This window comes from Mycobacterium sp. NGS61, from assembly GCF_059812325.1.
In genome coordinates this window covers 56,185-283,575 of record NZ_JCALCL010000005.1, presented here as the reverse complement: position 1 = coordinate 283,575, position 227,391 = coordinate 56,185, and the positions used below count along the sequence as shown (strand labels likewise).

214 protein-coding genes, 1 tRNA gene, 3 pseudogenes and 1 riboswitch (2 of these 219 cut by a window edge) are annotated in these 227,391 nt (G+C 66.2%); of the genes and pseudogenes, 120 read left to right on the top strand and 98 right to left on the bottom strand.

Going from position 1 to position 227,391, the window contains the following annotated elements; all coding sequences use genetic code 11:
* The 5 genes from meaB to AC5Y3Z_RS13870 all read left to right on the top strand — a co-directional run.
* On the top strand, positions 1–326 hold the final stretch of the coding sequence (meaB, locus tag AC5Y3Z_RS13890) for a methylmalonyl Co-A mutase-associated GTPase MeaB (RefSeq protein WP_463828500.1). Its footprint begins 550 nt before the window's first position; 326 of the gene's 876 nt are visible here — the last part of the coding sequence; its start codon lies off the left edge, out of view; it ends in the stop codon at positions 324–326.
* A 229-nt stretch (positions 327–555) separates the two neighbouring features.
* Positions 556–1,668, top strand: a complete 1,113-nt coding sequence (locus AC5Y3Z_RS13885; protein ID WP_463828501.1) for a PPE family protein — start codon at positions 556–558, stop codon at positions 1,666–1,668.
* Positions 1,669–1,761: 93 nt separating this feature from the next.
* Positions 1,762–3,279: a glycosyltransferase gene (locus tag AC5Y3Z_RS13880; RefSeq protein ID WP_463828502.1), complete on the top strand. Its 1,518-nt coding sequence runs from the start codon at positions 1,762–1,764 to the stop codon at positions 3,277–3,279.
* Positions 3,280–3,376: 97 nt separating this feature from the next.
* Positions 3,377–4,618 (top strand): MFS transporter, encoded by a 1,242-nt coding sequence (locus tag AC5Y3Z_RS13875; protein WP_463828513.1) that lies wholly within the window; start codon positions 3,377–3,379, stop codon positions 4,616–4,618.
* A gap of 13 nt (positions 4,619–4,631) precedes the next feature.
* Positions 4,632–5,849: a sensor histidine kinase gene (locus tag AC5Y3Z_RS13870; RefSeq protein ID WP_500001809.1), complete on the top strand. Its 1,218-nt coding sequence runs from the start codon at positions 4,632–4,634 to the stop codon at positions 5,847–5,849.
* Between the two features lie 19 nt (positions 5,850–5,868).
* Here the strand turns inward: AC5Y3Z_RS13870 and AC5Y3Z_RS13865 are convergent, their stop codons facing one another.
* Positions 5,869–6,522, bottom strand: a complete 654-nt coding sequence (locus AC5Y3Z_RS13865; RefSeq protein ID WP_463829103.1) for a response regulator — start codon at positions 6,520–6,522, stop codon at positions 5,869–5,871.
* 102 nt (positions 6,523–6,624) lie between these two features.
* Between AC5Y3Z_RS13865 and AC5Y3Z_RS13860 the strand changes: the two genes are divergently transcribed.
* Positions 6,625–7,842 carry a sensor histidine kinase gene (locus AC5Y3Z_RS13860; protein ID WP_500001808.1) on the top strand — a complete coding sequence of 406 codons (1,218 nt, stop codon included), beginning with the start codon at positions 6,625–6,627 and terminating at the stop codon, positions 7,840–7,842.
* Here the strand turns inward: AC5Y3Z_RS13860 and AC5Y3Z_RS13855 are convergent.
* On the bottom strand, positions 7,832–9,451 hold the full coding sequence (locus AC5Y3Z_RS13855; RefSeq protein WP_463827196.1) for an FAD-dependent oxidoreductase: 1,620 nt from the start codon (positions 9,449–9,451) through the stop codon (positions 7,832–7,834). The genes AC5Y3Z_RS13860 and AC5Y3Z_RS13855 overlap by 11 nt on opposite strands.
* Positions 9,452–9,464: 13 nt before the next feature.
* Positions 9,465–10,130 carry an IclR family transcriptional regulator gene (locus AC5Y3Z_RS13850; protein ID WP_463827197.1) on the bottom strand — a complete coding sequence of 222 codons (666 nt, stop codon included), beginning with the start codon at positions 10,128–10,130 and terminating at the stop codon, positions 9,465–9,467.
* A 127-nt stretch (positions 10,131–10,257) separates the two neighbouring features.
* Here AC5Y3Z_RS13850 and AC5Y3Z_RS13845 point away from each other — a divergent pair, with 127 nt between their 5' ends.
* The 8 genes from AC5Y3Z_RS13845 to AC5Y3Z_RS13810 are packed head-to-tail and all read left to right on the top strand — an operon-like array spanning position 10,258 to position 19,352.
* On the top strand, positions 10,258–11,121 hold the full coding sequence (locus AC5Y3Z_RS13845; protein WP_463827198.1) for an alpha/beta fold hydrolase: 864 nt from the start codon (positions 10,258–10,260) through the stop codon (positions 11,119–11,121).
* Positions 11,121–12,830, top strand: coding sequence for a bifunctional 3-(3-hydroxy-phenyl)propionate/3-hydroxycinnamic acid hydroxylase (locus AC5Y3Z_RS13840; RefSeq protein ID WP_473139700.1), 1,710 nt, complete (start codon positions 11,121–11,123; stop codon positions 12,828–12,830). The genes AC5Y3Z_RS13845 and AC5Y3Z_RS13840 overlap by 1 nt, the downstream gene beginning before the upstream one ends.
* The gene (locus tag AC5Y3Z_RS13835; RefSeq protein WP_463827200.1) at positions 12,778–13,695 is read left to right on the top strand and encodes a 3-carboxyethylcatechol 2,3-dioxygenase; all 918 of its coding nucleotides are present in this window, start codon (positions 12,778–12,780) and stop codon (positions 13,693–13,695) included. The genes AC5Y3Z_RS13840 and AC5Y3Z_RS13835 overlap by 53 nt, the downstream gene beginning before the upstream one ends.
* Positions 13,692–15,419, top strand: coding sequence for an FAD-binding protein (locus tag AC5Y3Z_RS13830; protein ID WP_463827201.1), 1,728 nt, complete (start codon positions 13,692–13,694; stop codon positions 15,417–15,419). The genes AC5Y3Z_RS13835 and AC5Y3Z_RS13830 overlap by 4 nt, the downstream gene beginning before the upstream one ends.
* Positions 15,416–16,726 (top strand): LLM class flavin-dependent oxidoreductase, encoded by a 1,311-nt coding sequence (locus AC5Y3Z_RS13825; protein WP_463827202.1) that lies wholly within the window; start codon positions 15,416–15,418, stop codon positions 16,724–16,726. Before AC5Y3Z_RS13830 ends, AC5Y3Z_RS13825 begins: the two co-directional genes overlap by 4 nt.
* A gap of 3 nt (positions 16,727–16,729) precedes the next feature.
* A complete protein-coding gene (locus tag AC5Y3Z_RS13820) occupies positions 16,730–17,545 on the top strand; it encodes a coniferyl-alcohol dehydrogenase (protein WP_463827203.1) in 816 nt (271 codons plus the stop codon).
* Positions 17,545–18,534, top strand: a complete 990-nt coding sequence (locus tag AC5Y3Z_RS13815; RefSeq protein ID WP_463827204.1) for a cyclase family protein — start codon at positions 17,545–17,547, stop codon at positions 18,532–18,534. The genes AC5Y3Z_RS13820 and AC5Y3Z_RS13815 overlap by 1 nt, the downstream gene beginning before the upstream one ends.
* Positions 18,531–19,352, top strand: coding sequence for an alpha/beta fold hydrolase (locus AC5Y3Z_RS13810; RefSeq protein ID WP_463827205.1), 822 nt, complete (start codon positions 18,531–18,533; stop codon positions 19,350–19,352). Before AC5Y3Z_RS13815 ends, AC5Y3Z_RS13810 begins: the two co-directional genes overlap by 4 nt.
* Positions 19,353–19,363: 11 nt before the next feature.
* On the opposite strand, the gene AC5Y3Z_RS13805 is transcribed toward AC5Y3Z_RS13810, so the two are convergent.
* A complete protein-coding gene (locus AC5Y3Z_RS13805) occupies positions 19,364–20,953 on the bottom strand; it encodes a multicopper oxidase family protein (RefSeq protein ID WP_463827206.1) in 1,590 nt (529 codons plus the stop codon).
* Between the two features lie 331 nt (positions 20,954–21,284).
* Here AC5Y3Z_RS13805 and AC5Y3Z_RS13800 point away from each other — a divergent pair, with 331 nt between their 5' ends.
* The 4 genes and pseudogenes from AC5Y3Z_RS13800 to AC5Y3Z_RS13785 all read left to right on the top strand — a co-directional run bounded on the left by AC5Y3Z_RS13800 (position 21,285) and on the right by AC5Y3Z_RS13785 (position 24,257).
* Entirely contained in the window at positions 21,285–22,646 is a 1,362-nt protein-coding gene (locus AC5Y3Z_RS13800) for an HNH endonuclease signature motif containing protein (protein WP_463827207.1), read from the top strand.
* A gap of 39 nt (positions 22,647–22,685) precedes the next feature.
* Positions 22,686–22,910 (top strand): annotated as a pseudogene (locus tag AC5Y3Z_RS13795) (LuxR C-terminal-related transcriptional regulator); the annotation flags it as partial.
* Between the two features lie 112 nt (positions 22,911–23,022).
* The gene (locus AC5Y3Z_RS13790) at positions 23,023–23,832 is read left to right on the top strand and encodes an SDR family NAD(P)-dependent oxidoreductase (RefSeq protein ID WP_463827208.1); all 810 of its coding nucleotides are present in this window, start codon (positions 23,023–23,025) and stop codon (positions 23,830–23,832) included.
* 17 nt (positions 23,833–23,849) lie between these two features.
* On the top strand, positions 23,850–24,257 hold the full coding sequence (locus tag AC5Y3Z_RS13785; protein WP_463827209.1) for a DoxX family protein: 408 nt from the start codon (positions 23,850–23,852) through the stop codon (positions 24,255–24,257).
* Between the two features lie 7 nt (positions 24,258–24,264).
* Here the strand turns inward: AC5Y3Z_RS13785 and AC5Y3Z_RS13780 are convergent, their stop codons facing one another.
* Genes AC5Y3Z_RS13780 through AC5Y3Z_RS13760 form a run of 5 tightly spaced genes read right to left on the bottom strand, consistent with a single transcriptional unit; the run spans position 24,265 to position 30,465 of the window.
* Positions 24,265–26,382 carry a catalase gene (locus AC5Y3Z_RS13780; protein WP_463827210.1) on the bottom strand — a complete coding sequence of 706 codons (2,118 nt, stop codon included), beginning with the start codon at positions 26,380–26,382 and terminating at the stop codon, positions 24,265–24,267.
* 46 nt (positions 26,383–26,428) lie between these two features.
* Positions 26,429–27,295, bottom strand: coding sequence for a glycosyltransferase family 2 protein (locus AC5Y3Z_RS13775; RefSeq protein WP_463827211.1), 867 nt, complete (start codon positions 27,293–27,295; stop codon positions 26,429–26,431).
* Complete coding sequence (locus tag AC5Y3Z_RS13770) at positions 27,292–28,179, bottom strand: glycosyltransferase (RefSeq protein WP_463827212.1); 888 nt, start codon at positions 28,177–28,179, stop codon at positions 27,292–27,294. The genes AC5Y3Z_RS13775 and AC5Y3Z_RS13770 overlap by 4 nt, the downstream gene beginning before the upstream one ends.
* On the bottom strand, positions 28,163–29,401 hold the full coding sequence (locus AC5Y3Z_RS13765) for a glycosyltransferase (RefSeq protein ID WP_463827213.1): 1,239 nt from the start codon (positions 29,399–29,401) through the stop codon (positions 28,163–28,165). The genes AC5Y3Z_RS13770 and AC5Y3Z_RS13765 overlap by 17 nt, the downstream gene beginning before the upstream one ends.
* Positions 29,398–30,465, bottom strand: coding sequence for a glycosyltransferase family protein (locus AC5Y3Z_RS13760; RefSeq protein ID WP_463827492.1), 1,068 nt, complete (start codon positions 30,463–30,465; stop codon positions 29,398–29,400). Before AC5Y3Z_RS13760 ends, AC5Y3Z_RS13765 begins: the two co-directional genes overlap by 4 nt.
* A 205-nt stretch (positions 30,466–30,670) precedes the next feature.
* Between AC5Y3Z_RS13760 and AC5Y3Z_RS13755 the strand changes: the two genes are divergently transcribed.
* The 12 genes from AC5Y3Z_RS13755 to AC5Y3Z_RS13700 all read left to right on the top strand — a co-directional run bounded on the left by AC5Y3Z_RS13755 (position 30,671) and on the right by AC5Y3Z_RS13700 (position 44,324).
* Entirely contained in the window at positions 30,671–32,182 is a 1,512-nt protein-coding gene (locus AC5Y3Z_RS13755; protein WP_463827214.1) for an FAD-dependent oxidoreductase, read from the top strand.
* 82 nt (positions 32,183–32,264) lie between these two features.
* The gene (locus AC5Y3Z_RS13750) at positions 32,265–32,936 is read left to right on the top strand and encodes a TetR/AcrR family transcriptional regulator (protein WP_463827215.1); all 672 of its coding nucleotides are present in this window, start codon (positions 32,265–32,267) and stop codon (positions 32,934–32,936) included.
* Positions 32,933–33,127: a ferredoxin gene (locus AC5Y3Z_RS13745; protein ID WP_463827216.1), complete on the top strand. Its 195-nt coding sequence runs from the start codon at positions 32,933–32,935 to the stop codon at positions 33,125–33,127. Before AC5Y3Z_RS13750 ends, AC5Y3Z_RS13745 begins: the two co-directional genes overlap by 4 nt.
* A 2-nt stretch (positions 33,128–33,129) precedes the next feature.
* The gene (locus AC5Y3Z_RS13740; protein ID WP_463827217.1) at positions 33,130–34,368 is read left to right on the top strand and encodes a cytochrome P450; all 1,239 of its coding nucleotides are present in this window, start codon (positions 33,130–33,132) and stop codon (positions 34,366–34,368) included.
* A 29-nt stretch (positions 34,369–34,397) separates the two neighbouring features.
* Positions 34,398–35,555 carry an amidohydrolase family protein gene (locus AC5Y3Z_RS13735; protein WP_463827218.1) on the top strand — a complete coding sequence of 386 codons (1,158 nt, stop codon included), beginning with the start codon at positions 34,398–34,400 and terminating at the stop codon, positions 35,553–35,555.
* A complete protein-coding gene (locus AC5Y3Z_RS13730) occupies positions 35,552–36,784 on the top strand; it encodes a M24 family metallopeptidase (protein ID WP_463827219.1) in 1,233 nt (410 codons plus the stop codon). Before AC5Y3Z_RS13735 ends, AC5Y3Z_RS13730 begins: the two co-directional genes overlap by 4 nt.
* A complete protein-coding gene (locus AC5Y3Z_RS13725; protein ID WP_473139699.1) occupies positions 36,774–37,892 on the top strand; it encodes a M24 family metallopeptidase in 1,119 nt (372 codons plus the stop codon). The genes AC5Y3Z_RS13730 and AC5Y3Z_RS13725 overlap by 11 nt, the downstream gene beginning before the upstream one ends.
* A gap of 2 nt (positions 37,893–37,894) precedes the next feature.
* Positions 37,895–38,863: an enoyl-CoA hydratase/isomerase family protein gene (locus AC5Y3Z_RS13720; protein ID WP_463827221.1), complete on the top strand. Its 969-nt coding sequence runs from the start codon at positions 37,895–37,897 to the stop codon at positions 38,861–38,863.
* Complete coding sequence (locus AC5Y3Z_RS13715; protein WP_463827222.1) at positions 38,863–41,235, top strand: CaiB/BaiF CoA-transferase family protein; 2,373 nt, start codon at positions 38,863–38,865, stop codon at positions 41,233–41,235. The genes AC5Y3Z_RS13720 and AC5Y3Z_RS13715 overlap by 1 nt, the downstream gene beginning before the upstream one ends.
* Positions 41,236–41,251: 16 nt before the next feature.
* Entirely contained in the window at positions 41,252–42,058 is an 807-nt protein-coding gene (locus AC5Y3Z_RS13710; protein ID WP_463827223.1) for an SDR family NAD(P)-dependent oxidoreductase, read from the top strand.
* 134 nt (positions 42,059–42,192) lie between these two features.
* Entirely contained in the window at positions 42,193–43,221 is a 1,029-nt protein-coding gene (locus AC5Y3Z_RS13705) for an NAD-dependent epimerase/dehydratase family protein (RefSeq protein ID WP_463827224.1), read from the top strand.
* 20 nt (positions 43,222–43,241) lie between these two features.
* Positions 43,242–44,324: a hypothetical protein gene (locus AC5Y3Z_RS13700; RefSeq protein ID WP_463827493.1), complete on the top strand. Its 1,083-nt coding sequence runs from the start codon at positions 43,242–43,244 to the stop codon at positions 44,322–44,324.
* On the opposite strand, the gene AC5Y3Z_RS13695 is transcribed toward AC5Y3Z_RS13700, so the two are convergent.
* From AC5Y3Z_RS13695 to AC5Y3Z_RS13660, 8 genes are all read right to left on the bottom strand, one after another.
* Entirely contained in the window at positions 44,282–45,496 is a 1,215-nt protein-coding gene (locus tag AC5Y3Z_RS13695) for a peptidoglycan DD-metalloendopeptidase family protein (protein ID WP_463827225.1), read from the bottom strand. The two genes, AC5Y3Z_RS13700 and AC5Y3Z_RS13695, sit on opposite strands and share 43 nt — an antisense overlap.
* A 25-nt stretch (positions 45,497–45,521) precedes the next feature.
* A complete protein-coding gene (locus AC5Y3Z_RS13690) occupies positions 45,522–46,442 on the bottom strand; it encodes a class I SAM-dependent methyltransferase (protein WP_463827226.1) in 921 nt (306 codons plus the stop codon).
* Positions 46,443–46,526: 84 nt separating this feature from the next.
* Positions 46,527–47,429, bottom strand: coding sequence for a class I SAM-dependent methyltransferase (locus AC5Y3Z_RS13685; RefSeq protein ID WP_463827227.1), 903 nt, complete (start codon positions 47,427–47,429; stop codon positions 46,527–46,529).
* A 9-nt stretch (positions 47,430–47,438) separates the two neighbouring features.
* Positions 47,439–48,866 (bottom strand): serine hydrolase domain-containing protein, encoded by a 1,428-nt coding sequence (locus AC5Y3Z_RS13680; protein WP_463827228.1) that lies wholly within the window; start codon positions 48,864–48,866, stop codon positions 47,439–47,441.
* 22 nt (positions 48,867–48,888) lie between these two features.
* Positions 48,889–49,719: an SDR family NAD(P)-dependent oxidoreductase gene (locus AC5Y3Z_RS13675; protein ID WP_463827229.1), complete on the bottom strand. Its 831-nt coding sequence runs from the start codon at positions 49,717–49,719 to the stop codon at positions 48,889–48,891.
* 10 nt (positions 49,720–49,729) lie between these two features.
* Positions 49,730–50,569, bottom strand: a complete 840-nt coding sequence (locus AC5Y3Z_RS13670; RefSeq protein WP_463827230.1) for a mycofactocin-coupled SDR family oxidoreductase — start codon at positions 50,567–50,569, stop codon at positions 49,730–49,732.
* Positions 50,570–50,594: 25 nt separating this feature from the next.
* Complete coding sequence (locus AC5Y3Z_RS13665; RefSeq protein WP_463827231.1) at positions 50,595–51,797, bottom strand: cytochrome P450; 1,203 nt, start codon at positions 51,795–51,797, stop codon at positions 50,595–50,597.
* Positions 51,798–52,022: 225 nt separating this feature from the next.
* Positions 52,023–52,676 (bottom strand): TetR/AcrR family transcriptional regulator, encoded by a 654-nt coding sequence (locus tag AC5Y3Z_RS13660; RefSeq protein ID WP_463827232.1) that lies wholly within the window; start codon positions 52,674–52,676, stop codon positions 52,023–52,025.
* A gap of 211 nt (positions 52,677–52,887) precedes the next feature.
* Between AC5Y3Z_RS13660 and AC5Y3Z_RS13655 the strand changes: the two genes are divergently transcribed.
* Entirely contained in the window at positions 52,888–54,063 is a 1,176-nt protein-coding gene (locus AC5Y3Z_RS13655) for an acyl-CoA dehydrogenase family protein (RefSeq protein ID WP_463827233.1), read from the top strand.
* An 18-nt stretch (positions 54,064–54,081) separates the two neighbouring features.
* Here the strand turns inward: AC5Y3Z_RS13655 and AC5Y3Z_RS13650 are convergent, their stop codons facing one another.
* From AC5Y3Z_RS13650 to AC5Y3Z_RS13620, 7 genes are read right to left on the bottom strand one after another with little or no spacing between them, the layout of a single operon-like run.
* Positions 54,082–54,834: an acyl-CoA dehydrogenase family protein gene (locus AC5Y3Z_RS13650; protein WP_463827494.1), complete on the bottom strand. Its 753-nt coding sequence runs from the start codon at positions 54,832–54,834 to the stop codon at positions 54,082–54,084.
* A 53-nt stretch (positions 54,835–54,887) separates the two neighbouring features.
* On the bottom strand, positions 54,888–55,991 hold the full coding sequence (locus AC5Y3Z_RS13645) for an acyl-CoA dehydrogenase family protein (RefSeq protein WP_463827234.1): 1,104 nt from the start codon (positions 55,989–55,991) through the stop codon (positions 54,888–54,890).
* On the bottom strand, positions 55,988–56,407 hold the full coding sequence (locus AC5Y3Z_RS13640) for a nuclear transport factor 2 family protein (RefSeq protein ID WP_463827235.1): 420 nt from the start codon (positions 56,405–56,407) through the stop codon (positions 55,988–55,990). Before AC5Y3Z_RS13640 ends, AC5Y3Z_RS13645 begins: the two co-directional genes overlap by 4 nt.
* A complete protein-coding gene (locus AC5Y3Z_RS13635) occupies positions 56,391–57,647 on the bottom strand; it encodes a metal-dependent hydrolase family protein (protein WP_463827236.1) in 1,257 nt (418 codons plus the stop codon). Before AC5Y3Z_RS13635 ends, AC5Y3Z_RS13640 begins: the two co-directional genes overlap by 17 nt.
* Positions 57,648–57,650: 3 nt before the next feature.
* A complete protein-coding gene (locus AC5Y3Z_RS13630; RefSeq protein WP_463827237.1) occupies positions 57,651–57,974 on the bottom strand; it encodes a hypothetical protein in 324 nt (107 codons plus the stop codon).
* Positions 57,958–59,235: an aromatic ring-hydroxylating oxygenase subunit alpha gene (locus AC5Y3Z_RS13625; protein ID WP_463827238.1), complete on the bottom strand. Its 1,278-nt coding sequence runs from the start codon at positions 59,233–59,235 to the stop codon at positions 57,958–57,960. The genes AC5Y3Z_RS13630 and AC5Y3Z_RS13625 overlap by 17 nt, the downstream gene beginning before the upstream one ends.
* A gap of 10 nt (positions 59,236–59,245) precedes the next feature.
* Positions 59,246–59,788, bottom strand: a complete 543-nt coding sequence (locus tag AC5Y3Z_RS13620; RefSeq protein ID WP_463827239.1) for a carboxymuconolactone decarboxylase family protein — start codon at positions 59,786–59,788, stop codon at positions 59,246–59,248.
* Between the two features lie 366 nt (positions 59,789–60,154).
* Here AC5Y3Z_RS13620 and AC5Y3Z_RS13615 point away from each other — a divergent pair, with 366 nt between their 5' ends.
* The 8 genes from AC5Y3Z_RS13615 to AC5Y3Z_RS13580 all read left to right on the top strand — a co-directional run bounded on the left by AC5Y3Z_RS13615 (position 60,155) and on the right by AC5Y3Z_RS13580 (position 66,981).
* Positions 60,155–61,453, top strand: a complete 1,299-nt coding sequence (locus AC5Y3Z_RS13615; RefSeq protein WP_463827240.1) for an amidohydrolase family protein — start codon at positions 60,155–60,157, stop codon at positions 61,451–61,453.
* A gap of 100 nt (positions 61,454–61,553) precedes the next feature.
* Positions 61,554–62,720, top strand: coding sequence for an acyl-CoA dehydrogenase family protein (locus AC5Y3Z_RS13610; RefSeq protein ID WP_463827495.1), 1,167 nt, complete (start codon positions 61,554–61,556; stop codon positions 62,718–62,720).
* Positions 62,721–62,752: 32 nt separating this feature from the next.
* Positions 62,753–63,898 (top strand): thiolase family protein, encoded by a 1,146-nt coding sequence (locus AC5Y3Z_RS13605; protein ID WP_463827241.1) that lies wholly within the window; start codon positions 62,753–62,755, stop codon positions 63,896–63,898.
* A gap of 91 nt (positions 63,899–63,989) precedes the next feature.
* Positions 63,990–64,607 (top strand): TetR/AcrR family transcriptional regulator, encoded by a 618-nt coding sequence (locus AC5Y3Z_RS13600; protein WP_463827242.1) that lies wholly within the window; start codon positions 63,990–63,992, stop codon positions 64,605–64,607.
* A complete protein-coding gene (locus tag AC5Y3Z_RS13595) occupies positions 64,604–65,110 on the top strand; it encodes a hypothetical protein (protein WP_463827496.1) in 507 nt (168 codons plus the stop codon). Before AC5Y3Z_RS13600 ends, AC5Y3Z_RS13595 begins: the two co-directional genes overlap by 4 nt.
* Before the next feature lie 105 nt (positions 65,111–65,215).
* A complete protein-coding gene (locus AC5Y3Z_RS13590; protein ID WP_463827497.1) occupies positions 65,216–66,490 on the top strand; it encodes a cytochrome P450 in 1,275 nt (424 codons plus the stop codon).
* Positions 66,487–66,675 carry a ferredoxin gene (locus AC5Y3Z_RS13585; RefSeq protein WP_463827243.1) on the top strand — a complete coding sequence of 63 codons (189 nt, stop codon included), beginning with the start codon at positions 66,487–66,489 and terminating at the stop codon, positions 66,673–66,675. The genes AC5Y3Z_RS13590 and AC5Y3Z_RS13585 overlap by 4 nt, the downstream gene beginning before the upstream one ends.
* 12 nt (positions 66,676–66,687) lie before the next feature.
* The gene (locus AC5Y3Z_RS13580; RefSeq protein ID WP_463827244.1) at positions 66,688–66,981 is read left to right on the top strand and encodes a DUF1330 domain-containing protein; all 294 of its coding nucleotides are present in this window, start codon (positions 66,688–66,690) and stop codon (positions 66,979–66,981) included.
* 34 nt (positions 66,982–67,015) lie between these two features.
* Here the strand turns inward: AC5Y3Z_RS13580 and AC5Y3Z_RS13575 are convergent, their stop codons facing one another.
* The 5 genes from AC5Y3Z_RS13575 to AC5Y3Z_RS13555 all read right to left on the bottom strand — a co-directional run bounded on the left by AC5Y3Z_RS13575 (position 67,016) and on the right by AC5Y3Z_RS13555 (position 71,854).
* Complete coding sequence (locus AC5Y3Z_RS13575; RefSeq protein ID WP_463827245.1) at positions 67,016–67,207, bottom strand: ferredoxin; 192 nt, start codon at positions 67,205–67,207, stop codon at positions 67,016–67,018.
* Entirely contained in the window at positions 67,204–68,409 is a 1,206-nt protein-coding gene (locus AC5Y3Z_RS13570) for a cytochrome P450 (RefSeq protein WP_463827246.1), read from the bottom strand. The genes AC5Y3Z_RS13575 and AC5Y3Z_RS13570 overlap by 4 nt, the downstream gene beginning before the upstream one ends.
* A gap of 108 nt (positions 68,410–68,517) precedes the next feature.
* Positions 68,518–69,333 (bottom strand): NAD(P)-dependent oxidoreductase, encoded by an 816-nt coding sequence (locus tag AC5Y3Z_RS13565; protein ID WP_463827247.1) that lies wholly within the window; start codon positions 69,331–69,333, stop codon positions 68,518–68,520.
* The gene (locus AC5Y3Z_RS13560) at positions 69,333–70,202 is read right to left on the bottom strand and encodes an alpha/beta hydrolase (protein ID WP_463827248.1); all 870 of its coding nucleotides are present in this window, start codon (positions 70,200–70,202) and stop codon (positions 69,333–69,335) included. Before AC5Y3Z_RS13560 ends, AC5Y3Z_RS13565 begins: the two co-directional genes overlap by 1 nt.
* Positions 70,199–71,854, bottom strand: coding sequence for a thiolase C-terminal domain-containing protein (locus AC5Y3Z_RS13555; RefSeq protein WP_463827249.1), 1,656 nt, complete (start codon positions 71,852–71,854; stop codon positions 70,199–70,201). Before AC5Y3Z_RS13555 ends, AC5Y3Z_RS13560 begins: the two co-directional genes overlap by 4 nt.
* Positions 71,855–71,926: 72 nt before the next feature.
* Between AC5Y3Z_RS13555 and AC5Y3Z_RS13550 the strand changes: the two genes are divergently transcribed.
* Complete coding sequence (locus tag AC5Y3Z_RS13550) at positions 71,927–72,703, top strand: enoyl-CoA hydratase/isomerase family protein (RefSeq protein ID WP_463827250.1); 777 nt, start codon at positions 71,927–71,929, stop codon at positions 72,701–72,703.
* A gap of 96 nt (positions 72,704–72,799) precedes the next feature.
* On the top strand, positions 72,800–74,098 hold the full coding sequence (locus AC5Y3Z_RS13545; protein ID WP_463827251.1) for an acyl-CoA dehydrogenase family protein: 1,299 nt from the start codon (positions 72,800–72,802) through the stop codon (positions 74,096–74,098).
* Here AC5Y3Z_RS13545 and AC5Y3Z_RS13540 read toward each other — a convergent pair.
* From AC5Y3Z_RS13540 to AC5Y3Z_RS13525, 4 genes are read right to left on the bottom strand one after another with little or no spacing between them, the layout of a single operon-like run.
* Complete coding sequence (locus tag AC5Y3Z_RS13540) at positions 74,087–75,049, bottom strand: phosphotransferase family protein (protein WP_463827252.1); 963 nt, start codon at positions 75,047–75,049, stop codon at positions 74,087–74,089. The genes AC5Y3Z_RS13545 and AC5Y3Z_RS13540 overlap by 12 nt on opposite strands.
* Positions 75,037–75,819, bottom strand: a complete 783-nt coding sequence (locus AC5Y3Z_RS13535) for an SDR family NAD(P)-dependent oxidoreductase (protein ID WP_463827253.1) — start codon at positions 75,817–75,819, stop codon at positions 75,037–75,039. Before AC5Y3Z_RS13535 ends, AC5Y3Z_RS13540 begins: the two co-directional genes overlap by 13 nt.
* Positions 75,816–76,112, bottom strand: coding sequence for a ferredoxin (locus AC5Y3Z_RS13530; protein ID WP_463827254.1), 297 nt, complete (start codon positions 76,110–76,112; stop codon positions 75,816–75,818). Before AC5Y3Z_RS13530 ends, AC5Y3Z_RS13535 begins: the two co-directional genes overlap by 4 nt.
* A 3-nt stretch (positions 76,113–76,115) precedes the next feature.
* Positions 76,116–77,396: an NADH-ubiquinone oxidoreductase-F iron-sulfur binding region domain-containing protein gene (locus AC5Y3Z_RS13525; protein ID WP_463827255.1), complete on the bottom strand. Its 1,281-nt coding sequence runs from the start codon at positions 77,394–77,396 to the stop codon at positions 76,116–76,118.
* 37 nt (positions 77,397–77,433) lie between these two features.
* On the opposite strand from AC5Y3Z_RS13525, the gene AC5Y3Z_RS13520 reads away from it, so the two are divergent.
* The gene (locus AC5Y3Z_RS13520; protein ID WP_463827256.1) at positions 77,434–77,907 is read left to right on the top strand and encodes a hypothetical protein; all 474 of its coding nucleotides are present in this window, start codon (positions 77,434–77,436) and stop codon (positions 77,905–77,907) included.
* A 2-nt stretch (positions 77,908–77,909) separates the two neighbouring features.
* Here AC5Y3Z_RS13520 and AC5Y3Z_RS13515 read toward each other — a convergent pair whose 3' ends face one another.
* The 8 genes from AC5Y3Z_RS13515 to AC5Y3Z_RS13480 form a co-directional block, all read right to left on the bottom strand.
* The gene (locus AC5Y3Z_RS13515) at positions 77,910–78,779 is read right to left on the bottom strand and encodes an alpha/beta fold hydrolase (protein WP_463827498.1); all 870 of its coding nucleotides are present in this window, start codon (positions 78,777–78,779) and stop codon (positions 77,910–77,912) included.
* Positions 78,780–78,796: 17 nt separating this feature from the next.
* Positions 78,797–79,207: a Rieske (2Fe-2S) protein gene (locus AC5Y3Z_RS13510; RefSeq protein ID WP_463827257.1), complete on the bottom strand. Its 411-nt coding sequence runs from the start codon at positions 79,205–79,207 to the stop codon at positions 78,797–78,799.
* A 1-nt stretch (position 79,208) separates the two neighbouring features.
* A complete protein-coding gene (locus AC5Y3Z_RS13505) occupies positions 79,209–80,354 on the bottom strand; it encodes an amidohydrolase family protein (RefSeq protein WP_463827258.1) in 1,146 nt (381 codons plus the stop codon).
* 26 nt (positions 80,355–80,380) lie between these two features.
* On the bottom strand, positions 80,381–81,478 hold the full coding sequence (locus AC5Y3Z_RS13500; protein WP_463827499.1) for an amidohydrolase family protein: 1,098 nt from the start codon (positions 81,476–81,478) through the stop codon (positions 80,381–80,383).
* A gap of 219 nt (positions 81,479–81,697) precedes the next feature.
* A complete protein-coding gene (locus AC5Y3Z_RS13495; RefSeq protein ID WP_463827259.1) occupies positions 81,698–82,594 on the bottom strand; it encodes an NAD(P)-dependent oxidoreductase in 897 nt (298 codons plus the stop codon).
* The gene (locus AC5Y3Z_RS13490) at positions 82,591–82,971 is read right to left on the bottom strand and encodes a carboxymuconolactone decarboxylase family protein (protein ID WP_463827260.1); all 381 of its coding nucleotides are present in this window, start codon (positions 82,969–82,971) and stop codon (positions 82,591–82,593) included. Before AC5Y3Z_RS13490 ends, AC5Y3Z_RS13495 begins: the two co-directional genes overlap by 4 nt.
* Before the next feature lie 98 nt (positions 82,972–83,069).
* Positions 83,070–83,471 carry a DUF4189 domain-containing protein gene (locus AC5Y3Z_RS13485; protein WP_463827261.1) on the bottom strand — a complete coding sequence of 134 codons (402 nt, stop codon included), beginning with the start codon at positions 83,469–83,471 and terminating at the stop codon, positions 83,070–83,072.
* A gap of 151 nt (positions 83,472–83,622) precedes the next feature.
* Entirely contained in the window at positions 83,623–84,759 is a 1,137-nt protein-coding gene (locus AC5Y3Z_RS13480; protein ID WP_463827262.1) for a phosphotransferase, read from the bottom strand.
* 208 nt (positions 84,760–84,967) lie between these two features.
* Here AC5Y3Z_RS13480 and AC5Y3Z_RS13475 point away from each other — a divergent pair, with 208 nt between their 5' ends.
* The 4 genes from AC5Y3Z_RS13475 to AC5Y3Z_RS13460 are packed head-to-tail and all read left to right on the top strand — an operon-like array spanning position 84,968 to position 87,898.
* Positions 84,968–85,102 carry a hypothetical protein gene (locus AC5Y3Z_RS13475; protein ID WP_463827263.1) on the top strand — a complete coding sequence of 45 codons (135 nt, stop codon included), beginning with the start codon at positions 84,968–84,970 and terminating at the stop codon, positions 85,100–85,102.
* The gene (locus AC5Y3Z_RS13470; RefSeq protein WP_473139698.1) at positions 85,099–85,962 is read left to right on the top strand and encodes an SDR family oxidoreductase; all 864 of its coding nucleotides are present in this window, start codon (positions 85,099–85,101) and stop codon (positions 85,960–85,962) included. The genes AC5Y3Z_RS13475 and AC5Y3Z_RS13470 overlap by 4 nt, the downstream gene beginning before the upstream one ends.
* Before the next feature lie 29 nt (positions 85,963–85,991).
* Complete coding sequence (locus AC5Y3Z_RS13465; protein WP_463827500.1) at positions 85,992–86,603, top strand: nitroreductase family protein; 612 nt, start codon at positions 85,992–85,994, stop codon at positions 86,601–86,603.
* A gap of 26 nt (positions 86,604–86,629) precedes the next feature.
* Positions 86,630–87,898 (top strand): amidohydrolase family protein, encoded by a 1,269-nt coding sequence (locus tag AC5Y3Z_RS13460; RefSeq protein WP_463827264.1) that lies wholly within the window; start codon positions 86,630–86,632, stop codon positions 87,896–87,898.
* Here the strand turns inward: AC5Y3Z_RS13460 and AC5Y3Z_RS13455 are convergent.
* Genes AC5Y3Z_RS13455 through AC5Y3Z_RS13445 form a run of 3 tightly spaced genes read right to left on the bottom strand, consistent with a single transcriptional unit; the run spans position 87,892 to position 90,487 of the window.
* On the bottom strand, positions 87,892–88,899 hold the full coding sequence (locus tag AC5Y3Z_RS13455; protein WP_463827265.1) for an NAD-dependent epimerase/dehydratase family protein: 1,008 nt from the start codon (positions 88,897–88,899) through the stop codon (positions 87,892–87,894). The two genes, AC5Y3Z_RS13460 and AC5Y3Z_RS13455, sit on opposite strands and share 7 nt — an antisense overlap.
* Positions 88,896–89,996, bottom strand: coding sequence for an NAD-dependent epimerase/dehydratase family protein (locus AC5Y3Z_RS13450; protein WP_463827266.1), 1,101 nt, complete (start codon positions 89,994–89,996; stop codon positions 88,896–88,898). Before AC5Y3Z_RS13450 ends, AC5Y3Z_RS13455 begins: the two co-directional genes overlap by 4 nt.
* Positions 89,993–90,487: a nuclear transport factor 2 family protein gene (locus AC5Y3Z_RS13445; protein ID WP_463827267.1), complete on the bottom strand. Its 495-nt coding sequence runs from the start codon at positions 90,485–90,487 to the stop codon at positions 89,993–89,995. Before AC5Y3Z_RS13445 ends, AC5Y3Z_RS13450 begins: the two co-directional genes overlap by 4 nt.
* Positions 90,488–90,584: 97 nt before the next feature.
* Here AC5Y3Z_RS13445 and AC5Y3Z_RS13440 point away from each other — a divergent pair, with 97 nt between their 5' ends.
* A complete protein-coding gene (locus tag AC5Y3Z_RS13440) occupies positions 90,585–91,583 on the top strand; it encodes an acyl-CoA dehydrogenase family protein (RefSeq protein WP_463827268.1) in 999 nt (332 codons plus the stop codon).
* Positions 91,567–92,742, top strand: a complete 1,176-nt coding sequence (locus tag AC5Y3Z_RS13435) for an acyl-CoA dehydrogenase family protein (RefSeq protein ID WP_463827269.1) — start codon at positions 91,567–91,569, stop codon at positions 92,740–92,742. The genes AC5Y3Z_RS13440 and AC5Y3Z_RS13435 overlap by 17 nt, the downstream gene beginning before the upstream one ends.
* A gap of 65 nt (positions 92,743–92,807) precedes the next feature.
* On the opposite strand, the gene AC5Y3Z_RS13430 is transcribed toward AC5Y3Z_RS13435, so the two are convergent.
* From AC5Y3Z_RS13430 to AC5Y3Z_RS13420, 3 genes are read right to left on the bottom strand one after another with little or no spacing between them, the layout of a single operon-like run.
* A complete protein-coding gene (locus AC5Y3Z_RS13430) occupies positions 92,808–94,175 on the bottom strand; it encodes a cytochrome P450 (RefSeq protein ID WP_463827270.1) in 1,368 nt (455 codons plus the stop codon).
* Between the two features lie 16 nt (positions 94,176–94,191).
* A complete protein-coding gene (locus AC5Y3Z_RS13425) occupies positions 94,192–94,386 on the bottom strand; it encodes a ferredoxin (protein ID WP_463827271.1) in 195 nt (64 codons plus the stop codon).
* 34 nt (positions 94,387–94,420) lie between these two features.
* On the bottom strand, positions 94,421–95,122 hold the full coding sequence (locus AC5Y3Z_RS13420) for an SDR family NAD(P)-dependent oxidoreductase (protein WP_463827272.1): 702 nt from the start codon (positions 95,120–95,122) through the stop codon (positions 94,421–94,423).
* Positions 95,123–95,516: 394 nt separating this feature from the next.
* On the opposite strand from AC5Y3Z_RS13420, the gene AC5Y3Z_RS13415 reads away from it, so the two are divergent.
* The 9 genes from AC5Y3Z_RS13415 (at position 95,517) to AC5Y3Z_RS13375 (ending at position 106,380) form a co-directional block, all read left to right on the top strand.
* Positions 95,517–96,722, top strand: coding sequence for a CaiB/BaiF CoA transferase family protein (locus AC5Y3Z_RS13415; protein WP_463827273.1), 1,206 nt, complete (start codon positions 95,517–95,519; stop codon positions 96,720–96,722).
* Positions 96,723–97,004: 282 nt separating this feature from the next.
* On the top strand, positions 97,005–97,811 hold the full coding sequence (locus tag AC5Y3Z_RS13410; RefSeq protein WP_463827274.1) for an MlaE family ABC transporter permease: 807 nt from the start codon (positions 97,005–97,007) through the stop codon (positions 97,809–97,811).
* Between the two features lie 22 nt (positions 97,812–97,833).
* Positions 97,834–98,679, top strand: coding sequence for an ABC transporter permease (locus AC5Y3Z_RS13405; protein ID WP_463827275.1), 846 nt, complete (start codon positions 97,834–97,836; stop codon positions 98,677–98,679).
* An 8-nt stretch (positions 98,680–98,687) separates the two neighbouring features.
* Positions 98,688–99,881: an MCE family protein gene (locus AC5Y3Z_RS13400; RefSeq protein WP_463827276.1), complete on the top strand. Its 1,194-nt coding sequence runs from the start codon at positions 98,688–98,690 to the stop codon at positions 99,879–99,881.
* Positions 99,878–100,909, top strand: a complete 1,032-nt coding sequence (locus AC5Y3Z_RS13395; RefSeq protein WP_463827277.1) for an MCE family protein — start codon at positions 99,878–99,880, stop codon at positions 100,907–100,909. The genes AC5Y3Z_RS13400 and AC5Y3Z_RS13395 overlap by 4 nt, the downstream gene beginning before the upstream one ends.
* A complete protein-coding gene (locus AC5Y3Z_RS13390) occupies positions 100,902–101,984 on the top strand; it encodes an MCE family protein (protein WP_463827278.1) in 1,083 nt (360 codons plus the stop codon). Before AC5Y3Z_RS13395 ends, AC5Y3Z_RS13390 begins: the two co-directional genes overlap by 8 nt.
* Entirely contained in the window at positions 101,984–103,390 is a 1,407-nt protein-coding gene (locus AC5Y3Z_RS13385) for an MCE family protein (RefSeq protein ID WP_463827279.1), read from the top strand. The genes AC5Y3Z_RS13390 and AC5Y3Z_RS13385 overlap by 1 nt, the downstream gene beginning before the upstream one ends.
* On the top strand, positions 103,387–104,724 hold the full coding sequence (locus AC5Y3Z_RS13380) for an MCE family protein (protein ID WP_463827280.1): 1,338 nt from the start codon (positions 103,387–103,389) through the stop codon (positions 104,722–104,724). The genes AC5Y3Z_RS13385 and AC5Y3Z_RS13380 overlap by 4 nt, the downstream gene beginning before the upstream one ends.
* Entirely contained in the window at positions 104,725–106,380 is a 1,656-nt protein-coding gene (locus AC5Y3Z_RS13375) for an MCE family protein (protein WP_463827281.1), read from the top strand. It begins immediately after the preceding gene.
* Positions 106,381–106,392: 12 nt separating this feature from the next.
* Here the strand turns inward: AC5Y3Z_RS13375 and AC5Y3Z_RS13370 are convergent, their stop codons facing one another.
* The 3 genes from AC5Y3Z_RS13370 to AC5Y3Z_RS13360 all read right to left on the bottom strand — a co-directional run bounded on the left by AC5Y3Z_RS13370 (position 106,393) and on the right by AC5Y3Z_RS13360 (position 108,251).
* A complete protein-coding gene (locus AC5Y3Z_RS13370) occupies positions 106,393–106,917 on the bottom strand; it encodes an Rv2253/PknI dimerization domain-containing protein (protein WP_463827282.1) in 525 nt (174 codons plus the stop codon).
* A 69-nt stretch (positions 106,918–106,986) separates the two neighbouring features.
* Complete coding sequence (locus tag AC5Y3Z_RS13365; RefSeq protein WP_463827283.1) at positions 106,987–107,550, bottom strand: twin-arginine translocation pathway signal; 564 nt, start codon at positions 107,548–107,550, stop codon at positions 106,987–106,989.
* The gene (locus tag AC5Y3Z_RS13360) at positions 107,547–108,251 is read right to left on the bottom strand and encodes an Rv1363c family protein (RefSeq protein WP_463827284.1); all 705 of its coding nucleotides are present in this window, start codon (positions 108,249–108,251) and stop codon (positions 107,547–107,549) included. The genes AC5Y3Z_RS13365 and AC5Y3Z_RS13360 overlap by 4 nt, the downstream gene beginning before the upstream one ends.
* Positions 108,252–108,415: 164 nt before the next feature.
* On the opposite strand from AC5Y3Z_RS13360, the gene AC5Y3Z_RS13355 reads away from it, so the two are divergent.
* Entirely contained in the window at positions 108,416–108,829 is a 414-nt protein-coding gene (locus AC5Y3Z_RS13355) for a hypothetical protein (protein ID WP_463827285.1), read from the top strand.
* 13 nt (positions 108,830–108,842) lie between these two features.
* Here the strand turns inward: AC5Y3Z_RS13355 and AC5Y3Z_RS13350 are convergent, their stop codons facing one another.
* On the bottom strand, positions 108,843–109,127 hold the full coding sequence (locus AC5Y3Z_RS13350; protein WP_463827286.1) for an Mtp family mycobacterial-type pilin: 285 nt from the start codon (positions 109,125–109,127) through the stop codon (positions 108,843–108,845).
* A 45-nt stretch (positions 109,128–109,172) separates the two neighbouring features.
* Positions 109,173–109,751, bottom strand: a complete 579-nt coding sequence (locus AC5Y3Z_RS13345) for a TetR/AcrR family transcriptional regulator (protein ID WP_463827287.1) — start codon at positions 109,749–109,751, stop codon at positions 109,173–109,175.
* 80 nt (positions 109,752–109,831) lie between these two features.
* Here AC5Y3Z_RS13345 and AC5Y3Z_RS13340 point away from each other — a divergent pair, with 80 nt between their 5' ends.
* From AC5Y3Z_RS13340 to AC5Y3Z_RS13325, 4 genes are read left to right on the top strand one after another with little or no spacing between them, the layout of a single operon-like run.
* Positions 109,832–110,608 carry a hypothetical protein gene (locus AC5Y3Z_RS13340; protein WP_463827288.1) on the top strand — a complete coding sequence of 259 codons (777 nt, stop codon included), beginning with the start codon at positions 109,832–109,834 and terminating at the stop codon, positions 110,606–110,608.
* On the top strand, positions 110,605–111,429 hold the full coding sequence (locus AC5Y3Z_RS13335; protein WP_463827289.1) for a hypothetical protein: 825 nt from the start codon (positions 110,605–110,607) through the stop codon (positions 111,427–111,429). Before AC5Y3Z_RS13340 ends, AC5Y3Z_RS13335 begins: the two co-directional genes overlap by 4 nt.
* On the top strand, positions 111,426–112,013 hold the full coding sequence (locus tag AC5Y3Z_RS13330; protein ID WP_463827290.1) for a cytochrome c oxidase subunit 3 family protein: 588 nt from the start codon (positions 111,426–111,428) through the stop codon (positions 112,011–112,013). The genes AC5Y3Z_RS13335 and AC5Y3Z_RS13330 overlap by 4 nt, the downstream gene beginning before the upstream one ends.
* Before the next feature lie 4 nt (positions 112,014–112,017).
* Positions 112,018–112,290, top strand: coding sequence for a cytochrome C oxidase subunit IV family protein (locus AC5Y3Z_RS13325; protein ID WP_463827291.1), 273 nt, complete (start codon positions 112,018–112,020; stop codon positions 112,288–112,290).
* Here the strand turns inward: AC5Y3Z_RS13325 and AC5Y3Z_RS13320 are convergent.
* Positions 112,283–113,581, bottom strand: coding sequence for a cytochrome P450 (locus AC5Y3Z_RS13320; protein ID WP_463827292.1), 1,299 nt, complete (start codon positions 113,579–113,581; stop codon positions 112,283–112,285). The genes AC5Y3Z_RS13325 and AC5Y3Z_RS13320 overlap by 8 nt on opposite strands.
* 209 nt (positions 113,582–113,790) lie before the next feature.
* Here AC5Y3Z_RS13320 and AC5Y3Z_RS13315 point away from each other — a divergent pair, with 209 nt between their 5' ends.
* Positions 113,791–114,504 (top strand): TetR/AcrR family transcriptional regulator, encoded by a 714-nt coding sequence (locus AC5Y3Z_RS13315; RefSeq protein WP_463827293.1) that lies wholly within the window; start codon positions 113,791–113,793, stop codon positions 114,502–114,504.
* Here AC5Y3Z_RS13315 and AC5Y3Z_RS13310 read toward each other — a convergent pair.
* Both AC5Y3Z_RS13310 and AC5Y3Z_RS13305 read right to left on the bottom strand, forming a co-directional pair.
* Positions 114,420–114,866: an Rv2576c family protein gene (locus AC5Y3Z_RS13310; protein ID WP_463827294.1), complete on the bottom strand. Its 447-nt coding sequence runs from the start codon at positions 114,864–114,866 to the stop codon at positions 114,420–114,422. The two genes, AC5Y3Z_RS13315 and AC5Y3Z_RS13310, sit on opposite strands and share 85 nt — an antisense overlap.
* Complete coding sequence (locus tag AC5Y3Z_RS13305) at positions 114,863–115,627, bottom strand: enoyl-CoA hydratase/isomerase family protein (protein ID WP_463827295.1); 765 nt, start codon at positions 115,625–115,627, stop codon at positions 114,863–114,865. The genes AC5Y3Z_RS13310 and AC5Y3Z_RS13305 overlap by 4 nt, the downstream gene beginning before the upstream one ends.
* 125 nt (positions 115,628–115,752) lie before the next feature.
* Between AC5Y3Z_RS13305 and AC5Y3Z_RS13300 the strand changes: the two genes are divergently transcribed.
* The 7 genes from AC5Y3Z_RS13300 (at position 115,753) to AC5Y3Z_RS13270 (ending at position 121,775) form a co-directional block, all read left to right on the top strand.
* A complete protein-coding gene (locus tag AC5Y3Z_RS13300; RefSeq protein ID WP_463827296.1) occupies positions 115,753–116,175 on the top strand; it encodes a lipoprotein LpqH in 423 nt (140 codons plus the stop codon).
* A 92-nt stretch (positions 116,176–116,267) separates the two neighbouring features.
* Positions 116,268–117,458, top strand: a complete 1,191-nt coding sequence (locus tag AC5Y3Z_RS13295) for an amidohydrolase family protein (protein WP_463827297.1) — start codon at positions 116,268–116,270, stop codon at positions 117,456–117,458.
* Entirely contained in the window at positions 117,455–118,897 is a 1,443-nt protein-coding gene (locus AC5Y3Z_RS13290) for a FadD3 family acyl-CoA ligase (RefSeq protein WP_463827298.1), read from the top strand. Before AC5Y3Z_RS13295 ends, AC5Y3Z_RS13290 begins: the two co-directional genes overlap by 4 nt.
* Before the next feature lie 422 nt (positions 118,898–119,319).
* The gene (locus tag AC5Y3Z_RS13285; RefSeq protein ID WP_463827299.1) at positions 119,320–120,288 is read left to right on the top strand and encodes an Rv1363c family protein; all 969 of its coding nucleotides are present in this window, start codon (positions 119,320–119,322) and stop codon (positions 120,286–120,288) included.
* On the top strand, positions 120,285–120,941 hold the full coding sequence (locus tag AC5Y3Z_RS13280) for a twin-arginine translocation pathway signal (RefSeq protein ID WP_463827300.1): 657 nt from the start codon (positions 120,285–120,287) through the stop codon (positions 120,939–120,941). The genes AC5Y3Z_RS13285 and AC5Y3Z_RS13280 overlap by 4 nt, the downstream gene beginning before the upstream one ends.
* A 7-nt stretch (positions 120,942–120,948) precedes the next feature.
* A complete protein-coding gene (locus AC5Y3Z_RS13275; protein ID WP_463827301.1) occupies positions 120,949–121,578 on the top strand; it encodes a fatty-acid--CoA ligase in 630 nt (209 codons plus the stop codon).
* An 8-nt stretch (positions 121,579–121,586) separates the two neighbouring features.
* Positions 121,587–121,775: a (2Fe-2S)-binding protein gene (locus AC5Y3Z_RS13270; RefSeq protein ID WP_463827302.1), complete on the top strand. Its 189-nt coding sequence runs from the start codon at positions 121,587–121,589 to the stop codon at positions 121,773–121,775.
* A gap of 6 nt (positions 121,776–121,781) precedes the next feature.
* Here the strand turns inward: AC5Y3Z_RS13270 and AC5Y3Z_RS13265 are convergent, their stop codons facing one another.
* Entirely contained in the window at positions 121,782–123,446 is a 1,665-nt protein-coding gene (locus tag AC5Y3Z_RS13265; protein WP_463827303.1) for an alpha-keto acid decarboxylase family protein, read from the bottom strand.
* Between the two features lie 81 nt (positions 123,447–123,527).
* Between AC5Y3Z_RS13265 and AC5Y3Z_RS13260 the strand changes: the two genes are divergently transcribed.
* The 3 genes from AC5Y3Z_RS13260 to AC5Y3Z_RS13250 all read left to right on the top strand — a co-directional run bounded on the left by AC5Y3Z_RS13260 (position 123,528) and on the right by AC5Y3Z_RS13250 (position 124,990).
* The gene (locus AC5Y3Z_RS13260) at positions 123,528–123,968 is read left to right on the top strand and encodes an SRPBCC family protein (RefSeq protein WP_463827304.1); all 441 of its coding nucleotides are present in this window, start codon (positions 123,528–123,530) and stop codon (positions 123,966–123,968) included.
* Positions 123,969–124,058: 90 nt separating this feature from the next.
* A complete protein-coding gene (locus AC5Y3Z_RS13255) occupies positions 124,059–124,511 on the top strand; it encodes an SRPBCC family protein (protein ID WP_463827305.1) in 453 nt (150 codons plus the stop codon).
* 44 nt (positions 124,512–124,555) lie between these two features.
* Positions 124,556–124,990 (top strand): SRPBCC family protein, encoded by a 435-nt coding sequence (locus AC5Y3Z_RS13250; RefSeq protein ID WP_463827306.1) that lies wholly within the window; start codon positions 124,556–124,558, stop codon positions 124,988–124,990.
* Here AC5Y3Z_RS13250 and AC5Y3Z_RS13245 read toward each other — a convergent pair.
* Positions 124,987–126,165: a pyridoxal phosphate-dependent aminotransferase gene (locus AC5Y3Z_RS13245; RefSeq protein ID WP_463827307.1), complete on the bottom strand. Its 1,179-nt coding sequence runs from the start codon at positions 126,163–126,165 to the stop codon at positions 124,987–124,989. The two genes, AC5Y3Z_RS13250 and AC5Y3Z_RS13245, sit on opposite strands and share 4 nt — an antisense overlap.
* Positions 126,166–126,386: 221 nt before the next feature.
* Between AC5Y3Z_RS13245 and AC5Y3Z_RS13240 the strand changes: the two genes are divergently transcribed.
* Together AC5Y3Z_RS13240 and AC5Y3Z_RS13235 are read left to right on the top strand one after the other, a co-directional pair.
* Positions 126,387–127,598, top strand: a complete 1,212-nt coding sequence (locus AC5Y3Z_RS13240; protein ID WP_463827308.1) for an acetyl-CoA C-acetyltransferase — start codon at positions 126,387–126,389, stop codon at positions 127,596–127,598.
* A gap of 4 nt (positions 127,599–127,602) precedes the next feature.
* Positions 127,603–129,747 (top strand): 3-hydroxyacyl-CoA dehydrogenase NAD-binding domain-containing protein, encoded by a 2,145-nt coding sequence (locus AC5Y3Z_RS13235; protein WP_463827309.1) that lies wholly within the window; start codon positions 127,603–127,605, stop codon positions 129,745–129,747.
* A gap of 58 nt (positions 129,748–129,805) precedes the next feature.
* Here the strand turns inward: AC5Y3Z_RS13235 and AC5Y3Z_RS13230 are convergent, their stop codons facing one another.
* Together AC5Y3Z_RS13230 and AC5Y3Z_RS13225 are read right to left on the bottom strand one after the other, a co-directional pair.
* The gene (locus tag AC5Y3Z_RS13230; protein ID WP_463827310.1) at positions 129,806–130,444 is read right to left on the bottom strand and encodes a class I SAM-dependent methyltransferase; all 639 of its coding nucleotides are present in this window, start codon (positions 130,442–130,444) and stop codon (positions 129,806–129,808) included.
* Positions 130,408–131,274 (bottom strand): LLM class F420-dependent oxidoreductase, encoded by an 867-nt coding sequence (locus AC5Y3Z_RS13225; RefSeq protein ID WP_463827501.1) that lies wholly within the window; start codon positions 131,272–131,274, stop codon positions 130,408–130,410. Before AC5Y3Z_RS13225 ends, AC5Y3Z_RS13230 begins: the two co-directional genes overlap by 37 nt.
* Positions 131,275–131,407: 133 nt before the next feature.
* Between AC5Y3Z_RS13225 and AC5Y3Z_RS13220 the strand changes: the two genes are divergently transcribed.
* The 3 genes from AC5Y3Z_RS13220 (at position 131,408) to AC5Y3Z_RS13210 (ending at position 134,088) form a co-directional block, all read left to right on the top strand.
* Positions 131,408–132,391, top strand: coding sequence for an LLM class F420-dependent oxidoreductase (locus tag AC5Y3Z_RS13220; protein WP_463827311.1), 984 nt, complete (start codon positions 131,408–131,410; stop codon positions 132,389–132,391).
* Between the two features lie 127 nt (positions 132,392–132,518).
* Positions 132,519–132,950 carry a Zn-ribbon domain-containing OB-fold protein gene (locus tag AC5Y3Z_RS13215; RefSeq protein WP_463827312.1) on the top strand — a complete coding sequence of 144 codons (432 nt, stop codon included), beginning with the start codon at positions 132,519–132,521 and terminating at the stop codon, positions 132,948–132,950.
* Positions 132,943–134,088, top strand: coding sequence for a thiolase family protein (locus AC5Y3Z_RS13210; protein ID WP_463827313.1), 1,146 nt, complete (start codon positions 132,943–132,945; stop codon positions 134,086–134,088). The genes AC5Y3Z_RS13215 and AC5Y3Z_RS13210 overlap by 8 nt, the downstream gene beginning before the upstream one ends.
* A 69-nt stretch (positions 134,089–134,157) precedes the next feature.
* On the opposite strand, the gene AC5Y3Z_RS13205 is transcribed toward AC5Y3Z_RS13210, so the two are convergent.
* Both AC5Y3Z_RS13205 and AC5Y3Z_RS13200 read right to left on the bottom strand, forming a co-directional pair.
* Positions 134,158–135,807, bottom strand: a complete 1,650-nt coding sequence (locus tag AC5Y3Z_RS13205) for a DNA repair helicase XPB (RefSeq protein WP_463827314.1) — start codon at positions 135,805–135,807, stop codon at positions 134,158–134,160.
* Positions 135,808–135,884: 77 nt separating this feature from the next.
* On the bottom strand, positions 135,885–138,143 hold the full coding sequence (locus tag AC5Y3Z_RS13200; protein ID WP_463827315.1) for a helicase-associated domain-containing protein: 2,259 nt from the start codon (positions 138,141–138,143) through the stop codon (positions 135,885–135,887).
* 63 nt (positions 138,144–138,206) lie between these two features.
* Between AC5Y3Z_RS13200 and AC5Y3Z_RS13195 the strand changes: the two genes are divergently transcribed.
* The 4 genes from AC5Y3Z_RS13195 to AC5Y3Z_RS13180 are packed head-to-tail and all read left to right on the top strand — an operon-like array spanning position 138,207 to position 139,826.
* Positions 138,207–138,401 carry a hypothetical protein gene (locus AC5Y3Z_RS13195; RefSeq protein ID WP_463827316.1) on the top strand — a complete coding sequence of 65 codons (195 nt, stop codon included), beginning with the start codon at positions 138,207–138,209 and terminating at the stop codon, positions 138,399–138,401.
* An 8-nt stretch (positions 138,402–138,409) separates the two neighbouring features.
* Positions 138,410–138,928: a cyclic pyranopterin monophosphate synthase MoaC gene (moaC, locus tag AC5Y3Z_RS13190; protein ID WP_463827317.1), complete on the top strand. Its 519-nt coding sequence runs from the start codon at positions 138,410–138,412 to the stop codon at positions 138,926–138,928.
* Positions 138,925–139,404: a MogA/MoaB family molybdenum cofactor biosynthesis protein gene (locus AC5Y3Z_RS13185; RefSeq protein ID WP_463827318.1), complete on the top strand. Its 480-nt coding sequence runs from the start codon at positions 138,925–138,927 to the stop codon at positions 139,402–139,404. Before moaC ends, AC5Y3Z_RS13185 begins: the two co-directional genes overlap by 4 nt.
* Positions 139,401–139,826 (top strand): molybdenum cofactor biosynthesis protein MoaE, encoded by a 426-nt coding sequence (locus AC5Y3Z_RS13180; RefSeq protein WP_463827319.1) that lies wholly within the window; start codon positions 139,401–139,403, stop codon positions 139,824–139,826. The genes AC5Y3Z_RS13185 and AC5Y3Z_RS13180 overlap by 4 nt, the downstream gene beginning before the upstream one ends.
* Positions 139,827–139,832: 6 nt before the next feature.
* Here the strand turns inward: AC5Y3Z_RS13180 and AC5Y3Z_RS13175 are convergent, their stop codons facing one another.
* From AC5Y3Z_RS13175 to AC5Y3Z_RS13160, 4 genes are all read right to left on the bottom strand, one after another.
* Positions 139,833–140,705 (bottom strand): transglycosylase family protein, encoded by an 873-nt coding sequence (locus AC5Y3Z_RS13175; RefSeq protein WP_463827320.1) that lies wholly within the window; start codon positions 140,703–140,705, stop codon positions 139,833–139,835.
* Positions 140,706–140,714: 9 nt separating this feature from the next.
* A riboswitch (cyclic di-AMP (ydaO/yuaA leader) is annotated at positions 140,715–140,901 on the bottom strand.
* A gap of 238 nt (positions 140,902–141,139) precedes the next feature.
* Complete coding sequence (locus tag AC5Y3Z_RS13170; protein WP_463827321.1) at positions 141,140–141,418, bottom strand: MoaD/ThiS family protein; 279 nt, start codon at positions 141,416–141,418, stop codon at positions 141,140–141,142.
* Positions 141,411–142,481, bottom strand: coding sequence for a GTP 3',8-cyclase MoaA (moaA, locus tag AC5Y3Z_RS13165; RefSeq protein ID WP_463827322.1), 1,071 nt, complete (start codon positions 142,479–142,481; stop codon positions 141,411–141,413). The genes AC5Y3Z_RS13170 and moaA overlap by 8 nt, the downstream gene beginning before the upstream one ends.
* Complete coding sequence (locus AC5Y3Z_RS13160; protein WP_463827323.1) at positions 142,478–142,873, bottom strand: YccF domain-containing protein; 396 nt, start codon at positions 142,871–142,873, stop codon at positions 142,478–142,480. The genes moaA and AC5Y3Z_RS13160 overlap by 4 nt, the downstream gene beginning before the upstream one ends.
* Before the next feature lie 180 nt (positions 142,874–143,053).
* Between AC5Y3Z_RS13160 and AC5Y3Z_RS13155 the strand changes: the two genes are divergently transcribed.
* The 3 genes from AC5Y3Z_RS13155 (at position 143,054) to AC5Y3Z_RS13145 (ending at position 146,533) form a co-directional block, all read left to right on the top strand.
* Positions 143,054–143,476, top strand: coding sequence for a cold-shock protein (locus AC5Y3Z_RS13155; RefSeq protein WP_463827324.1), 423 nt, complete (start codon positions 143,054–143,056; stop codon positions 143,474–143,476).
* A gap of 78 nt (positions 143,477–143,554) precedes the next feature.
* Positions 143,555–145,501 (top strand): acyl-CoA dehydrogenase family protein, encoded by a 1,947-nt coding sequence (locus AC5Y3Z_RS13150; protein WP_463827325.1) that lies wholly within the window; start codon positions 143,555–143,557, stop codon positions 145,499–145,501.
* Positions 145,502–145,510: 9 nt separating this feature from the next.
* Positions 145,511–146,533 (top strand): glutathione S-transferase family protein, encoded by a 1,023-nt coding sequence (locus tag AC5Y3Z_RS13145; RefSeq protein WP_463827326.1) that lies wholly within the window; start codon positions 145,511–145,513, stop codon positions 146,531–146,533.
* Here the strand turns inward: AC5Y3Z_RS13145 and AC5Y3Z_RS13140 are convergent.
* The 3 genes from AC5Y3Z_RS13140 to AC5Y3Z_RS13130 are packed head-to-tail and all read right to left on the bottom strand — an operon-like array spanning position 146,515 to position 149,887.
* Entirely contained in the window at positions 146,515–147,711 is a 1,197-nt protein-coding gene (locus AC5Y3Z_RS13140; RefSeq protein ID WP_463827327.1) for a GGDEF domain-containing protein, read from the bottom strand. The two genes, AC5Y3Z_RS13145 and AC5Y3Z_RS13140, sit on opposite strands and share 19 nt — an antisense overlap.
* Before the next feature lie 38 nt (positions 147,712–147,749).
* The gene (locus AC5Y3Z_RS13135; protein ID WP_463827502.1) at positions 147,750–148,193 is read right to left on the bottom strand and encodes a DUF2771 domain-containing protein; all 444 of its coding nucleotides are present in this window, start codon (positions 148,191–148,193) and stop codon (positions 147,750–147,752) included.
* 35 nt (positions 148,194–148,228) lie between these two features.
* On the bottom strand, positions 148,229–149,887 hold the full coding sequence (locus AC5Y3Z_RS13130; RefSeq protein WP_463827503.1) for an MFS transporter: 1,659 nt from the start codon (positions 149,885–149,887) through the stop codon (positions 148,229–148,231).
* Between the two features lie 136 nt (positions 149,888–150,023).
* On the opposite strand from AC5Y3Z_RS13130, the pseudogene AC5Y3Z_RS13125 reads away from it, so the two are divergent.
* Positions 150,024–150,812, top strand: a pseudogene (locus AC5Y3Z_RS13125) (DUF3027 domain-containing protein); the annotation flags it as partial.
* Between the two features lie 176 nt (positions 150,813–150,988).
* On the opposite strand, the gene AC5Y3Z_RS13120 reads toward AC5Y3Z_RS13125, so the two are convergent.
* Both AC5Y3Z_RS13120 and AC5Y3Z_RS13115 read right to left on the bottom strand, forming a co-directional pair.
* Positions 150,989–151,444 carry an SRPBCC family protein gene (locus AC5Y3Z_RS13120; protein ID WP_463827328.1) on the bottom strand — a complete coding sequence of 152 codons (456 nt, stop codon included), beginning with the start codon at positions 151,442–151,444 and terminating at the stop codon, positions 150,989–150,991.
* 20 nt (positions 151,445–151,464) lie between these two features.
* The gene (locus tag AC5Y3Z_RS13115) at positions 151,465–151,734 is read right to left on the bottom strand and encodes a DUF2530 domain-containing protein (RefSeq protein ID WP_463827329.1); all 270 of its coding nucleotides are present in this window, start codon (positions 151,732–151,734) and stop codon (positions 151,465–151,467) included.
* A 116-nt stretch (positions 151,735–151,850) separates the two neighbouring features.
* Here AC5Y3Z_RS13115 and AC5Y3Z_RS13110 point away from each other — a divergent pair, with 116 nt between their 5' ends.
* Genes AC5Y3Z_RS13110 through AC5Y3Z_RS13100 form a run of 3 tightly spaced genes read left to right on the top strand, consistent with a single transcriptional unit; the run spans position 151,851 to position 153,406 of the window.
* Positions 151,851–152,282 carry an Rv0880 family HTH-type transcriptional regulator gene (locus AC5Y3Z_RS13110; RefSeq protein ID WP_463827330.1) on the top strand — a complete coding sequence of 144 codons (432 nt, stop codon included), beginning with the start codon at positions 151,851–151,853 and terminating at the stop codon, positions 152,280–152,282.
* A complete protein-coding gene (locus AC5Y3Z_RS13105; protein WP_463827331.1) occupies positions 152,279–153,115 on the top strand; it encodes a TrmH family RNA methyltransferase in 837 nt (278 codons plus the stop codon). Before AC5Y3Z_RS13110 ends, AC5Y3Z_RS13105 begins: the two co-directional genes overlap by 4 nt.
* A gap of 9 nt (positions 153,116–153,124) precedes the next feature.
* On the top strand, positions 153,125–153,406 hold the full coding sequence (locus tag AC5Y3Z_RS13100; protein WP_463827332.1) for a DUF2537 domain-containing protein: 282 nt from the start codon (positions 153,125–153,127) through the stop codon (positions 153,404–153,406).
* Here the strand turns inward: AC5Y3Z_RS13100 and sepH are convergent.
* Positions 153,403–154,188 (bottom strand): septation protein SepH, encoded by a 786-nt coding sequence (gene sepH / locus AC5Y3Z_RS13095; protein WP_463827333.1) that lies wholly within the window; start codon positions 154,186–154,188, stop codon positions 153,403–153,405. The genes AC5Y3Z_RS13100 and sepH overlap by 4 nt on opposite strands.
* Positions 154,189–154,288: 100 nt before the next feature.
* Entirely contained in the window at positions 154,289–155,413 is a 1,125-nt protein-coding gene (gene serC, locus AC5Y3Z_RS13090) for a phosphoserine transaminase (RefSeq protein ID WP_463827334.1), read from the bottom strand.
* Positions 155,414–155,617: 204 nt separating this feature from the next.
* Here serC and AC5Y3Z_RS13085 point away from each other — a divergent pair, with 204 nt between their 5' ends.
* Together AC5Y3Z_RS13085 and AC5Y3Z_RS13080 are read left to right on the top strand one after the other, a co-directional pair.
* Positions 155,618–156,652 carry an AurF N-oxygenase family protein gene (locus tag AC5Y3Z_RS13085; protein WP_463827335.1) on the top strand — a complete coding sequence of 345 codons (1,035 nt, stop codon included), beginning with the start codon at positions 155,618–155,620 and terminating at the stop codon, positions 156,650–156,652.
* 18 nt (positions 156,653–156,670) lie between these two features.
* Positions 156,671–158,368 (top strand): 4Fe-4S binding protein, encoded by a 1,698-nt coding sequence (locus AC5Y3Z_RS13080; RefSeq protein ID WP_463827336.1) that lies wholly within the window; start codon positions 156,671–156,673, stop codon positions 158,366–158,368.
* Here AC5Y3Z_RS13080 and AC5Y3Z_RS13075 read toward each other — a convergent pair.
* Together AC5Y3Z_RS13075 and AC5Y3Z_RS13070 are read right to left on the bottom strand one after the other, a co-directional pair.
* Positions 158,365–158,820, bottom strand: a complete 456-nt coding sequence (locus AC5Y3Z_RS13075) for a VOC family protein (RefSeq protein WP_463827337.1) — start codon at positions 158,818–158,820, stop codon at positions 158,365–158,367. The genes AC5Y3Z_RS13080 and AC5Y3Z_RS13075 overlap by 4 nt on opposite strands.
* Positions 158,821–158,960: 140 nt before the next feature.
* The gene (locus AC5Y3Z_RS13070) at positions 158,961–160,082 is read right to left on the bottom strand and encodes a citrate synthase 2 (protein WP_463827338.1); all 1,122 of its coding nucleotides are present in this window, start codon (positions 160,080–160,082) and stop codon (positions 158,961–158,963) included.
* A gap of 105 nt (positions 160,083–160,187) precedes the next feature.
* Here AC5Y3Z_RS13070 and pdxH point away from each other — a divergent pair, with 105 nt between their 5' ends.
* Positions 160,188–160,814, top strand: a complete 627-nt coding sequence (gene pdxH, locus AC5Y3Z_RS13065; protein ID WP_463827504.1) for a pyridoxamine 5'-phosphate oxidase — start codon at positions 160,188–160,190, stop codon at positions 160,812–160,814.
* A 27-nt stretch (positions 160,815–160,841) separates the two neighbouring features.
* Here the strand turns inward: pdxH and AC5Y3Z_RS13060 are convergent, their stop codons facing one another.
* Together AC5Y3Z_RS13060 and AC5Y3Z_RS13055 are read right to left on the bottom strand one after the other, a co-directional pair.
* Complete coding sequence (locus tag AC5Y3Z_RS13060; RefSeq protein ID WP_473139697.1) at positions 160,842–169,835, bottom strand: ATP-binding protein; 8,994 nt, start codon at positions 169,833–169,835, stop codon at positions 160,842–160,844.
* A gap of 61 nt (positions 169,836–169,896) precedes the next feature.
* Entirely contained in the window at positions 169,897–171,381 is a 1,485-nt protein-coding gene (locus AC5Y3Z_RS13055; protein ID WP_463827339.1) for a PE domain-containing protein, read from the bottom strand.
* A 117-nt stretch (positions 171,382–171,498) separates the two neighbouring features.
* Here AC5Y3Z_RS13055 and AC5Y3Z_RS13050 point away from each other — a divergent pair, with 117 nt between their 5' ends.
* On the top strand, positions 171,499–172,782 hold the full coding sequence (locus AC5Y3Z_RS13050; protein ID WP_463827340.1) for an MFS transporter: 1,284 nt from the start codon (positions 171,499–171,501) through the stop codon (positions 172,780–172,782).
* A 214-nt stretch (positions 172,783–172,996) separates the two neighbouring features.
* Positions 172,997–174,289 (top strand): citrate synthase, encoded by a 1,293-nt coding sequence (locus tag AC5Y3Z_RS13045; protein WP_463827341.1) that lies wholly within the window; start codon positions 172,997–172,999, stop codon positions 174,287–174,289.
* Here AC5Y3Z_RS13045 and AC5Y3Z_RS13040 read toward each other — a convergent pair.
* Positions 174,286–175,836: a phytoene desaturase family protein gene (locus AC5Y3Z_RS13040; protein WP_463827342.1), complete on the bottom strand. Its 1,551-nt coding sequence runs from the start codon at positions 175,834–175,836 to the stop codon at positions 174,286–174,288. The two genes, AC5Y3Z_RS13045 and AC5Y3Z_RS13040, sit on opposite strands and share 4 nt — an antisense overlap.
* Positions 175,837–175,992: 156 nt before the next feature.
* On the opposite strand from AC5Y3Z_RS13040, the gene arfA reads away from it, so the two are divergent.
* From arfA to arfC, 3 genes are read left to right on the top strand one after another with little or no spacing between them, the layout of a single operon-like run.
* A complete protein-coding gene (gene arfA / locus AC5Y3Z_RS13035) occupies positions 175,993–177,024 on the top strand; it encodes a channel-forming protein ArfA/OmpATb (protein WP_463827343.1) in 1,032 nt (343 codons plus the stop codon).
* A gap of 12 nt (positions 177,025–177,036) precedes the next feature.
* Positions 177,037–177,240, top strand: a complete 204-nt coding sequence (gene arfB / locus AC5Y3Z_RS13030) for a channel accessory protein ArfB (RefSeq protein WP_463827344.1) — start codon at positions 177,037–177,039, stop codon at positions 177,238–177,240.
* A 47-nt stretch (positions 177,241–177,287) separates the two neighbouring features.
* Positions 177,288–177,944, top strand: coding sequence for a channel accessory protein ArfC, sunset domain variant (gene arfC, locus AC5Y3Z_RS13025; RefSeq protein ID WP_463827506.1), 657 nt, complete (start codon positions 177,288–177,290; stop codon positions 177,942–177,944).
* On the opposite strand, the gene AC5Y3Z_RS13020 is transcribed toward arfC, so the two are convergent.
* Both AC5Y3Z_RS13020 and prrA read right to left on the bottom strand, forming a co-directional pair.
* Complete coding sequence (locus tag AC5Y3Z_RS13020) at positions 177,941–179,281, bottom strand: HAMP domain-containing sensor histidine kinase (protein WP_463827507.1); 1,341 nt, start codon at positions 179,279–179,281, stop codon at positions 177,941–177,943. The two genes, arfC and AC5Y3Z_RS13020, sit on opposite strands and share 4 nt — an antisense overlap.
* Before the next feature lie 16 nt (positions 179,282–179,297).
* Positions 179,298–179,999, bottom strand: coding sequence for a two-component system response regulator PrrA (gene prrA, locus AC5Y3Z_RS13015; protein ID WP_036364553.1), 702 nt, complete (start codon positions 179,997–179,999; stop codon positions 179,298–179,300).
* A 275-nt stretch (positions 180,000–180,274) separates the two neighbouring features.
* On the opposite strand from prrA, the gene AC5Y3Z_RS13010 reads away from it, so the two are divergent.
* Positions 180,275–180,916, top strand: coding sequence for a 6TM ABC transporter family protein (locus AC5Y3Z_RS13010; protein ID WP_463827345.1), 642 nt, complete (start codon positions 180,275–180,277; stop codon positions 180,914–180,916).
* Here the strand turns inward: AC5Y3Z_RS13010 and AC5Y3Z_RS13005 are convergent.
* Complete coding sequence (locus tag AC5Y3Z_RS13005; RefSeq protein ID WP_463827346.1) at positions 180,882–181,493, bottom strand: TetR/AcrR family transcriptional regulator; 612 nt, start codon at positions 181,491–181,493, stop codon at positions 180,882–180,884. The two genes, AC5Y3Z_RS13010 and AC5Y3Z_RS13005, sit on opposite strands and share 35 nt — an antisense overlap.
* Positions 181,494–181,598: 105 nt before the next feature.
* Positions 181,599–183,083, bottom strand: coding sequence for a carboxyl transferase domain-containing protein (locus AC5Y3Z_RS13000; protein ID WP_463827347.1), 1,485 nt, complete (start codon positions 183,081–183,083; stop codon positions 181,599–181,601).
* Between the two features lie 28 nt (positions 183,084–183,111).
* Here AC5Y3Z_RS13000 and AC5Y3Z_RS12995 point away from each other — a divergent pair, with 28 nt between their 5' ends.
* From AC5Y3Z_RS12995 to AC5Y3Z_RS12960, 8 genes are all read left to right on the top strand, one after another.
* The gene (locus AC5Y3Z_RS12995) at positions 183,112–183,843 is read left to right on the top strand and encodes an enoyl-CoA hydratase (protein WP_463827348.1); all 732 of its coding nucleotides are present in this window, start codon (positions 183,112–183,114) and stop codon (positions 183,841–183,843) included.
* Between the two features lie 5 nt (positions 183,844–183,848).
* Positions 183,849–184,967 (top strand): MBL fold metallo-hydrolase, encoded by a 1,119-nt coding sequence (locus AC5Y3Z_RS12990; protein WP_463827349.1) that lies wholly within the window; start codon positions 183,849–183,851, stop codon positions 184,965–184,967.
* Between the two features lie 58 nt (positions 184,968–185,025).
* Positions 185,026–186,609 (top strand): serine hydrolase, encoded by a 1,584-nt coding sequence (locus AC5Y3Z_RS12985; RefSeq protein ID WP_463827350.1) that lies wholly within the window; start codon positions 185,026–185,028, stop codon positions 186,607–186,609.
* Positions 186,606–188,993, top strand: a complete 2,388-nt coding sequence (locus AC5Y3Z_RS12980) for a cation-translocating P-type ATPase (protein ID WP_463827351.1) — start codon at positions 186,606–186,608, stop codon at positions 188,991–188,993. The genes AC5Y3Z_RS12985 and AC5Y3Z_RS12980 overlap by 4 nt, the downstream gene beginning before the upstream one ends.
* A 70-nt stretch (positions 188,994–189,063) precedes the next feature.
* On the top strand, positions 189,064–189,243 hold the full coding sequence (locus tag AC5Y3Z_RS12975) for an antitoxin (protein ID WP_463827352.1): 180 nt from the start codon (positions 189,064–189,066) through the stop codon (positions 189,241–189,243).
* Positions 189,244–189,249: 6 nt separating this feature from the next.
* Positions 189,250–189,726, top strand: coding sequence for a type II toxin-antitoxin system Rv0910 family toxin (locus AC5Y3Z_RS12970; RefSeq protein ID WP_463827353.1), 477 nt, complete (start codon positions 189,250–189,252; stop codon positions 189,724–189,726).
* A 69-nt stretch (positions 189,727–189,795) separates the two neighbouring features.
* Complete coding sequence (locus tag AC5Y3Z_RS12965; RefSeq protein WP_463827354.1) at positions 189,796–190,569, top strand: VOC family protein; 774 nt, start codon at positions 189,796–189,798, stop codon at positions 190,567–190,569.
* 39 nt (positions 190,570–190,608) lie between these two features.
* A complete protein-coding gene (locus AC5Y3Z_RS12960; protein WP_463827355.1) occupies positions 190,609–191,043 on the top strand; it encodes a hypothetical protein in 435 nt (144 codons plus the stop codon).
* Between the two features lie 43 nt (positions 191,044–191,086).
* On the opposite strand, the gene AC5Y3Z_RS12955 is transcribed toward AC5Y3Z_RS12960, so the two are convergent.
* From AC5Y3Z_RS12955 to AC5Y3Z_RS12945, 3 genes are all read right to left on the bottom strand, one after another.
* Positions 191,087–192,610: a carotenoid oxygenase family protein gene (locus AC5Y3Z_RS12955; RefSeq protein ID WP_463827356.1), complete on the bottom strand. Its 1,524-nt coding sequence runs from the start codon at positions 192,608–192,610 to the stop codon at positions 191,087–191,089.
* Positions 192,611–192,612: 2 nt separating this feature from the next.
* Complete coding sequence (locus AC5Y3Z_RS12950; protein ID WP_463827357.1) at positions 192,613–193,833, bottom strand: acetyl-CoA acetyltransferase; 1,221 nt, start codon at positions 193,831–193,833, stop codon at positions 192,613–192,615.
* Positions 193,834–194,119: 286 nt separating this feature from the next.
* On the bottom strand, positions 194,120–195,310 hold the full coding sequence (locus AC5Y3Z_RS12945) for a PucR family transcriptional regulator (RefSeq protein ID WP_463827358.1): 1,191 nt from the start codon (positions 195,308–195,310) through the stop codon (positions 194,120–194,122).
* 84 nt (positions 195,311–195,394) lie between these two features.
* Between AC5Y3Z_RS12945 and AC5Y3Z_RS12940 the strand changes: the two genes are divergently transcribed.
* The 4 genes from AC5Y3Z_RS12940 to AC5Y3Z_RS12925 all read left to right on the top strand — a co-directional run bounded on the left by AC5Y3Z_RS12940 (position 195,395) and on the right by AC5Y3Z_RS12925 (position 200,188).
* Positions 195,395–196,522, top strand: a complete 1,128-nt coding sequence (locus tag AC5Y3Z_RS12940) for a ferredoxin reductase (RefSeq protein ID WP_463827359.1) — start codon at positions 195,395–195,397, stop codon at positions 196,520–196,522.
* Between the two features lie 10 nt (positions 196,523–196,532).
* Positions 196,533–197,681 (top strand): fatty acid desaturase family protein, encoded by a 1,149-nt coding sequence (locus tag AC5Y3Z_RS12935; RefSeq protein ID WP_463827360.1) that lies wholly within the window; start codon positions 196,533–196,535, stop codon positions 197,679–197,681.
* 128 nt (positions 197,682–197,809) lie between these two features.
* Positions 197,810–198,568: a YoaK family protein gene (locus AC5Y3Z_RS12930; protein WP_463827361.1), complete on the top strand. Its 759-nt coding sequence runs from the start codon at positions 197,810–197,812 to the stop codon at positions 198,566–198,568.
* A gap of 264 nt (positions 198,569–198,832) precedes the next feature.
* Positions 198,833–200,188: a DEAD/DEAH box helicase gene (locus tag AC5Y3Z_RS12925; protein WP_463827362.1), complete on the top strand. Its 1,356-nt coding sequence runs from the start codon at positions 198,833–198,835 to the stop codon at positions 200,186–200,188.
* A 51-nt stretch (positions 200,189–200,239) separates the two neighbouring features.
* Here the strand turns inward: AC5Y3Z_RS12925 and AC5Y3Z_RS12920 are convergent.
* Both AC5Y3Z_RS12920 and AC5Y3Z_RS12915 read right to left on the bottom strand, forming a co-directional pair.
* A tRNA-Arg gene (locus AC5Y3Z_RS12920) sits at positions 200,240–200,315 on the bottom strand.
* A 175-nt stretch (positions 200,316–200,490) separates the two neighbouring features.
* Complete coding sequence (locus AC5Y3Z_RS12915) at positions 200,491–201,051, bottom strand: TetR/AcrR family transcriptional regulator (protein ID WP_463827363.1); 561 nt, start codon at positions 201,049–201,051, stop codon at positions 200,491–200,493.
* 107 nt (positions 201,052–201,158) lie between these two features.
* Between AC5Y3Z_RS12915 and AC5Y3Z_RS12910 the strand changes: the two genes are divergently transcribed.
* On the top strand, positions 201,159–202,676 hold the full coding sequence (locus tag AC5Y3Z_RS12910) for a carotenoid oxygenase family protein (protein WP_463827364.1): 1,518 nt from the start codon (positions 201,159–201,161) through the stop codon (positions 202,674–202,676).
* Between the two features lie 74 nt (positions 202,677–202,750).
* Here AC5Y3Z_RS12910 and AC5Y3Z_RS12905 read toward each other — a convergent pair whose 3' ends face one another.
* From AC5Y3Z_RS12905 to AC5Y3Z_RS12890, 4 genes and pseudogenes are all read right to left on the bottom strand, one after another.
* Positions 202,751–203,569, bottom strand: coding sequence for an LLM class F420-dependent oxidoreductase (locus tag AC5Y3Z_RS12905; protein ID WP_463827365.1), 819 nt, complete (start codon positions 203,567–203,569; stop codon positions 202,751–202,753).
* 31 nt (positions 203,570–203,600) lie between these two features.
* A pseudogene (locus AC5Y3Z_RS12900) lies at positions 203,601–204,014 on the bottom strand (gamma-glutamylcyclotransferase family protein); the annotation flags it as partial.
* A complete protein-coding gene (locus AC5Y3Z_RS12895; RefSeq protein WP_463827508.1) occupies positions 204,015–205,274 on the bottom strand; it encodes an Nramp family divalent metal transporter in 1,260 nt (419 codons plus the stop codon).
* Positions 205,275–205,339: 65 nt separating this feature from the next.
* Positions 205,340–206,131, bottom strand: a complete 792-nt coding sequence (locus AC5Y3Z_RS12890) for an SDR family oxidoreductase (RefSeq protein ID WP_463827366.1) — start codon at positions 206,129–206,131, stop codon at positions 205,340–205,342.
* A gap of 331 nt (positions 206,132–206,462) precedes the next feature.
* On the opposite strand from AC5Y3Z_RS12890, the gene pstS (AC5Y3Z_RS12885) reads away from it, so the two are divergent.
* From pstS (AC5Y3Z_RS12885) to pstA, 3 genes are read left to right on the top strand one after another with little or no spacing between them, the layout of a single operon-like run.
* A complete protein-coding gene (gene pstS, locus AC5Y3Z_RS12885) occupies positions 206,463–207,572 on the top strand; it encodes a phosphate ABC transporter substrate-binding protein PstS (protein WP_463827367.1) in 1,110 nt (369 codons plus the stop codon).
* An 11-nt stretch (positions 207,573–207,583) separates the two neighbouring features.
* Positions 207,584–208,558, top strand: coding sequence for a phosphate ABC transporter permease subunit PstC (gene pstC, locus AC5Y3Z_RS12880; protein WP_463827368.1), 975 nt, complete (start codon positions 207,584–207,586; stop codon positions 208,556–208,558).
* Positions 208,555–209,466: a phosphate ABC transporter permease PstA gene (gene pstA / locus AC5Y3Z_RS12875; RefSeq protein ID WP_463827369.1), complete on the top strand. Its 912-nt coding sequence runs from the start codon at positions 208,555–208,557 to the stop codon at positions 209,464–209,466. Before pstC ends, pstA begins: the two co-directional genes overlap by 4 nt.
* Before the next feature lie 4 nt (positions 209,467–209,470).
* On the opposite strand, the gene AC5Y3Z_RS12870 is transcribed toward pstA, so the two are convergent.
* From AC5Y3Z_RS12870 to AC5Y3Z_RS12855, 4 genes are all read right to left on the bottom strand, one after another.
* On the bottom strand, positions 209,471–211,705 hold the full coding sequence (locus AC5Y3Z_RS12870) for a serine/threonine-protein kinase PknD (RefSeq protein ID WP_463827370.1): 2,235 nt from the start codon (positions 211,703–211,705) through the stop codon (positions 209,471–209,473).
* A 299-nt stretch (positions 211,706–212,004) separates the two neighbouring features.
* Positions 212,005–213,126, bottom strand: coding sequence for a phosphate ABC transporter substrate-binding protein PstS (pstS, locus tag AC5Y3Z_RS12865; protein ID WP_463827371.1), 1,122 nt, complete (start codon positions 213,124–213,126; stop codon positions 212,005–212,007).
* 114 nt (positions 213,127–213,240) lie between these two features.
* On the bottom strand, positions 213,241–214,161 hold the full coding sequence (gene ku / locus AC5Y3Z_RS12860; RefSeq protein ID WP_463827372.1) for a non-homologous end joining protein Ku: 921 nt from the start codon (positions 214,159–214,161) through the stop codon (positions 213,241–213,243).
* Between the two features lie 53 nt (positions 214,162–214,214).
* On the bottom strand, positions 214,215–215,090 hold the full coding sequence (locus tag AC5Y3Z_RS12855; protein ID WP_463827373.1) for a carbohydrate kinase family protein: 876 nt from the start codon (positions 215,088–215,090) through the stop codon (positions 214,215–214,217).
* Positions 215,091–215,127: 37 nt separating this feature from the next.
* On the opposite strand from AC5Y3Z_RS12855, the gene AC5Y3Z_RS12850 reads away from it, so the two are divergent.
* The 3 genes from AC5Y3Z_RS12850 to AC5Y3Z_RS12840 are packed head-to-tail and all read left to right on the top strand — an operon-like array spanning position 215,128 to position 220,193.
* Complete coding sequence (locus AC5Y3Z_RS12850) at positions 215,128–217,395, top strand: ATP-dependent DNA ligase (RefSeq protein ID WP_500001807.1); 2,268 nt, start codon at positions 215,128–215,130, stop codon at positions 217,393–217,395.
* Positions 217,392–219,317, top strand: coding sequence for a fumarylacetoacetate hydrolase family protein (locus AC5Y3Z_RS12845; protein WP_463827375.1), 1,926 nt, complete (start codon positions 217,392–217,394; stop codon positions 219,315–219,317). Before AC5Y3Z_RS12850 ends, AC5Y3Z_RS12845 begins: the two co-directional genes overlap by 4 nt.
* 60 nt (positions 219,318–219,377) lie before the next feature.
* Complete coding sequence (locus tag AC5Y3Z_RS12840; RefSeq protein WP_463827376.1) at positions 219,378–220,193, top strand: enoyl-CoA hydratase/isomerase family protein; 816 nt, start codon at positions 219,378–219,380, stop codon at positions 220,191–220,193.
* Positions 220,194–220,196: 3 nt separating this feature from the next.
* Here AC5Y3Z_RS12840 and AC5Y3Z_RS12835 read toward each other — a convergent pair whose 3' ends face one another.
* The 4 genes from AC5Y3Z_RS12835 to AC5Y3Z_RS12820 form a co-directional block, all read right to left on the bottom strand.
* Positions 220,197–221,066: a TIGR03619 family F420-dependent LLM class oxidoreductase gene (locus tag AC5Y3Z_RS12835; RefSeq protein ID WP_463827377.1), complete on the bottom strand. Its 870-nt coding sequence runs from the start codon at positions 221,064–221,066 to the stop codon at positions 220,197–220,199.
* 1 nt (position 221,067) lies between these two features.
* On the bottom strand, positions 221,068–221,832 hold the full coding sequence (locus tag AC5Y3Z_RS12830) for an STAS domain-containing protein (protein ID WP_463827378.1): 765 nt from the start codon (positions 221,830–221,832) through the stop codon (positions 221,068–221,070).
* A 371-nt stretch (positions 221,833–222,203) separates the two neighbouring features.
* Positions 222,204–223,136, bottom strand: coding sequence for a DUF4873 domain-containing protein (locus tag AC5Y3Z_RS12825; protein WP_463827509.1), 933 nt, complete (start codon positions 223,134–223,136; stop codon positions 222,204–222,206).
* Between the two features lie 197 nt (positions 223,137–223,333).
* The gene (locus AC5Y3Z_RS12820) at positions 223,334–224,239 is read right to left on the bottom strand and encodes an AurF N-oxygenase family protein (protein WP_463827379.1); all 906 of its coding nucleotides are present in this window, start codon (positions 224,237–224,239) and stop codon (positions 223,334–223,336) included.
* A gap of 138 nt (positions 224,240–224,377) precedes the next feature.
* Here AC5Y3Z_RS12820 and cobF point away from each other — a divergent pair, with 138 nt between their 5' ends.
* The 3 genes from cobF to AC5Y3Z_RS12805 all read left to right on the top strand — a co-directional run.
* On the top strand, positions 224,378–225,130 hold the full coding sequence (gene cobF, locus AC5Y3Z_RS12815) for a precorrin-6A synthase (deacetylating) (protein ID WP_463827380.1): 753 nt from the start codon (positions 224,378–224,380) through the stop codon (positions 225,128–225,130).
* Between the two features lie 194 nt (positions 225,131–225,324).
* Positions 225,325–227,085: a PE family protein gene (locus AC5Y3Z_RS12810; RefSeq protein ID WP_463827381.1), complete on the top strand. Its 1,761-nt coding sequence runs from the start codon at positions 225,325–225,327 to the stop codon at positions 227,083–227,085.
* A gap of 117 nt (positions 227,086–227,202) precedes the next feature.
* A protein-coding gene (locus AC5Y3Z_RS12805) for a PE family protein (protein WP_463827382.1) crosses the window boundary here: on the top strand, positions 227,203–227,391 show its 5' portion. It continues 1,320 nt past the right edge of the window; 189 of the gene's 1,509 nt are visible here — the first part of the coding sequence; its start codon is at positions 227,203–227,205; its stop codon lies off the right edge, out of view.

Genomic DNA, 227,391 nt, shown 5'->3' with positions numbered 1-227,391 from the left:
ACATCGTGGTGGTGAACAAGGCCGACCGCGAGGGTGCCGAGCAGACCGTGCGGGACCTGCGCGCGGAGACCAAAGCTCCGATCGTGAGCCTGGTCGCTGCCCGGGGCGAGGGTCTGACCGAACTGGTGGACGCGATCGACGCTCACCATCGCGCCGACAACCGCGCCCGTCGGCTGGCCCGCGCCCGGGCGCAGATCCTCTCGCTGGCGCAGACCAGGTTGCGTGCCCGCACCGACCTCGATCGGCTCGCCGAGTCGGTGGTCGACGGCCACGACGATCCCTATGCCGCGGCCGAACGGTTGCTGTCGCCCCAGCAACAGGATTGAACCTGCGGGGCCTGCCCTCCCACGATCGGGGGACATCCCGATTCAACCGGCGGGTGGCCGCTCACCCGACAGACAGCAACACCGCCGGGCGGCACGCTGAACGCCATGTCGCCAATCGTGCCGCACCAGTCCTACCTGTTGATCTCGGCCGCGGGAAACCGAGGGTCGGTCGACACCACGATGACCGCCGGCAACGCCGCAGCGGATCGCTGAAAGAGCACGGCAGCAGATGGTTTACGGGGCATTGCCGCCGGAGGTCAACTCCGGGCGGATGTACGCAGGGCCGGGTGCCGGATCGATGCTGACGGCCGCCGCCGCCTGGGACGAGCTCGCGGTCGAATTGAGAGTCACGGCAACAGCTTTCGAATCGGTGATCACCGATCTGGTCAGCGGTCCCTTCCTGGGGGCCGCGGCCACCGCCATGGTTGCCGCTGCCACACCGTATGCGGCCTGGCTCGATGCGACCGCCGCGCAGGCCGAGGCGACCGCCGGCCAGGCCAAAGCCGCCGTCGCCGCCTACGAGACCGCCTACGCGATGACGGTGCATCCCGCCCAGGTGGCGGCCAATCGCGCGCAGCTGGCCACCCTGGTCGCCACCAATTACCTGGGTCAGAACATGCCGGCTATCGCGCTCGCCGAGACCCGGTACGGCGAGATGTGGGCACAGGACGCAGCCGCCATGTACGGCTACGCCGCCGCCTCGGCCGCCGCCGCCCGGTTGACCCCGTTCGCCGAGCCGCCGCAAGTCGTCAACCCGGCCGGGGTGGCGAGTCAGACAACCGGGGCGGTGGCCGCCGCCGGAAGCGTCGTGACGGTGTTGACCCAACTGGGTTCGATCGGCGACACCGTGCTGCCCGGGTGGATCACCGATCTGGACACCCTGATGAGCATCTTCGGCACGCCGTTCTTCGTGTGCACGTCTTCGGCCGGCCTGATGATGTCGATGATGTCGACGATCAACGGCCTGTTCCCCGCGGTCGCAGGCGTCGGCGGTCAGATCGCGGCATCGGTGGGATCCGCTGCGGCAAACGCACTGGGTGCTGTCTCGGCCTCGTCGGTAGGCGCAGCCGGATCGGTGTCCGCGGCGCTCGGTGAAGCCTCGTCGGTGGGGGCGCTGTCGGTCCCGCGAGCCTGGGCCGCATCGGCACCGACCCTGAGCCACGCCGCGGTGGGGGCGCTGCCGGGCACGGTCAGCGGAGTCGCACCGTTGATGGGTTCGGCTGCTCCGGAACTGCTGGGCGGGCTGCCGGTGGGGGCCGGCTCCGGACGCGCCCAGGCGGCCGGAGTCGCGATCCAGGACGGAATCGCACCGCTGCGAGTGCTCCCCTCGCTGGTCGGATAGCCGTGGTGTCCCCCGATCGTCCGACCGGCCTCCGCCCCCGCACGGCCCGATCGGTGGAGTTGCCGAAATGTGATCGTCAATACCGTTCCAGGCGTGACGACAATCGCCCCGCTCGCAGTCCCCGCTCACCCGCCCACAACGTTGGCTGATCTGCACTTGCGGCCGGCCCCACTGCAGGACCAGGTCTTCACCGAGTGTGCGACCGAAGTCGCGCACACCATCCTGCACGACTTCGCCGAGACCCATCCGCAGATGTCCGCTCGGCATGGAATCCTGTTGTGGCAGAAACGTTTTGCCCAGACTGTCGGGGCAGCGTGCGTCGTCGCTGCGGTGGTCGCGCCGTCGGCACTGCTGATCACCCTGCTGGCGGTCACCTCGCTGATTGTGGCGGTGTCGGTCGCCGTCGCGATCGCAGGTCGGCGACGCTGCGCGGATCGGGCCCGTCAACCCGGTCCGGTGCTGACCGACGAACAGCTACCCAGTTACACCGTGCTGGTTCCGGCCTACCGCGAGGAAGAGGTCATCGGCGATCTGGTCGGATGCCTGGCCAAGCTGAACTACCCGGCCGAGCGGCTCGAGGTCCTGTTCCTGGTCGAACGGACCGACGTCGAGACCCAGGCGGCGATCGCCGCCGCGCAGCCGCCGTCGCACATGCGCGTGCTGCAGGTGCCGCCCGGGCCGCCGCGCACCAAACCGCGCTCGTGCAACGCCGGCCTACTGGTGGCCAAGGGCGAGTTGCTGGTGATCTTCGACGCGGAGGACCGTCCCGAGCCCGACCAACTCCGCCGAACCGCGGCGGTCTTCGCCGACGACAATGCCGAACTCGCCTGTGTCCAAGCGGTTTTGCAGACCAGCAACGTCGAGACCAGCCTCCTGGCGCACTGCTTCGGGGTGGAGTATGCGCGCCGCTTCCGCATGACGGTGCCGGGTCTGGCCGCCCTGGGTGCGCCGTTTCCACTCGGTGGCACCAGCAACCACTTCCGCACGGAGGTGCTGCGCAGGGTGGGCGGCTGGGACGCCTGGAATGTCTCCGAAGACGCTGATCTGGGGATGCGCCTGCACGCGTTGGGCTACCGGTCGGATGTCGTCGACTCGGTCACCTACGGCGATGCCCCGGACCGGTTGCGTGACTGGATCTCCCAGCGCACCCGCTGGCACAAGGGGTTTCTGCTCACCGGGCTGGTCCACACTCGGTCGCCCCGCGACGCGATGCGACGGTTCGGTCCCCGCGGGCTGCTGACCCTGCTGATCTTCGTGTTCGGCATGCCGGTCCAATTCCTGGCGCAGACAATGATTTTCGGACTCGGCGTCGCCGACATGCTCGGCTACGGGGGGCTGGTGCAGGTCGAGGCCGATCCCTTGCTGATCGGTGGGGTGCAGGCGGTGAGCACGCTGGCCTGGCTTCTCACCACCTACCTGGCGTACGGCGAACGCCGCTGGAGCCACCTCCGCGCGATCCTTGCGCTGCCGCTGTACTGGATCGCGCACTGGGTGGCGGCGTGGCGGGCGCTCTATCAACTGGTCACCGCCCCGTTCCTGTGGGAGAAGACCGCGCACCGCGGCTCCGTCCCGGCCCCGCAGCCCGCGGTGCCGCAGGCCCTGGCGGCCTGATGTCCCCCGATCGGCGGACAGGCGGTCAACCCGTTGTCGGGCCGATCGGAGGTACTGCGGCCGCGTTGCACTTTCTACCGTCAGTTACGTGAGCACAGTGGCGGTCGAGGACCGGATCCCCAGCGTCGCGCAGCAGACCCACACCGAAGATCATTCGACGGTGATCTGGCTGCTGCTGGGCGGGAACCTGGTGGTTCGTTCGGCCGGATTCGCCTACCCGTTCATGGCCTACCACGTCGCGGGCCGCGGTTACGCCGCAGGCGCTGTCGGTGCTGTGCTGGCGGCCTACGGCGTCGGCTGGGCGGCAGGCCAACTGCTGTGCGGCCGCCTGATCGACCGCATCGGTACCCGAACCACGCTGGTGTCCACCATGTCGGTCGCGGCCGCGGTGCTCGTCGTGCTGGCCGGGGCCCACGACTTGGCGACGCTGCTGCTCGGGGCCGCGGTCGCCGGCCTGGTCTGCGATGCTCCGCGCCTGGTGCTGGGCGCCGCCATCACCGAGTTGGTGACAGATCCGCAGCGGCGGGCGCGGTTGGACAGCTGGCGTTACGGGTGGGTCCTCAACGTGGGTGCCGCCATCACCGGTGGCATCGGTGGTCTGACCGCCGACTGGTGTGGCACTCCCGTGCTGTACTGGGTCAACGCCCTGGCCTGCGCGGCCTTCGCACTGGTGTCGGCCCGATGCATCCCGGCCGGCACCCGTCGCCCGACCGACTCGCCACCCGGGCCGAGCAGCTACCGGCAGGCGTTCTCGGACCGCCGCCTGCTGCTGTTGTTCGCATCCAGCCTGGCCAGCCTGACCGCACTGATGGGCATCTTCGCCGCGGTGCCGATGCTGATGGCCGAGTCGGGTCTGGGGGCCGGCGCCTACGGGTGCGTGCAACTCGTCAACGCAGTGGCGGTCATCGCGTTCACCCCGTTGATCACGCCCTGGCTGAGCGCGCAGCTCGCCGCCGGCCCGCGACTGGACATCCTGGCCGGCGCGGGTGCCTGGGTGACGGTCTGCATGGGCGTCTCGGCGCTGGCCCACACCACGCTGGCGTTCAGCGTGACCGCGATCGCGTGCTCGCCCGGTGAGATCATCTGGTTCGTGGTGGCCGCCGGCGTCGTGCACCGCATCGCGCCGGCCGCGAACCGGGGTCTCTATCAAGGGATCTGGTCGATGACCACCGCGATCGCCTCGGTCGTCGCGCCGGTCCTGGTCGCGTGCAGTCTGCCCCTCGGGGGGCGCGCCACGCTCGCGGTCGCGACACTGGCCATCGGTTTGCTCGGCGCCGCGCTGTGCAAACCGCTGGCGGCCGTTGTGACCGGCGCCGGCTGCCCGCGGGTGCTGTCCTGAGTACGGTGTTCCGGTGGCGATCGCCAGTGACACAGAAATGGACCGGGTGCGCAACATCCACCGGTTGCGCTCCTATCGTGTTGTCGCCGTGCTCCGGGTCGGTGTCCTGGCCTTCGTGATCGGCGCCATGGTGGTGGCCACCCCCCGCTCCGAATGGAGAGGGCAAATCACCCTGGTGATGCTGTACGCCTTCGCCACCGTGTGCGCCCTGATCTTGGCTTTCACGCCGTTTCGGCGCCTGGGGATGAGCCGGTTCGCCGAGCTGAGCCGACTGGAGCCGTTCGTCTTCATCGCCATCGACGTGGTGGTGCTGACCGCGCTGCAGTTGCTGTCCAGCGACGGGATCTATCCGTTGCTGATCATGATCCTGCTGCCGGTGCTGGTGGGCGTGGACATGTCGACCCGCCGGGCGGCGGTGGTGCTGGCCTTCACCCTGGTCGGGTTCGTGTTCGCCGGAATTCAGGACCACGTGCAGAAGCGGGCGATCGGCTGGCCCGACACCGCGTTTCTGTTCGGGCTCTACGGATTTCTGTGTGCGGCGGCGCTGGTGATGGTGCGTATCGAAGAACTGCATGCTCGTTCGGTGGCGGGGTTGAGTGCGTTGCGCGAGGAGTTGTTGGCGCAGACGATGACGGCCTCGGAGGAAATGCAGCGCCGGATTTCGGAGGCGATTCACGACGGGCCGTTGCAGGATGTGCTGGCCGCCCGACAGGAGATCGTGGAGTTGGCGGCCGACGATCCCGATGACGATCGGGTGGATCGGGCGTTGGCGGGGTTGAACAGTGCCTCGGAGCGGTTGCGGCAGGCCACTTTCGAGTTGCATCCGGCGGTGTTGGAGCAGGTGGGGTTGGGCCCGGCGGTGGAGCAGTTGGCGGGTTTCACCGCTAAGCGGTCGGGGATCGAGGTGCGTACCGATATCGATTATCCGGTGCGCAGTGCGGTGGATCCGATCGTGTTCGGTGTGGCGCGGGAGTTGTTGTCCAATGTGGTGCATCATTCGCGGGCCGAGCATGCGTGGGTGACGTTGAAGTACGTCGACGGGTGTTGTGTGTTGGAGGTTCTCGACGACGGGGTGGGGGTCAGTGGCGAGACCATGGCACGGCGGTTGGGGGAGGGCCATATCGGTCTGGCTTCGCACCGGGCCCGGGTCGATGCCGCCGGGGGCAGGTTCGTGTTCTTGGATGCACCCACCGGCACCCACGTGCGCGTCGAACTACCCGTCAAACTCTGATTCGCGGCGAAAACCGCGATCAGTCAAGCAGTTTCTGGCGCATCGCCTCGGCGACCGCGGCCGCCCGGTCGCTGACACCGAGCTTCTCGTACAGGCGTTGCACATGAGTCTTGACCGTCGACGGTGCCACATACAATTCGGCGGCGATCGCGGGAATGCTCTGGCCGCGCGCAATGCGGTTGAGCACCTCGCGTTCGCGCGCGCTCAGCACCGGAGCAGTCGGTGCCGCGCGCTGCCGGATCTCCCCGGCCAGGCCGCCGACGAGGGAGGGCGCGACGACGTCGCGGCCCTTGGCGACGTCGAGAACCGCTTTGACGATCTCGGACCGGGTCGAATCCTTCAGCAGGAATCCGGCGGCACCCTGCTGCAGGGCCTGGTACACGATCGCCGATTCGTCGTGGGCTGAGAGCAGCAGCACCCGGGTGGGTATGTCGTTGTTGCGCACTGCCGCCGCCACCTGCGCACCATCCATCCCGGGCATGCGGTAGTCCAGCAGTGCGACGTCGGGCCGGTGGGCTTTGATCAACTCCAGAGCGCCCGTACCGTCGTCCGCCTCGCCGACAACATTCACCGAACCGCTCAACGAGAGCGCGCGTACCACGCCCTCGCGAAACAGCGGGTGGTCATCGCCGACGACCACACGCACTTTCTCAGGCGTCACAGCGCCGACCATTGCCAGAGTGTAGCGCTCGCCTGCACCGAACTGTTCGTAATCGCCAGACTCGCGATCGGTATTCCGCAGTTTGCTCGCCCCCACCCTGAGTACGGTGTTCGTGTGGCGACCAGCGACGTCGAACTGGAACGAGTGCGCCGCGTGCACCGTTTGCGGTCCTACCGGATCGCCTCGGTGTTACGGATCGGCGTGGTGGCGCTGATGGTTGCCGCGATGCTGATCGGGACCCGGCCGTCGCAGTGGACGCAACAAACCATCCTCATCGTCGGATACTCGGTGATCGCACTGTGTTCGCTGGTGATGGCGTTCGCTCCGTCGCGCCAGTGGGTGGGTATGGGCCCATTGGCGCGGGTGCGCCGATTCGAGCCGTTCGCCTTCACCGCCATCGATGTGTTGGCGCTGACCGGTTTTCAGATGCTGTCGACCGACGGGATCTATCCGTTGCTGATCATGACCCTGCTGCCGGTGCTGGTGGGTCTCGACGTGTCGACACGCCGGGCCGCGGTGGTGCTGGCCTTCACCCTGGTGGGATTTGCGCTGTCGGTCGCCCAGGATCCGGTGATGGTCCGCGCTATCGGCTGGCGCGAAGCCGTCTTTCGGTTCGCGCTGTATGCGTTTCTCTGCGGAACGGCATTGGTCGTGGTGCGTATCGAAGAACGCCACGCTCGTTCGGTGGCGGGGTTGAGTGCGTTGCGCGAGGAGTTGTTGGCGCAGACGATGACGGCCTCGGAGGAAATGCAGCGCCGGATTTCGGAGGCGATTCACGACGGGCCGTTGCAGGATGTGCTGGCCGCCCGACAGGAGATCGTGGAGTTGGCGGCCGACGATCCCGATGACGATCGGGTGGATCGGGCGTTGGCGGGGTTGAACAGTGCCTCGGAGCGGTTGCGGCAGGCCACTTTCGAGTTGCATCCGGCGGTGTTGGAGCAGGTGGGGTTGGGCCCGGCGGTGGAGCAGTTGGCGGGTTTCACCGCTAAGCGGTCGGGGATCGAGGTGCGTACCGATATCGATTATCCGGTGCGCAGTGCGGTGGATCCGATCGTGTTCGGTGTGGCGCGGGAGTTGTTGTCCAATGTGGTGCATCATTCGCGGGCCGAGCATGCGTGGGTGACGTTGAAGTACGTCGACGGGTGTTGTGTGTTGGAGGTTCTCGACGACGGGGTGGGGGTCAGTGGCGAGACCATGGCACGGCGGTTGGGGGAGGGCCATATCGGTCTGGCTTCGCACCGGGCCCGGGTCGATGCCGCCGGGGGCAGGTTCGTGTTCTTGGATGCACCCACCGGCACCCACGTGCGCGTCGAACTACCCGTCAAGCCTTGACGGATTCACCGGTTGCGGCAGCGTGACCGGCCCGGTATCCGAAAACCATTGCCGGACCGATGGTTCCGCCCGCCCCGCCGTAGGCACGGCCGGTCGCACCGGCCATCGCGTTGCCCGCGGCGAACAAGCCCGGGATCGGGTGACCGCTGACATGCAGCACCCGGCCGTCGTGGTCGGTGCGTGGCCCACCCTTGGTGCCCATCGATCCGACGTGAATCGGCACCGCATAGAAGGGAGCGGTATCGATGGGGCCCAATGTTTTTCCGGCCAGGGTGGTGGCGCGCTCGTCGCCCCAGTAACCGTCGTAGGCGCTGGAGCCGCGGCCGAAATCGGGGTCGGCACCGGCCGCCACGTTGCGGTTCCATCGCGCGACGGTGGCGGTCAGCCCGCCGGCGTCGATACCGGTTTTGGCGCCCAGTTCGGTGAGGTCGGCCGACTCGCAGAACCAGCCGGGAACCGGTTCGCCCGGTGCGATACCCAGAAAACCGTAGCTGTTCAGATGAACTGAGTCGAAAACCATCCAGGCGCGGTCGTTGACATAACCTTTACCCGGCTGCAGGTAATGGAAGGCGCCGGCCATCGAGTTGTACTCGCCCGCCTCGTTGACGAACCGGCGGCCCGCCTGGTTGACGATGATGCTGCGCGGGCGCGTTCGCTCCAACCGCACACTGCGGCTGCGCTGTCGGCCGTCGATGGTGTCGTCCGGTATCCGGACGATCGGTACCCACCACGCCTCGCTCATGTTCGCCAGGTCCGCACCCAGTGCCATCGCCATCCGCAGGCCGTCCCCGGTGTTGTTCGGCGGTGACACGGCACCGTGCATCGGTCCGCGCAGAAAAGCCTGTGACAGCACCGGATCCCATTCGAAGCCGCCGGTGCCCAGGACGACGCCACGGCGGGCGCGGACGGCGATGCTCCCGTCGGCCCCGTCGATCCGGACACCGGCGATTCCGTCGGCGTCGAGCAACAGTTCGGTGGCCCGTGCGCCGGTGCGCGGGGTCACCCCGATGTCGAGCAGCCCCTGCAGGAGACCGGCGATCAGTGCCGTCCCGGCCACGCAGACCTCCCCCTGCGCGTCCACGTCGGCGTGCAGACGTGCCCGGGTTTCGGCATCGAACCCGACGTTGGACCAGTCGGCCGGAAACGCGGTGATCCGATCGGCCCAGTCGCCGATCCGGCTGAGGTCGAATGGCGCCGCACCCAGGGAACGGCCCCCGGTGGGCTGCCCGCCCGGCAATTCCGGTTGGTAGTCGGGAAAACCGGCGGCCACCTCGAAGCGCAGGCCACTGTGGGACTCGACGAAGTCCAGCATCGCCGGCCCGGTCTGGACGAATGTCTCCACCAGTTCGTCGTCCATCGAACCGAACGACTGCGCGCGCAGGTACTGCAACGCCGCGTCCGGCGTCAAATCCCGGTCGGGACAACGGTTGTGGGACGGAATCCAGGCGATGCCACCGGAGACCGCCGTTGTGCCGCCGACGGTCTGCGCCTTCTCGAAGACTTGCACCGTGGCCCCGGCGACGGCTGCCGCCAACGCGGCGGTGAGCCCGGCGGCGCCGCTGCCGAGCACGACGACATCGAATTCCTGGTCCCAGTTGTGTCCTGACATGCGTGGTGTCCCTTCAGCTCAGCAGCGCCGACAACTTCTCGGCGGCCCGAATGACGGCATCCCGGCCGCGCATCACCACGTCTTCCCGGTGGGAGATCAGGTTGATGCACGTTGGCGGTGACGCCGCGGGCCGAGGCACCGCGACCGCCAAGCCGTAGGTGTTGGGTTCGATTTCGCCGTGGGTGGTCACCCACCCGCGCTGGCGCGCGGCGGTCACCAGATCGCGCTCGCCCGGGCGCGGGGGCATGCTCGCGAGCAGCGCGATCCCGGCTGCGCCGCGGTCCAGCGGATATCGGCTGCCTTCGTGGAAGGCGAGTTGATAGGGGACCTGCGTCGGCACGATCACCGCGAGCGCGACCTGCTCGTCGGCCTCGGCGACCAGTAGCGACACCGTGGTGCCCAGCTCGTCGGCCAGGCCGCGCAGCGTCGGGAGGCACAGTTGGCGCACGTTGTGATCGAAGGACGCGCCGAGGGTGGCCAGGCCGGCGGCCGGCCGGTACCGGCCGTCTTCACCCTTGGTGACCAGCCGGAACTGCGCCAATGTGGCCAGCAGTCGATACGCGATGGTCCGGTGCACACCGACCTGGTCGGCGACCTCCTGCATGGTCAGACCTGCGGGGGAAGCCGCGACCATCTGCAGCGCGCAGAGTCCGCGTGCCAACGTCTGGGAACCCGTCACGGTCTTGACAGACCTCGATGGGAGAGCCAAGCTCTATAAATAACGCACATTAGTGTGCGATATTAGCACACCGGGATCGCCGAAAACGAGAGTGTCGTTTCCCGCAGAGACCGGACAGAGAGGAACCGTGACCGAGTTCGAAAGCGTCTGGAGCGACCTGCAGGGCGTGGCGTTCGAGCAGGGCTACCTGACTGCGGGCGCAGTGCGCACCCGTTATCTGCGGGCCGGGGACCGCAGCCGGCCGGTATTGGTGTTGCTGCATGGCTCGGGTGGTCACGCCGAGGCCTATGTCCGCAACCTTGCCGCGCATGCCGAGCATTTCTGGACCTGGTCCATCGACATGCTGGGGCACGGGTACACCGACAAGCCCGGACATCCGCTCGAGATCCGCCACTACGTCGAGCACCTGATGGCCGTCGTGCGGGCGATCGGCGCGGACCGGATCAAGCTCAGCGGCGAGTCACTCGGCGGCTGGGTGGCCGCACGGGCCGCCATCGACCATCCCGATGTCATCGACCGGCTGGTACTGAATACAGCGGGTGGCTCACAAGCGGACCCGGAGGTGATGAAGCGGATCATCACGCTGTCCATGGCCGCCGCCGAGGACCCGACCTGGGAGACCGTGCAGGCGCGCATCAAGTGGTTGATGGCCGACAAGTCCAGGGATTACGACGACTTGGTGGCCAGCAGGCAACGCATCTACCGGCAACCTGGCTTCGTCGCTGCGATGCGCGACATCATGGCGTTGCAGGATCCGGAGATCCGGGCTCGAAACCTGTTGGGGCCGGCCGAATACGGCGCCATCACGGCGCCGACGCTGGTGCTCTGGACCAGCGACGACCCCACCGCCGACGTGCCTGAGGGCCGGCGCATCGCGTCGATGATTCCCGGCGCGCGATTCGAAGTGATGCCGGGCTGCGGTCACTGGCCGCAGTACGAGGATGCCAAGACGTTCAACCAGTTGCACATCGACTTCCTGCTGGACCGCTGATGGTGGGTGCCGATGGAGTCGAGACCGTCGACGTTCTGATAGTCGGTGCCGGCCCGGTCGGTCTGACCCTGGCTAACATCCTTGGCCTGCAGGGTGTTCGCACCCTCGTTGTCGAGGAACGGTCGACACTGATCGACTATCCGCGCGGGGTGGGACTGGACGACGAGGCACTGCGCACCTTTCAGTCGATCGGTCTGGTGGACCGCGTGCTACCGCATACCGTGCCGAACCAGATCTTGCGCTTCTATGACGGCAAGCGTCGGGTGCTGGCCGAGATGGCGCCCCCGGATGCCCGATTCGGGTGGCCCAAACGCAACGGCTTCGTCCAGCCGCTCGTCGATGCCGAATTGCTGGGCGGTCTGGAACGATTCGACCAGGTGCAGGTGCGCTGGAATCATCCGATGATCTCCTGTGTTCAGGGCGACGACGGGGTGCGTGTCGAACTCGAAGGCCCTGCGGGATCTGTCGGCGTGCGAGCACGATACGTCGTCGGTTGTGACGGAGGCCGCAGCAGGACCCGCGGCACGATGGGTGTGTCCTTCGACGGCACCACCTCCCCGACCCGGTGGCTGGTGATCGACATCGCCAACGATCCCCTGGGTCACCCCAACAGTGAGGTGGGGGCGGACCCGGAACGCCCGTATGCGTCGATCTCGATCGCGCACGGAATCAGGCGGTTCGAGTTCATGATTCACGCCCACGAAACCGATGAGCAGGCAGAGGATCCGGCGTTTCTGCACCGGATGCTCGCCCGGATGGTGCCGCACCCGGACCGGGTCGAGGTGATACGCCGGCGCGTCTATACCCATCACTCCCGCATCGCCGGCGCCTTCCGGAGTGGCCGGCTGCTGCTTGCCGGGGACGCGGCGCACCTGATGCCGGTGTGGCAGGGGCAGGGTTACAACAGCGGCATCCGCGACGCGGCCAACCTGGGCTGGAAACTCGCCGCGGTGGTCAAGGGCCAGGCCGATCCGGCATTGTTGGACAGCTATGACGTGGAACGACGCAAGCACGCCCGGGCCATGATCGACCTGTCGACCATGGTCGGCCGGGTCATCTCGCCGACCAACCGGAAGGTCGCCGCCGCGCGCGACCTCCTGATCCGATCGGCATCGATAGTGCCCACCCTCAAGCGATACGTGCTCGAGATGCGCTTCAAACCGATGCCGCGGTACGAACAGGGCGCCGTTGTACACTCGAAACCAACTGATTCCCAGCATGATTCACCGGCCGGCACGCTGTTCATTCAGCCCCGGGTCGATACCCGCACGCAGCAGAATGTACTGCTCGACGAGGTGCTGGGCACCTGGTTCGCGGTGTTGTGCTGGAACAACAATCCGCGCAAGATTCTCGGTGAACGAGCCTTCGCGGATTGGAAGGCGTTGGGCGCCCGGTTCGTTGCGCTGCGCCCGCTGACCCAACTGCACTGGCCCGGGCACGACGATCCAGACGTGGTGGTTGTGGGGGATCGGACAGGCGATCTGAAGGCTTGGTTCGATATGCACGCAGAGTCGGTGTTGTTTCTGCGTCCGGACCGATGCATCGCCGGAGCGTGCATAGCGCAACGCTCGCCGGAGTTAAGCGCAGCGATCGTAACCGCTCTCACCCTGACGCCAGGAGGGGGTGAAGTCGACAGTGCCACTGGCTCTTTGCTGTATGTCCCACAGCCCGCTGCTGAATCTACCGGGGCCGCCGCAGAATCTGCTTGACGAAGTCGAAGCCGCGATCGGGCAGGCGCGGGCTTTTGTGGCGGACTATGACCCCGAACTCGTCGTCATCTTTTCCCCCGACCACTACAACGGGTTCTTCTACAAAGTGATGCCGCCGTTCTGTATCGGTATGCAGGCCAACGGAATCGGTGACTACGGCACCCACGCCGGGCCGCTGGACGTCGCCCAGGACATAGCCGGGGAATGTGCCAAGGCCGTCCTCGGTGACGGAGTCGACATTGCGGTGTCCACCAGCATGGACGTGGATCACGGCACCGTTCAGCCGTTGGAGAAGTTGCTGGGGACCGCGACTGCCCGCCCGGTGATTCCGGTGTTCATCAACGCGATCGCGACGCCGCTGGGACCACTGCACCGCTGCCGCGCGCTGGGCACCGCTGTCGGCAAGTTCGTTGCCGCCCTCGACAAGCGGGTGCTGCTGATCGGGTCCGGGGGGCTCTCCCACAGCCCACCGGTACCGACGCTGGCGACCGCCGCGCCGGCGGTGCTGGAGCGGATCGTGCACGGCCGGCCCATGACCGCCGAACAACGGCAGGCCCGTCAGACCCAGGTCATCGAGGCCGCAAAGAATTTCGCCGGCGGAGACAGCAACCTGCAGCCTCTCAACCCGGCCTGGGATCACCGGTTCTTGGACATCATCGACAGCGGTCACCTCGCCGATCTCGACGGATGGTCGAACTCGTTCGTTACCCACGAGGGTGGCAGCTCCGCGCACGAAATCCGCACCTGGATAGCGGCATTCGCTGCGCTGGCTACCGTCGGGCCGTACCAGACCCCGCTCCGCTATTACAAGCAGGCCGCAGATCTGATTGCCGGTTTCGCGATCCGCACGGCGGTGCTCACATGACGGACGTGGCCTTCGACCAGGTGGTGGACGTGCTCGTAGTGGGCTCCGGCGGCGGCGGCATGACAGCCGCACTGACCGCGGACGCGTCCGGGCTCGACGTGCTGGTCGTCGAGAAGTCTCCGCAATTCGGCGGATCCACCGCGCTTTCCGGCGGTGGCATCTGGGTACCGGGGGCACCCGCCCAACGCCGGGCCGGCTACCTCCCGGATGCCGACGGCGTCGTCGACTACCTACGGCAGATCACCGACGGACTCGTCAGCGACGCACGGCTACGGCAATATGTCGAGTCGGGGCCGCTGATGCTGGAGTTCCTGGAGAAGCTCAGCCCGTGGCTCCAATTTGTCTGGAAGCCGGGCTATGCGGACTACTATCCGGAACTGCCGGGCGGATCCGAACTGGGCAGCACGATCAACGTCCCACCGATCGATCTGCGCGAACTCGGCGACGACGAGCAGCGCCTGCTGACCCCGCTCGCGTTGGCGCCCCGAGGAATCTGGCTGGGACCCAAGGAATTGCGATCCTTCTACCGGATCCGGCAGTCCTGGGCCGGCAAGGGCGTGCTGCTGAAACTGATCTCGCGAATGGCGCGGGCCCGGCTGCTCGGTGAGCGGATGGCCGCGATCGGACAGTCGCTGGCGGCGCGGCTGCGCTTGGCGATGAAGGACCGCGGCATCCCGCTCTGGTTGGACACGCCGATGACGGAATTGCTCACCGGCGCCGACGGTTCCGTCCTCGGAGCAGTGGTGCAGCGGGAAGGCCGCCAGTGGCGGATCGGCGCGCGGCGCGGGGTGGTCCTGGCCTCCGGCGGCTTCGACCACGACATGGCCTGGCGTAAAGAACACCAGCCGGTGATCGACCAGGACTGGAGCTTCGGCAACCCGGCTGCGATGGGCGACGGCATCCGAGCCGGCCAACAGGTGGGTGCGGCCGCCGACCTGCTGGACGAGGCATGGTGGTTCCCCGCCATCCAATGGCCGGACGGGCGAATGCAATTCATGCTCAACGAGCGGATGATGCCCGCACAGTTCATCGTCAACGGCGCGGGCAAACGGTTCATCAACGAGGCAGCCCCCTACATGGATTTCGGTCACGCCATGATCGAGGGCCAGAAGTCCGGTGTCACGCACATCCCGTGCTGGCTCGTCACCGATCACCGTTCGTTCAACCGCTATGTCGTCGGCGGGCACCTGCCGATTCCGAAAGTGCCCGGGGCTCCGGTACCCACCGGACGCAAGGTGCCGGCCGCCTGGCTGGAATCCGGTGTCGTCAAGGCCGCATCGACGTGGGAGGAACTCGCCGCCAAGATCAGCGTTCCGGCGCAGCAACTTCGAGCCACCGCCACCCGTTTCAACGAGTTGGCGCGGCGGGGACACGACGACGACTTCAACCGTGGCGACAGCGTCTACGACAATTACTACGGCGATCCAACGCTGCCCAACCCCAACCTGTATCCACTGGGCGATCCGCCGTACTACGCGTTCCGGATCGTGCTGGGGGACCTGGGCACGTCCGGAGGCCTGCGCACCGACGAGTTCGCCCGGGTGCTGCGGGAGGACGACACCGTGGTGCCCGGCCTCTACGCGGTGGGCAACACGTCCGCACCGGTGATGGGGCGCAGCTACGCCGGCGCAGGTGCGACCATCGGACCCGCCATGACATTCGGTTTCGTCGCGGCCAAACACATTGCCGCACACGCCCTTGATCCCATAGGAGGTAGCAAATGAAAATCTCATTGTTCTACGAGTTCGCCCTACCGCGGCCCTGGGTGCCTGACGACGAGCGCCAGATGCTGCAGGACTGCCTGGACGAAGTCGAGGCCGCCGACAAGGCCGGGTTCTCGACGGTCTGGCTGACCGAGCACCACTTCCTCGAGGAGTACTGCCATTCCACCGCGCCGGAGATGTTTCTGGCCGCGGCGAGTCAGCGCACCAAGGACATCCGCCTGGGATTCGGCATCATGCACCTGCCGCCGGCGGTGAACCACCCCGCCCGCGTCGCCGAACGCATCGCCACCCTGGACTTGATCTCCAACGGCCGAGTGGAATTCGGCACCGGCGAGTCCTCGTCGGTGGGTGAGCTCGGCGGATTCAACATCGATCCCGCCGACAAGCGGGGACAGTGGGAGGAAGCGCTCGAAGTCTCGATCCGCTGCATGGTGGAGGAACCCTTCTCGGGGTTCAAGGGCAACCACATCGAGATGCCGGCCCGCAATGTCATTCCCAAGCCACTGCAGAAGCCGCATCCGCCGGTCTGGGTGGCCTGCACTCGGCCGGCCAGCGTTCAAATGGCCGCCCAGAAGTGCATTGGCGCACTGAGTTTCGCCTACACCGGACCCGGACCACTCACCGAGCGGGTCAACGGCTACTACAAGGAGTTCGAGGAGAACGGGGTTCCAGTGACTCCGCAGATCAACCCCAACATCCTGGCCATCGGCGGTGATTTGTCGATGATGGTCGCCAAGACCGACGAGCAGGCCCTCGAACGCCTCGGTCAGGGTGGTGGATTCTTCTCGTTCGGCATCATGCACTACTACATGACCGGCGTGCACACCCCGGGTCGCACCGGGGTGTGGGAACGCTATCTCGAAGAGGTCGAGAAGGACCCGACGCTGGCGTACGGCCCCGGTCGTGGCGCGATCGGATCGCCCGCAACGGTGCGAGAGTTCCTGCGCGGCTACGAGGAGAGCGGTGTGGACGAGATCATCCTGCTGCTCAATCCGCGCAGCCACGAGGGGACCATGGAATCCATCGAACTGATGGGTAAAGAGGTACTGCCCGAATTCATCGAGCGGGATGCGAAGCAGGTGGCCGACAAAGCCGCCCGGCTGGCACCGGTCATCGAGAAGGTCGAGGCGCGCCGGCCGGAATCGACCATTCCCCCGTTCGACGAGCACTACTCTTTCGGTGGCCTGCCCACCGGGCGCGGCGGAAAGTTCACCGCCAGTGAGATTCCGGAGGCCATGGCCGAGATCAACGAAGGCCGCGTGCAGGCGGCGCAGCGGCTGAAGGAACAGGAAAAGGGCAAGAGCTGACCGTTGTCGCGAATCGACGAGCTGTGGCGCTACGACGGCCGCCGTGCGGTGGTGACGGGATGCGCGTCGGGCATCGGAGCACACCTGGTGCACCACCTCCACGAGCTGGGAGCCTCAGTGGTCGGACTCGACAAACGCCGACCGCCGGTGGAGCTCAGCGACTTTCATCACGTTGACCTGTCTGATCCGGCTTCGATCGACGGAGCTGTCGCTGCCATCGTCGGACCCGTCGACGTGCTGTTCAACGTCGCCGGTGTCTCGTCGGGTATCGGCGACCCGCAACTGGTCGTCACCATCAACTTCCTGGGACTGCGCCATCTCACCGAGGCGCTGATCCCCCGGATGACACCCGGTTCGTCGATCGTGAGCGTGTCGTCGTTGGCGGCATCGGGCTACCGGGAGCATCTGCGCGATGTCGCACCGCTGCTGCGCACCCCGACGATGCAGGAGGGCATCGAGTGGTGTCAGTCCCATCCGGACACGCTGGGAACCGGATACCAGCTGTCGAAGGAAGCCGTGATTCTCTATACGATGCGCACCGCGACCGACCTCGGTGCGCGCGGTATCCGGATCAACTGCACCGGACCGGGCGTCACTGAAACGCCGATTCTCGACCAGTTGCGCACCGCCTACGGCCCCGAATTCCTCGACGACATACCCAAGCCGCTGGGGCGGGTGGCTGATCCGATCGAACAAGCCGCAGTGCTGTTGTTCTTGAACAGCGGCGCCGCAAGCTATATTTCGGGCCAGGTCGTGTGGGTCGACGGCGGCAACGTCGGAGCTGCCATCGCCCGCGAACTCGAGGAAGGGCCGGCTTGATGGCTTCCATGACGGAATTTCGCCGGGTCGCAGCCGAACTCAGCAACTGGGGGCGGTGGGGCGACGATGACGAGTTGGGCACCTTGAACTTCATCACCGCAGCGAAGGTGCGCCAGTCCGCCGGGCTGGTCCGGCACGGCAAGGTGTTCCCGCTCGGTGTCGACTTCGGGTCTTCCGGACCGCAGGGTGCTTTCGGATTCCGGCACAACCCCGTTCACGTAATGACAGTGGACGGTGGGGACGCACATACCTTGGTGAAGTACGGGTCCGGGTGGCAGCAGAACCCGACCGCTGATCAATTGAGCAGCTACTTCTCCGACAATCCGTTTCGCTTCAACGACGACATGATCATCATGCCGTTGCAGGCGGCGACCCAGTGGGATGCGTTGTCACATGTGTACTACGACGACCGGTTGTACAACGGATTTCCGGCGGACTCGGTGACCAGTCTGGGTGCTTACCATTGCGGCATCGACAAAGTCGACGTCAAGGGGATCACGTCGCGTGGTGTGCTTCTGGACTTGGTACGGCATCGGGGCGCGGAGGTGTTTCTCGAGCACGGAAACCCGATCACCCCCGAAGAATTGGACGAGGTAGCCCGGGCGCAGGGCGTGACCATCGAGCGCGGGGACATAGTCCTGGTTCGAACCGGTTGGTGGGCAAGGTTTCTGATGACCGGTGATAAAGTCGAACGCTTTTCGGGACTGGACTGGCGGTGCGCCCAGTGGTTGCATGACAACGAGGTCGCCGCGGTGGCGGCTGACAATCTTCAGGTCGAGGATCCGGTGTCCGGCGTCGACGGCCTGTTCCTGCCCTTCCACCTGTTGTGCCTGCGCGACATGGGCCTGATGCTCGGCGAGTACTGGGACCTCACCGCGCTGGCCGCCGACTGCGCCACCGACGGTGTCTACGAGTTCCAACTCATCGCGCCTCCGCTGCGGGTCACCGGCGGCGTGGGCTCGCCGGTCAATCCGATCGCCATCAAATGACGGGCGTCCATCGCCGAACGCTCGAAATCGACGGGCTGGCCACGAGTTATCTCGAAGCCGGGCACGGTGATGCGGTGGTGCTGCTGCACGGTGGTGAGTTCGGTGCCAGTGCAGAACTCGGCTGGGAGCACACCATCGGCGAGTTGGCGAAGCACTTCCGGGTGCTGGCCCCCGATCAACTCGGATTCGGCGGATCGGCCAAGGTCATCGACTTCGTCAACAGCCGGGCGATGCGTATCCGGCATGTGGCCCGGTTCTGTCAGGTGCTCGGTGTCGAGGCGGCGCATTTCGCCGGAAACTCGATGGGCGCCATCAATCTACTCACCGACATGACTTCGGATGCCCCGCTGCTGCCGGTGCGTAGTGTTGCGATCATCTGCGGTGGTGGGGAGATCCAGCAGAATCGCTACTTCGACGCCCTGCAGCAGTACGACGCGACCTTGCCGGCTATGCGCAACATCGTCGAGGCTCTCTTCTTCGACCCGAGCTATCCGGCCGACGAGGATTACGTGTGGCGCCGCTATGAGTCGAGCACAGCGCCCGGCGCGTGGGAAGCGGTGGCTGCGGCCCGCTTTCGCCGCCCCAATGCCGCGTCACCGGCCACGCCGTCGAGCGCGCGGGCGTACCAACGTATCCACGTGCCGACACTGGTCGTCGAGGGCGGCGGCGACAAGCTGCTCCCGCCGGGGTGGGCGGCGCAGATCGCCGAGCAGATAGCCGGTGGCCGTTCGGTGGTGGTCGATGGTGCCGGCCATTGTCCGCAGATCGAGCAGTCGGCGGCGGTCAACGAATTGTTGTTGGACCTTTTCGGCCGCTAGCCTGGACGGCGTCAGATCAGGTAATCCAGCCGCGTCATCATTCCTGCGTGTTGATGATATGTGTTGTGACAGTGCATCACCCACGTCCCGGGGTTATTGGCGATCAGGACGGCACGCATCTTCTGCTTCGGCAGCACGATGACGGTGTCTTTGCGAGCGCCGAGGGAGCCGTCTGATTTGACCACCTGGAATGTGTGGCCGTGCAGATGAATCGGGTGGTACATCATGGTGGGGTTGTCGAACACCAGGGTCGGCCGCTGGCCTTCTCGGATGTGCAGCGGTTTCGTCCTGCTGTACGGCTCGCCGTTGATCGTCCAGTCATACTTGGCCATCGTGCCGCCGAGTACGACCGGCAGTTCGAGGCCGGGGTCCGGTCGCCCGAGGTTGACCGATGTTGTGGCGGTGAACTTCTCGATGGTGCCGACACGGCGGGTGAGTTCCGCGGGCCGGAACCGGGGGTCGGGTGGACTGCCCATCCCGGTGGACAACAATGCCCGGGTGACGGCGTTCTTCCCCTCGGCGGCTGCGACGAGCGGGAAGACGCCGTCGGCCGCGGTCACGTAGACGTCGTAGCGCTCGGCCATGCCGATCAGCAACGCGTCGACCTGGGTGGGGATCACCGGGTAGCCGTCCGTGTGGGTGACCGTCATGGGGTGGCCCGCCAATGCGACCCGGAACGTGGTGTCCGAGGCGGTGTTGATGAGCCGGATTCGGATTCGTTGGCGGGGTTTGGCATTGAATGTTGTTGCGGCGTCCGAAATTCGTCCGTTGACCAGGTAGTAGGGGTAGGCGATGTCGCCGGCATCGCCGCCGAGTAAGTCGCTGGTGCCGACCTCACCTGCCGTTCCTTCCGGCATCCCTGGCATACCGGGCATCCCGCTGGTCGGGCTGGGCGGAGCCGAAGAGGCCGTCGTGGTCGACGTGGTCGTGGGTAGCGGTGGCGGGCTGGGTTGTCTGTTCGGGTCGGTCAGGGCTTCGTAGAGCTGCTGCGGTGACTTACCGACACCGTCGGTCCAATCATCGAGCACCACAATCCATTCCGCATCGTAGTGGCCCATTTCGGTCGGATCGTCGACGATGAACGGCAGGTAGAGACCTTTGTCGGCATCGAGACCGGTATGGGGGTGAGCCCAGTACGTTCCCGAATCCGGGACGGAGAACCGGTAGGTGAAGTTCTGGCCGGCAGGGATGTTCGGTGTCGCGGGTTCGGCGCCGTCCATGTCGTTGCGTATCGCCACGCCGTGCCAATGGACCGACGTGGGATGGTCGAGTCTGTTGGACACTGAGACGACGATCTCGTCGCCGATGGTGGACCGGATCAGCGGGCCCGGGATGCTGGCGCCGTAGGCGAACGTGTCGACGATCTTGCCGCCGATGTCGACCTTGGTCGCTTGCGGCGTGAGACTTGCTGTCACCGTGCGACCGCTGTGCGGACGGGTTGCTTCGGCCGCGGCGATGGCCCCGGACATCGTCGGCTTGGTGGTTACCGACCGTTCGCACGCGACGAGCGCCGCACCGCCGGCGATACCTGCGGCGATGAAGCCGCGTCTGTTGAACCTGGCCGTTTCGAAGGGGTTGCCGCTGGTCGGTTGTCCCGGCATTGACAGCTCCTCATACGCGTTCATGGATGCCTGATGCTGGAATGCGCCTCCTACCCTGCTCAGCCGCGGCTGTTCCCGCAACCTCTGCACTGAACCTGCTGTGCGAGCCGGTGCGGGTCCAGCTTCACGTCGGTAACTCGAGGGGGCGCAGTGATGTCTTGGGAAATGTGCTGGCGCATCTGCTGTCACGTGCCGGTCGGGGTGGGGCGGCTGCTTATCTGTTAGACGCATTCCGGTGCCGTTCGGTTCCATCTATCTTGAGTGAATTATGTTCTGGCGCAACCGTTTATCGCTCATCTGGTTGTCGGTGGTGGTTCGTAGAATCATTGGCATGGCAACCAGTTCGCGCGATGAGATCGTGGCGGTCTTCGACGCGCTCGATGCTGGGTTGGATCGGTTGTGTGGGTTGTCGTTTGAGGTGTTGACCACCCCGGAGCGGTTGCGGGCCTTGCAGCGACTGGAACGGATGGCGCGCCGGTTGCGGGTCCCGCAGCACCCGTTGATCAATCAGCTCGCCGCCCAGGCCGACAAAACCGAGTTGGGGGGCACGTTGTGTGAGGCGCTGGCCACCCGGTTGTGCATCACCAAACCCTGCGCCGCCCGCCGCATCGCCGAGGCCGTCGATCTGGGTCCGCGCCGGGCGTTGACCGGCCAACCGTTGGAGCCGGTGCTGTGCGCGACCGCAGCCGGCCAGCGCGCCGGGCGCATCGGCGACGGGCAGATCACCGTGATCCGCGACTTCTTCAAACATCTACCCGCGGCGGTCGATGCGTTGACCCGCGAGGCCGCCGAAGCGGATCTGGCCGACAAAGCCGCCTGGCAGCGCCCCGATGAGCTGGCCGGCTACGCCCAGCACATGATGAACTGCCTGCACCCTGACGGGGACTTCTCCGATGAGGAACGCACCCGATCGCGCGGGATCACCCTGGGTGCCCAGCAGCGTGACGGCATGTCGACGATCAGCGGGCTGATCACCCCCGAACTACGCGCAGCGATCGAAGCGCTGTGGTCCAAACTGGCCGCCCCGGGCATGGCCAACCCCGCCGACGACGCCCCGGTCATCGACGGCGAACCCGACCCCGAGGTCGCCGGTGGGGATCGGCGCAGCACCGCCCAGCGTCAGCACGACGCGACGCTGGCCGCCCTGCGGGCGCTGTTCGCCTCCGGGGACCTGGGCACCCACCGCGGGCTGCCGGTCACCATCATCGTCACCACCACCCTGCAAGACCTCGAAGCCGGTACCGGCACCGGGCGCACCAGCGGCGGAACCCTGCTGCCGATCTCCGATGTCATCCGCATGGCCAGCCACGCCCACCACTATCTGGCGCTGTTCGATCACGCCAAACCGCTGGCGCTGTACCACACCCAACGCCTGGCCTCACCGGCCCAACGCATCATGCTGCACGCCAAAGACCGCGGCTGCACCAAACCCGGCTGCGACGCCCCCGCCTACCACAGCGAAGTCCACCACGTCACCGCCTGGACCAAAACCCGACGCACCGACATCACCGACCTCACCCTGGCCTGCGGCACCCACAACCGCCTGGCCGAACACGGCTGGACCACCCGCACCAACACCCACGGCCACACCGAATGGCTCCCCCCACCCCACCAAGACCACGGCCAACCCAGAACCAACACCTACCACCACCCCGAAAAACTCCTCAACCCCGAACACGACGACGAACCGTAGCGCCGCCGGTGAAAAGCGTGTGCCACCAGCAGATTAACTGCGCTGTCCGCTGAGGACGCCATCAGTTACGCACTGCGCGGAAGGGGCGAACGCAAGCGGCTTTCGAGCGGTTGGGCGGCGCTGACCCCGACCGAACTAGATGTGGCCCGTCTTGTCAGCGATGGACTGGCCAATAAGGACATCGCTGCGCGCATGTTCATCTCCCGCGTGCAATTGGCGCAAGAAGCCGTGCGTCAGAACGCTATTCCGGGAAAGCATCGTTGACCGGACTATCGGTCCGCGTTGCCGTCAGCCGTTCGGCCGGGTATTCGTCGCCGACAGCGGCTCTTAAATCAACTGCTTGACTTAATACCTGTATCGCCGATTAACTCGACGGGTGACCAACGAACTGACGGATAAGGTTGCCGTCATCACCGGCGGTGCTTCAGGCATCGGACGCGGGCTCGTGGAGCGGTTTGTCGCCGAGGGCGCGCGGGTGGTGATGGCCGACATCGACACTGCTAACGGCGAGGCCCTGGCCAAGGCGCTTGGACCGAACGCCCTGTTCCACCGCACCGACGTGTCGGACCCCGAACAGATCGGCGCGCTGGTGGCGGCGACGGTCGACAAATTCGGTGGGCTGCATGTCATGGTGAACAACGCCGGGATCTCCAGCCCGCTGGGCCGTCTGCTGGACGACGACTTCTCGAACTTCCACCGCGTGATGGCGGTCAACGTGCTGGGGGTGATGGTCGGCACCCGAGACGCTGCCCGGCACATGGCCGCCCATGGCGGTGGCTCCATCATCAACATCAGCTCGATCGGGGGGATCCTCGCCGGTGGTGGCGTCGCGACCTACCGGGCGTCCAAGGCGGCGGTAATTCAATTCACCAAATCCGCGGCAATCGAGTTGGCATACCACGAGATTCGCGTCAACGCGATTGCGCCCGGCAACATCCCGACCCCGATCCTGGCGTCGTCCGCCGCCGGTATGGACCCGGCGGAATTGGAGCGGTTCGAGGCGAACATCCGACAGACGATGCGCGACGACCGGCCGCTGAAGCGGGAGGGCACACCCGATGACGTCGCCGAGGCGGCGCTGTACTTCGCCACTGAGCGGTCGCGCTACGTCACAGGGACGGTGCTGCCCGTGGACGGTGGAACGGTGGCCGGCAAGGTGATGCGGTCACGGAAGCGCGAAACATAAGCGCGGGACGCAACGACATGCTGCGCACCGTGTTCCGCATCGCCCTCGGTGCCTTCCTGATCTTCGCCGGCGTCGGCCACCTCAGCTTCGCCCGGACCACGTTCTACGCACAGGTTCCGCCGTGGCTGCCGGTGAGCGCCGATTTCGTCGTCATCGCCTCGGGTGTCGTCGAGCTAGCGCTGGGAGCCGCCCTGCTGGGACCCACCCGGTGGCGGGTGCCGGTCGGGTGGCTGGTTGCGCTTTTCTTCGTGCTGGTCTTTCCGGGCAATATCTCCCAGTTCGTCACGCACACGGACGCATTCGGGCTCGATTCCGACCTGGCCCGTGGCGTCCGGCTGCTGTTGCAGCCGCTCCTGGTGATCTGGGCTCTATGGTGCACCGGCGCGTGGACGGCGTGGCGGAACCGCAGATCCCAGGGCGGCTAGCAACCCGTTACCTCTTCTTGGCCGGCGGGATCGCCGACGCCATCACCTTCGGCGCCCGGTCCCACACCCGGTGCATCCCGAGGGCTGCCAGCAGTGCCGCGGTAGCTTTCTTGTCGACGTCGTCGGAGACCAGCACCCCGGGGTCGTCGGCAGAGATGCCGGCCTGCTGCAGCACGGCAACCCCGTCGCCCCAGGCCGCCACCGGCTTGCAGTGCCGGAATGCCTCCTGCAGCAGAGTCACCAGCTTGATATCCCCGCTGGGCGTGGTTCCGGCGGCGACGATCACGGCGTCGAATTCGATGGACCGAGCGGTCAGTAAGGTGCGTTCCACGATCTCAATCCGTCTGCCCGACTTCAGTTTTCCGCCTACCGGTGCGGTGAGCAGCGGGACGGCGCCTGCGGCCAGCACAGCCTTCACCAATTTCGAGACGCCCGCGAGGTCCGACCCCGCGTCGGCGATGATGCCGACCTTGCGGCCGTCGACCGGTCCGGGCTCGGTGTACACCTGGGACAATGCCGCTGAGGTGGTGACGTCCTTCGGCGGATTACCTTTCGGCGCAGGCAATCCCAGCCCGGCAGCGACCTGCTCGCACAGGTCGGTGTCGACGTTGGCGAGCACCTGCAGTTCGCGTTCTTTGATCTCCTGCTCGTAGCACTTGCCGAGTTCGAAGGTGAACGCCTCGATGACGTGCAGTTGTTCGACGCGGCTGAGGCTGCGGTAGAAGATCGCGGCCTGGCTGAAGTGATCGTCGAACGAGGCGGGGTTCTCCCGGACGGTCGGGCCCTGGACCGCCCGCGGCGTCTGCACGTAGCCACCGTCGTCGACACCGGCCACCTCGGGTTCACCGTCGTCAATGCTGTTGGGACGGTACGGGGCCAGCCCTTCGTGGATTGCCGTCTGATGCATGCCGTCGCGCAGCATGTCGTTGACCGGGCAGTGCGGTCGGTTGATCGGCAACTGCGTGAAGTTAGGCCCGCCCAGCCGGGTCAGCTGGGTGTCGAGGTAGGAGAACAACCGAGCCTGCATCAGTGGATCGTTGGTCGGCTCGATACCGGGAACCAGGTTGCCGGTGTGAAATGCGACCTGTTCGGTTTCGGCGAAATAGTTGGTGGGATTGCGATTCAGCGTGAGCTTGCCGATCAGGGTGACCGGAACCAGTTCCTCCGGAACGAGTTTCGTCGGATCGAGCAGATCGATTCCTTCGTAAGTATCGGTGCCGTCGTCCGGCATCACCTGAATGCCGAGTTCGTATTCGAGGAAAGCGCCGGCGTCGATCGCATCGGCCATGTCGCGGCGGTGGAAGTCCGGATCGCATCCGGCGGCGATCTGCGCTTCCTCCCACACCAGCGAATGCACGCCGGCCGCCGGCTTCCAGTGGAACTTGACCAGACTGGTCTTGCCCTTCCGGTTCACCAACCGGAAGGTGTGCACGCCGAATCCCTCCATGGTGCGGTACGAGCGCGGGATACCGCGGTCACTCATGTTCCAGAACACGTGATGGGTGGCCTCGGTGTGCAGCGACACGAAATCCCAGAAGGTGTCATGGGCGGATTGCGCCTGCGGGATCTCCCGGTCCGGGTGGGGCTTTGCGGCGTGCACGACGTCGGGGAATTTGATGCCGTCCTGGATGAAGAACACGGGAATGTTGTTGCCTACCAAGTCGAAGTTGCCTTCGTCGGTGTAGAACTTCACCGCGAAACCGCGGGTGTCCCGCACCGTGTCGGCCGATCCGCGCGAGCCGAGAACCGTGGAGAAACGGCAGAAGACGTCAGTTTTCCGGCCTTTGCGGGCCAGGAAGCCGGCTCGGGTGTAGTCCGAGGCATTGCCGTAGGCCTCGAAGACGCCGTGCGCTGCGGCGCCCCGGGCGTGCACCACACGCTCTGGAATGCGCTCGTGGTCGAAATGGGTGATCTTTTCCCGGAGATGGAAGTCTTCGAGCAGGCTGGGCCCGCGGTTACCGGCTTTGAGCGAGTGATCGGTGTCGGGCAGGCGCACACCTTGTGCGGTGGTGAGGAACTTGCCCTGCTGGGAACGCGGGTCGGCCTCGAGGTCGTCGCCGTTGCTGGCGCCGGTCGGGCTGGTGCGGCGCGGGGTGGATTGGGAGGGCTTGCGGGCGGGGGGCATCTCGAACTCCTGGGCTGTTTGTTGTTATAGGCGCGGGTTGCCGGTTTTATTGCGCTGAAACGCTGTGATTGCCCGGCGGTGCGCGGACGGCTGCGGTTCGTACCGGGCATCCGTCGTCCTGGCGGACGATAAGGCCTTGTCCCTCAAACGCGGACAGCCAGCCCTCCATCGGCCACCATCCCCAGCGCTGGTGGAAAATCGCCGCATTGCGCAGGATGTCGTCGAGGTGATCCACGGGCGGATCGGCCACGGGGTGGTACTGGTGAAACGCGTGTGCCCCGCCCACCCAACGCATCGGCACTCCACGGGCTGCAGCGCATTGAGCAAAGTCGGTGTCCTCACCACCGTAGCCGCGGTACCTGGCGCAGAACCCCCCGATTTCCTGCCAGACACCGCAGTTCACCGCGAAGGACAACGACCAGAACAACGAGTAGTCCACAGTGTCGAGGACGGTGCCGTCCTCGGGCGCCGGTCGGGCCGGATGCGGATCTGGGTGCGCGCACAGTTGTGCGATGACGTAGCCACCTGGCCCCGGGGGCTGCAGGTATGTGACGGGTCCGCACAGGAGTGCGGAGGCGTGCTCCGGCCGGCGTGCGACGTCCAGGTAGCGCTCGATCAGCGTGGCGCCCGGGATGCAGTCGACGTCAAGAAAGATCAGCAGCTCGGCACCGTGTTCCTGCGCGGTCTGCGCGCCGAGATTGCGTGCCGATCCGATCGGCAGCGGCGGCGGTGCCGGACAGTCGACGACGATCGCCGGCGCGCCTGCCGCAGCTACGGTTTCGGCGACGGCGGGATCGCCGAGCGCGACGACGACGTGGGTGTCCGGCATCAGGGTGCTGCGAGCTAATCCCTCCAGTTGCCGCTGCAGGTGCGCGCCCCGGCCGTGCACGGTGGTGATGACAGCGGTCCTCATGCTGCGCTCGGGCTGCATCGTTGCGCGGTGGCTTCGATGGCGGTGGCGGCACGCGCGGCGGCACCCTCGACTTGCCAGCGGCGCCAGCGGTCCGGGTCGCTCGAAGAGGCGTGCGCCAGTAGCGCGGGCCAGGCTCGTGCATTGGGCGAGCTCTTGGCGACCACCGCGAGTCGATGCCGCTTGAGCACATTCGCGGTGGCTTTCTGCTCGTCGAAGGGCCGCGGCTCGGGGACGACGACTGCTGGTCGTCGTGCGGCGGCGACGTCGGCCACCGACCCTTGACCCGCGTGCGTCACGACCACATCCGCGGCACAGATCTGCGGCCACGGATCTGCGATCCAGGAACCGCTACCGCCGCCCAGCGCGGTCCAGGTGAAGCCGGGATAGGTTGCCGCGCAATCCTCTAACGCCGCACCGAACGTGCCGTCGGCTCCGCCGAGGACCAGCACCCGCATGCCCTCCGGTGATGTCGCCGTGCGTACCCGCCCGCCGGAAGTGCAGTCAGAGCGGTCCTCGAATCGACTGATGCCGCCGACGTAACTGGTCTTGTCCTCGTAAGGCCGCAACCAGGACGGCACGCACAGGTCTCGCGGCCACGCCGCCACGATGTGATCGGCGAGCCGGTGCACCAGCAGATGTGGGGCGTCAACACGCTTGCCGGGCAACGCCATCACGATCACCGGCACGCCGAGCAGCCGAACGAAGGTCGCCACTTCGACCGACACGTCGACGACGACGGCCGCCGGTTGCGCTCGCCCGACCCAGCTCGCGATCTCGTGCATCCGCGCAGTGAACCCGGGGTCGTGATAGGGCGCCCAGTGCAGGGCGCCGTGCGCAGTGGGCTCGCCAACCGCGACCGCCGCGTCGTCACGCGACAATCTCATGATCGCCGAAAAGGGGTGTGGCTGAGCGATATCCAGCGATGTCAGCGCCGTCACCGGATACTGCATTCGGGCGCAGATACTGGCCGCCCGCGCCAGATGTCCGAAACCTTGGTGGTGGATGTAGTAGCCGATCATCGGACCTACCCGTCGAGTCATCGATCATGTGGCGGTACACGTCGCAGTAGGCGCTGACCATCGCCTTCGACGAGCAGCGGCGAACAGCGTGATCGCGTACCTGTTTTCGGGGGAGCCGGACCGCCGCTGCGACGGCGTCCGCCATCGCCGGCACGTCATCGGCGGCGACCAACCGGCCGACGTTGTCGTCGACGAGTTCGGGAATGCCGCCGCGGGCGAACGCCACGACCGGGGTGCCGCACGCCATCGCTTCGGCGACGACCAGACCATACGGTTCGTCCCAGGCCGGGGTGACCAGCGCCGCGGCGGCCGCGCCCACCAGATCGGCCAACTGGTCGTGGTCGAGATGGCCGGCGTAGCGAACGCCGTCGTCCAATTCCGGAGCCACGCGTTCGGTGAAATACCGCGGGTCGCTGATGGGACCCGCCAGCGTCAGCCGCCGCCCGCTCCGGCGGGCGGCGGCAATCGCGAGATGTGGCGCTTTTTCCGGGGTTATCCGGCCGAACCACACCAGGTCCGGCCCACCGGCACCGAGCGGCCATTGTGCGGTGTCGATTCCGTTGGGCACCACGGTGACCCGGCCGATCGTGTGTCGCCACGACGCAGCGGTGTGGTGTGACACGGCGGCGAAGCGGCCGCAGTCACCGTTGGCGGCGTCGATCGCCGACTCCAGCCACGGCGTCGGCGGCGTATGGACGGTGGTCAGCATCGGCGCCGGCAGCATCGAGGCCATCGCGACCGGGAGGTAATGCAGGCTGTGGTTGTGGATCACGTCGAACTCGTCCTTGCCGGGCCCGGCCAGCCACATCATCAGCGACAGATAGGCGTGGTGGTCGGCCATGAACGCCGGAGCCGGCATCGAGACATCACCGCGGGCCGCCTCGGACAAACCCAGCGGACGCAGATCCAGAGAGCGGCATTGCAATGCGGTGTCCGAACCCGGCGCGGCGAACAGCGAGACCCGGCAGCCGCCGGCAGCCAGGCCGCGTGCCAGCTGGAAAACATGTGCCTCCAGCCCGCCGGCAAAGGGCTGGCGGATCGGGAACCGGTTGGATGCGATCAGCGCGACATGCAACGGTGCGGTCATGCCAGCACGCTCTGGTAGATGTCTTGGTGGGCTTCGGCGAGTTGACGACGTTCGGCACGGCGCTGCGCCCAAGTCGCGCGCGGAGCGGGTTCACCGGCTGCCCAGCGCAGGTAGGCATCGTTGATCGCCCGGTCGAGGGACGATTCGTCGAAGGTGTGCTCGTCGAACTCGAACACGCCACACGGTCGCTGCTGGTGATAGAACCCGCAACTGGGCGCCACGACGGCGGTGCCCAGATCAAAGCATGCCTCCAGCCACCCCGAATGGGTGCCGAACCGGTACGGCAGCACCGAGACCGCAAGGGAGGCAAGGTATTCCCAGAGTTCGTCGTCGGAGAAGTACGGGTGCACCCGCACGTCCAGTTGCGCATGGCCGCGATAGTCCAGCAGGGCAAACCCGATCTCCGGTGCGAACCAGTGGTTGGCCGGATCGAAGATCTCGTCGTGCACGTTGATCTGCAATACCGCGTCGGGGAAAGCCGGCACGATCTCGGCAAGGGCGGCTATCACCGGCAGTGGATCCATATTGGCGCGCACACTCTTGACGTGCACGCCGACCACGAACCTGTCGCGAGGTGTGCGGGGATGATCGATGCGTCGCCGATCCAGCACATGCGGATGCGGCAATACCCGCGCGTGCCGCTGCCACCGTTGCCGGATCAGTTCTGCCGCACCGGGAGTCAGTGTGATCAACTCGTCGGCGGCCGCGATCAGCACATCCTGCTGCTCGGCGTGGGCGCCCGGTTCGGGGTGGTGGGGGTTACGCAGATCGTGCACGGTGTACACCAGCGGCTTGTGCCGCATCTGCAGTTCCCGGACCACGTCGTTCAGCACCTCAGGCCCAATCGCGTCGAAGCCGAAATGGACATGGAACACGTCGAACAGTTCGTGGTGACCACTGACCCACCCGCGTTCGAGCATCAGCGGCGGCCACCAGCCGCCGGGCACCGTGCAACCGTCAGCTGGTACCGGATCATCGAGTCGCACAACGGCATCCGCGCAATGATCAGTCAGGTGCCGCACGTAGACGTGCGACGCGGGAACCGAAGCGACACGCAAGACAATTCCTTCCGCGACCGAGGTGAAGAAGAGAACGATCGCGCCGGAATCTCGGGCAGCCACCGCTGGCTGCGACCCGGCCGCGATCTCGTTCCTGCTGATTGAAGAACAAAGCCCCTGCGTAGTACCCGCGATCAAGGGGGCCAAACGCCGGCCGATGCAGTGACCTGGCGGTCCGTTTGCGGGGAGCGATTACGGGTACGAAAAGGCGGTGACTTCGCTATGGCTGGAGAATCGGACCGGAAAACCCTGGGCGGCGAGCAGGCTTGGTGACGGGCCACCGTCCGCCGACGTCATCGTGGTCGGTGCCGGCATCACCGGTTTGACCACCGCAGTGCTCTTGGCGCGCGCGGGCAAGGACGTGCTTGTGTTGGAAGCACGGACCGTCGGCGCCTGCGCGACCGGAAACACCACCGCCAAAATCAGCCTGTTGCAGGGCACTCACCTGTCCAAGATTCTGCCCAAGCACGGCCGGGACACCGCGCGCGCCTATCTGGACGGCAACCGCGAAGGAATGGAGTGGATCCTCCACCACTGTGACAAGCACGGGGTCGCGGTCCAGCGGGAGGATGCGTACACCTACGCCCAGTCCGGCGACGGCGTCAATTCGGCGCGCGCGGAGTTCAATGCGTGCCAGACGGTGGGGCTACCGGTCACCTGGGAGGACGACGCCGACGTCCCGTTCCCGTACCACGGTGGCGTGCGACTGCGCGAGCAGGCGCAGTTCGATCCGATGAAGTTCCTCGATGCGCTCGTCGTCGAATTGCTGGAGCACGGTGGGCGATTGGTCGAGCACGCCCGGGTACGCAGCGTGTCCACCCGCGGCAGCGGGGTGCGGGTCCGGGTCAACGACGAGGCGCAGCAGGATCTCGACGTGCACGCCGAGCACCTGGTGCTGGCCACCGGGATGCCGATTCTGGACCGCGGCGGTTACTTCGCCCGGGTCAAACCGCAGCGGTCCTACTGTCTGGCGTTCAAGGTCCCCGGCACCATCACCCGTCCGATGATGATCTCGACTGATTCGCCGACCCGCTCGGTGCGCTACGCACCCGTGCCGGACGGCGAGTTGCTGATCGTCGGCGGTGCAGGGCACACCGTGGGGCGCGAGAAGAGTCCGTCCAAGGCGCTGGACGAGCTGTCGTCGTGGACCAAGCGCCACTTTCCGGGCGCCGCGCAGACGCATTTCTGGTCGGCACAGGATTACAGCCCGATCGACGAATTGCCGTACGTGGGTCCCATCCTGCCCAATCTCGACAGCATCTACATCGCAACGGGATTCAACAAATGGGGAATGACGAACGGCCCCGCCGCCGCATTGGCGCTGTCGAGCCGGATCCTGGGCGGACGGATGGACTGGGCCAGCGCCTTCGCCAGCTGGAGCCGGCATGAGCTGACGGGACTGGGCACCGCGCTGCAGTCCAACCTTGAGGTCGGGTTCAACCTGGGCCGGGGCTGGATCACCCCAGCAACCCGCTGGACCAACCGCAGCCCCGGGCCGGACGAAACCGGCGTCGTCAGCGGGCCGCCCTGGCATCTGGAGGCCAGGTCCCGCGTGGACGGCGTCGAGCACACCGTCTCTCCGGTGTGCCCGCACCTCGGCGGAATCGTCAACTGGAACGACGCCGACCAGGCCTGGGAATGTCCGCTGCACGGATCGCGCTTCGCGCCGGACGGCACGCTGCTGGAGGGGCCGGCTACCACCGATTTGACCGCCTCGCGGTGAGTGGTCGCGACCGGTGGCCGACGGTACCCATGTTTAAATCAATCGCTTGACTTAATACCCGGTGACGGGTTGACTGGGCGGCATGACGACCGTCGGCCGAGCCGTGCGCAGCGACCGGGCCAGCTCCACGCAGGAGGCGATCCTGGTTGCCGCCGAGCGACTGTTCGCCGAGCACGGGGTGTTCGCCGTGTCCAACCGGCAGGTCAGCGAGGCCGCCGGGCAGGGCAACAACGCGGCGGTCGGATACCACTTCGGCACCAAAGCGGACCTGGTACGGGCGATCGAGCAGAAGCATCGCGGCCCGATCGAGCAGCTGCGCATGCAGATGGTCGCGGCGATGCCGGATGCCGTGGGGATGCGGGGGTGGGTGGCCTGTCTGGTCTGCCCGCTCACCGAGCACCTCGAGGCCCTGGGCAACCCCACCTGGTACGCCCGCTTCGCCGCCCAGGCCATGACAGACCCGGCCTACCACAACATCGTCGTCAAGGACGCGCTGAGCTCGTCGTCGTTGGTTCGGGTGATCGACGGCATCAACAGCTGCCTACCGGACCTGCCGATCGCCGTGCGGTCCGAACGAAACATCATGGCGCGCAACCTGTTGATGCACACCTGTGCCGATCTCGAGCGCGCGCTGGCCGAAGGCGCCTCGACGCCGCGGCCGTCCTGGCGTGCGGCGGCCACCGGACTGATCGACGCGATCGTGGGCCTGTGGTTGGCGCCCGTCACTCCGGTGGACGAGGAGCTGGGCCGATGAAAATCACCGTCGACCAGGACAGTTGCGCATCGTCGGGCAACTGCGTGATGAATGCGCCGGAAGTATTCGACCAGCGTGACGAGGACGGTGTCGTCGTCCTGCTCAACCCAACGCCACCCGCCGACCAGGCCGAGGGCGCCCGCAAAGCCGCTGCCTTCTGCCCGGCACTGGCCATCCAGATCGAGGAGTGAACGTGTCCGACACACTCACAGACACCACCACCGACACCGACATCCCCGAATATCCGATGGTCCGGGCAGCTGGGTGCCCGTTCGCGCCGCCCCCGGACGTGATGGCGCTGGCCGCTGCCAAACCGCTTTCCCGGGTACGGATCTGGGACGGCAGCACCCCCTGGTTGATCACCGGCTATGAGCAGTGCCGGGAGCTCTTCTCGGATTCGCGGGTCAGCGTCGACGACCGGATTCCTGGCTTCCCGCACTGGAACGAACGCATGCTGTCCACAGTGCACAAGCGGCCGCGATCAGTCTTCACCTCCGACGGCGAAGAGCACACCCGATTCCGGCGAATGTTGTCCAAGCCCTTCACCTTCCGGCGCGTAGAGGGTCTTCGCACGGCGATTCAACAGATCACCGACGACCACATCGACAAGATGCTCGCGGGCCCGCAGCCGGCCGACCTCGTCGCCGCCATCGCGCTTCCCATCCCGTCGCTGGTGATCAGCCAACTGCTGGGGGTGCCCTACGAGGACGCCGAGATGTTCCAGGAGCACGCCAATGTCGGCCTCGCTCGCTACGCGACCAGCGAGGACACCGTCAAGGGCGCGATGAGCCTGTACAAATACCTGTCCACATTGGTCGAGACCAAGATGGAAAACCCCGCTGAGGACGCGGTTTCCGACCTGGCCGAGCGAGTCAAGGCCGGTGAACTCAGCCTCAAGGAGGCCACCCAGTTGGCCAGCGGCCTGCTGATGGCCGGGCACGAGACCACCGCCAACATGATCGGGATCGGCGTCCTTGCGCTGCTGCAGAATCCCGACCAGCTGCCGGCCATCCGGGATGCCGACGACCCCAAGATCGTCGCCAATGCGGTGGAGGAACTGCTGCGCTACCTCAGCATCATCCAGAACGGTCAGCGCCGCGTCGCCGTGGAGGACATTGCCATCGCCGGTGAGGTCATTCGCGCGGGCGAGGGGATCATCATCGATCTGGCCCCGGCGAACTGGGATGGAAAAGCGTTCACCGACCCCGACCGCCTGTACCTACACCGCTCGAACGCGGACCGCAATGTGGCCTTCGGTTACGGCCGGCACCAGTGCGTCGGTCAACAGCTGGCACGCGCGGAGCTGCAGATCGTGTTCCGCACTCTGTTCCAGCGGATTCCCACCATGACGCTGGCCGTCCCGTTCGAGGAGATCCCGTTCAAGCACGACCGGCTCACCTACGGCGTCCACGAACTACCGATCAGCTGGTAAGCCCTTTCACAGCCCGAGAGAGGTCAATGATGACAAGCACGCTCTATCCCCCGAAAGGCTTTGGCGCACCGAAAGATCGCAAAGGCCACGCCCTCGGCAGCAATGTCGGTCTGCCCGCCGGTACGGAGGTGTTCTCCGCCGACAACCACATCTCGCTGGCCGCGGACATCTTCTACGAGCGCTTCCCGGAAGACCTCAAGGACAAGGCACCCCGGATCTGGTACGAGGACGGTGCGTATCAGGTCGGTCGCAAGGGCCAGTCGTTCCTGCCCGGCGACTTCAGTGCCGTGCTCATGCAGTACGACGACCTGCCCGGGGCCGCCAGCACCAACATCGACGCGCGCATTCAGGAATTACGCGAAGACGGTGTCGACAAGGAACTCGCCTTCCCCAACGCCGTGCTGGCGCTGTTCCACTACCCGGACAAGAAGCTGCGCGAAATCACCTTCCGCATCTACAACGAGTACATCGCGGAGTTGCAGGAGCGCTCCAACGGGCATTTCTACGGTGCCGGACTGATTAACTGGTGGGACCCGGAGGGCACTCGCCGGACGCTAGGCGAGTTGAAGTCGTTGGGGCTCAAGACATTTCTGCTGCCGCTGAACCCGGGCAAGGACGACGACGGAAACATCATCGACTACGGCAGTACCGCCATGAAGCCGGTGTGGGACGAAATCGAGGCCGCTGGGCTTCCGGTCACACATCACATCGGGGAGACTCCGCCGAAAACGCCGTGCCAGTTCAACAGCGTCGTCGTCGGCATGATGATCAACATCGACGGCTTTCGCGAGCAGTTCGCGAAGTACCTTTTTACCGGAATTCTGGACGATCACCCCGGGCTGCGGATCGGCTGGTTCGAAGGCGGAATCGCCTGGGTGCCGTGGGCTTTGCAGGATGCCGAGCACCTGGTGGCCTCCTACCAGCACATGTTCAACCGGCCGCTGGAGCACGACGTGCGCTACTACTGGGACACCCACATGAGCGCCTCGTTCATGGTCGATCCGCTGGGTCTGGAATTGATCGACCGGATCGGTGTCGACAAGGTCATGTGGTCCAGCGACTACCCGCACAACGAAAGTACCTACGGGTACTCGGAGAAGTCGCTGGCGGCCGTCGTCGAGGCGGTCGGGCCGGAGCAGGCCGCCCGGGTGGTCAGCGGCAACATCAGCGAATTCCTGGGCTTGTGAGCACAGTCACCGAAACCATTGGCGGGCTGGCGATCCCGGAGACTCCCGACCTGACCCGGCTGCGGCGCGAGACGGGCGCGCGGTTGCGCACCGCGATGGCCGATCGCGGCGTCGATGCCTTGGTGTTGCTCGGCAACAACGCCGTCGTCTACGCCACCGGAACGAGTTGGCCGCTGGGTGATGCCGGGCTGTCTTATGTCGAGCGGCCGGTGGCCGTGGTGCTCGCCGACGACCCGTGGCCGCACCTGTTCCTGCCCTTCCGCGAAGGCGCCGTGCAGGAGTCGGACCTGCCCACCGACCATCTGCATGGTCCGGTGTACCTCGAATTCGACGAGGGGGTGGCAGATTTCGCCCGGCAGCTCGCGGAACTGGTCCCGACCGGGTCGACCGTCGCGGTCGACGAACTCACCGGTGCCATGTCGCGCGCACGGAAGTCGTTGTTTCCCCACGGTGCTCCCGTCGACGCGGCCGCGGTGGTCAGTGCCGCCAAGGTGGTCAAGACCGTCGACGAACTCGCCTGCATCCGCACCGCGGTCCGGATCACCGACGAAGCGATGGTCGAAGTGCAGCAGGCACTTGCCCCCGGCATCCGTCAGATCGACCTGTCGGGCCGCTTCCTGCGCCGGGCCTTCGAACTGGGTGCGATGGCCAGCATGCTGGAACCGATCTGGCAGGTGATGCCGCGCAGCAAGGCCGAGGGTGTGTGGACCACCCACGGCGACCTCGCGCTGCCGTTGCTCAGTACCGAGCGCGAACTCGGCAAAGGCGACGTGTTGTGGACCGACGTCAGCATCACCTACCAGGGCTACTGTTCGGACTTCGGACGGACCTGGATCGTCGGGCAGGATCCGTCGCCGCGGCAGCAGGCGCAGTTCGACAAGTGGCGGCACATCATGGACGCGGTGCTGGACGTGGCCCGCGCCGGCGTCACCGCCGCTGACCTGGGCCGGGCGGCCATCGAAGCCAACGGCGGTGCCCGGCCGTGGCTGCCGCACTTCTATCTGGGTCACGGCATCGGCGTCAACGCGGCCGAAATGCCGATGATAGGAACGGATCTCGGCAACGAGTTCGACGAGAACTTCGTGCTGCAGTCCGGCATGGTGCTGGTGGTCGAACCGGTGGTGTGGGAAGACGGCACCGGCGGTTACCGCAGCGAGGAGGTCCTGGTGATCACCGAGGAAGGCTCGACGAGGTTGACCAACTACCCTTACCGCCCCTATGGCGACTGAGGTTCTGGCCGACGACAGGGCACTGCGCCTGGGTCGTCGGGAACGCGCGCTGGCCCAGATGGCCGAACACGACCTGGACGTGCTGGTGCTGGGCCGGCAGGCCAATGTCCGCTACGTCACCGGCGCACCACAGCTCTGGGTGGCGGGAACCCGCCCGTTCGGGCCCACCTGTGTGCTGGTGCGTGCTACCGGCGCGATCCACCTGCTCAGCACGTGGGACGAAGGGGTGCCCGACGACATCCCGCACGAGAACCTGTACGGCATCTCGTGGAATCCGGTGAACACCATCGCCGCGCTGCGGCGCATCGAGGGTGCCGACACCGCTCGCCGGGTCGGAACCGACGCGCTCTCACCGGTTTTCGGGCAGTTGCTGCCCACCGCCTTCCCGAATGCTGAACTGGTGGACGGCGAACTGGCCATGCGTGCTGCCCGCCGGATCAAGACCGACGATGAAATCGCCGCCCTGCGTGAATCGGTCGCGGTGGCCGAGGCGGCGCTGGCCGTCGCGGTGGCCGAACTGCGGCCCGGGGTGACCGAGCAGACCCTGGCCGGGGTGCTGCTGGAGGCGCTGGCCGCCGGCGGAGTCAGCACCCCGTCGAATCAGGATGTGGCGTGGGTGACGTCGCGGGAGCATCCCTGGCGGCGGGCCGGCAACCCCGGTGGGGTGCAGCCCGGCGACCTCGTAGCGCTGTCGGCCGGTGTGGTGGCCGGTGGCTACATCGGCGAGGTGGGCCGCACCTGGCCGGTGGGAACGGTTGCCGGTGCGCCGGCGATATTCGCGCGTTGGGATCGCCTGTGGGGCAAATTGGTAGCGGCGTGCAGCCCGGGCAACGGAGCCGGTGAGCTGTTGGCGGCCTACCAGGCCGCAGGGGAGCCGGCACCGCCGATGCCGGTGGCCCGCGGACTGGGGATGGGTTTCGACCCGCCTGTCGTCTCCGCTCGCTTACCCGGCACGGCGGACGGTGAGCGACTGGAGCCGGGGATGGTCCTTGCGGTCACCGGTTACGTCTGGGAACCGGGCGTCGGCGCGGTCTTCGGACGCGAGGCGGTGTTGATCACCCGTGACGGTCCCGAAGTGCTGACTGCCAGTCCGGCCTGGCACGGCTGAGCATGGGGGCCAAGGCGGACAAGCTGATCCGATATGACAAGGACGCCAAGACCCGCATCGCCACCATCACCTTCGACCGGCCGGAGTATCTGAACGCGCCCACCATCGCGGCCCGGCGGCGCTACGCCGCCCTGTTGCACCGGGCCGGCATCGACGACGACGTCAAGGTCGTGGTGATTCGCGGCGAAGGGCCCGACCTCGGCTCCGGCGCAGATCTCGTGGAGTTCATCCGAGCCAAGGACGCGGTCGAGCCCGAGCCGCTGCTCGCCGAATTCGGGATCGCCGCAGGGGAAGTCAGTTATCCACCGAAAGGCTCGTTTCGCCACGGTGCCTCCATCGGAGCGTGGTATGCGAATCCGAACTCAGGGATACGTGGCTTGCAGGACTTCAAGAAGATCAGCATCGTGGAGGCCAAGGGGTACTGCTACGGCTGGCACTTCTATCAGGCCGCCGACGCCGACTTGGTGATCGCCAGCGACGACGCTCTGTTCGGGCACCCGTCCTTCCGCTATTACGGCTGGGGACCGCGCATGTGGTGGTGGGCGCAGACCATGGGCATCCGCAAATTTCAGGAAATGGTCTATACCGGACGTGCTTTCACCGCCGCGGAGATGTACGACTGCAACTTCCTGAACAGCGTGGTGCCCCGGGCGGATCTTGAGGCCGAAGTGGCGAAGTACGCGCTGGCGTGTGCCCGAAACCGGCCGACCGACACGGTTTTCATGCAGAAGACATTCTTCGAGATCATGAAACAGTTCCAGGGTGAATACCTGGGCAGCGTGCTCAGTGGCTTCTTCGAATCCGCCGGCGGTGCCGCACAGGCCGACCCGGGTGGTTTCGCACTGGCCGGGGCGATCGACGAAGGCCTGGGGGGCGCGGTCAAGGACAACGACGACAAGTTCCCCCCGGACTGGCGGTTGAGCAAGAAGGCACGCGCCGGCAAGGGCAATGGTCGAAAGAAGAAGCGCTAGTGGTCGAATCGCCGTTGACCGGTCTGCTGGTGATCGACCTGTCCAGCGGGATCGCGGGCGCCTACTGCACGAAGTTGCTGGCCGATGGCGGTGCCGACGTCGTCAAGGTCGAACCCCCCGACGGTGATCCGCTGCGTTCCTGGTCGGCCTCGGGCGCGCCGGTCCAGGGCGACGGCGCCTTGTTCAGCTTTCTGGCCGGCTCCAAGCACAGCGTCGTGGTGGATCCTGACGCCGACCTGGACCTGCTCGATCGGCTGCTGGCCGCGGCCGACGCGGTGATCTGGTCGCCCGGGTCCGCGGTGGCCGAAGTGGTTGCTCCAGAAGAGATCCGGTCGCGGTTTCCGCATCTCGTCGTCACCGCCATCACCCCGTTCGGACTGCACGGCCCCTGGCGAGACCGTGCGGCGACCGAGTTCACGCTGCAGGCCTGGTCTGGCGGGATCATCGGGCTGGGCCGCGGGGTGGCCGACCGCGCCCCGGTTTACGTCGGCGGCCAGGTGGGGGAGTATCTGGCCGGCGCCTACGCCAGCGCCGCCACCCTGACCGCGCGGTACCGCGGGGTTGGTGAGCTCATTGACATGTCGATGCTGGAGACCCAGATCCTCTGTCTCACTTACTATCCGGTGTCCTTCTTCGAGATGCTGGGGCGGCCGTGGCGGGATGCCCGCCGGCCCACCGTCCCTGGCGTGGCGGCCGCTCAGGATGGGCTGGTCGACCTCGGATGCGGCACCGCCCAACAGTGGTTCGACCTGTGTGCGATGGTCGGCCACGACGAGTGGATCGACGAGAACTCTTCGCTGTCCATCACCGAGCAGGCCAACATCCACGCCGACGAGATCTACGCGTGGGTACGCAGCCATCCGGTGGACGAGATTCGCGAACTGGCCACCGCCTTCCGGATACCGAACGCACCAGTGGCCAACGGCGCCAACATCGCAACGCTGGACCACTTCGTCGAGCGTGGCTCATTCATGTCCAACCCGCGTGACGGATTCGCCCAACCGGGCCATCCGTATCGGATGCATCCGGCGCGCTTGCGGCCGCCCGGGCCCGCTCCGCGACTGGGCGAACACACTGAGCAGTGGCGCTCCATCGACCCGCCCACGCGCCCGGTGCCGGCAGCCCGTGCCGAAGGGTTGCCACTCAGCGGCATACGGGTCCTCGACATGACGACGTTCTGGGCGGGCCCGTCCTGCACACACTTTCTGGCGATGCTGGGCGCCGAGGTGATCCACGTGGAATCCACCCGGCGTCCCGACGGCACCCGGCTGATCGCCGGAATCCCGGCCACCGTGGATCGGTGGTGGGAGAAGTCGCCGATCTTCGCGGCGCTGAACACCAACAAGAAGGGCGTGACCCTGGACCTGCAGAGTCCACGAGGGCGGGACCTGCTGCGGCAGCTGATCGCCACCTGCGATGTGGTCGCGGAGAACTTCACCCCCCGGGTGCTCGACCAGATCGGCTTGGATTTCGCTGCGGTGCAGGCTCTTCAGCCGGACGCGGTGATGCTGCGGATGCCCGGTTTCGGCTTGGACGGTCCGTGGCGGGACAACCCGGCCTTCGCCTACGTCATCGAGTCGGCGTCGGGGGTGAGCTGGCTGACCGGCTACGCCGACCGCACCCCGTTCGAGCCGTACTCGGTCGGTGACCCCAACGCCGGCGTGCACGCCCTCAACGCGCTGCTGCTGGCGTTGGAACACCGCCGCCGCACCGGGCAGGGCGTGCTGGTCGAGGCGGCGATGGTGGACGCCGCAATCAACATCGCCGCCGAGCAGTTGATCGAGTACTCCGCCTACGGCGCCCTGCTGGAAAGAGCCGGCAACCATGGGCCGACCGCCGCGCCGCAGAACCTGTACCGCACCAACGAGATCGATGAGTTCGGACGGCTGGACAGCTGGGTCGCGGTCGCGGTGGCCACCGACGAACACTGGCGCTGCTTGCAGACTGCACTCGGATCACCAACGTGGGCAATGGATCCGCGGTTGGACACCATCGCCGGCCGACGCGAACACGTAGACCTGATCGACGAACGGCTGTCCGCGTGGTGCGGGCAACGGACCGGTGACGAGATCGTCGGGATGCTCTGGGACGCCGGGGTTCCGGTGGCCAAGGTGATGCAACCGCACCGGCAGACCGAACTGCCCCAGCTGGCCGCCCGCGGCTTCTTCGAAGTCGTCGATCATCCGGTGCACGGCTCGGCTAGGCTCAGCACCGTGCCCATGCGGTTGTCCGACGGCCCCGACCGATTCCACACCCGGCCCGCACCGTTGCTGGGGCAGCACAACCACGAGGTGCTCACCGATCTGGGGTTGACCGCGGCGCAGATCGCCGAACTGGAGGCCGACGGTGTGATCGGCCGGGCACCAGCATGATTCGCAGGCGGTAACGGTGGCTATCGACCCGTCCAACATCCTGCTGACCGACCGCGTCGCAGTTGTCACCGGCGGCGGAGCGGGCATCGGCCGCGGTATCGCCGCCGGTCTGGTGTCCTTCGGCGCCAAGGTGGCCATCTGGGAACACAACCCGGACAGCTGTGCGCAAGCCGCGGAATCTATTGGTGCCCTGGGCATCACGGCCGACGTACGAGACGGCGGTCAGGTCGACGCCGCCCTGCAGCGCACTGCAGCCGAGCTGGGCACGCCGACGATCCTGGTGAACAATGCCGGTGGAGTGTTCTCCTCACCGCTGCTGGATACCACCGAAAACGGCTGGGACGCGCTGTATCGGGCGAACCTCCGGCATGTGTTGCTGTGCACGCAACGGGTGGCCCGGCTGATGGTGTCCGCCGGGCTGGCCGGCAGCATCATAGCGGTCACCTCTATCGAGGGGGTGCGCGCCGCACCAGGCTATGCGGCCTACGCCGCCGCCAAGGCCGGCGTGATCAACTACACCAGGACCGCCGCATTGGAACTGGCGTCGCACCGCATCCGGGTCAACGCCATCGCACCCGACATCACGCTCACCGAGGGCCTGGCGCAGCTCGGCGGGGCCGATGCGATAGCCGCGATCGGCAACGTCGTTCCGTTGGGTCGTCCCGGTCACGTCGACGAGATCGCCGGCACCGCAGTTTTTCTCGCATCTGACCTGGCGAGCTACATCACCGGACAGACCATCCATGTCGACGGCGGCACGCATGCGTCCAGTGGTTGGCACCGCAACCCGGAAACCGGCGACTACCAGCTCGGCCCACGTTAGTTCCTGAGCAGCGTCGACGCGGGCCGCACGGCGGGCATATTTGTCTCATCTTCGAGTGGGACGAAATGCCCTGACTTCGGCGGCGGCATCTATTAGGCTCGTGTGACACAGCTAACAGGTGAGGAATGAGTCGGATGGAAATACTTGTCACCGGGGGCGCAGGCTTCCAGGGCAGTCATCTGTCGGAGTCACTACTCGACCACGGGCACTGGGTGACTGTCCTGAATACGTCATCGAAGAGCGCGAGGCGAAATACCGCTGATTTTCGTTCGCACGAGCGAGCCGCTTTTATTTCGGGGTCGGTGACCGACGGGGAAATGGTCCATCGCGCGGTTCGCGATCATCACGTCGTATTCCATCTGGCCGCCAACATCAATGTCGACCAGTCGCTCGGTGATCCGGAGAGCTTCCTCGAAACCAACGTGATGGGTACCTACCGCGTACTCGAGGCGGTTCGGCGCTACAAGAACCGGTTGATCTACGTCTCGACCTGCGAAGTATATGGAGACGGGCACAATCTGCAGGAAGGTGAGCTTCTTGACGAGAGCGCAGAACTGAAACCGAACAGCCCCTACGGCGCCTCGAAGGCGGCGGCCGATCGGTTGTGTTACTCCTACTACCGCTCCTACGGTCTGGACGTCACCATCGTCCGACCATTCAATATCTTCGGGGTGCGCCAGAAAACCGGGCGATTCGGTGCTCTTATTCCGCGCCTCGTCCGGCAGGCGGTCAACGGCGAAAATCTGACGATCTTCGGCGACGGTTCGGCGACTCGCGACTATTTGTACGTGAGCGATATCGTCAATGCCTACAACCTCGTCCTGCAGAACACCACACTTCGTGGACGGGCTATCAACTTCGCAAGTGGCAAAGACACCAGAGTCAAGGACATCGTCGAATACATAGCCGGGAAGTTCGGCGCCGAGATCACCCGCCACGACGCGCGTCCGGGCGAAGTCGCACGTTTCCCGGCCAACATCGACCTCGCCAATAGCATCGGATTCCGGCCCGAAGTCGACATTTGGGACGGCATCGACCGCTATATCCAATGGGCGAAGGACCAACCCCGCTACTCCTACGAACAAGACGGCTGCAGCGGCGTCCTGACCCCCGCCGCCGGCCCTACCAGCAACGGATCTTCGGAGGCGAGGAACCTGAAGTGAATGGTCCGGCTGAGACGTCGATGCGTGCGGGCGGGCTCGACGGGGAATCATTGACGTCGCTGCGCGCGAAGGTCGACGCGTGGAGTGCCCACGACGCGCTGGCGCAGTTGGTTGCGATGTTCGGTGGAGTAGTGCCGCGGCACGACGATCTGGCAACCCGGTTGGCCTTCCTGGACGAGTTCAGCGAGGTATGGGATTACCGGGGACGGGCGAGGGCACATTCGAGCGGCCGGCGAGTGCAGTGCCAAGACGCCGACGGTGGGGCACGGTGGATGATCCCCCCGCTGGAAATGCCGGACGAGCAACTCGCGACGATAACGAGGCTGGCCCAGCGGCTGGGCCTCACACATGAATCGCGTCCCGCTGCAGACACATTCGACTACATGTTGGTGATCGGCACCGGGCGCTACTCGAACATGCTCCGAGCCAGGTGGGCGCGGGAACTCGCCGGCGAGAATCGCGTCGCCCATATCGTGCTTGCCGCCGCCTCCCGGCGGCTGTTGTCGACCGAACAGGACGCGGTCGCGTCCTGCGCCCCAGGCGCGCGTACCGAATTCGACCTGCTGGCCACCGCGGCGGCCGCCGCGTTCGGGATGGATACCTCCGAAGTGGTTCGGCGCGCGCGGCAGCTGGTCGACGACCCGCATCGGGGGCAGTTGGTGTGGCACTTCGGCGAAGACACCAACGATCTCGGGCTGCCCATCACACTGATCGAGGCGCCGTCGCCGGAGCCGAACAACCGCCGCGCCACTTCTGCGGATACGTTTACCTTCACCGCACGGACATTGGCCATGCAGCGGTCGAGTTGTCTGTTTGCGACTGGTCAGCCGTTCGTCCCCTATCAGCACTTCGACGCGCTGCGAACGCTGACCCTGCCGTTCGAAATCCGGATCGAGACAGCGGGCTTCGGCATCGACCGGTACGAGGGACTGCACGAGATGGACCTACAGCATCCCGCCAAACTGCTACAGGAGGTTCGTTCCACAATCCGGGCGGGCCGAAGCCTGGTGGAACGGATCGACGCCTACCGGACGAGCAGCCGCGCCGAGGTCGCCCACAATCATCCGTCGGCGGTGATCGTGCACGGTGTGGCCGGCGGGTAGCTGCCCGATACCGCGCGCAGCCGGCCCGGCGGCGGCCAGGGCCGCAGCCCCATGTTGCCCAAGAAGCGCAGCGGATTGACGTGCGCACCGCCGATCCGCGTCTCGAAGTGCAGGTAACCGTCCCGGTCGTCGGCGCCGAGGCAGCCGATCGGGGTACCCGCACGTATCCGGTCGCCGACTGCGGGTCGGCTGTTATCGCCGGGCCGAAACGTATAGCGGATCTCGGTATCGCTGTCAGCGATGGCCACCGAGTAGAGACCATTGATTTCGGTTGCGCGGCAGACAATTCCAGATATAACAGCGTAGACCGGGCTGCCGGGGTCAGCGGCGAAATCGACACCGGGATGGAAACCGTCCGCCCGGGGTCCGTAGCCGCGGCCGATCGCGCGCGGCTCCGCCTCGACCGGCAACCGGACACCCGGCTCGGCCCGGTCGAAGTCGCCGCGCACCCGCCGTCGGTAATCGGCCTTCAGTAGGTCGAGTTCGTCGAGTGCGTAGCCGAACAGCAGCGAGCGATCGTAGGCCACACCGAAGTTGTGCCGGAAATCCGGATCGAGCCGCATGTAGTGTTGGACTCTCGAAATCCGCTCCGCCAACGTCGACCAGCCGTTGTGGGTCAACCGGATTCCGTCGAGCTGCCCGATGCGACCGTGGTCGGTGATGTTGGCCGGCCAGTGTGAATTGTGCATGAGCTTGGGTCCCGCATACAGGCCGGGGCGCCACCGCCAGAACGGCCCGCGCAGTGCCTCGGCGGTGCCCATCACCGGCACCATGTCCGGGTACTCCGGATCATCCCAGCGGGAGGCCATCGGGCACATCAACGCCGTAACGTCATCGGGGGTGTGCGCCAGCACGTCACGGATGTCGATGTCGATCTGGAAAACCCAGTCGGCGTCGACCATCACCATCCAGTCCGGACGGCAGAAGTCGGCCATCCGGTAGAGCAACTCCAGCCCGGTGGACTCGGGGATCAACCAGGGCGTCGGAGGTAGATCTGGCCGTGCGCGAACAACATTGGTGACTTTGGGGTGGCTCGCCAGGATCGCCGCGGTGTCGTCGGTGCTGCGGTCGTCGATCGCGTAGATGTCGTCACAGAACGTGGCCAGCGAGTCCAAGGTGCCGGCCAAGGTCTTTCCGGCATTGTGGGCACGCGTCACTCCCAGAACCCGCATCATGGACTCCGCCGGATGGCGGCGATCACGCGAGCACCGATGTGTAGTAGCTGGGCTTGTCGGAAGGCGGGACGTAACTGCCATCCATCGCGGGCAGGTCGTGATCGGCCCGCAGCTGCGCGGCCGTGGTGCCCACTGATGTCCACCCGTAGTTCGCCAGGTACTCGGAAACGTCTCTGCGGACACCGGAATAGTTCAGCGACCAGATGTCCAGATCAAATCCGTGGTCGCGCCAGGTGCGAGTCGCAGCACGGATGATCTGTTCGACCCGTGCCGAGTCCAGGTCCGACGACCCGACGTAGTTCTCCACCGCCATCCGGCTGGCCGGTGCGCTGAATCGAGTGACGTTGTCCAGCAGTCGATCCTGGGCTTCCGGGGGCAGATAACCGAACAGGCCTTCGGCGATCCAGGCGGTCGGCAGCGCCGGCTGGAATCCGGCCCCCAGCAACGCGGCCGGCCAGTCGTGACGCAAGTCGGCCGGCACCATCCGCAGGTTCGCCGTCGGTTCAGCACCCAGCTGCGCCAGGGTTTCGGCCTTGAACTGCAGTACATCCGGCTGATCGATCTCATACACCGTCATGCCCGGCGGCCACGGCAGTCGGTAGCCGCGCGAGTCGAGCCCGGAGGCCAGGATCACCGCCTGCCGAAGCCCGGCGGCTGTCGCGTCGGCGAAGAACTGATCGAAGTAGCGGGTGCGGATCACCAACTCGGTGGTCATCCGCTGTAGGCCCCAGGCGGCTTCGGGCTCATCGACGTCGGACGCACACAGTTCCCCGGTGGCCCATCGGGTCAGGAATTCGATGCCCACCGCACGGACCAGCGGCTCGGCGAACCGGTCCTCGATCAGTGCGGCACTCGTAGCCCGCGCCCGGCCCGCGGCCACCAGCGTCGCGGTCGCGCCGACATGGCTGGCCAGGTCCCAGTTGTCGTCGTCTGTACGCGTCACCATCCTCCTTCGGGCCAGCGCATCAAGAATCGCACACGAAATGGTCGTAGTGCGTGAAACTGATTTTCCATCGCGCGCAGTCGATCATCGACCGGTCAGGTCACCGCTGATGAAGACGGTGTCGTCGTCGGCAGCGGGTGCAGCAAGGCCGCTGCGCCGGAACAGTTCGGCCAGCGGGATGCCTTCGAGGCGCCAGCCCTTGGCGCCCAGGTAGTCCAGAACATGGTTGCGCCGGCCCGTGTAGACCAGGGAGGCCAAGTCGATGTCGACACCGTGACTGCGAAACGGGTCAGATATGGTCCGCGCCTGCTCGGCGTCGAAATCCGCTATGCCGGTGACGAATTCGGTGGCGATTCTGCTGCCGGTGGCGCTGAGTTCGGTGATGTGGTCGAAGAGCCGGTCCTGCGCCTGCGGCTTCAGATAGATCAGCAGGCCCTCGGCCAGCCACGCCGTCGGTGCTGCCGGGTCAAGGCCGGCGGCCTGCACAGCCGTCGGCCAATCTCCGCGCAAGTCGACGGACACCGGGCACCGAATTGCGGTGGGCTTGGCTCCGAGTTCGGCCAAGGTCCTCGTCTTGAACTCCATCACCTGGGGGAGGTCGATCTCGTAGACCACGGTCCCGGCCGGCCACGGCAACCGGTAGGCCCGAGCATCCAACCCGGACGCGAGGATCGCCACCTGTCGAATTCCGCTGTCGGTGGCATTGCGGACGTAGTCGTCAAAGTATCTGGTGCGGACCGCATTTCCATCGACCATCGCCTGCGCCACGGCCGGTGAAACGGCCGCGATCGTGGACATGTCGACTTCGCCGTCCATCATCTTGGTGAACAGATCCAGTCCTACCGCGCGGACCAGGGGTTCGGCGAACGGGTCGTCGATCAACCCGCGCGGATCCTTGGTGGCCATTGCCCGCCCGGCAGCGACGATGGTCGCGGTGACACCGACACCGGACGCCAGATCCCAGGTGTCATCGTCGGCGCGGGACATCAGCTCAGCCTAGTGTCGCTGACGCCGGAACAGGCGCCCGTGTTGGCTGCACAACCAGACGATGTCGCCGTCTGGTCCGCGGACGAAGTTGGATCGACTGCCGGTGGGCTGCTGGTCGGGTCCGAGGTCGAGCCCATAGTCCGGCCGGTAGAAAGCGAGTCCCAACTCGACGCTGTGCTGGCCCTCCGGGTCGGCGTCGCCGGCGCCCAAGGTGCCGGCGAGCTTGCCGTCCTGCACCCTTAGGTCGATGACCGTTTGTTCGCGGCTGCCGTCCTGAGAGACCTGCTCGGCGACGTACCGACCCGCGTAGGGTGCCAGGTCGGCTGCGTCCAGGCGGCGCGGTATGGCGGGCAGGTTGGTGACGCCGGCGAATCGGTGCAGTGCCCAGTCGCGGGCGAAGAGGTCGTTGATCAGATGAAATCCGCCATCGGAGTTGGTGAGCACCGTCATGGCGAAGTCGCGATCGGGCACCATGATAAATCCGGAGCGCTGACCCTTCCAGGTGCCGCCGTGTTCGACGATGGTCACACCCTGCGCGGAGGGCCGCAGCATCCAGGTCACGCCCATGCCGGTCAGCTCGACCCAGAGCGTCCCGCCCGCACCGGGATGGGAGCGCATCGCCTCCAGTGATTGTCGGCTCAGGACCCGCTCTCCATTGGGCGCCCGGCCATCGCCGAGGTGAAACTGTGCGTAGCACAGAAGATCTCGCGCGGTGGACATCAACCCCCCGGTCGGGTGACAACTGCGTGGGAATGCCCAGAATCCGGTGTCGACAACGGGTTTGCCGTTTATGACACCGTGGGGTGCCGCCACATTCAGACCGATGATCTGGTCGGAGAAGTAGCGGCTGCGGGTCAGCTGCAGAGGTTCGAGCAGCAGTTGCTGCACGGCGGTCTCGTAGTTGGTGCCGGTGACAAGCTCGACGATCCGCCCCGCGACCACTAGTCCTGAGTTGTTGTACGCGAACGCCGTTCCCAACGCAGTCAGCTGAGGTAGCCGTGCCATCGCTCGGACGTAGCGGGCCACCGCGTCCTCACCGCGCCCGAAGTCCTGCCCGTTGCGGCCATCCCATCCTGAGGTGTGATTGAGCAAGTGCCGCACGGTCACCGCGGCGCTCACCGACGGGTCGGCAACCGCAAAGTCGGGGATGTAACGGCGGACCGGCGAATCCAGATCGACCATGCCCCGTTCGGCCAGCTGCATCACCACCGTTCCGGTGAAAGTCTTCGTAGTAGAGCCGATTCGAAATAGGGTGTCACCGTCCACGGGCAATGGATAGTCGACATTGGTTACCCCATAACCCTTTACGTATTCCTGGCCGTCCGCCCAGACGGCGACCGCCACGCCCGGAATCGCATAGGCTTTCATGCCCGACTCGATCCTGGCATCGAGTTCGTCGAACGCCGCACCGAGGTCGGTGCCGGTGACTTCCTGCATGGCTGCGACGATTTCGCGCGCGCTAGTGGCGCCAGCCCTCGGCGGCCTGCTCGTCGAAGGTACGGTCAATGCGCTCGAAGCGGCGCCGGATGGAGGCGCGGGCCGCCTCATGCGGGATCACATACAGACGGTTGGCCAGGATCGCATCGGCGGTCAGTCGGGCCAGCTCTGCCACCCCGAGGGTGCCATCCTGCTCGGGCAGCCCGGCCACCGTCCCGTCGGGTGTGGACACCAGACCGTAGTCCGCACCGCGGATGCGTTCGGAGTTGGACGCCAACTTGGTCTCGATCACCATCGGACACAGCACCGACACCCCGATGCCGTTGCCCTTGACCTCACGGGCCAGCGTCTCGGCCAGACCGACCACCCCGTACTTGGCCACCCCGTAGGCGCCGAGCCCCGCATTGGGGACCAATCCGGCGAAGGAGGCGGTGAACGCGATGTGACCGCCGGTGCCCTGCTCCAGCAACCGCGGCAGAAAGGCTTCGACCGCGTGGATCGAACCCCACAGGTCGATGTCGATCACCCAGCGCCAGTCCTCGTGGGTCATCTCGGCGATCGGGCCCGCCACCACGATGCCGGCATTGCTGAACAGCACGTCGACCTGCCCGAGCAGCCGGAAGGACTCCTCGGCGAGGTGCTGCATCTCCTCCAGATGACGGACATCGCACAGCACGCCGTGCGCGTCGACACCGTCGCCGCGCAGTTGATTGACGGCATGTTCCAAACCCGGTCCGTCGACGTCGGCAAGCACCAATCGCGCACCGCGTCGGGCCAACTCGGTGGCGGTGGCCAGCCCTATTCCGCTGGCCCCGCCGGTGATGACCGCCCCGCGCCCGTCGAAACTCTCCATAGGGCGAACCCTATTTGAGGCAGCTCCCCGCGTCGACGGGCAGGGTGACACCAGTGACGTAGCGGGACTCATCCGAAGCGAAGAACAGCACCGCGTTGCTGATGTCCTCCGCGTCCACCCACGGCACGGGCAGCGTGTGGAACATCTGACAGATCGGGGCCATGTCGTCGGGGCCCGGGTTCTCCAGGTCGGGGCGGAACAATTTCCAGGTGCCCTCGTTCATGATCATGCCGGTGCTCACGTGCGTGGGATGTACCGAGTTGACCCGAATCATGTGGTGTCCCAACTCAACTGCGAACGAACGCATGATGCCCACGACACCGTGCTTGGCCGCGACGTAGTTACCGCAGTGCGGATACGCCTTCAACCCGCCGACCGAGCTGGTCAGGATGATCGAGCCACCCTTCTTGCCGGCAATCAGATGCGGCACACCGGCTTTCACCGTTTTCCATACGCCGGACAGGTTCACGTCGATCATTTCCTGCCAGTCATGTTCGCTGCACTGGTCCAAGGTGTCTCCGCCGTTGCCGATGCCGGCGTTGGCGACGATGATGTCCAACCGGCCCAGCTGCTCGACGCCGGCGTCCACTGCGGCCTTGAGCCCCTCGTAGTCCCGCACGTCGACTTCGGCCGTGAAGATCCGCCGGTTGAGGCCTTTGACCAGATCGGCGGTCTCGGCCAGATCCTCTGGCGTGGCCGCCGGGATCGGGCTGGTCTCCACCACCCGCTTGCAGACGTCGATGGCGATGATGTCGGCGCCCTCCTGCGCCAACCGCACCGCGTGGCTACGGCCCTGACCCAGCGCAGCCCCGGTGACGAAGGCGACCTTGCCCTCTACCCGTCCAGTCATGACTTACCCCTTTTCTGCGTCGTCGTCAGCCGAGCACGGCCGGCATGGATTCCCAACCCCGAACCGTCGACGTCGGGGAAAGCGTGGCTGCGGAGAGATCGACCTCCCAATCCGGGAAGCGCTTCAAGATTTCCTCGAGCGCGATGCGGCCCTCGAGCCGCGCGAGCGCTGAGCCGAGACAATAATGGGTGCCGACACTGAACGTGAGGTGCTGGCGCGTTTCTCGGCGGATGTCGAAAACGTCTCCGTCGGGCGGGAATTGGCGGTGGTCACGATTTGCCGCGCCGATCAGCATCATCATGACGCTGCCTTCGGGCACCTTCTGGCCGTAGTACTCCACGTCGCGGGTCACATAGCGCGCCACATGCGGCGCCGGCGGTTCGAAGCGCAGCAGCTCCTCGATAGCCGCCGGTATCAACGCCGGATTCTCGACCAGCGCACGCCGTTGTTCCGGATGCTCGGACAACACCTTGCCGGCCCAGCCGATCAACCGGGTGGTGGTCTCGTTGCCGGCACCCGACACCACGGTGATGTAGGTGAGCAGTTCGTCGCGGCGCATCCGGCGCACGGTGCCGGTCTCGTCCTCGAACTCCGCGTTGAGCAGTTCGGTGGTGAGGTCGTCGGAGGGATGCGCGGCACGCCAGTCGATGTACTGACTGAAGAACTCGCCGCTGAGCATGGCTTCGGCAGAGAACTCCATCGGCTTGCCGGCCTCGGTGCGCATCTGTGCGTTGGCGAAGTCGCGGGCGGCTTCCTGTTCTTCTTCCGGAACCCCCAGCAGCATGCCGATCACCCGCATCGGCATCTGCGCGCCCAGGTCGGCGACGAAGTCGAATCGACCCGTACCGACCAGCGGATCCAAACTGCGCGCGCAGAATTCACGGATCTTGGGTTCCAGGGCGTTGATCTTGCGCGGCGTGAACATGCGGGACAACAACTTGCGGTGGATGTCGTGGATCGGCGGATCCTCGAAAATGAGGACGCCCGGCGGCATCTCGATGTTGGCGCGGATGAGCTCGAGAATGGCGCCGCGCGCGGAGCTGAAGGTCTGATAGTCGACGATCGCGTCATCGACGTCGGCGAACCGGCTGAGTGCGTAGAAGTCGTGCTGCTCGTTGTAGTAGAGCGGCGCCTCTTCGCGCAGGCGCCGGAACATCGGATAGGGGTCGGCGTTGAGCCCGACGTCGTACGGATCGAAGTAGACATCGTTGGGAGCGCTGACTGTCACAGGTAACTGCCCTCTCGCCGGAACCGCGCCCCGTTGGCCGGGAGAGCGCGATCGTGCCGCCTGGAAAACTCTGTCACCACCCACCAACGAGTGTCAACGCGGAATTCGTTTCGGCTATTTACCGTTCTTACTATCAGAGAACAACATTCTCGTCCATTTAGCAATGTGCGATATTCGCTCATCGGGTAATGGATCAGTGGAAATCGAGGCCGGCGCGGCCGCAACCTATTTGCCGGCGAATCCGCGTGAGCAGAAGTCCCAGACCTCGTCGGACGTGATCGGGTGCAGCGTCTCTTCGTCGGTCCCGCCACTGGACTGCGCGATGAACATCACGGTCTGCATGGTCATCGCGGCGGCCCGCTTCGGGTTGACGTCCGCGCGCAGCTTGCCGGCTTCCGCCGCTGCCTCAGTGAGTTCAGTGAGCAAAGCCAGCAGGGGTGCGTGCGCAACCTTGACCTCAGTCGGGTGGGTCACCAGCAAACGCGGCGCAAAGTCGGTGAACAGCGGCCGCCGCGCAGTCGGGTCGGGGCGAGAGGCCTCGTAGAGCAGCTCCACGGCGACCTTGAGGCGCTCGAGGGCGTCGGTGTGGCTCTCCGTCGCGGCGCGGATCTGGTCGGCCGAGCGGCTCAGGGCGTCCTCGAACAGGGCCAGCAACAGCTCGTGTTTGCCGTCAAACTGCAGGTAGAAACTTCGCAGCGATTGCCGGGAGCGGTCCACGACCTCCTGGACAGTGAAGTCGGTGCTGCCCTTCTCGATGATGATGGCCTGCGCGGCATCCAGAAAACGCTGGACGCGCTGCGCCGCGCGCAGTTTCGCGGTCTTGATTGAGCGTTCGACGGCGCGCTGCTTCCACGCCGGCTCTTCGCTGGGGTTTGTCACGGGCGGCTCGGGGGATTGCCGCGCAGGGAGAACATGGTTGGACTGTACCGGAGAACGCCGCGCCATCGCTGTGCTCAACCTCCCCACGGACGGTGTCTAGGAGATTGTAACTTCCTCACGACGAGAATACTATTCTCTTTGACACGTGTTTGGGAAGCAGATTCCAGAGAATAGAACGCGCGTGCGGTTCCAGAGAGGTGAGTGAAGCGCGGTGCAGCTGAGTTTCGATGCCGATGTCGAGGCATTCCGAGCCGAATTCATCGCGTTTCTCGAACAGCACCTACCTGAGGAGGCCGACGCGTTCGAGCGGCCGCGGTCGTGTTCGCACCTGCCCGACTGGGCGGTCCGGTGGCAGCGACTGTTGTTCGACCACGGCTGGCTGTTGCCCGGCAACCCGCCGGAATTCGGCGGGCGCAACGCCTCGTTGCTGCAGCAGTACGTGTGCGCCGAGGAATTGGCCCGGCGGCGGATCTACCGCAGTTTCAACCCCCAGGGTGTCGGGATCATTGCTGCGTCGTTGCTGTCGTTCGGCAGCGACGAGCAGAAGCGGCGTTGGGCGGTGCCGATCCTGCGGGCTGAGATCACCGCATCACTCGGCATGAGCGAGCCCGGCGCGGGCTCGGACCTGGCGTCGCTGAAGACCAGAGCGGTGCTCGACGGTGACCACTTCGTGGTGAACGGGCAGAAGGTCTGGACCTCCGGCGCCCATGACGCCGATGTGTTGCTGACCTTCGTACGCACCGATCCGGACGCACCAAAGCACAAGGGCGTCAGCGTGTTACTGATCCCGACGGACACCCCGGGAGTGGTGCGCCGGCCGTTCCCGTCGGTGTGCGATCACGACGACATCGAGTTCAACGAGGTGTTCTTCACCGACGCCCGGGTGCCGGCCGAGAATCTGGTGGGCGAACTCAACGGCGGCTGGCGCGTCGCCACCGGCTCACTGGGCCACGAACGGGCGATGCTCTGGATGGACTACGCCAACCTGTTGGACCAGATGACCGTCGACTACACCCCGACCGGGGTGCTGGAACGGGACTGCTACGCGACGCTGGTGATGGATGCCAGGGCGATGCATCTGCTGGGTTCGGCGGCGACTGCCCGGGCGGCGCGCGGCGAGGAGGACGTGCCTGCGCAGTCGGTACTGAAACTGTTGGGTTCAGAAGCCCTGCAACGTGCTTCGGAGGATGCGCTGAACGCTGCCGGCGCCGATGGTCTGGTGCATCCCGCGGTCACCGCGCCGTTTGCGCCGCTGGACCTCGACGCCCACAGCGGAAGCTGGTTCGACCGTTACGCCCGCAGCTTTGCCGGCACCATCGCCGGCGGGACGTCGGAGATTCAGCGCAACATCATCGCCCAGCGGATTCTGGGTCTGCCGCGCAATTAGCTTGCGCCCGTGGGATTGTCACAGCTGCGCCAGGCGCGGCGCCGAGCCTCGTTCGCGCAGGATCGCGCCAGCTTCGCGGGTGAGATCCCGCGAGCTGCCCAGCAATCCGTCGAAGAGCAACGCGCGCTTGATGTGTCGGTGTAATTCGTGCTCAGCGGTGAACCCGATCCCGCCGAGCACCTGCTGACAATGGCGGGCGGCGGTCAACGCCGCCTGGCCGGCAGCGGCTTTGGCCAGCAGACTGGCCAGATCGTCGGGCTGTTCCGTGGCAAGCGTCAAGGTGGCTTCGGCGCCCTCGACGGCGACGAGCGTCTCGGCGAGCCGGTGCCGTATCGCCTGGAAAGAGGCGATGGGACGGCCGAATTGGACGCGGTCCAGCGCATGCCGGCGGGCCAGCGACAGCATCGCCCGCCCGGCGCCGACGAGCCACCAGCCCAGTGCCCGTCGGCCCGCTGCCAGCGCGCCCGCGGACAGCGGATCGCCGGCCGCGGTCCGGTGGATCGGAATCTCGTCGTCCAATGCCGAGCCGGGCTGATCGCCGCGTTCCCAGATCACCCAGGAACCGCCGGAGTACGGCAACGGCACGGTCGCGCCGCCGGTCTGCCCTTCGGCCCGCAGGATGACGTCGTTGAGAACTGCGGCGTGTGCTCCGGTTTCGCCGAGCAATCGGAAGACCAGAGGTATTGCCGCACCAGGGATCTCGTCGAGCATATCGAGCCAGCCCAGGTCAGCCAGTGCGGCGTCGAGACGGGCACCGGAGCATCGGGCCATCGCCGTTTGCAGCGAGTCGGCGATCAGCTGCAGTTCTTCGGGATCGGTCACCGTCACTCCTTGCCGAGATCGAGCAGCCGGCGGGCGATGATGTTGCGTTGGATCTCGGCGGTTCCGCCGTAGATGCTGGCCGCGCGCGAGTACAGGTACTCCGGGCGCCAGGGGGTGTCGTCGAGTTCGAGTCGGCCGGGCAGCAGGTCGTGCACGGTATCGTAGAGCTTCTGCTCGGCACCGGCCAGCAGCACCTTGTCGATCGAGGTGTCCGGACCCAGCCGGGCGCCGGCGGCCAGCCGGTGCTGAGTGGCGCGGGACCGGCAGCGCAGTGTGTGCAGCGCGAGATATGCTGCGCCCAAGGCGGACTCGTCGGGTTCGGTCACGTCGGCGATGAGCTGGTCGAAGCGCGAGTACAGATAGGCGATGCGTTGCCAGAAGCACGTCGAGCGCTCATAGGGCAACAGGTCCATCGCCAGGCGCCAGCCGTCCCCCGGCTTGCCCAGCATGCGGTTGGACGGGATCACGACGTCGTCGTAGTAGACCTCGCAGAACTCGTCGACGCCGTGCATGGTGCGTAGCGGGCGAACGGTGATGCCGGGCGTGTCCATATCGACGAAGAACGCGGTGATCCCGTCATGGCCGGGCGCGGTGCGGGTGAGCACTATGCACCGGGTGGAGTACTGAGCGAAACTGGTCCAGACCTTCTGGCCGTTGACGAGCCAATTCTCCCCGTCCTGGACCGCCCGGGTGGACAGTGACGCCAGATCGCTGCCCGATCCCGGCTCGGAGAAACCCTGACACCACTGTTCACGACCGCTGAGCAGTAATGGCACCATTTCCGCGGCGAGTTCGGTTGTCGCGTAATCGATCATCGTGGGTGCGAGCACTTCGAGCATCGAATAGGGGCCGGGTTCGGCCAGCCGCCGTCCCACTACTTCCTCGCCGACCACCGCACGCAGCAGCGCCGGCCCGCCCAGGCCGCCGACCTCGACCGGCCAGCCGTAGCGCATCCAGCCCGCTTCGTAGAGCGCCTCGCTGACCCGCGCGAACTGGTGCATGTGGCCCTGCAGCGAATGATCGGGCCCGGGCGTCAGGTCATGGGCGTCGAGCCACGCGCACAGGTCGGCGCGAAACTGCTCGACGGTGACGGTGCCCGACGTCACGGCGCCGGACGACCCACGGCGTGCGGACGACCGTGGTCGTGCACCCCGCTGCGCCGAATGAACGTCATGGCACGGGTTTTCAGCCGCCACCCGTCGGCGGTGCGCAGGTAGGTGTCACGGTAGTAGCCGATGCGCATGTCGTGGGCGGAGTGTTCGATGAAGCACAGCGGTTGGGTACCGGTGGCCTCGTCGCCGTCGAGGTCCACCAGCGCGGTCCCGGTCATGAACAGGCCCTTGGGCGCGGCGGCCACCAGCTCCGGAAACCGGTCCAGGGTGTAGGTGTCGCCGAACGCGCTGTAGGTGCCGTCGGGAGTGAACACGCCGATCAGCCCGTCGATGTCGCCCTGAGTGATGGTCACCGCGTAGCGGGCGAGCAACTGCTGGATCTCGACCAGATCGTCAGTTCTGGTTGGCATAAACCTTGCCGCCTTTCATCACAAAGCCCACGTTGCGGGTAACGGTGATGTCGTCCAACGGGTTTCCCGGCACCGCGATGACGTCGGCGAGCATACCCTCGGCCAGCCGGCCCAGTTCAGTGGAGTTGATCAGTTCCGCCGCGGTCACCGTGGCCGCCCGCAGCACCGCCACCGGCGGCAAGCCCCACTCCACCAGGGTGACCAGCTCATCGGCGTTGCGGCCGTGCGGTATTGCCGGCGCGTCGGTGCCGACCGCGATCTTCACCCCGGCCTGGTAGGCGGCCAGAATCGAGGTCTTCGCCTTCGGGAACATCTCGGCGGCCTTGTCCTGTAACTCTTTCGGAGCGTGTGAGACGTCCATCGCGTCGGCGAGCCTGCGGGTGGTCACCAGGAACCGATCGTTGTCGACCAGCATCTGAATCGCCTCGTCGTCCATCAGAAAGCCGTGTTCGATGCAGTCGATACCACATGCCACCGCATGCTTGACCGCTTCGGCTCCGTGCGTGTGCGCTGCGACGCGCAACCCCCGCCGGTGTGCCTCGTCGACGATCGCGCGCAGTTCCTCATCTGAATAGTGTTGTGCGCCAGCTTCACCGGTCAACGACATCACGCCACCGGAAACACACACCTTGATCAGCTGGGCGCCGTGTTTGATCTGGTAGCGCACCGCTTTGCGGATCTCGTCGACCCCGTTGGCGATGCCCTCTTCGACGGTGAGCTCGAGTGCGCCCGGCATGAATGCGGCGAACATGGTCGGATCCAGGTGACCGCCGGTGGGGGTGATGGCATGCCCGGCAGGCACAATGCGCGGTCCGTCGATCCAGCCGGCGTCGATCGCCTTGCCCAGCGCGACGTCGAGCAGGTAACCACCGGTCTTGACGAACAGCCCGAGGTTGCGCACGGTGGTGAACCCGGCACGCAGGGTGCGGCGGGCGTTGCCGACCGCGCGCAGCACGCGGGTCGGCGGGTCGTCCTGCACCTGGGACAGTCCCGGCTTCTCGCCGCGCCCGCCCATCAGCAGATTGACCTCCATGTCCATCAATCCGGGCAACAGGATCTGGTGGCCCAGGTCGATGACCTCAGAGTCCGAGCCTGTGACATCGCCGCCGACACCGACGATGCGGTCGCCGTCGATCCGCAGGATGCCGGGCGAGACGATCTCCCCGGCATCGACGTCGAGCAGTCCCGCCGCTTTGAGCGTGAACTGCGATGAGCCGCGTGCGCGAAGAGCGTCAGGCACCGTTCAGATCACCGGTTCCCGAAGCACTTCCACCCATGCTGCGCCGCTGTCGGGGACCCGCGGTTGCTTCCACGCCTCGATCGGGAAGGACACCATGACCAGCGACTGCATGATGTGCATCAGTGTCTTCGCGTCGTCCGGCAGATCGTCGAGCGGGTACTTGTCGCAGTAGGCGATGACGTCTTCCAGGAGCGGGAAGGCGACGTCGTAGAACTGCTGCATCTCGGCCATCGTCGACGCCAGCCGCTTGGCGTAGCGCTCGGGCTCGGTGGCTAGATCCCAGTCCAGATATGGCTCCAGAGCCGCGAATTCAGACGGTAGCGACATTGTTCTGGTACTCCTTCACGAGATTACCGGTCGTCTTGTGCAGATGACGGATCAAGACTTCCTGGTCGCACAGCAGAAACTCGGTGACCGCCCTGGTGCCGATCATGGTCTGGGTCGCCTCCAGTGTGTTGGCGTCCTGTAATGCGTACTCCTTGAACGTCACCGCGGCCAGCTCCTGGGCCAGGCGTTCCCGCGCGTTGCGCGGCGGGACGAAATACAGTGATGCCTCGAAGATGTGCTTGTCCACCGCAGTTGGCCAGTAGTGGTAGGTCAGATACCAACCCGGCTCCCAGATCAGCAGCATGAAGTTCGGGTAGAACAGCCACGAGTCGATGCCCCACTGCGGCACCCGCTTCACGTTGACTCCCGGCGGCAGCTCGAGATCCTTGATGATCTCCGGCTTGTCCCATGGACCGAACAATCCGCTACGCAGCACCTGGTCCATCGGCTTGACCATGGACATGTCCGGGGGTGGGGCCTGTCCGCCCCAGGTCGACTGCAGGTTGTGCGGGCCGGCCAACTCGTAGTGCAGCGCCTCGTAGCCGAACTTCTGAATCTTGGCGGCTTCCTCTTTGGTGTACTGCCCCTGGTGCAGGATCGGCGCGTGGTAGAACTCGACGAACGCGTCGATGAACAGCTTCCAGTTGCTGCCGACTTCTGCTCGATAGGAATAGGTTTCGGTCATCTCGCCGAAGGGATAGCCTTCGATGCTCTTGGCCAGCGGTCCGAGATAGTCGATCAGCGGCGCCGCATTGTCGTCGAAGTTGATGAAGATGAAGCCTTCCCAGACCTCGCACCGCACCGGCGCCAGGCCGTACTGGCCCTTGTCGAGGTTGAAGAACTCTTCGGGTTGCTGAACGAAGGTCAGGTCCCCGTCCAGGCTGTAGCGCCAGGCGTGGTACTTGCAGGTGAACTGCCGGCAGGTGCCGGAAGTTTCTTCGTTGGGAAAGTCGTTCCACACCAACTTGTTTCCGCGGTGCCGGCAGACGTTGTGGTACGCCTTGACCGAGCCGTCCTTGGTCTTGACGATGATCACCGACGTGCCGGGGCCGGCCGACGGTAGCTCCCGGGTGAAGTAGCTGCCGGTGCGCGGCAGCCGATTGACCCGTCCGACATTGAGCCACTGCTTCTTGAAGACCGCTTCGCGCTCGGCCTCGAAGAACGCCGGGTCGATCGAGTCGGTGTAGTCGACCGGGTCGGTTCCCAGTTCGGGGTAGTTCTCTGTCCAGCTGCCGGCGGCTGGCTTGGGGAAGTGGGCCACTTTTACCTTCCTAGTGATCTTGTTCGAGCTGAACGCCAAAAGTGTTGAGGGCCATGGCCAGCATGATGTAAGAGCCGACCGTGAAGACGTAGTCCATCCGCTGGCGGTCGTCCATCTGCTCGCCGAGCGCGGCCCAGGTGTGGTCGGACAACTGGGACTGTTCGTCGAGCTCGTCGACCCCGACGAGCACCGCGCGTTCGAAATCATCGAAGTCACTGCCGGCCACCTCGGGTGCCCGCGCCGCCTCGACCTCGGCGTCAGTGACGCCTTCTCGTTTGGCCAGGTTGACGTGGTGGGTCCACTCGTAGGCGCAGTTACGGCGATGTGCGACGCGCAGGATCGCCAGTTCGCGGATGCGCGGCGGCAGGGTGGAGGAGAACAACAGGTGGACGTTGAACTTGAGGAACGCTTTGGTCAGGACCGGATGGTTCACCAGCGTCGACAGCACATTGGAGGCATCCCGCGGATTGCGGCGCTCCGGGGGCAGCATGACGGCCAGTGCCCCTTCGACAGCGTCGTCCCACTGGTCGGCTGGCAACGGCGGCAGACGCATCCCGCAGCGATCCTCTCGGTCGTCTTCTCTCTGAGCGAGAATCATATTCTCATTTGCAACCAATAGATTTGCACGAATCGCTCGGTTGGTCAATCCTGGCGCGGACGCAATCGTGCTGCTTCGCGCCGGCCGGGCCGGGCCGGTTCCGGCTGTCGGGGTAGCCATGCTGCTGATTTACCTAGCCGCCACCACTGGGACGGGACTGCAGAGCGCCGATGCGCCTATGCTGGATGTTGATTCTCGCTTCGCGAGAAGCTAGTTTTCAAGCTATAGAGAGCTTGGCGCATGTGTGGCTCGTTGATGCCAGCCTGGGGGCCGCGCGTTCGTGTGAGATCCGAGCGAACGATGAGAAGGGTTGAAAGAGCCATGAACAAAGAGGACATGATCCTGATCAGTGTGGACGACCACACCGTCGAGCCGCCTGACATGTTCAAGAACCACCTCTCGAAGAAATACATCGACGACGCGCCGCGCCTGGTGCACAACGCCGACGGTTCGGACATGTGGAAGTTCCGTGACACGGTGATCCCGAACGTGGCCCTCAACGCCGTGGCCGGACGGCCCAAGGAGGAGTACGGCATCGAGCCGACCGGACTCGACGAGATCCGGCCGGGTTGTTACAACGTCGACGAGCGCATCAAGGACATGAACGCGGGCGGCATCCTGGCCTCCATCTGCTTCCCATCCTTCCCCGGTTTCGCCGGGCGGCTGTTCGCCACCGACGACCACGACTTCTCCATCGCGCTGGTACAGGCCTACAACGATTGGCACATCGACGAGTGGTGTGGTGCCTACCCCGCGCGGTTCATTCCGATGGCGATCCCGGTGATCTGGGATGCCGAGGCGTGTGCCGCTGAGGTGCGCCGCGTCGCCAAGAAAGGCGTGCACGCGCTGACCTTCACCGAGAATCCGGCCGCGATGGGCTATCCCAGCTTCCACAACGAATACTGGAACCCGCTGTGGGAAGCCCTGTGTGACACCGACACCGTGATGAACGTGCACATCGGGTCGTCGGGCCGGCTGGCCATCACCGCGCCGGATGCCCCGATGGACGTGATGATCACGCTGCAGCCGATGAACATCGTGCAAGCCGCCGCTGACCTGTTGTGGTCGCGCCCGATCAAGGAGTACCCCGACCTCAAGATCGCGCTGTCCGAGGGCGGGACGGGTTGGATTCCGTACTTCCTGGAGCGTGCCGACCGCACCTACGAGATGCACTCCACCTGGACGCACCAGGACTTCAAGGGCAAGCTGCCCAGTGATGTGTTCCGTGACCACTTCCTGACCTGCTTCATCAGCGACAAGGTCGGGGTGGCGCTGCGCAACATGATCGGCATCGACAACATCTGTTGGGAAGCCGACTACCCGCACAGCGACTCGATGTGGCCCGGCGCGCCGGAAGAGTTGTGGGATGTGTTGTCTCTCAACGATGTTCCGGACGACGAGATCAACAAGATGACCCATGAGAACGCCATGCGCTGGTACTCGTTCGACCCGTTCACGCACATTTCGCGCGAGCAGGCGACAGTCGGTGCCCTGCGCAAAGCCGCTGAAGGCCACGACGTGTCGATCAAAGCGGCCGGCCACGACAAGGACAGCCGGGGCGGCTCCTCGTTTGCGGATTTCGCGGCGAACGCCAAAGCCCTTACCGGTAACAAGGACTGAGCCCCGGTTTTCCCGCGAGCAGACGCAGAATCGCACTGCGTGAGCAGCGATCGTGCGATTCTGCGTCTGCTCGCGCTGAAAGGAGGTGCCCATGGATGGCATGAATTTCGAGCTCACCGAGGACCAGGAGCTGATCCGGCGGTCGGTCGCGGAACTGGCACGCAAGTTCGACGACCAGTACTGGATGGAAAAAGACCAGGCACACGAGTTTCCGCACGAGTTCTACCGCGCCATCGCCGACGGCGGCTGGCTCGGGATGACGATCCCGACCGAATACGGCGGCCACGGCCTGGGCATCACCGAAGCCACCATCCTGCTCGAAGAAGTCGCCAAGTCCGGCGGTGCGATGAACGCCGCCAGCGCGATCCACCTGTCGATCTTCGGCATGCAACCCGTCGTGGTGCACGGCTCCGAAGAGCAGAAGCAACGCATGTTGCCGGCGGTGGCCACCGGTGAGGTGCACGTCTGCTTCGGGGTGACCGAACCAGGCGCCGGCCTTGACACGTCACGCATCACCACGTTCGCCAAACGCGACGGCGATCGGTACGTGGTCAACGGTCGCAAGGTGTGGATCTCCAAAGCGATGGAATCCGACAAGATTCTGCTGCTGACCCGCACCCAGAGCTATGACGAGGTCATTAAGAAGACCGACGGCATGACGTTGTTCCTGACCGACCTGGATCGCAGCCGCGTCGACGTCCGGCCGATCAAGAAGATGGGCCGCAACGCCGTCAGCTCCAACGAGCTGTTCATCGACAATCTGGAAATTCCCGTCGAGGACCGAATCGGCGAGGAAGGCAACGGTTTTCAGTACATCCTGGACGGACTCAACCCGGAGCGGATGCTGATCGCCGCCGAGGCGCTCGGGATCGGCCGCGTCGCTCTGGAGAAGGCGGTCAAGTACGGCAACGAGCGTGAGGTGTTCGGCCGGCCCATCGGCATGAACCAGGGCCTGCAGTTCCCGTTGGCCGACTCGCTGGCCCGGCTGGACGCCGCCGAGCTGATGCTGCGCAAGGCCACCTGGCTCTATGACAACGGCAAACCCTGTGGGCGAGAAGCCAATACGGCCAAATACCTGTGCGCCGACGCCGGCTTCACCGCCGCCGACCGGGCGCTGCAGACCCACGGTGGCATGGGTTACGCCGAGGAGTACCACGTCACCCGGTACTTCCGCGAGGCGCGACTGATGAAGATCGCGCCGGTCAGCCAGGAGATGATCCTGAACTTCCTCGGTTCCCACGTGCTGAAGCTGCCGCGCAGCTACTAGGCTCGGCCCTCATCGGAAGACGGGAGCCAGGAATGCGCGACACAGTCATCGTCGAGGCAGTGCGCACCGCGGTCGGAAGACGCAACGGCGGATTGTCCGGGATACACGCCGCCGATCTGTCCGCCGTCGTGCTCGACGAACTGCTCGAACGCTCCGGCGTTAGTCCCGAGATCGTCGACGACGTGATCTGGGGTTGCGTCTCGCAGGTCGGCGATCAGTCCAGCAACATCGGCCGCTACGCGGTGCTGGCCGCGGGTTGGCCGGAAACCATCCCCGGCACCACGGTCAACCGGGCCTGCGGGTCCAGCCAGCAGGCTCTCGACTTCGCGGTGCAGGCGGTGATGTCCGGGCAACAGGACGTCGTGGTCGCCGGCGGTGTCGAGGTCATGAGTCGCGTTCCGCTCGGCTCGGCCCGCGCCACCGGTATGCCGTACGGCCCCAAAGTTCTTGCGCGCTACGACGATTTCTCTTTCAACCAAGGGTTGTCGGCAGAGCTGATCGCCGAGAAGTGGGGATTTTCCCGCGCCCGGCTGGACGAGTATTCAGCCCTGTCCCACGAGCGTGCCGCCGCCGCGCAGGACGGCAATGCGTTCACCGAACAGATCGTGCCGGTGTTCACCGAGGATTCCGTCGTGCACGAGGACGAGGGCATCCGGCGGGGCACCACGGTGGAGAAACTGGCCGGGTTGAAGCCGGCCTTCACCGAGGACGGGGTGATCCATGCCGGGAACTCCTCGCAGATATCCGACGGCGCGGCCGCGCTGCTGATCACCACCGCCGAACTGGCGCTGGAACTGGGTCTGACGCCGATCGTGCGCTACCGCGCCGGTGCCGTCACGGGAGCCGACCCGGTGCTGATGCTGACCGGACCGATTCCGGCGACGGAGAAGGTGCTGGCCAAGTCCGGCGTTCGACTCGATGAGGTGGGCGTCTTCGAGGTCAACGAGGCCTTCGCGCCGGTGCCGCTGGCCTGGCTGGCCGAGACCGGTGCCGACCCGGCGCTGCTGAATCCGTTGGGTGGTGCGATCGCGCTGGGGCACCCGCTCGGCGCGTCGGGCGCGGTGCTGATGACGCGCATGGTTCATCACATGCGTGACAACGGGATCCGCTTCGGGTTGCAGACCATGTGCGAAGGCGGCGGCACGGCCAACGCGACGCTCGTCGAACTGGTCAACTGAATCCGGCTGGGCCGCGCCTCTTGTCAGCGCAGCCAAACCAACCTACTGTGTGTTCGGTAGGTTTCTGTCCGCAGCCCGGTTGAGGAGACCAGTGCCTGAGGCACGCCCGTATGAAACGCTGCTCGCCAAAGGCGAGGACCGCAAACAGCGGATCCTTGCGGTGGCACAGCGGCTGTTGTCGCGTAACGGCTGGCGCGCCACGACGCTGGCCCAGATTGCCCGTGAAGCCGGGGTGTCTTCCGCCGGACTACTGCACCACTTCGAATCCAAAGAGCAGTTGCTGCATGCGGTGCTGGACGCACGTGACCTCGACGACGACACCCATTCCGACCGCGGCGGCGATCTGCTCGGCGAGATCGCTCAGGTCGCCGACCGGTTCAACCGGGCGCCCGAACTGTTGGGCACTTTCACCGTGCTCCTGGTGGAGAACATCGACCCCGACGCGCCGTTGCACGACCGTCTGGTCACCCGGCAACGGGACGCCACCGAAATCGTCGCCGCCGCCATCCGGCGAGGTCAGGCGGCTGGTCGCTATCGCGCCGACATAGACCCTGACGTCAAGGCGGTGGAAATCCTCGCCTTCACCCACGGAATGGAAATGACATGGTTGCTGGACCCTTCGATACCGCTGACCGAGGTTTTCAAGGAGTACGCAGAGGCGCTGGCGCGCGACTTTTCCCCGTGCAGGACGACGCCGAACCCGACATGAGGTACCGCCTCGACGTCGTCGCCTCCAGCGTTGCCGACGTGGTGACGTTCGCCGGCGGGTGGCTCTTCGATCGGTCGATGGCGGGCTGGGACGTCACCGTGCTGCTCACCGATCATCCCGACGACCGGCCGCTGCACATACTCGGCGCCAAGACGCTGGACCTGGAATCCGCTCTGACTTCCGTCGGGACGCGACCCCGCCCGCAGGCCCTGGCCGCCGCGGCGGACCTGTTGGGTTCCGACCCGCGAGTGCGGACCGGCGTGTTGCACGCCCTCGACCACGGCGTCACCGAGGTCACGCTGTGGGGCAAGACCTGGCCGGTGGAGCTGGACGACAGTGTCGGGCTGGTCGAGCACCGGCTGAGTATGGCGGCCCAGACCTTCAAGGCGCGGGCACTGGCGGCGGCGGGTCTGGCGGGGGCCACCTTCGGTGTCGCCGAGCGCTTCCGCAGCGGCGTGCTGTCTGCCCCGTCGGTAGCGGCCGACCTGGTGCCCGCCGGCTAGTTCCGCCGGTGGGCGCGCGCATTGACGACGTAGCGGCCCTGTGGAAATGTAATACTCAGATGTGAGAGGCACGTTCTCGTTTACCGAGATCAGATGGAGCAAGAAATGGCGCAGGACGTCACCGAGTTGGATTTCTTCCGCGACAAACAACTCGTTGCGGACCCCTACCCGTATTACGAAGCGCTTCGCCGGCAATGTCCGGTGGCCCGCGAAGACCACCACGGCGTCATGATGGTGACCGGTTGGGAGGAGGCCTGCGCGGTATTGAACGACGCCGACACCTGGTCCTCGTGCAACTCGGTGACGGGTCCCTTTCCCGGCTTCCCGGTCCCCATCGAAGGCGACGACATCACCGATCTGATCGTGCAGCACCGCGACAAGCTGCCGTTCAGCGATCAGCTGCCGACGCTGGATCCCCCCACGCACACCAACCACCGCTCGCTGCTGATGCGGCTGATCACCCCGAAGCGCCTCAAGGAGAACGAGGACGCGATGTGGTCGCTCGCCGACCAGGTTCTCGACGACTTCCTGGCGCCCGGCGAAGGGGACTGGATCAAGGGTTTCGCGGGGCCGTTCACCCTGCTGGTGATCGCCGACCTGCTGGGTGTGCCGATGGAGGACCGCGACAAGTTCATCAAAGGCATCCGGCAGAACTCCGGCGGCGGCATCGGCGGAACGGGCAAAGAAGCGTTGGCCCACAGCCCGCTGGAATTCCTGTACGGTCTGTTCTCCGACTACGTCCGAGACCGCCGGCAGAATCCCCGCGACGACGTATTGACCGGTCTGGCCACCGCCACCTATCCCGACGGGACGACTCCCGAGGTCGAAGACGTGGCGCGCGTCGCCAGCAACGTCTTCTCGGCCGGACAGGAGACCACCGTACGGCTGCTCGGCGCGTCCCTGCAGACGCTCGCCGAGCGCCCCGACATCCAGACACAACTGCGCAAGGACCGGAGTCTGATTCCCAACTTCATCGAGGAATCGTTGCGGCACGAGAGTCCGGTCAAAGGCGACTTCCGGCTGAATCGGGTGCCCGCCAGTGTGGGTGGAGTCGACCTGCCCGCCGGTACCACCGTGATGGTGGTGCAGGCCGCCGCGAACCGTGATCCGCGCCGGTTCGACGAGCCTGCCACCTTTGATCCGAGCCGCAAGAACGCCCGTCAGCACATCGCGTTCGGGCGGGGCATCCACAGCTGTCCCGGCGCACCGCTGGCGCGAGCCGAAACCCGGGTGGCGATCGAACGACTCCTCGATCGGACGTCGGAGGTCAGAGTCAGCGAGCGGGTGCACGGCCCGGCCGAGGACCGTCGCTACCAATATGTTCCGACTTTCATTCTGCGCGGGTTGACCGAGCTGCATCTGGAGTTCACGCCGGCATGAAAGTCTGGGTCGACGACGAGTGGTGCCGTGGTCACGGCATGTGTCTGACGCTGTGCTCGGAGGTTTTCAGCATCACCGAAGACGGTTACGCGGTGGCAATAGATTCCGACGTACCAACGGAATTCGAGGCCGCCACCAGGGAAGCCATCGAATGTTGTCCCGAACAGGCGATCAAAGAGCGCTAAGGAGATTCGCGAATGTCCAACGGCCGCAAAGGGTATGTGATCCTCACCGAGGCCATCAAGGATCCCGAAGGCATGAAGGCCTACGGCAAGGCCGCCGGTGCGGCCATGGGTGGTGTGCGGGTTCTTGCGGTGGACACCTCGCCCACCGTCCTCGAGGGTGACTGGCACGGGGACCAGACCGTGGTGCTGGAATTCGAATCGGTGGACGCCGCCCGCGCCTGGTACGAATCCGAGGCATACCAGAACGCTGCCAAGCTGCGCCAGGCTGCGGCCGACTGCAACGCGGTCATCCTCGCCGGCTTCTAACGCCCGGCCCGCGATTGCGTTCCAGCTTGGGAGTTCACTCCTCGAGCGAGATCGCCTGTCTCGGGCACTGCCGGACGGCGTCGCGGACCTGCTCTTCGATATCTGGCGTGACCTCGGTCCGGTGCACCGTCAGCATGTCGTCATCGCCGAGTTCGAATACCTCGGGGATGATGCCCATACACACGCCGTTGCTTTCGCACAGATCCCAGTCCACTTCGATTCTCATCGCAACACCCGCACCGGAACGTTCTTCCAACCTGCGACATTCTGCATCTGGACCCGGTTGCAGTTGTCCCAGTCCACCTCGTAGCGGGGCATGAAATCCAGCAGCTTGTCCAGCGCGATCGCGCTTTCCATCCGGGCCAGGGCGGCGCCCAGACAACTGTGGATGCCGTAGCCGAAGGACAGGTTCAGTGCCTCGTGTCGGTCCCGGTCGATGTTGAAGGTGTCCGGGTCGGTCCAGACGTCGGGGTCGCGATTGGCCGCACCGTTGATCAGGAACACCGGTTTCATCGCCGGGATCGTGACCCCGTGCAGCTCAACATCTTTGACCGAGCAACGGACCTGATACTGCGACGGCGCCTCGTAGCGCAACAGTTCCTCGACCGCCGCCGGGATCTTGCTGCGGTCGTCGAGCAGCTTCTGCCACTCGCCCGGGAACCGCGCGAACACCACCGGCGCGTTGCCGATCAGCTTGGTGACGGTCTCAGCACCGGCACCACCCAATAATGTTGCGAATCCCGCGATTTCGATGTCGTCCAGTTTGGTCTTCTGACCGTCTTCGCGTTCGATCTCGGCCTCGATGAGCTTGGTGAACAGGTCGTCCTGCGGCTTCACCCGGCGTTCCTGCAGGAGTCCGTAGTACAGGGTCCCGGTTTCGATGTTGGCTTGGATGCCTTTCTCGCCGGCCTCGACCTGTCCGGGCTCGCGGTGCAGGGACTCGTCGATCAGAAAACGGATCCGTTGAGCGTGCTCTTCGGGCACCCCGAGCATCGTGGTGATCACCTCGACCGGGAACGGGCCGGACAATTCCTGCACCACGTCGAAGTTGTCCGGATCTACCTTGGACAGGTACTTGTCGATCTTCGCGCCGACCATCTCACGCTGCGATTGGATGGCGCGCGGCGTGAACACCTTGTTGAGCAGGCTGCGCATGTGCCGGTGGTCCGGCGGGTCCATGAAAATGATCGACTTCTGCTCCGGCGGCTTGCCGGTACGCACCATCGACAGGTCGATGCCGAAGGCCGAGGAGTAAGTCTCGAAGTTCTTCAGCCCGGCCGCCACATCCGCATGCCGGGTCAGCGCGTAGAAGTCGTATTCCTCGCTGTAGTAGACCGGCGCTTCCTGTTGCATCCGTTTGTAGGTGTCCCAGGCGCCGTTGAAGAAGTCCTGCGAGAACGGATCGAAAACGACCGTCGATGTCGTCAATGGAGGCTCCTTGCTGCTGAGCTGCGGACTGAAACCATTACAGCTGAACGCCCGACTGTAACGTCAACGGTAGCGGCTTCCGGGCTGGTCGGGAAGGGAAATCTGGTTTCATCTCGGGGCATCCATCAGGCTCAGTGCGGCGTCGGCCGCCGCCAGTGCGGCGCCACCGGGCGCCGAGGCGCGCTCGGCGAGGTCCACCAGCAGTCGCACATCCTTCTGCAGTAGCGGGCCGGCGAGACCGGCCAGTCGCGCCACGCCGCCCGCCTTGGCAATCGAGCTGAGCGCGAAGCTGTTCCCGCTGCTGCGCGCGACGACGTCTGCCAGCCGTGCCGGGGAGACGCCGAGCGCTTCGGCCAGGGTGAGAGCGGTGGCCGCGGTCCCGACGTTGGCGGTGAACAGCAAGTTGTTGAGCAGCTTGGTGGTCTGCCCCGACCCCAGCTCGCCGAGGTGGATGACGGCGTCGGAGTAGCTTTCGAAGACCGCACGGCAGCGCTCGACGACCTCGGTTTCACCGCCGACCATGACCAGCAACCGGCCCTCGCCGGCCGCTGGTCCGCCACCGCTGACCGGCGCATCGATAATCGAGACACCCTGTGCGGCAGCTTTTTCCGCGATGGCGCGGCAGGTGTTGGGGTGCACGGTGCTGTGCACTGCGATCACCCCGCCCGACTGCAACCCGGCCAGCACGCCGAGCTCGCCGAAGGTCAGTTCCTCGACGTCGGAGTCGCCGACCACGCACAGGCAGACCAGGTCACTGGCGGCGGCGAGTTCGGCCGGCGACCCGGCCACCCGCGCCGGGGTGTCCGCGAAGGACTCGAGGGTCGCTGCCCGGCGGGCCCACAGCGTCGTCGGGAAGCCGCTGTCGACGATCCGGCGCGCCATCGGAGCGCCCTGGCTGCCCAACCCGATGAACCCGACACGCATCAGCCCACCGCCCGGTCGGCGCTGCCCGCAATGCAATGGTCGACGAATGCGAACACCTTGCGGTGGTACTGGGCGGCGGTCAGTCCCAGGCTCAGATTATGCCCTGCTTCAGCGTGCAGTTCGGCCTCGAAAGATGCCGCGGCGCTGAACATCTCAGCGATCTCGGCCAGCGCTTCCGGATCGGAGCGGTACACGTTGTCGTACTCACCCAGGCTGAACCTGACCGGCACCCGCACCGCGGGCGCCAGCGCCGGGAAGTAGCGGTGCGGCCAGTTCAGCGCCACGTCCCGCTCGTAGGGCGGAGCGACCGAAGAATTCGTGATGCCGCGCAGAATGTCTGCCGGATACAGCCGCGTCGGTTCCCACAACAGTTCACGGGTGCCTGGCGGACGTTCCTTGACCTCCGCGGCTTTCATGATCTCCTTGGCGGCGGCGTGGTAGCGCCGGCCGGTGCCGCCGAGTTCGAGGCCGAGCAGTCCGGCGCCACGGTCGTGCGCCGCCATGCGGGTCGCGAGTTCGCAGCCGCCCGAGTGACCCAGCACGAACAACCCCGCCCCGCGGGGTCGCTGACCCAGGATGCGGTCGACGGCACCGTAGGCGAGGTCGACCCGTTGCTCGGGGGTCCGCACGGCGTCCGGATATGCCGCCGAGCTGCCATGCCCCGGCCGGTCGAGCGCAATGACGGTGAATCCCTGCGCTTCTCCTAGTCGCAGTAACGACAAGTCCGGATGCCCGGGACAGTCGAAGTAGACCGCGCTGGTGCCGCCGCCGTGGATGGCCAGGATCACGGCCTTGGGACTGTCCGCTTCGGCGACGACCGCCGACATGGGTACGCCGTCGACGATCACCACCCGGGGGCGGGGACTCATCCGTCGCTCCGCAACAGGATCACACCGCTGGGGGTCAACCCGCCGCTGCTGACCACGCCGACGCGGGCGTCGGCAACCTGGCGCTCCCCGGCCTCACCGCGCAATTGGCTGACCGCCTCGTGCAGCAGCCCCATGCCGTGCGTGCGGCCGTGGGACAACTGGCCGCCGTGCGTGTTCAGCGGGATCTGGCCGTCACGGGCGATGTTCTTGCCGCCGTCCAGGAATTCGCGGGCCTCACCGATCCCGCAGAACCCCAGCGCCTCGATCCAGGACAGGCAGTTCATCGTGAAGCCGTCGTAGAGTTCGGCGACGTCGACGTCGGCCGGCCGTAACGAGGTACGCGTCCACAGGTGCGCCGACTGGCCCAGCACCTGCGGTTCGTGGGTCAGGGTGCTCTGGTCCCAGTCGATGCGCTCGATGATCTGGGTGCCGACGGCCTCCACCAGCACGGGCGGTTTGGCCAGATCGCGGGCGGCGTCGACGGCAGACACGATGACGGCGATGGCGCCGTCGCACGGCACGTCGCAGTCGTAGAGGCCGAACGGCGTGGTGATGGGCCGCGCGTTCAGGTAGTCGTCCATCGTCATCGGCGACCGGTAGACCGCGGTCGGATTGAGTTCGGCGTTGGCGCGCTGATTCAGCGCGATCCAGCCCAGGGTTTCCTTCGTGGTGCCGTACCGGTGGAAGTGCCGCTGGGCGTTGAGCGCCAGCGTGTGAGCGGCCGAGGTGGCGCCGAACGGCCACTGCCAACTGGCGGTGCGGCCGCCGGACGGGACGATCTTGCCCTGCTTCATCTGTTCGTTGAAGGTGGCTTCCCACAGCGTCCGGAAGCACAGCACGTGCCGGGCCAAGCCGCCGGCGACCGCCAGCATGGCCGCGATCACCGATCCGCCGGGTCCGAATGTCTCGATACCGCCGTTGTGCCAGGTCGGCCGAATGCCCAGGGCCGCTTCCAGATTGGTCACTCCGCCTTCGCCGAACCCGCCCAGGTTGCCGCCGCCGGGATAGGTCGACAGGCCGTCGATGTCGTCGAAGCTGAGTCCGGCGTCGGCGATGGCCGCCTCGCACGCCTGCACGGTCAGCGACAGTGCAGGCACCATCAAGCGCCGTCCGATCGGCGACATCCCGATCCCGGTGAGCGCGACCTTGTCCTCGAACTTCTCCGTCGTCAGCATCGGACGGACATACTCGCCAAAACGCTCCGGTGCGATCTCGTCGTCCGGCAGCGCGCCCGGTGCGGCATCGGGGACCGGACGGAACAGCGGCAGCCACACGTCTTCGATCTGCTCGAACACGACCTCGACTACCTGACCCAGTTCGAGTTGCTCGGGATCGGATTCGACGATGTTGGTGGTCAACCGGACCCGCGGGTCCTCGTCGATCGTGACCTGGGCCACCACGTACGGCGCCGGCATCCCCGGCAGGCTGAAGCGGTGGTTGATGGTGAAACCGGCCAGGGTCGCCCTGCCCGAGACTTTGCGTACGCCCATGTCACGGGAGCGGCAGTAGCGGCAGACCGGTGCGGGCGGATGGATCAGCGCCGCGCAGGCACGGCACTCCTGGATCCGCAACGTGTCGTCGGCGCCGGCGGTCCAGAAGAATTCGTTCTCATCAGTGATCTGGGGCAGCGGGCGTCCCGGGGCTGTTGACACGTCACCTCCGCAGGCTGAACGTACCGGTAGGCACGTTATGCGAATTCGAGAATTACGTTATCATCTCCGAGTGTGACGGAGACGCTGGTCCGGGAGACACCGCGGTCCGGCGTCACCATCCTGCGATTCAACCGTCCCGCACGGCTGAACGCGATCAACGCGGCAATGCTGGCCGAGCTCACCGAATCGCTGGGCGACCTGGCCGGCGACACCTCGGTGCACGCCGTCGTGCTCACCGGCGCGGGCCGCGGCTTCTGTTCGGGCATCGATGTGCGCGACTTCGGCACCGGCATTCCCGAACCCGACGATCCGGCCCTCGACCGGCTGAGATTTCAAGAGGCCATGGCCGCGATACCGCAGGCCATCCGTGATCTGCCGCAGCCGGTGATCGCGGCCGTCAACGGGCCCTGCGTCGGTGCCGGATTGGCCATCACATTGGCCGCGGACATCCGAATCTGTTCGACGGCAGCGTCATTCGGAAACGCGGCGATTCTGCTGGGCCTGTCGGGTGCGGAGATGGGCATGAGTTACCACCTGCCGCGGGTGGTCGGTGCCAGCGTCGCCGCGGACTGGATGCTGACCGGCCGGACGGTGTCCGCGGCCGAGGCGGATCGCCGCGGATTGGTGAGTCAACTGCTGGAGCCGCAGGCGCTAGTGGACCGCGCGGTGGAGCTGGCCGGGCATATCGCCGATCTGCCGGCTCTGGCGACCCAGCTCACCAAACGGACACTGCACGTGAACACCGACGCCGCGGGCCTGGCGCCGGCAATCGAACTGGAGAACCGCAACCAGGTGCTGACGCACGCCACCGACGAAGCCGCCGCGTTGCGTCAGAAGTGGTCGCGATGAGCGCGTCTCACAGTGACTCTGCAGCCGCGGCGCGAATTTTGCCGCCGATATTGCGCCCTGAGCGCAGACTCAACGTCGAGGGAGAGGAATCGGCAAATGGCGTGGGACTTCTCGACTGATCCGCAGTGGGCGGAGCAACTCGACTGGGTGGCGCATTTCGTCCGCTCGGAGTGTGAGCCGGTCGATCTGTTGGTCAAGGAGTCGCACGACCTCAACGACCCGGTGCGTCAGGCGCTGATTCCGCCGCTGCAGCGCATCGTCAAGGAACGCGGGCTGTGGGCCACCCACCTCGGGCCGCATCTGGGCGGACCGGGCTACGGACAGCTGAAACTGGCCCTGCTCAACGAGATCCTCGGCCGCTCCGAATGCGCGCCGATCGTATTCGGTTCCCAGGCACCCGATTCGGGCAACAGCGAGATCCTGGCCCACTACGGCACACCCGAGCTGAAGAAGCGCTATCTCGAGCCGTTGCTGGACAACCGGATCGTGTCCTGCTTCTCCATGACCGAACCGCAGGGCGGCGCGGACCCGAAGGTCTTTACCACCTCGGCCGTCCAGGACGGCGACAGCTGGATCATCAACGGGGAGAAATGGTTCTCGTCCTTCGCATCGATGGCGTCGTTCCTGATCGTGATGGCCGTGACGGACCCCGAAGCCGCTCCCTACCAACAGCACTCGATGTTCGTGGTACCGGCCGAGACGCCGGGGATCAACGTCCTGCGCGACGTGGGTCTGGGCTATCAGCCCCTCGGCGGTGGCCGGGAAGGCTATGTGCGCTACGACAACGTGCGGGTTCCTGCCGACCACATGCTCGGTCCGCGGGGCGGCGCCTTCGTGGTCGCCCAAACCAGGCTGGGCGGTGGACGCATCCACCACGCGATGCGCACGGTCGGTCTGGTGCGCCGCATCTTCGACATGCTCTGTGAGCGTGCGGTTTCCCGCTACACACAAGGGGACATGCTGGGCAACAAGCAGTTGGTGCAGGAGATGATCGCCGACTCGTGGATGGAGATCGAGGCGTTCCGGCTACTCACCCTGCAGACGGCGTGGAAGATCGACCAGCACAACGACTACAAGGCTGTCCGGGCCGATATCTCGGCGGTCAAGGCGATGATGCAGAAGGTCCTGCACGACGTGTCGGCCCGCGCGCTGCAGGTGCACGGCTCGCTCGGTACGACGCACGAGATGCCCTTCGTGCAACACCTGGTGGAGTCGTTCGTACTCGGCCTGGCCGACGGACCGACCGAGGTGCACAAGACGGTGTTGGCCCGTCTGCTACTCAAGGACTACCAGCCCGCCCCGGACCTGTTCCCGTCCGAGCACCTGCTGCGGCTGCGCGCGGCCGCCGAGCGGAAATTCGCCACCCAGTTGGCGGGTATCGCCCTAACCCAGTAGCTCCCCAGCGCGAATCAACAAGTGCGGCAGCAGCTTTGCCATTGCCGCTACGTCGGCGGCAGGCACTGGTCGTCGCCGGTTGTGTTTGACGATCAACGACCAGGTCGCCACGGACTTGAAACAGGCCAGCGCCTGGAACCAGTCGAGGCCGGGCACCGGAACTCCCAGTGCCGTTCGGTAGGTGGAGGCCAGTTCCGTCGGATTCGGTGTCATGCCCAGGTAGCGGGTGGCACGCCGATAGGTCCGCGGGTCGCTGTTGATCAGGAACCACCCGACATCGACGCGTGGATCGCCCACCGACCAGATCTCCCAGTCGATCACGGCGGTGATGTCCGCGCCGACGGCGAGCAGGTTGCCGAGCCGAAAGTCGCCGTGCACCAACGCGGGACCCAGCGGCGCGGGCACCGATTCTGCCAGCGCGTCGGCGACATCGCGCCATCCCGGCGCCAGTGCGGGTTCCACCGTCTGCAGGGCGCGACACCAGCGTTCGACTTCGGCGCCGGCGCTGCTGACCGGCTCGTCGCCCAATCCGACGGCAGAGTGGTCAACCCGGTGCAGCTGCGCCAGCATTTCGGCAGCACTCCGATAGCGTTGTGGCACAGCGCTGTCGACTGCAGCCCCCACGTCGTACAACGGCTCGACGGAACTGCCGTCGACCCACGACATCACAAACAGCGGCGGCACCAGCGGTGGGTCACCCGGATCCTCGAACAATACGTCGGGGACGGGAAGCGGGGTGGAGTGCAGCGCTTTGATGACGCGCGCCTGACGAAGCACGTCGCGATGTCGGGTGGGTGCCAGACCGGCGGGGGCGACCTTGACCACCACCGGGCGATCCGCCGTCTGCCCGACGTAGGTCAGGCTGGAGGCGCCCCCCGACAACGGGCGCAGCCCCTCGACGTCGGGCAGTCGACTGCGCACCGTATCGAGCGGATCGGTCAGCTCAGCCACCCGATTTCGCGGAGGAAGGTCTGGGTGTGCGCGATGCGGCCGGTCATCGACGCGGGGTCGCCTGTGCACAGTTCGAGCGCGGTCTGGGTGATCAGGCCAATGTCCTCGGTGTCGGCCTTGGCCAGGTCCAGGATGCCCGCACCGGGGGTGGCCACCGGCCGGGACGGCGCAGCGGCGTTGACTGCGATACCGTCGTCGTACAATTCTGCGGCAAGGCTTTTCGTGAGCCGGTTGAGCGCGGCCTTGACGGTGCCGTAGATCCCGAAGCCCGCTCCGCTGTCGAACGCGTCGAAGGGTGGGCCGGGCGGCAGGTCGCCACCGACCGAGGTCACGTTCAACACCCAGCCCCGTCGACGTTGCCGCATCGCCGGTATCGCCAGCTGCGTGAGATGAAGCGGCGCCAGCACATGCATCTCCAGCATGAGTCGCACCCGCCGCTCCGGGAATTCGTCGAGTGGCCGCAGGAAGGTGACCGCCGCGTTGTTCACCAGGATGTCCGGCGCGCCGATACGGTCCACGACTTCGCCGAATAAACGCTCGCGCTCTTCGATTTTGGACAGATCGGCCGGGACCGCAACCGCAGCGCCACCCGCAGCGGTGATCTCGGCGAGGGTTTCTCGCAGCGAGCCTTGGTATTTGGGGTCGGGATCAAGGGTCCGCGCAGTCAGCGCCACGGTGGCCCCTTCGGCGGCCAACCGCAGTGCGATCGCCTTGCCCAGGCCTCTGCTGGTCCCGGTCACCAGGGCGGTCTGCCCGGCGCACCGTGTCAACGGATGAATCCCCACTCGGCTTCGTTGGACTCGGTCTTGATGCGCGAGGCGGGGTCGTCCTCCTCGTGCAACTCCGGGTGCGGGGTACTCGGCCGGGGGTCCCCGACTTCGGTGATGGCGTGCACCGGGCAGTCCAGCAGCGCCCGCATCACCGCGTCCCGGTCCTGCTGCGGCACAGTGCCGTCGCCGATCAGGCACGCGTATCCCCAGTCATCGAGGGAGAAGTATTCGGGTGCGTGCTTGGCGCACAGACCGAATCCGTCGCAGATGGTGCGGTCCAACCGGATCTTCATCCCTCACACCCCTTCGACCAGGTAGGGACGCTCGGCGCGAAACGCACCGTGCCGGCAGTCCGGGCAGCTGCCGTCGAGGTGACGGGCGACGTCGTCGGGAAACTGGTCGAGGAGGGAGGCCGCGATGTTGCAGGCGGCGTCCAGCGTCCCGCAGGCACCGCGCGCCCGCAGCACCACCGACCACCGCCGCAACCGGTCCAGGTCCTCGGTGGCCGCCACCCCGTCGCGCAGAGCGCCTGCGGCAGCGGCCATCGCCGCCGTGCCGTTGAAACAGGAACCGCATTGGCCGGCGTTCTCGCGGTCGAAGTACGCAAGCACCGCGGCCGCGACTGCGACCGGACATTCGTCGGTGATCACCGAGATCGCACCGCAGCCCAGTCCACTGCCGATCCCGCGGATGGTCTCATGGTCCAGAGTGGCCTCCAGCACGCGGTGGTTCAACAGCCCGGCGAAGTAACCACCCATCAGCACCCCACGCAGCTGATCCGGTGAAACCCCGTGTACGGCAAGGAGTTCGGTAAAGGGCAGGCCGTGTGGAAGTTCGTAGAGGCCAGCCGGCCGACCACCCCCGGTGATGGTGGCCAGGAAGGTGCCCGGAGACTGAGCTGTGCCCTGGGAACGGAACTCCGCCGCGCCGTGGGCCTGCAGGTAGGCCAGATTGGCCAGTGTCTCGACATTGCTCACCAGGGTGGGCCGGCCGCCGACGCCGACTTCGAATGGGCGCGGTGGCTTGTCGGTCGGTTTGACGGGTCCCCCGTTGACGGCGTTGACTGCGGCGGTCTCTTCCCCGGCCACGTAACCCGGTGGCACGGACCACACCTCGACGCTGGGCGCGCTGGCATCCAATTCGCTGAGCGCCTCCTCGACGCTGCGCGCTGACTCGGCGTCGGACACATAGACGTAGGCACGCTCGGCCGCGACGATCGCCGCGGCCAGCCGCAGCCCGTCCAGCACGAGGTGCGGCCGGTTACGCAGCAGCCAACGGTCCTTGATCGAAGCCGGTTCCCCTTCTTCGCCATTCGCGATCACTATCGCGCCGCCGGCGATCACCCCGTTGGTGCGTACCGTGCGCAACTTCACCGCCAGGGGGAAGGCCGCGCCACCGCGGCCCAGCAGACCGCTGGCTTCGACCTCGGCCAGCAACTTCTCGGCGTCGCCCAGCGGACGGTAGCCGCCCCGCTCGCGATAGGCCGCCAGGTTCTCCGGGCCGGATCCGGTCAACAGACGCGGCGGGCAACCGGGCCAGACGGCGGTGACGAAGGAGGCGGTCGTCTGAGTCTCCATCAGCTAGCCTCCCACCCGGCCGGATAGGCTTGGCCGCATGCGGACTGCGGTGGTGCGCGTCAATGTCGATCCAACCGGTGTGCTCTCGCCGGCGCGGCTAGCTGAGGGCATGGCGACGCTCCTCGGTCTGGCTCGTGAACTCGGTGCCGATGTGGTGGCCAACGACCTGGCGGCCCGGCCGCCGAGTCGGCGCGAGGTCGAGGTCCTCATCGCCGGCGACGATGGCGAAGGGACCAAAAAAACCGCTATGAACTTGTGCGACAGGGCTTTCGGTGTCACACCGGTGGCGGGCGTGGTCACCTTCGTCAGCCGCGGCACCGACGACGATGCGCACGGGGTGCTGTCCGGGTTCGGGCTGCGTGGCACGGTGCTGCGTGAGCCCGGCGACGAGGGTTACGACATCGTCTATGTGACGTTGCGCGCAACAGACCTCGATCGGGTTCCGGAAAGCCGCATCCACACCGCACTCGAGGCGTCGCTCAACTGTGAGGTCCACATCCGCACCGAGTGAACTCATGTGCTGCCCAGGAATTCGAGGATGGGCGGCGCAGCCAGCACCCAGGTGTCGAACATGTTGAAATGCGTAACCCGGCCTGCCGCACGGTCTTCGGAGGCGCGCTCCCAGGCGTCCTCCGGCCACGGCGGGTCGATCAGTTTGGATCCCTTGATCAGGCAGCTGACTTCCAGCGACGTGCGCTTGGGATGATCCAGGTCGTTCTCGCCACCGCGGATGATCAGGGTGGGGACCTTGATCCGGTCGAACATTTCGTCCTCGACACCGGGAATCGTCTGCCCCGGCTTGGAGACGAAAGCATTGAGCCAGCGCAGCTGGATCTTGAGGAACTCGTCTTTGTCGAAGTCGAGGAACCGCTGTTTGTTGGCCGGGTTCTCCGCGATCCGGTCGCGCCACTCCTGAACTCTCACGACGCCGTCCATGCCGGTGCCGCGCACTGCCAGGATGCTCGGCACGATGTAGAAAGACCCCAGCACGAAGGTGCCGTACACGCCGCCGACGATGTTCCACACCACGAGCTTGGTCACCATCTCCGGATAGAGCATGGTGGTGAGCATGGAATCCCTTGCGCCGCCGGACCCCCCGGCCAGGATGCACTGCTCGAAACCCAGCCCGGTCACCAGCTTGTGCAGGGTTTCGGCGCGCATGTGCGATTCGCTCTGCCCGTAGAACTGCACATCGGAGGCGCCGCAATTCGGTCGGTCCCACAGCAGCACGCGGTAACCGCCGTCGGCCAGTGCGTCGGCCAGCGGACGCAGGCCCTCGATCTCCTTGCTGAACCGCCCCCCCGGGGTCAGCGCGATGAGATCGCCGGTGTCACCGAGGATTTCGTAGACTACGTTTCCGCCGTTGACCTCGATCGTCGACACCTGGTTCTCCCGCGTCGTCACGCCATCACCAACACGTCGTTGCCGATCACGCGGACCGGGTAAGTGCGGATACTCCATTCCGGTTTGACCGCGGTGGTACCCGTCGCGAGTTCGAAACCCCACTGGTGCCAAGGGCAGTAGATGTACTCCAGATCCCGCACCATGACTGCGTCACCGGGCGCGGTCTCGTCGACGACGGTGCGTCCCCGCGCCCGCCCCGAGCACAGCGGACCACCTTGGTGCGGACAGTAGTTCGCAATGGCGTAAAAGGTGCCGTTGACGTTGTAGACACCCACGCCGTGACGCCCGATCGGCACCAGTTTGTGGGTGCCGGGCGGGATCTCGTCGACGGTGGCCACCACGTGTTCACGGCCCTGGGCGAGGCGGGGCGGGGGCAAGGTGTGCGCCCCCCTTTCGTCCGGTGTCAATTCAGAGCACCCGGATTTGACCCTCGAGCACCGGAACGGTCTCGGGGAGGTGGTATGTCGCGATGCCGTTCTTGTACATCACCGCGTCGCGAGCCGCCTTGGGCAGGTGCTTGACCAACCAGCGTGGGTCATCGAACGTCCAATGCGGGTAGTCCGAGGAGAACAGCAGAATTTTCTCGCACTCCATCCACTCCAGTGCACGGGTCAGCTCCGTCTTGTCCTCCGGGTAGTCCAGCGGCTGAGTGGTGAATTTGATGTGTTCCTTGACGTATTCGGACGGCTTGCGCTTGATGTCCAGCCACGACTTGCGCGCTTCGTAGATGGAGTCCATCCGCCACATCAGGGGCAGGATCCAGCTGAACGCGTGCTCGACGAAGACGATCCGCAGGGTCGGGAACCGGTCGAAGACCCCGTCGAAGATCAGGCTCATCACCTGGTTGGCGGCCAGCAGCGAATAGGTGACCATGAAGTCGTGGTTGTAGCTGGGGTAGCCCACCGGCGGCGTCGGCAGCTCCTCGTAGTGGCTGCGGGACAGGTGACAGCTCACCGTGATGTCGTGCTTGGTGGCGGCGGCCCAGATCGGGTCGTATTTCGGATGGCCCCACGACGGGCGCGGCTCGGCCTTGATCAGGATCTGGGCCATGTAGGGGTGCCCGGCCCAGCGTTCGATTTCACGCACTGAGGCGTCCGGGTCTTCGATGGCGGCGCAGATGGAGCCGCGCCACCGCTGGTGCCAGTTATTGTGGCTGTCCAGCCAGTGGTTGGCCTGCCAGTCGTTCAACGCCACCGACATCGCGTGCTGCGCTTCGTGAATGCGGGCCGGATACGCGGCTGGCTCCAGGATCGCGATGTCGGAACCGGCCTCCATGATCAGCTGCCGGAACGCCAGATCCGGGTCGCTGCAGGGGAACTCGCCGTTGGTGGGGAAGGAGTCCACGCGCATCGCATAGCTGTGTGCGTAGTCCGGGGCGTCGTAGTAGATCTGCTCGCCGACGTTGCGCGTCAGGAAGTACTTGCTGCGCCAGGGCTCCGGGATGTAGGGGACCAGCTCACCCCGTTTGGGTGCCGGGTGGACATCGGAGTCGACGCATCGGACGGCTATGCGCTCGGCGGGCGGCACCCGCTGCTGCGAATGGGTCAGGGTCATCTGAATCTCCTCGGTCTCCCTGGCATCTACTGTGCGCCCACCCCGGCCGGGATGTCTATGCCGTACAGCTGTGCCGCGTTGCGCCAACACACTTTGTCGCGCTGTTCGGCGGATAGTGCCCGGGGCAGTGTGCGAATGTCGCCGCATTGCCAGTGCGGATAGCTGGAGCCGAACATCACCATGTCGTCCTTGCCGGTGAAGCCGAACCATTCACCGGCGAATTCGACGTCGCCGGGTCCGTCCAACGCGCCCTGAACGAAGAACACATGGCCGGGCAGGTAGTCGCTCGGCATCCGCGGCGCCCAGGGCGTCTGCTCCAGGTGCGGGCGGCCGAAGGTGTCCATCCGCCACATGAACGGCGTGACGAAGTCGGCGGCCCCGTCGGCGAAGACGAATTTGAGCGTCGGGTACCGCTCGAAAACGCCCTCGGCGATCATGTTCATCAGGTGGTAGAGGTAGTTCAGCGCCATGAAGCTGACGTACTGCTCGTAGGTGCGGGTGTTGCCCGACGGGGTCGGGGCGAAGCCGATGCCCGAGCCGGACTCGATGTGCACCGCGACCGGAAGGTCGGCTTCGACGGCGGCCTCCCACAGCGGCCAGAACTGTGGTTTGCCATAGACCTCGCGAGACTGCAGCGGCACACCGAGCTGCACCACCCGAGGGTGGTCGCGGTACTTCTCGACCTCGCGCAGCGCGCCGGCGACGTCGTCCGGATTGATCCGGAGGGTGCCCCGGAACCGATCGCCGTACTCGTCATGGTCCAGCCAGCGCGATACCATCATTTCGTTGTGCGCGGCGTGGAGCGCGCTGCCCAGGTGCCGGTCCGGCATGATCCCACGGCCCATCGGATGCAGGATCGCCACATCCACTCCGCGCTTGGCGAACAACTCCTCGGCGACGAATTCCGGATCCGAGCCCGGGTAGCTGCGACCCCGCTCCGGTCCCTTGGTGTCGGGCGCATACTCCCCGCCCGGTGCGCCGTACCAGTCGTTCTCGTAGTCGGGAAAGCCGCGGCTCTTGAACGGTTCGCGCAAGAAGTTGCGCAGGTCGGTGTTCGAGGGGAAGAAGATGTGGACGCTGGCGTCGATGAGCGGCGTGCGCACCCCGTCGTTGTGTTCGATCACATCAGCCACCCTCCGGCTCCGGCGGTCTGGGCGGTCGTGGCCGGGCCATCTGATAGACAACCTAACATTTTGCCTCGCTATCCCTCAACGGATTGCCGGTAAGCAGCTCGGTTACTCATCCGACCAGGTAGCAGTATCTTTTTCTAGCTTGTTGCAAGTGCAGTTCTTAGATGTGGATAATAACATTCTCCGCGTTGAATGTAACTTCTGCTGCGGTGTTCACCTCGCGTCGGCAGGTCCGACGGTGACGCCGGCCTGGGCTTCGAACGGCTTGATCACCTCGGTGAAGTCGGAGTTGGGTCCCTGATGCTGCGCGACCACCTCCCAGAGTCGTCCGACGGTGTCGGCGAGTTCGGTCGGCACCCCCAGGGCGTGGGCCTCCTCGAGGTAGAGTCGCACGTCCTTGACCATCAGTCCGGTGGCGAAGCCGTAGTCGAAGGTGCGGGGCAGGATGGCTCGCGGAAACTTGTCCCGGCTGGCACTGGTGGCCCCCGAGCCGGCGTTGAGCACCTCGAGCAGGACGGCCGGATCCAGACCTGCCTTGACGCCCATCACCGCGACCTCAGCCGTGGCGACGAGCACGTTGGCCGCCAGGATGTTGTTCGCCAGCTTCATGGTCTGCCCGGAACCGGGCCGGTCGCCCACGTAAAAGGGACGGCCGAACGTCTCCAGGATTGCGTGGACGGCGTCGTACTCGGCACGGGGGCCGGCGACCATCAAGGCCAGTGCGCCGCGTTCGGCGCCGCCGACGCCACCGCTGACCGGGCTGTCCATCGCGACGATGCCGCGCCGGGCCAGCAGTGTGTGGATCTGCCCGGCGGTCCGGCTGCCGACGGTGGACAGGTCGACGTAGCGCCGAACCCGCGAGCCGTCGATCACGCCGTCCGGCTCGGTTGCCACCGCGAGCGAGACGGCCGGCGTCGGCAGGCTGGCCAGCACGGTCTCGGCACCGTCGGCGACTGCCCGCGGTGACGACGCCGGGTGGGCGCCCAGGGCGGTGACGCGGTCCAGGGCCGCCGTGCTTTTGTCGTAGGCGATGACATGATGACCCGCTGCGATGAGCCGGCGTGCCATGGGGAAACCCATGTGCCCCAACCCGATAAAGCCGATGTTCACGCGTTGTCCAGCTCGTCGAAGATCTCGGCGGCGGCCCGGAAGCTGTCGACCGCGGCGGGCATCCCGGCGTAGACAGCGACCTGCAGGAACACCTCGCGGATCTCCTCGCGCGTGACGCCGTTGGTCAGTGCGGCCCGGATGTGGGTGCGAAGTTCGTGGGGCCGGTTGAGCACCGACGTCATGGCCAGGTTGAGCATGCTGCGGGTTTTGCGGGTCAGGCCGTCCCGACCCCATACCGCGCCCCAGCAGTATTCGGTGACGAGATCCTGCAGCGGCCCGGTGAACTCGTCGGCCCCGGCGATTGCCTGATCGACGTAGGCCTTGCCCAGTACCTCCGAGCGGATCTGCCGCCCCCGCTGATATGTTTCGCTGTCCAACGCCCGGCTCCTCTGCGACTAGGGTCAGTCAGGAGTGTAGGGCCACGGTCGATGGCTGCTCGATTCGCTTGCCGGACGGCCGAATTGGACCGGCTGGGTCAGTTACAGGCCCAGTCGACGGGCCACCCGCCGGCGAGGTTGCTCATGGCGTGCAACTCGGCAGCCCGGCGCGTATGTCCGAACCCGCCGTGGTAGCTGGCACCGTCGTGCACGACCGCACCGCAGTGGGTGAAGGTGCTGACCACGGCACACCCGGGGGCACCGCAGCGCGACAGCGCGAGTTGCTCGGCTCCCAGCTTGCTGACATGGCGGCGTGCCTTGCCGGAGGTCCCGTCGGGCGCGTAGGCGATGGCGCCATAACGGGTCAGAAGTGGCGGCAGGTTCTCGGGCATCGCGTTGTCGGATGCGCGTGCGTGAGCCGGCTGGACCAGTGAAAACAGCATTGCGGCGGCGGCTACCAGGCTTGCGAGCGCGACGCGACGCCGTTGTCGTGTCGTCATTGTGCTTTTCCTTCCTCGATTCGTGGTGAGCAGACGTCGGTTCGGCGAACGCTACCGCTCGCCGTGTGAGCACATGTTCACATGCCGGAAACATGCAACCTCTACTATACCCACTTTTGCCGCCCCCGAAGCAGGCCCGGTGCACCGGCTGCTACATCGAATCTTTCAGCGCAGCAACGGTTTCCAGGTCGTCCAGCGCGGTGACACCGCGCCGCAGTCCCGCCATGGCGATGTCCTCGACCTGCATGCCGCCCATCCCGGCGGTGATGAGGGCAGCCACATAGGCATACGACGCGCTCTGGCGGAAGCGCAGCCAGAGGTCGTCGCGGTCCAGCTCGGGCCCACCCGCAGCAGCCAAAGCGCGGCGGTAATCGTCGAGCAGTTCGCGCTGGGCGGCGATTCGATCCGTCAGCGTCAGGCTGGTGACCAGCGTGTAGGCCAACTCTCGGGACGGATGGCCGCGACGCACCGCCTGCCAGTCCAGCAGCCCGGCCGCACCGTCGCGGAAGTACACATTGCCCGGGTGCGCATCGCCGTGCATGACGGTGTGCGGAGCAGCGTCGATGATCGCCGCGACGGCACGGTAGTTGTCGGCGATGAAGCGGCCGTTCTGCACCGCAATGTTGGTGCGCTCGGCGAGCCGCTTGATCGAGGTGTGCATCAGTGGGCCGGTCAGCAGGGATGTGACGTCTCCCGACGGCGTGTAGAGCCATCCCAGCGGTCCGCGGTCGTCACCCGGCAGTCGGCCCCAGAATGTCGCGTGCAGCGTGGCCAGGAGTTCGACGAGCAGGCTCGCCTGATCGACGGACAGGGGATTCAGCGTGTCGGGGAACTCGCAGGATCCGGCCGGCAGATCCTCCAACACCAGCAGGTACCGGCCGGTCCAGGGGTCGAACGCGGTGCCGTAACACTGCGGGACGCCGGTGAGCTCCGGGGCGAGCCGGCGGTAGAAGCGCACCTCAGTGTGCCCGAGGCGGCCCAGTTCGCCCATCAACCGGGTCGCGGCGCTCTGTGCCGTCAGCTTGACGAACACCGATTCCGGGACGGCGTCCCCGGTCAGGGCCAGTCGCGCCCGCGACGATGTGCCGGCGTGACCGTCGAGCAGGCTGACCGTGCCGATGCTGGTGCCCATAACGGACGAGAGGACACCCGCGTCGATCTGATCGGCCGCCCGCGGTAGGCCGGCGCGGCGGCCGACGAGCGCATCCGCGGCGACCCGACCGACTCCGCGGCCCAGGTGGCCGACCAAGCCGGCCATCAACACCGCCTGTGGCACAGGGTTTTTCATGTCAATCCGTTCTGATGTGACCTGGGCGGGCTGCGACCGTCCCGGCATAGCGAAAATAGCCGACCGCCCGGTACTGCCACGCGAGGATCGCATCCCACAGATCCGAACGGCCGACCGCTGACTTTACAGATTTGCCCGAAACTGTCACGCTGTAGCCGCCGGGTTCCACCCTGCGGGGGATCACAGAGAAGGCGCGAAGGATGATGCGGTGACCACGTCTCAAGTGTTGTTCGACGAGGCTCCGGCGTATTACAGCGAGCACTACGACTGCGATGCGCTGAGCCGGCACGAGGACGTCGCCGCGGCGTTCACCGCGCAGGAAGGCGAGGGGGTGCATCGATGAGCGCACCCGACCGCCCGCTGGCGGGTCGTACCGCGGTCATCTCCGGCGCAAGCCGTGGCATCGGCTTGGCCATCGGCCTCGGGCTGGGCCGGCTCGGGGCCAACGTGGCGTTGCTGGCCAAGACGGCCGAACCGCACCCCAAGTTGCCGGGCACCGTTTACTCCGCGGCGTCGGAGATCGAAGCGGTCGGCGGTAAGGCGATAGCCGTGGTGGGAGATGTCCGCAGCGAAACGGATGTCCAGCACGCCGTCGACACGGCCGTCGAGACCTTCGGTGGCATCGACATCTGCGTCAACAACGCCAGCGCAATCGCCACCGAGGCCACCGAACTGCTGTCGGTGAAGAAGTTCGACCTGATGCAGGACATCAACATCCGCGGCACATTCCTGTTGACCAAGGCCGGCCTGCCCCAGCTGCGGCGGTCACCGAACCCGCACGTGCTCACCATCGCTCCGCCGCTGAACCTGAGCCCACGCTGGTTGGGTGCGCACCCGTCCTACACGTTGTCCAAGTACGGCATGACCTTGCTGTCGCTGGGCTGGGCCGCCGAATATGCCGCTGACGGAATAGCTTTCAACTGCCTGTGGCCCGAGACCTACATTGCGACCGCCGCGGTGGCCAATTCGCCCGACGCCGAGTCGCAACTCGCCCGGTCACGTGACCCGGCGATCATGGCTGACGCGGCGGTCGAGATCGTGCAACGTCCGGCCAGGACCTACACCGGTGGGTGTCTGATCGATGCTGACGTGCTGCGGGCGTCGGGCAGATCCGACCTGCGCCGGTACGGTGGCGGCCCAGACCTGATCCTCGACCTGTTCCTCGACGAGCCCGCGGGCGACGCCGGCGAAGGCACGTCGTGACAGGAGCATGTGACGACATCTGGACGGTGATGTCGACCGCTCGCACCATCCGCCGGTTCACTGACCGGCCTGTCGACGATGCCACGTTGAAGCGGTGTCTGGAAGCCGCCCAGTGGGCACCCTCGGGTGCCAACGCGCAGGGCTGGCGCTTCGTCGTACTGCGCTCACCGGAGTTACGTGCAGTCGTGGCTGAGGCTGCGGCACAAGCACTTCGGGTGATCGAGCCGGTCTACGGCATGAGCCGGCCGGCCGGCGACGACCACACCCCGAAGGCTCGCACCAATCGGGCCACCTACGAGTTGCACGACCGGGCAGGCGAATTCACCTCCGTCCTGTTCACGCAGGTCCACTATCCGACGGCATCGGAACTCCTGCTCGGTGGTTCGATCTTCCCGGCCATGCAGAACTTTCTGCTGGCCGCCCGTGCCCAGGGACTCGGCGCCTGCATGACCAGCTGGGCGTCTTACGGTGGTGAGCGGTTGCTGCGCGACGCCGTCGGGGTACCCGATGACTGGATGCTGGCCGGGCACATCGTCATCGGCTGGCCGCTAGGCAGACACGGGCCGGTGCGGCGCCGGCCGTTGTCCGAAGCGGTCAACCTCGACCACTGGGACGGTCCGGCCGGCCAACTACTGGACTGACCGGTCTACATGAAGGAGACCTCCGCATGAATATCGACGACATGATTCTGGTGAGCATCGACGATCACGTCGTCGAACCACCTGACATGTTCCTGCGCCATGTGCCGGCCAAGTACAAGCCGGAGGCGCCGATCGTGGTCACCGACGACAAGGGTGTCGATCAGTGGATGTACCAGGGCAGGCCGCAGGGCGTGAGCGGACTCAATGCGGTGGTGTCCTGGCCTGCCGAAGAGTGGGGTCGCGACCCGGCGGGATTCGCCGAGATGCGGCCGGGCGTGTACGACGTGCACGAGCGGGTGCGCGACATGGATCGCAACGGAATCCTTGCCTCGATGTGCTTTCCGACCTTCACCGGCTTCTCGGCACGCCACCTCAACATGCACCGCGAGGAAGCCACCCTGGTGATGGTGTCGGCCTACAACGACTGGCACATCGACGAGTGGGCCGGGTCCTATCCGGATCGGTTCATTCCGATCGCCATTCTGCCCACCTGGAATGTCGAAGCGATGTGCGCCGAAATCCGTCGGGTGGCCGCCAAGGGTTGCCGCGCGGTCACGATGCCGGAATTGCCACACCTGGAAGGACTGCCCAGCTACCACGACGAGCAGTACTGGGGCCCGGTCTTCACGACGCTGTCCGAGGAGAACGTGGTGATGTGCCTGCACATCGGTACCGGCTTCGGGGCGATCAGCATGGCGCCCAACGCACCGATTGACAACCTCATCATCCTGGCCACCCAGATTTCGGCGATGTGCGCCCAGGACCTGCTGTGGGGACCGGCGATGCGCAACTACCCCGACTTGAAGTTCGCCTTCTCCGAAGGTGGAATCGGTTGGATCCCCTTCTATCTGGACCGCAGCGACCGCCATTACACCAATCAGAAATGGCTACGCCGCGATTTCGGTGACAAGCTGCCCAGCGACGTGTTCCGCGAGCACTCGCTGGCCTGTTACGTCACCGACAAGACGTCGCTGAAGCTGCGCCACGAGATCGGAATCGACATCATCGCCTGGGAGTGCGACTACCCGCATTCGGACTGCTTTTGGCCCGATGCCCCGGAGCAGGTGCTGGCCGAGCTCGAGGCCGCCGGTGCCGACGATGCCGACATCGACAAGATCACCTGGCAGAACTCCTGCCGGTTCTTCGGCTGGGATCCGTTCGCCCGCCGGCCGAAGGCTCAGGCCACGGTGGGTGCACTGCGTGCCGGTGCCGCCGATGTGGACGTGGCGATCCGGCCGCGGGCCGAGTGGGCGCGACGCTACGAGGAAAAACTCGCGCAGTCCGCGCTTCAGTGAGGCGAAGTGCCCGCACCTGCTGACTGTGCAACGAACCATCGCGCGGCTTCGGCGATCGAGTCTTCGACCGGCTGTGGCTGCCAACCCAACTCACGCTCGGCCTTGCTGTGGTCCAGCGGCGACATCAGCTCCGCCATCCGGGCACCGACGTAGGCGAACGGCAGGTCGCGGTTCAGCAGCCGGGCGGCCAGGTCGTTGATGCGGGAGGTGACGCGCAGGACCGGCATCGGTATCGGAATGCGCGGTGGGCGCCGACCCACCGCGCGGGCCGCGATCGCGTGCAGCTCCCTGGTGCTGATATAGCGGTCGGAGATGATGTAGCGCTCCCCGTTTCGGCCCTTGTCGGCGGCGAGAAGCATTGCGCGAGCGGCATCTTCGATGCCGACGACCTCCAGTGAGAAGCCCATGTAGAACGGGAGCTGTCCGGCGGCCACCCGGGCGATAGCCCCACCGTGCGGGGTGGGTGCCCAGTCGCGCGGTCCGTAGGTGGTCGAGATGCACATGGCGACGGCCGGCAATCCGCGCTCGCGGGCGTACTTCAAGACCAGATCCTCGGCGGCGATCCGGGATTCGATGTACGCGCCACCGTCAGTCCAGTTGTGCGGGTCCGCCTCGGTGACCAGGCGGTGATCGTTGATCGCCAGTGTCCCGGTGCTGCTGGTGAAGACGAACTTTCGCAGATCGGCGGCCACGGCGGCGTCGAGCACGTGCTGCAGGCCCTCGACATTGGTGCGGAACAACGGCGCGGTGTCACGCAGCCACATGCGCGCGTCGACCACGCAGTAATACACCACATCGCACCCGGCCATGGCCGTCCGCAGCGCGTCGTCGTCGAAGACGTCACCGTAGCAGCGTTCCACCGGGAGATCGTCGATACCCTTGGTAGAACTGGTTTTCCGCAGCATGACCCGCACATCCTCGCCGGCCTGCACGAGCTGACGGGTGACATGCGAGCCCAAAAAGCCACTGGCGCCGATGACCAGTTTCTTGGTCCCGGTCATGATGCGCCCGCCAGTGCGCCGGGTCCGTACTTGGCGCCGATCATCGTCCATGGGTCGGCGTACGGCCCGCGGTGCTCACGCCTGTCCAGCACTGCGAAAAACACGCGCAAGGCAGGGCGCACCACCGGGCCGATCAATTTCAGCAGCACTCGGCGCCGACCCATCGATTCGGCGACATAGGCCACGGTCTGCGACCAGTCGTGTTCCTGAAACTCGAGCAGCCCTTGAGATTCCGTGGTATCGAACCACCCGGTGAAGCCCCAACCACGATCGTCGTCCGGATCGCCGGGCAGGCCGGTGGATTGGCCCAGCCGGCCGATGCCGACCGCGGCCATGATGTCGTCCTGCAGCTCGCTCATCAGCTGGACGCAGCTTTCGTTGCCGGCGATCAGCAGTACCTTGCCGTCGACGGCCTCGCGTCGGTCCACGGCATTGGCGAAGGCCAGTGCGACGTCGCGAGCATCGGTGGCGTGCATGCGGTTATCGACGGGTGTGGAACGGACCAACACCAGGTAGTCACCGTCGAAGCTGGCGGCGCCGTCCGGTGAGACGATTGCCGCCAGCCGCAGGATCGTATAGGGCAGAACGCTTTCGGTGATGACGGCTTCGGCCAGAACTTTGTCTTCGCCGTACTGGTCGATCGGATTGACCGGGGTGTCGGCGGTGATCCGCTCGGGCTGCCGATTCGGGTTGCGGGAGCCGTACACCGCTGCGCTGGAGGCGAATACGAACAGCGGTGGGTCGTCCAGGGCCTGTGCGGCGGTCACCAGGTTGCGGGTGCCGCCCACGTTGACCTTGCGGGCCAGTGCGGGATTCCGGTACGAGGGCGGCGCGACGACGGCCGCGAGGTGCACGATCGCGCCAGGTTGATGGCGGCCCAGCACGGCGGCCACGGCGGCGGCGTCGGTGAGATCGGTGTGTTCGGTGATCAACGTTCCGGGATGTCCGGCCGCACCGAGAGACGCAGCGATCGCCGTCGAATTGTCATTGGCCAGATCGACTGCGATCACCGTGCGACCACGGCGTAGCAGGATCTCACAACAGCGTCGACCGACCTGGCCGAAAGCGCCTGTGACAAGCACTGTTTGACTGCTCATCGCTCGAACCTCCGGGCCAGGGCTGCCGCGCTGTCCCGCAGTCGGGGCGAGATCCGCACGGAGAACAGGGGATTGAACACATCCTCACGCAACCGGGTGAGTGTCGAGGTCTTGATCAGCCAGCCGTGATCGGACTTCTCGTACGTTTCGTGGTAGTGACCGAAACCGTTGAGGTTGACACTCGGGCGGAGCCGGACCACATCCTGCAGGGCCCACACGCCGGTGGCCGACGTCGCCGTCCGCAGTTCGACTTCGGGGGCATGAACTTGGTGCACGGTGGGATTGGTGCCCAACATGGCACGGACGTAGGAGACGAACTCGTCGGCTCCGGTAATCAGCTTTCCACCCGACGGCGAGGTGTCGCTGACGAAGTCGTCGGCGAATAACGTGCGCCAGTCGTCCCAGCGCTTGGTGTCCAGATAACGGCAGTATCGGGCCTTGAGCTGCTTGATCGCCTCGATCTCCAGCAGCACGGCGGCGGTGTCCAGCATCCGGGCCCTTCCGTAAGTCGTAACCGATTTTGAGATTACTACTTCCATCAAAGAGAATGTTATTCTCGCTAGATAATCCAGACGGGAGGCGGCCCGGATGCTGTTGGAGTTCGATGCTGATCAGCGGCTTTGGCAGGACACGGTGCGCGACGTCGTGGCCAAGCAATGTCCGCCGTCACTGGTGCGCAGTGTGGCCGAAGACGGCGCCGACACCGAACCGTTGTGGAAGCTGTACCGCGAACTCGGCTGGACCGAACTCAACGACCCGGCCAGCGCCGTCGAGCTGGCCATCGTGCTCGAAGCGCTCGGCCACGCCGCCGACCCCACCCCGTTCCTGGCGACGCTGAGTCAATTCGCGCCGCTGGCCGGCGACCGGTTCGACCCGGGCCAGTCCGGCACCGCGGTCTACAGCGGAGTCACCGCCCGGCGCGACGCCGAGGGGTGGGTGCTCGACGGCACCGCTCGTCACGTCCTCGACGGCGACCGGGTCGACCAGGTGGCGGTGGTGACCGAAGCCGGAGTGTTCCTCGTAGCCGCCGACCAGCTGTCGGCGCGACGGGAATCGGTCTTCGATCCGGTGCTGCACGTCGCCGACCTCTCGTTCCGCGAGGTGCGGGTGCCCGACGGCGACCGACTCAACACCGACCGCGAGCGAGCGCGACACACCGCGCTGACGGGCATGGCCATCACCATGGTCGGAGCCTGCCAGCGCATCCTGGACATGGTCCTCGAACATGTGCGCAGCCGGCACCAATTCGGCGTTCCGATCGGCTCATTCCAGGCCGTGCAACACAAAGCTGCCGACATGCATGTGGCTGTTCAGCGGGCCCGGTCGCTGTCTTACTTTGCGGCACTGACGATTTCCGCGGACGACCCGCGCCGCAGGCTGGCCGCCGCGATGGCCAAGGCGTCAGCCGGCGAGTGTCAGTCGCTGGTGTTCCGGCACGGCCTGCAACTGCACGGCGCAATGGGATTCACTTGGGAGAACGATGTGCAGTTTGCGCTCAAACGGGCCAAGGCCGGTGAGCTGATGCTCGGGGGTGCCGCGGAGCATCGAGCCCAGATCGCCGAGGAGTACCGTGCAGCTGACTTTTGATACCGAGGTCGAGCAGTTCCGGGCGGAATTCTCGGCGTTCCTCGACGACAATCTGCCGGACGCCAGGGAATGCACCGAGCGACCCCGATCGGTGTCTCACATGCCGGCCTGGGCGCGGCGCTGGCAGCGGCTGCTGTTCGACAACGGCTGGCTACTGCCGACCCAGCCGCCCGAGTACGGGGGCCGCAATGCGACCGTGCTGCAGCAGTACGTCTACCTCGAGGAGCTGTGCCGCCGCCGGATCTACCACAGCCTCAACCCGCAGGGCGTCAATATCGTTGCGGCGTCGCTGATTTCGTTCGGTAACGACGAGCAGAAGCGGCGCTGGGCGGTACCGATCCTGCGAGCCGAGCTCACCGCGTCACTGGGTATGAGTGAGCCCAGTGCAGGTTCCGACCTGGCGTCGTTGCGCACCCGGGCGGTGCGGGACGGCGACCACTTCGTGGTCAACGGGCAGAAGGTGTGGACGTCGGGCGCCCACGATGCCGACGTCCTGCTGACGTTTGTCCGGACCGACCCGGACGCGCCGAAACACAAGGGCATCAGCGCATTGGTCATCCCCACCGACACCGAGGGCGTGGTCTGTCGGCCCTTCGCGTCGGTCTGCGCCGCCGACGACCTGGATTTCAACGAGGTCTTCTTCACCGATGTCAAGGTGCCGGCCGAGAACCTGGTCGGTGAGCTCAACGGCGGCTGGCGGGTGGCCAACGGCTCGCTGGGGCACGAACGCACCATGATGTGGCTGGGGTTCGCCGACCGGATGGACAATATGCTCGCCGACTTCGTGCCCAGCTCCGCATTGGACCGCGACCAGTACGCCACCACGATCATGGACAAGCAGGCACTGCGCCTGTTGGGGTCGGTGGCGCTGGCTCGTGCGTCGCGCGGCGAGGACGACACGTCGGCCATCTCGGTACTGAAACTTCTTGGCTCCGAAGCGGAATTGCGGATTTCCGAGTACGCGTTGGCCGCGGCGGGTGGGGACGGTCTGGTGCATCCGGCGTTGACCGGGCCGTACGCGCCGATGAATCTCGACCACTATTTCGCGAGTTGGTTCGAGCGGTACGCCCGCAGCTTCTCCGGCACGATCGCCGGCGGTACGTCGGAGATTCAGCGCAACATCATCGCCCAGCGGGTGCTGGGTTTACCTCGCGGGTAGCCGTCCACTTCGGCCCCGAGGGTGACCAGCGTTGCACGCTCGGCGACACCGCGGGCATGGTCCGCTCAGTCGATGACGGCGGCCTCTTTGCGCTCGGTCACCGGACGCGCCAATTCCTGCTCCTCGCAGATGCGTTGCAACTTCTCCAACGTCTCGTCCAGGCCGGCGCCGAGTCGCGGCCCGGGCGTGAAACTGGCCGGTAGCTTGCGCATCCCCTGAATCACGCCGATGGTCTCGTAGTGGACCGCGCCACCGGGGTCGCACCGGTAATCGGGCATCCGGTCCAGCACCGCATTGAGCATCGACTTGAACACCGTGCGCGCCACATTGGATCCGACGCAGCGGTGCACGCCGATGCCGAAACTGAAGTGCCGGTTGCCTTTACGGTCCAGCACCACCTCGTCCGGGTCATGGAACACCGCGGGGTCGCGGTTGGCCATCGCCCATGAGATCCACAGCCGTTCACCCTCTTTGAATCGAGTGCCGTCGAGTTCGGTGTCCTCCGAGAAGGTTCGGCCGTCGCCGGGTGCCGGCGTGAAGTAACGCAGAAATTCTTCGGTGGCGGGGTCGAGTAGCGTCTCGCGCTCGCGCCGCAGGCGTTCTCGTTCGTCGGGATGCTCCGAGAGCCATTCCAGGGAATGGGCGGTCAACGCCGTGGTGGTGTCGAATCCGCCGCCGATCACCAGCCCGAGGTTGCCCAGTATCTCCAGGTCGGGAGCGGGCTCGCCGTCGATTCGCATCTGCAGCAACGCATTCACGATGCCGGGACGCGGATTCTCGCGGATTTCGATCATGTTGTTGACCATGTCCAGGCCCATGTTGCGGTGCATCTCGGTGACGCGCTCGATGTCGGGGGAGTGCTCCGGGGTGTACACCGCGGCATGGACCGGCTCGCTGTACATATTCCACTTCTTGAGCGGAATGCCCAGCATCGCCAGGGTCAGTACGGCGGGCACGATGTTGGCCAGGTCGTCGACGAAATCGATGTGGCCACTTTCGATTTTCTCGTCGACGCACGCGCGGGTGACGTCATCGATGAAGGGTGCCCAGCGCTTGACCGCGGCCGGTGACAGATACGGATTGAGCACCGTCCGGTAGGTGCGGTGCTCGGGGTCGTCCATCTCCAGGATGCCCCCGCGCACCACGCTGACCCGTCTGGCCGTCGGGATCGAAATCCCTTTGTAGCCACGACGTTCGCCGTGGATGTCATGATCGTTGGAGACCGCGGGACAGCGGGCCAGTTCGAACACCTCATGGCTGCCGGCCGCGACCCAGTGCCCGCCGTAGGTCTCCGTCCACGCCATCGGGCACTTGGCGTGCATCTCCTCGGTGATGCTCTTGAACTTCGATCGGTACTCCGCGGAGTGCCGATCGAAGTGGTAGCTGTTCTTCTTGCGATCGCTGTCGCTGTCTATCGCATCGTCCACACTCAAAGCGCTGTCTCCCAGTTCAGTCGGTGAGCATGATGGCTTGCTCGGGGCAGGACTGCGCGGCCTCCCGCACTTGCTCGAGCTGGTCTTCGGGAACCACCTCGTTGACCGCCGAGGAGCTCCCGTCGATGTCGCTGAGCTCGAACGAATCCGGTGCGATCATCGCGCACAGCGTGTGTCCCTGGCAGCGTTCGGCATCCACCCAGACCTTCACCCGTCCTCCTTCGAAATGTCTGTCGGCTGTGTGTTCAGGTGTTTCGGCCGCCGTTGACACCCAGGATCTGACCCGTGATGTAGCTGGCTTCGTCCGACGTGAGGAAGGCACACGCGGCGGCGATATCCTCGGGCTGGCCGATCCGGCGCACCGGGGTCCTGGCGATATTCTCCTCGACATCACCCAGGAACCCCTGGGTTTCGGCGTTGCGCAGCATCGGGGTGTCGATGAAGCCGGGCGGCACGGCGTTGACCGTGATGCCCTTCGGCCCGTATTCGAGCGCCAACGACTTGGTGAGTCCGTTGACCGCGGACTTGGCGGACACGTAGTGCGCCATGAAGGGCTGACCCGAGTGGGCGCTGGACGACGAGATGTTGACGATCCGCCCCCACCCCGCCTCCACCATGTCGGGCAGCACCGCCTGGGTCATGTGGAAGACACCGTTGAGGTTGACGTCGATGACCTTGCGCCATTCGTCGAAGGTGATCTTGTTGAAGCGCTTGAAGCCGTCCAGGCCGGCTGCGTTGACCAGGATGGCGACCGGTCCCAGCTGGTCGCGGATCGCCGACAGCGCAGCGTCCACCTGCGACCGATCGGTCACGTCCGCGGTGAACGAGAGGTCGTCCTCGGCTTCCTTGAGGTCGATGACGGCGACGTTACGACCGTCGGCGCGCAGTCGCCGCGCGATGGCCAGACCGATGCCGGATCCGCCGCCGGTGACCACCGCTGTCTTCATGTCGCAACGCTGCCAATCTCACTCACAAAGAATCTGCCTTACAATTATGAGAATCGTACTCTCCGGCGGAAGTTGCTGGCAAGTTATCCGGCAAACCGCGTGCAGCCTGCACCAAAGGGTGCGTGCGGCGCGACGCTGAGCGACCGCTTAGCCGATCGACAGGGTAATACGCTTCGGCTCATTTCTTGAGTTCTCGCTTCTCGAATGTAAGATTCGCCGGGGATGAGAATGAAGTTATCGTGACTGTCGCCACACCACACAGCCGGGGCAGGGGGTCATCCATGTCGGTGCAGGACGCGTCGGTGGTGCTCGCGCGCCGGGTGCTGGTCACCGGCCGGTCGGTGAGTTCGTGGACCGCAAGTCTCTTGCGGTCTCAGTGATAGGAGCGCCCGCGTTGAAACCCCTCGAAGGAATCCGCGTCCTGGAAGTCGCCATGTACGGCTTCGTCCCGTCGGCGGGCGCAGTGCTTGCCGAGTGGGGCGCGGACGTGGTCAAGGTCGAGCACGCTGTCACCGGCGACCCGCAGCGAGGCCTGCGTCAGACCGGCATGCTGCGCGTCGAGGGCGACCCCAACCCGAACATCGAACACGCCAACCGCGGCAAGCGCAGCATCGGCCTGGACATGTCGGTGCCGCAAGGAAAAGAGGTGCTGTATGACCTTGCGCGCCGATCCGACGTGTTCCTGACCAGCTTCCTGCCCGACCACCGGCGGAAATTCGGCATCGACGTCGACGACATCCGGGCGGTGAATCCGAACATCGTCTACGCTCGCGGAAGCGCGCTCGGGCCACGCGGTGACGAAGCGACCAAGGGTGGGTATGACATGACCGCCTTCTGGTGCCGGGCCGGTACGGCCGCCACCATCACGCCGATGGGTTACGACGGGATGATCAATCCGCCCGGACCCGCCTACGGCGACACCATCTCCGGCACCAACCTGGCGGGCGGTATCGCTGCGGCGTTGTTGAAGCGGGAGCGCACCGGGGAAGCGTCGGTGGTCGACGTGTCGTTGCTCGGCAGCGGGTTGTGGTCACTGGGACACACGGTGGCGTTGACGAATCATCTGGGCCAGCTGATGATGTCGCCGCCGCCGGGCATCCACGGTTCACCGGTCAACCCGTTGGTGGGCGTGTATCCGACTGCGGACAACCGCTATATCTCCCTGGTGATGATGCAGCCCACCAAGTTCTGGGCCGACGTGTGCCGGCACATCGATCGCCCAGAACTGGCAGACGACCCGCGTTTCAGCGATGCGGAGAAAATCGCTGCGAACACAGCAGAAGCCGTGGAGATCTTGACCAAAGTCATTGCAACACGCACCCTTGCCGAGTGGAGCGAACGTTTCGCGACGCTGGCGGGTCCATGGGCGCCCGTGCAGGACACCCTGCAAGCTGCCGATGATGCGCAGATTCGATCCAACGAATACATTGTGCGCGCAGGCGAACTCGAGCTCGTCGCCAATCCGGTGCAGTTCGATGTCACCGCGCCGCAGACGGGCCCGGCACCCGGGTTCGCCGAGCAGACCGACGAAATCCTGTTGGAACTCGGCCTCGACTGGGACCGCATCATCGAACTCAAGACCGCCGGCGCGGTCACGTAGGACGTCCGATGCCCGATAACGGTTATGCGTTTTCCATTCCCACCGGACGCGGTATGAGCAATAATCGCCAAACGCGTCAAGGCGTGGGGTTTCGTGCGGCGGCTACGTCTCGGCAGCAGCTACTCACGCGACAGAGCGGAGGGACCGTCGGCAGGATGGTAGAAGTCGTTGACGGTGTCGCATCTGCTAAGCCCCCGCTGTCACTGACACCCGCGGCCCGGATCGGCATGTCGCGCAGTTCAGTTGCCGCCGCTGCGCTCACCGGGAAGGGATCTCGGACCTATGGCGAGTAAGGGCGCGGAACGCTGGACCCCGGGTATTTCACTGGGGCGCGGTTCCAAGCCCATGGAGGCCGTCGGCGCGCTGTTTGCGATGTCGGCCGACGCCATCAAATATCTCTTCCGCCGGCCGTTCCAGTGGCGCGAATTCCTGGAGCAGTCGTGGTTTGTGGCGCGGGTCGCGATCTTGCCAACGTTGTTGGTGGCCATACCTTTCACCGTTCTGGTGAGCTTCACCCTCAATATCCTGTTGCGCGAACTGGGCGCTGCTGACCTCTCCGGTGCCGGGGCCGCCTTCGGTGCGGTCACTCAGGTCGGTCCGCTGGTGACCGTGTTGATCGTCGCGGGGGCCGGTGCCACCGCGATGTGCGCGGACCTGGGTTCCCGAACCATCCGCGAAGAGATCGACGCGATGGAGGTGCTGGGCATCAACCCGGTTCAGCGTTTGGTGACGCCCCGAATGCTGGCCTCGGGTCTGGTGGCACTGCTACTGAACAGCCTGGTCGTCATCATCGGAATTCTGGGCGGTTATGTCTTCTCGGTGTTCGTCCAGGACGTGAACCCCGGCGCGTTCGCCGCCGGAATCACCCTGTTGACCGGTGTCCCCGAGGTGATCATCTCCTGTGTCAAGGCAGCGCTTTTCGGCCTGATCGCCGGGTTGGTCGCCTGCTACCGCGGGCTGACCGTCTCCGGCGGCGGCGCGAAGGCTGTCGGCAACGCCGTCAACGAGACGGTGGTGTACGCGTTCATGTCGCTGTTCGTGGTGAATGTGGTCGTCACCGCGATCGGTATCAAGATGTCGAGCAAGTAGCGGAAAGGGGGTAACGACTCACGTGACGCTGCGAGCTACCTATCCGCGGGTGGCGCGGACGCTGGAGAAGCCGGTCGGTGCCCTGGGCCGATTCGGCGATCACACGTTGTTCTACGGCAAGTCCCTCGGCGCGATCCCCTTCGCCGCCACCCATTACCGCCGTGAGATCATCCGGCTGATCGCCGAAATCAGCATGGGGGCCGGCACTCTGGCGATGATCGGCGGGACACTGGTCATCGTCGGATTCCTGACCCTGGCCACCGGCGGGACGCTGGCCGTGCAGGGTTACAGCTCGCTGGGCAACATCGGCATCGAGGCACTCACCGGATTCCTGTCCGCCTTCATCAACGTGCGGATCGCGGCGCCGATCGTCGCGGGCATCGGCTTGGCGGCAACGTTCGGTGCCGGAGTGACGGCACAGCTCGGGGCGATGCGGATCAACGAGGAGATCGACGCGCTGGAATCGATGGCGATCCGCCCGGTCGCCTACCTGGTGAGCACCCGGATAGTGGCCGGAATGCTGGCGATCACGCCGCTCTACAGCATCGCGGTGACGCTGTCGTTTCTGGCCAGCCAGTTCACGACGGTGTTCCTGTTCGGCCAGTCAGGTGGTCTGTACCAGCATTACTTCAACACCTTCCTGAACCCCATCGACCTGCTGTGGTCGTTCCTGCAAGCCATCCTGATGGCGATCACCATCCTGCTGATCCATACCTATTACGGCTTCTTCGCCTCCGGCGGCCCGGCCGGTGTGGGTGTCGCGACCGGCAACGCGGTCCGCACCTCGCTGATCGTCGTCGTGTCGGTGACCCTGCTCATCTCGTTGTCCATCTACGGCTCCAACGGCAACTTCAACCTGTCGGGCTAGGAGGGGTGGTGAACGAGAGGCGCGCGTATGTCAGTCCGTTGGTGGGCTTGGCGACCATCGGCGTGATCCTGGCCATCGTCGCCGTCGCCATCGGGTTGTTCAGCAGCAGCTTCACCGAGAGCATCCCCGTCACCGTCGTGTCGCCGCGGGCGGGACTGGTGATGAACCCGGAAGCCAAAGTGAAGATGCGTGGCGTTCAGGTGGGCAAGGTCGAAAGGATCGAAGAGCGGCCCAACGGTCAAGCCGTGTTGCACCTGGCGATGTACCCGTCAGCAATGCAGTTCATTCCGCGCAATGTGCTGGTCGACATCGCGTCGACGACAGTCTTCGGTGCCAAGTTCGTCGAGTTGCTGCCCCCCGAAAACCCCTCGCAGCAGAGTCTGCAACCGCATCAGGTGCTCGAGGGCAAAGGCGTCACGGTGGAGATCAACACCGTCTTTCAGCAATTGACGTCGTTGCTGGGTTCGATCGATCCCGCCAAACTCAACGAGACCCTCGGCGCGATCGCGGCGGCGGTGAACGGCCGCGGCCACAAGATCGGCCAAGCGCTGGCCGACCTGGACGCGTTCCTGGCCACCCAGGATCCCGCGCTGCCCGCGCTGAACCACGACCTGAGCGTGCTGCCCGCGGTGAGCAACGCCTACGGCGATGCCGCACCGGATCTGATGAGGGCGGCTGAGAATGCCACGCAGCTCAGCAAATCCATCGTCGAGGAACAGCAGAATCTGGACGCGTTCCTGATCAGCTCGATCGGACTGGCCGACATCGGCAACGAAGTGGTGGGCGGAAACCGGCAGGGCCTGACCGATGTGCTGCATCTGCTGCTGCCGACGACCAACCTGACCAACGAGTACAGCCCGGCGCTGACGTGCGCCCTGGGGGGCATGGCGGTGAACCTGCATGCGGCGGCGTTGCCCGAACCGATGATCAACGTGCTGGTCTATCTCGGTTTCGGCGCTGAGCGCTACCGCTACCCGGCGAACCTGCCCAAGGTGGCTGCGACCGGCGGTCCGCAGTGCCACGATCTGCCGCGGGTGCCCTTCGAGCACGCCCCGCCGTTCGTGATCGCAGATATCGGCGCCAACCCGCAGGAGTACGGAAACCCGCAACTGCTGCTGAACTCCGACGGTCTCAAGCAGCTGCTCTACGGACCGATCGACGGACCGCCGCGCAACAGTTTCCAGGTCGGAGATCCCGGATGAGCAACTCACGCGGAATGATCTTCAAATTCGGCGCCTTCGCGGTGATCATGGTGCTGCTGACCATCTCGTTGTTCTTCATCTTCGGGCAGTACCAAACCGGTTCCACGAATGAGTATTCGGCGCTCTTCACCGACGTGTCACGACTCAAGGAGGGTCAGACGGTGCGGGTGGCCGGGGTCCGGGTGGGCACCGTCAACAGCATCGAATTGCGTGCGGACAAGAAGGTTTTGGTCAAATTCGACGCCAACCGCAGCGTCGTGCTCACCGGCGGCACCAAAGCGGTCGTGCGCTACCTGAATCTGGTCGGCGACCGGTACCTGGAACTCCTCGACGGACCCGGGAACACGAGGGTGCTGCCGGCCGGCAGCGAGATCCCGATCGATCGCACCGCGCCGGCCCTCGACCTCGACCTGCTGCTGGGCGGACTGAAGCCGGTCACCAAGGGACTCAAGGCCGAAGACGTGAATGCGCTCAGCGCGTCGCTGATCCAGGTCTTCCAGGGCGAGGGTTCGACCCTGCAGTCGCTGCTGTCCAAGACATCTTCGTTCTCGAATACATTGGCCGACAACAGCGAATCGGTCCAGGCGCTGATCGACAACCTCAACACGGTGGTCGGCACCGTCAATTCCGAGGGCACGAAATTCTCCGGCGCCATCGACCGTCTCGAGCGCCTGATCAGCGGATTGGCCGGCGACCGCGACACGATCGGCACCGCCATCACCGCCCTGGACAACGGCACCGCCTCCATCGCCGATCTGCTCACCCGCGCCCGACCGCCATTGGCCGGCACCGTCGATCAACTGAATCGGCTTGCGCCGCTGTTGGATAACGACAAGAACGTCATCGACATCTCGTTGCGCAAGTTGCCGAACAACTACCGCAAGTTGACCCGGTTGGGGTCTTACGGCGCCTGGTTCCCCTATTACCTCTGCGGACTGTCGCTGCGCGTCTCGGACCTGCAGTACCGGACGGTGGAAGTGGGCATCAAGCACCAAGTCACGGGAAGGTGCGCCGAACCCGATGCTTAAGTACCGCGGAGCACAGCTCATTCGCGCCGGATTCCTCGGCGTCGTCTCGATCATGCTGGTGATCGCCGTCGGGCTGTCCCCGGATGCGTTGATTCAACGGGCTACCGCCGTCCGCTACCAAGCCGTGTTCGGCGATGCCGGCGGTCTGGTAACCGGCAACGACGTGACGGTCTCGGGGATCAAGGTCGGCAGCGTGTCCGGGATGAAGTTGCAGAACGGCGATGTCCTGGTGACGTTCACCGTCAAAGGCGCTGTGCTACTCGGCTCGTCGAGTACCGCTCACATCCGGACCGGGTCGTTGCTGGGCCAGCGGGTGCTCACCGTGGAGTCCACCGGCAACGGCAAAATGCGCCCGATGGACGTCATCCCGCTGTCGCGCACCTCGTCGCCGTATTCGCTGTCCGAGGCTGTCGGTGATCTGGCGACCGACATCCAGGGAACCAATACCGACTCCCTCAACCAATCCCTTGACACCCTGGCGACCACCCTGAATCAGATTGCGCCGCAACTAGGTCCGACGTTCGACGGCGTTACCCGGCTGTCCGCGACCATCAACGGCCGCGACCAGCAGCTCAGTCAACTACTCAAGGGCGCGGCCGACGTCACGCACATTCTTTCCGAACGCAGCCAGCAACTGAACACGCTGATCCTCAACGCCGACGACCTGCTGTCGATGCTGGTGGAGCGACGCCAGGCGATCGTGCGGCTGCTGGCCAGCACGTCCGCGGTGGCCAAACAACTGACCGGTCTGGTCCACGACAATGAGGCCGAGTTGGCGCCCACGCTGACGAAGCTGAACTCGGTGACCGCGATGCTGGAGAGCAATCGAGACAACCTCGGCAAAGCGATACCCGGCTTGGCCAAGTTCGAACTGACCCAAGGTGAAACGGTGTCCAGCGGGTTCTACTACAACCCGTTCATCCCGAACCTGTTCCAGTTCGAGTTCTTCCAGTGGTTGTTCGACTACGCATTCGGCTTCCGCGCCTACGGCGCGCCCGGTCAGCCACCGGACAATGCCGGGCCGCGGTCACTCCTGCCTTTCCCGTTCAATATGAATCCGGGCGGGTCGCGGTGATGCGCCGCCGAGGCTTCAAGATCGCACTGGCGGTCCTGTTGGTCGTGCTCGTCGTCGTCGGCGCCGGGGTCATGATCCGCAATACGTTCTTCCGGCCTACCACGATCACCGCGTACTTCCGCACCGCCACCGCGATCTATCCGGGCGACGACGTGCGGGTATCGGGCATGAAAGTGGGCACGATCGAGTCGATCGAGCCGGGGGGCACCCAGGCCAGAATGGTGATGCACATCGATCACGGCATCTCCATCCCGTCGGACGCCAGAGCCGTCATCGTCGCCCAGAACCTGGTGGCTGCGCGCTATGTCCAGCTCACCCCGGCCTACCGCAACGCCGGCGCCACGATGAAGGACGGCGCGGTGATCCCGGTCGACCGGACGGCCACCCCCGTCGAATGGGACGAGATCAAAGACCAATTGATGAAGTTGGCAACGGATTTCGGACCCAACAGCAGAGCATCGACACCGGCGGTGTCGCGGTTCATCGACGCGGCCGCCGACGCGCTGGGCGGCAACGGCGACAAACTTCGCCAGACACTGGCGCAACTGTCGGCGCTGGGACGAACCTTCGCCAACGGCAGCGGCAACTTCATCGACATCATCAAGAACCTGCAGACCTTCATCGGAGCCTTGCGCGACAGCAACATTCAATTGGTGCAGTTCAACAATCGGCTCGCCACCCTGACCAGTGTGCTCGACGACAACAAGCCCACCCTGGACGCGGCATTGACCGACCTGTCGACCGCCGTCGTGGAAGTACAGCGGTTCATCGCAGGCACCCGGGACCAGACCGCCGAGCAGATCACCCGGCTGGCCGACCTGACCCAGATCCTCGTCGACAACAAGATGGCACTGCAGAATGTGCTGCACGTGGCGCCGAACGCAATCGCCAACGGCTACAACGACTATGACCCGGACGTCGGCAATGTCCGCGGTGGGGTGGGCTTGCAGAACTTCAGCAATCCGACCTTCGCCTACTGCTCACAGATCGGGGCCATCGAAAACGTCACCGCGGTCGAGACCGGAAAGCTGTGCGGTCTCTATCTGAGTCCGGCTCTGAAAGTGTTCAACCCGTTGATGCTGTTCAACTTCAACTACCTGCCGATTCCGGTCAACCCGATTCTGGCTCCGGCGTTCGACCCGCAGAATGTCGTGTACACCGAGGATCGGTTGAAGCCGGGCGGGATAGGCCCGAGGCCAGCGCCCCCCGAATTGCCGCCCGCGGTGTCGGCATTCAGCGGGCTGCCGGGCGACACTCCGGAGTATCCGCCACCGCCCGGTCCGCCGGCGCGGATACCGGGGGCGGCGATGCCGGAGCCGCCACCACCGAGCCTGCCCGTCCAACCACCACCCGTACCAAACAGCCCCGCGGACCTGCTCCTGCCCGCAGAGAGGCATTCCCCATGACCCCCCGGCGACAAGGCCGGCCGCCCGCGCCCGCCGCGCGGACCGTTCGCCGGGTTCTGGGCATTGCCGTCACCGTCATACTCACTGTGAGCGGGTGTGCGTTCAGCGGACTGAACTCGCTGCCGCTACCCGGTGCGGTGGGACGCGGGCCGGATGCCACCACCTACTACGTCGAGATCGCCAATGTCGGGACGCTGGAAGCGAATTCGCCGGTGATGGTCAACGACGTGATCGTCGGCAGCGTCAGCAAGCTGACCGTCCGCAACTGGCATGCCGACGTCGAACTCTCGGTGCAGCGCGGTGTGGTCATTCCCGAGAATGTGGTGGCCAGCGTCGGACAGACCAGCCTGCTGGGATCCATGCACCTGGCCCTGAACACGCCGCTGGGTCAGCAAGCGCACGGCAAGTTGCCACCCGGCGCCAAGATTCCAATCGATCGCGCCTCGACCTATCCCTCCACCGAGCAGACGCTCTCCTCGTTGTCGGTGGTCCTCAACGCCGGCGGATTGGGACAGATCGGCGACATCATCAACAACTTCAACGCCGCGCTCTCCGGGCACCCTGCGGAGATACGCGATCTGCTGCACCGGTTGGACACCTTCATCGGCACCTTCGACGCGCAGCGCGAGAATCTGGTTGCGTCGATCCAATCGCTGAACCGGCTCACCGGAACGTTGGCAGGCCAGCGTGACGTGATTACGCGGGCGCTGAACAAGATTCCGCCGGCACTGGACGTGCTGATCAGGGAGCGGCCCCGGCTCACCACGGCACTGAACAAACTGGGGACGTTCGGTGACACGGCAACGAGACTGGTCAACGACGCCGGGTCGGATCTGGTGAACAACCTGCGGAATCTCGAGCCGACGATCCGGGGGTTGGCTGATGTCGGGCCGGAACTCGATCAGGCCATCGCCTATGCGCCGACATTCCCGTTCACCCAGGGTTTCATCGATCGCTATGTCCGTGGCGACTACGTCAACGGCAACTTCATCCTGGACCTGACCAACTCTGGACTGCGCAAGAGCATCCTGCGCGGCACCCACTGGGAGCGGTTGGGCGCAGAACCGGTGCCGGCGCCGGGAGACCCGCAGTATCTGCAGTTCCGGTACGGTGCACCCCCCGGATCGCCGGGCTCGTTCCTGCCGGGTCCACCGCCGGCTGCGGCACCGGGAGCACCCGGCCCGCTGCCGGGTCCGGCGCCCGCGGCGCCCGGCCCGCCCCCGGCGGGTGTGCCGAGCCTATTGGGGCCTGCGCCGGCGCCGGCAGAACAGGGTCCGCTGCCGCCGCCTACCGGGTTGCCACCCGTGGTCGCTCCGGTGCAGGGGGGTGGATAGATGCTGACTCGCTTCATCCGCATCCAACTCGCGATTTTCGCGATCGTCGGGATCCTCGGCATGGTCGTCATGGTCGTCCTCTACATCCAGGCGCCGACGCTGCTGGGCATCGGCAAGATCACCGTGACGCTGGAACTTCCCGAGAGCGGCAACCTGTACCGCTTCAGCAACGTGACCTATCGCGGGGTGCAGATCGGGAAGGTGACGGGCGTCGAGCTCACTGCGCGGGGCGCGAAAGCAACTATGCGGCTTGACAGTTCTCCGAAAATACCGGCGAACCTGGATGCGGAGGTGCGCAGCCTTTCCGCGGTGGGCGAGCAGTACGTCGACCTGCGGCCGCGCACCAGTTCGGGTCCCTATCTGCGCGAGGGCTCGGTCATCGCCGCGAGCAATACCCGCACCCCGCAGCCGATCGGGCCGGTGCTGGACCAGACCAGCGCCCTGCTCAACAGCATTCCGCAGGGCAAGCTCACCAAGCTGCTCGACGAATCGTTCCGGGCGTTCAACGGGGCCAGTTACGACTTTCAGTCGCTGTTCGACTCGACCTCGCGGATAGCCGGCGACCTCAACGGCGTCGCAGACCGCACGCGACGCCTCACCGAGGACACCGCGCCGCTGCTCGACTCGCAGGCGCAGACCACCGACAGTATCCGGCGGTGGGCTCACAGCCTGGCGGGTGTCACCGGCCAACTGGCGACCAACGATCCGCAGATTCGTAGCGTCCTGCACAACGGACCGGGGGCGTTCAACGAGGCGTCCCGGCTGCTCGACCAGATCAAGCCGACCTTGCCGGTGCTGCTGGCGAACCTGACCACGATCGGTCAGATCGGGGTGACCTACCACGCGTCCCTCGAGCAGGTGCTGGTGCTGTTCCCACCGTTCGTCGCGGCGATCCAATCGTTCGTCGGCAGCAACAGCCCTACCGGTTTGGCGACCGGTGCCTTCAACCTCATCATCAGTGACCCGCCCGCATGCACCGTCGGATTCCTGCCGCCGAGTCAATGGCGGTCCCCGGCCGACACCACGACCATGGACACACCGGACGGGCTGTACTGCAAGCTGCCCCAGGATTCGCCCATCGGGGTCCGCGGCGCCCGCAACTACCCGTGCATGGGCCATCCCGGCAAGCGGGCGCCGACGGTCGAAATATGCGACAGCGACCAGCCTTTCATGCCGCTTGCGATGCGGCAGCACGTCTTCGGCACCTACCCGCTGGATCCGAATCTGCTGTCCCAGGGGATCCCGCCGGACGACCGGGTCAACTTCAACCGGGAAAGAATCTTCGGTCCGATCGACGGAACGCCGATGCCGCCCGGGCTGGGCCCGGCGCGGGGATCGGCGATCCCGCCCAACGCCCCACCGCCGGCACAACTTTCACCGATGGGTGCGGTCGACCCCATCGCGCCGCTCGACACGCCTGCCGGCGCGCCCAGCCCGGCACCGGCGGCCGCGCCCGGTCCGCCGCCGGACCCGGCACCCGCAGCCGCACCAAGTGCGTTCGGGCGCAACGGATTACCCTCCGGGCCGGCCGTCGTCTTCGCCCAGTACAGCCCGGAGACCGGCAGCTATATGACTCCGGACGGTCAGGTCTACCGCCAGTCGGACCTGGTCGCGTCGAAGGCGCCGAAGACGTGGAAGGACATGTTCGCCATCTGAGGCGTTGTCTGCTCAGCCGATCCGGTCCAGCCGGAACGGCTGCTCGATGTACAGCGGAAGGTTCACGCCGCAGGCGCCACTTGCGGCACTGGTGCGCTCCCGCCCGGCGAACACCGTCGATTCGGGGTTGAGCGTATTGGCGCCGGTCACCGGGTCGGCGGGATAGAAGTAGATATTCGAGTGGCCGATGTACGAAGTGCCGTCCTCGCAGACCTCCCAGTTCGGGATGTCGCGTTTGACGAACCAGGTCGTTCCGTCGTGCATGTACAGTTGCGCGGTCCAGCCCTGGTCGCTGACCACCCGGCCGGCGCAGTCTTGAGCGGTCGAGCAGGACGAGGAGATGGTCCACGTGCTTCGGACCACGTCCTCATCGTGATACACCTGCCTGGTCTTGGCCCAGTCGCCGATCTGGGTGGCGGTGTAGGTCCCATTGATGGCGGGGTCGTAGGCCCATGCCGGCGGGGCTGTTCCTAGGCCGGCGACCAGGGTGGCCGCCGAGAGTGTCACAGCAGCCGCTGCACTGATCGGACGCATCATGAGTTGCTCCTCGACGCGCTTACTACCATTGAAATGGAGTCCGGACTTCACGATATATAAGAAGCGTGCTCACAAGCCTTCAAATTTTTCAATTAGCCACGAACTTTTGACTTTTTTCAACGTTACCCGAAGGCTGCTCGATGTCACTACTGGCTCCGGCTTTTCTTTGCTTGCCGTTTTTTGCCGGACGAAGACGAGCACCACCGCCGAATCGGGATGCAGTTCGGTCACTGCGGCTTTGACGACGGTCGCGGTGCTCGTCACTTGCGCGCGCTGCGTCGAGGGACTGACGATCTGGTCGGCGAACTGCTGGTAATAGAGCAGATAGTCGTCGGTGACCCGGGATTTGGCGTTCGTGAGGTCATGGCTCAGCGTGTCCGGTGAGTAGGAAAGCAGCGCCACCGCGCCGTCGCTGGCCGCTCCGATGACCTGGTGCGTGACGTTGCGGTCGGTCTGCCAATCCGACCGATAGGTTGCCAAGAAGTACCAGGTGGCGAAACCCGTACTGGTCAGCAGCAGCAGGGTCAGCACCATCGCGGGCCACTTAGCCAGCCAACGACGCGTCGGGTGCCCGTCCCGGCCGGTCGTCACCGGGCGGACCGACTTCTGCATCGCCTCGGCGTCGGCGGTCATGGGACGAACTCGACCTTGGCGATCTTGAGTCGTCCGGCGTCGGTCGCGACGTTGACGACCAGCCGCCAGGTCCGGATCTCCGGCTTGGACTGATCAGGCTTGGTGATCTCCGATCTGGCCGCGACCAGCACAACCGCGGAGTCACTGGTCATCGACTGCACCGCCACGGACTGCACGGATGCCTTGGTGACGACCTTTGATTCCTCGAGGGACCTGACCATGTCTTCGGCGCCCATCAGGACGCCGGCTTTGAACTGTCCGGTGGTCTCATCGGCGAAACGCTGCATGTCCGCTCTGGCTTTTGTCGAGTCGACCGACATCATTATCTGCACGGCGTTGCGGGCGACCGCAGCGAATTCGGCCGTCCTTTGAGTTTGCTGAACCACCCTTTGGTGATGCCAGATCAAATAGCCGCTGCCCGCCAGTGCGCCGCAGCTGACCAGAATCGCGGCGATGGCGGCAAGAGTCCTGCGACCCGGGCGACGCGGCCGGAGCCGGCGTGCCCACGACCGCCGTTCCTCATCCGGCGGATTGCCGGACCCGGTTGCGGCCCGCTCGGCCTGTTCGCGCAACGCGACTGCACGGGCTCGGGCAATCTCGGCGCGCGCTTCTGCTTCGGCGAGATCGTCGTCGCCGTCGAGGAGGGCCTCGATCGGAATGTCGGCGTCGAGCGCCTCGGTTGATAGCTCACCCGGCGGCATCGAGCACCTCCTCGCCCGGAATCACGGCGAGAGTCACATTAGCACTCGTACGGCAGATGCCCGCTCGGCCGGCGCACAATGCGCTCCTCTCGAACCAGGAGAATTTTCTTACCATCTGTCACCAAGGTAATGAATTTTCAGACCTACTGTGGCAAATTAAGTTGGTGCGATTCATTATCGGCGCGATCGCTGCATCGCTGGGCCTGGCGATGTCCGCGGGCCTGCCTGCGCCGCCCGCCGCCGCCGATCCCGCCAGTTGCGATTACGCGGACTGCACGCCGGGCATCGCCGGACACCAGGTGCTGGGTGCGCCGTGCGACAACACCACGTATTTCGTGTTCGGCACCGCGGACTACTACGTATCGTTCGCCACCGAGCCGGGACGGTTGATGTTCTGCGGCTCCCCGCGGCGGTATGAACCGCGCTGGTTCCGGTCACCGCCGATGGTCGGCGTCAAGCAGGAGAACGCCTCGTGCTCCGAATGGCCGACTTTCTATGTCGCACAGGCTCCGGACGGTCTGTTCCTGGTCTGCAACGCCCATGACGGTTTCCAACGTTGGGAGCGCGGCGACACCTGATCGTGCCGCCGACTCATGGTCGCGTGTTCGGGATGTTCGGCTGATCCTGGAACGGGCTCGGCCCGAAGTAGTCGTCGGTATGGATCGTGCCGTCGCGGTCGCGATGATGGGCATCGTGACACGTGGACGGATCGAAGTTATAGCCCCAAGCCGCCTCGTCATAGGGTTGGCCGGGGCACCAGTGATACCCCACCCACGGCCACTGCGGGTCGTCGGCCTGAGCGGTGGCGGCGCTCGCAATCATGAAGCCGGTGGTAATCATGATCGCTGCGGCAGCCAGACGACGAACAGTCTCCATAGAGGAACGGTATCTGAGTAACCGCGTCGTGAAAATGCGATCGGGCTATTCAGCGGCGGCGTCGAACAGACGCCGGGTGATCCGCAGCAGTTGGGTGCGTAGGGTCTGGTCGTCGATGTCGGCGACCAGCGGATGCACCACCCCCACCGCGATCGCACCCGAGAGCATGGCAGCCGAGACGCGCGCGTCCTCGGCAACGCCGTCGACGAGAACACCGTAGAGGCGCTCGATGAACTGCTGGAACGGCTGGTGATCGGCCAGCAGGCGGACGATGACGGGGTCGAACTGCAAGGTGCTTGCCGCACCGCGCCGCTGGACGGCAACCTCGATGACCCGGTCCAGCAGTACGTCGCGCGCCCGGGTCCGGTGATCGTGTGCTTCGGCGGCTTCCAGTGCCTCCTCCAGACCGCCGAGTTCACGCTCGGTGAGAGCGATGACGATCTGCTCCTTGGTCTTGAATTGGTGGTAAACAGCGGCTTTCGTGACGCCGACGGCGTCGGCGATCATCTGCAGTGAGGTTCCGCCGACACCGTTCTCACCGATCAGCTGCAGGGCGGCATCCAGGATGCGCAGCTGCGCGGGGCTGCGGGTGATGAACCGGAATCGGCTCGGTGCTGAGACCACGCAGTCAGAGTAGCCGATCGGCTATTGACGATGGGGTAGCCGTTCGGCTAGCTTCGCTGACGAGCCCGAAGGAGTCATCGATGTCCGATATCGGCGCTGCAGCCACCCCGCCACGATCACCCGCCGCGCGGCGAATCGATGGCGAGGTGATCCTGCTCTGGACGCTGCCGGTCCTGCTGCTCATCTGGATCGCGGCCTTCCTGTTGTTCCCGGGATTTCACCCGCCGATGTCTCCGTCGATGACGGCCGAGCAGGTGGCCGCGTTCTATCGCGATCCGGCTCATCTGCCCGAGATCCGGTACAGCATGATCGTCTTCAACTGGTTCGGCGTGTGCCTGGTGCCGATCCTGGTGCTGGTTGCGATGCAGATTCGCCGGATGGCTCATCGCACCCCGATCTTCTCCTACGCGATGCTGGGCTGCGTCGCCGGCGGCCCCACCTTGTTCCTGATCGCCAACGTGTGCTGGTTGCTGGCCGCATTCCGACCGGAACGGCGACCGGAATTGACCCAGTTGCTCAACGATTTCGCCTGGATCACCTTCACCATCCTGGTTCCCTACCTGATCGGGCAGAGCGTAATCTTGTCTCTGGCAATCTATTTCGACGATCAGCCGCGACCGGTGTTCCAGCGCTGGGTGGGTCACTTCAATCTCGTCGTAGCCGCGGCGCTGGTCCCGGCGGCGTTCGTGGGCCTGTCGTTGTCGGGTCCGCTCGCATGGGACGGCGTGCTGTCCTTCTGGTTGAAGAACGTCGCCATCACCGTCTGGATCGTGGTGACCGGCGTGGTCCTGGCCCAGGCCATATATCGGGAACGATCTGAAAACCAAAGCCAGGCAATGACATTGGAACCCGCTTGAGCGCGGTGGTGGCGCTACCGGAGCGCTCGGCCGCACCGCGGGGCCCCTGGCGGCACCGGTTTGCCTGGCACCTGCGGCACAACCCCAAGCGCGAGCTGTGGTTGGCCTGGTGGACACTCGTCGTCTTCTACAACATCTTCTTCCCGGTGTTCTTCATCGTGGCTCAAGTCCAGCCGCCGCCCCAGCCCACCTGGGACCTGGCCACACAGGTGCACTGGTTCAATGAACGCCGCCTCGGCATCCCCATCGGGCTCGGCGTCATCTTCGTCATCTGTGGGATGAACGCGATCAACAACGCCCTGATCGCCTATTCCATGCGGCGCATGTCGGTGAGCCGCGCGTTCGGATACTCCTACCTGCTGATCTATGCGCTCAGCGCGGTGCCGGGCCTGCTCCTGCTCTGTATCGCGTTGATCGTCGGGACACTACGCCCGCACCGAGATCCCGAGGCGATCGGTTGGCTCTACGACTTCGCCTTCTTGTCGTTCGACGGGACCATGGGGGTTTTCCTGATCGGGTCGCTGCTGTGGATGGTCGCGATACTGATCGATAAGAATCGGGTGTTTCCCAAGTGGTTCGGCTATCTCAATCTGTGCAACGCGCTGACCGAGGTCGTCGTGGCGCCGTGTTGGATCTTCGGGCGTGGCGTGCTGGCCTGGAACGGGCAGATCGCGTGGTGGTTGGACATGGTGGTGTTCGGCATCTATCAGGTGACCTTTGTCGTCATGCTCTTCCGGATGATCCGGCGTGAAGACTTCGGTACCGGACCGCTACCCGAGCTGCCCAGTAAGCGCGCGGCGGGACAGGCGGGCGCGTCATGACCGAGCTGGCCGGAGAAGACAAGCGCGCGACGTTCGTGCCGGGCCAGCCGGACATGTGGGCCTTCGTCCTGTTCGAAAGTCTGATATTCACCGGATATTTCGGCTTCTACCTGTTCTACCGGACCAGGAGCCCGGGGCTCTTCTTGAGCTCCCAGGAGCACCTGGATCTGCGCATCGGCGTGCTGAACACACTCGTGTTGCTGCTGAGTTCCTGGTCAGTGGCGCGATGCGTGCAGTCGGCGCGCTCCGGCGCGTATCGGGCAGCGCTGCGCGACGTTCTGGCGACGGCCGCGTTCGCCGCAGTCTTTCTGTCTCTGAAAGTTTTCGAATGGTCCCGGCTGGTGCATGCCGGAAACGGCCTGGACAGCAACGACTTTTTCGGCTACTACTTCTTCCTCACCGGCATTCATTTCGTGCACCTGCTCATCGGATTCGTCGTCCTCGGTGTCATCGGTTACCGCCTCCTGGGTGCCCGGCGTGGCACCGCCGACTCTCAAACACTGATTGAAACGTGCGCAACCTATTGGCACACAGTCGATTTCCTCTGGGTGCTGATCTTCGCGTTGTTGTACGTGGTGCGGTGACGCGGTGAAGCCCAACGCGAGGCTGCTGGTGGTGTGGGCGGTACTGGCCATGCTCACGTTGGGTTACCTGTGGATCGACCACTCCGTCCACGGCACCAGTGTGGTGCTCACGACCAGCGTCATCGTCATCGCACTCATCAAGGTGCGCATCATCTTTCGCGAGTTCATGGAAGTCCGGGAGGCGCCCGCACGACTGCGCCGGCTCACCGATGCCTGGGTATTGCTGATCGCGGCCGGATTGTTCGGCAGCTATTTCATCGGCCTGGCGATCAACTGACCGGTCGCCCGGCCGGTGGCTCCTGGGGTGTGAAGGTGAGGTGGAGCTGGTTGAGTCCGCGCAGGATGTAGGTGGGCTCGTAGGTGAATCGGCGGTCGTCGGCGGTGCCGTGGTGGGCTTCGTCGAGGTTGATGTCGGCCATCCGGTCCAGTATCCGTTCGATGGACACCCGGCCTTCGACCCGGGCGAGTGGGCCGCCGGGGCAGGAGTGCACGCCGCGCGCGAACGCCATGTGTTCGCGGACGTTCTTGCGGTCCAGCCGGAACTCGTGCGGGTCGTCGAAGCGGCGCGGGTCACGGTTGGCCGCACCGGGCAACACCATCACCACGGTGCCGGCCGGAATGTCCACTCCGCCAACCTGGGTCGACCTGCGCGCCAATCGCGAATCACTCTTGACCGGGCTCTCCATGCGCAGGGATTCCTCGATGAACCCCGGAATCAGGCTGCGGTTGTCGCGGAGTTGCTGCTGGATGTCCGGACGGTTGCCGATCACCTGCAGTGCGGCGCTGAGCAGCTTTGCTGTGGTCTCCTGGCCGGCGGCGAACAGGAAGGTGGCTGACCGGACGACGTCGATGACCTCCGGCGTCGTCCCGTCCGGATACTTGGCGGTGGCCAGCGCGGTCAGGACGTCTTCGCGCGGGTGCGCGCGGCGGTCCTCGATGTAGGCCGAGAATTTGTCGTCGAGCCACTCCAGCGGATTGACGCCCACCGATTCGTGGTCCAGGGCCCCGACGCGGCCGGGACGGTCGGCGCCCAGTACCACCCGGAATTCTTTGTGGTCCTCCTCCGGGACGCCGAGCAGATCGGCGATCACCAACGTGGCAAACGGTTTTGAGTATTCACCGATGAATTCGCAGTTGCCGTTGACCAGGAACTCGTCGAGTTGGCGGTCGGCGAGGCGCCACATGAATTCCTCGTTCTGCTTGAGTCGGCTCGGCGTCAGCAGCCTGCTCAAAATCGACCGCGCCCGGCTGTGGTCCGGCGGGTCCATGGTGACCATGTGCTCGAACATCGGGAAACAGTGCCGGTGCTCGTCGATCTGATGGTTGATGTCGTCGCCGTCGGGCTGGAACGGCAGCGGCGGGAACGGCCCGCCGAGCGCGACGCAGTTGGAGAACGAGTCGGTGTCCTTGTAGACCGCCGTCGCCTCTTCGTAGCCGGTGACGGCGACGACCCCATAGTGCGGCAGACGCAGCACCGGGTTCTGGGCGCGCAGGTAATCGAAGTAGGTGTACGGGTCGGGTACCAGCGACGGATCGGTGAAGAAATCAATGGTGTCGTAATCGCTCATCGTGCATTCCTCCCGAAGCCGGCCCGCAGCACCGTGTCGCCAATTGGTCAGTCGGCGACGAGAGCTGGCGTCGCCCGATTAGAACGTCTGCTGAGCACCTGCTTAGCATGGCGGTATTGTCGTGGTCAAGATCACTGCGCCGGTACCGAACCGTGTCGCGGATACGATCGGCGTGATCGTCGGGCGAGCGCAGAGAGGACGGGTACGGCATGACATCGGCCCGCAGGATCGGGGCGCCGGACGCGAAGAATCGCGGCCTGCTGCTCGACGCGGCCGAACAGTTGATGATCGAGGAGGGCTACGCGGCGGTGACGTCGCGGCGGCTCGCCAACAAGGCCGGACTCAAACCGCAGCTGGTGCACTACTACTTCCGCACCATGGAGGACCTGTTTCTGGCCGTCTTCCGGCGCCGCGCTGAGGAAGGGCTGCAAGCCCAGGCGCAGTTGCTGCAGTTGCCGCAACCGCTGTGGGCGCTGTGGCGATTCGGCACCGATCCCGGGTTCACGCGTATCTCGATGGAATTCATGGCGCTGGCCAACCACCGCAAAGAGATGCGCGCCGAAATCGCCTACTACGCCGACCGTTTTCGCGACGAACAACGCCAGGTGGTGTCGGCTGCCATGCAGCGGTACGAGGCGCAGGGCAAGCTGAATACCGATTTCGTGCCGCCGGTGGTTTTCACCGTGCTGATGACCAGCCTGTCGCGGTTCCTGGTGCTCGAGCAGGCGATGGGTGTGTCGGTGGGTCACCCGGAGACGCTGAAGTTCGTCGAACATCACCTGCGCAGGTTGGAAGGCGAGCCGCAGCCGATCGCGGACATCCCGCCGACCTGGGTGGTTCACCAGGTGCGCAGCGAACAGAGCACCCCACGTTCTCCATCCTTGGACACCACCACCGCGCCGTCGACCGACAAGGTGCAGTGAAAGCCCGGAAAGCCGGGTTGACGCTGCATGCTGACGCTGACCATCGCCCAGTGCGCGGGATCCACCAGCATTACCGTCTGGCTCCACGGCCGTCCCGGGGCGATATCGGCCTGCACATTCGGCGTGAACGGGTAGGGGTTGTGGCTGTAGTCCGAAAACTTCGCCGGATCCTGGTCCTGGTAGTAGATGTCGGCGTAGGCCGGGTTGTTGGCGGTGATGGTGTAGACGACCCGGTGCGCGGGCGGCGGGTCGTCGTCAGCCCGTGCCGTGCCGGTGCCGGCCGCTATACCGGAGCCGGCCAGCAGAACCGCTGACAGCAGCGCTGCTCCGATGCCCAGTTGCGGCGTTGCCCTGGTCGTCATATCGCTCCTCCGGCTGCTGGGCGCGGATTGGCTTTGCGGTTCATGACTAGTGCTGCGGCCTGCCAGTGCGGGTCGGCCACCCACAGCCGTGCAAACGATGCTATCGCCTCATCAGGGGAAACTCCGCTGATTACCCGTTTTATCTCGGCGGCCGGACGGCGGGCGAGGGATCTGGCGACCGAGCGCCAGCCCTGGTCGGCCGAGTCGAAGGATGCCCGCGGTAAGACCACATCCACCAGTCCGAGGCGTTCGGCCTCGACGGCATCGACTGCGGTCCCGCTACCGGCCAACAGCAGGGCCCTGCTTTTGCCGACCAGCGCGGCCAGACGTTCGGCGCCGCCCCATGCCGGCATGATTTCGAGTTGCACCTGATTGAAGGCGATCTTGATGTCGTCGGCGGCCACCCGGATGTCGGCGGCCACCGCGACCTCGGCGCCGCCGCCGAAGGCGTGCCCGTTCATCGCCGCGACCACTGGCGCCGGGAACCCGGCGATCCGGTCGCACAGCGTGCGCATCCGGCGGGCCATCGCCGCGGCTTCGTCCTCGGTCCGTAGCGCGCTGAGCTCCTTGAGATCTCCGCCGGAGACGAAAGCCCGGTCGCCGGCACCCGTGATCACCAGTGCCAACGCCCCGCTCGCGCCGTCGAGCGCATGGTCGAGCTGGTCCATGGTTTCCAGCGAGATGGCATTGCGTGCGTGCGGCCGATCGATGGTCAGCACTGCCACCCCGGTCTCGGCGTCGTCGAAATCCAGGTCCACCATGCGTGTTCAGCTCCTCGGTACAACCCGGACTTGCGACGCCGATATTGGCATTCTCGTCTAGGGAGAATAGCATCATCGCTGCAGGTCCAGAAGTTGTCCGGACGCCTGCGGATTGGGGTGGCCAGGTGCGGAACCGAATCGCCGCGGCAGCGGCCGTAGCGCTGGCGGCACCCGTCTTCGGGGCGTGCAGCGCCCCCTCGCAAGGCCAGCTGGCCAGCACCGCGGTGGCGACCGTCAACGGGAACGAGGTGCGGCCCCGAGTTGTGCGCTGCTTCCAGCAGGAATGGTTTCGCACCATCGAACTTGGTGACGACGCCTCGGGCGCCAAGATCGTCGTCGACCAGCGGGCAAATCCGGCGTCCACGGTGTCCGTCCGCTTCCACAACTTCGGTGGTTTCACCGGCACCTACTCCCACGGCGGCGGAGCCGACGCCGCCACCCGCTTCGATGGCCAGTCGTTCATCATCACCGGCACGGCCAACGGGTCCACCACGGCCAAACCGGGCGAGGCGGCCAGCGCCGATTTCAAGATCAACGCGAAGTGCTGACCCGCACCGTGCCGCCCGCGCGGGGGGTGGGTGCACGTTGCGCACGGCGATATAGGAGAATATGATTCTCACTAATTGCGAAGGAGGATTTCATGGGTCAGTTGTCGCACCGGGTTGACGTCCCGTTTCCGATCTTTGACGCGGATAACCATCTTTACGAGCCGCCGGAGGCGCTGACCAAGTTCCTGCCGAAGGAATACCAGAACCACGTCCAGTACGTGCAGGTCAACGGGCGCACCAAGATCGCGATCCGCGGCCAGATCAGTAACTACATTCCCAACCCGACCTTCGAGGTCGTCGCCAAACCCGGAGCCTGGGAAGAGTATTTCAAGTACGGCAACCCGGAAGGCAAGAGCAAGCGCGAGCTGTTCGGTGAGCCGATGCGTGCCATCCCGGCGTTCTTCGAGCCGGGCCCGCGCCTGGAAGTGATGAACGAGCTGGGGCTGGACAAGACGCTGATGTTCCCGACGCTGGCCAGCCTCCTCGAGGAACGGTTGTCGGACGACCCTGTTGCCATCCATGTGCTGGTCCATGCGCTGAACCAGTGGCTCGACGAGGTCTGGGGCTTCAACTACCAGAACCGTATCTTCACCACCCCGGTGATCACCCTGCCGATCGTTGAAAAGGCGATCGAAGAGCTGGAATGGGCGGTCAAGCGCGGTGCCCGCTGCATCCTGGTCCGCCCGGCACCGGTCCCCGGCTTCCGTGGTCCGCGGTCGTTCGCGCTGCCCGAGTTCGACCCGTTCTGGGAGCGGGTCGTGGAGTACGACGTGCTGGTCGGCATGCACTCCAGCGACAGTGGCTACTCCCGGTACACCTCCGAATGGGACGGTGCCAGCGCCGAGATGCTGCCGTTCCAGACCAACGCAATGGGCATCCTCAACGAGTGGCGGCCGATCCAGGACTCGGTGGGCTCGTGGGTCATTCACGGCGCGCTCTATCGCCACCCCAAGCTGAAGGTCGCGATCGTCGAGGCCGGGTCGAAGTGGATGACCCCGCTGCTGGACGGCCTGGCGGAGGTATTCCGCAAGGCTCCGGAGGCATTCCCGAGCGACCCGGTCGAGATGGTCAAGAACCGGATCTACGTCAGCCCGTTCTTCGAGGACGGTATCGACGACCTGGTCAACCTCGTGGGCGTGGACCAGGTGCTGTACGGGTCGGACTGGCCCCATCCCGAAGGGCTGGCGGAGCCGACCTATTACATCGAGGCGCTGTCGCACTTGTCGGCCGACGACCAGGCGAAGATCATGGGTGGCAATCTCGGTCGACTCGTCACGGTGTGACCGACCGGGTCAGCTGGCAGACCATCCCCGAGATGGTCTTGAGCGCGGCGGATCGCTTCGGCGATGCGGAAGCGGTCGTGGACGGTCCGCTGCGCTACACCTTCGCTGAGCTCGTCCACCGAATACGTTGTGCGGCAGGTGCTTTTGCCGATCTCGGTATCGCCAGGGGTGACCGGGTGGCCGTCTGGGCGCCCAACTGTGCCGAGTGGATCGTTGCCGCCTTCGGCCTGCTGACCGCCGGGGGAGTCCTGGTGCCGGTCAACACCCGGTTCAAGGTGGCGGAGGCCGCTGACGTCATCGGCCGCAGCGGGGCCAAGGCGGTATTGGTCCAGCAGGGCTTCCTGGGGCAGGACTTCGTGGCGCCGCCGGCCGGGATACCGGTCATCGACCTGAAATCCGGCTTCCTCGACGCCGGATCACCGTTCGAGTGCCCGGTCAGCGGCACCGATGTCTCCGACATCATTTTCACCTCCGGCACCACCGGGCGGCCCAAGGGCGCGATGATGAATCACGCTCAGACGTTGCGCATGTACGAGGAGTGGGCGACCCTCGCGGATCTGCGCGAGGGTGACCGCTACCTGATGATCAATCCGTATTTCCACACCTTCGGTCTCAAAGCGGGCCTTGTCGCGTCCTTTCTGCGTGGTGCCGCGATGCTGCCGGTAGCGGTTTTCGACATCGCCACCGCGGTGGATCTTATTGAGCGCGAGCGCATTACGATGTTGCCCGGCCCGCCGACGCTGTATCACTCGTTGTTGACGGTGCCGGACAAGTCCAAGCTGGCCACGTTGCGGGCCGGCGTCACCGGTGCCGCCGACATCCCCGTCGAACTCGTCCGTCGCATCCACGGTGAGCTGCCGTTCCAGACGTTGATGACCGGGTACGGGCTCACCGAGGCGGGCAACGTCACCTTGTCCCGGCCCGGCGACTCCTTTGCAGAGGTCGCCTCCACCGCGGGTCTGCCGTGCGACGGGGTCGAGGTGCGCATCGCCGGGGACGGCGAGGTGCTGGTTCGCGGGTACGGGGTCATGCAGGGCTACCTCAACGATCCGGTCGCCACCGCTGAGGCGATCGACGGCGACGGCTGGCTACACACCGGGGACCTGGGCAGCATCGACGAGTCGGGTCGGTTGCGCATCGTCGGCCGCAAGAAGGACATGTTCATCGTGGGCGGATTCAACGCCTACCCGGCCGAGATCGAAGGCTTCCTGCTCAAGCACCCCGCCATTGCCCAGGTGGCGGTGATCGGCGCTCCCGACGAACGGCTCGGGCAGGTGGGCAAGGCATTCGTCGTCCGTAAGAGTCCGGTGGACGCGCCGGAACTGATCGACTGGTGCCGGGAGCGTATGGCTGGATTCAAGGTGCCGCGAGTGGTGGAATTCGTCGACGCGCTGCCGATGAACGCCACCGGCAAGGTCGTCAAGGATCTCCTCCGCTGAGTGGCGCTCGGCATCCTCCGGCAGTTGCATATGCCGAAAGCAAGAACGGTATTTCCACAGTTTGACGCGGTTTTGCGCGGTTTGTGTCGGCCCGGACGGTAATATTGCCGACGGAAAGTGATAATCTCGTTCTCCGACGGCCGACGACGTGCCGGAGTGGCCGCCGCCAGTCCGGCCCATCATGGGTGCGGTGGCGAGTAGGGTGTGGCCACGGCTGGCGTACGGCGGATCCCGGACGGAATGGGGATCGGGCGACAAGTTAACGCATTTTCCCGACACCGTCGGCGGCTACCAGGCACCTTGTCACCGACGGACAAGCGGTAGAGGAGTTCGGAGTTGAGCGGCGAGCGATCTCGTTCCCGAGCCGGTGAGCGGAGGGCGGCGGCACCCGCCGTAATGCAGACGACGCGAAATCGGCGCCGGTGAAGAAGGACGACACACCGCAGAGTGTCGCGGAAATGCGGTCCCTGGCCGAGGAGGCCGAGGCGGAGGCCGCCGAGGCCGAAGCCCTCGCCGCCGCTGCCCGCGCGCGTGCCCGCGCCATCCGGCTGCGCCGCGAAGCCGAAATCGTCGCAAGCACCGAGGTCGGATCCGGCACGAACGGACTCAAAGTCGACGACGCAACAATCGAGCCGGCCGAACCGACGGTCACGCTCGCCAAGCCCGACGCCGCGAAGATCAAACTGGCCAAGGGCCCGGTGAAAAAGGCCGGCGGCGCCAAAGCCACTGCAGCAGCGGAGCAACCGGAGCCGGTGAAACCAGCCCGCATCGAGGAGCGCGACACCGAGGTTGCGGACGATCGCACCACCGAGACGCTTTCCGACGAAACGGACGCGGACGCAGCGGACGACGAAAACGCCGAGGAAACGGCTGCCAGATCCGCGCGGCGCAGCCTGCGCCGACCGACACTGAAGTCGGTGGCAGCGGTACTGGCCGTCGCTATCACGCTCTTCGCGGTGGGGGCCAGCGTGGAGATGTCCGTGCTGCATCGCAACGCCACCCGGGAACGCCAGCAGGTTGCCGAGTTCGCCGCGGGCGCACGGCAGGGAGTCGTGACGCTGACTTCGCTCGACTACGAACACGCCAAAGAAGGCGTGCAACACATCCTGGAAGTGTCCACCGGGACGTTCAAGGACGACTTTCTGAAGATGGCCGAAGATTTCACCAAAGTCGTCGAAGAGTCGAAAGTGATCTCGCAGGGAAGCGTTCAAGCTGCCGCTGTCGAACTCGACACCATGACCGAGAATTCGGCGGTGGTGCTCGTGGCCAGTACCTCCGAGGTCACGAATGCCGCTGGTGCCAAACAGGATCCACGTAAGTACCGGCTGATCGTGACGATGACTCGGGAAGGTGGTCGGCTCAAGATGTCGAAAGTGGAGTTCGTGCCGTGACCGAACGGGACTCGTCGGTGGTCGACGACAGCGCAGAGCAGACCTCGGTCGTCGAGGACACGGTGGATGCCGAAGACGCCGATTCGTCAGCCGACGGCCGGGATTCGGGCCGCAATCGCTTGACCGCCCGATTGAAGAACCCGACCGCCGGCAGGACGAAAAGTCGTTGGGCCGGGAAGCTCGGCATCGCCGCGCTGGCCCTGCTGGTGGTCAGTTCGCTGTCGGTGCTGGCCGCCCTGTACTGGTTCTCCTACCGGCCGGACCAGCAGGTCGACGCAGCCGAAGCCAAGGCGGCAATTGCAGCTGCCAGTGACGGCACCGTCGCCATCCTGTCCTACTCGCCGGACACGCTCGACCACGACTTCTCCACCGCGAGATCACATCTGACCGGTGACTTCCTGTCTTACTACGACCAGTTCACCTCGCAGATCGTCGCTCCGGCCGCAAAGCAGAAGGCAGTCAAGACGACCGCAGTGGTGCTTCGCGGCGCGTTGTCCGAATTCCGTCCGGACTCGGCCATCGTGTTGTTGTTCATCAACCAGAGCACTCAGAGCAGGGACCGTCCGGAACCGGCGATGACGAACAGCAGCGTGCTGGTCACCTTGACCAAGGCCGACGGGAAATGGCTTATCTCACAGTTCAATCCGGCATAGGCCTGTGATGAGCAACGGCGACATTCACTCGATGGTGATCGCGTCGGACTACCGGATTCCGGACCCGACCAAGGTGTGGCCGCTGCTGGAGCGTCGCAAAGCCGCGCTCGCCGACATCGGCGCCCATCACGTGCTGGTCTATATCTCCACCCACGACTACGGCCGGGTGCTGGTGATGATCGGGGTGCACAGCCGCGAGCCGATCGTAGAGCTGTTGCAGTCGCGGGTGTTCTTCGACTGGTTCGATGCCGTCGGCGTCGACGACATCCCGGCCGTCTTCGCCGGCGAGATCGTGGACAGGTTCATTGCCGAACCTCCGGCAGCGACGGGCCGGGCACCCGGCGTGGTGGTGGCCGCCTTCGCGTCCGTGGACAGTGTGACGACGCTGCACACCGAAGTCGGTCTCGCGATGGACCGGTTCACCGCCGCCGGGATCCGAAAGACCTGGGTCTTTCAGGCTTTCGACGACTCACACGAGGTGCTGATCCTGCAGGAATTCGCCGACGAGGACAGCGCGCGGGAATGGATCGAGCACCCGGACGCGGCGGCGCAATGGCTCAGCGGGGTGGGAATCGGCGCCTACCCGCCGCTGTTCGTCGGCCGGTATTTCGACATGATGCGCATCGGGACGGACTGACCGGCGCGATGTACGTGTGCCTGTGTAATGGCATCACCAGCCAGATGGTCACCGAAGCTGTCTGCGCGGGCGCGTCGACGAGCAACCAGGTTGCCGCGGCGTGCGGCGCGGGTGCCGACTGTGGACGCTGCCGTCGCACCGTGCGTGCGATCATCGCGTCGGTCAGCGAGACGAGGAGTCCGCGCCATTCGGCGTAGCCGCGTTCAGTGGTCCTTCGGCTGCATCGGTCCGACGAGTTGGGCGAGCAGGGGCGGGATCTCGTGTCGCGGCAACACCACCTCGACGAACACCATGCGGTCGCGATGGGCGGCGGCGGCGGTGAGCGCGTCGTCGAGTTCGCCGTAGGTTTCGGCGCGCAACGCGAGGTGATTTTCCACCCCGAGCGTGCCGGGGAGATCGGTCCAGCGCCAGCCGACGATGTCGTTGTAGGGCGCCGTTGCTCCGTGGATGGCGCGTTCGACGGTGTAGCCGTCGTTGTTGACCACCACGATGACCGGGGAAAGCCCCTCCCGGGAGAAGCTGCCCAGTTCCTGCGCGGTCAGCTGAGCGGCGCCGTCGCCGATCAGCAGCACCGTTCTGCGGTCCGGATGGGCCACCGCCGCCCCGAAGGCGGCGGGCAACGTGTAACCGATCGAACCCCATAATGGTTGGCCGATGAAGGTGACCCCCTGGGGCAGTACGTGGTCGGCCATGCCGAAGAACGAGGTCCCCTGATCTGCCAACACCACGTTGCCCGGGGTCAGTGCCGAACACAGCCGGTCCCACAGCATCCGTTGGGTGAGAGCCTCGTCGCGGCCCGGGGCGGGGGCCGGTGCTTGCACCGGTGGCGGTGCCACGTCCGGTGAACGGATACCGCGCTCGGTCAGTATCGCTGTCAGAGCCTGCAGCGCCGCACCCATCTCCAGCGGCGCGAACACCTCGTCGGCCACGCTGCTCTGGTACTGGCCGATATCGATGGTCCGGGCCGGGTCGATGCGTTGACTGAAGAACCCACTGACCATGTCGGTGAACACCACCCCGGCGGTCACCAGGACCGGTGCCTGCTCGATGGCGGTGCGTACCCGTTCGGTGCTGGCCGCGCCGGCGTAGATGCCGAGGAAATTCGGCGAGCTCTCGTCGAGCAGGCTCTTACCCCACACCAACGTCGCGTGCGGCACCACGTCGGCTGCCAGTAGCGCCTGCAGTTCCCGGACCGCCTGCAGGCGGTGCACCAACAGGTCGGCCAGCACGGTCAACTGGCGGTTGCCGATCAACTTCGCCGCCGCCCCGGTGAACATGGCCAGCGCCCGCGGACTGGTGCCGCCGGCATAGCGTGGCAGCGGCGCGTCCGGCGGTTCGGTGGGGAAGCGCGCCACGTCGGTGGACATCAGCAGGTACCCGGGCCGCTTCTGTTCGCGCACCTCGCACAGCACCCGGTCGATCTCACGGCACGCGGTGGCTGGCATGAGATTGGCTTGCGCGCAGGTGATTTCGCGACTGATCCGGAAGAAGTGCTCGAAGTCGCCGTCGCCGAGCGAATGATGCAACGCCCGGCGGGTGGCCTGGGCGTCCTTCGAGGGCCCGCCCACGATGTGCACGACGGGCACGTGCTCGGCGTAGCTGCCCGCGATGGCGTTGGTCGCCGAAAGCTCACCGACGCCGAATGTCGTTACCACGGCTGACATTCCGCGCAGCCGCCCATATCCGTCGGCGGCGTAACCGGCGTTGAGTTCGTTGGCGTTGCCGACCCAGCGCAGCTTGGGGTGGGCCACGATGTGGTCGAGGAAAGCCAGGTTGTAATCGCCGGGCACGCCGAAGATCTCTGTGACGCCGAGTTCGGCGAGGCGGTCGAGCAGATAGTCGCCGACGGTATAGGCAGAATCGGTCACGGAAACGACGGTACGCCCGTGGCGACGATACCGGCGAAACGACTATTCCCGCCGGGGCACGGTCGCGATATGGTGCGGGCCATGGCAATCAAAGAATCCCGCGACATCGTCATCGAAGCCAGTCCCGAGGAGATCCTGGATGTCATCGCTGATTTCGAGGCGATGCCCGAATGGTCCGAACCGCACCAGACCGCCGAGATCCTGGAGACCGGAGACGATGGGCGTCCGAGCAGAGTGAAGATGAAGGTGAAGACCGCGGGCATCACCGACGAGCAGGTGGTGGCCTACACCTGGAGTGGCAACGAGGTGACCTGGACGCTGGTCAGTTCCGGTCAGCAGAAGTCGCAGGACGGGAAGTACACCCTGGTGCCCAAAGGGGACGAGACGCTGGTGAAGATGGAGATCAGCGTCGACCCGAACGTGCCGTTGCCCGGGTTCGTGCTCAAGCGGGCCGTCAAGGGCACCATCGACTCGGCGACCAAAGAGCTGCGCAACCGCGTGTTGAAGGTGAAGAAGGGCTGATACCGCGGCGCTCGGTGAAATCGGCTGGTATCCGACAATTTCCGACAACCGCTCCCCAGGTCGTGCCGAGCGTTGCTAGCTTGGGAACCAGTGGCCGTAAAAGCATCGCGAGAATTCGTCATTGATGCGCCCCAGGAAGTGGTCATGGCGGCGCTGTCAGATGTCGGCGCGCTGTCCTCCTGGTCACCACTGCACAAGAGTGTCGAGGTGCTCGACTACTACCCGGACGGCCGGCCCCACCACGTGAAGGCCACCATCAAGATCCTGGGCCTGGTCGACAAGGAGATCCTGGAATACCACTGGGGTCCGGACTGGGTGGTGTACGACGCCGGCAAGACCGCCCAGCAGCACGGCCAACATATCGAGTACAACCTCAAACCCGAGGGACTGGACAAAACCCGGGTGCGTTTCGACATCACCGTCGAACCGGCCGGACCGATACCCGGATTCATCGTGCGGCGGGCCAGCGAACACGTATTGGATGCCGCGGCCCGGGGATTGCGCGAGCAGGTGCTGGGCGCGGAGCCCGGCCCGGACGCATAGTTGGCCGCGGAGTCCGCGCCGCCAGGTTGCTAGTTTGAGCAGTAGTGGCCATACAAGCATCGGGTGAAGTGCTGATCGACGCGTCGCCGGACGTGATCATCGACGCGCTCGCCGACATGGACGCGGTGCCGTCCTGGTCGTCGGTGCACAAGCGGGCCGAAGTCATCGACACCTGGCCCGACGGCCGCCCCCGGCACGTCAAGGTCACCATCAAGGTGGTCGGCATCGTCGACAAGGAGTTGCTGGAATATCACTGGGGGCCGGACTGGATGGTGTGGGACGCCACCAAAACGCTTCAGCAGCATGCCCAGCACGGCGAGTACAACCTGACCCGCGAAGGCGCCGACAAGACCCGGGTGCGGTTCACCATCACCGTCGAACCCTCTGCGCCGCTGCCCGAGTTCCTGGTCAACCGGGCCCGCAAGAAGATCCTCTATTCCGCCTTGGAGGGACTGCGCAAGCGGGTGATGGGCGGTTAGTGCCGTCGATCGCCCAGCGCCGCCAGTCGCCGGATCGCTTCGTCGAGCGTGTCGTCTCGTTTGCAGAACGTGAAGCGCACCAGGTGTTTCCATAGCCCGGCGTGCCGGGCGGCCGGGTCGCAGAAGGCCGACATCGGTATCGCGGCCACCCCGACGCGCTCCGGCAGCGTGGCGCAGAAGGCGGTGCTGTCGTCGTGTCCGAGCGGGCGCGGGTCCGCGCACAGGAAGTAGGTGCCGAAGCTGTCGTGTACCGCGAACCCGATGTCGGTCAGTCCGGCCGCCAGCCGGTCGCGCCGGCGCTGCAGCGTCTGGCGCAGAGTGGCCACCCACTCGTCCTGGGTGTTCAGCGCCAGAGCCACCGCGGGCTGGAACGGTGCTCCGCCGACGTAGCTCAGATACTGTTTGGCGGCGCGTAACCCGGCAATGAGATGTGCTGGGCCGCAAGCCCAGCCGATCTTCCACCCGGTGCAGTTGAACATCTTGGCCGCGCTGGAGATGGTGATCGTGCGCTCGGCCATGCCGTCGAGGCCGGCCAGCGGCAGGTGCCGGTGGTCGTCGTAGACGAGATGCTCGTAGACCTCGTCAGTGATCACCAAAAGGTCTGCGGCCGTTGCGATCTCGGCCATGGCTGCCAGCTCTGGCGCGCTCAGCACCGCGCCGGTGGGATTGTGCGGCGAATTGACGATCAGAGCCTTGGTGCGCGGGGTGACGGCGCGTCGCAGCGCGTCGGCGTCCAACGCGAAACCGCGCCCGTCGGCAACCAGCGGGACCGGCACCCGGGTCGCGCCGGCCATCGCGACCACCGGTGAGTAGGAATCGTAAAACGGCTCGATCAGCAGCACCTCGGAGCCGGGTTCGACGAGGCCGAGCACCGCTGCGACAATGGCCTCGGTGGCCCCGACCGTGACCAGGATCTCGGTATCGGGGTCGTACTCGATGCCATAGCGTCGTCGGCGTTGCGCGACGATGGCCTGTCGCAGAGCGGCGATGCCGGGGCCGGGCGGGTACTGGTTCATACCGTCGGCGATGGCGTCCTGGGCGGCCCGCAGCATCTCCGCGGGACCGTCCTCGTCGGGAAAGCCCTGGCCGAGGTTGACCGCGCCGATCCGCGTGGCCAGCGCCGACATCTCGGCGAACACCGTGGTCGCGTAGGGCTGTAGCCGCGAGACGGTCATGGAGAACGAGCTTATTGGGTTGTTGGTCGCGTCGAGCGTCACGCTGGCGTGACGCTCGGCGTCGGGCGCCACGCCAGCGTGACGCCCGCGCCGCGACCGCGACCGTGTCCAGCCAGCGGCGGACCGGCCCAACCAACAGGTTGGCCGGGGCAACTGTTAGGGTTCCTGTGCTGGACCTACTCTTAAGACGGATCCACACCCTCTCCGAACAGGAAGTTCACATGTCCGAAGAAGCCTTCATCTACGAGGCCATCCGTACACCGCGCGGCAAGCAACGCAACGGTTCGCTGAACGAAGTCAAGCCATTGAGCCTGGTCGTCGGCCTGATCGAGGAGCTGCGCAAGCGCCACCCCGACCTCGACGAAAACCTGATCAGCGACGTCATCCTGGGCTGCGTCTCCCCGGTCGGCGACCAGGGTGGCGACATCGCCCGCACCGCCGTGCTGGCCGCCGGCATGCCCGACACCGTCGGTGGCTTCCAGCTGAACCGGTTCTGCGCGTCCGGCCTGGAGGCCGTCAACACCGCGGCGCAGAAGGTCCGTTCCGGCTGGGACGATCTGGTGCTCGCCGGCGGCGTCGAATCGATGAGCCGCGTTCCGATGGGGTCGGACGGCGGCGCGATGATGGCCGACCCGGCCACCAGCTACGACGCCTACATCGTCCCCCAGGGCATCGGTGCCGACCTGATCGCCACCATCGAGGGTTTCTCGCGTGACGACGTCGACGCCTACGCGTTGCGCAGCCAGAAGCTGGCCGCCGAGGCGTGGTCGGGTGGGTACTTCGCCAAGTCGATCGTGCCGGTCGTCGACATGAACGGCCTGCTCATCCTCGATCATGACGAGCACATGCGCCCCGACACCACCGCCGAGGGCCTGGGCAAGCTGAAGCCCGCCTTCGAGGGCCTGGCCGCAATGGCCGGATTCGACGACGTGGCGCGTCAGCGTTACCACTGGGTCGAGAAGATCAACCACGTGCACACCGGCGGTAACTCGTCCGGAATCGTCGACGGCGCCGCGCTGGTGATGGTCGGTTCCGAGGCGGCCGGCAAGTCGCAGGGCCTGACCCCGCGGGCGCGCATCGTCGCTACCGCCACCACCGGTGCGGACGCGACGATCATGCTCACCGGACCCACCCCGGCCACCCAGAAGGTGCTGGACCGGGCCGGGCTGACCGTCGACGACATCGACCTGTTCGAGCTGAACGAGGCGTTCGCCTCCGTGGTGCTGAAGTTCCAGAAGGACCTGAACATCCCGGACGAGAAGCTCAACGTCAACGGTGGCGCCATCGCCATGGGACACCCGCTGGGAGCAACCGGCGCGATGATCACCGGCACCATGGTCGACGAACTGGAGCGGCGCAACGCCCGACGCGCGTTGATAACGCTGTGTATTGGCGGCGGCATGGGTGTCGCGACGATCATCGAGAGGGTTTAAGTACATGGCCGACAACGCAATTCAGTGGGATAAGGACGCCGACGGCATCGTCACACTGACGCTGGACGACCCGTCGGGTTCGGCCAACGTGATGAACGAGAACTACATCGAGTCGATGGGCAAGACGGTGGATCGTCTTGTCGCCGAGAAAGACTCGATCACCGGCGTGGTGATCACCAGCGCGAAGAAGACCTTCTTCGCCGGTGGTGACGTCAAGAGCATGATCCAGATCGGCCCGGAAAACGCCGGCGAGGCATTCGATCTCGTCGAGAACGTGAAGAAGCAGCTGCGCACCCTCGAGACGCTGGGCAAGCCCGTCGTCGCCGCCCTCAACGGCGCGGCGCTCGGCGGCGGGCTGGAGATCGCCTTGGCGTGCCACCACCGCATCGCGGCCGACGTCAAGGGGTCGCAGTTCGGCTTCCCCGAGGCGACGCTGGGCCTGCTGCCCGGTGCCGGCGGCGTCACCCGCTCGGTACGGATGTTCGGGATCCAGAACGCTTTCATGAACATCCTGTCGCAGGGCACCCGGTTCAAGCCGGCCAAGGCCAAGGAAATCGGACTGGTCGACGAGCTGGTCGGTTCGGTCGACGAGGTGGTGCCGGCCGCCAAGGCCTGGATCAAGGCCAACCCCGAATCGCACACCCAGCCGTGGGACGTCAAGGGTTACAAGATCCCCGGCGGTACCCCGTCATCGCCGTCGCTGGCCGCCATCCTGCCGTCCTTCCCTTCCCTGCTGCGCTCGCAGCTCAAGGGTGCGAATATGCCTGCGCCGCGGGCGATCCTGGCAGCGGCCGTGGAGGGCACGCAGGTCGACTTCGACACCGCCAGCCGCATCGAGAGCCGCTATTTCACCTCGCTGGTCACCGGCCAGGTCGCCAAGAACATGATCCAGGCGTTCTTCTTCGACCTGCAGACGATCAACAACGGCGGGTCGCGGCCAGACGGCATCGAGCCGGTCAAGATCAACAAGATCGGCGTGCTCGGCGCCGGCATGATGGGCGCGGGCATCGCTTACGTCTCGGCCAAGGCCGGTTACGACGTGGTGCTCAAGGACGTCAGCATCGAGGCCGCCCAGAAGGGCAAGGGTTACTCGGAGAAACTCGAAGCCAAGGCGCTCGAGCGGGGCAGGACAACGGAGGAGAAGTCCAGTGCGCTCCTCGGGCGCATCACCCCGACCGCCGACCCGGCCGACCTCAAGGGCGTGGACTTCGTCATCGAAGCCGTCTTCGAGAACCAGGACCTCAAGCACCAGGTGTTCCAGGAGATCGAAGACATCGTCGAGCCGAACGCGCTGCTCGGGTCGAACACCTCGACGCTGCCGATCACCGGTCTGGCGACGGGGGTGAAGCGGCAGGAGGACTTCGTCGGGATCCACTTCTTCTCACCGGTCGACAAGATGCCGTTGGTGGAAATCATCAAGGGCGAGAAGACTTCTGACGAAGCGCTGGCCCGGGTCTTCGACTACACCCTGGCCATCGGCAAGACCCCGATCGTGGTCAACGACAGCCGCGGCTTCTTCACCTCCCGGGTGATCGGCACCTTCGTCAACGAGGCGCTGGCAATGCTCGGCGAAGGCGTGGAGCCGGCCAGCATCGAGCAGGCGGGTTCGCAGGCGGGTTACCCCGCGCCGCCGCTGCAGCTGTCCGACGAGCTCAACCTGGAGCTGATGCACAAGATCGCCGCGGCTACCCGCAAGGGTGTCGAGGACAGTGGCGGCCAGTACGAACCGCACCCCGCAGAAGCGGTGGTGGAGAAGATGATCGAGCTGGGCCGCTCCGGCCGACTCAAAGGCGCCGGCTTCTACGAATACCCCGACGGCAAGCGCTCCGGATTGTGGCCGGGCCTGCGGGAGACCTTCAAGTCGGGGGCTTCGACGCCGCCGCTGCAGGACATGATCGACCGGATGCTGTTCGCCGAGGCGCTGGAAACCCAGAAGTGCCTCGACGAGAACGTGCTGACCTCCACGGCCGACGCCAACATCGGGTCGATCATGGGCATCGGGTTCCCGCCGTGGACCGGTGGTAGCGCGCAGTACATCGTCGGCTACGAAGGTCCGCACGGCCGGGGCAAGGAGGCCTTCGTGGCCCGGGCCCGCGAACTGGCCGAGAAGTACGGCGACCGCTTCTTGCCGCCGGACTCGCTGACCTGACGACCAGCCGCAAAGCCCCCGAAACAGCGTTGTTTCGGGGGCTCTTGCGTCGTCGCGGCTAAGCGGCGCGCTGCAGAACGTAGTAGCGGCCCGGGTTCTTGCCGTTGTGGTCCAGCGACGGCTCGTCGCCCGAGTCCACCAGCGTCCAGGCCGGGGTGAATCGCCGCTGGATCTCGGGCAGGTCGATGCCGCGCACCCCGGGTGAACCACCGGGGATCATCGCCATGATGAGCAGGCGCCCGTCGGTCGCCGCAACGCGCGTGACCTCACGAACGTAGGCGTCGCGGTCGTCGTCGTTCATGCCGTGCAGGCACCCGTTGTCGACGATCAACGAGAAATCCCGGCCCACGTTCGCCGAACTGAGCCGGGTGACGTCAGCAATCCGGAACTCGACGCTTTCGGTGCGGACCTTGGCCCGTGCCTTCTGCAGCGCCCGGGCGACGTAGTCCACTCCGGTCACCCGCCAGCCGTGCTCAGCCAGATAGCTACAGTTGTCGCCGGTGCCGCAGCCGATGTCGAGTGCCGCACCGGGCGCAATTGCACTGTCTTCGACCAACTCTCGTAGCTTGACCCCGATCGGGTGGCCGTCCCACGGAACGAAACCCAGCCGGTAGAGCGTACGGTACTGCAGACGTTTGAGCCGATGGCCGAGTGCCACAGCTACGTAGCGGCAACAGCCGCGGCCAGGCGGCGCCATTGCTCGCGGGGGAATGCCCGCGGGTCGGCGGTGAGTATCTGGACGCAGACGTGGTCGGCGCCGGCCGACTGATGTTCGGCGACTCGGCGCAGGATTGCTTCTTCGTCGCCCCACACGATGAGTGCATCGAAGAGGCGATCGCTGATCTGCGTGACATCGTCTTCGGAGAACCCGCTGCGCAGCATGTTGTTGGCGTAGTTCGGCATCGCCAAATAGCCACGCAGCCAATCGGTTCCAATCCTGCGCGCCTCGTCCGCATCGTCGGTCAGGATCGCGGACTGCTCGGGCAGCAGCCACGGGCCCTGCCCCAGCGTCGCACGGGCCGAAGCGGTGTGCTCGGGGGTGACGAGGTAGGGGTGGGCGCCGCGGGCGCGGGTCGCCGACAGCTCCAGCATCCTGGGGCCGAGCGCGGCCAGCACCCGCCCGTCGACGGGCACCGGCGGCGACGCCGCATCCAGACCGTCCAGGAACGATGCCGTCGCTGCGAGCGGTTTGCGGTACCGGCCGGGGTTTCCCGCGTCGATCAGCGGCGCGTGGCTGACTCCGATCCCGAGCAGGAAACGGTCGGGATGCTTGCTGCTCAACGCGGCGTAGGACTCGGCGACGTCGGCGGGGGAGTGCATCCACAGATTGAGGATGCCGGTGGCTATCACCGTCCGCGCGGTCGCCGCCAGCAGACGAGCGACCGCGTCGAGCACCGGTCCGCCGACGTCGGGAATCCACAATGCGGTGAACCCGAGCTCGTCCAATTCCGCTGCAGCGTCGGCGGCTTCGGATTCGTCACCGTAGCGCAGTTGACTGCTCCATACTCCTACCCCGGCCAGGTCCATTCCGCTCATTCCTCTCGTCCGCGTCCTGGCTTCCATGTTGCCAAACGGGCCATCCGGGTGGTGCGGGGCATCGAAAGGTCGCACCCGACGCGCTGGGTGTCGAGCCCTGTGGTGCCGGGGTTAGAGTCCGGTTATGCGCTTCGGTCTCTTCATCCCGCAAGGCTGGCGGATGGACCTCGTCGGCATCGAACCGGAGCGGCACTGGGCGGTGATGCGTGATCTGGCCACCTACGCCGACGGTGGTGCCTGGGACTCGCTGTGGGTGTACGACCACTTCCACACCGTCCCGTTGCCGACCGACGAGGCCACCCACGAGGCCTGGTCGCTGATTGCGGCTTATGCCGCGGTCACTTCGCGGATCAAGCTGGGTCAGATGTGCACCGCGATGAGTTACCGCAATCCCGTCTACCTGGCGAAGGTGGCGGCCACCACCGACATCATCTCCGGTGGACGCGTCCAGATGGGTATCGGCGGTGGCTGGTACGAACACGAATGGCGCGCTTACGGTTACGGTTTTCCGTCGGCGGGGGTGCGGTTGGCCAGGCTGGACGAGGGCGTGCAGATCATGCGGGATGCCTGGCGGGACGGAAAAGTCAGCTTCGACGGCAGGCACTATCAGGTCGACGGTGCGATCGTTGCCCCGAAGCCGTTGCAGGACAATGGTATTCCGCTGTGGATCGCCGGCGGTGGTGAGAAGAAGACGCTGCGGATCGCCGCGCAGTACGCGCAGTACACCAATTTCACCCCGGAACTGGAAGCCTTTGCGCACAAATCGGAGGTGCTGGCCGAGCACTGCCGGAACCTGGGTACCGATTTCGACGCCATCGTCCGCTCGGCCAACTTCACCGCGGTGCTCGGCTCGTCCGAGTCCGAGGTCAACGAGCGGCAGCAGCGGATTCGCGACCGGCTGGCCGCGTATGTGCCGGACGCTCTGGCGGATTCGATGTCCTCCGGGATTCCGGACTCGGCCACCGGCACGCCGGAACAGGTCATTGAGCGATTGACGAGGGTTCGCGACCTGGGATGCGAATACGCCATCTGCTACTTCCCCGAGGCGGCCTACGACCGGTCCGGCATCGAGCTGTTCGAACGGGAAGTCATCCCCGCGCTGAGCTGATCGCCGCTGTGGGGGAACGGTGGCTCCGCAACCTTTTCAATTGCGAGAACCAGATTTCCATTTTCGCGGAACGCTGTTGTACGGTCTGGGTTAGTCGCGTTTTTTTCGTGTCCACGGAGGACTGACGATGCAGAAGGCATTGGCCCCTGAAATCTCGACCTGGCCCGACGAGAACCCCCAGCTGATCGGCAGTCGCTGCGGAGATTGTGGTGCCACCACCTTCCCCGTCCAGGAACGCTGCCCCCGCTGCAGTCTCGGACAGATGAACGAGGTGTTGTTGCCGCGCCGCGGCAGCCTGATCGCCTGGACCACCCAGGGCTTCCCGCCCGGCGCGCCGTATGCCGGCCCGACCGGCAAGGAATTCGTGCCGTTCGGGGTGGGTCTGGTGCAACTCGGTGACGTGATCCGCGTCGAAGGACGGCTGACCGAGAACGATCCGGCCAAGCTGCAGTTCGGCCAACAGGTCGAGCTGACGTTTGTGCCGTTGACCACCGACGACGACGGCGACGAGGTTCTCACCTTCGCGTTCGAGCCGGTGTCGGGAGGCCGCAATGACTAACGACGTCGCGATCATCGGCGTGGGTCTGCACCCGTTCGGCAGGTTCGACAAGACCGCGATGCAGATGGGTGCCGAGGCCATTCAGTCAGCGCTGTCCGACGCCGGTGTGAGCTGGAAAGACATCCAGTTCGGGTTCGGCGGCAGCCACGAGGTGTCCAATCCCGACGCGGTGACCCGACTGGTCGGGCTGACCGGCATCACGTTCACCAACGTGTTCAACGCGTGCGCGACCGCCGCCAGCGCCATTCAGCAGACCGCCGACACCATCCGGCTGGGCAAGTACGACATCGGCATCGCCATCGGCCTGGACAAGCATCCGCGCGGTGCTTTCACCGACGACCCCGCCAAGCTGGCGCTACCCCAGTGGTACGCGCAGAACGGGCAGTTCGTCACGACCAAGTTCTTCGGGATGAAGGCCAACAAGTATCTGCACGACCACAACATCTCTCAGGCCACCCTGGCCAAGGTGGCCAACAAGAACTTCCGCAACGGGGCGCTGAACCCGAACGCGTTCCGTCGCAAGCCGATCTCGGAGGAGGAGATCCTTAACTCCGCGGTCCTGAACTATCCCCTCACGCAATACATGTTCTGTGCGCCCGACGAGGGCGCCGCCGCGGTGGTGATGTGCCGCGCCGACATCGCGCACAAGTACACGGACAAACCGGTATATGTGCGCGCCTGCGAGATTCGCACCCGCACGTACGGCGCCTATGAGGTGCATGCCACCTTCGCGCCGCTCGACGAGGACGTCTCGCCGACGGTGTACGCGTCCCGAGCGGCCTACGAGGCTGCCGGGATCGGGCCGGAGGACGTCGATGTGGCCCAACTGCAGGACACCGACGCCGGCAACGAAGTCATCCATATGGCCGAGACGGGTCTGTGCGCGGACGGCGAGCAGGAGAAGTTGCTGGCCGACGGCGCTACCGAGATCCACGGGTCGATGCCGGTCAACACCGACGGCGGGCTGATCGCCAACGGCGAGCCGATCGGAGCCTCGGGGCTGCGCCAAATGCACGAACTGGTTCGGCAGCTGCGCGGCGAGGCCGGCGAACGGCAGGTGCCAGGGAATCCGCGGGTGGGGCTGGCGCAGGTGTACGGGGCACCGGGAACCGCGTCGGCGACGATCCTGTCGCTCTAGTTACTGCGAACAGACACAGAATCGCGTCCAGCACACGCGATGCATGCGAGTCTGCGTCTGCTCGCGGAGTCAGATGGCCGGGCCGAGCAGGTCGTCGGCGTCGCGGATGATGTAGCCGTAGCCCTGTTCGGCCAGGAAACGCTGCCGGTGTGCGGCGTACTCGGCGTCCAGACTGTCGCGCGCCACCACCGAATAGAAGACGGCCCCACCGCCGCCGGACTTGGGTCGCAGCAGCCGGCCCAGCCGCTGGGCCTCTTCCTGGCGCGACCCGAACGTCCCCGAAACCTGAACGGCCACTGAGGCTTCGGGCAGGTCGATGGAGAAGTTCGCGACCTTGGAGACCACCAGCGTGGCGATCTCACCGGTGCGGAACTTGTCGAACAATTCCTCGCGTTCGCGTGTTTTCGTCGATCCCTGGATCACCGGGGCGTCCAGCTCCGCACCGAGTTCGTCGAGCTGGTCGAGGTAGGCGCCGATCACCAGGGTCTGCTCACCGGGGTGATTCTTCAGAATCGACTTGACCACAGCGATCTTGGTGTGCACCGTCGAGCACAGCTTGTAACGTTCCTCGGGTTCGGCGGTGGCGTACATCATCCGTTCGTTGTCGGTCATCGTGACCCGCACTTCCACGCATTCCGCCGGCGCGATCCAGCCCTGGGCCTCGATGTCCTTCCACGGCGCGTCGTAGCGTTTCGGGCCGATCAGCGAGAACACATCCCCCTCGCGGCCGTCCTCGCGAATCAGCGTGGCGGTCAGGCCCAGCCGGCGCCGGGACTGCAGATCGGCGGTCATCCGGAACACCGGCGCCGGCAGCAGGTGCACTTCGTCGTAGATGATCAGGCCCCAGTCACGGCTGTCGAAGAGCTCCAGATGCCGGTATTCGCCTTTGCTGCGGCGGGTGACCATCTGATACGTGGAGATGGTGACGGGCCGAATTTCCTTGCGCTCGCCGGAGTATTCGCCGATCTCCTCCTCGGTGAGCGAGGTGCGTGCGACCAGCTCACGCTTCCACTGCCGGGCCGCGACGATGTTGGTGACCAGGATCAGCGTGGTGGCCTGGGCTTTGGCCATGGCCGCGGCGCCGACCAATGTCTTGCCGGCGCCGCACGGCAACACCACCACGCCGGACCCGCCCGCCCAGAACGAATCGGTGGCCAGCTGCTGATAATCGCGCAACTCCCACCCGTGCGGCTCCAGGCTGATCGGATGCGCCTCGCCGTCCACGTAACCGGCGAAATCTTCGGCGGGCCAACCGATTTTGAGCAGCATCTGCTTGACCCGGCCACGCTCGCTGGGATGCACTATCACGGTGTCGTCATCAATGCGCGCACCCAGCATCGGGGCGATCTTCTTGTTGCGCAGCACCTCCTCGAGCACCGCACGATCCAGGCTCACCAGGGTCAGGCCGTGTGCGGGGTGTTTGACCAGTTGCAACCGGCCGTAACGGGCCATGGTGTCGACGATGTCGACCAACAGGGGCTGTGGCACCGCGTAACGGGAGAAGCTGACCAGCGCGTCGACCACCTGTTCGGCATCGTGGCCGGCGGCGCGCGCGTTCCACAGCGCCAGCGGGGTGACGCGATAGGTGTGCACGTGCTCGGGAGCGCGTTCCAGCTCGGCGAAGGGCGCGATGGCGGCGCGCGCGGCCCCGGCCAGCTCGTGGTCCACTTCGAGTAGCACCGTCTTGTCGGACTGGACGATCAGGGGTCCGTCAGTCATTTAGCGCCACTCCTCCTTCACTCCGTGCTGCATCGTCGTCGGCGCGCATCAGTCCATTATCGTCGGCGCACCGACAGCTATCGTTCATCGGACGACAGCACCGAGGTGATGCGGTGGATGGCGAAGTCGCGCAGCCGTCCGGACGCGGAATCGAACGCCACCAGTTGCCCACCCTTGACCACGATCGGCGCCACCACCCGTTGGGTGGCGACCCCCGCCGCGTCGAGGTAGCCGATCAGTACCTTCTCCTGGTCCTGGGCGGCTCGTTGCAGCAGTGACATCGCGACGGCAGGGTCGACGCGCAGGTTGCCGAACGGCGCGGCTGTCACCGTGCGCAGCACCGCAACGATCGCGTGCAGGGTGTCGCCGCTGGGCCGGGGGGGCGGCCGGTACGGTCGGCGCTGCTGCGGGCTGGGCACCCGGGCACCGCGGGCACGCACATCGACGATGGCACCGGTGGAGTCCTCGGCTGCCGGGGCAAACCCTGCCGCACGCAGCGCAGCCAGCACGTCGGCGATCGAAGCTGATGACACCGCGACCGTCGGCGCCAGCGCCCGCAGCTGCAGGTCTTCGGCGGCCGGCGCGGCGATGGCCTGAGCCAGCAGCGCGGGATCTTCGCAGCGCACGAATGACGCCGCCATGCCGATGCGAAGTTGCCCGTGCCGGCGCGCGACGTCATCGATGAGATACGTGAGCCCTTGCGGCACCGTCGTTTTCGAATGCCGGGCGAAAAAGGAGTGCATCCAGTCGCGGGTCTTGCCGATATCCAAGGCATGCCGGATGGACTGCTCGCTGACCCGGTAAACCATTGCCGCACCGGCGGATTCGACGGTGGCGACCGTAGCGAGCTCGTCCGCCAGGTCGCGCTCCAACGGACCCGGCACCACGACCGTCAGGTCTGCCTGAACCAGGAAGTGGTCGATTGGTTTGGGCAGCGCGCGTGACATCGCACCGAGCACCGCACCCGGGTCGTCGTCCTGCTCCAGCAGGATCCGGCCGGGCGTGCTGATGGCACCGCGACCCACCAGGCCCAGCGCGTGACCCTCGGAGAGCAGATCGGCGACCGGTCCCGGTTGCAGCCGGCGGGCCCAGCGCGGCCGGCGCCAGATCAACGCGGCCGACCCGGTCTTCGCGTCGACCCCGGCGCCGGGCGGCAACTCGGCAAGCATGTCCAGCAGCAGCCGTCGATCCAGTGGGGCAGCCGTCGAGAACAGCGAGTCAGACAGGGCGCCATAGGTTTTGCCGTCCGGGCCGCGATTTCCGATCAGCGCCGGTCGGGCCGGCAGGTGCAGCCAGGTGTCGGCCAGCAGGAACCACCGGTCGGCGGCACTGAGCGTGCCGTACCGGTCGGCCGCGGTGGTGGGTGCCCAATAGGGTGCCTCGCCGTAGGCCGGTTCGGGGTCGGGGGTGCCGTTGCCGATCAGCCCGGCCGCCGCCGACAGCTCGAGTATCAAACCCAGGCGCGGCTCCTCGATCCCGGTGGTCTTGGCCAGTCGTTTGATGTCGCGAATCCCCAGCCCCCCGCTGCGCAGCTCGGCGACCGGAGCGGCGCTGAGGTTTTCCAGCAAGACATCCACGTGACGCAGCAGGTCGATGACGGCCCCGGCGGCCGCGGCGTCGGCCGCGGCGGGATCGACGGTCGAGACCACCGGGTCGGGCGCGGCCAGCTGGGTCGGGCCGGGGTTCTCCCCGCGCAACACCTGACCCACGTGCCGGGGCAGGATCACGGTCTCGGCATCGACGCGGCGCAATAGACCCACGGCGAGCAGCTGCGGCACCGGCCGGTCCAGCGCAGCGCCGGGCGCCGCATCGCGGGTGCGCCCCATCGGGGACCCGTCGAGCAACCTGTCCAGGACGTCGCGCTGCGGCGCGTCGAGCCCGTCGATCAGGGCGGCGATCTGATCCCCGGAAAGGGAGCGGTCCTCCAGGGTGACCTGACCCGGTAGCCACGGCAACGCGGAGGCGGCGTCGGCGGCCACCCGCACCGCCGTGTCACCCCACGCCAGGGCGCGCTGCCGCAGGTCGTCCAGGGCCGTCAGCACCTCGTCCCGGGGGGCGCCGTCCCCGATCAGAGCCGTCAATTCGGCGACCGGCACCGGTTCGATGTCGGCGTGCAGCACCAGCAGCGCGTCGAGCACCGCGAGCCGCAGAAAGTCCAGGTCGTCGGTGGCGGCCTTGACCGACTGGCGCGCCTGGGCGCGGGCGGCCAGCGCGGCGATGCTGCCGGGCGGGGGCTGGGCAAGGTCGGGGCGCAACGCCAACAGCAGGATCAACCGCTCGTCGGGTAGGTCGGCCAGCCAGGACCCCAGCGGGATATCCGGGGTGTGTTCGGTCATCGAAGATCAAGCCTAGGCCCGACCTGCGGGCTACCGTCGCGGACTGCTTACGGACCTGTCAGAATGGAGCGCGTGGCTGATGCACGCAAGGCAAAGTACGTGGACAACGGCTGGCCCACTACGGACCCGGATGACCACGCGGTGAGCGAACTCGTGACCGACCGCACCGGCGCACTCTCGCCTTTCGGCGAAGTGGTGTTCCCGGTGCCTGCCGACGAGTTGCCCTACGTCCACCCGGTGACAGTCGCCACCTGGTAATCGCCACCATGACCGGGGCCGGGGCCGCACCGAGGGCCGCTGCACGGGCCGCCGAGGTGCCCGCCCTGTCGCATCTGGACGAGCGGGGCGCCGCGCACATGGTCGACGTCACCGAGAAGGGGGCCACGCGACGCACTGCCGTCGCCGCCGGTGTCCTGCGCACCTCCGCGGACGTGGTGGGGTTGGTCTCCCGCGGCGGGCTGCCCAAGGGTGACGCGCTGGCGACCGCGCGGGTGGCCGGCATCCTGGCCGCCAAACGCACCAGCGACCTGATCCCGTTGTGCCATCAGCTGGCGCTCACCGGTGTCGATGTCGACTTCACTGTCGGCGAGTCCGAGATCGAGATCCATGCGACGGTGCGCAGCACCGACCGAACGGGGGTGGAGATGGAGGCGTTGACCGCCGTCAGTGTGGCGGCGCTGACCCTGTACGACATGATCAAGGCGGTCGACCCGGCCGCGCGCATCGACGCTATCCGGGTGCTCAGCAAAGAGGGCGGCCGTAGCGGAAGTTGGGTGAGGCAGTGAATCGATCCGCGCGCGTGGTCGTCGCATCCACCCGGGCAGCCTCCGGTTCCTATGCCGACGAGTGTGGGCCGATTATCTCTGAATGGCTTGAGCAGCAGGGTTTTTCGCCTGCTGAGGTGCGAGTGGTCGCCGATGGAAATCCGGTGGGCGAGGCGCTCAACGATGCGCTCGACGACGAGGTCGACGTCATCATCACATCCGGCGGCACCGGGATCTCGCCTACCGACAGCACGCCCGAGCAAACGGTCGCGGTGCTGGACTTCATCATCCCCGGGTTGGCCGACGCGATCCGGCAGGCCGGCTTGCCGAAGGTGCCGACGTCGGTGCTCTCGCGCGGCGTGTGCGGGGTGGCCGGCAAGACGCTGATCGTCAACCTGCCCGGCTCACCGGGCGGGGTACGAGACGGCCTCGGGGTGCTGGCCGGGGTGCTCGACCACGCGCTGGCGCAACTCGCCGGCGAAGATCACCAACGATGACGTTGGTCGTACGCGCTGTAGTGACCGACCAGTCGATCTGTCTCGCCGAGCACGAGGCGTTGGTGAGCCATCAGTCGGCCGGTGCCGTCGTCGGGTTCGTCGGGATGATCCGCGACCACGACAACGGACGCCGAGTGGTGCGCCTGGAATACTCCGCGCACCCGTCGGCTTCGCAGGTCTTTGCTGACGTGGTGGCAGAGGTGGCCGGGCAGGCCGCCGGGGTACGGGCCGTCGCAGCCAGTCACCGCATCGGCGCATTGCACATCGGTGAGGCCGCTCTGGTGGCCGCCGTAGCGGCCGACCACCGTCAAGCGGCCTTTGCTACCTGTGGTCAGCTGGTAGACGCCATCAAGGCGCGGCTACCAGTGTGGAAGCACCAGTTCTTCGACGACGGTTCCGAAGAATGGGTGGGTTCGGCCTGAGCCCGGTCAGCTGACCGGGCCCGCCGCGAGCGCGTCGAGCGCGTCGTTGCCGGCGATGTCGTGGCCGACAATCGACTGCCACAGCTGCTGGGTGTAGCCCACCGTGGACACCTGGTGGACCCCCGCGGGGGTGCCGGCGTCGACCGGAGGCGCCGCCTCACCGGGCTGGAAGCCGGCGTCGATGGTCGGCGGAGCCGGGGGCAGGTCCGCCGGCGCGGGAGGCAGGTCGGCGGGAGCCGGCGGCAGGTCGCCCGGGGCGGGAGCCAGGTCGGCGGGAGCCGGGGGCAGGTCGGCCGGTGCCGGGGGCAGGTCGGCCGGTGCCGGGGGCAGGTCGGCGGGAGCCGGAGCAAGCTCGGCCGGAGCCGGCGCGAGCTCGTTTCCGACGAGCTGGGCCGGGGCCTCCTCGACCGGAGCCGGCAGCTCTGCTGGTGGGGGAAGTTCGGTATTCGGCGCGGGTGCCTCGGCGGGCTGGTCCCACGGGAAACCGGCCGGCTGGGGCACGACATTGCGTGGCGACGGTCCGGACAACGCGGTGCCACACACCGGCCAGGCGCCCCGGCCCTGCGTCGCCAACACGCGCTCGGCGACGGCGATCTGCTGGTCCTTGCTGGCCATTTGGGCGGACGGCGCGAACTCGCCGCCACCGTGCGACGACCAGGTGCCGGCGGCGAACTGCACGCCACCGTAGAAGCCGTTGCCGGTGTTGATCGCCCAGTTGCCGCCGGATTCGCAGCGGGCTACCTGGTCCCACTCGGCGTCAGTGGCCGCAGCCGCCTGGCCGGCCATGGCGATGGCACCGCCACCGAGGACCGTGCCGGTGAAGGCGATCTTGGCGACGCTCACGCTCGAGTTAGTGGGCTTACGATGCCGTCCACTCATACGCTCAGAAATTCCTCTCGTATACACGCCTGCGAGGTCAGCTGTCGGGTTCGGGTGGAAGAGGTCACCCGGCCGTCGTCGTTCACCGTTGATACGACGTCGGCTTCACCCCAAGGAGCCGCGATTGGCCCCGGTCCGAAACTCGGCGGACCTGGTGGGTCCCCCGCCTCCATCCGCGGGTCGGAATCCCTCACCTAACGGATGGAGCTGGGCGCGATCTAGGTGAGGGAGGGTTCGTCGCTCGGGTTGGGTGACGAACCACCCGGAACGGTAGCGGTTCGCGGCGTTCCCGTCACGTTAAGGAAATGTCGGCGTTTTGGTCACACGCGGGCCGCAAAACGCCAGGAACGGTTCGCGTTTGTGCAGGTCAGAGCGGCCGAAATCGGAGCGTGGCCGGGCCGTTATCGTTCCGTTACGTGATGTATTTCACAGTTTCAACCGCCGGCGAAGGGCGGAAGTACGTCAACCGTGTCGCCGGTGGATAACGCCGTGGCCTCATCTCGGACGGCAATTCCGTCCCGCAGATAAGAGCATCGGCTCAATATTGTCGCCAGGTGGGTACCCCGATCGGCGAGCAGCTCAACCAAGCCGGCCACCGTCGCTCCGGCCGGCAACGCGACGGTCTCGGACTCCGCGCCGGAAGCTGCCCGGGCGGCGGCGAAGTAGCGGACCGTGACCTGAATGTCGGCACGATCAGGCGCGGTGTCAGCCACCGATGGCGCTCATCGGCCGTGCTGGCTGAGTGAAGCCCGGGTCGTTGATGCCGTGGCCGGCGGGTTTGGTCCACATCGCGGCGCGCCAAGCGGCCTCGACGGCGTGGTCGTCGGCACCCCCGCGCAGCAGTGCACGCAGATCGGTTTCCGTGGTGGAGAACAGGCAGCTGCGGATCTGGCCGTCGGCGGTCAGCCGGGTGCGGTCACACGTGGCGCAGAAGGCCTGCGACACCGACGCGATGATCCCGAATTTTCCGGCCGGCGTATCGGAGCCGGAGTCGACGAGCCAGAGTTGAGCCGGCGCCGAACCGCGGGGCGACGGGTCGGGTTCCAGGCGGAAGTGCGGCCGCAGCGCCGCCAGCACGTCATCGGCGCTGAGCGCGGCGTGCCGACGCCACTGATGGCCCGCGTCCAGCGGCATCTGCTCGATGACTCGCAGCTGGTACCCGCGCTCCAGGCAATACCGCACCAGATCCACGACGTCGCGCGCGCCGGTCTCGGGGTCGAGCACGGCGTTCACCTTGATCGGGTCGAGCCCGGCGCGCCGTGCGGCGGACAGGCCGGCCAGCACGTCCTTGAGGCGATCCCGCCGGGTGATCGCGGCGAAGTGCGCGGGATCCACACTGTCCAGGGACACGTTGACGCGGTCCAGCCCGGCGTCGGCCAGCGCGTCGACCCGCCGCGCGAGACCGACGCCATTGGTCGTCAGAGATATCTCCGGGCGCGGCGTGAGCCCGGCAGCCGCGGCGACAACCTCTTCGAGGTGGCGCGCCAGCAGCGGCTCGCCCCCGGTGAACCGCACCCCGGTGACGCCCAGGCGGGTGACCGCGATGCGCATCAGCCTGGCCAGTTCGTCGGGACGCAACAGCGTCTCGCCCGGCAGCCAGTTGAGACCTGCGGCCGGCATGCAGTAGGTGCATCGCAGATTGCAGCGATCGGTGAGCGAGATCCGCAGATCGGTGGCGGCGCGGCCATAGGTGTCGAGTAGCGGGCCGGTGCGCGGTGCCTGGCCTTGTTTGCTGGCGCCGGGGACCGTCGGCACTCCCAGGGTGGTCAGCGTCATGCCGGCATGCGCGCGGGCCGGTCGACGGGGACGATCTCCTTGCCCAACGGAACCAGCGAGACCGGGATCAGCTTCAGGTTTGCCAGCGCCAGCGGGATCCCGACGATGGTGGCCGCCATCGCGATGGCGGTGGTCAGGTGGCCGAGCGCCAGCCACAGCCCGAACAGCAGCACCCAGATGACATTGCCGACCACGGAGCCGGCCCCGGCCCCCGGCTTCTCCACGATGGTCCGGCCGAACGGCCACAGCGCATAGGACGCGATGCGCAGCGCAGCAAAACCGAACGGGATGGTGACGATCAGCAGGAAACAGACCAACGCGGCCAGCAGGTATCCCAGTGCGAGCACGAGCCCACCGAAAACCAGCCAGATGACATTCAGGATCAGGCGCATATCTCCTCCAGCGGTATCGCCAGCCTACCGAGTGCCGGGTAAACCGGATGCTGAGCGGATGATCAGCCGAGTAGGATCTGTGATCGTCAGCGCGTCCTGCGCATGCGGGACGCGTCTTTATGTTGTGTAGCCAATGATCCATCAGACAAGCAGGATCCATCAGACAAGCAGGTGAGTGCAGTGCCGACCGGCAAAGTGAAGTGGTACGACTCCGAGAAGGGGTTCGGCTTCCTGTCGCAGGAGGACGGCGAGGACGTCTACGTCCGCTCGTCGGCGTTGCCCGCGGGTGTCGAGGGGCTCAAAGCGGGCCAGAAGGTGGAGTTCGGCATCGCTTCGGGGCGGCGCGGTCCGCAGGCGCTCAGTCTGAAGCTGCTCGATCCGCCGCCCAGCCTGTCCAGGACGCGCCGGGAAGCCTCGCGCCGGGATGCGCCGGCCGAGCACAAGCACAGCCCCGACGAGTTGCACGGCATGGTCGAGGACATGATCACGCTGCTGGAAAGCACCGTGCAACCGGAACTGCGTAAAGGCCGCTACCCGGACCGCAAGACGGCACGTCAGATCTCCGAGGTGGTCAAGGCGGTGGCGCGCGAGTTCGAGGCCTAGGGGGCTCTCGACCCGGCGTAGCCACGCCCGAAGCGGGTATCCACCTCTCGTCGTGATGGCGTCAACGAGGAGGCGGCGATGGCACAGCAAGCGCAGGTCAGCGAAGAACAAGCCCGGGCTGTCGCCGAAGAATCCCGCGAAAGCGGATGGGAAAAGCCGTCTTTCGCCAAGGAGCTGTTCCTGGGCCGGTTTCCGCTGGAGCTCATCCACCCTTTCCCCAAGCCGGCGGAGGCGGACGAGGCGCGCGCCGAGGAGTTCCTGGCGAAGCTACGCGGATTCCTGGTCGACGTGGACGGCAGCGTCATCGAGCGAGACGCCCGGATTCCCGACGAATACATCACCGGCCTAGCCGAATTGGGCTGCTTCGGGATGAAGATTCCGACGGAGTACGGCGGTCTGGGTATGTCCCAAGTGGCGTACAACCGCGCGCTGATGCTGGTCACCACCGTGCACCCCAGCCTCGGCGCGTTGCTGTCCGCACACCAGTCGATCGGGGTGCCCGAGCCACTCAAGCTCGCCGGCTCCGCGGAGCAGAAACAGAAGTTCCTGCCGAGGTGTGCCGCGGGCGCCATCTCGGCCTTCCTGCTCACCGAGCCCGACGTCGGGTCCGATCCGGCACGGTTGGGTGCCACGGCAACACCGGTCGACGACGGCGCGGCCTACGAACTCGAAGGCGTGAAGCTGTGGACCACCAACGGGGTGATCGCCGAGCTGCTGGTGGTGATGGCCCGCGTGCCCAAGTGCGAGGGGCACCGCGGCGGCATCAGTGCCTTCGTGGTGGAGGCGGATTCGCCCGGAATCACCGTGGAGCGGCGCAACCAGTTCATGGGGCTGCGCGGCATCGAGAACGGCCTGACCCGGATGCACCGCGTGCGAGTACCCGCGGAGAACTTGATCGGCCGGGAAGGCGACGGTCTGCGGATCGCGCTGACCACCCTCAACGTCGGGCGCCTGGCGCTGCCCGCGATGGTGACCGGCTCGGCGAAATGGTCGTTGAAGATCGCGCGGGAATGGTCGCGCGAGCGGGTGCAGTGGGGCAAGCCGATCGGCAAACACGAAGCAGTCGCCCGTCAGATCTCGTTCATGGCCGCGACCGTGTACGCCCTCGATGCAGTGGTCGAGTTGTCGGGTCAGATGGCAGACGAAGACCGCAACGACATCCGGATCGAAGCCGCGCTGGCCAAGCTGTGGTGCAGTGAGATGGCGTGCGTCATCGCCGACGATCTGATGCAGATCCGGGGCGGCCGGGGTTACGAGACGGCCGAGTCGCTGGCCGCGCGCGGGGAGCGGGCCGCGCCGGTGGAGCAGTCGTTGCGGGATCTGCGGATCAACCGCATCTTCGAGGGATCCAGCGAGATCATGCGGCTGCTCATCGCGCGGGAAGCCGTCGACGCGCACCTCAGTGCTGCCGGTGATCTCGCCAAGGCCGATTCCGACCTGCGACAGAAGGCGGCGGCCGCGGTCGGGGCGAGCGGCTTCTACGCAAAGTGGTTGCCCAAACTGGTCTTTGGCGAGGGACAACGACCGACCGCCTACCACGAATTCGGTCAGCTGGCCGCTCACCTACGCTTCGTCGAACGGTCCAGCCGCAAGCTGGCCCGCAACACCTTCTACGGGATGGCGCGCTGGCAGGCGAAACTGGAGCAGAAGCAAGGATTCCTGGGCCGGATCGTGGACATCGGCGCGGAGCTTTTCGCGATGGCTGCGGTGTGCGTGCGAGCCGAAGCCCAGCGCGGGTCCGACCCGGCACTCGGGAAGCAAGCTCATGAACTTGCCGAAATATTCTGTCAGCAAGCAACTTTGCGGGTGGAGGCACTGTTCGACGCACTGTGGACCAACACCGACAGCAGCGACGTGCGGGTGACCAACGATGTGTTGGACGGGCGTTACACCTGGCTGGAGAACGGCATTCTGGACCAGTCCGAAGGCACCGGCCCGTGGATTGCGCCCTGGGAGCCAGGCCCGTCCAGTGCCGAGAATCTGGCTCGCAAAGTCGTGCCCCACCCGACCGAAGCAAAGGTCTAGGGTGCGACGATGGCCGAGTATGTCGCCGGAACAGGCGAATTCAACCGGGACACCACGTACCTCACCACGCGCATCACCGCGGACGGACGCGACGGTTATTCGGTCGAGCCGGGCAGATACCGGTTAGTGGTCGCCCGGGCCTGTCCCTGGGCCAACCGCACGATCATCGTTCGGCGACTGCTCGGCCTGGAACCGGTTCTGTCCATTGGATTTTGCGGTCCCACCCATGACGAGCGCAGCTGGACCTTCGATCTCGATCCGGGCGGGGTGGACCCGGTGCTGAAGATCCCGCGGCTGCAGGATGCCTACTTCAAGCGCGACCCGGACTACGCCAAAGGGATCACCGTCCCCGCCATCGTCGATATCCCCACCGGCGCGGTGGTCACCAATGACTTCGCGCAGATCACGCTCGACTTCTCCACGGAATGGACGGCATACCACCGTGAGGGGGCGCCCCAGCTCTACCCTGAACGGTTGCGCGATGAGATCGACGAGGTGAGCACGCGGATCTACACCGAGATCAACAACGGCGTGTACCGATGCGGGTTCGCCGGGTCGCAGGACGCCTACGAAGCCGCCTACGACCGGTTGTTCACCGCCCTGGACTGGGTGAGCGATCGGCTCGAGAACCAGCGATACCTGGTGGGAGACATTATCACCGAAGCCGACGTGCGACTCTTCACCACGCTGGCCCGCTTCGACCCGGTCTACCACGGTCACTTCAAGTGCAACCGCGGCAAAGTGTCCGAGATGCCGGTGCTGTGGGCCTATGCCCGAGATCTGTTCCAGACGCCGGGTTTCGGTGACACCACCGATTTCGTCCAGATCAAGCAGCACTACTACATCGTGCACTCAGACATCAACCCCACCGGCGTCGTGCCCAAGGGCCCCGACCTCACCAACTGGCTTTCCCCACACGGACGTGAAGCGTTGGGCGGCAGGCCATTCGGGGACGGTGCCCCGCCCGGCCCGGTGGCCGACGGCGAGCGGGTACCGACCGGCCACGGTGCGGATCAGGCTGAGCCGTCCTGATCGACCGGTGCCGGGTCTTGGTCACCGGTTCGGCGGTGATGTCCGGCTTGGTTGCCGCCCTTGCCCTTTGCGCTGTACATCGCCGCGTCGGCCAGCGACACCAGATCGGCCAACACAGTATCGATATCGGCCTGGGGCGTAGCGCCTTCCACCCGGAAGGTGGTCGTGCCGATGCTGGCGGTGATCCCGAACGGCAATTCGGCTATCGCGGTGCACAATCGCTGCGCCCGTTCGGCTACTTCGCCGGGCGGCCACTCGTCGGCGAAGGCGAACTCCTCGCCGCCGAGTCGACCGATCACCGCCTTCTCGCCGGTACCGTCCCGCAACGTCTGCGCCACGGACACCAGTGCCGCGTCCCCGGTTGCGTGGCCGTACCTGTCGTTGAGTTGCTTGAACCGGTCGAGGTCGATGACCGCGATCACCAGATCGGTGGCACGGCCGGCACACTCTTGCAAAATGCGTTGCGAATGCAGATAGAAAGCTCGCCGGTTGAACAGACCGGTCAGCGAATCACGATCGGCCCGATACGCGTCCGGCCCGAGGATCTGACCCGCAACATAGAGCGCGAGTGGCGCGGAGATATTGAGCAACACCACCAACCAGAACGCGACAAGAGCACCGGCCAGGCCGAATTGGGCGACCAGCCCAACCGTCTTCACCGACGCCACGACCAGGGCGCAGCAGAAGTTGTACGCAATGACGCGAGCGGAGTGGAACAGCGACTGATGGATGGCCAGGCCCGTGAACGTCGTGCAGCCCAACATGGCCGCGGCGGGATTGCTCTGCGCCAGCACCACCAGCGCGATCCCGGTGCTCGATGCGATGGCGAACCCGGTCGCCTGGCGGCGGGTCGGCCACCGAAGTGCCCACAACAGGGCGTTGGCAGCGGCGCAGACGCCGGCGATCAGCGCCAGCGCGATCGGCACGGTCCCGTGCGGCCCGACCGGACTCCAAATCGATCCGATCGCCACCAGGCTCAGCGATCCCGCTATGAACGAGACGCGGGCGCGAATCGCGCGGGTCATTCCGCGCGCCTCGAGGTGCGAACTCAGCTGGTCGAAATGATCACCCTCGCGCCACCACTGGAGCAGCAACCCGCTCATCTGCCGCACGGCGACCGCACCGTCGTACCGACGCAACTGTGCTCGAACATGCGCGCGCGACGGCGCAAAAGGCATGCAGCGCAACGTGTTGGAGACATCGATCCCAAACTGCCTCAGGAGACCAGGCGGATGGACCATTCCGCATGCGGGGCCTCCCGCAGTTCCCCGTTGTCCACTACCAGCGTCAGCAGCTGCACGACCACCCCGGTCAGTTTGCCGCGCTGCGGGTCGACGGTGGGGATGGTCAGCGCCAGTCGGGTGTCGGGGCGGAACAGTGTGGTGGTGGTGTTCGTGGGGTCCTCATAGATGCGCAGCAGGCGCCAGGGTGCGCGGGAAATGGCTTCGGGCACCGACAGCTGCACCGGAAGTCGCTCGCTCACCCGCAGTTCGCCCTGGGTCTGCGGCGACTGGCAGTCGTCCAGGTTGAGCACATTGCAATACATATACGGCCCGACCCGAGTCAGGTGTCCGTTCGAATAGGCGCTGACGGTGGGGAAGTGGGGGCCCTGACGGCGCATCAGCAGAAACGTTCCGACACCTGCCCCGGCGGCCAGCATGGCCACGATTGCCAGCACTGCGACGACCCGGGGCTTCACTGCGGCATCCCTGCCGCGCCGTGACGCGTCCCTTCCTGCATCACCATCACCGGCCGGTTACCCCCGAGGCCGGGGATCAGCGAACGTCCCCGGAAACTGACGATGGTTTGCGCCAGCCCCGGAATCAGCAGGGCGCTGACCGCGGTGAACCCTACCCAGAGCTCGGTGTACACCAGCACCCCGACCGCCCCGCCCAGCACCCAGGCCAGCTGCAGGGTGGACTCCGAGCGCCCGAATCCCGATGCGCGCGACTCCTCGGGTAGATCGTGCTGCAGCGACGCGTCCAACGATGCCTTCGCGATGGCGCTCGACCCGGAGGTGACCAGGGTGGCGACGGCGGCCAGGACCAGGTTCCCGGCCACCGCGGCCACCAGCGCGAACGCGGTGACCACCACAGTGCAGCGGACCACCAGCACGGCCGGGCGGCCCAGTTCCAATCGTGCGCTGGCGAAGTTGCCGGCGAAGTTGCCCAGGGCGGCCGCAGCGCCGATCAGCCCCAGCATTCCCAGCTGCACCCATCCGTCGGCGTCGTGCGCCTTGGCGACGAACGCTGGATACAGGAACAGGAAACCGACCATCACCTTGATGGTGCAATTGCCCCACAGCGAAGTGATGATGTTGCGGCCCAACGGTTGTCGGAGTGTTCCGCCGGGCTTCTTCGCGGCTTCGGGCCAGCTGCGCCGCGCGGTGTCGCTGTCGCGGTGATAACTCAGCGTGGCGGGGACCTCACCGGCGGTCACCTCGACCCAGCTGGGGATCCGCATCGAGAGCAGCGCGCCGGCGATCGTGATCCCGACGACCACGAACAGCGCGCCGGGCAGCTTCAACAGGTGCGTACCCGCGAACTCGACGCCGGCGGCGATGGCACCGCCGGCAATGGTGCCGCCCAGCAGGCCGAATACGGTCAGGCGGGAATTGACCCGCACCAGGTCGATCGTCGGCGGCATCACCCGGGGTGTCACTGCACTGCGCAGCACGCTGAATGATTTGGAGAACACCATCATGGCCAGTGCGCAGGGGTAGAGCACCCAGGACGGGAAGCTGCCGGTGGCGCCGTCGTAGTTCATGATCAGCACCAGCGCCAGAGCGGTCCGCAGCGCGAACGACATCGCCAGCGCGACGCGCCGGCCGTGCTGCAGCTTGTCCAACGCCGGTCCGATCAGTGGTGCGATGACGGCGAACGGCGCGATGGTGATCAACAGGTACAGCGCGACTTTCGACTTGCTTTCGCCGGTGGCTGCCGCGAAGAACAGGGTGTTGGCCAGCGCTACCGCCATGGCGGAGTCGACGGCGAAGTTCGCCATCACCGGCCAGGTGAGCGCGGTCAGACCGGATTTGTCGGCGCCGTCCGCGGTGGCCGCCCGCTGCACCATCCAGTACATCCGGGACCCCATTTCGCGGCTGCGCATCGCCGCGGCACGGGTGACGGTGATGCGCTCACCGTTGGCGAAACCGCGCGACGGTTCGGGCGGGATGTCGCGTCCGGGTGGTGGTTCGGCGCCCAGCGGCGGCAGATAACGGTTGGAGCTGGGCATCGGTGGTGGGCGGCGGGGGCGGCGGGGGTCGACATCGCCCGCCGGGTAGTTCGCCATGCCGGGATGTTGCCCAGCGCCGCCCGGGTCGCTGTGGGTCCGGCGGCCCGGAGGTGGGGCCACCCGGCCCGGATGATCACGCCGCCGTCCAGACACGGTTCAATTCTGTCCTATGCGGACTGCTGGTGTAGCCAACCGGTGTGGCTGGCCGGACGTGTCTTCCGGCAGTATTAGGGCTGTGTCGCAGAGAGGGGAGAGTGTGACCGGACCCATTGAGGAGACCGGGCAAGGTGCCGGTGCCGTGACCGTGGCGGCATGGCCGGAGGACCTTGCCGGGGTGCTCACGGGTGCCGTCGATCAGGCGCGCGCCGCCGTTGCCGAGTTCAGTGGGTCAACGGCTGTCGGCGAGTACCTGGGTGTCAGCTACGAGGATCCGAACACCGCAACGCACAGCTTCCTGGCCCATCTGCCCGGCTACCAGGGCTGGCAGTGGGCTGTCGTCGTCGCCAGCTATCCCGGAGCCGACCATGCCACGATCAGCGAGGTGGTGCTGATCCCGGGACCGTCGGCGCTGCTGGCGCCGGAGTGGGTGCCGTGGGAACAACGGGTGCGACCCGGCGATCTGGGTCCGGGTGACCTGCTTGCGCCGGTCAACGACGACCCGCGACTGGTGCCCGGCTACACCGCCACCGGTGACCCGCAGTTGGACGAGGTTGCCGTCGAGCTCGGGCTGGGCAGACGCTGGTTGATGAGCCCGTGGGGTCGCGCGGATGCCGCTGAACGCTGGCATGAGGGTGACTACGGACCCGACTCGGCGATGTCGCGGTCCACCAAGCGGGTGTGCCGTGACTGCGGTTTCTTCCTGCCGTTGGCCGGGTCGCTGGGCTCGATGTTCGGCGTGTGCGGCAACGAACTGTCCGCTGACGGGCACGTCGTGGACAAGCTCTACGGGTGTGGCGCCCACTCGGACACGCCGACCCCGGCGGGCACCGGTTCGCCGCTGTACGAGCCGTTCGACGACGGCGTCCTCGAGGTATCGGAGCAGCCGGTGACCGAGCCCGCCAGCGTTGCGGCCGAGCCGGTCGTCGCCGAAGAGCCCGCCGACGCCGAGGAGCCCGTCGTGCCGCAGGAGTCAGTGCCGGACGAGCCGGTCGTACCGGAGGAGCCTGCCGGCGCTGCTGAGCCCGGTGCTGACCCGCCTGCCGCTACCGGCGACCAATCCGACTAACTTTTCTCGGCGGCGGCCTTGATCTTGGCCAGCGAGGTGTTCATACCCTCGACCAATTCCCGTTCGAAGCTGGTGTTGCCGCCGAGCAGGGCTTTGACGGTCATGCTCGAGAACGCAGATACGCCGTTCTCGGCGTGCCGACTCTCGGTGAGGCGGGTGCCCTGGCCCTGCGGCTCGAGTTCGTAGCTCCAGATGGTCCGGTTGGCATCGACCCGGAATGCCAGCCGCTGCTCCGGGACGACGTCGACGACCGTGCTGGTGGTGGGCCAGAACAACCGGTTGCGGCGATTGATGTTCAGGGTGCGGGTGCCGACGCGCAGCGGTCCGAACGGCCGCATCCACCGGCACTGGGGGCTCCACTCCGGCATCCGCCGGAAATCTGAGATCAGCTCCCATACCTTCGCCGGCGGCGCGTCGATGTCGATCTGTGCCTGCAAGAGCGGGCTGGCCATTTGTCCTCCGAGGGTGTGTCTTATTTCGGCTCGAGATACTTCTCGAGCCCGGTCTGGGCGCCGCGAGCGCCGCGTCGGGCAGCTGCCAGCTGCCACACGAAGATGCTGGTGCCCAGTACTCCCACTGCCAGGCCGGCCACGGTGATCGGTCGCCAACTCGCTACGCCGGGCACCGCGAAAGCCACACCCGCGGCAATGGCCCAGGCCAGAGCACCGGCCAGGATGACCGGCCAGACCTCGAGCAGTGCCGGTGGCAACGGCGGCGGCTGCGGATCGGTCTCGGTGCTCATCGCGTCTCAACATAACGCGTCGGGCAATCCGGACCCTGTCGAGGGTGTGGGGTCCGTCAGCGCCGGGTTCGTCGTTTCTCGTTCACGTTTCCCGGGTTCCGTTGTAACCTCGCGCTGTGCCTGACAGGGATGCGCGGTTGGCTGCCGACTTGTCGTTGGCAGTCATGCGGTTGTCACGCCAACTTCGTTTCCGGAATCCGTCGTCGCCGGTGTCGCTGTCCCAGTTGTCGGCGCTGACGACGCTGGCCAACGAGGGTGCGATGACCCCCGGTGCGCTGGCGATTCGCGAACGCGTGCGGCCCCCGTCGATGACCCGGGTTATCGCTTCGCTGGCCGACGAGGGGCTGGTGGATCGGGCCCCGCACCCGGTCGACGGTCGCCAGGTGCTGGTTTCGGTGTCCGAGTCGGGTGCCGAGCTGGTCAAAGCGGCGCGGCGGGCCCGTCAGGAGTGGCTGGCCGATCGGCTCAGCACCCTCAACGATGGCCAGAAGGACGTCCTGCGCAATGCCGCCGACCTGATGTCGGCGCTGGTCGACGAAAGTCCGTGACGGCCCCGGACGTCGACGTCCGCGACATCACCGATCCCGACGACCCACGCCTCGACGATTTCCGCGACCTGAACAGCGTTGATCGTCGTCCCGACCTGCCGACCGGTAAAGGCCTGGTGATCGCCGAAGGCGTGCTGGTGGTGCAACGGATGCTGGCCTCGCGATTCACTCCGCGCGGGTTGCTGGGCACCGATCGCCGGCTGGTCGAACTGGAAAACGATCTGGCCGGCACCGCGGCGCCCTACTACCGGGTTACCCCGGACGTCATGGCCCAGGTCGTCGGATTCCACCTCAACCGCGGCGTCCTTGCCGCTGCGGGTCGCGTCGCGGAGGCCAGCGTCGGTGACGTCGTCGAGGGCGCCCGCACGGTCGCCGTGCTCGAAGGTGTCAACGATCACGAGAATCTGGGTTCGATCTTCCGCAATGCGGCGGGCCTGGACGTCGACGCGGTGATCTTCGGCAGCGGCTGTGCCGATCCGCTCTATCGCCGCGCGGTCCGGGTCTCCATGGGGCACGCGCTGCTGGTGCCCTATGCCCGCACCGCGCAGTGGCCCGCCGACCTCGTCGGGCTGCAGGAACGCGGCTTCCGGGTGTTGGCGCTGACGCCGCACCGCGATGCTCGTCCGCTGGCCGAGGCCATGGCTGCGGTCGCCAACCAGCCGGTCGCGCTGCTGGTCGGTGCCGAGGGGCCGGGGCTGACGTCGGCAGCGCTGCGCATCGCCGACGCGCGGGTGCGCATCCCGATGTCGCGCGGCACCGACTCCTTGAACGTCGCGACCGCGGCGGCACTGGCGTTCTACGAGCGGATCCGGTTGGCGCCGAGCGGGGGTTAGGCTGCCTGCATGACCGACGAATCCGTCCCGTGGGGCACGGGTTTAGGGGTGGCCGCATTTGTCGCCGCGGTCACCGGCGCCGCGATCGTGGTGCTCAGCCTCGGGTTGCTGCGGGTGCATCCGCTGCTGGCGGTGGGGCTGAACATCGTGGCGGTCGGCGGGCTGGCGCCCACGTTCTGGGGATGGCGGCGGACTCTGGTGCTGAGATGGTTCGTGCTGGGCGCGGGAACCGGTGTGGTCGGCGCCTGGTTGGCCCTGATCGCGGTGACGCTGCTGGGCGGCCTGGGCTAGCGGTGCCCGCTTGATCGCACCCCGAGCAGCACATCCTCCCAGGCCGGGATGGCCGGCTTGCCCCGGCGGCTACCGGTCGGTTGGTCGGCGGGTGTCTCCGGTGCGACCGGTGCACTGGGTGCGGCCGCTTCCGGTTGCGCGGCCTCGGGGGTGGGCTCGAAGGCCAGATGCGCCACCGGCGCCAGCTGCCGCGGCTTGAAGTCGGGGTCGATGAGCTCGCTGGCCGCGTCGTCGATCGCGCTGACCACACCGCCGTGCGCCCCGGGGGTGAAGCGGAAATGGGCACGGTTGTCCGACCGTCCGGCGTGCCAGCCCAGCTGCACCGTCCAGCGGCTGTCCTCGTTGCGCCAGGCGTCCCAGCTGAGCCGGTCGGCGTTGAGGCCGCGCGCCACCAGCGCGGCGGTCACGGTCTCTAGCAGCGTCAGCACGGCGGGTCCGTCGGCCAGGATCGGGTGGGCGGCAGTTGCCAGTTCGGCAGCGCGGAAACGTTCCAGCAACACCGGGTTGGCGAATCGCTGGATCCGCGCGATGTCGGATCCCGATGCGGCAGCGACCTGTTCGACTGAGGCGCCGGCGCGGATTCGGGCCTGAATCTCCTTGGGGCTCAACATGTTCGTCACGTCGATGTCGAGCGCGGGCTGCTCGACCGGCAGCTCTTCCCCGTTCAATGCGGCCCGTAGGCGGTCGTCGGCCGGAAGTCTGAACTTCTCGGCGGAGCTGGCCCCCTCGCAGAGGACGTATTTGCCGTCGGGATCGAGCCCAACCACTTTGAGTTCCCGCATGGCTTCTCCTCGCAGGCTCCGTGCAGGTCAGCGACGGACCCGTCAGCTGCGCACTCTAGTGCGCCAGACGTCGTTAACCTCGTTGACACGCGGGCGCGGGTCAGAGCCGCTCCACAACCCAGTCGATGCAGGCGATCAGCGCACTGATGTCGTCGGGGTCGACCGCCGGAAACATCGCAATGCGCAACTGGTTGCGGCCGAGCTTGCGGTACGGCTCGGTGTCGACGATCCCGTTCGCCCGCAGCGTCTTGGCCACTGTGGTCGCGTCGATGTCGTCGACGAAGTCGATCGTGCCCACCACTTGCGACCGCAACGCCGGGTCGGCGACGAACGGAGTGGTGAACGATCGCTCCTCGGCCCAGGAGTACAACCGTTGCGAGGAGTCAGCGGTGCGCTTGACCGCCCAGTCCAGGCCGCCGTTGCCGAGCAACCAGTCGAGTTGCTCAGCCATCAAGGCGAGCGTGGCGATCGCCGGGGTGTTGTAGGTCTGGTTCTTCACGCTGTTCTCGACCGCGATCGGCAGCGACAGGAAGTCGGGCACCCAGCGACCCGAAGAGGCGATGGCTTCGACGCGGGCCAGCGCAGCCGGGCTCATGACGGCCAGCCACAGGCCGCCGTCGCTGGCGAAGTTCTTCTGCGGCGCGAAGTAGTAGGCGTCGACGTCGGTGATGTCGACCGGCAGTCCGCCCGCGCCCGAGGTGGCGTCGATGACCACCAGCGCATCTCCGGAGTCGGCGGGTCGGCGCACCGGTACCGCGACGCCCGTCGACGTCTCGTTGTGCGCCCAGGCGATCACGTCGACCGACGGGTCGGACTGAGGTTCAGGCGCGCTGCCCGGGTCCGCTTTGACGATGATCGGATCGCCGACGAACGGGTTCTTGGCGACGCCAGCGGCGAACTTCGCGCTGAACTCGCCGAAGGTGAGGTGCAGCGAGCGTTTGTCGATCAATCCGAACGCCGCGGCGTCCCAGAATGCGGTGGCGCCGCCGTTGCCCAGGATGACCTCGTACCCGTCGGGCGTGGTGAACAGTTCGGCCAGCCCGCTGCGGACCCGGCCCACCAGGTTCTTGACCGGCGCCTGGCGGTGCGAGGTGCCGAATAGGGCTGCTGCGCTGCCGGTGAGCGCTTGAAGTTGCTCGGGCCGCACCTTGGAGGGCCCGCAGCCGAACCGTCCGTCGCGTGGCTTGAGGTCGTCGGGAATCTCGAGAGAAGTCTGGTCGGCCATGGAGATCAGGGTAGTGAGCAGGGTCTGGCTCCCGACGACGCGGGGGACATAACGCCTGGTGACGGCGCTGATGTGAGCTAGCACACAGTCGGTGGGTGCAAGCGGGCTGGGCCACAGCAGGCGGATGAAGTCTGGATAATTCCCAGTACCGGCGGTACCGTATTAATTACACGTCCGAATGCAACCTCGTTGGGGAGGCTTTTCATGGCTTTGAAGGCTAGGACGCGCATGGTTCGACGTTGGCGCCGCAATATGGAGGTGCGCGACGACACGGAGTACGTGGACATGCTCGCCACACTGTCCGAGGGGTCGGTGCGGCGGAACTTCAACCCGTACACCGACATCGATTGGGAGTCACCGGAGTTCGCGGTCACCGACAACGATCCCCGGTGGATCCTCCCGGCGACGGACCCGCTGGGCCGCCACCCGTGGTACCGGGCCCAGTCCGACGAGACCAAGATCAAGATCGGCATGTGGCGTCAGGCCAACGTGGCCAAGGTGGGCCTGCACTTCGAGTCCATCCTGATCCGCGGTCTGATGACCTACACCTTCTGGGTGCCCAACGGGTCCCCGGAGTACCGGTACTGCCTGCACGAATCGGTCGAAGAGTGCAACCACACCATGATGTTCCAGGAGATGGTGAACCGGGTCGGCGCCGATGTCCCCGGCATGCCGCGCCGGCTGAAGTGGCTCTCGCCGTTCGTCCCGCTGGTGGCCGGCCCACTGCCGGTTGCCTTCTTCATCGGGGTGCTCGCCGGTGAGGAGCCCATCGACCACACCCAGAAGCAGGTGCTGCGCGAAGGCAAGGCGTTGCACCCGATCATGGAGCGGGTGATGGCCATTCACGTCGCCGAGGAAGCGCGACACATCTCGTTCGCACACGAGTTCCTGCGCCGACGGCTGCCGCACCTGACCCGCTGGCAGAAGTTCTGGGTGTCGCTGTACTTCCCGCTGACCATGCGGATTCTGTGCAACGCCATTCTTATCCCGCCCAAAGCCTTCTGGCAGGAGTTCGACATTCCGCGTTCGGTTAAGAAGGAACTGTTCTTCCGGTCGCCGGAATCGCGGAAGTGGCTGCGCGACATGTTCTCCGACGTCCGCATGCTGGCATACGACACCGGGTTGATGGAGAACCGTTCGGCCCGGCTGATGTGGCGGATCTGCAAGATCAACGGCAAGCCGTCGCGCTATCGCAGTGAGCCGCAGCGTCAGCACCTGGCCGCTGTGCCCGCTGCCTAACTGTCTGCGAGTTTGCTTATGCCGCACGTGATTACCCAGTCGTGCTGCAATGACGGGTCCTGCGTGTTCGCGTGTCCGGTCAATTGCATTCACCCGTCCCCGGACGAACCGGGCTACGCGACGTCGGAGATGCTCTACATCGACCCGGTGGCGTGCGTCGACTGTGGCGCCTGCGTCAGTGCCTGCCCGGTCGGCGCGATCGTCCCGGACAGCAAGCTCGATGTGCGGCAACTGCCGTTCGTGGCGATCAACGCGTCGTTCTATCCGGAACGCCCTGCGCATGAGAAGTTGCCGCCGACCTCGAAGCTGGCACCGGTGATCCCGGCCGCTGAGGTGCGCGCGCAGGGCAAGCCGTTGACGGTGGCCATTGTCGGGTCCGGGCCGGCGGCGATGTACGCTGCCGACGAGTTGCTGATCCAGCCGGACGTCCGGGTCAATGTGTTCGAAAAGCTGCCCACGCCTTATGGTTTGGTGCGTGCCGGGGTCGCGCCCGACCACCAGCACACCAAGAAGGTCACCAGGCTGTTCGACCGGGTGGCCGGCGATCGCCGCTTCCGGTTCTTCCTCAACGTCGAGGTCGGCACGCACGTGAGTCACGCCGAGCTGTTGGCGCACCATCACGCCGTGTTGTATGCGGTCGGTGCGCCCGACGACCGGCGGCTCGATGTAGACGGGATGGGTCTGCCGGGCACCGGCACCGCGACCGAGTTGGTCGCGTGGATCAATGGGCACCCCGAATACACCGATCTGCCAGTCGATCTCAGCCATGAGCGGGTGTTGATCGTCGGCAACGGCAACGTCGCTCTGGATGTCGCACGGGTGCTGACCGCCGATCCGGACGATCTGGCCCACACCGATATCGCCGATCACGCGCTGAAGCGGTTCCGCAAGTCCGCGGTCCGCGAGGTGGTGATCGCGGCGCGCCGCGGACCCGCCGAATCGGCGTTCACGCTGCCGGAGCTGGTCGGGCTCACCGAGTCCTGCGATGTGGTCCTCGAGCCCGACGATCATCGACGGGTGCTCGCGGACCTGGCCACGGTGTCCGACCCGTTGACCAAGGCCAAGCTGGAGATCCTCCGCACACGGGGTAACGGCTCAGCGCCGGCGTCGCGACCGCGGGTGCGGCTGGCCTATGGGCTGACGCCGCAGCGTGTGCTCGGCGAGCAGCGCGCCACCGGGATGGAGTTCCGGGTGACCGGCACCGACGAGGTCCGTCGGCTCGACGCCGGCTTGGTGCTAACGTCGATCGGCTACCGCGGCAAGCTCATTCGCGATCTGCCGTTCGACCAGGATGCCGCCGTGGTGCCCAACGACGGCGGCCGCGTCATCGACCCCGGCACCGGCCAGCCCGTTCCGGGCGCCTACGTCGCGGGCTGGATCAAGCGCGGACCGACCGGGTTCATCGGTACCAACAAATCGTGCTCATTCCAGACCGTGCAGGCACTGGTGGCCGATTTCAATGCCGGCAAGCTGACCGACCCCGTCGCTGGACCGTCGGCACTGGACCGGCTGGTCGCTGACCGCCAACCCGACGTCGTCGACTCCGCGGGCTGGCGCGCCATCGACGCCGCCGAGGTCGCCCGCGGCGGCGAGGATGGACGTCCGCGCGCCAAGTTCACCGATGTCGCCGAGATGCTCGCCGTGGCTGCCACCGCACCGCGGGCGCGGCGGTCACGGGTGTCCGGCCTGCTGCGGCGACTGCGCGAACGCGGCTAGCCGGCCTCCGCGGTCATCGCCTGCTGGATTTCGTCGTAGCTGACCTCCCGCACCGGCTGACCCAACGACCAGTTGTGCCCGAAGGGATCGGCGACCACGCCATAGCGGTCACCCCAGAACTGGTCGCTGAGCGGCATCACGATCGTGGCCCCGGCGTCCAGTGCCTGCTGGAACCTCGCGTCGACGTCGTTGACCGTGAGGTGGATGGTGACCGGCGTACCGCCCAGCGACTTCGGGGTCACCGACGTGCCACTGCACATCTCCGGGAAGTCGTCGTTGAGCATCACCGTGGCGCCGTTGATCTGCACTGCGGCATGCACGAGCCGGCCGTCCGGGCCGGGCACCCGGCCGAGCTCGACGGCGTCGAAAGCCTTGACGTAGAAGTCGATCGCGGCCGCGGCGTCGTCGACGACGAGATGGGGGGACACTGCGGGTTCGACAGTGATGGCCATGTGGTCACTCCTCTGGTGGTGGGTACTGCCCGCTCGGGCTCACATGTACTGACCGGGCGGGCCGGCAGAACTCATCGCGCATCCGCGACGCTAATGCCGGGCACCGACAACTCGTCGGACTTACCAACCGCGGGCAGCGCTTATACGGTGGTGAGGACCTTGTCCCAGCCGTTCACGGAGTCGGCTCGGCGCGGCGCCGGCCCTACATAGATGGCCGACGGGCGGACCAGCTTGCCGAGTCGCTTCTGCTCGAGGATGTGGGCGCACCATCCTGCGGTGCGACCACAGGTGAACATCGCCGGCATCATGCTGGCCGGCACTTCGGCGAAGTCCAGGATGACCGCCGCCCAGAACTCGACGTTGGTCTCGATCGGGCGGTCCGGCCGACGCTCCCGCAACTCGGCCAGGGCCGCCTGCTCCAGCGCCACCGCGACGTCGTAGCGGGGTGCGTTCAGCCGCTTGGCGGTCGCCCGCAACACTCTGGCGCGCGGGTCCTCGGCGCGGTAGACCCGGTGTCCGAAACCCATCAGCTTCTCGCCGCGGTCCAGGATGCCCTTGACCAGACCGCGGGCATCATCGGTGCGCTCGACCTCTTCGATCATCGGCAGCACCCGGGCCGGCGCACCGCCGTGCAGGGGGCCGCTCATAGCGCCGATCGCACCGGACAACGCCGCTGCCACGTCGGCGCCGGTGGATGCGATCACCCGCGCGGTGAATGTCGAGGCGTTCATGCCGTGTTCGGCAGCAGACACCCAATAAGCGTCGATGGCCTCGATGTGTCGGGGATCCGGCTCGCCGCGCCACCGGGTCATGAAACGTGCTGTGACTGTTGAACACTCGTCGATGAGGCGCTGCGGGACCGCCGGCACGTAAATGCCGCGACCGGACTGCGCGACGTAGGACAGCGCCATCACCGATGCGCGGGCCAACTGGTCGCGAGCGGTCGGCTCGTTGGTGTCCAGCAGCGGCTTGTACCCCCAGATGGGCGCCAGCATGGCCAGGCCGGCCTGCACGTCGACCCGCACGTCACCGGTGTGGATCGGCAACGGGAACGGCTCGGCCGGGGGCAGTCCGTGGCCGAATTCACCGTCGACCAGCAACGCCCAGACGTCGCCGAAGTGGACCCCCTGGCCCACCAGATCCTCGATGTCGACGCCGCGGTAGCGCAGCGATCCTCCGTCTTTGTCCGGCTCGGCGATCTTGGTCGTGAAGGCCACGACGCCTTCCAGACCTGGGACGAAATCTTCTGGAACCACAGTCATGGGCAGATTCTTGCACTACTGGCCTGGGCGGTTCCTACCGGCCGGTAACAACGTCCGAGTAGCGTTGGGACGGTGACAGAATCAGACCGGCAGTCGCTGGCCGGGATGCGGGTGGAATACGGGTCCGCCGAGAAGGACGGCAGCCCTGACCTGGATGCGGACTGGCTTGCCGAGGGCTGGCTTGCCTTGTTCCGCAGGTGGATGGACGACGCGTGGCAGGCCGGGGTTGCCGAGGCCAATGCCATGGTGGTGGCCACCGTCGCCGAGGGCCGCCCGGTGACCCGGACGGTGCTGTGCAAGAACGCCGACGAGAGCGGGATCAGTTTCTACACCAACTACGACTCGGCGAAAGGGACCGAGCTGGCGACGACGCCCTACGCGTCGGCGACCTTCCCGTGGTATCTGCTGGGACGGCAGGTTCATATCCGCGGGCCGGTCAGCAAGGTCGCGCCGCAGACCACCGCCGATTACTGGTCCAAGCGGCCGCGCGGGTCACAGCTGGGCGCCTGGGCGTCGCACCAGTCGAAGCCCATCGCCTCGCGCGCCGCACTGCTCGACCAACTAGCGGAAGTGACAGCGCGATTTGCCGACACCGAGCACATCCCGGTGCCGCCGAACTGGGGCGGCTACCTGATCGCGCCCCAGGTGGTGGAGTTCTGGCAAGGGCGAGAAGACCGGGTGCACAACAGGATTCGGATCTCCGGCGGCGTCGTGGAGCGGTTGCAACCCTGACCCGGTGGACTGCGAACCGGATCGGTGTCATTCGCGCGGCGGATTTTCGCCGAGTGGTGTGCCCCGCGAGAGTTCATCGAACTTCGCCAGCGCTCGGTCCAGGTCTGCCTCGTCGAACATCTCACAGCGGCAGAGTAGGTCGCCTTCAACCATGAAGATGTCGCTAATGCGCCACTCGGCCTCGAAGCCCGCAGCCGAAGTCCCGCTCGCGACGTGAGTGACGACCGCGCCGTTCTCAGTCAACCGATGAACCGTCTCGACATAGATGCGGTTGTGCGCCGTTTCATTCAACGCAGCGCGAAGGTAAGCCTTGAGGTCACCAGGCCCGACCGGCGCCAGGTTGCGGTGGTCAATATCCACGAAATCGTCTGCTGTCGCCGGAATTTCGCGCCGATTGAGTGATTCGTACGCCCGAGTGAGGACTGACCACGCGTGAGCGTGTGCGGCGGCTTCGCCTGCCAGGTAGCGGGCATCCAGTTCGGCGACGGCGGCCTCGAGGTCGTCGACGTCGAAGGTGATCAACGCGGAAACCCGCTCGTCGATGGTGATCTCGATGACGCTGAGTGCCTCGGTGAGGTCAGCCTCGGGTCCTGGTTCGCGGTCGGTGAATCTGTTGCGTACGAGGAGCAGACGTTCGCCACGCGTCGCTATCGCTGTTGACGCCACGTTTGTGAGGGACAGGTCGGCTACGGCTTGCACGTCTGCCATCTGGGCATCCCGGCCCTGCCGTATTCCCGAACCCACCAACCGACGGCGATCGTCGCTCACGAAGTTGTCGGCAAGCATGTCCGCCATGGCGTTCCGGTCGCCAGCTGCGTGACTCGCGACGAAGCGCTCAGCCACTCGGTGTGCGGCGTTATGCGGTTCTTGCGCCTGTGCGTGCAATTCGTCGAACTTCGCGAGAGCGACCTCGAGGTCAGCCTCGTCGAACAGCTCACAACGGTGCACACGGTCGCCGCTGACCTGCAGAAGCTGAATCATTCGCCACTCAGCACTGAAACCGTCCGGCGATGTCCCGCAGGCGGTGTGGGTGACAACGGCTCCGAGGCTGCCGAGTCGATGCACCGACTCGACGTATATCTCCATGTTGGGCGTGAGGTCCCACCCGCTACGGATATACGCATTCAGATCATCCCCTTCGAACGTGCTGTGGACCCGGTGATCGATGGTCACGCAACGCGACAGCCCCGGAGAGATCTTGTGTTTGTTGAGCGCGGCATAACCTGTGGCGATCACCGACCAAGTGTGCGCGTGGGCAGCAGCTTCGCCGGCGATGAATCGCGCTTCGAGTTCCGCTGTTGCAGCGGCCATATCGTCACCATCGATGATGACGACGGCGGCAACTTGGCCGTCCGCGTTCAGCTCGACGACCTGCAGTGCGTCGAGCTGGATCTCAGCGCGCTCGGTCCCTGAGGCACGAATGCGGGTGAGGACAAGACGGTCTCCGCGGGTGGCGATGATCGGAGCCGCGATGTCAGTCAGTAATCCGACCTCGACGCCGACTCGAAGATCTTCGATTGCGGCGTCCTGACCGTGTCGAACATTGGCATTGACGACCTTGCGGCGGTCTTCGTTGCAATAGTCGTCAGCGAACATGTTCGCCGTGGCGTCCCAGTGGACCGCGATCTCAGCGATCGTCTTCATATCGCGCATTCCGGCATCCCGACCGCGCATGGTCCCGGCGCCCACCATTCGACGTCGATCGTCGTGGGCATAGTCAACGGATAGTGTCGCGGCCATCGCATCCCAGTTGCGAGCGGCACAGTACGCCCAGAGCTGTCCGTTCACCCGGCTGGCCGAGTTTTCGAGGCGCCGTGCGGGGCGGTGCAATTCCGCGAACCGAGCCAGCGCCGCCTTGAGGTCTGTTTCGTCGAAAAGCTCACAGCGATTCACCTTGTCGCCCTCGACCGTCGACAGGGCAACTTCTCGCCATTCTGCTTCAAAGCCCGCAGGTGAGTTTCCGTGTGCCACATAAGTCACGACCGCACCCAGTTCGTTGAGCTGATGTACAGCCACGATATGAGGCCGGATTGGTCGGTCGAGATCCCAACCCTTGCTGGTGTATTCACTCAACTCGCCGGCAGCGAACGCGGCCCCCCGGCGGTGGTCGACACTTGCGCAGTCGGCGGTCAGCGTGGGCAGCTCACCGCGTCTGACGGAGGCATAGGTACCGGAGATGGTCTGCCACACAAGTGCGTAAGAAGCTGCGTCCCCAGCGAGGTATCGCGAGTCGAGTTCGGCGATGGCAGCGTCGAGGGCATCAACGTCGAAGACGACGTGCGCCCGAATTCGATTATCGGCGTCGTTTTCCGCAAGACCGAGCACCTCGGCGACGAAGGGTTCGGGCGTGGCATCGAACGCGAAGCGGGTGCGCATGAGGGCAAGGTGCTCGCCGCGGGTTGCGATGACGGTCGTAGAGACATCCGCGACGCCTAGGTCGACAAGGGCTCGCATGTCGCGGATCTCGGTATTCAGTCCCTGTCGCAGTCCCGCACCAACCAGTCGACGGCGGTCGTCCAGTGAGAAGTCGTCGGCGAGGAGATCTGGCAGCGAGTTCCAGTCGGCTGCGGTGAGGATTTCTACGAAGCGCTGGGCCACTTGGCAGGTCGCGTTCTGCAGCGGCGCCGCCGGCCGGCGCAGTTGATCGAATTCGGCCAGCGCGGCGTCAAGGTCCACCTCGTCGAAAATCTCACAGCGGCTGATCAAGTCACCGTCGACGGTGAATAGGGTGACCTCTCGCCACTCGACGTCGAAGCCGGCCTGCGACGTCCCATACGTTGCCTGGGTGAGGACCGCGCCGAAGTCACCCAGGCGATGCACCGCATGGGCGTAGATCTTGGCTTGTGGCGTGAGTTCCCAGGTGGCGCGGACGTAGGGGAAGAGCTCACCGGGCGAGAATGCTCGTGCTCGGCGGTGATCGATATTCACCCAGTTCGGTGTCACCGAGGGGAGCTCGTGTCTATTGAACGCGGCGAAGTTGCGGGCGATCACCGACCACGTATTTGCGTGGGTGGCCGCTTCGCCGGCCAGATATCGTGCGTCGAGTTCGGCGACGGCGGCGTCGATGTCGTCGAGGTCGAAGAACACGGCGGCGATGATCCGGTCGTCGCCGTCGATCTCCAGAATGCCGAGCACCTCGGTGAGAAACCCCGGTGCCTCATCGTCGCGGCGCGAGAAGCAAAGGCGATCGAGGACGAGATGCTCGCCGCGAGTGGCAATGACGGTTGGTGTGACATTCGACGACCACAGCTCGGCGACCACCCGCATGCTCGCTAGCTGCGCCTCGCGGCCGACCTGAACTGCGTTGCCCACAACTCGGCGTCGATCATCGTTGGCGAAATCGTCAGCCAGCATCCGCTCTATTGCGTCCCAATCACCCGCGGCGAAGAGCGTCAGGAAGCGCTCACCCATTCGGCTCGCGGCATTTTCCAGGCGTCGGAGCGGCCGATGGACCAGTTGATCGAAGCGTGCCAGTGCGGCGTCGAGGTCGTCCGCGTCGAAGACCTCGCAGCGGTTGACCAGGTCACCGTCGAAGGTAATGACGCTGACAACCCGCCATTCGGCCTGGAATCCCCCTGGAGTGGTCTCACGCGAAATGTGCGTCACGACCGCACCGGCGTCGGTCAACCGATCTACCGTCGCGACGAAATAGCTAATGTCCGAGGCGAGGTTCCTGGTGACTTCGAGAAGGGCGGTCATGTCACCGGGCGCGATCGATGTTCCGCTCCGGTGGTCGATGTTGACCCAATCTTCAGTCGTCGCAAACAGTTCCCGTCGATTGAGTGCGGCGAAACCTCGCGTGACCGCCGACCAGACCTGCGCGTGGCGGGCCGCTTCACCCGCCAGGTAGCGCTTATCGAGCTCAGCGAGTGCGGAATCGAAGTCGTCGAGGTCGAACACGACCCGTGCCGAGAACTTGCCCTCGGCATTGACCTCCAGCACGTCGAGAACGTCGGTGTGGAACGCCGCCGGTGACCGGACGCGTCCCCACGTCTGCGCCCGGCTGAGCGCCAGGCGATTTCCACGCGTAGCAATGACATCCGAAGTCATCGCTCTCACACCGATTTCGGTGAGACTGACAATCTCGGTGACCAGGGCATCGCGGCCGGATCGGGTGCCGGAGTTCAACGCCCGTCTCCGATCGTCGGAAGAACAATCGTCGGCCATGAGATCGGACAGCGCGTCCCAATCGCGGTCGGCGAAGAGCACCTCGATGCGCTCATGCATTGCGCTGGCCGCGTTTTCGGATAGCCGAACTGGTCGGTCTAACTGTTTGAATCTTTCGTCTGCGGCGACAAGGTCGATCTCGTCGAAGACCTCGCAACGCCTGATCATCTCGCCATCCACGAGTAGCAGTGCAATGCCTCGCCATTCGGCATCGAGACCCTCTCGCGAGGTCTCCTGCGCCGCGTAGGTGATTACTGCACCGTCGTTGCTCAGCGAATGCACCTCCTGAACATAGGTATTGATGTCCTGCTCGAAGTCCTTACCGGCGCCGAAGTAGTCGATCAGGTCACCGGGTCCGAACGCCGCCTCAACTCGGTGGTCGACGTTGATCCAATCTGCTGTCGTCGGTGGTGCCTGGTGGCAGCTGAGTGCGTTGTATGCCGCCGCGATTACCGACCAGGTGTGCGCGTACGGTGCCGCTGCCCCGGCGAGATACCGTGCGTCGAGTTCGGCGATGGCGCCGCGGAAGTCGTCGAGGTCAAACACGGTGCGTGCCGACACCCGCTCGTCGGCGTCGATCTCGACGACGGCGAGGACGTCGATGCCGAACGCGTCCGGTTCGTCGTCGCGGAACGCGGATCGGACGCGATTGAGTACCAGGCGCTCACCCCGGGTGGCGATGGTGTCGGTCGTCATTCTCTTGACTGCCGGAGCGGTTATCACAATCTCGGCCATCACGGCGTCGCGGCCTTGACGGAGTCCGGAGCCGATGACCTTCCGGCGATCGTCCTGGGTGATGTCATCAGCCAACGAATCTGCAACCGATGGCAGGTCACCGGCTAGCAGATATGAGTTGATACAACGACATACGCGAGCAGCAGCGGGTTCCGGCCCTGGCTGCGGTTCTACGAGTTCAATGTGGGCGGGACGGCTCTCGACGACTACCTGGGGCGCAAACAGTTGGTCCGCGTCGTCCCAAGCTTCACGATCGACAGCGTCCGCGACTCGGCGTGCGACGCGTACGCATTCGTTGTCAGGCTCGCTGCCCGATGCTTCGGGTGCTCGCAAGGCCGACGAGGGGTCACGAATCCCGAGCGGTTGCCGAGCCGTCTCGACAAGTGCTACAGCGCCTTTCCGTTCGTACAGGCCGACCGCTCGTTCGGCGGCAGATCGCGCTCCTGCGACATCACCGGCGACGCTCAGAACCCTCGCCAACGTCAGGCATGCATCGCCGTGGTCGACCAGCGCGTCGGTGCGTTCGGCCAGCGTCACCGCGCTCTCAGCCATGCGCCGGGCCTCGTCGTGCTCACCGTCGCGTGACAATAGGTGCGCCCGCAACGTCCGCCACGCGATCGACGCCTTCAGCGCATGCCCGGCCAGGCGCTCACTCTCGCGGCACAATTCATCTGCTTCGGCCTCTCGGCCGAGTGTCAGGCAGGTGCGACCGAGCAGTGCGGCGGTTTCGGCGGTGTCAGCTTCCAAACGCATACGGCGAAAACCATTGTAAGCCTTACGAAAGAGTGGCTCGGCCGCGCCGGGTTCGTCGGCAACGAGTTCGATGATGCCGGCGAACTGTTCGACTTCACACAGGGCGTGACGCAAGCCGAGCTCGGTGACCGTGCGTCGGGCCGAGTCGATCATTCGCCGCGCGGCGGCAGCGCGGCCGCGGAACGCCTCCAACACGGCCTGACACTGTGTCGAGGTGGCCTCGACCGCAGGCGAGTCGGTGGTGATGCGCAGCAGCCGCACCACATCGAGGCACCGTCCGCCCGCCCGTGGAACCGGGTTGGGGCCCCACAACGCGGCCAGCGGCGCTCCCGCTAACACGGCATTCACCCGTCGGTGCTCACGGGCGCGCCGCGCGGCGTTCAGCGCGTTGTCCAAGGCGACTTCGCAGTCCGCGATGCGCCCGAGCCGGGCCAGACACCCGGCCCGCACGGTGTGGGCGTTGGCCTCACCGGCGGCGTCGTCCAGGCCGGCCAGCCTCTCGGCAGCAGCACCCAGCGCGGCTTCGACCTCATCCAGCCGCTCAGGGTGTATCAGCATCGACAATTGGCCGTCGAAACACGTCGCCCAGGCCGCTAGTCGAGCTGAATCTGTTGTCGCCGATTGCAATTGAGATACCGCACCCGCCGCCGATGTGACATCGCCGGCAGCCAGCAGGGCCTCACACCGCGCCACCAGCAGCGTGGCAACCTGGTCGTCTCGGTCGGGAAGTTCGTCGTCAATCTCCTCGAGCGCGTGTAGCGCATGGTCGTACAGGTCGGCCGCACCTTCGTAGGCCAGCCGGGTCATCGCCTGGTCCGCGGCCCGCCGGCAGTACTCGACCGCCTTGGCTGCGTTTCCCGCCCAGGCGCATTCGAAGTAGTGGTGCGCCAACTCCGCCAGCAGTTCATCGTCACCCCCGGCCTGGCTTTCCAAGGTCACCGCGATGCGCTGGTGCAGCCGCATGCGTCGTACCGACGCCAGCTCGGCCAGCAACGACTGTCGGACCAGGGCATGGTTGAACCGGTAGCGGCCGCCGGTTTCCTCGATGACGATGCCGGCCTTGGATGCTTCGTCGAACGCGTCGATGAGATCGTCGCCGACCACGTGTTCCACCAGATCCAACGCGAACCGGCTGCCGACGACCGCCGCCGCCGACAGCGCCTTATTCGTTTCCATCGAGAGCCGGGAAAGCCTCCGGCTCACAGCTTCTCGCACTCCCTGAGGCAGCGTGCTCTGATCCCACACGCCACCGCTCTCGTCGACGTGCCGCAGCGCCTCGATCAGAAAGAACGGGTTGCCGCCGGTGACGGAGGCCAGCGCATGGGCGAGTTCCTCGTCGTCGTAGCCGGCTTCCGCGACGTAGGCGGCCACGTCGTTCTCGTCGAGCCCGGCGAGATTCAGCCGGCTGGCGGTGCCATCGCGGTGCAGATCGGCCAGCATGGCCGCCAACGGATGCGAGCGGTCCAGGTCGGTGCTGCGGTAGGTTCCCACGATCTGGACGCGGGCGTGGTCGCCGAAGCGCAGCAGGTGCCGCAGCAGCAGCAATGTCGGTTTGGCCGCCCAATGCAGATCGTCGAGAATCAGGACGACCGGCGCTGCGGCGGAGGCGATTTCGAGTAGCGCGACAACGGCGTCGAACAGTGCGTAGCGTTCGGTGTCCGGGTCCGCCCGGGGCGGGGCAGCCAGATCGGCCATGACGTCGGGCAGTCCGGGTACCAACGGCAGCAGTGCCTCAACACCGCGCAAACCGCGCAAACGCTGCGCGCCGACGCACGGCACCAGTGCGCGCAGTGCTTCGGCGAACGGCTGGTAGGGCGCGCCGAGGTCCTCGTCGCACCGCCCGTAGAGCACGACCGCACCTTCTGCATATGCGCGTTGGGACCATTCGCCGGCCAGGCGGGTCTTGCCGACACCCGGTTCACCGGCGATCAACACCGCATGCGTGGCGTGGGTCGGCCACGCGGAGACGAGTTGCTCGAATTCCGGGCCACGGCCCACGAACGGTCCGGGCCCGATCAACACTGCAGGCAGAGCGGGACGCTGGAGCGGCGTCACCGCAGGTTCGGGAGTGCTGGTATCGGCGTCGAACCGCAACTCGAAAACATGCTCGGGACGCGCCAGGTTCTTCAGTTGCCGCATGCCCAGGTCAGCGAGCGACACGTCGTCGGCCAGTGTGTCTATGACGAGCTCGGCGACCGCACCCGAACACAGGATCTGCCCGCCCGCGGCCAACGACCGCAGTCGCGCTGCTCGGTTGACCGCCCTGCCGAAGTAGTCGCCGTCGCGAAGCTCGACCTCGCCGGTGTGCAGCGCGATCCGGATGCGCATCGGCTCAGCCAGCGCCCAGGGCTCCCGCGCGATCGCCTCTTGCATCTCGATGGCAGCGGCGGCGGCTGCTGACGGCCGGTCGAAGACCGAAAAGGTTGCGTCACCCTCGCCACGGGTCTTGATCAGCCGTCCACCGCGTGATGTGACGACCTGTTCGATCAACTCGTCGTGGCGGGCCAGCGCTGTCGCCATGGCGGCGGCATCTGCTTCCCAGGCTGCGGTCGATCCCTCGATGTCGGTGAGCAGAAAGGTCACAGCTCGCATCACCGACGAAACCTGTTGGGCGGCTGGAATATCCAGCGATGAGTCCTGAGCGACGATGGCCGCTTCGAGTCGGCGCAGCTCCGGGCCGGGGTCGACGCCCAGTTCGTCGGCCAGCAACGACCGGGCGCGCTGATACGCGCCCAGGGCCTCTCCCTGGCGGCCGGCACGGTAGAGGGCGAGCATCAGCTGGCACCATCGCTTTTCCCGCAGCGGTGCCTCGGCGACTGCCGCCTCCAGGTCGCCGACCACCTCCGCGGCGCGACCGGTCGCGAGCAGCGCGTCCGCCCGATCCTCCACCAGCGCGGAGTGACCCTCCAGCCACCGCGTCTTTTCCGACAACCCGCGCCGGCCGTCGGGCAGCTCGGGGACACCGCGCCACAGGCCCAGCGCTTCCTCGAACAGGACCACCGCTTGGCGGCTGTCGCCGGCGGCCGCGGCGTCGCGACCTCGTCGGGCGGCCGATGTGTAAGTCGCGGCGTCGACCGCCGCTTCGGCGAGCTTCCAGCCCGCCCCTTCGGTGAGCACGAAACCGTCGCCCAAGGCGCGGCGCAGGGCAGAGATGTGGGTCTGCAGAGCCTTGGCGGCGGTGCGGGGCGGAGCGGTGCCCCAAAGCAACTCGATCAGCGTGTCCGCAGGAACGACTGAGCCGTTGCGCAGGCCCAGCATGGTGAGCAGGGCGCGCGGCTTGGCGCCCGGGATCATGACGGCAGTACCGCCCTGCCGGACCTGCAGAGGCCCCAAAACCCCCAGTTCCACGCCTTGAAGGGTAGTCATGTTGACCATCGTCGGTAAGACGATTCAACGCGCGGTCAAGGTCGGGTAAAGGATCGCCAATCTAGAGGCGGGCCAGGTTGAACAGTCCCGCCAGCCCGGTGCCGAAGTTCAACAGGCCCGAGGTGAAGCCGCTGTAGTAGCCGGCGGGCTTGCCGGAAATTGCGGCAGTGAAGGCGGTGTTGAAGAATCCGGACATCCGGCCGTCGACGTCCGACCCGCCGGTGGCCAGGTTGGAGATGCCCGACACGCCGTTGTTCGCGGTGGCGCTGCCCCTGGCGGTGTTGAGCAGGCCCGACATCTGGTCGCCGGTGTTACCGATGCCCGAGACATTCGTGCCCGTGTTGTTGAAGCCCGAATTGATCAGGCCGGTATTGATCGCGGATCCGACGCCGGTGTTGACGTTTCCCGAATTCCAGAAGCCGGTATTAGTGTCACCCGAATTCCCGTTACCGGTGTTGTAGCTGCCCGCATTCCAGAAACCGGTGTCGGCGTAACCCGAGTTGCCGGCACCGGTGTTGTAGCCGCCGGAGTTTCCGATCCCGGTGTTGATGAGTCCCGACTGACCAATGCCTGTGTTGAGGGCACCCGAGTTGCCGATGCCGAAATTGCCCCCGCCGGAGTTCCCGATGCCGAAATTGCTGTGCGGACCCGGAAGTTCCCCCATGTTGGTACCGGAGTTGAAGATGCCGACGTTGCCGCTACCCGAATTGAAGAATCCGATGTTGTTGGTCCCGGAGTCTCCGAAACCTATATTGTCGCTGCCCGAGTTCAGCAGTCCGGCGAGGTTGATTCCGACCTGGTTGTCGCCCCGCAGCCCGATACCGATGTTGTTGTTGCCGGAGTTGCCGAAGCCGAGATTGTTGTTGCCCGTGTTCCCGCCGCCGATATTGAAATTCCCGGTATTGCCGCCGCCCCGGTTTCCGGTGCCGGTGTTGCCGATGCCGACGTTATCGTGGCCGGTGTTGCCCATCCCGACGTTGTGACTGCCCGGCCCATAGCTCGAGGACCCTATATTGCCGAAACCGAAATTGTCGTCACCGAGATTTCCCATGCCGACGTTTCGGCTGCCGAGGTTGCCGCTGCCGAAGTTGGTGTTGCCGTTGTTTCCGCTGCCGATGTTCTGGCTGCCCTTGTTCCCGATCCCGAAGTTGCCGTCGCCGGTGTTGCCGTTGCCGAGGTTGCCGGTGCCCTTGTTGCCCAGGCCTAGATTGGCCAGCAACTGTTGCAGGGTCTCCTGCACGCTCGCCGCCGGTAGCTGTTGGGCGGCCGCGGCTTCGGCCGCCGCGTACTGCCCCGCCCCCACGTTCATCAGTTGCACGAACTGGTCGTGAAAGGCTGCTGCGCGAGCGCTGATCGCCTGGTATTGCCGGCCGTGGGTGGAAAACAGCGCGGCGACGGCCGCTGACACCTCATCGGCGCCCGCGGACAGCAGCGCCGTCGTCTGGGCCGTCGCACCCGTGCTGGCGATGCGCAGCACGTCATTGATCCTGGCTAAATCCGTTGCAGCCGATGACATTAGCTCGGTTGACGTGATTACAAACGACATGTCGGTACCCCTGCGTCGAAGTGAGTGGATATCGCGTGGTCCCAGACTGGCTCGGCACAGCGGGGACTGCTTAGGTAGTCGACTACCTCAATTTGGGGCGGGATACCCTCGTCGGCGATGCCCCTCTTCGCGGACACCGCGCCGCTGCGCACCCGCGATTTCCGCCGGCTCTGGGTGGCGGGCATCCCCACCGTCATCGGGGCCAACCTGACGATCTTCGCGGTCCCGGTTCAGATCTACGCGCTGACGCAGAACTCCGCGTACGTGGGACTGGCCGGGCTGTTCTCGTTGGTACCGCTGGTGGTGTTCGGGCTGCTGGGGGGTGCCTGGGCCGATGCCATGGATCGCCGGGTGTTGTTGATCGTCGCCTCCTGCGGGCTGGCGGTGGCGTCGCTGCTGCTGTGGCTGCAGGCCGCGCTGGCAGTCAACGACGTCTGGGTGGTGTTGTGCCTGCTGGCGGTGCAGCAGGCGTTCTTCGCGGTGAACTCGCCGGCACGCTCGGCGGCGATTCCGCGGATGGTGGCAGGGGAGCAGCTGCCTGCCGCCAATGCACTGAACATGACGGTGAGCCAGTTCGGCGCGATCGCCGGTCCGATGCTGGCCGGGGTGCTGCTGAACTGGGTGGACCTGTCCGCGCTGTATCTGATCGATGCGATCACCTGTCTGTTGCCGATCTGGGCGACCGTCCGGTTGGCGCCCATGCCCGCGGTGGCGGTCGACGAGACCCGACGCTGGGGTCTCGGTGCGGTGCTGGACGGTTTTCGCTACCTGGCCGGCAACACCGTGGTGCTGATGTCCTTCGTCGTGGACCTGATCGCGATGATCTTCGGCATGCCACGGGCACTGTTCCCGCAGCTGGCCCACGAGAGCTTCGGCGGTCCCATCGAGGGGGGCTCGGCGATGGCGCTGCTGTCGGCGGCCATCGCCGTCGGCGCGGTGGCCGGTGGGGTGTTCTCCGGCTGGTTCCCCCGGGTCCGGCGCCAGGGCCTGACCATCGTCGTCGCGATCGTCGCCTGGGGTCTTGCCATGGTGGGTTTCGGCCTCACCAGTGGCATGGCGCACGGGCGGGCCGGCCCGATGCTGTGGATCGCGTTGGCGTTCCTGGCCTTTGGCGGTGCGGCTGACATGGTATCGGCCGCGTTCCGCTCGACGATGCTGCAACAGGCGGCCTCCGACGATGTGGTGGGCCGGCTGCAGGGGGTGTTCGCCGTGGTGGTCGGCGGTGGGCCCCGGTTGGCCGACACGCTGCACGGCGCCGCTGCGGCGGCCGTCGGCACCACCGCGGCCGCAGCCGGGGGTGGGGCACTGGTGGTGGTGGGGGTCGTCATCGCAGCCCTGATCGCGCCGGCGTTCATCAGGTACCGGACGCCGGGAGGCCAACCGGGCGCCACGCTGGGGTGACGCTCGACGCCGAGTGCCACGCTGGCGTGACGTTCGGCGTCAAAGGCGGGGACGGCGACGGCGGCATCCGGGCGCGGCCCGCCGCCAGACCTGCAGACCCGACCCCGGGCAGGCACGCCATCGCGAGAACGACTACCTTCACCTATACGCACCTAGTGCACCTGCACGCACCTAGGGCGGGCAGCCATATCAGCCTGAGCGCAAAGGGGTTCTCGTGGGCGACACCGACGACACCGCAACTCTGAAGTACCCGGGTGGCGATATCGACCTGAAGGTCGTCCACGCCACTGAAGGTGCCGACGGCATTGCGCTCGGTTCACTGCTCTCCAAGACCGGTCACACCACCTTCGACAACGGCTTTGTCAACACCGCCGCCTGCAAGAGTTCCATCACCTATATCGACGGGGACGCCGGGATCCTGCGCTACCGCGGTTACCCGATCGACCAGCTGGCGGAGAAGTCGACCTTTATCGAGGTCTCCTACCTGCTGATCTACGGTGAGCTGCCCACCAGCGACCAGCTTGCCGAGTTCACCCAGAAGATCCAGCTGCACACGATGCTGCACGAGGACCTCAAGCGGTTCTTCGATGGCTTCCCGCGCAACGCGCACCCCATGCCGGTGTTGTCCAGCACGGTCAACGCGCTCTCCGCGTACTACCCGGACTCGCTGGACCCCACGGACAACACCCAGGTCGAACTGTCGACGATCCGGTTGCTGGCCAAGCTGCCCACCATCGCCGCCTACGCGTACAAGAAGTCGGTGGGGCAGCCTTTCCTCTATCCGGACAACTCGCTCACGCTGGTGGAGAACTTCCTGCGGATGACGTTCGGGCTGCCCGCCGAACCCTACGAAGCAGACCCCGAAGTGGTGCGGGCGCTGGACATGCTGCTGATCCTGCACGCCGATCACGAGCAGAATTGCTCGACGTCGACGGTGCGCCTGGTGGGGTCGTCGCAGGCCAACCTGTTCACGTCGATCTCGGGCGGCATCAACGCCCTGTGGGGCCCGCTGCACGGCGGCGCCAACCAGGCCGTCCTGGAGATGCTCGAACAGATCAAGGAGAGCGGCGACGACGTCGGCGAGTTCGTCCGCAAGGTCAAGAACCGCGAGGCGGGCGTCAAGCTGATGGGCTTCGGCCACCGCGTGTACAAGAACTACGACCCGCGCGCCCGCATCGTTAAGGACCAGGCCGACAAGATCCTGGCCAAGCTCGGCGGGGACCCGTTGCTCGACATCGCCATCCAGCTGGAAGAGGCGGCGCTGACCGACGACTACTTCATCGAGCGCAAGCTGTACCCGAACGTGGACTTCTACACCGGCCTGATCTACCGGGCACTGGGCTTCCCGGTCCGCATGTTCACCGTGCTGTTCGCCCTGGGCCGGCTGCCCGGCTGGATCGCGCACTGGCGCGAGATGCACGACGAGGGCGACAGCAAGATCGGCCGTCCGCGCCAGATCTACACCGGTTACACCGAGCGCGACTACGCCGCCATCGACGGCCGCTAGCCGCCCGCCCACTCGGTGAGCACCGCCATCGCGGCGTTGTGCCCGCCGATGCCCGACACCGCCCCGCCGCGGCGCGCGCTGGACCCGCACCGCATGATCCGCGCGTGCCCGGTGGCGACCCCCCACCGGCGCGCCGGGGTGTCCAGCGGATCATCGTCGTCGGCGAACGGCCAGGACAATCCGCCGTGGAAGATGTTGCCCGCCGTCATTCCCAGTGTCCGCTCCAAGTCGCCGGTGGTCGTGGTCTCCAGGCACGGTCGGCCCTGCGCATCCGGCAGCAGAACATCCTGAATCGGTTCGGCCAGAACGGAATTCAGTGATGCCAGCACGGCTTCGGTGAGCGCGCCGGCATCGGCGGTCAGTGAATGCGGGGTGTGCACACCGAATACCGTCATGGTCTGCACCCCCGGGAGTGCCGGCGACACGATGCTCGGATCGGCCAGCGAATGGCAGTAGGCCTCGCACGGCAGCGGGTCGGGTAACTCGCCGCTCGACGCCCGCAGGTAGGCGGCGTCGAGTTGGGACCAGGTTTCGTTGACGTGGAACGTGCCGGCGAAAGCCTGCTGCGGGGTGACGCGCTCGTCGCGCAACCGCGGCATCCGGCGCAGCACCATGTTGACCTTGACCTGGGAACCGGGCGCCAGCATCGGTCGCGGTTCACCCAGCAGGTCGGCCAGCACCGCCGGACCCACCCCGCTGAGCACGAACCGGCCCCGAGCCACGCACTGGTCCCCGCGGCTCCGGTAGCGCACCTCGCCGTCCGGGTCGACAGCGAAAACATCTGCGCCGGTGAGTATTTCAGCTCCGTGACCGGTGGCGGCAGCAGCCAGCGCCGAGGACACCGCGCCCATGCCGCCGACCGGGACATCCCAGTCTCCGGTGCCGCCGCCCAGCACGTGATACAGCAAGCAGACGTTCTGTTGCAGTGAGGACTCGTCCAGGCGGGCGAAAGTGCCGATCAAAGCGTCGGTGGCTACCACTCCGCGGACGACGTCGTGGTCGACGGCGTCGGCGATCGCCCGCCCGATGGGCTCGTCGACCATGGCCCGCCACGCGGTCGCGGCGTCCCGATCACCCCCGTCCAGCACCAGCCGGCGCGCCTCGGCGCGGGTGCGCAGCGGTTCGAGCAACGACGGCCAGAGCCGCTGGGTCAGCAGTCGGCACTGCCGATAGAACGCGTCGAACCCCTGCTCGTCGCGCCCGGCGCCGATCGCGTCGAAGCCGCCGGGTGCCCCGACGAGCAGGCCGGTTCGACCGCCGCTGGCGGGGTCGGGGGTATAGGAGGAGTACGCGCGTCGAGTCAGCCGTACCCGTGCGCCCAAATCTTCGAGGATGCGCGGCGGCAGCAGGCTGACCAGATACGAGTAGCGCGACAGGTGGACGTCGACACCGTCGAAGGGCCGGGCCGATATGGCGGCGCCACCGACGTGTGCACGCTTTTCCAGGACCTGCACCCGTAAGCCTGCCCGGGCCAGGTATCCGGCGGCGACCAGGCCGTTGTGCCCGCCGCCGACGATGACGACATCGTGTTCGGTTGCCTCAGCCATCGGGCTACCGGTTGGCGCAACCCCGGTCACCGATGTGCGCGTTCGGCGGTGTGCTTCCGGTGGCCATTGCTACAGTCTGCCCGACGTTGCCTCGGGAACGGCCTCGGACTCGGTAGGCTGCATATCGCCTGGAAGAGCGCGAACGAGTGAGGAGCGATGGCCGGTTCAGAGGTGGGGGTCGACGAATCGCCCACGGCCGTCGAGCCCGAGCAGCAGGCCCAGCCGACCCGGCCGTTCAGCCGACAACAACTGCTGCGGCCCTGGCTGATCGCGCTGGCGCTGCTGCCGTTTCTGCTCGCCCTGATCAGCTACGGGGCATACGAGCGACCGATGGCCGTCAACGGCCCCGCCGGCGATCTGCCCACGATCACCAAGCCGTCGGGGAGCATCACGATGGCCCCGAGCCTGCAGTTGTCGCTGCTCACGATCAGTCGCAGCGGCAACAGCATCACGCTGATCGGCGATTGCCCCGACGACGCGTCCAAAGCTGCCCTGATGAGGGCACTCAAGGCATTGTTGACACCGGGAGTCAACGTGGTCGATCAGATCCGCATCGACCCGCTGACGCACGCACTCGACTTCGGCGGCGCAGAGCCGGTTTTCACCGCGGGGGCGCCCATCCCCGATCTCACCTTCAAGGTGGAAAGGGACACCGTCACGCTGACCGGTACGGCCGCATCGCCCGCGCAGAAGGAGGCGGTCGCGCGCGCGGCGGCCGGTACCTGGCCGGATGTCAACGTCGCCAACAGGATTGTGACCAGGGGACAGATCACGCCGACCGCCCCGGGTGCCGCCACACCTGCTCCCGCGCCCCCTCCGGCCGCGTCCTGCAACGACGTGCAGGCGGCCATCAACGCCATCACCGGGGGCCCGCTGGCCTTCGGTAACGACGGCGTGAGTCTGACACCGGAGGACAACGACATCCTGATCCGGGTGGCCGACAAGCTCAAAGCGTGTCCGGACGCCAAGGTGACCGTCAACGGCTACACCGACAACGCCGGCAGCGAGGCCATCAATATCCCGCTCAGCACGCAGCGCGCCACCGCCGTCGCTGAATACATCATCGCCAACGGCGTCGCCCGCGCCCGCGTCACCGTCAAGGGCCTGGGTTCGGCCAATCCGATCGCGGGCAATGACACTCCCGAGGGGCGGGCCAAGAACCGCCGCGCCGAGATCGTGGTCGGCTAGGGGGCATCAGGCATGGGTTTCGTGATCCAGTGGTTGGTCTGCCTGGTCGCCTTTGTGGCCGGTTCGGCCGTTGCCTATGGGATCGCGTTGCTGTTCAAGTCCGAAGGGCCGGACGAGACCGTTGCTGAGCCGGCCATCCAACCGGAGCCGGTCCGGCCGGCCGAGTCCGCGCAGCGCGCCGAGCCCGAGTCGTCGGAGATCGGGGCGAAAAGGTGAGCGGCCAGCTGCACTGGTGGCCGGCCGCCGCCTCATTCGGGCTCGGCATGATGCTGACCCTGGCGTTGTTGTTGCGACCGGCCAGGATTCAGATGCCGGCGTGGGTGTTCGCCGACCCGACGTCGGGTCCAGGGCGCAAGCCGGCCGCCAAGGTCTCGGCCAATGATGCCCCGACACAGCGCATTCCGGTCGCCGGGCCGCGGCCGGTGAGAAAGGCTGCCGCCAAAGCGCCGCCGAAGAAGCGCAGACCGGTTTCCGCCGATGCGGTGACCGAACGGATACCGATCGCCGCGAACAGGCCGGCGAAGAAACTGCCCGCCAAAAAGGCTGCGGTGAAGAAGGTTCCCGGCGCCAAGGTCCCGGGCAAGAAGCTGCCGCCGAAGAAGGTCAGGCCCAAAGATCCGACGCGACGGGTCTCAGTCGCGAAAGATGTTGCGACGGAGAAGATTCCGGTCAGTGATGCGGCGACGGTAGAGACGCCGTTGGTGCCCTACGCGCCCTACGGTCCCGGATCGATGCGCGCCGAACCCGACGGGTCCGGGCCGCAGGGTTGGTTGGTGAAGGGCCGCACCGATTCTCGATTGTTCTACGGACCCGATGATCCGGGTTACGACGAACTCGTCGCCCAAGTCTGGTTCGAGAACGAAGATTTCGCCAAGCGCGCGTTTTTCCTGCCGGGTCGCAACAGCGCGCGAAAAGACTAGCTCGGCCCGGGCAGTCGCAGCACCAGGCGGGCACCGCCCATCGCGCTGCTCTCCAAAGACGCTGTCCCGCCGTGCAGATGGGCCTGCTGCGCCACCAGGGCCAGGCCCAGCCCGGAGCCCGAATGCGATGCTGTCGAGCCGCGGGAGAAGCGTTCGAACACCACTTGGCGCTCCTCTTCCGGCACGCCGCTGCCGTCGTCGTCGATGGCGATCTCCACACCGGCCCGCGAGCTGACCGCCGACACCCGCACGTGGGTAGCGCCCCCGTGCTTGACGGCGTTGGCAATCGCGTTGTCCACCGCCAGCCGCAGTCCGGCCGGCATGCCGACGATGATGCAGGTGGGCGACGGCACCAGGGACACCTCGAGGTCGGGATAGCTGCGGGTGGCGTCGTGCGCGGCGCGGTCGAGCAGATCGGTGATGTCCACCGGCACGTGGTCATCGGAGGTGGACAATTCGCCCTGGGCCAGCCGCTCCAGTGCGCTCAAGGTGGCTTCGATCCGCGACTGGGTACGGATGACATCGCCCAGTACCTCCTTGCGCTGGTCGTCGGGCATGTCGAGGGTGGCCAGCACTTCGAGGTTGGTCCGCATCGCCGTCAGGGGGGTGCGCAGTTCATGTGAGGAGACCGCGGCGAAGTCACGGGCCGACGCCAGCGCTTCCTGCGTCCGGTTTTGTTCGTTCCAGATCCGTTGCAGCATGCCGCGCATGGCCTCGGCGATCTCGACGGCCTCGCTGGCGCCGTGCACTTCGACCCGCGGCGCTTCGTCGCCCGCGTCGATCGAGCGGGTCTGTTCGGCGAGTTGCTTGAACGGTCGCACCGCGAAGGCCGCCAGCAGCCAGGCGAACACCGCCGCCGCACCGATCGCGAAACTGCAGATCAGCAGCACTCTGCGGTGCAGGTTGTTGGTCTCGGCGTAGGTGGTGTCGTAGGTGGCGCCGACGGCCATCGACGTCGGTTCCGGACCGGGGATCTCGACGGTGCGTACCCGGTAACGCACCCCGTGGATGTAGGTGTCGGCGTAGTCAGACTGCAGCTTGGGCAGTTCGATGTCGGAGTTCGACTTGACCACGTCGCCGCGACGCAGCGTGATCAGGGCATCCCGGTCGTCGGGGGAGGGCGGAATTTCGTTGAGTCCGCGCGGCACGAAGGGGATTGCGAAACCGGCGGCTTCGTCCAGCCGGCGGTCCAGCCGTTCCTTGCGGTCCTTGGTGATGCCCACCCACACCACGGCGCCGACGATGAGCACCGGGATCGCGGCGCCGATCACTGTCGCAACCACCACCCGGGTCCGAAGCGACGGTGTGCGGGCGAAAATCCGCGACAGGATGTTCATCAACAACGGCAGGGCCCTACTGCATCCGGAGGACGAACCCGACTCCCCGTACGGTGTGCAGGAGACGCGGGCCGCCATTGGCCTCTAACTTGCGCCGCAGGTAACCGATGAAGACGTCGACGACATTGGTGTCGGCAGCGAAGTCGTAACCCCACACCAGCTCCAGCAGCTGCGCGCGGGACAACACCGCGGTCTTGTGTTCGGCCAGCACCGCCAACAGGTCGAACTCCCGCTTGGTCAGATCGACGTCGACCCCGTTGACCCGGGCCCGCCGGCCGGGGATGTCCACCTCCAGCGGGCCCACGGTGATGGTTTCCGACGAGGACGTCGCGGTGGCGCCGCGGCGACGCAACAGCGCGCGCACCCGTGCCACCAGCTCGGCCAGCACGAACGGCTTGACCAGGTAGTCGTCCGCGCCGGCTTCCAGGCCGGCGACGCGGTCGTCGACCGAACTGCGCGCGCTCAGCACGCAGACCGGCACGTCGTTGTCCATGGCGCGCAGGGCCGTGACGACGCTGACGCCGTCGAGCACCGGCATGTTGATGTCGAGCACGATCGCATCCGGCCGGGTTTCGGTGGCGCTGCGCAGGGCCTCGGCGCCGTCGACGGCCGTCGACACCTCGAACCCGGACAGCCGCAGACCGCGCTCCAGGGAGGCGAGCACATCGGAATCGTCGTCGACGACCAAGACCCGCGGTGAGTTGACACCAGTGTCCATGGGTTTATCTTGCCTGATTGTCGGTGACCGCGGTGGGAGGCGCGAGTTTATCGCGGGATCGGGCGCAACAGCCCGCATCACGCGCCGGTGTTGCAGCTACTCGGCAGGCAACTGTTACGGATTCGACGCCGCGCAGCGACCGCCGTTCGTCAACCGACATGCCATCATCGAATCCTGTTGGCAGGTCTCGACATCCAGCGTTGCGACCGAAACTCGATTATCCGCTTGGCTTTTCGGTCAACGCTGCGCAAACGGGATCTGGAGACGAATTCGTCGTGACTGACGTGCTGAATGCCTCACCGCCTCCGTCGCCGGTCGGCCAGCGCGCCGTGTCCGACGGGTGGCGCCGGATCGCCGGCCACCTTCGGAACCGCGCACCGTGGCGGCCGACCCTGCCCGGTGTGATCACCATTCTGGTTGCGGCGGTGGGGATTCCGTTGATAGCGCAATCCTTGGTCGACGGACCGGTGCGACACCTCGACCACCGTGGGCTGTGGGTTCTGGGCACGGCGGCGACCGCATTGGCGGTGTCCGAAACGGTGATGTTCGCCGTTCGTCGTCGGCTCGACGGGCACGCGCGGGTCACCGCCGACGTTCTGCAAACCGCCGTGGTGACGGGGTGCCTGTTGGCACTGTATTGGCCGTTGGGGTTGGTGGTCTCGGCCACGATAATGCTGTACTACCTACATGAATCCATTCGCCGCAGCGAATCGCTGGCGGCGCCGTGGCGGGCCGTGCTGGAGGTCATCCCCAACCTTGCCGGGGTGGTGCTGCTGGGGCATGGGGCGTACGCGGTGCGCCACGGCCTGATCACCATGGGCACCCTGGTCGCGTTTCTCATGATGACGCTGTCGTTGGTCGGACCGGTCATCGCGCTGTCGGCTACCGCGTCAGGACGACGTTCATCAGCTGGGTGAGCCAGGCGCGTGCGGCCGACGGGTCGCTGTCGAGCAGCAGCTGGACAGTGACACCGTCGTAGGCGGCGACGATGGCGCGTGCGGCGTCGGCGACGCTGTCGATCGATGTGTGGAATGGGATGCCATTGGCGACCATCCGCTCCTCGATGACGTGGCGCAACTGCGCCCGATGCTTCTCCCAGCGGTGCGCGAGCTCAGGCTTGCGGGCCGCATACAGCAGGAAATCGAACTTGATGAGCAGCCAGTCACGTTCGAAGAGCAGGGTGTCCACGATGCGTTCGACGGCTCCGGGCAGGTCGTTGACGGGATCGGTACCTTCCATGGCGGCGCTGACCTGGTCGGCGGTGCGGACCGCCCACTGGTCATAGAGCAGGAAGAACAATTCCTCGAGGCTGTCGAACTGCGAGTAGAAGGCACCCCTGGTGTAACCGGCCGCTTCGCACACGTCCTCGATGGTCACGTGGCCGTAGCCCTTATCGGCGAACACCCGGAATGCCGCGTCCATCAGCCGGGCACGGGTCTCGGCACGCCGTTTGGTTACCCGCGGCGTCTTGGCGGCGGTGGTTGACGTCGGCAACTCAACCTCTCCTCGATCTGCTTACTTGACGAATACGGTGCCACACGTGATCTGTATTATCCCTGTGCCACTCGCGGTGATGAGCGGACCGCCAACCCGCTGGCGTCAGCGCGTTTCGGGCAGACCGATGCGCCGGTAACGCCGCAACCGCCCGCGCAGCCGCTCGGCGTCGGGAACCGCGCGCAGCGCGTGCACTTCGACGGCGATGGCGCGCGAGAGCCGCTTCGCGAACTCCACCGGCTCGTCGGCGGCATCGGGGTGCTCGGGTACGACGGCATCGACGATCCCGGCCGCTAGCAGGTCAGTTGACCGGATTCCCTGCGCTGCCGCGAGTTCCGGCGCATGGCAGACGTCGCGGAAGACGATCGCACTGCCACCCTCCGGCGGCAGCGGTGCCAGCCAGCTGTGCAGCGCGGCCAGCACCCGGTCGGCGGGCACCATCGCCAGCGCCGGCCCGCCGCTGCCCTGGCCCATCAACACCGACACCGTCGGGGTGTCCAGCGTCACCAGCTCGGCCAAACATTGCGCAATTTGGCCAGCCAGTCCACCTTGCTCGGCCGCGGCGGACAACGCGGGCCCGGCAGTGTCGATCACCAGCACCAGCGGCAGACGCAGTTCGGCGGCTACCGCCATACCGCGCCGGGCCTCCCGCAGCGATGCCGGTCCGACGGCGTTGCCACTGCCGCCCTGAGTTCGTTGCTGACCGAGCACCACCACCGGCTGGCCGGCGAACCGCGCCAATGCCAACAGTGTCGCCACACCCCGGCCGGTTCCGGACAGCGGCACCACATCGGTGGCGCCGTGTCGCAGCAAATCCCGCACGTCGGGGCGGTCCGGGCGGCGGGAGGCCAGCACCGAATCCCAGGCGGGCACATCGGGCAACGGTTCGCAGGGTTCGCGCGCCGGCGGCGGTTGGGCTGGATCGGCGATCACCGTCAGCGCCCTGTCCAGGGTGGCGCGCAAGTCCTCGATCGCAACGACGTCGTCGATCACGCCGTGGCGCTGCAAGTTCTCCGCGGTCTGGACGCCCGGCGGGAACGGTTCGCCGTACAGCAACTCGTACACCCGCGGGCCGAGAAACCCGATCAGGGCACCCGGTTCGGCGAACGTGACATGGCCCAGCGAGCCCCACGACGCGAAGACCCCACCCGTCGTCGGATTGCGCAGATAGACCAGATACGGCAACCGCGCCTGCCGGTGCAGGCGGACGGCGGCGGCAATCTTCACCATCTGCAGGAACGCGACCGTGCCCTCCTGCATGCGCGTGCCACCAGAGCACGGCGACGCCAGCAACGGCAGCCCCTCAGCGGTCGCCCGCTCTACCGCCGAGGTGATCCGTTCGGCCGCGGCCACCCCGATCGAGCCGGCCAGAAAGTCGAAGTCACAGACCACCACCGCCACCCGGCGTCCGAACACCCGTCCCTCGCCGGTGGACACCGACTCGTCGCGGCCGGACTTCGACCGGGCTTCGGCCAGTTCACGCGCATAGGCCGGCGGAATCGGCAATGCAGGCGGAGCGCTGTCCCAGCTCAGGAACGAACCCTGGTCAAGGACCGCATCACGCAGTTGATCGGTCGTGATACGGCTCACACAGATGAGGCTATATATCGTGGTGCCCATGATCGGTATCACCCGGACCGAAGCCGTCCTGACCATTGAGCTGCAGCGGCCGGACCGGCGTAACGCGCTGAACTCCCAGCTCGTCGAGGAGCTGCGCGAGGCGCTGCTCAAGGCGGGCGACGGGTCGGTACGGGCGATCGTGCTGACCGGCCAGGGGTCCGCCTTCTGCGCGGGCGCCGACCTGTCCGGCGACGCTTTCGCCGCCGACTATCCCGACCGGCTCGTCGAGCTGCACAGGGTCATGGACGCCACATTGATCCCGGTGATCGGCGCCATCAACGGCCCCGCGATCGGCGCCGGGCTGCAGCTGGCCATGCAATGCGACCTGCGAGTGGTCGCGCCGGATGCCTTCTTTCAATTTCCGACCTCGAAATACGGTCTGGCGCTGGACAACTGGAGCATCCGACGGCTGTCGTCGCTGGTCGGCCACGGACGGGCCCGGTCGATGCTGCTGACCGCGGAGAAGCTCACCGCCGACACCGCGTTGCAGACCGGAATGGCCAACCGGATCGGCACGGTGGCCGACGCGCAGGCGTGGGGCGCCGAAATCGCCGGACTGGCACCGCTGGCTATCCAGCATGCCAAGCGGGTACTCAACGACGACGGCTCCATCGAGCAACCCTCACCGGAGCACAAGGAACTCTTCGACAAGGCCTGGGCCAGTCAGGATGTGATCGAGGCGCAGGTGGCCAGGATCGAGAAGCGGCCACCGAAATTCCAGGGAGCTTGACGGACATGACGAACCGGGCGCTGCGACTGGCCGCCGGCACCGCCTCGCTGGCGGCAGGTGGCTGGTTGATGCGGGCCCTGCACGGTGCACCCTCGGCGTTGGGCGCCGACCCCGCGGCCCTCGAAGCCGCCGCAGCGGGGTCACCGAACTACCGCGACGGGGCCTTCGTCAACATCGACCCCGGCTCGCTGTACGTCATGAACCGTGAACAGCTGCGTCAGATCGCCTGGGAGCTGGTGGGAGCGCGCGTGCACAGCCGCCCCGCGCGTCCCATCCCGCTGGCCTCGCCCGCCATCTATCAGGGTGAGCCGGCGCAGCTGGCGGTCAGCTGGTTCGGTCACTCGACGGCGCTGCTGGAAATCGACGGTTACCGCGTGCTCACCGACCCGGTGTGGAGCGACCGGTGTTCACCGTCGGATCTGGTGGGCCCGCAACGGCTGCATCCGCCGCCGGTGCAGGTGGAAGGCCTGCCCGCGGTCGACGCCGTGGTGATCAGCCACGACCACTACGACCACCTCGACATCGACACCGTGCTCGCGCTGGCCCGCATGCAGCGGGCGCCGTTCTTCGTACCGCTCGGTGTCGGCGCACACCTGCGCTCCTGGGGCATCCCCGAGCAGCGCATCGTCGAACTCGACTGGAATCAGAGTGCCCAGGTCGACGAGCTCACCATCGTCTGCGTGCCGGCGCGGCACTTCTCCGGGCGTTTCCTCAGCCGCAACAACACCCTGTGGGCGTCGTGGGCGTTCGTCGGGCCATCACGTCGTGCCTACTTCGGTGGCGACACCGGCTACACCAAGAGCTTCGCCGAAATAGGCGCCGAGCATGGACCGTTCGACCTGACTCTGATGCCGATCGGTGCCTACAACACCGCGTGGCCGGACATCCACATGAACCCCGAAGAGGCAGTGCGGGCCCATCTGGATGTCACCGACTCCGGGTCGGGCCTGCTGGTGCCGATTCACTGGGGGACGTTCCGGTTGGCGCCGCATCCGTGGTCCGAGCCGGTCGAGCGGGTACTCAAAGCGGCCGAGCCCGATGGGGTTCAGGTTGCGGTACCCAACCCGGGACAGCGGATCGACACGGTCTCGCCGGTGCGGTTCAACCCGTGGTGGCGGCTCTGAGTCGGTAAGTGATGTGCGCCGTGGCCGGCGCGCATCGTCGTCGGGCTAGTGTGCGGCCATGACGAATCGCGCGGCGGCAGCCGCAGTCGTACTGCTGATGGCGGCTCTCGTCGGATGCGGGCCCGGGCAGCCGGCAGCCAACCCCTCGTCTCCGCTGCCCCAGGTGCCCCCCAACGAATTCTCGGGCCTGCAGATCCCGGCCAGCCGCATCGACGAAGCCGTCGCCCGGGTGGACGGCCTGGTGGCCGAGCTGATGAAGAACAGCGGTATCCCGGGGCTGGCGGTGGCCATCGTGCACGGCGGAAAGACGTTGTACGCCAAGGGCTTCGGTATCAGAGATGCCGGCAGACCGGACAGCCCGGAGAACAGGGTGGACGCCGACACGGTGTTCCAGCTGGCCTCGATCTCGAAGTCGGTCGGTGCGACGGTGGTGGCGCACGAAGTCACCACCGGTTCGATCACCTGGGACACCCCGGTGGTTTCGAAGCTGCCGTGGTTCGCGCTCAGCGACCCCTACGTCACCGAGCACGTGAGCGTCGCTGACCTGTACTCGCATCGCTCCGGGCTGCCCGATCACGCCGGCGATGCGTTGGAGGACTTGGGTTACGACCGTCGGCAGGTGCTGGAACGACTGAAGTACCTGCCCCTGGCGTCGTTTCGAAACAGCTACGCCTACACCAATTTCGGTGTCACCGCCGCCGCCAGCGCGGTAGCCGCTGCGGCCGGTGAGTCCTGGGAAGACCTGTCCCGCGAGGTGCTCTACCGGCCCCTGGGCATGGAGTCGACCAGTTCGCGGTTCGCCGATTTCCTGGCCCGCCCCAACCGGGCGGTCGGCCACCTCAAGGTCGGTGACAAATGGGAGGCCCGCTTCCAGCGCGACCCCGATGCCCAGACCCCGGCGGGCGGGGTGAGTTCCTCGGTCAACGACATGGCGCGCTGGCTGACCATGCTGCTGGCCGGCGGCACCTACAACGGGCAACGGATCGCCTCGCCCGAAGCGTTGCTCTCCGCGTACACCCCGCAGGTGATCTCGACCAAGACGCGGAACCCGAAGGCACGGTCCGGCACCTACGGATACGGATTCAACGTGTCGGTGACCTCGTCGGGGCGCACCGAGTACAGCCATTCCGGCGCTTTCGGACTCGGCGCCGCAACGAATTTCGTAGCGCTGCCGGCCGAGGACATCGCCATCGTCGCCCTGACCAACGCGGCCCCGTACGGCGTGCCGGAGGCGCTCACCGCCGAGTTCATGGATCTCGTGCAGTATGGCCAGGTACGGGAGGATTGGGCCACGTTGTACCGTCAGCAACTCGCCCCGATGAACAATCCGGACGGTTCCCTGGTCGGTAAGCAACCACCGGTCAGCCCTGCCCCGGCCCGGCCGCTGAGCGAGTACGTTGGGGTGTACGCGAGCGACTATTGGGGGCCCGCCACCGTGACCGATCACGACGGCCGATTGCAGCTGATGCTGGGGCCGAAGAACCAGATATACGACCTGTCGCACTGGGACGGCGACATCTTCACCTTCGGGCTCTCGAACGAAAACGCATTGCCCGGAACGATTTCCAAGGCCACCTTTACCGGCGGCGAACTGAACCTGGAGTATTACGACTCCGACAAACTCGGAACCTTCCACAGATGACCGCCCCGCCGTCCGTCGCCGGACTCACCGATGCCGAAGTGGCGCAACGGATTAACGACGGCCGCAGCAACGACATCCCGGAACGCGCCACCCGCAGCATCGCGCACATCGTGCGGGCCAACGTCTTCACCCGGATCAACGCCATCCTGGGTGTGCTGTTCGCCATCGTGCTGGTGACCGGCTCGGTGATCAACGGGCTGTTCGGGCTGCTCATCGTCGCCAACAGCGTCATCGGGATGTTCCAGGAGATCCGCGCCAAGCAGACGTTGGACAAGCTGGCCATCGTGGGTCAGGCAAAGCCGGTGGTGCGCAGGCAGTCTGGGACTGGCGAGATCCCTCCCGACCAGGTGGTGCTCGACGACGTCATCGAGGTCGGCCCGGGCGACCAGATCGTGGTCGACGGCGAAATCCTCGAAGCCGACAACCTGGAGGTCGACGAATCGCTGTTGACCGGCGAGGCGGACCCGATCGTCAAGGAACCCGCAGACCTGGTGATGTCGGGCAGTTTCGTCGTCGCCGGCACCGGAGCCTACCGCGCCACCAAGGTCGGCCGCGATGCCTACGCTGCCCGCCTGGCCGCCGAGGCCAGCAAGTTCACCCTGGTCAAATCCGAACTGCGCAATGGCATCAACCGAATTCTGCAGTTCATCACCTACCTGCTGATACCGGCAGGCCTGCTCACCATTTACACGCAGATGTTCACCACGAACGTGGGTTGGCGCCAGTCCGTGCTGGCGACCGTGGGAGCGCTGGTGCCGATGGTGCCGGAAGGTCTGGTGCTGATGACCTCGATCGCGTTCGCGGTCGGCGTCGTCCGACTCGGCCGGCGGCAGTGCCTGGTCCAGGAATTGCCCGCCATCGAGGGGCTGGCCCGGGTCGACGTCGTCTGCGCCGACAAGACCGGAACGCTGACCGAAAACGGCATGCGGGTCGCCGACGTCGAAGAGCTGGACCCCGCCGGGGAGAGCCTCGACGAGGTGTTGGCCGCCCTGGCCGCGGCCGACCCCCGCCCCAACGCCAGCATGCAGGCGATCGCCGAGGCGTATCCCACCGCACCGAATTGGACCGCCACGGCCACAGCGCCTTTCAAGTCCGCGACGAAATGGAGCGGGGTGTCCTACCGCGACCACGGCGACTGGGTGATCGGTGCGCCCGATGTGTTGCTCGAACCGGATTCGGCTGCCGCCGCGCGGGCCGAGGAGATCGGCGGGCAGGGCTTGCGGGTGCTGCTGCTGGGGGCGAGCGCCACCGCGGTGAACGATCCTGACGCGCCGGGCGCCGTCACCCCGGCTGCGCTGGTGGTGCTGGAACAGAAGGTACGTCCGGATGCCTGCGAGACCTTGGAATACTTTGCCGCCCAGGGTGTCACGGTCAAAGTGATGTCCGGCGACAATGCCGTGTCGGTGGGCGCGGTGGCCGGCGCACTCGGCTTGCACGGCGAGACGATGGATGCCCGTCGCCTGCCCTCCGAACCCGCTGAACTGGCCGACGCGCTGGATTCCCACACCACCTTCGGCCGGGTCCGGCCCGACCAGAAGCGCACCATGGTGCACGCCCTGCAGACACGCGGGCACACCGTGGCAATGACCGGCGACGGGGTCAACGACGTGCTCGCCCTCAAGGACGCCGACATCGGCGTAGCGATGGGAGCGGGCAGTCCCGCGGCACGCGCGGTGGCCCAATTGGTGTTGCTGGACAACAGGTTCGCGACGTTGCCGTATGTGGTGGCCGAAGGCCGCCGGGTGATCGGCAACATCGAGCGGGTGGCCAGTCTGTTCCTGACCAAAACGGTGTACTCGGCGCTGCTGGCCTTGCTCGTGGGGATCGAGTGCCTGCTCGCCAAGCCGCTGGGGGCCGATCCGCTGCTGTTTCCGTTCCAACCGATTCACGTCACGATCGCGGCCTGGTTCACCATCGGCATTCCGTCGTTCATCTTGTCGCTGGCGCCCAACGACGAGCGTGCCTACCCGGGTTTCGTTCGGCGGGTGGTGACGTCGGCGTTGCCGTCCGGCCTGGTGGTCGGAATCGCGACCTTCACCTCGTATCTGACCGCCTATCACGGCCGCCACGCGACCGGGGTACAGCAGGACCAAGCGTCGACCACGGCGTTGATCACCTTGCTGGTCACCGCGGTGTGGGTGCTCGCGGTGGCGGCGCGACCCTATAAATGGTGGCGGTTGGCGCTGGTGATCGTTTCGGTGTTGGCCTACGTGCTGATCTTCAGCCTGCCGTGGGCGCAGCAGAAGTTCTTCCTCGATCCCTCGAATCTCTGGGCGACGACCAGAGCGCTGGGTATCGGTGCGCTGGGGGCGGCGGCAATCGAGGCGATCTGGTGGCTGCGGGCCCGGATCCTCGGCGTCAAACCGCAGGTGTGGCATCGATAGCGGCGGCAAGTAGGGTGGACCGGCGAATCAGTGTTTCCCCGGGGAGGAGACCCTGGGAAAGGGAAATGGCATGGGATTCATCGACAAAGCCAAGGACCTGCTGTCGCAGAACGCCGACAAGGTCGAGACCGTGATCGACAAGGCCGGCGATTTCGTGAACGAAAAGACGCAGCACAAATACTCCGACACCATCCACAAGGTGCAGGAGGGGGCCAAGAAGGCGGCCGGCCCCGGCGGCCGGCAGGGCTAGCGGCAGATGGCGAAACTTTCCGGGGCCATCGACGTCCCGCTTTCGCCCGACGAGGCGTGGCGGCACGCCTCGGACCTGACGCGGTACAAGGACTGGCTGACCATCCACAAGGTCTGGCGCAGCAAGCTGCCCGAGGTGATCGAGAAGGGCACGGTCCTCGAGTCCTACGTCGAGGTCAAAGGGATGACCAACCGGATCAAATGGACGATCGTGCGCTACAAGCCGCCGGAAGGCATGACGCTCAACGGTGACGGCGTGGGCGGTGTGAAGGTCAAGCTGATCGCCAAGGTCGCACCCAAAGACGACGGGACCTCCGTGGTCAGCTTCGACGTGCACCTCGGCGGCCCGGCTCTGTTCGGACCGATCGGCATGGTGGTGGCTGCGGCACTGCGCAGCGACATCCGGGACTCGCTGCAGAATTTCGTCCGGGTGTTCACCCGTCCCGACCCGGGTATGAACGGCGATCGAGTCGCGCAGCGCTGAGCTGTCGATGAGTTTCCGGGTCGGGCCGAGTCACTACTTGCGACCCCCAACCGACCGAGGAGGAAACTCGTGCCAACCCGTACCGACGCCCCGCTGGGCGCCCCCTGCTGGATCGACCTGACGACATCGGACGTCGACCGCGCCCAGGACTTCTACGGCACCGTGTTCGGCTGGACCTTCGAGTCCGCCGGACCCGACTACGGCGGTTACATCAACGCCGCCAAGGACGGTCGCCCGGTCGCGGGCATGATGGCCAACAACCCGGAATGGCAGATGCCCGACACCTGGGCCACGTACTTCCACACCGCCGATATCCAGGCCGGCGTCGCGGCGCTGAAGGCCGCCGGTGGCCAGGGATGCCTGGAACCGATGGAGGTGCCCGACCAGGGCTTCATGGCCGTGGGCACTGACCCGTCGGGGGCGACCCTGGGTTTGTGGCAACCCCTCGAGCACCGCGGTTTCGAGGTGATCGGCGAGGCCGGCGCTCCGGTCTGGCATCAGTTGACCACCCGCGACTATCGCGCCGCCGTCGACTTCTACCGCGAGGTCTTCGGCTGGCACACTCAGCAGGAAAGCGACACCGACGAATTCCGTTACACCACCGCGTGGTTCGGTGATCAACAGCTGCTCGGTGTGATGGACGGCGCTGCGGTCCTGCCCGCGGGCACGCCGTCGCAGTGGAGCATTTTCTTCGGCGCGGAGGATGTCGACAAAACCCTGCAGATGGTCGTCGACCAGGGTGGGGCGGTGGTGCGGCCGGCCGAGGACACCCCCTACGGGCGACTCGCCGCTGTCACCGACCACACCGGTGCACGGTTCAACTTGTCGTCGCTGCAGGGCTGACACCCGGCGGCGCGGATCGCGTCAGATAACCTCGCACCCATGAGTCGCCGCCCGCGCCCCGGCTGGATGGTGGCCTTGTGTGCCGTGGTGCTCTCGGCCAGCACCTGGATGCCGTGGTTGACGACGAAGGTCAACGGCGGCGGCTGGGCGAACGCGATCGGCGGCACCCACGGCAGCCTGGAGCTGCCGCGTGGATTCGGCGCCGGCCAGCTCATCGTGTTGCTGGCATCGGCGCTGTTGGTGGCCGGTGCGATGGTTGGCCGGGATTTGTCGGCGCGGGCGGCTTCGGTTGCGGCACTTGTGATTTCATTGCTCATCAGTGGCTCGCTGGTGCTTTACTACCAGCGCAATGTCAGTGCGCAGGTATCGGCCGAGTACGGGCTCTACGTCGCAGCGGGCGCTGCTGCCGGCGCGGTGGTGTGCGCACTGTGGGCGGTGGTCGCGGCGACATTGCGGGGTCGGTCCGAACGGTAGTCCGGCGGTGACATCACCGATTCGCAGGAGAACCCGACGAGGCTCACAGCCCGATCGCTGATGCTGCCGACTCCACATCGTCCCACCGGCGGAGCTCCGCGCCGGCCACCCACGTCGAATGCGTGCCGCTGGAAACACGTTCGGGCAGTGCGAGTTTGCAGACGGGTCCGGCGCTGACCCGGGCCGCGTCGAACACCAGGCAATACGATGCGTCGGCGTTCATGTCGGTTGTCAACGTCACCAGGTACCCGTCGTCCTCACCGGCACCGCCCACCCGTGGTGCCATGGCGGTTTCGCTGCCGTACACACCGTCGCCGAAGTCGAACCGCTCCTCACTGCCGGTACGCAGATCGTGTTTGACCAGCCCGTCGAACAGGAACCAACCGGGTTTGCCGCTGGCCGCATACACGTAGCGGTAGTCGCGGGTCAGGTAGTCGGCGTTGATCATCCCGAACTCGGTGATCGACTCGGACAGCGGACCTTCCCGCACCTGGCCGGTGACCAGATTCAACCGCCACCGGTGTAGGCGGGCCTCCATGCGATCCAAGGCGAGGAAGCGAAACAGTTTCTCCCACTTGCCGCTTGGCCCGGCACCGCTCTCCAGCGGTTGCGGAGCCCCTTCGAAGAAGCCGTCCAGCACGATCTCGTCGCCGTCCTCGTAGGCATTGGTGAAATGCAACACGAACGTCGGGTCGGCCTCGAACCAGCGGATGTCGGCAGTGTCGCCGCGGCGTGGTATCACGGCGAACCGCGACGGCATGTCCGGGTAGAAGCGCGGCAGGTGGACCTGATGCTCGAGCAACCGGGGATCCCAGAACAGCGGGAAATCGTTGAGGATGGCGTAGTTTTCGGTGAACGCCATGTCGTGCGGGAGCCGCGGGCCGGGCAGCGGGATGTCGACGTAGTGAGCCAGATCGTTGTTCGCGTCGACCACGCCGTATCGCAGATACGGATCCTGCTTGCTGTAGTTGAAGAACAGCAGTTCGCCGGTGGTGCTGTCCACCTTGGGATGTGCCGACACCCCCCAGTCGGACGGAAAGGCGCCGTTCCAGTTCTCTTTGCCCAGCGTGTTTCCCGAGCGGGGGTCCACCCGGTACAGGTCACCGCACTGGTAGAAGCTGGTCAACGCGACGCCGCGGTGCACGATCACATCGGTGCTGGACGCGTCTTTCATCAACCCCCGTGCACCCCAACCTGTTTCCCGCTTGGCGAACTGCACCGGCTCTGCCAGTCCGGGCCAAAGCGGTTCACCCGCTTCATTTTCTGCGAGGAATCCGGTTGTCTTGACGAACCGGTTGCGGTAGAAGGCGGTGCCGTCGCGGAACCCCACGACGTGCAGCATGCCGTCGCCGTCGAACGGGTGATAGGTCTTGAACGCCGGGTGCAACGGATTCTCGGTGTTACGCAGATAGATGCCGTCCAAGTCGCGGGGAATCGCACCTTCGACCACAGTCAGGTCGTCGGCATCCCATTCGGTGGTCTGCGGTCGCCACGGACCCGTGCGGTACGGGTGGTCATCGTCCTCGGGCAGCGTCGACAGATATTTCCCGACGATGTCCACATCCATCGTCAAACGCCTTTGCTGACAACGAAACTGACCGTGGTAGCGGTGCTGCCCCCGAAGTTGAGGGTGCCGAATCTCCGCGCGCCTTCCACCTGGTAGTCGCCGGCTGCGTCGCTGACCTGTTTGGCGGCGTCCAGCAACATCCGCACCCCGGACGCCCCGACCGGGTGCCCCCCACCGATCAAGCCGCCACTGGGGTTGATCGGCAGCCGGCCACCGATCTCGATGTCGCCGTTCTCGATCGCCTTCCACGATTCACCCGGCCCCGTCAGCCCGATGTGGTCGATGGCCAGGTATTCGCTAGGTGTGAAGCAGTCGTGCACCTCGAACCCGTCGACCTCGTCGAGGCTCACCTGTGCGCGGCGCAGCGCGTCGAGCACCGCCGACCGCACGTGCGGCAGCACGTAGGGATCCTCGGCCGCACGGTCCAGCTTCTGCCGCAGTCCCAGGCCGACGGTGCGATGCCCCCAGCCGTCGATTCGCCCGATCGGCCGGGCCGACGGGTGCTTGCGCAGGTAGGCATCGTTGACCAGCACCACACCCGCGCCACCGTCGGTCATCTGGCTGCAGTCGAACCTGCGTAACCGGCCCTCGGTCACCGGGTTGGATTCGTCGTCGTCGGTGATCGGGTTCGGGACGGCCCAGTCGCGGGTCTGGGCGTTCGGATTGCGACGCGCATTGGCGAAGTTGAGTTGGGCGAGTGCCCGCAGATGCGTGTCGTCCAACCCGTACCGCCGGTCGTATTCATCGGCGACCTGCGCGAACATCGAGGGCCACAGGTAGCGCGCCCCGGCCCCTTCATGCCCGGTCCAGGCCGCCGCGCCGAGATACTGCGCGGCGGTATCGCCCGGAACGGTCTTTTCCAATTCCAGCCCGACCACGAGCGCGGTGTCGTAGGCCCCGGATCGCAGGTCGGCGATCGCCGCTAGGGCGGCGATGCTGCCTGAGGCGCACGCGGCCTCGTGCCGGGAGGCGGGTGTGTCCCACAGCCCGTCGCACACCGTGGCCGGCATGGCACCCAGGTGGCCCTGGGCGGCGAACATCTCGCCGAATGCGTTCCCGACGTGCACGACGCCGATGTCGGCCGCCGTCAACCGCGCCGCAGCCAGCGTGGCGCGCACCACCTCGGCGGTCAGGGCGGCGAAGTCACGCCGCTCCCGGGTGAGGTTGCGAGCGAAGTCGCTCTGGTAGCCGCCCAGAACCCACACGCCGGTGACACCGTCCATACCGGCACGGTACTCCCGCGTGCAGGACCTGATCGGGGCTTCGCCCGACCCGACGAAGGGGCCGAAAATTAAAGCGGTCCCGTCGGCTCTCGGGCTGAACCGACGGGACCTCGGTGGGCATATTGGCCGGCCGATATGCCCACCTCTTTTGGGTCATTGCCAGCAATGTCGATTGACAAACATGTTGGGTGATTTCTCTGGCTAACGAACTCGCATCGGGGTGCCGGTGCAGTTGGTCTGCCGACCTTCAAGGCGGAACGCTGGTATCTGCTGCTATGGCAAGGGATTACGCGTGTCCGCCGAGGGCGACGGTCAGCTCCAGCACGGTGCGGGGGTCGCTGAGCCGGTCGCCGTACAGTTCGCGAAGTTGGGTCATCCGATAGCGAACGGTCTGGGCGTGGACGAACAGATCGGCGGCCATCGCCTCGCGCCGACCCTGGTTCAGCACCCAAGAACGGAGCGTCTCGGTGAGCCGTGCGGCGGTGTTCGGCGACAGCCCGGACAGCGGTGCCAGGACGCGGACGCTGAGATCGTCAGCAGCTTCCGGGTCGGCGCCGAGCACGATTTCCACCAGGTGGTCGTCGGTGTCGACCGCGGTGTGGGTGCTCACCAGCGTGCGGGCCTGCAGCGTGCGCTGGTAGGACACCTGGACGCGATGCCACGGTCGCGCCGGCCCCACCACGGCCCTGCGGTTCGTCACTGCCGACAGCAGGTGACGTCGCTGGATTCCCGCCATGTCTGGCACCAGCAACACTGCCAGGGCTTCTGACCTGTCCACCCCGGGCAGGTCCTCGGACAATTGCAGCGTCGACTGGCCGAACTGCGCGGCCAGACCGCGCGTCTGGGTCTGCGGCAGCAGCACGGCTGTCAGCGTGTCGGCCGGCTGCCAGCCCGCCATCTCTGCATCGGCGAGCAGAGTCGACTCGGGTTGGCCGACCAGCAGATCCTGGGCCAGCCGTTCGAGGTAGCGCTGTCGAACGCGTCCCGATGTCGCCAATTCGTCGGCGTGGCCGGACACGCTGGACGCGGACAGTTCGTCGATGTAGGCGAACACCAATTCGGCGAATCTGGCGATAGTGTCTGCGGGCACACCGGCTGCCACTGCGGTCGTGGACAACTCGCGCCAGGCCACCCGCGCACCCACCCGGAAAGCTGACAGCAGGGCATCGATCGAGCGGCCTTGGCGCGCCTCCCCGCGACCGAGCTCATAGGCACCATCGAGCGCGGGCGACAGCGGCGGACCGGGATCGGCGTCGTCTGCCCGGGTCGCCAGGCGCAGGAAGACGCCCAGCGAGGTCTGCACCGCGTCCTCGATGTTCTGGCCCATCCGCCCGCTGAACGCGCGGGCATAACTGGGCACTTCAATGGTGATCGCTGTCACTGTTCGCTCGGCCATGGCCGGCAACGTCGCTTCCAACGCTCTGACCACGGGCTCGTCCAGGTGCAGCCCGGTCAGGCGGGGGGACAGATCCGGCAAGATTGTTCCTTTCGAACAAATATGTCCTGAATATTCACTCAGGTAAGTCAAGACTTTACATCTAGGCACAACGACGATGGAGTCATGACAATCACGGCGCTTCGACCCAACGTCGGCGGTGCATTGCGTTCGCGGGTGATGAAGTTTGCCGAGCGGATCGCGATGCCGCTCGCCACGCCGCTGGTCCCGGCCGATTACCTCGACGTCATCGACCCGCTCCGCTCGGCTACGACGCTGCGGGGTCGGATCGTCGCGATCAACCCAGAAACGCGCGACGCCGCCAGCCTGGTGATCAAGCCCGGTCGGGGCTGGCGCCCGCACCTGCCCGGTCAGTACGTGCGGGTCGGGGTCGATGTCGACGGCGTCCGACAGTGGCGGGCCTACTCGCTGACCTCCACGATTCACCGGCGGGACGGCTGCTTCGCGATCACCGTGAAGGCCATCCCGGGTGGCGTCGTCAGCAACCATCTGGTGCGGCGCGCCACCGTCGGCACCGTCATCCACCTCGACCGGGCTGCCGGTGATTTCACCCTCGGCGATCGGCCGCCCGCCAAGATTCTGTTCCTGACCGCGGGCAGCGGCATCACACCGGTGATGGGGATGTTGCGCAACATGGCCGACGTCGGTGACGGCAGCCCCGACATCGTGGTGGTGCATTCGGTACCCACGGCCGACGACGTCATCTTCGGCTGGGATCTGCGGATGCTGGCGCGGCAGGGCCGAATTCGCTTGGTGGAGAGGCACACCGACACCGACGGAATGCTGGACGTGGCGCGCTTGGCCGAGGTGGTCCCGGACTTATCCGAGCGCCACACCTGGGCGTGCGGTCCAGCCGGGTTGCTCGACGCGATCCAGCAGCGTTGGGCCGCTGACGGGATCGCCGACCGGCTGCACATCGAACGATTCCGCCCGGCCGTCGTCGCCACCGGAGAAGGTGGCACCGTCACATTCGCCAAGAGCGGCAGGGTCGTGCAGGCCGACGGTTCCCAGACGTTGCTCGACGCCGGGGAGCGGGCCGGAGAGCTGATGCCTTCCGGGTGCCGGATGGGCATCTGCTTCGGCTGCGTCGTCCCCCTCAACAAGGGTGCCGTACGCGATCTGCGTAACGGCGCGATCACCATGGCCACCGACGACGGCGGCGACCCCGGATCCCGGGTGCAGGTCCAGACCTGCGTGTCAGCTGCCGCCGGCGCTTGCGAGCTCGAACTTTAGAGGAGCCAATATGACTGTGTCCCAGACCGACCCGACCGCTCACCTGTCCGACCGCGACATCGAGGAGCTGGGCCGCGAACTCGACGCGATCCGCGAACACATCCTGGCCAGCCGCGGCGAACGGGACGCCGCCTATATCCGCCGGGTCATCACCGGTCAGCGCAGACTCGAACTCGCCAGTCGCGCAATACTGTTGTTCTCGCTGTTTCCGCCGGCCTGGGTGATCGGCACGGCCGGCCTGGCGATTTCCAAGATCGTGGAGAACATGGAAATCGGACACAACGTGATGCACGGACAGTGGGATTGGATGCGTGATCCCAAGATTCATTCCACCACCTGGGAATGGGACAACGCATCGCCGGCGTCCATGTGGAAGCACTCGCACAACGAGGTGCACCACACCTACACCAACGTGCTGGGCAAGGACCACGACCTCGGTTACGGCATCATGCGGGTCGACGAGAATCAGCGGTGGAAGCCGTTCTACTTGGCCCAGCCGCTGTGGAACTTCATCAACGCCTGCCTGTTCCAATACGGGATCGCGGCTTACGATCTGGAGATCGGCAAGTATCTGCAAGGCCGCAGCGACAAGGACGAGTTCCGCCGCCAGGGCAGGCAGGTGCTGGCCAAAGTGCGCAAGCACCTGGCCCGCGACTATGTATTGCACCCGCTGTTGTCCGGACCCGCAGCGGTGACGACGTTGACCGCAAACCTGACCGCCAACCTGATCCGCAACTGGTGGACCCATTCGGTGATCATGTGCGGGCACTTCCCGGACGGCGTGCAGACCTACGAAAAGTCGTCCATCGTTGGCGAAACCCGCGGTCAGTGGTACCTGCGCCAGATGCTGGGTTCGGCGAACATCAGCGGGAATGCCTTCCTGCACTTCATGACCGGCAACCTGTCCTTTCAGATCGAGCACCACCTGTACCCCGACCTGCCCAGCAATCGCTACCAGGAGATCGCACCGAAGGTGCAGGAGTTGTTCGAGCGTTACGGGCTCACCTACACCACCGGTAGCCTGCCGCGTCAGGTGGCGTCGGCGTGGAAGAAGGTCTTCAAGCTCTCGTTGCCCAACGATTTCCCGCGCCGAGCAGTGCGGACCATCGCCGGCGAGTTGAACGTCGGCAGTCCGCGTCCGGTCGGTCGGGCCGCCTAGGTCGACCCTGAGCTCGAGGAAATACCTGCGACGAAAACACAAGGGTGGCTTATGGTTTCGTCCCTGGGCTAGCGAGTTCGCCAGGCGGCGGTGTTTCACCGGACGGCACCACCGGGTATGCATCGGTAATGCCGCAGTCCAAAACCCGGGAGTCCGGGTCGCCGCCGCGTGGGCTGACGCTGGGCTACACCGCGGTTCTGGCGCTGATCGCCGGCTTCGTCAACGCGGTGGCGTTGCTGATCCTGGCCTTCCCGGTGGGCAATCTCACAGCAGTAACGACCCAGCTGGGCATGAAAACCGCCAACCCGTGGCTCTACGAGGGCTACATCCTGGTCGCCATTCTGGTCGGATTCCTGGGCGGCGCCACGCTCGCGGGGGTGCTGCTGGCGCCCACCCAGGCTCTCACCGGTCGACGGCATGCCGTGTTGCTCATTCTCGAGGCGGTGCTGCTGGTGCTCGCCGTGGTGGGGGTGGAGTTGCGCCCGATCAAAGATTTCATTGCCGCGACCCCCATCGAGCCCGCGTCCGTGCAGGCGATGCTGGCGGCCGCGGCACTCGGCCTGCAGAACGGTTTGACATCGAGCATCCGCGGAATGTCGGTGCGCACCACCCATTTCACCGGAACCGTGACCGACCTCGGGCTGCTGCTCGGCCGCAGTCGCGAGCACGGAATCGACAAGTGGAAGGCGGCGATCCTGTCCACCACGCTGTTGCTGTTTCTCGCCGGTGGCGCGATCGGGCTGCTGTTCGGCGCCCGGATAGGCGTGCACGCCCTGCTGATACCGGCGGCCTCCTGCGTCGCGGTAGCGGTCGCCAGCGTGCTGTACAGCCGCAGTTATCGCGATGACCAGCGCGACGACGCCGTCGAATCGGTCCCGGCCAACTGAGCGGACCGGCTGTGACAATGCTTACCTACCGCAGGCCGGGCGTGGGCATCGTGATAGCGTGCAGTTAACCGTCTGACGTGCCAATCGCCTGCGCGTCGTAGACCGTTCTCTCGCTGGCGAAACTGGGTTTATCCAATCATCCAGCCCTCGAAGCTTTGAACGTAGTTGCCGGGCAACCGCTTCGGCGCTATTGCGGCGATCGATTTTGCCCACCGGCAATCTCGCCACCTCGGTCCGAACCGAAGACTCTGAAAGCACTCTCCTATGACAACAACTCCATCCTTCGCCGACCTCGGTGTCGGCGAGCCGATTGTCCGCGCGCTCGCAGCCGGCGGCATCACCACTGCGTTTCCCATTCAGGTTGCGACGCTTCCCGATACGCTGGCCGGTCGGGACGCGCTCGGTCGCGGCAAGACCGGAAGCGGTAAGACACTGGCCTTCTCCATTCCGCTGGTGGAGCGAGTGGCCCAGCAGCGCCCGTCCCGCGGACCACGAGGACTGGTGCTCGCGCCCACCCGGGAATTGGCCTCCCAGATCGCCGCGGTCCTCGAACCGTTGGCAGCCGCACACCGACTGAAGGTCACCACGATCTTCGGTGGGGTGCCCCAAGGCCGGCAGGTGGCAGCCCTACGGGGCGGCATCGACATCGTCGTCGCGTGCCCGGGCCGACTCGAAGACCTGATGAAGCAACGGCTGGTCAGTCTCGATGCGGTCGCGGTCACGGTGCTCGACGAGGCCGACCACATGGCCGACCTGGGTTTCCTGCCGGCCGTCACGCGCATTCTGGCCGCGACGCCGGCGGACGGCCACCGGATGTTGTTCTCGGCGACGCTGGACAACGACGTCGACAAACTCGTCCGGCGATTCCTCCGCAACCCGGTGACACACAGTGTCGATGCTGCCGACTCGCCGGTACCAGCCATGACCCATCACGTGTTCCACGTCGACGGCGTGACAGCCAAAAGAGAGCTCGTGCATCGACTTGCCTCCGGCAACGGCCGCAGGGTGTTGTTCATGCGGACCAAGCATCAGGCCCGGAAACTGGCCAAGCAGCTCACGGAGGCCGGCGTGCCTTCAGTTGACCTGCACGGCAACCTGTCTCAGCCTGCGCGGGACCGCAACCTGGCAGCTTTCACCACCGGCGCGGCGCGCGTCCTGGTGGCCACCGACATCGCAGCGCGGGGCGTGCACGTGGACGCGGTGGAACTCGTCGTGCATGTGGATCCGCCCGCCGACCACAAGGCCTATCTGCACCGCTCCGGTCGTACCGCGCGCGCCGGCAACGCCGGCGACGTGGTCACCGTGGTGCTTCCTGAACAGCGCAGAGAACACCAGTTGTTGATGCGTAAGGCGGGTATCGACGTACGGCCGCAACAAGTCACCGTTGATTCCGCGCCGGTGCATGCCCTGGTGGGTGAGGTTGCCCCGTTACGGCCGTTCGTTCCGGCGGCACCGGTGGCAGTGCAGGCTCCCAAGAGTGGTGGGTCCCGCAGGCGGCGGTCCGCGACTCCGCAGCAGCGCAGGTCGCCGCATCGTGTCCAGGGGACGGTGAGTGCCGAGGCGGTCAGCCGTCAGGGCGCTCGGCGGCGTCGGGCGGTGCGTCCGCAACAAGCCCGGTGAGGCGCGGACCTCGACACGTTAGCGCCTGTCGCGCAACGCGATACCGACATTTGGTGCCCCCGGCAGGATTCGAACCTGCGACACCGGCTTTAGGAGAGCCGTGCTCTATCCCCTGAGCTACGAGGGCGGGGCGACCGTCGGACTGGCGGCAAACGCCCGACTGATCGATTTGCGTTGCGGCACTCCGCGACGTTCGCATCGCGGCGTGCGGCCTCAGCGTACCGCCAGCGGGCGTCGTAGCGCTGCCGGGTCGGCGCAGCCCGTCCGCGCCTCAGACACCGCCGGCGACGAATCGGGCCGGTTCAACCGACGGTGATCGCGCGTGTCACCGCGGCGGCGACCTCGTCGTCGGTCAGCGTGCTGCGTTCGATCAGCGTGTGTGAAAGCACTGTGCGAACAATGATTTCGGCCGCCTGCATGGCCGGCAATAAGGGACGCGGGTATTCGGTGGCGGCAATCGCCGGGGCCACGGTGGCAGCTACGGTCTGGACGACGTTCAGCCTCGCGTCGCCGATCCGAAGCACTGCCTGCAGCAAGTAGTGCGGTTCGTGGTCGCGCACATAGCTGAAGGCGGCGTGGTCTCGCAGGTACCGCAGCGCCGCAAGGACGGTCGACGAGACTATCGTCGTCGGATCCGCGTCCGTACCGACCCTGGTCATCACATCGCTGGCCATGTGCTGAATTTCGTGCTGGGCCACCGCGGAGATCAATCCGTCTTTGTCGCCGAATTCGCGATAAGCGGTGGCGCGGGAGACGCCCGCGCGCGCAGCCACCTGGCTCAGGGTCAGGGAATCGATGCCGCTTTCGGCGATCAATACCAGCGTCGCCTGTCGCAGGGATTCGGACGAACGGGTTGAGGCCATCACCGGTATTTGTACCGCAGGACACCGGTGGCGGACTGTTGACGGCCACTCCTGTTGAGACTAACGTCGACATCAGTCTCAGTAACTAGCAGCGAGGAGTCTGCCTGGTGGTCAACTCGACGCAGACGCCCGACCTCGACCTGACGGACTTGCCGGCGCTGCGCCGCTACCTGGCGTCGCTGTCACCAGGTGAAAAGGCGCAGGCCACCGACCGACTCGCAGCGCTGTCCAGCGCAGACCTGCTCAGTCTCGGCGTCAGCGAACCGCAGTACACCGAATACGACTACCAGGTGGAGGACGTCGAGGGGACCATCCCTCCGGACCTGCGTGGCACCCTGTACCGCAACGGTCCCGGACGCTGGGAGGACCACGCCGGCCGACCACTTCACCACCTCTTCGACGGCGACGGCATGCTCTCCGCCTTCACCATTGGCGACGGCGGTGTCCACTATCGAAACCGCTACGTGCGTACCCGCCACTACCGGGGCAGGTCCGGAACCACCCATCTCGGCACCGCAGCGCCGGGCGGTTGGCGAGCGAATATTGCGAAGACGCCACCAAACCTGGCCAATACCAACGTGATCGAGCATGCCGGGCACATCTATGCGCTGTGGGAGGGTGGCGCTCCCTACGAGATCGATCCCGAATCGTTGGAGACGGTCGGGGTATGCCGATTCGACGGGCAACTACGCCCGATGGCGACGTTCTCGGCGCATCCCAGCGTCTGTCCGGACAGCGGTGACATGTTCAACTTCGGTGTCGAATTCCTGCCGCGGCCGCACCTGCGCATCTACCGCGCCGATCCGCGAGGTGCCCTGCGACATGAGCGATCGGCCCGGTTGCCCTATCTGGCGATGGTGCACGATTTCGCCATCACGCAGCGCTACCTGGTCTTCCTGGTTTCGCCGATAGTCGCCAATCTGCTGGACATCGGGTTGGGCCGCAAGCCGATCGGCGATGCGTTGTGTTACCGGCCGGAACGGGGAAGCGCCTTCATCCTGGTGCCGCGCGACGGCGGCCGGATCCGTCACATCGACACACCGGCGGTGCTGCAATTTCACCTCAGCAACGCCTACGACGACGGCGACGACGTCGTCGTCGACGTCATCACCTACGAGAACCCGCGCCTATTGCGTAGCATCGCGCGGTTCCAGACCACGCCGCTGCGTGGGTCGCCGTCGGAATTCACCCGGTTCCGTCTCACCAGGTCGGGCCGCGTCATCCGAGATAGGTTGAGCAACAGCGTCTGTGAGTTTCCGCGTCACCATCCGGACCGCGAGGGCCGCCCGTACCGCTACGCATATCTCAACACCCGCCGGGAGCTGTCGTCGCTGTACGACTCCGTCACCAAACTCGACCTCGACGACGGTACTGAGACGACGTTCACCGCCGCCGGGCCCGGAAACAGTTTCTGCGAACCGGTTTTCGTGCCCCGTCCGCAGGCGGACAGCGAGGACGACGGGTGGTTGTTGACCGTCGAGTACCAGGCCGGCCAACACGTGTCCCGGCTGGTCATCTTCGACGCCAGGGACCCCGGCCGTGGCCCGATCGCCAGCGCCCAACTCACCCAGCACATCCCGCAGGGATTCCACGGCAACTTCGTGCCGCGGCGGCGCCCAGCGTGAACGGCGCGCCGCCGACTCGGCGTGTCGTGCCGCGATATCCACGGTCGGGGACGGCGGTCATGGCCGTGCAGCGTTCAGCGCAATTCGGCGATCACCTTGGAGAAGTTCTCAATGTTGTTGTCCTGCACGGTAATAGACGTGATTCCGTAGATATCGCGGTATTGCCGCAACGTGTCGGCGATCTCGCGTGGCGACCCGCTGAGCACTGAGGGCAACGCCAGCAGTTCTTCGTCGGACAGGCCCGGTGTGTACCGGCGCGTCATCGCCAAGTCGGGTTGAGTTTCGCCGTCCCGAGGCATCGACGTGACCGCCAGATTCAATTCCAGCGAGTCGAAGCGGTCGCCGGCCGCGGCACGGACGAACTCGACCCGTTCGGCCAACGGGTCCTCGACATCGCGCACCCGGGCTCCGGTCAGCCCGATGATGTGCGCGTGCCGCGCGGCCAACGTCAACACCCGGTCTCCGTTGCCGGCGATCAGGATAGGCATCTGCGGGTGGTGCTCGCTCAGATACCTCGTCATGTGCCCGAGGTAATCGACCCGTGCCCCGGCACTGGGATACGGCAACTCGGCGGCCTCGAATTCCTCTCGCACGTAACCGGTTCCGAGGCCCACCTCGAGCCGCCCCCCGCTGATCAGATCGAGCCCACCCAGGTCGCGCGACAACAGGGCCGGCTTGTAGAAGGCGGCATTGAGCACGTACATACTCAACCGCAGCCTGGTGGTGACCATGGCGACCGCGGTCAACGTCGGGAAGGGTGCTGCGGCGCCGAGGTGATCTGGCACACAGAGGATGTCGAATCCGTTATCTTCGGCACGCCGGGCGGTGTCCACCAGCGCATCGCGGGACTTGAAGAAACGCATGCTCAACCCGAAGCGAAAATCCTTGGCCACCAATAACCTCCATCTAGTCCGAAGAAACCTGGCGCAGGAAGTCGATCCAATGTTGCGGCAGGCCGTGGTGGACGGCGCCGTCGAGGATGCGCGGCAGGTAGCCCTGCCGCGGCGGGCCGGTCGTCACCCGCGGGTCGATGTACACCCAGGCCGGTGCCGGTCCGCCGCGGGTCTGCACGGTCAGTCGGTCCCGCCGGTAGCGCACCGGCACTCCTTCGGCGCTGTCCAGGCGCGCCAGGTCGTAGTCGGACAGCCACCACAGCACGCCGTGTACTTCGCCGCCGGCCCGCGGCTCGACGGTGGCCACTCCGCGTTCGTTGATCAACCAGTTGTGGTCGCACAGCACTGCCGGCTGTGCGCGGCCTGCGTCGGGACAGCGTGCCGCCATCTGCTGTACGCACAGGTTGGATCCGTATGCGAAGTAGGGGTGCCGGCGGACCGGCATTCAGCCGGTCACCGTCAGATAGATCAGCGCCACGTTGAGCAGACTAATCATCGTTGCGACCACCCAGCCAATGACGGTGGTGACCCGGTGGTTGACGTCGACACCCATCAGCCCACGGTCGGCGGTGAGCCTGACCAGGGGCAGCACCGCGAACGGGATGCCGAAGGACAGCACCACCTGGGAAAGCACCAGGGTGCGGGTGGGGTCGACGTGCAGCGCGAGCAGTGCGACCGCGGGAGTCACCGTGACGAGGCGGCGCACCAGCATCGGGACCGACCAGTTCAGCAAACCCTGCATGATCATCGCCCCGGCGTAGGCGCCCACCGACGAGGAAGCCAGACCGGAGGCCAACAGCCCGAGGGCGAACAGCACGGCGATGCTCGGGCCCAAGGTGTCGCGGACCGCGGCGTAGGCGGCGTCGATAGACCCGACGTCACCGTGGCCGCGCATGTTCAACGCGGCCACCAGCAGCATTGCGGCATTCACCCCGCCGGCGATCACCATCGCCACACCCACGTCCCAGCGGGTGATGCGCAGAATCCGGCGCCGGGGGGGGCCGGGGTCGGGTTGGCCGTGCCGGTCGCGCGCCAGTCCGGAGTGCAGGTACACCGCGTGCGGCATCACGGTGGCGCCCAGGATGGCTGCGGCCAGCAACACGCTTTCGGTGCCCTGGAAGCGCGGCACCAACCCGGACAGCACGTCGGCGGCCGGCGGGGTGGCGACGAAGAAACTGGCGGTGAAGCCCAGCGCGATCACCAGCAACAACCCGGTGATGACCACCTCGAAAAGGCGCTGGCCCCGTCGGTCTTTGATCATCAGCAACAGCAGGGAGATCACGCCGGTGATCAGCCCACCGAGCGGCAACGGCAGACCGAACAGTATGCGCAACGCGATGGCCCCGCCGATCACCTCGGCGACATCGGTGGACATGGCCACGATCTCAGCCTGTGCCCAGAACACCAGTCGGGCCGGCCGCCCCATCCGCTGGCCGATCGCCTCGGGCAGCGAGTGCCCGGTCACCAGGCCGAGTTTGGCCGAAAGGTACTGGACCAGCCCGGCCATCACGTTGGCCGCGACGATGACCCACAGCAGCAGGTAGCCGAACTGGCTGCCCGAACTGACATTGGCGGCGACGTTACCCGGGTCGACGTAGGCGATCGCGGCAACGAACGCCGGACCCAGCAGGTACCAGCTCGCCTTGCCCGGGGTGGTTGTTACCTGCGCCAACTCACCACCCCTTCTTGATCCACATGACCGAATAAAAAAGTGAGGGTATCCGAAACCAGCCGGGCGTAGCCAGCGGCCGGGCTGCCCCGGCTTACCCGTCACAGGTCCGGGACTGGGATCTCCAGGTTGGGGAAGGTCAGACCGCCGTCCACCTCCAGCGTCTTGCCGGTCAGGAAGCTGCCGGCTGGTGCGGCCAAATAGACTGCGGCAGCGGCGATGTCGAGAGGATCGCCGAGCCGGCGCAACGGTGTGGCCTGCTCCATCGGCGTACGTAGCTCGTCGTTTCCGGCCACCACGTCGAGCGCTGAAGTCAGGATCGACCCGGGCGCGATCGCGTTGACCCGGATGCGCGGGCACAGGTCCAACGCCGACAACCGGGTGTAGTGCGACAGCGCGGCCTTGGCGGTGCCGTAGGCCGCGAAACCGCGGCCGGCCAGCCTGCCGATGGCTGAGGTGATGTTGATGATGCTGCCGCCACCGGAGTGCTCGAGCATCAATGGCGCCGCGGCAACGGTGAGCGCATGCGCGGTGGCCACGTTGAACGTGAAGGCGTCCCGGAGGTCCTTTGTCGAGGTGGTCAGCAGCGTGTTGGGCATGCTGCCGCCGACGTTGTTGACGACGATGTCCAGTTTCCCGAACGCGTCGATCGCCTGTGCCGCCAACTGCGCGGTGTCCTCGGGGTGGGCGAGGTCGGCGGCGACGACATGCGCGCGGCGACCCACGGCGCGGACCTGCTCGGCGACCTCGTCGAGTTGGGACTGAGTCCGTGAGGCGATGACGACATCGGCTCCGGCTTCGGCGAACGCCAGTGCGATGGCCGCACCCAGACCGCGTCCGGCGCCGGTGATGACGGCGACCTTGTCGTCGAGGCGGAAGCTGTCGAGGATCACTGCGGTCTCGTTTCACTGTCGGCCGCCACGGCGGGCTCGCCACCACGTCGGCGGAGTTCTGTAACAGGTTCTAGTTTCGCACAGCGGCTCGGACCGGCGGCCGGTGGCGCGGTATCGGGCGTTCGGGCTGCCAATACCGTTGCGGCCCACAATAACCGGCGTCACAGGTGAAGATGACGTGGCCGGATACCGAGGATCGGGAATCATCGACTCTTTCACCCTGCGTAACCTGTTGTTAATGTAGCTGAAAGGCTGCAATGAAAGGGGTTATTGCGAGCCGCGACGGGTGGGCGGCATCTGATATGTTTCATCACTACCGTTAGGAACTGGATTGAAACTCAACCGATTTGGTGCCGCGCTGAGTGTCCTGGCCGCAGGCTCACTCGTGTTGTCGGCGTGCGGCAGCGACAATAACAACGCAGGCGGGGGAGGCCAGAGCTCGTCCTCGGGCAACGTCAGTTGCGGCGGGAAAAAGGCGCTGAAGGCCAGCGGTTCCTCCGCGCAGAACAACGCGATGACCCGCTTCGGTAAAGCCTTCGAAACGGCATGTCCCGGTCAGACCCTGAATTACACATCCAACGGCTCGGGCGCCGGCATCAGTGAATTCAACGGCAACCAAACCGATTTCGGCGGTTCGGACTCGCCGCTGAGTAAGGATGAAGCGGCCGCGGCGCAGCAGCGGTGCGGATCCCCGGCGTGGAACCTGCCGGTGGTGTTCGGGCCCATCGCAGTCACGTACCACCTCGACGGCGTGAGTTCGCTGAACGTGGACGGGCCCACCCTGGCCAAGATCTTCAGCGGCGAGGTCAAGACCTGGAACGACCCCGCGATCGCTGCGCTCAACTCGGGGACCAACCTGCCGGCCACCGAGATCCACGTCGTCTTCCGCAGTGACGAGTCAGGAACGACGGACAACTTCCAGCGTTACCTGGACGCTGCTTCCAACGGTGCCTGGGGCAAGGGCGCCGGCAAGGCATTCAAGGGTGGCGTCGGTGAGGGTGCGGCCAAGAACGACGGCACCGCACAGGCGGTCAAGACCACCAACGGTTCGATCTCCTACGTCGAGTGGTCGTTTGCTCAGGCCCAGCAGCTGAGCATCGCCAAGATCATCACGTCGGCGGGTCCGGATCCGGTCACCATCGGCACCGAATCGGTCGGCAAGACGATCGCCGGAGCCACGATCGCGGGCCAGGGTAACGACTTGGTGCTGGACACGATCTCGTTCTACCGGCCGACCCAGCCGGGTTCGTACCCGATCGTGCTGGCCACCTACGAGATCGTCTGCTCGAAGTACCCCGATGCTCAGGTCGGGATGGCGGTGAAGGCCTTCCTGCAATCGACCATCGGTGCCGGCCAGAATGGCTTGGCGGACAACGGGTATGTCCCGATCCCGGACTCGTTCAAGCCGAGGTTGTCGACCGCCGTCAACGCCATCTCCTGAGCTGAGTTGACATGACCACAGCCCCGCTGGCAAAAGAAGCGCTAGCGGAGGTGAACGCTCGCGCGGCGCGGCGGGCCGACCGTCTGTTCAAGTCGGCCGCCGCGGCCGCCGGGTCCACCATCGTGGTGGCGATCGTGCTGATCGCGGTATTTCTGTTGATCAAGGCGATTCCGTCGCTGCGGGTGAACACGGTGAACTTCTTCACCAGCGCGCAGTTCGACACCGCCAGCGACCGCAAACTGGCGTTCGGTATCCGGGACCTGTTCATGGTCACCGTGCTCAGTTCGGTCACCGCGCTGGCGTTGGCGGTGCCGATCGCCGTCGGCATCGCGGTGTTCGTCACCCAGTACGCGCCGAACCGGCTCTCCCGCCCGTTCAGCGCCATCGTGGATCTGCTGGCGGCGGTTCCGTCGATCATCTTCGGGTTGTGGGGCATCGCCGTACTGGCGCCCTATTTGGAGCCGATCGCGAGGTTCCTGAACCGGAATCTGGGGTGGCTCTTCCTGTTCAAGCAGGGCAATGTGTCGCTGGCCGGCGGTGGCACGATCTTCACCGCGAGCATCGTGCTTGCCGTGATGATCCTGCCGATCGTGACGTCGGTGTCGCGCGAGGTGTTCCGGCAGACACCGCTGATGCAGATCGAAGCCGCGCAGGCGCTCGGTGCCACGAAGTGGGAGGTGGTGCGGATGACCGTGCTGCCGTTCGGTCGAAGCGGCGTGGTGGCCGCCTCGATGCTGGGGCTGGGCCGCGCCTTGGGAGAAACCGTCGCGGTGTTGGTCATCCTGCGTGCCGGCGCCCGCCCGGGCAACTGGTCGCTGTTCGACGGCGGCCACACGTTTGCCTCCAAGATCGCCTCGGCGGCAGCCGAATTCAGCCGGCCGCTGCCTACCGGTGCTTACATCTCCGCGGGTTTTGCGCTGTTCGTGCTGACCTTCCTGGTCAACGCCGCCGCTCGCGCCATCGCCGGCGGAAAGGTCAACGGATGAGCCAGCTCAGCGCCGACGCGCTCGAGCGGCCGGTCAAGGCCGTCGTCTTCCGCCCGTTGAGCACCGCGCGTCGGGTCAAGAACTCTGCGGCGACGGTCTTCTTCTTTGCCTCCTTCCTGATCGCCCTGGTGCCGTTGATCTGGTTGCTCGGGGTAGTGGTCATCCGCGGCTACTACGCAGTCATCCGTCCGCAATGGTGGACCCATTCGCTGCGCGGTGTGCTGCCCGAAGAGTTCACCGGGGGCGTCTACCACGCCCTGTACGGCACCTTGGTGCAGGCCGGGATGGCCGCCGTCATCGCGGTGCCGCTCGGGCTGATGACGGCCGTCTACCTGGTGGAGTACGGCACCAGCCGGCTGGCGCGGGTAACCACCTTCATGGTCGACGTGCTCGCCGGGGTGCCCTCGATCGTGGCGGCCCTGTTCATCTTCAGCCTCTGGATCGCGACCCTGGGATTTCAGCAGAGCGCATTCGCCGTGTCGTTGGCGCTGGTGCTGCTGATGTTGCCGGTGGTGGTGCGCTCCACCGAGGAGATGCTGCGGCTGGTCCCCGACGAACTGCGCGAAGCCAGCTACGCGCTGGGCGTTCCGAAGTGGAAGACGATCGTGCGGATCGTGACTCCCATCGCCATGCCCGGCATCGTGTCGGGCGTGCTGCTGGCGGTCGCCCGGGTGATCGGGGAGACCGCGCCGGTGCTGGTGCTGGTCGGGTACGCCCGATCGATCAACACCGACATCTTCAGCGGCAACATGGCCTCGCTGCCGCTGCTGATCTACACCGAGCTCACCAATCCCCAGCGCGCCGGATTTCTGCGGGTCTGGGGAGCCGCGCTCACCCTGATCATCATCGTTGCGGTGATCAACGTGGTAGCCGCGGTGGTGCGGTTCCTTTCCACCAGGCGAGCCTGATCGGTCACTGCGCGATGCGCAGCACCCTGCCGTTGCCGCGGTCGGCGACGTAGACGTTGCCCTTCTTGTCCACCGCGACCGACAACGGCGTGTTCAAACCGGTGAACGGCAACTCCACCGATGTGGTGGCGCCGGCGGGGAGTTTCAGCACCGTGTTGTTGTCGTGGTCGGTGACGTAGACGTTGGCGGCACCGTCGACCGCGATCCCCCACGGCGCGGTCAACCCGGTGAAGGGCAACTCCACCTGGTTGGTGGTCCCCGCATCCAACCTCAGCACTCGATGGTTGTCGGTGTCAGTGACGTAGATGTTGCCGTCGCTGTCCACCGCCACCCCGTCGGGGCTCTTCAACCCGTTGAACGGCACCTCGACCTGCTCAGTGGCACCGGCCGGCATCTTCCACACCTTGCTGCTGCCGCGGTCGGCGACGTAGACGTTGCCCTGAGCATCGATCGCCACACCTTCGGGGTAGCTCAGGCCCTTGAACGGCACCACCACCTGGTTGTTGGAGCCGGCCGACAACGACACCACCCGGTTGTTGAAGTCGCTGACGTAGACCTTCCCGGAGGCATCCACCGCGATGCCCTGGGGTTCGTAGAGCCCGTTGAACGGTTTGACCGTCGGTGAGGACGAGCCTTCGGGCAACGTCACCACCTTGCCGTACATGGTCTGGTTGGTGACGTAGACGGCGCCGCTCGGGTCGACGGCAACCCCGCCCGGCGCGAACCGGAAATTCAGGCCGTTGAACGGCATCACGACCTGGCCTTTGGCCTGCCCCGAGTCGCCGCCCGCCCCGCCGTCGTCCTTTCCGAACAGCAGGAACCCGGTGACGGCCGCCACCACCAACAGGACCGCGGCCGCCGCCGCGCCGATGATCAGCGGCTTGCGCGACTTGCCGGCCGGGGGTGGCGTCGTGGTGGCATGGGGGCCGGACGGTTGGTGGTACGCCGGCGGGCCGCTCTCGCCGCGTCCGGCGGCGGCTCCGGGCTGGCTTGCCCAGCCCGCTCCCACCGGGGCGGCCTGCGTGAACTGCTCGGAGTTGCCGGCCGGGGCGGGAGGCCAGCCGCCGGCATTCGACGGCAACGGCTGGGCCATGGTCTGGTCCCCGCTGTGATACTGGGCGGCCGGCAACCGCTGGGTGTGATCGCCGCTTTGGAACGGCGGAACCGGGGTCCGCAGTGTCTGATCGCCGGTGGGGAACGGCGGAACCGGGGTGCGCTGGGTTTCTCCTCCGGTGTGGTAGCCGGGGGCAGGTGAGTGCATGGTCTGCGCACCCGACGACTGCGGACCTGCGCCGCTCTGGCTGTTCCAGCCGCCGTTCAAACTCGGGTCCACGACCGGCGCGATCAGCGTCTGGTTGTCGCCCTGCCGCAGGATGGTGGCTTCCTGGCGCTGCTCGGGCGTGGTGAGCGCGTCGTGGGCGGCGCTGGCCAGATCCCCGGCGGTCAAGTAGCGCTCGTTGGGGTTCTTGGCCATGCCCTTGGCGATCACCTGGTCCAACGCCTCCGGCACGCGACCCGGCCGCAGCACGCTGGGCCGTGGCACCGGCTCCATGAGATGCGAGGCGATCAGTCGTTCGACGCTGTCCGCCCGGTAGGGGGGTGCACCCGTCAGACACTCGCCCAGCACACAGGCCAGCGCATAAATGTCAGCCCGGTAGGTGACCTCGTCGCTGGTGAACCGTTCCGGGGCCATGTAGTTGTAGGTCCCCACCGCCATCCCGCTCTGCGTCAGGCCCGGGTCGTGGGCGGCGCGGGCGATGCCGAAGTCCACCAGGTAGGCGAAGTCGTTGTTGGCGATCAGGATGTTCTCGGGTTTGACATCGCGGTGGGTGATGCCGCTGGTGTGGGCGGCGTCCAGCGCGGCGGCAATCTGCTTGACGATGGCCACCGCCCGCGCCGGAGTCAGCGGACCGTACTGGGTCAGCATTGAGCGCAGCGACACCCCGTCGATCAGGCGCATCTCCACATAGAACTGACCGTTGATCTCGCCGTAGTCGTGGATCGGCACGATGTGCGGCTCGGTCAGCCGGCCGGCGGTGTCGGCCTCGCGCTGCATCCGGGCGGTGAAGACCGGGTTGTCGGAGTAGGCCGTCGAGATCAACTTGAGCGCGACGACGCGGTGTTTGCGGGTGTCCTCGGCCTCGTACACCTCGCCCATGCCGCCGCGACCGATGAGACGCACCAACTGGTAGGGCCCAAACTGCGACCCCACCCGCGATTCCGACCCGGTACTGGTCACCGTTCGCTGCTCCCTTCCTCGGCCACCCGGCGGCGTGACCGCTACGGCAGCGACGACATTCGGACGCGGTCAGCGCAGGTCGCACCCAAACTGATGGTTAACACACGGTAAATCCTAGGAGAGCAGGCACACAACACAATCTCGGGACTCGACGTGAATTTCCAATCACGAGTGCGTAACGGACCCGGACAATGCCGGCGGCGGGGCATGGCGCCGACCGTGGCCGACATACGCGGCAGATGGCCAAAGCCGTTCGGATGCAACGTCGTTGAGCCGGGGCCCGTCGCCGCGGTGGCCGATCACGCGATCGCGTTGACGACCGGCACCAGTTTCGAGCGGAACGATTCCGGCAGCGGGATGTAACCGTATTCGTCCAGACCGACTTGGCCGTCGCCAATTGTGGCCTGCATGAACGCCTTTACCGCTTGCCCGGTGGGGGTGTCGGGGTACTTCGAGCACACGACCTCGTAGGTGACCAACACGATCGGATAGGCACCGGGTGTCGTCGGCAGATAGAACGACGAGGTATCCACGATCAGGTCGCGCTCGTCGCTGCCGGGCTTGAACTTGACTCCACTGATCGTCTTGCCGACCGTCTCCGCGCTGATCGACACCGGCTGAGGGCCGGCCGAGGTGATGATCTGGGCCTTCCTGAGCTGGTGGCCCTCGGCGAAGGACCACTCGTTGTACGTGATCGAACCGTCGGTCTGCTTCATGGCCTGCGAGGTGCCGTCGTTACCGTTGGCGCCTTCGCCGACGCCGCCGTTGAACACCTGACCGGCGCCTTTGCCCCAGGCGCCGTTGGACGCCGCGTCCAGGTACTTCTGGAAATTGTCCGTGGTGCCGGACTTGTCGGCACGGAAGACGACGTGGATGGGCGTCGCGGGTAGGGCGGTGTTGGTGTTCAGCGCCTTGATCGCGGGGTCGTCCCACTTGGTGATGGCGCCGTTGAAGATCTTGGCGATGGTCGGACCGTCCAGGCTGAGCGAACTGACGCCGTTGATGTTGTAGGTGACCGCGATCGGGCCGAACACGACGGGAATGTCCCAGGCCGGCGAACCGCAGCGTTCCCGCGCGCGGTCGGGCTCACCTTTGTCGGCGTTCATCGGGGAGTCGGAACCGGCCAAATCGGTCTGGCCGCCGATGAACGATGCCATCCCGGCGCCCGACCCGTTGGCGTTGTAGTCCAGGGTGTGACCCGGACACGCGTGAATGAACGCATAGACGAACTGTTCCATCGCGTTCTTCTGTGCCGTGGATCCTGCTGCCAGAATCTTCTTCTTGCCGCCGCAGTCCACCGGTACGACGGGAGTTGCCGAACCCGACGACGTCGCCTTGTTGGAACTGCCGCCACAACCGGCGAGCAGCAGTGCGCTGACCACCAGCAAGCTGAGTGCGACGCCAGATCGGGTGAACTTCACGGCAACTCCTCTGCAGACTCAGGGCCGGCAGCACGCGACGGGCTTATGTGAACAGCCGACCCTCTGAAGGTGAACTCAGGATGTCACTGGTGACCCCGTGCCGGTCAAGGTCTATCAGGATTTCGAAGCCGCTTTGGAACCCGCCTTCTTGGCGGGGGCTTTCTTGGCCGGTGTTTTCTTGGCCGCCGTCTTTTTCGCGGGCGTCTTCTTGGCTGCCGACTTCTTGGCCGTAGCCGTGCTGTCACCCGAGCGCGCCTTGACGCTGGCTTCCAGCTTGGCGAGCAGATCGGAGACGTCCTCGGTCTCGTCCAGCTCGGTGGGCTTTTCGTCGACGGTAAACGCTTCCCCCCCTTCGAGTTTGGCGTCGACCAATTCTTGCAACTGCTGTTGGTAATCGTCGTGGTAGCGATCGGGGTCGAACTCGTCGGCCATGGACTCCACCACCTGACCGGCCATCTTCAGCTCGGCCGGCTTGACCTCCACTTCCTTGTCCAGCACCGGAAAGTCGGGGTCGCGGATCTCGTCGGGCCACAGCAGGGTGTGGATCACCATGACGTTGCGCTTACCGAAGTCTTTGACGCGCAACGCGGCCAGTCGGGTCTTGTTGCGCAGCGAGAAGTGCACGATCGCCATCCGGTCGCTGTCGGCGAGCGTTTTCGCCAGCAGCACATACGATTTGGATGACTTGGAGTCCGGCTCCAGAAAATAGCTGCGGTCGAACAACATCGGGTCGACTTCGCTGGCCGGCACGAATTCCAGTACCTCGATCTCGCGGCTGCGCTCCTCGGGCAGGGTGGCGATGTCATCGTCGGTGATCACCACCGACCGACCGTCGTCGGATTCGAAGGCACGCGCGATGTCGCCGTATTCGACGACCTCGCCACACACCTCGCAGACCCGCTTGTAGCGGATGCGGCCGTTGTCCTTGGCGTGCACCTGGTGGAACTTGATGTCGTGGTCCTGGGTGGCGCTGTACACCTTGACCGGGACGTTGACGAGCCCGAACGCGATCGAGCCCTTCCAAATGGAGCGCATTTGGCCAGTATGCCGCTACTTGACGGCCACCCGCGTCAGGTGGGCATGCCTGCTCAGTGCGCGCCCGCGTGCCCGATGGCCAGCGCCGACCTCAGGGCCGCCGCATCGAGAGCCGATGTCAGCGCGTCGAGTCCGATCTGGTGTAGGGCATTTCGCCGGTCCCCGCCCAGCAACCCGTGCTCCCAGAGTGAGTCGAGCAGGCCGACCATGAACGCGTCGCCGGCGCCGACGGTGTCCACCACCTGCACCGGACGCGCCGGCACCGCGACCTCGCCGGCGGCACACAGCGCCAGCGCGCCCTGCGCGCCCATGGTCACCACCACCACCGCGGGTCCGGAGGCCAGCCAGCCGCGCGCGGTGTCCCGCGGTAAACGGTCGGGTGCGAGCCAATGCAGGTCCTCGTCGCTGACCTTGACGAGGTCACTGCGCTGCACGAACTTGGCGACGCGGTCTCTGGCCTGCTCGCGGTCGACGATCAACGACGGCCGAACATTCGGGTCGAAGGTGATGGTGGCCGAGACCCGGTAGGCATCCAGCAGCGCGGCCACCGCCAGGCAGCCCGGCTCGCGCACGGCGGCAATGGAGCCGGTGTGCACGAACAGCGGCGGCGGGACCGGTGGGGTGCCCGACAGTTGCCAATCCAGGTCGAACGAATACGTCGCCGACCCGTCCGCGCCGATCGTGGCCACCGCGGTGGACGTCCTGGCCGCGTCGACGCTGCCCGAAACCAGCTGCACCCCAGCAGCTTTGACGTAGTCCGCGATTCGACGGCCGGGCGGGTCATCGCCGATGTGGGTCAGGAAGTCGACACCGCGTCCCAGCCTGGCCAATCCGACGGCGACATTGAGTGGACTGCCGCCGACGTGCTCGGTGCGAGTCGCCCCCGCGACGATGTCGATGAGTGCTTCGCCGATCACGAGGCCCTTCACGTGCCGTGCCCCATGTCGGACAGGTTACGTTGACTCTATGGGTTCGGCACCGGCGCAGCAGGTGAAGCTGACCAATGCCGACAAGGTCCTCTATCCGGCAACGGGGACCACCAAGCAGGACATCTTCGAGTACTACACCAGCATCGCCGAGGTGATGGTGCCGCACATCGCCGGGCGAGCGGCGACCCGCAAGCGCTGGCCCAACGGCGTCGACGAGCCGGCGTTCTTCGAAAAGCAACTGGCGTCGTCGGCGCCCGCGTGGCTGCCGCGCGCCAGTGTCACCCACCGGTCCGGTACCACGACATACCCGATCATCGACAGCGCGGACGGGCTGGCCTGGATCGCGCAGCAGGCGGCGCTGGAAGTGCACGTGCCGCAGTGGCGGTTCGTCGCCGAATGGACGCGGAAGGGCGCTGAAGAATTCAAACCCGGGCCGGCCACCCGCCTGGTGTTCGATCTGGACCCCGGCCCGGGGGTGACGATGACCCAACTGTCCGAGGTGGCTCGCGCGGTGCGGGAGCTGATGACTGACATCGGGCTCACCGTCCACCCGCTGACCAGCGGCAGCAAAGGCCTGCACCTGTATGCGCCGCTGGCCGAGCCGGTGAGCAGTCGTGGGGCCACGGTTCTGGCCAAACGTGTTGCGCAGCAATTGGAAAAGTCGATGCCGAAGCTGGTCACCTCGGTGATGGCCAAGAACGTGCGGGCGGGCAAGGTCTTTCTGGACTGGAGTCAGAACAGCGGCTCGAAAACCACCATCGCGCCCTACTCACTGCGTGGCCGCGAACAGCCCACCGTCGCCGCGCCCCGCAGTTGGGACGAACTGGACGACCCCGAACTGCGGCAGCTGCGGTACGACGAGGTGTTGGAGCGCGTCGCCCGCGACGGCGACCTGCTCGCCGAGTTGGATGCCGATGTCCCGTTGCCGGACCGGTTGAGCAAGTACCGCAGCATGCGCGACGCCGCAAAGACCCCGGAGCCGGTGCCGCGCGCCAAACCGGCTATCGGACAGGACAATACGTTCGTCATCCAGGAGCACCATGCCCGGCGGCTGCACTACGACTTCCGGCTGGAACGAGACGGCGTCCTGGTGTCGTGGGCGGTGCCGAAGAACCTGCCCGAGACCACGTCGGTGAACCATCTGGCGGTGCACACCGAAGACCATCCGCTGGAGTACGGCAGCTTCGAGGGCTCCATCCCGAAAGGGGAATACGGCGCGGGCAAGGTGGTCATCTGGGACTCCGGCACCTATGAGGCGGAGAAGTTCCTGGACGACGAAGTGATCGTCAACCTGCATGGCAGCAAGATCTCCGGCCGGTACGCACTGATCCAGACCAACGGTGACCAGTGGCTGGCGCACCGGATGAAGGACCAGAAAGTCTTCGATTTCGACGGGCTGGCACCGATGTTCGCCACCCACGGGTCGGTGGCAGGTCTCAAACCGGGCCAGTGGGCATTCGAAGGTAAGTGGGACGGCTACCGGTTATTGGTCGACGCCGAGCACGGTGCGCTGCGGCTACGCTCGCGCAGCGGTCGGGACATGACGCACGAGTACCCCCAATTACGCGCACTGGCAGCAGATCTCGCTGACCACCACGTGGTGCTGGACGGTGAAGTGGTGGCACTCAACGATGCGGGAGTGCCCAGCTTCAACGAGATGCAGAACCGGGTGCGCGCCACCAGAATCGAATTCCGGGCCTTCGATCTGCTCTACCTGGACGGGCGTTCATTGCTGCGCGCCAAGTACGCCGACCGGCGCAAGCTGCTGGAAACCCTGGGCAGTGCAGGGGATCTCATCGTTCCGGCGTTGTTGCCCGGTGACGGCGCCGAGGCGCTGGACTATTCCCGCCGGCACGGATGGGAAGGTGTGGTCGCCAAGAGACGCGACTCGAGCTATCAGCCGGGCCGCCGTTCGGCGTCCTGGATCAAGGACAAGCATTGGAACACCCAGGAAGTGGTGATCGGTGGCTGGCGGGTCGGGGAGGGGGGACGCAGCAGCGGGATCGGGGCGCTGGTGCTGGGAATTCCCGGTCCGGACGGACTGCAGTTCGCCGGACGGGTGGGCACCGGATTCACCGATCTCGAGCTGGCAAGTTTGAAGAAGACGCTGGCGCCCCTGCAGACCGACGAATCACCGTTCCACCCGAAGCTTCCGGCCCGGGAGGCACGCGGGGTGACCTATGTCGAACCCGTGCTGGTGGGCGAAGTGCGCTACAGCGAGTGGACTCCGGACAACCGGTTGCGGCAATCGAGCTGGCGTGGGTTGCGACCGGACAAGAAACCAAGTGAGGTGGTGCGCGAATGAAGTGGGTGACCTACCGGGACGGAGATGACGAGCGCGTCGGGGTGCTCTCCGGGACAGATATTCACGCACTGCCCTCGGGGGCAACGCTTTTGGCATTGCTCGAGAGCGGTAGTCTGCATGCGGCCGGTGAGACGGCGCTGCGTTCGCCGACGGATGTCGTGGCTCTGGCCGATGTGTCGCTGGCAGCCCCGATCCCGCGCCCACCGTCGATCCGCGACACGCTGTGCTTTCTGGACCACATGCGCAACTGCCAGGAGGCCGCCGGCGGCGGCCGGGTGTTGATGGACACCTGGTATCGCATCCCGGCGTTCTACTTCGCCTGTCCGGCAACGGTACTGGGCCCATATGACGACGCACCGATGGCTCCCGGGAGCGTGTGGCAGGACTTCGAGTTGGAGATTGCCGCGGTGATCGGGACCGCCGGTAAGGACCTGACCGTCGAGCAGGCCGAACAGGCCATCGTCGGCTACCTGATCTTCAACGACTGGTCCGCACGCGACCTGCAGACGTTCGAGGGGCAACTGCGGATCGGGCAGGCGAAGGGGAAGGACAGCGGTGTCACGTTGGGCCCGTACCTGGTCACCGCCGATGAGCTGGCCCCTTTCAGCCGGGACGGCAGACTGAACCTGGAGGTGACGGCGCTGGTCAACGACACCGTCGTCGGGTCCGGATCGACCGGCACCATGGACTGGACCTTCGGCGAGGTCATCTCCTACATCTCGCGCGGTGTGCCGTTGCGCCCGGGTGATGTGATCGGCTCGGGCACGGTGCCGACGTGCACACTCGTCGAGCACTTGACCAAGCCGAGCTTCCCGGGCTGGCTGCGCGACGGGGATGAGGTGCGGCTGCAGGTGCAGGCGCTGGGGGAGACCCGGCAGACGGTGCGGGCTTCGCCGGCGCCGTATCCGCTGGCGCCGCGGCTCAATCCGGCGACGGCCCCCGGCCCGCAACGGGTCAACCCGGCACCGGCGAAGGTGCCCTACGTGCGCGGGTTGCACCAGGTGGGCGACCGGGTGTGGGCCTGGACCCTGCCCGACGGCGGATACGGTTGGAGCAACGCGGGTTTGGTGGCCGGCGACGGCGCGTCGCTGTTGGTGGACACACTGTTCGACCTGAGTCTGACCCGGGAGATGCTCGCGGCGATGCGGCCCATCATCGACGGTGCGCCGATCACTGATGCGCTGATCACCCATTCCAACGGGGACCACACGCACGGCAATCAGCTACTGGACGCCGCGGTCCGGATCATCGCGGCGCGAGGCACCGCCGAGGAGATCGCGCAGGAAACAGGCACCGACCGGCTCCGGGGTATCCAGCTGGCAGACCTCGGACCGGTCGCAACGTCGTTTGCCCGAGATCGATTCGGCCACTTCGATTTCAGTGGCATCGCTGTGCGCAACGCCGACGAGACCTTCGACCGTTCGATGAGCATCGACGTCGGTGGCCGCCGGGTCGATCTGTTGAACCTGGGGCCCGCGCATACCGCCGCCGACTCGGTGGTGCACGTGCCCGACGCCGGTGTGCTGTTCGGCGGGGACCTGCTGTTCATCGGTTGCACACCGATCGTGTGGGCCGGGCCGATCGCCAACTGGATCGCGGCATGTGACGCGATGATTGCGCTGGATGCGCCGGTGGTGGTGCCGGGGCACGGTCCGATCACGGACCCGGACGGAATCCGCGGCGTGCGAGGCTATTTCGTGCACCTCATCGAGCAGGCCGACGCGGCTCACGGGAAAGGCCTGTCACTGGCCGAAGCGATCGACACCGTCGACCTCGGCGAGTATGCGTCGTGGCTGGACTCCGAACGCATCGTGGTCAACATGTTCCGGCGGTACTGCGAACTCGATCCCGACACCCCGCAGCCCGAGTTGCTGGGGCTGTTCGCGATGCAGGCGGAGTGGTTGGCCAAGCGGCAGAATTAGCGGCATCCAGGAAAACAGGCCCGGTTCCGGGACTCCTCAGCAGTCGCCTACCGTTCCGGTATGGCATCCGAACCCGCAGTGCTGCTGGAAACCATCGACGACGGCATCGCCTGTGTCACCCTCAACCGGCCCAGGCTGCTGAATGCGATCGACGGGTCGTTGATCAACGCCACCGACCACGCCCTGGATGTCCTGAGCAGCGGTGAGCACCGGGTGGCGATCCTGACCGGGGCCGGGCGCGGTTTCTGCGCCGGCGCCGACCTGAGCGGTACCGGCGAAGCGTGGACCGAGGTCAAACCGTCGACTCCGGGTTTCAAGGTCAGCTACGACGCGCAGGTGCGACTGGCGGACCTGTTCACCCGTCTCTACGAGCTGCCGATCCCGGTGATCGCCGCGGTCAACGGCGTCGCGGTGGGCGGTGGGCTGGCGTTCGCGTTGCACTCCGACATCCGGATCGCTTCGGAGACGGCACGATTCGGTTCTGCCTTCATCAAGGCCGGCTTTTCCTCGATGGACATGGGCACCAGTTACCTGTTGCCGAAGATGGTCGGTGCCGGGGTGGCGCGGGAACTGATGCTGACCGGGCGGATGATCGACGCCGACGAGGCGTACCGCATCAAGCTGGTGCACGACGTGGTGCCCGCCGAGGATCTGATGGCCGCCGCTGTGAACAAAGCCCGCGAGATCGCCGGCAACAACGCATTCGGTGTGTGGCAGACCAAGATCGGCCTGAACGCGGCACTGGATGCACCGAGCCTGCGGCATGCGATCGAGATCGAGAACCGCACCCAGATCCTGACCGGCTTTACCAACAACCCTGCCGAAGCGGCCAAGGCGCATCGCGAGAAGCGGGCGCCAAATTGGGATACGTTGTGAATCTTAGACTTTCGACATCACTTTCTCGGCGTACTTCTCCAGGTTCTTGATCTTGGTCTGCAACGGTTCGGGGTCGGGTCCCTCAACGTAGGGCCAGCGGAACCCGACGATCACATCGGTGACGCCCTTGTCTTCCAGTCGTTTGATGCCGTCGACGGTGTAGGCGTCCGCCGAGATGACGTGAATTTCGAACGGTCCAGTCTGTCCTGCTTCGTCACGAAACTGTTTGACCCGGGCAATGAGTCGGTCCAGTTCGTCGGGATCGCTGCCGCCGCCGTGCATCCAGCCGTCCAGGCGGGCAGCCCGGCGCAGCGCGGCGTCGGCATGTCCGCCCACCAGGATCGGGATCGGTTGAGTGGGTGCGGGACTCATCTTGGTCTTGGGGATGTCGTAGAACTCGCCGTGGAACTCGAAATAGTCGCCGGTGGTCAGGCCTTGGACGATCTCGATACATTCATCGATTCGTTTGCCGCGCTTGGCAAATGGAATACCCATCAGCTCGTAGTCTTCGGGCCACGGGCTGGTGCCCACGCCCAGACCGAGCCGGTTGCCGTTCAACACCGCCAGTGAACCGGCCTGCTTGGCGGTGAGCGCCGGGTGCCGCACCGGCAACTTCAGGACGAAGAAGTTGAACCGCAGCGTCGTCGTCACCGCACTCAAAGCAGCTGTCAACACGAAGGTTTCGACGATTTCCTTGCCGTCCAGGAACTCGCGGCTGCCGTCGGGCGTGTACGGATACTTCGAGTCCGACTCGAAGGGGTAGGCGAGGCTGTCGGCAATGGTCATGCTGTGGTAGCCGGCTGCTTCCGCTGCTTTGGCCAGGGGAACGTAAAACTGCGGGTCGGTCAACGACTCCGCGTAACTGAACCGCATCTCAGAGCTGGTTTTCGGGACCGATGATCGCCCAGACCGTCTTGCCCGTCGATGTCGGCGTGCTGCTCCAGGCACGCGACAACGCGTCGACAATGGCCAGACCGGACACATCGATACCTTTGGGCGGGGCTGCCAGGCGAAGCGCGGGCGCGGTGCTGGTGTCGGACACCGCGATGGTCGCCGCCTGGCCGTCGCACTCGATCCTCATCATCGGTTCGCTGCCGGTGTGTTCCAGCACGTTTTCGATGAACACGTTGACCACCACGAGTGCGACGGGGATCAGTCCCGGTTTCGACCAGTTGGTGAGCCACTCGCGGACCAGCTGGCGAGACTCGCGAAGGCTGGTCAGATTGGCCGGCAGCTTGGCCTGCGCGTGGTGCAGCTTGCGGCGCCCAAGTCGGGTGACGGCCTTGGTGGCTCCCTTCTCCGTCGGATAGACCGGCATGAAGCGGGCCGCTCCGCTGCGCTCGATCGCCTCGCGGGTGGCGCGGTTCGCGGCGACCAGCACGATCGGCACGTCGGGGCGGGCGTCCATATTCCAGCGCGCGCTGGTGAACACCGACCAGCCTGCCTCGTCGGGAACTTGCAGGGCGTTGACGTCGACGATGACCGCGGTGGGCACGTCAAGGGTGGCTCTGGTGACCGCGTCACGCAGCTCGGCGGTGTTCTTGGCGTCGAGCACGCCGTCGGCGGTCAACAACACCACTGATTCCTCGGCCCGAGATACCACCGCGAGGGAGTTGGACGATTTCGCCACCGAACTCATATGGTCCCTCCCTGGCAGCGGACCCTCAGGTCGCGTGCCGATTGCGCCATGTCATCCGGTTCCATGTCCCGCTCCTTGAACACCTTCCCCGCCGTCTACTGGTCCCCCACGTCACCGGCCTTGCCGCGACATTGAGAGCTCCATCTTCGGGTAAACATCCCCCATTGCGAAAGGGGAACGGGTCGGACATCGAAGACCGCGAAGCAGTATCCGGTGCGAAACCGGTCCGCCTCACTATGTCGTGCCAGGCGCCCGATCGCTACTGCGCCGAACTCATCGTTGCTGCCCAGCGCGCACACCTATGGCTAATTACCCAGCGTCGCCGACAGTCAATCCCCGGCCCACGAATCGCCGGTAGGACGCCCAGAGTCTCAGGCCAGTGCGTACGGGGGTGTGCCCACGCCGGCGACCGAGTGGGTGCCCCAGGGTGTCTGTTCGACGATGCGGGCGGGCACGCTGTGCTGGCCAACGCTCAGCGTGACCGCCCGCGCCCGTGTGAGGGAGTCGGGCACCGCGTCCAGCACGGTCCCTTGCCAGTGGTAGTTGCCGTCGAGTGGGTCGAGGTGACCGACCAGGCGGACGCGCACCGGATAGCGGGCGCCGCCGATCTCCAGCGTCGCGGCGCCGTCGTAGGTGTCCTCGTAGTCGGGTGCGCTCGACGACAAGTCGAATGTGTCGAACGCTCCGAGCACCGCGGGGGGCTGGGCCGCAGCGAGTTGGACCCGCTCGTTGAACACCTGCTGGCTGGAACGGCGCACCTCGATACGACGGCTGCCGGTGCGCGTCATGACGTCGAGGCAGGAAGCGACGTAGCGCGCCTGCGCCGCGGTGTCCGGCCCGGTGAGGAAGAAGTAGTTGGGCAGACCGCGCACGGCCACGCCGTGGAAGGGTTCCATCCCGTCGACCCAGTTGTCGCGGACGGACTCACCGACCGCCGCCTGGTCACCGATTGCGAATCCGGTGCCGTAGATGATCGCGTCGACCGGGTGCTCGACGCCGTCGCGGGTCCGGATGGTTGTCGCCGTGATGGCGTCGATCGCCGACGTCACCACTGGTGGTCCGGGCTGTGGGCGGCGGCGCCAGGGCGGCGTCCAGGGCCGGGCGCTGGAGACCATGCGCCGGGGTGCGTGCGCGAACACGGTCACCGTTCCCGCGGCTCGGACAAGTTGGCTGAGGCGGTGCGCGGCCCAGGAGTCGGTGCCCACCAGTGCAATGGACTTGCCGGCCGGGCGGAACCGGGGGTCCCAGGCTGCCGCATGGAAAGACTCGCCTTGAAAGTCGTTGCGGCCATTGATGTCCGGCACCCACGGGACGAACAAACGGGGGTTCGTGGCAATGACCACATCAGCTCGGACGTGCTCGCCGGCCGCGGTGTGCAGCACCCACGCGTCGTCGTGAAACTCAGAATGCGAGATCTCGGCCTCGAGAGTCGCGACCTCGGTGAGACCGGCGGTGTGCAGCGTGGAGGCGAGGTCGGCGGCGCCCGCTCCGACGACCAGTGTCACAGAAACCTGCTGCGTTTCCAGCCGCGGCGCGCGATCGGGCCCATCAGGCCTACCTCGGTCAAGAACGCTGCCAGCGGCGCGAATCCGGCCTGTTGAACCTCTCGGCGGTGTGCGCTGGTGCGGGCGAGGTGTCGTGCCCGTTTGACGTCCAGGCCGGCGCGCGCGTACTGCACGCGGTTGCTGAACAGGTAGTTGAAGAAATATCCGCCGAGACCGTTGATGTTGGCCATGAACCACCGGTTGAGCCGCGGCATCTCGGCAACCCGTTTGCGGGCACCGTCGCGCGCGAACTGAATGTGGCGGGCCTCTTCGGTGACGTGAATCCGCATCAGCCGCTGGATGATCGGTTGCAGTTCGGGGTCGTCCATCATCTGCCGCTGCAGCGAGTCGAAGATCTCCTCACCGATCAGCGCGGCCACCCACAGCATTGAGCCGCGCTGAAACGCCAGCGGCAGCAGATTGATGATGTAGCGATGAAACCGGGTGGGCCGCACCGGTTTTGCGCCGATACGCTCGATGGCCTTGCCGAACATCACCATGTGGCGGGTTTCGTCGCCCAGTTCGGTCAGCTTGTAATGCGTGGACCGGCTGGTGGGGTCCTCGTGCAGGATGGTGCGCAGCAGCGACTGGTTGAGCATGTTCTCGAACCAGATACCGGCCGATAGCGTGTTGACCAGTTCCTGACGGGACAGTTCGATCTGTTGCTGGCGGGACATCTCCTCCCACATCGGTGTGCCGTACAGCGACACCAGCTTGGCGGGCAGAAAGAACTTGTCCGGGTCCAGGGGAGCGTCCCAGTCGATGTCGACGACCGGTTCGTAAGACTTCTTGACCGACCCTTTGAGCAGACGCTCGGAGAATTCTTCGCGACTCGGTCCGCTTGGTCGCACCGCAGTGGTCATCGTTGGCGTCCCTTCGTGTCCCGGTGGCCGGGGGCTGATTCAGACGTTAGGCAGATCACATTCTCTAGTCAATACCCACGGTACCGGGTACCGACGGTCCCCGGTAGATGGCGCGCGGTCTCAATTAGGTTGAGCTGCATGAGTCGGCACATCCATGTGATCGGGATCGGTGCCGGCGACCCCGACTACGTGACCGTCCAGGCAATCGAGGCGCTCAACGACACCCAGGTGTTCTTCGCGATGGACAAGGGAGAGGTCAAGAGCGACCTGGTCGCGCTGCGCCAGCAGATCTGCGCGCGGTTCATCCGCGAGCCCGGGTATCGGTTCGTCCAGCTGCCGGATCCGCGGCGATCCACCGCCACCGACTACCGGGCCGCCGTGTCGGACTGGCACGCGGCGCGCGCCCGGCTCTGGGCGGCTGCCATCGCCGAAGAACTGGAGCCCGACGGCGTCGGAGCCTTCCTGGCCTGGGGTGATCCGTCGCTCTACGACAGCACACTGCGCATCCTGGATCTCGTCGCCGCCGAGGTGCAGATCAGCTACGACGTGATACCCGGCATCACCGCGATACAGGCACTCACCGCGCGTCACCGCATTCCGCTCAACGACGTCGGCGAACCGGTGCTCGTCACCACCGGTCGGCAGTTGCGTGCCCACGGGCTGACCGGTGCGGCCGTGGTGATGCTCGACGCGGACTGCTCGTTCCAGACCTGTGCGCCCGACACCTGGATCTGGTGGGGCGCGTACCTGGGGACCGCGGACGAGATGCTGATGGCGGGACCCGTCGGCGAGGTGGGCGCGCGCATCGTCGAGCAGCGCACGCAGGCCCGAGCGCGGCACGGCTGGATCATGGATACCTATCTGTTGCGGCCCCCCGGCCAACCGGCTTAGCCGTTGGCGTGCAAGGCCCCGTCGACACTTCTGTACAGCTGCGCCGGCTGGTGCGTCGCGGATTTCCTGCCGCGAATTTGACGTGTCGGCAAGAACACGTGCTCCGGATTCCGGGTGACGGGTTACGATCCCCTCTAGTGTGCTAAACACGTGCCTAATCGCGGGCTCGTCGTAGGGTTGAGAAGGGTCGGCGTATGTCCTACGTGTTCGCTCAGCCGGAGTGGGTCACTGCTGCGGCAACGGACTTGGCGAGCATCGGTTCGTCGATCAACGCCGCCACCTCGGCCGCGGCCGCGCCCACAGCGTCGGTGCTGGCTGCCGGCGCCGATGACGTGTCCACGGCGATCGCCGCGCTCTTCGGCGCGCACGCCCAGGCCTACCAGCAACTCAGTGCCCAGGCGGCGCTCTTTCACGAGCAGTTCGTGCAACTGATGAGCGGCGGAGCGACGCAATACGCCGCTGCTGAAGCCCTTAACGTGAGCACGCAGTCCCTCGAAGAAAACGTCCTCGGTGCTGTTAACGCACCGGCTATGGCGCTGTTCAACCGTCCACTGGTGGGTAACGGCGCGGACGGCGCGACCGCCGGAGCCGATGGCAGGGACGGCGGCATCCTTTGGGGGAATGGCGGCAACGGTGCAACCGGTGGCGTCGGCCAGAGCGGTGGCAATGGCGGAAACGCGGGCTTGTTGGGTAACGGCGGCCGCGGCGGAGCCGGTGGGATCGGAATGACCGGAGTCGCCGGCGTGGCTGGTGGCACCGGCGGTACCGGCGGTACCGGCGGCTGGCTCTACGGCGCGGGCGGTAGTGGCGGTTTCGGCGGCAACGGCGGAATCGGCGCCCCTGGTCAAGCCGGTGGTGCGGCAGGTGACGGTGGCGCCGGTGGTGCCGGCGGGTTCTTCACCGGCGTCGGCGGAGCCGGTGGTGCCGGTGGTGTCGGCGGCCAAGCCAGCGATGCCGGCCCGTCCGGCGCAGGCAACAACGGGGGACAGGGCGGTGACGGTGGAGTCGGCGGTCGCGCGGGACTGCTGGTCGGCAATGGCGGCGCCGGAGGAGATGGTGGCAAGGGCGGCGCCAGCACCGGCGCTCTGACGTCCAGCTCATTCGGGGGCGAAGCCGGAGCCGGTGGTTCCGGTGGCGACGGCGCGCGGGCCGGCCTGTTCTCCGGTGACGGGGGCGCGGGTGGCAACAGCGGCGACGCCGGCAACGGCCTGGACAACAGCCCCGCGGTACTTGTTGGCGCGCATGGCGGTTCGAACACCGGCGTGCTGGGCGGCAGGGGTGGCGACGCCGGCTTCTTCGGTAACGGTGGTGCCGGCGGCAACGGCGGGCTGGGCGGCAACGGCGCACTCGGCACGAACACCGGTGGTGACGGCGGCGAGGGCGCGCTCGGTGGTCAAGGTGGCAGGGGTGGTTGGCTCTACGGAAACGGCGCCGACGGCGGCCGCGGCGGGACCGGCGGTACCGGCGGGCTGGCTACGAATCCGTCGCTTTCCGGTTCCGGTGCCCGCGGCGGCTTCGGCGGTGACGGTGGCTCGGCCGGCCTGTTCGGCAGCGCCGGGAACGGCGGCGGCGGCGGCAACGGCGGAAACTTCTTCGGTACCGGTCCCAGCTTCGCGGCGCCCGGCGGCAACGGCGGTGACGGTGGAGACGCCGCGTTGGTCGGTCGCGGCGGCGCGGGGGGCGCCGGCGGTACCACGGGCAGCGGCAGCGTCCTGGCTTCGAGCAGTAACGGCGGAAACGGTGGGGACGGCGGTCTGTTCTACGGCGACGGGGGTGCCGGGGGCAACGCCGGCCCGGTGGGCATCGGTCCGGACGGACGCGGCGGCAGCGGCGGTAATGCACAGCTGATCGGCAACGGCGGTGACGGCGGCGACGGCGCCAATGGGCAGCCGGGTGGCCGGGCTGGCACTGGTGGCGCGCTGTTCGGCCAGAACGGACAGCCGGGTCAGACCTAGTTCGCAAAGCGAACGATGTGGCGCCGAATTCTGTTAAGCGCGAACGAATTCAGGCGAATCGGCCCACACATCATCCTTGATCGCCGTAGCATGCGGATCGGTTGAGGAGGTCCGCTTGTGTCGTTTGTGAACGCTGCCACGGAACTGGTCGCGGCAGCCGCGTCCGATCTGGCCGGTGTGGGATCGACAATCAGCCAGGCGAATCTGGCTGCCGCGTTCCCCACGTCGAGCGTGCTCGCCGCCGGCGCGGACGAGGTGTCGGTGGCCATCGCCGCGATGTTCGGTGCCCACGCCCAGGCTTACCAG

Bases quoted from the DNA above. Each gene is read 5' to 3' on its own strand.
- AC5Y3Z_RS13320 (WP_463827292.1), bottom strand. From the start codon at position 113,581: ATGAGCGATTACGACACCATTGATTTCTTCACCGATCCGTCGCTGGTA.
- AC5Y3Z_RS13040 (WP_463827342.1), bottom strand. From the start codon at position 175,836: ATGGCTGAGGCAACCGAACACGATGTCGTCATCGTCGGCGGCGGGCAC.
- AC5Y3Z_RS13180 (WP_463827319.1), top strand. From the start codon at position 139,401: ATGACGTTGGTCGTACGCGCTGTAGTGACCGACCAGTCGATCTGTCTC.
- AC5Y3Z_RS13440 (WP_463827268.1), top strand. From the start codon at position 90,585: ATGCTGTTGGAGTTCGATGCTGATCAGCGGCTTTGGCAGGACACGGTG.
- AC5Y3Z_RS13865 (WP_463829103.1), bottom strand. From the start codon at position 6,522: ATGGTCGGCGCTGTGACGCCTGAGAAAGTGCGTGTGGTCGTCGGCGAT.
- AC5Y3Z_RS13260 (WP_463827304.1), top strand. From the start codon at position 123,528: ATGGCAATCAAAGAATCCCGCGACATCGTCATCGAAGCCAGTCCCGAG.
- AC5Y3Z_RS13700 (WP_463827493.1), top strand. From the start codon at position 43,242: ATGCGTGCGGGCGGGCTCGACGGGGAATCATTGACGTCGCTGCGCGCG.
- AC5Y3Z_RS13480 (WP_463827262.1), bottom strand. From the start codon at position 84,759: ATGAAAAACCCTGTGCCACAGGCGGTGTTGATGGCCGGCTTGGTCGGC.
- AC5Y3Z_RS13115 (WP_463827329.1), bottom strand. From the start codon at position 151,734: ATGAGCACCGAGACCGATCCGCAGCCGCCGCCGTTGCCACCGGCACTG.
- AC5Y3Z_RS13675 (WP_463827229.1), bottom strand. From the start codon at position 49,719: ATGGAGAGTTTCGACGGGCGCGGGGCGGTCATCACCGGCGGGGCCAGC.
- AC5Y3Z_RS13685 (WP_463827227.1), bottom strand. From the start codon at position 47,429: ATGTCCCGCGCCGACGATGACACCTGGGATCTGGCGTCCGGTGTCGGT.
- AC5Y3Z_RS13230 (WP_463827310.1), bottom strand. From the start codon at position 130,444: ATGGCGCCGCCTGGCCGCGGCTGTTGCCGCTACGTAGCTGTGGCACTC.
- AC5Y3Z_RS12955 (WP_463827356.1), bottom strand. From the start codon at position 192,610: ATGGATGTGGACATCGTCGGGAAATATCTGTCGACGCTGCCCGAGGAC.
- AC5Y3Z_RS13825 (WP_463827202.1), top strand. From the start codon at position 15,416: ATGAAAATCTCATTGTTCTACGAGTTCGCCCTACCGCGGCCCTGGGTG.
- AC5Y3Z_RS12830 (WP_463827378.1), bottom strand. From the start codon at position 221,832: ATGAGTTCGGTGGCGAAATCGTCCAACTCCCTCGCGGTGGTATCTCGG.
- AC5Y3Z_RS13545 (WP_463827251.1), top strand. From the start codon at position 72,800: ATGGCGTGGGACTTCTCGACTGATCCGCAGTGGGCGGAGCAACTCGAC.
- AC5Y3Z_RS13525 (WP_463827255.1), bottom strand. From the start codon at position 77,396: ATGGAGACTCAGACGACCGCCTCCTTCGTCACCGCCGTCTGGCCCGGT.
- AC5Y3Z_RS13385 (WP_463827279.1), top strand. From the start codon at position 101,984: ATGCGCCGCCGAGGCTTCAAGATCGCACTGGCGGTCCTGTTGGTCGTG.
- AC5Y3Z_RS13240 (WP_463827308.1), top strand. From the start codon at position 126,387: ATGTCCGAAGAAGCCTTCATCTACGAGGCCATCCGTACACCGCGCGGC.
- AC5Y3Z_RS13365 (WP_463827283.1), bottom strand. From the start codon at position 107,550: ATGACCGCCGACGCCGAGGCGATGCAGAAGTCGGTCCGCCCGGTGACG.
- serC (WP_463827334.1), bottom strand. From the start codon at position 155,413: ATGGCCGACCAGACTTCTCTCGAGATTCCCGACGACCTCAAGCCACGC.
- AC5Y3Z_RS13640 (WP_463827235.1), bottom strand. From the start codon at position 56,407: ATGCCAACCAGAACTGACGATCTGGTCGAGATCCAGCAGTTGCTCGCC.
- AC5Y3Z_RS13560 (WP_463827248.1), bottom strand. From the start codon at position 70,202: ATGAGTCCCCGCCCCCGGGTGGTGATCGTCGACGGCGTACCCATGTCG.
- AC5Y3Z_RS13465 (WP_463827500.1), top strand. From the start codon at position 85,992: ATGTCGACCGCTCGCACCATCCGCCGGTTCACTGACCGGCCTGTCGAC.
- AC5Y3Z_RS13360 (WP_463827284.1), bottom strand. From the start codon at position 108,251: ATGCCGCCGGGTGAGCTATCAACCGAGGCGCTCGACGCCGACATTCCG.
- AC5Y3Z_RS13390 (WP_463827278.1), top strand. From the start codon at position 100,902: ATGCTTAAGTACCGCGGAGCACAGCTCATTCGCGCCGGATTCCTCGGC.
- AC5Y3Z_RS13410 (WP_463827274.1), top strand. From the start codon at position 97,005: ATGGCGAGTAAGGGCGCGGAACGCTGGACCCCGGGTATTTCACTGGGG.
- AC5Y3Z_RS13375 (WP_463827281.1), top strand. From the start codon at position 104,725: ATGCTGACTCGCTTCATCCGCATCCAACTCGCGATTTTCGCGATCGTC.
- AC5Y3Z_RS13735 (WP_463827218.1), top strand. From the start codon at position 34,398: ATGACAAGCACGCTCTATCCCCCGAAAGGCTTTGGCGCACCGAAAGAT.
- AC5Y3Z_RS13565 (WP_463827247.1), bottom strand. From the start codon at position 69,333: ATGCGTGTCGGGTTCATCGGGTTGGGCAGCCAGGGCGCTCCGATGGCG.
- AC5Y3Z_RS13140 (WP_463827327.1), bottom strand. From the start codon at position 147,711: ATGCCTTTTGCGCCGTCGCGCGCGCATGTTCGAGCACAGTTGCGTCGG.
- AC5Y3Z_RS12925 (WP_463827362.1), top strand. From the start codon at position 198,833: ATGACAACAACTCCATCCTTCGCCGACCTCGGTGTCGGCGAGCCGATT.
- AC5Y3Z_RS13720 (WP_463827221.1), top strand. From the start codon at position 37,895: ATGGGGGCCAAGGCGGACAAGCTGATCCGATATGACAAGGACGCCAAG.
- AC5Y3Z_RS12995 (WP_463827348.1), top strand. From the start codon at position 183,112: ATGATCGGTATCACCCGGACCGAAGCCGTCCTGACCATTGAGCTGCAG.
- AC5Y3Z_RS12950 (WP_463827357.1), bottom strand. From the start codon at position 193,833: ATGGACGGTGTCACCGGCGTGTGGGTTCTGGGCGGCTACCAGAGCGAC.
- arfC (WP_463827506.1), top strand. From the start codon at position 177,288: ATGATGCTGACCCTGGCGTTGTTGTTGCGACCGGCCAGGATTCAGATG.
- AC5Y3Z_RS13245 (WP_463827307.1), bottom strand. From the start codon at position 126,165: ATGACCGTCTCGCGGCTACAGCCCTACGCGACCACGGTGTTCGCCGAG.
- AC5Y3Z_RS13055 (WP_463827339.1), bottom strand. From the start codon at position 171,381: ATGTCGTTTGTAATCACGTCAACCGAGCTAATGTCATCGGCTGCAACG.
- AC5Y3Z_RS13330 (WP_463827290.1), top strand. From the start codon at position 111,426: ATGACCGAGCTGGCCGGAGAAGACAAGCGCGCGACGTTCGTGCCGGGC.
- AC5Y3Z_RS13770 (WP_463827212.1), bottom strand. From the start codon at position 28,179: ATGAGATTGTCGCGTGACGACGCGGCGGTCGCGGTTGGCGAGCCCACT.
- AC5Y3Z_RS13175 (WP_463827320.1), bottom strand. From the start codon at position 140,705: ATGAGTGGACGGCATCGTAAGCCCACTAACTCGAGCGTGAGCGTCGCC.
- AC5Y3Z_RS12840 (WP_463827376.1), top strand. From the start codon at position 219,378: ATGGCATCCGAACCCGCAGTGCTGCTGGAAACCATCGACGACGGCATC.
- AC5Y3Z_RS13855 (WP_463827196.1), bottom strand. From the start codon at position 9,451: ATGTCAGGACACAACTGGGACCAGGAATTCGATGTCGTCGTGCTCGGC.
- AC5Y3Z_RS12975 (WP_463827352.1), top strand. From the start codon at position 189,064: ATGGGATTCATCGACAAAGCCAAGGACCTGCTGTCGCAGAACGCCGAC.
- AC5Y3Z_RS13695 (WP_463827225.1), bottom strand. From the start codon at position 45,496: ATGCGGGTTCTGGGAGTGACGCGTGCCCACAATGCCGGAAAGACCTTG.
- AC5Y3Z_RS13650 (WP_463827494.1), bottom strand. From the start codon at position 54,834: ATGGCCCGATGCTCCGGTGCCCGTCTCGACGCCGCACTGGCTGACCTG.
- AC5Y3Z_RS13215 (WP_463827312.1), top strand. From the start codon at position 132,519: ATGCAGAAGGCATTGGCCCCTGAAATCTCGACCTGGCCCGACGAGAAC.
- AC5Y3Z_RS13070 (WP_463827338.1), bottom strand. From the start codon at position 160,082: ATGACTGTGGTTCCAGAAGATTTCGTCCCAGGTCTGGAAGGCGTCGTG.
- AC5Y3Z_RS13270 (WP_463827302.1), top strand. From the start codon at position 121,587: ATGTACGTGTGCCTGTGTAATGGCATCACCAGCCAGATGGTCACCGAA.
- AC5Y3Z_RS13020 (WP_463827507.1), bottom strand. From the start codon at position 179,281: ATGAACATCCTGTCGCGGATTTTCGCCCGCACACCGTCGCTTCGGACC.
- AC5Y3Z_RS13530 (WP_463827254.1), bottom strand. From the start codon at position 76,112: ATGAAGATCCGGTTGGACCGCACCATCTGCGACGGATTCGGTCTGTGC.
- AC5Y3Z_RS13075 (WP_463827337.1), bottom strand. From the start codon at position 158,820: ATGGCCATCACTGTCGAACCCGCAGTGTCCCCCCATCTCGTCGTCGAC.
- AC5Y3Z_RS13725 (WP_473139699.1), top strand. From the start codon at position 36,774: ATGGCGACTGAGGTTCTGGCCGACGACAGGGCACTGCGCCTGGGTCGT.
- AC5Y3Z_RS12935 (WP_463827360.1), top strand. From the start codon at position 196,533: ATGACTGTGTCCCAGACCGACCCGACCGCTCACCTGTCCGACCGCGAC.
- ku (WP_463827372.1), bottom strand. From the start codon at position 214,161: ATGCGCTCCATTTGGAAGGGCTCGATCGCGTTCGGGCTCGTCAACGTC.
- AC5Y3Z_RS13615 (WP_463827240.1), top strand. From the start codon at position 60,155: ATGAACAAAGAGGACATGATCCTGATCAGTGTGGACGACCACACCGTC.
- AC5Y3Z_RS13620 (WP_463827239.1), bottom strand. From the start codon at position 59,788: ATGCGTCTGCCGCCGTTGCCAGCCGACCAGTGGGACGACGCTGTCGAA.
- AC5Y3Z_RS12835 (WP_463827377.1), bottom strand. From the start codon at position 221,066: ATGCGGTTCAGTTACGCGGAGTCGTTGACCGACCCGCAGTTTTACGTT.
- AC5Y3Z_RS13745 (WP_463827216.1), top strand. From the start codon at position 32,933: ATGAAAATCACCGTCGACCAGGACAGTTGCGCATCGTCGGGCAACTGC.
- moaA (WP_463827322.1), bottom strand. From the start codon at position 142,481: ATGACGCTGACCACCCTGGGAGTGCCGACGGTCCCCGGCGCCAGCAAA.
- AC5Y3Z_RS13885 (WP_463828501.1), top strand. From the start codon at position 556: ATGGTTTACGGGGCATTGCCGCCGGAGGTCAACTCCGGGCGGATGTAC.
- AC5Y3Z_RS13205 (WP_463827314.1), bottom strand. From the start codon at position 135,807: ATGACTGACGGACCCCTGATCGTCCAGTCCGACAAGACGGTGCTACTC.
- AC5Y3Z_RS13765 (WP_463827213.1), bottom strand. From the start codon at position 29,401: ATGACCGCACCGTTGCATGTCGCGCTGATCGCATCCAACCGGTTCCCG.
- arfA (WP_463827343.1), top strand. From the start codon at position 175,993: ATGGCCGGTTCAGAGGTGGGGGTCGACGAATCGCCCACGGCCGTCGAG.
- AC5Y3Z_RS13445 (WP_463827267.1), bottom strand. From the start codon at position 90,487: ATGCTGGACACCGCCGCCGTGCTGCTGGAGATCGAGGCGATCAAGCAG.
- AC5Y3Z_RS12915 (WP_463827363.1), bottom strand. From the start codon at position 201,051: ATGGCCTCAACCCGTTCGTCCGAATCCCTGCGACAGGCGACGCTGGTA.
- AC5Y3Z_RS13590 (WP_463827497.1), top strand. From the start codon at position 65,216: ATGGCGCAGGACGTCACCGAGTTGGATTTCTTCCGCGACAAACAACTC.
- pdxH (WP_463827504.1), top strand. From the start codon at position 160,188: ATGCGGGTGGAATACGGGTCCGCCGAGAAGGACGGCAGCCCTGACCTG.
- AC5Y3Z_RS13630 (WP_463827237.1), bottom strand. From the start codon at position 57,974: ATGTCGCTACCGTCTGAATTCGCGGCTCTGGAGCCATATCTGGACTGG.
- moaC (WP_463827317.1), top strand. From the start codon at position 138,410: ATGACCGGGGCCGGGGCCGCACCGAGGGCCGCTGCACGGGCCGCCGAG.
- AC5Y3Z_RS13835 (WP_463827200.1), top strand. From the start codon at position 12,778: ATGTCCCACAGCCCGCTGCTGAATCTACCGGGGCCGCCGCAGAATCTG.
- sepH (WP_463827333.1), bottom strand. From the start codon at position 154,188: ATGCGGGAACTCAAAGTGGTTGGGCTCGATCCCGACGGCAAATACGTC.
- AC5Y3Z_RS12850 (WP_500001807.1), top strand. From the start codon at position 215,128: ATGGGTTCGGCACCGGCGCAGCAGGTGAAGCTGACCAATGCCGACAAG.
- AC5Y3Z_RS13210 (WP_463827313.1), top strand. From the start codon at position 132,943: ATGACTAACGACGTCGCGATCATCGGCGTGGGTCTGCACCCGTTCGGC.
- AC5Y3Z_RS13150 (WP_463827325.1), top strand. From the start codon at position 143,555: ATGGCACAGCAAGCGCAGGTCAGCGAAGAACAAGCCCGGGCTGTCGCC.
- AC5Y3Z_RS13815 (WP_463827204.1), top strand. From the start codon at position 17,545: ATGGCTTCCATGACGGAATTTCGCCGGGTCGCAGCCGAACTCAGCAAC.
- AC5Y3Z_RS13580 (WP_463827244.1), top strand. From the start codon at position 66,688: ATGTCCAACGGCCGCAAAGGGTATGTGATCCTCACCGAGGCCATCAAG.
- AC5Y3Z_RS12980 (WP_463827351.1), top strand. From the start codon at position 186,606: ATGACCGCCCCGCCGTCCGTCGCCGGACTCACCGATGCCGAAGTGGCG.
- AC5Y3Z_RS13680 (WP_463827228.1), bottom strand. From the start codon at position 48,866: ATGCAGGAAGTCACCGGCACCGACCTCGGTGCGGCGTTCGACGAACTC.
- AC5Y3Z_RS13085 (WP_463827335.1), top strand. From the start codon at position 155,618: ATGGCTTTGAAGGCTAGGACGCGCATGGTTCGACGTTGGCGCCGCAAT.
- AC5Y3Z_RS13135 (WP_463827502.1), bottom strand. From the start codon at position 148,193: ATGCTGGCCGCCGGGGCAGGTGTCGGAACGTTTCTGCTGATGCGCCGT.
- AC5Y3Z_RS13420 (WP_463827272.1), bottom strand. From the start codon at position 95,122: ATGAAGACAGCGGTGGTCACCGGCGGCGGATCCGGCATCGGTCTGGCC.
- AC5Y3Z_RS13750 (WP_463827215.1), top strand. From the start codon at position 32,265: ATGACGACCGTCGGCCGAGCCGTGCGCAGCGACCGGGCCAGCTCCACG.
- AC5Y3Z_RS13120 (WP_463827328.1), bottom strand. From the start codon at position 151,444: ATGGCCAGCCCGCTCTTGCAGGCACAGATCGACATCGACGCGCCGCCG.
- AC5Y3Z_RS13800 (WP_463827207.1), top strand. From the start codon at position 21,285: ATGGCAACCAGTTCGCGCGATGAGATCGTGGCGGTCTTCGACGCGCTC.
- AC5Y3Z_RS13160 (WP_463827323.1), bottom strand. From the start codon at position 142,873: ATGCGCCTGATCCTGAATGTCATCTGGCTGGTTTTCGGTGGGCTCGTG.
- AC5Y3Z_RS13785 (WP_463827209.1), top strand. From the start codon at position 23,850: ATGCTGCGCACCGTGTTCCGCATCGCCCTCGGTGCCTTCCTGATCTTC.
- AC5Y3Z_RS13455 (WP_463827265.1), bottom strand. From the start codon at position 88,899: ATGACCGGGACCAAGAAACTGGTCATCGGCGCCAGTGGCTTTTTGGGC.
- AC5Y3Z_RS13195 (WP_463827316.1), top strand. From the start codon at position 138,207: ATGGAGCGCGTGGCTGATGCACGCAAGGCAAAGTACGTGGACAACGGC.
- AC5Y3Z_RS13460 (WP_463827264.1), top strand. From the start codon at position 86,630: ATGAATATCGACGACATGATTCTGGTGAGCATCGACGATCACGTCGTC.
- AC5Y3Z_RS13370 (WP_463827282.1), bottom strand. From the start codon at position 106,917: ATGATGCGTCCGATCAGTGCAGCGGCTGCTGTGACACTCTCGGCGGCC.
- cobF (WP_463827380.1), top strand. From the start codon at position 224,378: ATGAGTCGGCACATCCATGTGATCGGGATCGGTGCCGGCGACCCCGAC.
- AC5Y3Z_RS13275 (WP_463827301.1), top strand. From the start codon at position 120,949: ATGAGCAACGGCGACATTCACTCGATGGTGATCGCGTCGGACTACCGG.
- AC5Y3Z_RS13670 (WP_463827230.1), bottom strand. From the start codon at position 50,569: ATGACTGGACGGGTAGAGGGCAAGGTCGCCTTCGTCACCGGGGCTGCG.
- AC5Y3Z_RS12930 (WP_463827361.1), top strand. From the start codon at position 197,810: ATGCCGCAGTCCAAAACCCGGGAGTCCGGGTCGCCGCCGCGTGGGCTG.
- AC5Y3Z_RS12940 (WP_463827359.1), top strand. From the start codon at position 195,395: ATGACAATCACGGCGCTTCGACCCAACGTCGGCGGTGCATTGCGTTCG.
- AC5Y3Z_RS13485 (WP_463827261.1), bottom strand. From the start codon at position 83,471: ATGACGACACGACAACGGCGTCGCGTCGCGCTCGCAAGCCTGGTAGCC.
- AC5Y3Z_RS12820 (WP_463827379.1), bottom strand. From the start codon at position 224,239: ATGACCACTGCGGTGCGACCAAGCGGACCGAGTCGCGAAGAATTCTCC.
- AC5Y3Z_RS13340 (WP_463827288.1), top strand. From the start codon at position 109,832: ATGTCCGATATCGGCGCTGCAGCCACCCCGCCACGATCACCCGCCGCG.
- AC5Y3Z_RS13810 (WP_463827205.1), top strand. From the start codon at position 18,531: ATGACGGGCGTCCATCGCCGAACGCTCGAAATCGACGGGCTGGCCACG.
- AC5Y3Z_RS13080 (WP_463827336.1), top strand. From the start codon at position 156,671: ATGCCGCACGTGATTACCCAGTCGTGCTGCAATGACGGGTCCTGCGTG.
- prrA (WP_036364553.1), bottom strand. From the start codon at position 179,999: ATGGACACTGGTGTCAACTCACCGCGGGTCTTGGTCGTCGACGACGAT.
- AC5Y3Z_RS13775 (WP_463827211.1), bottom strand. From the start codon at position 27,295: ATGAGGACCGCTGTCATCACCACCGTGCACGGCCGGGGCGCGCACCTG.
- AC5Y3Z_RS13610 (WP_463827495.1), top strand. From the start codon at position 61,554: ATGAATTTCGAGCTCACCGAGGACCAGGAGCTGATCCGGCGGTCGGTC.
- AC5Y3Z_RS13145 (WP_463827326.1), top strand. From the start codon at position 145,511: ATGGCCGAGTATGTCGCCGGAACAGGCGAATTCAACCGGGACACCACG.
- AC5Y3Z_RS13830 (WP_463827201.1), top strand. From the start codon at position 13,692: ATGACGGACGTGGCCTTCGACCAGGTGGTGGACGTGCTCGTAGTGGGC.
- AC5Y3Z_RS13705 (WP_463827224.1), top strand. From the start codon at position 42,193: ATGGAAATACTTGTCACCGGGGGCGCAGGCTTCCAGGGCAGTCATCTG.
- AC5Y3Z_RS12970 (WP_463827353.1), top strand. From the start codon at position 189,250: ATGGCGAAACTTTCCGGGGCCATCGACGTCCCGCTTTCGCCCGACGAG.
- arfB (WP_463827344.1), top strand. From the start codon at position 177,037: ATGGGTTTCGTGATCCAGTGGTTGGTCTGCCTGGTCGCCTTTGTGGCC.
- AC5Y3Z_RS13220 (WP_463827311.1), top strand. From the start codon at position 131,408: ATGCGCTTCGGTCTCTTCATCCCGCAAGGCTGGCGGATGGACCTCGTC.
- AC5Y3Z_RS13310 (WP_463827294.1), bottom strand. From the start codon at position 114,866: ATGACGACCAGGGCAACGCCGCAACTGGGCATCGGAGCAGCGCTGCTG.
- AC5Y3Z_RS12990 (WP_463827349.1), top strand. From the start codon at position 183,849: ATGACGAACCGGGCGCTGCGACTGGCCGCCGGCACCGCCTCGCTGGCG.
- AC5Y3Z_RS12985 (WP_463827350.1), top strand. From the start codon at position 185,026: ATGACGAATCGCGCGGCGGCAGCCGCAGTCGTACTGCTGATGGCGGCT.
- AC5Y3Z_RS13780 (WP_463827210.1), bottom strand. From the start codon at position 26,382: ATGCCCCCCGCCCGCAAGCCCTCCCAATCCACCCCGCGCCGCACCAGC.
- AC5Y3Z_RS12960 (WP_463827355.1), top strand. From the start codon at position 190,609: ATGAGTCGCCGCCCGCGCCCCGGCTGGATGGTGGCCTTGTGTGCCGTG.
- AC5Y3Z_RS13350 (WP_463827286.1), bottom strand. From the start codon at position 109,127: ATGGAGACTGTTCGTCGTCTGGCTGCCGCAGCGATCATGATTACCACC.
- AC5Y3Z_RS13395 (WP_463827277.1), top strand. From the start codon at position 99,878: ATGAGCAACTCACGCGGAATGATCTTCAAATTCGGCGCCTTCGCGGTG.
- AC5Y3Z_RS13575 (WP_463827245.1), bottom strand. From the start codon at position 67,207: ATGAGAATCGAAGTGGACTGGGATCTGTGCGAAAGCAACGGCGTGTGT.
- AC5Y3Z_RS13505 (WP_463827258.1), bottom strand. From the start codon at position 80,354: ATGACCCTGACCCATTCGCAGCAGCGGGTGCCGCCCGCCGAGCGCATA.
- AC5Y3Z_RS13060 (WP_473139697.1), bottom strand. From the start codon at position 169,835: ATGACTACCCTTCAAGGCGTGGAACTGGGGGTTTTGGGGCCTCTGCAG.
- AC5Y3Z_RS13235 (WP_463827309.1), top strand. From the start codon at position 127,603: ATGGCCGACAACGCAATTCAGTGGGATAAGGACGCCGACGGCATCGTC.
- AC5Y3Z_RS13585 (WP_463827243.1), top strand. From the start codon at position 66,487: ATGAAAGTCTGGGTCGACGACGAGTGGTGCCGTGGTCACGGCATGTGT.
- AC5Y3Z_RS13225 (WP_463827501.1), bottom strand. From the start codon at position 131,274: ATGGACCTGGCCGGGGTAGGAGTATGGAGCAGTCAACTGCGCTACGGT.
- AC5Y3Z_RS13805 (WP_463827206.1), bottom strand. From the start codon at position 20,953: ATGCCGGGACAACCGACCAGCGGCAACCCCTTCGAAACGGCCAGGTTC.
- pstA (WP_463827369.1), top strand. From the start codon at position 208,555: ATGAGCCAGCTCAGCGCCGACGCGCTCGAGCGGCCGGTCAAGGCCGTC.
- AC5Y3Z_RS13595 (WP_463827496.1), top strand. From the start codon at position 64,604: ATGAGGTACCGCCTCGACGTCGTCGCCTCCAGCGTTGCCGACGTGGTG.
- AC5Y3Z_RS13200 (WP_463827315.1), bottom strand. From the start codon at position 138,143: ATGACCGAACACACCCCGGATATCCCGCTGGGGTCCTGGCTGGCCGAC.
- AC5Y3Z_RS13305 (WP_463827295.1), bottom strand. From the start codon at position 115,627: ATGGTGGACCTGGATTTCGACGACGCCGAGACCGGGGTGGCAGTGCTG.
- AC5Y3Z_RS12845 (WP_463827375.1), top strand. From the start codon at position 217,392: ATGAAGTGGGTGACCTACCGGGACGGAGATGACGAGCGCGTCGGGGTG.
- AC5Y3Z_RS13450 (WP_463827266.1), bottom strand. From the start codon at position 89,996: ATGAGCAGTCAAACAGTGCTTGTCACAGGCGCTTTCGGCCAGGTCGGT.
- AC5Y3Z_RS13520 (WP_463827256.1), top strand. From the start codon at position 77,434: ATGCGGACTGCGGTGGTGCGCGTCAATGTCGATCCAACCGGTGTGCTC.
- AC5Y3Z_RS13380 (WP_463827280.1), top strand. From the start codon at position 103,387: ATGACCCCCCGGCGACAAGGCCGGCCGCCCGCGCCCGCCGCGCGGACC.
- pstC (WP_463827368.1), top strand. From the start codon at position 207,584: ATGACCACAGCCCCGCTGGCAAAAGAAGCGCTAGCGGAGGTGAACGCT.
- AC5Y3Z_RS13315 (WP_463827293.1), top strand. From the start codon at position 113,791: ATGACATCGGCCCGCAGGATCGGGGCGCCGGACGCGAAGAATCGCGGC.
- AC5Y3Z_RS13100 (WP_463827332.1), top strand. From the start codon at position 153,125: ATGACCGACGAATCCGTCCCGTGGGGCACGGGTTTAGGGGTGGCCGCA.
- AC5Y3Z_RS13295 (WP_463827297.1), top strand. From the start codon at position 116,268: ATGGGTCAGTTGTCGCACCGGGTTGACGTCCCGTTTCCGATCTTTGAC.
- AC5Y3Z_RS13605 (WP_463827241.1), top strand. From the start codon at position 62,753: ATGCGCGACACAGTCATCGTCGAGGCAGTGCGCACCGCGGTCGGAAGA.
- AC5Y3Z_RS12810 (WP_463827381.1), top strand. From the start codon at position 225,325: ATGTCCTACGTGTTCGCTCAGCCGGAGTGGGTCACTGCTGCGGCAACG.
- AC5Y3Z_RS13050 (WP_463827340.1), top strand. From the start codon at position 171,499: ATGCCCCTCTTCGCGGACACCGCGCCGCTGCGCACCCGCGATTTCCGC.
- AC5Y3Z_RS13470 (WP_473139698.1), top strand. From the start codon at position 85,099: ATGAGCGCACCCGACCGCCCGCTGGCGGGTCGTACCGCGGTCATCTCC.
- AC5Y3Z_RS13840 (WP_473139700.1), top strand. From the start codon at position 11,121: ATGGTGGGTGCCGATGGAGTCGAGACCGTCGACGTTCTGATAGTCGGT.